This window comes from Paenarthrobacter sp. R1 (genome assembly GCF_030264015.1).
Classification (GTDB): Bacteria; Actinomycetota; Actinomycetes; order Actinomycetales; family Micrococcaceae; genus Arthrobacter; species Arthrobacter ureafaciens.
The window spans coordinates 3,477,069-3,707,754 of record NZ_CP127115.1 but is presented as its reverse complement, the minus strand read 5'-3'; the positions used below and the strand labels follow the sequence as shown (position 1 = coordinate 3,707,754).

206 protein-coding genes, 1 tRNA gene, 4 pseudogenes and 1 riboswitch (2 of these 212 only partly in view) are annotated in these 230,686 nt (G+C 63.4%); of the genes and pseudogenes, 94 read left to right on the top strand and 117 right to left on the bottom strand.

Features of this window, described 5'->3' with window-relative positions; translation table 11 throughout:
- Window positions 1–309: the 3' portion of a GNAT family N-acetyltransferase gene (locus QN084_RS17875; RefSeq protein ID WP_069694730.1), read on the top strand. The gene continues 336 nt to the left of window position 1, outside the view; only the last 309 of its 645 coding nucleotides appear in the window; its start codon lies off the left edge, out of view; the stop codon is at window positions 307–309.
- 109 nt (window positions 310–418) lie between these two features.
- Here the strand turns inward: QN084_RS17875 and phoH2 are convergent, their stop codons facing one another.
- Together phoH2 and QN084_RS17865 are read right to left on the bottom strand one after the other, a co-directional pair.
- Entirely contained in the window at window positions 419–2,008 is a 1,590-nt protein-coding gene (phoH2, locus tag QN084_RS17870) for an RNA 5'-3' helicase PhoH2 (RefSeq protein ID WP_373325312.1), read from the bottom strand.
- A 74-nt stretch (window positions 2,009–2,082) separates the two neighbouring features.
- Window positions 2,083–2,844 carry an isoprenyl transferase gene (locus QN084_RS17865; RefSeq protein ID WP_021471501.1) on the bottom strand — a complete coding sequence of 254 codons (762 nt, stop codon included), beginning with the start codon at window positions 2,842–2,844 and terminating at the stop codon, window positions 2,083–2,085.
- 143 nt (window positions 2,845–2,987) lie between these two features.
- On the opposite strand from QN084_RS17865, the gene trhA reads away from it, so the two are divergent.
- The gene (trhA, locus tag QN084_RS17860) at window positions 2,988–3,677 is read left to right on the top strand and encodes a PAQR family membrane homeostasis protein TrhA (protein ID WP_242703125.1); all 690 of its coding nucleotides are present in this window, start codon (window positions 2,988–2,990) and stop codon (window positions 3,675–3,677) included.
- Here trhA and QN084_RS17855 read toward each other — a convergent pair.
- From QN084_RS17855 to mca, 3 genes are all read right to left on the bottom strand, one after another.
- Window positions 3,670–5,823: a thioredoxin domain-containing protein gene (locus QN084_RS17855; protein ID WP_069694729.1), complete on the bottom strand. Its 2,154-nt coding sequence runs from the start codon at window positions 5,821–5,823 to the stop codon at window positions 3,670–3,672. The two genes, trhA and QN084_RS17855, sit on opposite strands and share 8 nt — an antisense overlap.
- Window positions 5,801–6,073, bottom strand: coding sequence for a hypothetical protein (locus QN084_RS17850; protein WP_069694780.1), 273 nt, complete (start codon window positions 6,071–6,073; stop codon window positions 5,801–5,803). Before QN084_RS17850 ends, QN084_RS17855 begins: the two co-directional genes overlap by 23 nt.
- A gap of 101 nt (window positions 6,074–6,174) precedes the next feature.
- Window positions 6,175–7,077, bottom strand: a complete 903-nt coding sequence (gene mca, locus QN084_RS17845; RefSeq protein WP_062095700.1) for a mycothiol conjugate amidase Mca — start codon at window positions 7,075–7,077, stop codon at window positions 6,175–6,177.
- A 74-nt stretch (window positions 7,078–7,151) separates the two neighbouring features.
- On the opposite strand from mca, the gene QN084_RS17840 reads away from it, so the two are divergent.
- Together QN084_RS17840 and greA are read left to right on the top strand one after the other, a co-directional pair.
- Window positions 7,152–7,610 carry a DUF4307 domain-containing protein gene (locus tag QN084_RS17840; protein WP_021471506.1) on the top strand — a complete coding sequence of 153 codons (459 nt, stop codon included), beginning with the start codon at window positions 7,152–7,154 and terminating at the stop codon, window positions 7,608–7,610.
- A 152-nt stretch (window positions 7,611–7,762) separates the two neighbouring features.
- Window positions 7,763–8,257, top strand: coding sequence for a transcription elongation factor GreA (greA, locus tag QN084_RS17835; protein WP_021471507.1), 495 nt, complete (start codon window positions 7,763–7,765; stop codon window positions 8,255–8,257).
- Between the two features lie 142 nt (window positions 8,258–8,399).
- On the opposite strand, the gene QN084_RS17830 is transcribed toward greA, so the two are convergent.
- The 4 genes from QN084_RS17830 to QN084_RS17815 form a co-directional block, all read right to left on the bottom strand.
- The gene (locus tag QN084_RS17830; protein WP_069694728.1) at window positions 8,400–9,035 is read right to left on the bottom strand and encodes a rhomboid family intramembrane serine protease; all 636 of its coding nucleotides are present in this window, start codon (window positions 9,033–9,035) and stop codon (window positions 8,400–8,402) included.
- A 9-nt stretch (window positions 9,036–9,044) separates the two neighbouring features.
- Window positions 9,045–10,283 (bottom strand): threonine ammonia-lyase, encoded by a 1,239-nt coding sequence (gene ilvA, locus QN084_RS17825; protein WP_069694727.1) that lies wholly within the window; start codon window positions 10,281–10,283, stop codon window positions 9,045–9,047.
- Window positions 10,284–10,286: 3 nt separating this feature from the next.
- A complete protein-coding gene (locus tag QN084_RS17820) occupies window positions 10,287–11,567 on the bottom strand; it encodes an AI-2E family transporter (protein WP_062095693.1) in 1,281 nt (426 codons plus the stop codon).
- A gap of 64 nt (window positions 11,568–11,631) precedes the next feature.
- Window positions 11,632–12,582, bottom strand: coding sequence for an aldose 1-epimerase family protein (locus tag QN084_RS17815; protein WP_062095690.1), 951 nt, complete (start codon window positions 12,580–12,582; stop codon window positions 11,632–11,634).
- 94 nt (window positions 12,583–12,676) lie between these two features.
- Here QN084_RS17815 and galT point away from each other — a divergent pair, with 94 nt between their 5' ends.
- The 3 genes from galT to QN084_RS17800 are packed head-to-tail and all read left to right on the top strand — an operon-like array spanning window position 12,677 to window position 16,263.
- Window positions 12,677–13,825, top strand: a complete 1,149-nt coding sequence (gene galT, locus QN084_RS17810; protein ID WP_374978460.1) for a galactose-1-phosphate uridylyltransferase — start codon at window positions 12,677–12,679, stop codon at window positions 13,823–13,825.
- Window positions 13,822–14,982 carry a galactokinase gene (gene galK, locus QN084_RS17805; protein ID WP_069694725.1) on the top strand — a complete coding sequence of 387 codons (1,161 nt, stop codon included), beginning with the start codon at window positions 13,822–13,824 and terminating at the stop codon, window positions 14,980–14,982. Before galT ends, galK begins: the two co-directional genes overlap by 4 nt.
- Before the next feature lie 42 nt (window positions 14,983–15,024).
- The gene (locus QN084_RS17800) at window positions 15,025–16,263 is read left to right on the top strand and encodes an acetyl-CoA C-acetyltransferase (protein ID WP_069694724.1); all 1,239 of its coding nucleotides are present in this window, start codon (window positions 15,025–15,027) and stop codon (window positions 16,261–16,263) included.
- A gap of 117 nt (window positions 16,264–16,380) precedes the next feature.
- Here QN084_RS17800 and QN084_RS17795 read toward each other — a convergent pair whose 3' ends face one another.
- Window positions 16,381–17,304, bottom strand: a complete 924-nt coding sequence (locus QN084_RS17795; RefSeq protein ID WP_021471515.1) for a Bax inhibitor-1/YccA family protein — start codon at window positions 17,302–17,304, stop codon at window positions 16,381–16,383.
- 390 nt (window positions 17,305–17,694) lie between these two features.
- On the opposite strand from QN084_RS17795, the gene QN084_RS17790 reads away from it, so the two are divergent.
- From QN084_RS17790 to QN084_RS17770, 5 genes are all read left to right on the top strand, one after another.
- Window positions 17,695–18,972, top strand: coding sequence for a branched-chain amino acid ABC transporter permease (locus QN084_RS17790; RefSeq protein ID WP_021471516.1), 1,278 nt, complete (start codon window positions 17,695–17,697; stop codon window positions 18,970–18,972).
- 9 nt (window positions 18,973–18,981) lie between these two features.
- Window positions 18,982–19,950 carry a branched-chain amino acid ABC transporter permease gene (locus QN084_RS17785; RefSeq protein ID WP_069694723.1) on the top strand — a complete coding sequence of 323 codons (969 nt, stop codon included), beginning with the start codon at window positions 18,982–18,984 and terminating at the stop codon, window positions 19,948–19,950.
- Between the two features lie 65 nt (window positions 19,951–20,015).
- Window positions 20,016–20,969: an ABC transporter ATP-binding protein gene (locus QN084_RS17780; protein WP_374978463.1), complete on the top strand. Its 954-nt coding sequence runs from the start codon at window positions 20,016–20,018 to the stop codon at window positions 20,967–20,969.
- A complete protein-coding gene (locus QN084_RS17775) occupies window positions 20,966–21,736 on the top strand; it encodes an ABC transporter ATP-binding protein (RefSeq protein ID WP_021471519.1) in 771 nt (256 codons plus the stop codon). Before QN084_RS17780 ends, QN084_RS17775 begins: the two co-directional genes overlap by 4 nt.
- Before the next feature lie 154 nt (window positions 21,737–21,890).
- Window positions 21,891–22,571, top strand: a complete 681-nt coding sequence (locus QN084_RS17770) for a phosphotransferase (RefSeq protein ID WP_069694721.1) — start codon at window positions 21,891–21,893, stop codon at window positions 22,569–22,571.
- A gap of 300 nt (window positions 22,572–22,871) precedes the next feature.
- Here QN084_RS17770 and QN084_RS17765 read toward each other — a convergent pair whose 3' ends face one another.
- The 24 genes from QN084_RS17765 to QN084_RS17650 all read right to left on the bottom strand — a co-directional run bounded on the left by QN084_RS17765 (window position 22,872) and on the right by QN084_RS17650 (window position 47,729).
- Entirely contained in the window at window positions 22,872–24,233 is a 1,362-nt protein-coding gene (locus QN084_RS17765) for an ABC transporter substrate-binding protein (RefSeq protein ID WP_069694720.1), read from the bottom strand.
- Window positions 24,234–24,453: 220 nt separating this feature from the next.
- Window positions 24,454–24,527 (bottom strand) — tRNA-Leu (locus QN084_RS17760).
- A 37-nt stretch (window positions 24,528–24,564) separates the two neighbouring features.
- Window positions 24,565–25,485 (bottom strand): N-acetyltransferase, encoded by a 921-nt coding sequence (locus QN084_RS17755; protein ID WP_069694719.1) that lies wholly within the window; start codon window positions 25,483–25,485, stop codon window positions 24,565–24,567.
- 100 nt (window positions 25,486–25,585) lie between these two features.
- Window positions 25,586–27,037, bottom strand: coding sequence for an NAD(P)/FAD-dependent oxidoreductase (locus tag QN084_RS17750; protein WP_031216240.1), 1,452 nt, complete (start codon window positions 27,035–27,037; stop codon window positions 25,586–25,588).
- Between the two features lie 34 nt (window positions 27,038–27,071).
- Window positions 27,072–28,454, bottom strand: coding sequence for a S8 family serine peptidase (locus tag QN084_RS17745; RefSeq protein ID WP_069694718.1), 1,383 nt, complete (start codon window positions 28,452–28,454; stop codon window positions 27,072–27,074).
- Window positions 28,451–29,404, bottom strand: coding sequence for a Ppx/GppA phosphatase family protein (locus tag QN084_RS17740; protein ID WP_069694717.1), 954 nt, complete (start codon window positions 29,402–29,404; stop codon window positions 28,451–28,453). The genes QN084_RS17745 and QN084_RS17740 overlap by 4 nt, the downstream gene beginning before the upstream one ends.
- Window positions 29,401–30,093 carry a DUF501 domain-containing protein gene (locus QN084_RS17735; RefSeq protein WP_170828527.1) on the bottom strand — a complete coding sequence of 231 codons (693 nt, stop codon included), beginning with the start codon at window positions 30,091–30,093 and terminating at the stop codon, window positions 29,401–29,403. Before QN084_RS17735 ends, QN084_RS17740 begins: the two co-directional genes overlap by 4 nt.
- A 69-nt stretch (window positions 30,094–30,162) precedes the next feature.
- Entirely contained in the window at window positions 30,163–30,912 is a 750-nt protein-coding gene (locus tag QN084_RS17730; RefSeq protein WP_062095679.1) for an FtsB family cell division protein, read from the bottom strand.
- A gap of 168 nt (window positions 30,913–31,080) precedes the next feature.
- Window positions 31,081–32,361: a phosphopyruvate hydratase gene (eno, locus tag QN084_RS17725; protein WP_021471528.1), complete on the bottom strand. Its 1,281-nt coding sequence runs from the start codon at window positions 32,359–32,361 to the stop codon at window positions 31,081–31,083.
- A gap of 120 nt (window positions 32,362–32,481) precedes the next feature.
- Window positions 32,482–33,171 carry a MazG nucleotide pyrophosphohydrolase domain-containing protein gene (locus QN084_RS17720; RefSeq protein WP_021471529.1) on the bottom strand — a complete coding sequence of 230 codons (690 nt, stop codon included), beginning with the start codon at window positions 33,169–33,171 and terminating at the stop codon, window positions 32,482–32,484.
- A complete protein-coding gene (locus QN084_RS17715; RefSeq protein ID WP_069694715.1) occupies window positions 33,149–34,291 on the bottom strand; it encodes an adenosine deaminase in 1,143 nt (380 codons plus the stop codon). The genes QN084_RS17720 and QN084_RS17715 overlap by 23 nt, the downstream gene beginning before the upstream one ends.
- A gap of 28 nt (window positions 34,292–34,319) precedes the next feature.
- On the bottom strand, window positions 34,320–35,006 hold the full coding sequence (locus tag QN084_RS17710) for a DedA family protein (protein WP_031216242.1): 687 nt from the start codon (window positions 35,004–35,006) through the stop codon (window positions 34,320–34,322).
- Between the two features lie 193 nt (window positions 35,007–35,199).
- Entirely contained in the window at window positions 35,200–35,868 is a 669-nt protein-coding gene (locus QN084_RS17705; protein WP_062095675.1) for a DedA family protein, read from the bottom strand.
- 11 nt (window positions 35,869–35,879) lie between these two features.
- Window positions 35,880–37,190, bottom strand: coding sequence for a thymidine phosphorylase (locus QN084_RS17700; protein ID WP_021471533.1), 1,311 nt, complete (start codon window positions 37,188–37,190; stop codon window positions 35,880–35,882).
- Window positions 37,187–37,585: a cytidine deaminase gene (locus QN084_RS17695; protein WP_069694714.1), complete on the bottom strand. Its 399-nt coding sequence runs from the start codon at window positions 37,583–37,585 to the stop codon at window positions 37,187–37,189. Before QN084_RS17695 ends, QN084_RS17700 begins: the two co-directional genes overlap by 4 nt.
- Window positions 37,586–37,589: 4 nt before the next feature.
- Window positions 37,590–38,879, bottom strand: a complete 1,290-nt coding sequence (locus QN084_RS17690) for an ABC transporter permease (protein WP_021471535.1) — start codon at window positions 38,877–38,879, stop codon at window positions 37,590–37,592.
- Window positions 38,876–40,243, bottom strand: coding sequence for an ABC transporter permease (locus QN084_RS17685; RefSeq protein ID WP_069694713.1), 1,368 nt, complete (start codon window positions 40,241–40,243; stop codon window positions 38,876–38,878). Before QN084_RS17685 ends, QN084_RS17690 begins: the two co-directional genes overlap by 4 nt.
- On the bottom strand, window positions 40,230–41,753 hold the full coding sequence (locus tag QN084_RS17680; RefSeq protein WP_069694712.1) for an ABC transporter ATP-binding protein: 1,524 nt from the start codon (window positions 41,751–41,753) through the stop codon (window positions 40,230–40,232). The genes QN084_RS17685 and QN084_RS17680 overlap by 14 nt, the downstream gene beginning before the upstream one ends.
- 126 nt (window positions 41,754–41,879) lie before the next feature.
- On the bottom strand, window positions 41,880–42,986 hold the full coding sequence (locus QN084_RS17675) for a BMP family lipoprotein (protein ID WP_021471538.1): 1,107 nt from the start codon (window positions 42,984–42,986) through the stop codon (window positions 41,880–41,882).
- 226 nt (window positions 42,987–43,212) lie between these two features.
- A complete protein-coding gene (locus tag QN084_RS17670) occupies window positions 43,213–44,235 on the bottom strand; it encodes an NADP-dependent oxidoreductase (protein ID WP_021471539.1) in 1,023 nt (340 codons plus the stop codon).
- The gene (locus QN084_RS17665; protein WP_021471540.1) at window positions 44,232–44,663 is read right to left on the bottom strand and encodes an organic hydroperoxide resistance protein; all 432 of its coding nucleotides are present in this window, start codon (window positions 44,661–44,663) and stop codon (window positions 44,232–44,234) included. Before QN084_RS17665 ends, QN084_RS17670 begins: the two co-directional genes overlap by 4 nt.
- A gap of 48 nt (window positions 44,664–44,711) precedes the next feature.
- Entirely contained in the window at window positions 44,712–45,146 is a 435-nt protein-coding gene (locus tag QN084_RS17660; RefSeq protein ID WP_031216243.1) for a MarR family winged helix-turn-helix transcriptional regulator, read from the bottom strand.
- A gap of 122 nt (window positions 45,147–45,268) precedes the next feature.
- On the bottom strand, window positions 45,269–46,474 hold the full coding sequence (locus tag QN084_RS17655) for an amidohydrolase (protein WP_031216244.1): 1,206 nt from the start codon (window positions 46,472–46,474) through the stop codon (window positions 45,269–45,271).
- A 121-nt stretch (window positions 46,475–46,595) separates the two neighbouring features.
- On the bottom strand, window positions 46,596–47,729 hold the full coding sequence (locus tag QN084_RS17650) for a mannose-1-phosphate guanylyltransferase (RefSeq protein ID WP_062095670.1): 1,134 nt from the start codon (window positions 47,727–47,729) through the stop codon (window positions 46,596–46,598).
- A 297-nt stretch (window positions 47,730–48,026) separates the two neighbouring features.
- Between QN084_RS17650 and sdhC the strand changes: the two genes are divergently transcribed.
- The 6 genes from sdhC to QN084_RS17620 all read left to right on the top strand — a co-directional run bounded on the left by sdhC (window position 48,027) and on the right by QN084_RS17620 (window position 53,842).
- Entirely contained in the window at window positions 48,027–48,362 is a 336-nt protein-coding gene (gene sdhC / locus QN084_RS17645; RefSeq protein ID WP_026267095.1) for a succinate dehydrogenase, cytochrome b556 subunit, read from the top strand.
- A gap of 3 nt (window positions 48,363–48,365) precedes the next feature.
- On the top strand, window positions 48,366–48,827 hold the full coding sequence (locus QN084_RS17640) for a succinate dehydrogenase hydrophobic membrane anchor subunit (protein WP_021471545.1): 462 nt from the start codon (window positions 48,366–48,368) through the stop codon (window positions 48,825–48,827).
- A gap of 90 nt (window positions 48,828–48,917) precedes the next feature.
- Window positions 48,918–50,717 (top strand): succinate dehydrogenase flavoprotein subunit, encoded by a 1,800-nt coding sequence (sdhA, locus tag QN084_RS17635; RefSeq protein WP_021471546.1) that lies wholly within the window; start codon window positions 48,918–48,920, stop codon window positions 50,715–50,717.
- Window positions 50,717–51,499, top strand: coding sequence for a succinate dehydrogenase iron-sulfur subunit (locus QN084_RS17630; protein WP_021471547.1), 783 nt, complete (start codon window positions 50,717–50,719; stop codon window positions 51,497–51,499). Before sdhA ends, QN084_RS17630 begins: the two co-directional genes overlap by 1 nt.
- Before the next feature lie 120 nt (window positions 51,500–51,619).
- A complete protein-coding gene (locus QN084_RS17625; RefSeq protein ID WP_069694711.1) occupies window positions 51,620–52,405 on the top strand; it encodes an alpha/beta hydrolase family protein in 786 nt (261 codons plus the stop codon).
- 150 nt (window positions 52,406–52,555) lie between these two features.
- Window positions 52,556–53,842, top strand: coding sequence for a DDE-type integrase/transposase/recombinase (locus QN084_RS17620; protein ID WP_062095146.1), 1,287 nt, complete (start codon window positions 52,556–52,558; stop codon window positions 53,840–53,842).
- Between the two features lie 99 nt (window positions 53,843–53,941).
- Here the strand turns inward: QN084_RS17620 and QN084_RS17615 are convergent, their stop codons facing one another.
- Entirely contained in the window at window positions 53,942–55,246 is a 1,305-nt protein-coding gene (locus QN084_RS17615) for an ABC transporter substrate-binding protein (RefSeq protein ID WP_031217095.1), read from the bottom strand.
- A 113-nt stretch (window positions 55,247–55,359) separates the two neighbouring features.
- On the opposite strand from QN084_RS17615, the pseudogene QN084_RS24195 reads away from it, so the two are divergent.
- Together QN084_RS24195 and QN084_RS17610 are read left to right on the top strand one after the other, a co-directional pair.
- Window positions 55,360–56,124, top strand: a pseudogene (locus QN084_RS24195) (glycoside hydrolase family 43 protein); the annotation flags it as partial.
- Between the two features lie 150 nt (window positions 56,125–56,274).
- Window positions 56,275–58,431 carry a hypothetical protein gene (locus tag QN084_RS17610; protein WP_170828579.1) on the top strand — a complete coding sequence of 719 codons (2,157 nt, stop codon included), beginning with the start codon at window positions 56,275–56,277 and terminating at the stop codon, window positions 58,429–58,431.
- A gap of 4 nt (window positions 58,432–58,435) precedes the next feature.
- On the opposite strand, the gene QN084_RS17605 is transcribed toward QN084_RS17610, so the two are convergent.
- The 11 genes from QN084_RS17605 to glyA form a co-directional block, all read right to left on the bottom strand.
- Window positions 58,436–58,588 carry a hypothetical protein gene (locus QN084_RS17605; protein ID WP_021474142.1) on the bottom strand — a complete coding sequence of 51 codons (153 nt, stop codon included), beginning with the start codon at window positions 58,586–58,588 and terminating at the stop codon, window positions 58,436–58,438.
- Between the two features lie 19 nt (window positions 58,589–58,607).
- Window positions 58,608–59,693 carry a YihY/virulence factor BrkB family protein gene (locus tag QN084_RS17600; protein ID WP_031217093.1) on the bottom strand — a complete coding sequence of 362 codons (1,086 nt, stop codon included), beginning with the start codon at window positions 59,691–59,693 and terminating at the stop codon, window positions 58,608–58,610.
- A complete protein-coding gene (locus QN084_RS17595) occupies window positions 59,620–60,297 on the bottom strand; it encodes a 2'-5' RNA ligase family protein (protein ID WP_021474139.1) in 678 nt (225 codons plus the stop codon). The genes QN084_RS17600 and QN084_RS17595 overlap by 74 nt, the downstream gene beginning before the upstream one ends.
- Window positions 60,298–60,301: 4 nt before the next feature.
- Window positions 60,302–61,411: a tryptophan--tRNA ligase gene (gene trpS / locus QN084_RS17590; protein WP_021474138.1), complete on the bottom strand. Its 1,110-nt coding sequence runs from the start codon at window positions 61,409–61,411 to the stop codon at window positions 60,302–60,304.
- A 22-nt stretch (window positions 61,412–61,433) separates the two neighbouring features.
- The gene (locus QN084_RS17585) at window positions 61,434–62,267 is read right to left on the bottom strand and encodes an exodeoxyribonuclease III (RefSeq protein ID WP_062095664.1); all 834 of its coding nucleotides are present in this window, start codon (window positions 62,265–62,267) and stop codon (window positions 61,434–61,436) included.
- A gap of 10 nt (window positions 62,268–62,277) precedes the next feature.
- Window positions 62,278–62,844 carry a hypothetical protein gene (locus QN084_RS17580; protein ID WP_069694822.1) on the bottom strand — a complete coding sequence of 189 codons (567 nt, stop codon included), beginning with the start codon at window positions 62,842–62,844 and terminating at the stop codon, window positions 62,278–62,280.
- Between the two features lie 66 nt (window positions 62,845–62,910).
- A complete protein-coding gene (locus QN084_RS17575; RefSeq protein WP_021474135.1) occupies window positions 62,911–63,744 on the bottom strand; it encodes an ABC transporter permease in 834 nt (277 codons plus the stop codon).
- Window positions 63,741–64,595, bottom strand: a complete 855-nt coding sequence (locus QN084_RS17570) for an ABC transporter permease (RefSeq protein WP_069694823.1) — start codon at window positions 64,593–64,595, stop codon at window positions 63,741–63,743. The genes QN084_RS17575 and QN084_RS17570 overlap by 4 nt, the downstream gene beginning before the upstream one ends.
- Window positions 64,596–64,605: 10 nt before the next feature.
- A complete protein-coding gene (locus QN084_RS17565; protein ID WP_021474133.1) occupies window positions 64,606–65,535 on the bottom strand; it encodes an ABC transporter ATP-binding protein in 930 nt (309 codons plus the stop codon).
- 176 nt (window positions 65,536–65,711) lie between these two features.
- Window positions 65,712–66,602, bottom strand: coding sequence for a bifunctional methylenetetrahydrofolate dehydrogenase/methenyltetrahydrofolate cyclohydrolase (locus QN084_RS17560; protein ID WP_031217089.1), 891 nt, complete (start codon window positions 66,600–66,602; stop codon window positions 65,712–65,714).
- Entirely contained in the window at window positions 66,596–67,894 is a 1,299-nt protein-coding gene (gene glyA, locus QN084_RS17555) for a serine hydroxymethyltransferase (RefSeq protein WP_206599664.1), read from the bottom strand. Before glyA ends, QN084_RS17560 begins: the two co-directional genes overlap by 7 nt.
- 118 nt (window positions 67,895–68,012) lie before the next feature.
- Window positions 68,013–68,098: riboswitch (ZMP/ZTP riboswitch) on the bottom strand.
- Between the two features lie 35 nt (window positions 68,099–68,133).
- Between glyA and purU the strand changes: the two genes are divergently transcribed.
- From purU to QN084_RS17540, 3 genes are all read left to right on the top strand, one after another.
- Window positions 68,134–68,982, top strand: coding sequence for a formyltetrahydrofolate deformylase (purU, locus tag QN084_RS17550; protein ID WP_021474130.1), 849 nt, complete (start codon window positions 68,134–68,136; stop codon window positions 68,980–68,982).
- 90 nt (window positions 68,983–69,072) lie between these two features.
- Complete coding sequence (locus QN084_RS17545; RefSeq protein WP_069694825.1) at window positions 69,073–69,732, top strand: class I SAM-dependent methyltransferase; 660 nt, start codon at window positions 69,073–69,075, stop codon at window positions 69,730–69,732.
- A gap of 83 nt (window positions 69,733–69,815) precedes the next feature.
- Window positions 69,816–70,337: a gamma carbonic anhydrase family protein gene (locus QN084_RS17540; RefSeq protein ID WP_069694826.1), complete on the top strand. Its 522-nt coding sequence runs from the start codon at window positions 69,816–69,818 to the stop codon at window positions 70,335–70,337.
- A gap of 7 nt (window positions 70,338–70,344) precedes the next feature.
- On the opposite strand, the gene QN084_RS17535 is transcribed toward QN084_RS17540, so the two are convergent.
- On the bottom strand, window positions 70,345–72,054 hold the full coding sequence (locus QN084_RS17535; protein ID WP_170828577.1) for a flavin monoamine oxidase family protein: 1,710 nt from the start codon (window positions 72,052–72,054) through the stop codon (window positions 70,345–70,347).
- Window positions 72,051–73,481 (bottom strand): amino acid permease, encoded by a 1,431-nt coding sequence (locus tag QN084_RS17530; protein ID WP_259363012.1) that lies wholly within the window; start codon window positions 73,479–73,481, stop codon window positions 72,051–72,053. The genes QN084_RS17535 and QN084_RS17530 overlap by 4 nt, the downstream gene beginning before the upstream one ends.
- 195 nt (window positions 73,482–73,676) lie before the next feature.
- Between QN084_RS17530 and alr the strand changes: the two genes are divergently transcribed.
- The 3 genes from alr to QN084_RS17515 all read left to right on the top strand — a co-directional run bounded on the left by alr (window position 73,677) and on the right by QN084_RS17515 (window position 76,919).
- Window positions 73,677–74,909, top strand: coding sequence for an alanine racemase (gene alr, locus QN084_RS17525; protein ID WP_205679725.1), 1,233 nt, complete (start codon window positions 73,677–73,679; stop codon window positions 74,907–74,909).
- Window positions 74,899–76,494 carry a PucR family transcriptional regulator gene (locus QN084_RS17520; RefSeq protein WP_069694827.1) on the top strand — a complete coding sequence of 532 codons (1,596 nt, stop codon included), beginning with the start codon at window positions 74,899–74,901 and terminating at the stop codon, window positions 76,492–76,494. Before alr ends, QN084_RS17520 begins: the two co-directional genes overlap by 11 nt.
- Window positions 76,495–76,643: 149 nt before the next feature.
- Window positions 76,644–76,919 carry a hypothetical protein gene (locus tag QN084_RS17515; RefSeq protein ID WP_021474123.1) on the top strand — a complete coding sequence of 92 codons (276 nt, stop codon included), beginning with the start codon at window positions 76,644–76,646 and terminating at the stop codon, window positions 76,917–76,919.
- On the opposite strand, the gene QN084_RS17510 is transcribed toward QN084_RS17515, so the two are convergent.
- Window positions 76,885–77,745, bottom strand: coding sequence for a nitrilase-related carbon-nitrogen hydrolase (locus tag QN084_RS17510; protein ID WP_069694828.1), 861 nt, complete (start codon window positions 77,743–77,745; stop codon window positions 76,885–76,887). The genes QN084_RS17515 and QN084_RS17510 overlap by 35 nt on opposite strands.
- Before the next feature lie 230 nt (window positions 77,746–77,975).
- On the opposite strand from QN084_RS17510, the gene QN084_RS17505 reads away from it, so the two are divergent.
- The 4 genes from QN084_RS17505 (at window position 77,976) to QN084_RS17490 (ending at window position 83,342) form a co-directional block, all read left to right on the top strand.
- Window positions 77,976–79,163 carry an ROK family transcriptional regulator gene (locus QN084_RS17505; RefSeq protein ID WP_062095646.1) on the top strand — a complete coding sequence of 396 codons (1,188 nt, stop codon included), beginning with the start codon at window positions 77,976–77,978 and terminating at the stop codon, window positions 79,161–79,163.
- A gap of 132 nt (window positions 79,164–79,295) precedes the next feature.
- On the top strand, window positions 79,296–80,855 hold the full coding sequence (gene mmsA, locus QN084_RS17500; protein ID WP_021474120.1) for a multiple monosaccharide ABC transporter ATP-binding protein: 1,560 nt from the start codon (window positions 79,296–79,298) through the stop codon (window positions 80,853–80,855).
- Between the two features lie 48 nt (window positions 80,856–80,903).
- Window positions 80,904–82,175, top strand: coding sequence for a multiple monosaccharide ABC transporter permease (gene mmsB, locus QN084_RS17495; RefSeq protein WP_021474119.1), 1,272 nt, complete (start codon window positions 80,904–80,906; stop codon window positions 82,173–82,175).
- 69 nt (window positions 82,176–82,244) lie between these two features.
- Window positions 82,245–83,342: a substrate-binding domain-containing protein gene (locus QN084_RS17490; RefSeq protein WP_043427207.1), complete on the top strand. Its 1,098-nt coding sequence runs from the start codon at window positions 82,245–82,247 to the stop codon at window positions 83,340–83,342.
- 96 nt (window positions 83,343–83,438) lie between these two features.
- Here QN084_RS17490 and QN084_RS24110 read toward each other — a convergent pair whose 3' ends face one another.
- The 4 genes from QN084_RS24110 to QN084_RS17475 are packed head-to-tail and all read right to left on the bottom strand — an operon-like array spanning window position 83,439 to window position 85,925.
- The gene (locus QN084_RS24110) at window positions 83,439–83,765 is read right to left on the bottom strand and encodes an ABC transporter permease (protein ID WP_310649526.1); all 327 of its coding nucleotides are present in this window, start codon (window positions 83,763–83,765) and stop codon (window positions 83,439–83,441) included.
- Window positions 83,678–84,382: an ABC transporter permease gene (locus QN084_RS17485; protein WP_318255049.1), complete on the bottom strand. Its 705-nt coding sequence runs from the start codon at window positions 84,380–84,382 to the stop codon at window positions 83,678–83,680. Before QN084_RS17485 ends, QN084_RS24110 begins: the two co-directional genes overlap by 88 nt.
- Before the next feature lie 8 nt (window positions 84,383–84,390).
- Entirely contained in the window at window positions 84,391–85,119 is a 729-nt protein-coding gene (locus QN084_RS17480; RefSeq protein WP_062095639.1) for an ABC transporter ATP-binding protein, read from the bottom strand.
- Window positions 85,120–85,121: 2 nt separating this feature from the next.
- A complete protein-coding gene (locus QN084_RS17475; protein ID WP_069694829.1) occupies window positions 85,122–85,925 on the bottom strand; it encodes a permuted SH3 domain-containing protein in 804 nt (267 codons plus the stop codon).
- A 108-nt stretch (window positions 85,926–86,033) separates the two neighbouring features.
- Here QN084_RS17475 and QN084_RS17470 point away from each other — a divergent pair, with 108 nt between their 5' ends.
- On the top strand, window positions 86,034–87,104 hold the full coding sequence (locus QN084_RS17470; RefSeq protein ID WP_069694830.1) for a Gfo/Idh/MocA family protein: 1,071 nt from the start codon (window positions 86,034–86,036) through the stop codon (window positions 87,102–87,104).
- 157 nt (window positions 87,105–87,261) lie between these two features.
- Here the strand turns inward: QN084_RS17470 and QN084_RS17465 are convergent, their stop codons facing one another.
- On the bottom strand, window positions 87,262–87,696 hold the full coding sequence (locus QN084_RS17465) for a DoxX family protein (protein WP_069694831.1): 435 nt from the start codon (window positions 87,694–87,696) through the stop codon (window positions 87,262–87,264).
- A gap of 223 nt (window positions 87,697–87,919) precedes the next feature.
- Here QN084_RS17465 and QN084_RS17460 point away from each other — a divergent pair, with 223 nt between their 5' ends.
- On the top strand, window positions 87,920–89,029 hold the full coding sequence (locus QN084_RS17460) for an FAD-dependent oxidoreductase (RefSeq protein ID WP_069694832.1): 1,110 nt from the start codon (window positions 87,920–87,922) through the stop codon (window positions 89,027–89,029).
- Between the two features lie 71 nt (window positions 89,030–89,100).
- On the opposite strand, the gene QN084_RS17455 is transcribed toward QN084_RS17460, so the two are convergent.
- Window positions 89,101–91,320 carry an NADP-dependent isocitrate dehydrogenase gene (locus QN084_RS17455; RefSeq protein ID WP_069694833.1) on the bottom strand — a complete coding sequence of 740 codons (2,220 nt, stop codon included), beginning with the start codon at window positions 91,318–91,320 and terminating at the stop codon, window positions 89,101–89,103.
- A 345-nt stretch (window positions 91,321–91,665) separates the two neighbouring features.
- Here QN084_RS17455 and QN084_RS17450 point away from each other — a divergent pair, with 345 nt between their 5' ends.
- The gene (locus QN084_RS17450; protein WP_062095628.1) at window positions 91,666–92,664 is read left to right on the top strand and encodes a trypsin-like serine peptidase; all 999 of its coding nucleotides are present in this window, start codon (window positions 91,666–91,668) and stop codon (window positions 92,662–92,664) included.
- Window positions 92,665–92,801: 137 nt separating this feature from the next.
- Here QN084_RS17450 and purH read toward each other — a convergent pair whose 3' ends face one another.
- Window positions 92,802–94,472, bottom strand: a complete 1,671-nt coding sequence (gene purH / locus QN084_RS17445; protein ID WP_062095626.1) for a bifunctional phosphoribosylaminoimidazolecarboxamide formyltransferase/IMP cyclohydrolase — start codon at window positions 94,470–94,472, stop codon at window positions 92,802–92,804.
- 142 nt (window positions 94,473–94,614) lie between these two features.
- On the opposite strand from purH, the gene QN084_RS17440 reads away from it, so the two are divergent.
- The 3 genes from QN084_RS17440 to QN084_RS17430 are packed head-to-tail and all read left to right on the top strand — an operon-like array spanning window position 94,615 to window position 97,877.
- Window positions 94,615–95,562, top strand: coding sequence for an N-acetylglucosamine kinase (locus tag QN084_RS17440; RefSeq protein WP_069694834.1), 948 nt, complete (start codon window positions 94,615–94,617; stop codon window positions 95,560–95,562).
- Window positions 95,537–96,487: an N-acetylmuramic acid 6-phosphate etherase gene (murQ, locus tag QN084_RS17435; RefSeq protein ID WP_069694835.1), complete on the top strand. Its 951-nt coding sequence runs from the start codon at window positions 95,537–95,539 to the stop codon at window positions 96,485–96,487. The genes QN084_RS17440 and murQ overlap by 26 nt, the downstream gene beginning before the upstream one ends.
- 37 nt (window positions 96,488–96,524) lie before the next feature.
- Window positions 96,525–97,877 (top strand): MFS transporter, encoded by a 1,353-nt coding sequence (locus QN084_RS17430; protein WP_069694836.1) that lies wholly within the window; start codon window positions 96,525–96,527, stop codon window positions 97,875–97,877.
- 81 nt (window positions 97,878–97,958) lie between these two features.
- On the opposite strand, the gene QN084_RS17425 is transcribed toward QN084_RS17430, so the two are convergent.
- Both QN084_RS17425 and purN read right to left on the bottom strand, forming a co-directional pair.
- Window positions 97,959–98,660 (bottom strand): putative endonuclease domain-containing protein, encoded by a 702-nt coding sequence (locus QN084_RS17425; RefSeq protein WP_069694837.1) that lies wholly within the window; start codon window positions 98,658–98,660, stop codon window positions 97,959–97,961.
- 120 nt (window positions 98,661–98,780) lie between these two features.
- Complete coding sequence (gene purN / locus QN084_RS17420) at window positions 98,781–99,356, bottom strand: phosphoribosylglycinamide formyltransferase (RefSeq protein ID WP_062095620.1); 576 nt, start codon at window positions 99,354–99,356, stop codon at window positions 98,781–98,783.
- Window positions 99,357–99,367: 11 nt separating this feature from the next.
- On the opposite strand from purN, the gene QN084_RS17415 reads away from it, so the two are divergent.
- Window positions 99,368–99,817, top strand: coding sequence for a hypothetical protein (locus tag QN084_RS17415; protein ID WP_031217079.1), 450 nt, complete (start codon window positions 99,368–99,370; stop codon window positions 99,815–99,817).
- 30 nt (window positions 99,818–99,847) lie between these two features.
- Here the strand turns inward: QN084_RS17415 and QN084_RS17410 are convergent, their stop codons facing one another.
- The 4 genes from QN084_RS17410 to QN084_RS17395 form a co-directional block, all read right to left on the bottom strand.
- Window positions 99,848–101,179, bottom strand: a complete 1,332-nt coding sequence (locus QN084_RS17410) for a cell division protein PerM (protein ID WP_069694838.1) — start codon at window positions 101,177–101,179, stop codon at window positions 99,848–99,850.
- 495 nt (window positions 101,180–101,674) lie between these two features.
- Window positions 101,675–102,052, bottom strand: a complete 378-nt coding sequence (locus QN084_RS17405) for a hypothetical protein (protein ID WP_062095616.1) — start codon at window positions 102,050–102,052, stop codon at window positions 101,675–101,677.
- Entirely contained in the window at window positions 102,049–102,489 is a 441-nt protein-coding gene (locus tag QN084_RS17400) for a J domain-containing protein (protein ID WP_256869584.1), read from the bottom strand. Before QN084_RS17400 ends, QN084_RS17405 begins: the two co-directional genes overlap by 4 nt.
- Before the next feature lie 232 nt (window positions 102,490–102,721).
- A complete protein-coding gene (locus QN084_RS17395) occupies window positions 102,722–103,147 on the bottom strand; it encodes an Hsp20/alpha crystallin family protein (protein WP_062095613.1) in 426 nt (141 codons plus the stop codon).
- 144 nt (window positions 103,148–103,291) lie between these two features.
- Here QN084_RS17395 and QN084_RS17390 point away from each other — a divergent pair, with 144 nt between their 5' ends.
- Together QN084_RS17390 and QN084_RS17385 are read left to right on the top strand one after the other, a co-directional pair.
- Window positions 103,292–103,735: a MerR family transcriptional regulator gene (locus QN084_RS17390; RefSeq protein ID WP_241650940.1), complete on the top strand. Its 444-nt coding sequence runs from the start codon at window positions 103,292–103,294 to the stop codon at window positions 103,733–103,735.
- 123 nt (window positions 103,736–103,858) lie between these two features.
- The gene (locus QN084_RS17385; protein WP_241650939.1) at window positions 103,859–104,752 is read left to right on the top strand and encodes a hypothetical protein; all 894 of its coding nucleotides are present in this window, start codon (window positions 103,859–103,861) and stop codon (window positions 104,750–104,752) included.
- Between the two features lie 158 nt (window positions 104,753–104,910).
- Here the strand turns inward: QN084_RS17385 and QN084_RS17380 are convergent, their stop codons facing one another.
- Window positions 104,911–106,731, bottom strand: a complete 1,821-nt coding sequence (locus QN084_RS17380) for an FG-GAP-like repeat-containing protein (RefSeq protein ID WP_069694840.1) — start codon at window positions 106,729–106,731, stop codon at window positions 104,911–104,913.
- A gap of 765 nt (window positions 106,732–107,496) precedes the next feature.
- Between QN084_RS17380 and QN084_RS17375 the strand changes: the two genes are divergently transcribed.
- A complete protein-coding gene (locus QN084_RS17375; protein ID WP_259362889.1) occupies window positions 107,497–107,895 on the top strand; it encodes a hypothetical protein in 399 nt (132 codons plus the stop codon).
- A gap of 21 nt (window positions 107,896–107,916) precedes the next feature.
- Here QN084_RS17375 and QN084_RS17370 read toward each other — a convergent pair whose 3' ends face one another.
- The 4 genes from QN084_RS17370 to cspE all read right to left on the bottom strand — a co-directional run bounded on the left by QN084_RS17370 (window position 107,917) and on the right by cspE (window position 113,983).
- Window positions 107,917–109,176: a plasmid pRiA4b ORF-3 family protein gene (locus QN084_RS17370; RefSeq protein WP_069694841.1), complete on the bottom strand. Its 1,260-nt coding sequence runs from the start codon at window positions 109,174–109,176 to the stop codon at window positions 107,917–107,919.
- A gap of 369 nt (window positions 109,177–109,545) precedes the next feature.
- Window positions 109,546–110,796 (bottom strand): APC family permease, encoded by a 1,251-nt coding sequence (locus QN084_RS17365; RefSeq protein WP_069694842.1) that lies wholly within the window; start codon window positions 110,794–110,796, stop codon window positions 109,546–109,548.
- A gap of 19 nt (window positions 110,797–110,815) precedes the next feature.
- Window positions 110,816–113,380 (bottom strand): LuxR C-terminal-related transcriptional regulator, encoded by a 2,565-nt coding sequence (locus QN084_RS17360; RefSeq protein ID WP_259362888.1) that lies wholly within the window; start codon window positions 113,378–113,380, stop codon window positions 110,816–110,818.
- A 399-nt stretch (window positions 113,381–113,779) separates the two neighbouring features.
- Window positions 113,780–113,983 (bottom strand): transcription antiterminator/RNA stability regulator CspE, encoded by a 204-nt coding sequence (gene cspE, locus QN084_RS17355; protein ID WP_021472668.1) that lies wholly within the window; start codon window positions 113,981–113,983, stop codon window positions 113,780–113,782.
- A gap of 288 nt (window positions 113,984–114,271) precedes the next feature.
- On the opposite strand from cspE, the gene QN084_RS17350 reads away from it, so the two are divergent.
- From QN084_RS17350 to QN084_RS24095, 8 genes and pseudogenes are all read left to right on the top strand, one after another.
- Window positions 114,272–115,726 carry a DUF3375 domain-containing protein gene (locus QN084_RS17350; protein ID WP_083261982.1) on the top strand — a complete coding sequence of 485 codons (1,455 nt, stop codon included), beginning with the start codon at window positions 114,272–114,274 and terminating at the stop codon, window positions 115,724–115,726.
- Complete coding sequence (locus tag QN084_RS17345) at window positions 115,723–116,313, top strand: DUF4194 domain-containing protein (protein WP_069694843.1); 591 nt, start codon at window positions 115,723–115,725, stop codon at window positions 116,311–116,313. The genes QN084_RS17350 and QN084_RS17345 overlap by 4 nt, the downstream gene beginning before the upstream one ends.
- A gap of 2 nt (window positions 116,314–116,315) precedes the next feature.
- The gene (locus QN084_RS17340; RefSeq protein ID WP_083261983.1) at window positions 116,316–119,741 is read left to right on the top strand and encodes an ATP-binding protein; all 3,426 of its coding nucleotides are present in this window, start codon (window positions 116,316–116,318) and stop codon (window positions 119,739–119,741) included.
- Window positions 119,713–120,987 carry a Wadjet anti-phage system protein JetD domain-containing protein gene (locus QN084_RS17335; RefSeq protein ID WP_083261984.1) on the top strand — a complete coding sequence of 425 codons (1,275 nt, stop codon included), beginning with the start codon at window positions 119,713–119,715 and terminating at the stop codon, window positions 120,985–120,987. Before QN084_RS17340 ends, QN084_RS17335 begins: the two co-directional genes overlap by 29 nt.
- A gap of 59 nt (window positions 120,988–121,046) precedes the next feature.
- Window positions 121,047–121,373: a TfoX/Sxy family protein gene (locus QN084_RS17330; RefSeq protein ID WP_069694845.1), complete on the top strand. Its 327-nt coding sequence runs from the start codon at window positions 121,047–121,049 to the stop codon at window positions 121,371–121,373.
- Window positions 121,273–121,515: pseudogene (locus QN084_RS24105) on the top strand (hypothetical protein); the annotation flags it as partial. The gene QN084_RS17330 and the pseudogene QN084_RS24105, both read left to right, overlap by 101 nt.
- Before the next feature lie 50 nt (window positions 121,516–121,565).
- On the top strand, window positions 121,566–121,934 hold the full coding sequence (locus tag QN084_RS24100) for an SDR family NAD(P)-dependent oxidoreductase (RefSeq protein WP_259362887.1): 369 nt from the start codon (window positions 121,566–121,568) through the stop codon (window positions 121,932–121,934).
- The gene (locus QN084_RS24095) at window positions 121,852–122,298 is read left to right on the top strand and encodes a Rossmann-fold NAD(P)-binding domain-containing protein (RefSeq protein WP_259362886.1); all 447 of its coding nucleotides are present in this window, start codon (window positions 121,852–121,854) and stop codon (window positions 122,296–122,298) included. Before QN084_RS24100 ends, QN084_RS24095 begins: the two co-directional genes overlap by 83 nt.
- Before the next feature lie 64 nt (window positions 122,299–122,362).
- Here QN084_RS24095 and QN084_RS17320 read toward each other — a convergent pair whose 3' ends face one another.
- From QN084_RS17320 to QN084_RS17310, 4 genes and pseudogenes are all read right to left on the bottom strand, one after another.
- Window positions 122,363–123,040 carry an ABC transporter ATP-binding protein gene (locus QN084_RS17320; protein WP_285750483.1) on the bottom strand — a complete coding sequence of 226 codons (678 nt, stop codon included), beginning with the start codon at window positions 123,038–123,040 and terminating at the stop codon, window positions 122,363–122,365.
- A gap of 4 nt (window positions 123,041–123,044) precedes the next feature.
- On the bottom strand, window positions 123,045–125,006 hold the full coding sequence (locus QN084_RS17315; RefSeq protein ID WP_069694847.1) for a bacteriocin-associated integral membrane family protein: 1,962 nt from the start codon (window positions 125,004–125,006) through the stop codon (window positions 123,045–123,047).
- Window positions 125,007–125,069: 63 nt separating this feature from the next.
- Window positions 125,070–125,369, bottom strand: a complete 300-nt coding sequence (locus QN084_RS24090; RefSeq protein WP_079941104.1) for a lactococcin 972 family bacteriocin — start codon at window positions 125,367–125,369, stop codon at window positions 125,070–125,072.
- 1,073 nt (window positions 125,370–126,442) lie between these two features.
- Window positions 126,443–127,108, bottom strand: a pseudogene (locus QN084_RS17310) (transposase); the annotation flags it as partial.
- 153 nt (window positions 127,109–127,261) lie between these two features.
- Here QN084_RS17310 and QN084_RS17305 point away from each other — a divergent pair.
- Complete coding sequence (locus QN084_RS17305) at window positions 127,262–128,503, top strand: flavin-containing monooxygenase (protein WP_069694876.1); 1,242 nt, start codon at window positions 127,262–127,264, stop codon at window positions 128,501–128,503.
- Window positions 128,504–128,520: 17 nt separating this feature from the next.
- On the opposite strand, the gene QN084_RS17300 is transcribed toward QN084_RS17305, so the two are convergent.
- Window positions 128,521–128,877: a trypco2 family protein gene (locus tag QN084_RS17300; protein ID WP_069694848.1), complete on the bottom strand. Its 357-nt coding sequence runs from the start codon at window positions 128,875–128,877 to the stop codon at window positions 128,521–128,523.
- 198 nt (window positions 128,878–129,075) lie between these two features.
- Here QN084_RS17300 and QN084_RS17295 point away from each other — a divergent pair, with 198 nt between their 5' ends.
- Window positions 129,076–129,696 carry a D-Ala-D-Ala carboxypeptidase family metallohydrolase gene (locus QN084_RS17295; protein WP_207605002.1) on the top strand — a complete coding sequence of 207 codons (621 nt, stop codon included), beginning with the start codon at window positions 129,076–129,078 and terminating at the stop codon, window positions 129,694–129,696.
- Window positions 129,697–129,723: 27 nt separating this feature from the next.
- Complete coding sequence (locus QN084_RS17290; RefSeq protein ID WP_083261986.1) at window positions 129,724–134,019, top strand: trypsin-like peptidase domain-containing protein; 4,296 nt, start codon at window positions 129,724–129,726, stop codon at window positions 134,017–134,019.
- Here QN084_RS17290 and QN084_RS17285 read toward each other — a convergent pair.
- Window positions 133,929–134,948 carry a GrpB family protein gene (locus QN084_RS17285; protein WP_083261987.1) on the bottom strand — a complete coding sequence of 340 codons (1,020 nt, stop codon included), beginning with the start codon at window positions 134,946–134,948 and terminating at the stop codon, window positions 133,929–133,931. The two genes, QN084_RS17290 and QN084_RS17285, sit on opposite strands and share 91 nt — an antisense overlap.
- 126 nt (window positions 134,949–135,074) lie before the next feature.
- Complete coding sequence (locus QN084_RS17280) at window positions 135,075–135,689, bottom strand: dihydrofolate reductase family protein (RefSeq protein ID WP_069694851.1); 615 nt, start codon at window positions 135,687–135,689, stop codon at window positions 135,075–135,077.
- 393 nt (window positions 135,690–136,082) lie between these two features.
- On the opposite strand from QN084_RS17280, the gene QN084_RS17275 reads away from it, so the two are divergent.
- On the top strand, window positions 136,083–136,289 hold the full coding sequence (locus QN084_RS17275; protein ID WP_069694852.1) for a hypothetical protein: 207 nt from the start codon (window positions 136,083–136,085) through the stop codon (window positions 136,287–136,289).
- A 90-nt stretch (window positions 136,290–136,379) separates the two neighbouring features.
- Here QN084_RS17275 and QN084_RS17270 read toward each other — a convergent pair whose 3' ends face one another.
- Window positions 136,380–139,535 carry a DEAD/DEAH box helicase gene (locus tag QN084_RS17270; RefSeq protein WP_069694853.1) on the bottom strand — a complete coding sequence of 1,052 codons (3,156 nt, stop codon included), beginning with the start codon at window positions 139,533–139,535 and terminating at the stop codon, window positions 136,380–136,382.
- A 372-nt stretch (window positions 139,536–139,907) separates the two neighbouring features.
- Here QN084_RS17270 and QN084_RS17265 point away from each other — a divergent pair, with 372 nt between their 5' ends.
- Window positions 139,908–140,180 carry a hypothetical protein gene (locus QN084_RS17265; RefSeq protein WP_083261988.1) on the top strand — a complete coding sequence of 91 codons (273 nt, stop codon included), beginning with the start codon at window positions 139,908–139,910 and terminating at the stop codon, window positions 140,178–140,180.
- Between the two features lie 90 nt (window positions 140,181–140,270).
- Here the strand turns inward: QN084_RS17265 and QN084_RS24085 are convergent, their stop codons facing one another.
- Both QN084_RS24085 and QN084_RS17260 read right to left on the bottom strand, forming a co-directional pair.
- Entirely contained in the window at window positions 140,271–140,450 is a 180-nt protein-coding gene (locus QN084_RS24085; protein WP_182264053.1) for a PLDc N-terminal domain-containing protein, read from the bottom strand.
- Window positions 140,451–140,754: 304 nt separating this feature from the next.
- On the bottom strand, window positions 140,755–142,008 hold the full coding sequence (locus tag QN084_RS17260; protein ID WP_069694856.1) for an NYN domain-containing protein: 1,254 nt from the start codon (window positions 142,006–142,008) through the stop codon (window positions 140,755–140,757).
- Window positions 142,009–142,193: 185 nt separating this feature from the next.
- On the opposite strand from QN084_RS17260, the gene QN084_RS17255 reads away from it, so the two are divergent.
- From QN084_RS17255 to QN084_RS17240, 4 genes are all read left to right on the top strand, one after another.
- Window positions 142,194–143,381 (top strand): TerC family protein, encoded by a 1,188-nt coding sequence (locus QN084_RS17255; protein WP_069694857.1) that lies wholly within the window; start codon window positions 142,194–142,196, stop codon window positions 143,379–143,381.
- Window positions 143,382–143,626: 245 nt separating this feature from the next.
- A complete protein-coding gene (gene helR / locus QN084_RS17250) occupies window positions 143,627–145,780 on the top strand; it encodes an RNA polymerase recycling motor ATPase HelR (protein WP_069694858.1) in 2,154 nt (717 codons plus the stop codon).
- Window positions 145,781–145,871: 91 nt separating this feature from the next.
- The gene (locus QN084_RS17245) at window positions 145,872–146,117 is read left to right on the top strand and encodes a hypothetical protein (protein ID WP_062095549.1); all 246 of its coding nucleotides are present in this window, start codon (window positions 145,872–145,874) and stop codon (window positions 146,115–146,117) included.
- Between the two features lie 99 nt (window positions 146,118–146,216).
- A complete protein-coding gene (locus QN084_RS17240; protein WP_259362882.1) occupies window positions 146,217–147,722 on the top strand; it encodes a SpaH/EbpB family LPXTG-anchored major pilin in 1,506 nt (501 codons plus the stop codon).
- A 25-nt stretch (window positions 147,723–147,747) separates the two neighbouring features.
- Here QN084_RS17240 and QN084_RS17235 read toward each other — a convergent pair whose 3' ends face one another.
- Complete coding sequence (locus QN084_RS17235; RefSeq protein ID WP_069694860.1) at window positions 147,748–149,145, bottom strand: MFS transporter; 1,398 nt, start codon at window positions 149,143–149,145, stop codon at window positions 147,748–147,750.
- A gap of 136 nt (window positions 149,146–149,281) precedes the next feature.
- Here QN084_RS17235 and QN084_RS17230 point away from each other — a divergent pair, with 136 nt between their 5' ends.
- The gene (locus QN084_RS17230; protein WP_069694861.1) at window positions 149,282–149,890 is read left to right on the top strand and encodes a DUF4190 domain-containing protein; all 609 of its coding nucleotides are present in this window, start codon (window positions 149,282–149,284) and stop codon (window positions 149,888–149,890) included.
- A 61-nt stretch (window positions 149,891–149,951) separates the two neighbouring features.
- Here QN084_RS17230 and QN084_RS17225 read toward each other — a convergent pair whose 3' ends face one another.
- Entirely contained in the window at window positions 149,952–150,689 is a 738-nt protein-coding gene (locus tag QN084_RS17225) for an ANTAR domain-containing response regulator (protein WP_069694862.1), read from the bottom strand.
- A gap of 267 nt (window positions 150,690–150,956) precedes the next feature.
- Between QN084_RS17225 and QN084_RS17220 the strand changes: the two genes are divergently transcribed.
- The gene (locus tag QN084_RS17220; protein ID WP_069694863.1) at window positions 150,957–151,391 is read left to right on the top strand and encodes a hypothetical protein; all 435 of its coding nucleotides are present in this window, start codon (window positions 150,957–150,959) and stop codon (window positions 151,389–151,391) included.
- Between the two features lie 118 nt (window positions 151,392–151,509).
- On the opposite strand, the gene QN084_RS17215 is transcribed toward QN084_RS17220, so the two are convergent.
- On the bottom strand, window positions 151,510–152,199 hold the full coding sequence (locus QN084_RS17215) for a hypothetical protein (protein ID WP_062095537.1): 690 nt from the start codon (window positions 152,197–152,199) through the stop codon (window positions 151,510–151,512).
- Between the two features lie 168 nt (window positions 152,200–152,367).
- On the opposite strand from QN084_RS17215, the gene QN084_RS17210 reads away from it, so the two are divergent.
- The 5 genes from QN084_RS17210 to QN084_RS17190 all read left to right on the top strand — a co-directional run bounded on the left by QN084_RS17210 (window position 152,368) and on the right by QN084_RS17190 (window position 156,201).
- Entirely contained in the window at window positions 152,368–153,132 is a 765-nt protein-coding gene (locus QN084_RS17210) for an SDR family oxidoreductase (RefSeq protein ID WP_069694864.1), read from the top strand.
- A 36-nt stretch (window positions 153,133–153,168) separates the two neighbouring features.
- The gene (locus QN084_RS17205; protein ID WP_069694865.1) at window positions 153,169–153,600 is read left to right on the top strand and encodes a VOC family protein; all 432 of its coding nucleotides are present in this window, start codon (window positions 153,169–153,171) and stop codon (window positions 153,598–153,600) included.
- 136 nt (window positions 153,601–153,736) lie between these two features.
- Entirely contained in the window at window positions 153,737–155,074 is a 1,338-nt protein-coding gene (locus QN084_RS17200; RefSeq protein WP_062095528.1) for an amidohydrolase family protein, read from the top strand.
- A gap of 166 nt (window positions 155,075–155,240) precedes the next feature.
- Window positions 155,241–155,993, top strand: a complete 753-nt coding sequence (locus tag QN084_RS17195) for an ArsR/SmtB family transcription factor (RefSeq protein WP_062095525.1) — start codon at window positions 155,241–155,243, stop codon at window positions 155,991–155,993.
- A 31-nt stretch (window positions 155,994–156,024) separates the two neighbouring features.
- The gene (locus tag QN084_RS17190) at window positions 156,025–156,201 is read left to right on the top strand and encodes a hypothetical protein (protein WP_168529604.1); all 177 of its coding nucleotides are present in this window, start codon (window positions 156,025–156,027) and stop codon (window positions 156,199–156,201) included.
- Window positions 156,202–156,206: 5 nt separating this feature from the next.
- Here QN084_RS17190 and QN084_RS17185 read toward each other — a convergent pair whose 3' ends face one another.
- From QN084_RS17185 to QN084_RS17175, 3 genes are all read right to left on the bottom strand, one after another.
- A complete protein-coding gene (locus QN084_RS17185) occupies window positions 156,207–156,491 on the bottom strand; it encodes an acylphosphatase (protein ID WP_069694866.1) in 285 nt (94 codons plus the stop codon).
- A 100-nt stretch (window positions 156,492–156,591) separates the two neighbouring features.
- On the bottom strand, window positions 156,592–157,413 hold the full coding sequence (locus QN084_RS17180; RefSeq protein ID WP_021472717.1) for a pullulanase X25 domain-containing protein: 822 nt from the start codon (window positions 157,411–157,413) through the stop codon (window positions 156,592–156,594).
- A gap of 151 nt (window positions 157,414–157,564) precedes the next feature.
- Entirely contained in the window at window positions 157,565–158,596 is a 1,032-nt protein-coding gene (locus QN084_RS17175) for an adenosine deaminase (RefSeq protein WP_069694867.1), read from the bottom strand.
- Window positions 158,597–158,679: 83 nt separating this feature from the next.
- On the opposite strand from QN084_RS17175, the gene QN084_RS17170 reads away from it, so the two are divergent.
- Window positions 158,680–159,585, top strand: coding sequence for an MSMEG_6728 family protein (locus tag QN084_RS17170; protein ID WP_069694868.1), 906 nt, complete (start codon window positions 158,680–158,682; stop codon window positions 159,583–159,585).
- Between the two features lie 150 nt (window positions 159,586–159,735).
- Here QN084_RS17170 and QN084_RS17165 read toward each other — a convergent pair whose 3' ends face one another.
- Window positions 159,736–161,067 carry a purine-cytosine permease family protein gene (locus tag QN084_RS17165; protein ID WP_256869560.1) on the bottom strand — a complete coding sequence of 444 codons (1,332 nt, stop codon included), beginning with the start codon at window positions 161,065–161,067 and terminating at the stop codon, window positions 159,736–159,738.
- Between the two features lie 190 nt (window positions 161,068–161,257).
- Window positions 161,258–162,700, bottom strand: a complete 1,443-nt coding sequence (locus QN084_RS17160; RefSeq protein WP_069694869.1) for a PucR family transcriptional regulator — start codon at window positions 162,698–162,700, stop codon at window positions 161,258–161,260.
- A 122-nt stretch (window positions 162,701–162,822) separates the two neighbouring features.
- Here QN084_RS17160 and pxpA point away from each other — a divergent pair, with 122 nt between their 5' ends.
- Genes pxpA through QN084_RS17135 form a run of 5 tightly spaced genes read left to right on the top strand, consistent with a single transcriptional unit; the run spans window position 162,823 to window position 167,109 of the window.
- Window positions 162,823–163,587: a 5-oxoprolinase subunit PxpA gene (gene pxpA, locus QN084_RS17155; protein ID WP_285750470.1), complete on the top strand. Its 765-nt coding sequence runs from the start codon at window positions 162,823–162,825 to the stop codon at window positions 163,585–163,587.
- Window positions 163,588–163,635: 48 nt separating this feature from the next.
- Window positions 163,636–163,875 carry an acetyl-CoA carboxylase gene (locus QN084_RS17150; protein ID WP_021472723.1) on the top strand — a complete coding sequence of 80 codons (240 nt, stop codon included), beginning with the start codon at window positions 163,636–163,638 and terminating at the stop codon, window positions 163,873–163,875.
- Between the two features lie 9 nt (window positions 163,876–163,884).
- Window positions 163,885–165,237, top strand: coding sequence for an acetyl-CoA carboxylase biotin carboxylase subunit (locus QN084_RS17145; protein ID WP_062095511.1), 1,353 nt, complete (start codon window positions 163,885–163,887; stop codon window positions 165,235–165,237).
- Window positions 165,234–166,139, top strand: coding sequence for a 5-oxoprolinase subunit B family protein (locus QN084_RS17140; protein ID WP_062095509.1), 906 nt, complete (start codon window positions 165,234–165,236; stop codon window positions 166,137–166,139). Before QN084_RS17145 ends, QN084_RS17140 begins: the two co-directional genes overlap by 4 nt.
- The gene (locus tag QN084_RS17135) at window positions 166,129–167,109 is read left to right on the top strand and encodes a 5-oxoprolinase subunit C family protein (protein WP_021472726.1); all 981 of its coding nucleotides are present in this window, start codon (window positions 166,129–166,131) and stop codon (window positions 167,107–167,109) included. The genes QN084_RS17140 and QN084_RS17135 overlap by 11 nt, the downstream gene beginning before the upstream one ends.
- A gap of 103 nt (window positions 167,110–167,212) precedes the next feature.
- On the opposite strand, the pseudogene QN084_RS17130 reads toward QN084_RS17135, so the two are convergent.
- A pseudogene (locus tag QN084_RS17130) lies at window positions 167,213–169,631 on the bottom strand (Tex family protein).
- A 76-nt stretch (window positions 169,632–169,707) separates the two neighbouring features.
- On the opposite strand from QN084_RS17130, the gene QN084_RS17125 reads away from it, so the two are divergent.
- On the top strand, window positions 169,708–170,004 hold the full coding sequence (locus QN084_RS17125; RefSeq protein ID WP_021472728.1) for a hypothetical protein: 297 nt from the start codon (window positions 169,708–169,710) through the stop codon (window positions 170,002–170,004).
- A 77-nt stretch (window positions 170,005–170,081) separates the two neighbouring features.
- Here QN084_RS17125 and QN084_RS17120 read toward each other — a convergent pair whose 3' ends face one another.
- Window positions 170,082–170,513, bottom strand: a complete 432-nt coding sequence (locus QN084_RS17120; protein ID WP_021472729.1) for a CBS domain-containing protein — start codon at window positions 170,511–170,513, stop codon at window positions 170,082–170,084.
- Window positions 170,514–171,150: 637 nt separating this feature from the next.
- Here QN084_RS17120 and QN084_RS17115 point away from each other — a divergent pair.
- Window positions 171,151–172,045, top strand: a protein-coding gene (locus tag QN084_RS17115; RefSeq protein ID WP_206599970.1) for an IS5 family transposase whose coding sequence is annotated in 2 segments (ribosomal slippage) — window positions 171,151–171,495 and window positions 171,497–172,045 — 894 coding nt in all. Because the reading frame shifts where the segments join, the coding sequence is not laid out codon by codon here.
- A gap of 41 nt (window positions 172,046–172,086) precedes the next feature.
- Window positions 172,087–174,078, top strand: a complete 1,992-nt coding sequence (locus QN084_RS17110; RefSeq protein ID WP_069695640.1) for a hypothetical protein — start codon at window positions 172,087–172,089, stop codon at window positions 174,076–174,078.
- A 119-nt stretch (window positions 174,079–174,197) separates the two neighbouring features.
- Here QN084_RS17110 and QN084_RS17105 read toward each other — a convergent pair whose 3' ends face one another.
- Window positions 174,198–174,650: a nucleoside deaminase gene (locus QN084_RS17105; RefSeq protein WP_062095501.1), complete on the bottom strand. Its 453-nt coding sequence runs from the start codon at window positions 174,648–174,650 to the stop codon at window positions 174,198–174,200.
- 97 nt (window positions 174,651–174,747) lie between these two features.
- Here QN084_RS17105 and QN084_RS17100 point away from each other — a divergent pair, with 97 nt between their 5' ends.
- The gene (locus QN084_RS17100) at window positions 174,748–178,326 is read left to right on the top strand and encodes a TM0106 family RecB-like putative nuclease (protein WP_069695639.1); all 3,579 of its coding nucleotides are present in this window, start codon (window positions 174,748–174,750) and stop codon (window positions 178,324–178,326) included.
- 74 nt (window positions 178,327–178,400) lie between these two features.
- Here QN084_RS17100 and QN084_RS17095 read toward each other — a convergent pair whose 3' ends face one another.
- The 13 genes from QN084_RS17095 to QN084_RS17035 form a co-directional block, all read right to left on the bottom strand.
- Complete coding sequence (locus QN084_RS17095; RefSeq protein WP_052474152.1) at window positions 178,401–179,120, bottom strand: triose-phosphate isomerase family protein; 720 nt, start codon at window positions 179,118–179,120, stop codon at window positions 178,401–178,403.
- A 50-nt stretch (window positions 179,121–179,170) separates the two neighbouring features.
- Window positions 179,171–180,520: an MFS transporter gene (locus tag QN084_RS17090; RefSeq protein WP_062095497.1), complete on the bottom strand. Its 1,350-nt coding sequence runs from the start codon at window positions 180,518–180,520 to the stop codon at window positions 179,171–179,173.
- A gap of 151 nt (window positions 180,521–180,671) precedes the next feature.
- Window positions 180,672–181,436: an SDR family NAD(P)-dependent oxidoreductase gene (locus QN084_RS17085; RefSeq protein WP_021472736.1), complete on the bottom strand. Its 765-nt coding sequence runs from the start codon at window positions 181,434–181,436 to the stop codon at window positions 180,672–180,674.
- 20 nt (window positions 181,437–181,456) lie between these two features.
- On the bottom strand, window positions 181,457–182,449 hold the full coding sequence (locus QN084_RS17080; protein WP_021472737.1) for a 3-hydroxyacyl-CoA dehydrogenase family protein: 993 nt from the start codon (window positions 182,447–182,449) through the stop codon (window positions 181,457–181,459).
- Window positions 182,450–182,451: 2 nt separating this feature from the next.
- On the bottom strand, window positions 182,452–182,934 hold the full coding sequence (locus tag QN084_RS17075; protein ID WP_021472738.1) for a ribose-5-phosphate isomerase: 483 nt from the start codon (window positions 182,932–182,934) through the stop codon (window positions 182,452–182,454).
- Entirely contained in the window at window positions 182,931–184,682 is a 1,752-nt protein-coding gene (gene dhaL / locus QN084_RS17070) for a dihydroxyacetone kinase subunit DhaL (protein ID WP_069695638.1), read from the bottom strand. The genes QN084_RS17075 and dhaL overlap by 4 nt, the downstream gene beginning before the upstream one ends.
- A 2-nt stretch (window positions 184,683–184,684) precedes the next feature.
- The gene (locus tag QN084_RS17065) at window positions 184,685–185,689 is read right to left on the bottom strand and encodes a sugar phosphate isomerase/epimerase family protein (RefSeq protein ID WP_031216647.1); all 1,005 of its coding nucleotides are present in this window, start codon (window positions 185,687–185,689) and stop codon (window positions 184,685–184,687) included.
- 275 nt (window positions 185,690–185,964) lie between these two features.
- The gene (locus QN084_RS17060) at window positions 185,965–186,663 is read right to left on the bottom strand and encodes a GntR family transcriptional regulator (protein ID WP_021472741.1); all 699 of its coding nucleotides are present in this window, start codon (window positions 186,661–186,663) and stop codon (window positions 185,965–185,967) included.
- A gap of 198 nt (window positions 186,664–186,861) precedes the next feature.
- Window positions 186,862–187,932, bottom strand: coding sequence for an alkene reductase (locus tag QN084_RS17055; RefSeq protein WP_069695637.1), 1,071 nt, complete (start codon window positions 187,930–187,932; stop codon window positions 186,862–186,864).
- 453 nt (window positions 187,933–188,385) lie between these two features.
- Window positions 188,386–189,003: an SIS domain-containing protein gene (locus QN084_RS17050; RefSeq protein ID WP_225740050.1), complete on the bottom strand. Its 618-nt coding sequence runs from the start codon at window positions 189,001–189,003 to the stop codon at window positions 188,386–188,388.
- 30 nt (window positions 189,004–189,033) lie between these two features.
- Complete coding sequence (locus QN084_RS17045) at window positions 189,034–189,564, bottom strand: hypothetical protein (protein WP_069695636.1); 531 nt, start codon at window positions 189,562–189,564, stop codon at window positions 189,034–189,036.
- A gap of 45 nt (window positions 189,565–189,609) precedes the next feature.
- The gene (locus QN084_RS17040) at window positions 189,610–189,858 is read right to left on the bottom strand and encodes a hypothetical protein (protein WP_021472745.1); all 249 of its coding nucleotides are present in this window, start codon (window positions 189,856–189,858) and stop codon (window positions 189,610–189,612) included.
- Window positions 189,859–189,996: 138 nt separating this feature from the next.
- Window positions 189,997–190,200, bottom strand: a complete 204-nt coding sequence (locus QN084_RS17035; protein WP_062095488.1) for a hypothetical protein — start codon at window positions 190,198–190,200, stop codon at window positions 189,997–189,999.
- Window positions 190,201–190,333: 133 nt separating this feature from the next.
- On the opposite strand from QN084_RS17035, the gene QN084_RS17030 reads away from it, so the two are divergent.
- The 14 genes from QN084_RS17030 to fdxA all read left to right on the top strand — a co-directional run bounded on the left by QN084_RS17030 (window position 190,334) and on the right by fdxA (window position 203,205).
- Entirely contained in the window at window positions 190,334–191,509 is a 1,176-nt protein-coding gene (locus tag QN084_RS17030) for a zinc-dependent alcohol dehydrogenase (RefSeq protein ID WP_031216649.1), read from the top strand.
- Between the two features lie 83 nt (window positions 191,510–191,592).
- On the top strand, window positions 191,593–192,618 hold the full coding sequence (gene bioB / locus QN084_RS17025) for a biotin synthase BioB (RefSeq protein WP_069695635.1): 1,026 nt from the start codon (window positions 191,593–191,595) through the stop codon (window positions 192,616–192,618).
- 125 nt (window positions 192,619–192,743) lie between these two features.
- A complete protein-coding gene (gene bsaP / locus QN084_RS24190) occupies window positions 192,744–192,848 on the top strand; it encodes a biotin synthase auxiliary protein BsaP (protein ID WP_455769329.1) in 105 nt (34 codons plus the stop codon).
- Between the two features lie 80 nt (window positions 192,849–192,928).
- A complete protein-coding gene (locus QN084_RS17020; RefSeq protein ID WP_069695633.1) occupies window positions 192,929–193,432 on the top strand; it encodes a very short patch repair endonuclease in 504 nt (167 codons plus the stop codon).
- A gap of 107 nt (window positions 193,433–193,539) precedes the next feature.
- Window positions 193,540–193,920, top strand: a complete 381-nt coding sequence (locus QN084_RS17015; protein ID WP_069695632.1) for an Hpt domain-containing protein — start codon at window positions 193,540–193,542, stop codon at window positions 193,918–193,920.
- 89 nt (window positions 193,921–194,009) lie between these two features.
- Complete coding sequence (locus tag QN084_RS17010) at window positions 194,010–194,609, top strand: helix-turn-helix domain-containing protein (RefSeq protein WP_021472751.1); 600 nt, start codon at window positions 194,010–194,012, stop codon at window positions 194,607–194,609.
- Window positions 194,610–194,773: 164 nt separating this feature from the next.
- Window positions 194,774–196,102: an MFS transporter gene (locus QN084_RS17005; protein WP_069695631.1), complete on the top strand. Its 1,329-nt coding sequence runs from the start codon at window positions 194,774–194,776 to the stop codon at window positions 196,100–196,102.
- Window positions 196,103–196,113: 11 nt separating this feature from the next.
- Entirely contained in the window at window positions 196,114–197,478 is a 1,365-nt protein-coding gene (locus QN084_RS17000; protein ID WP_021472753.1) for an FAD-dependent oxidoreductase, read from the top strand.
- On the top strand, window positions 197,475–198,740 hold the full coding sequence (locus QN084_RS16995; protein ID WP_021472754.1) for a CaiB/BaiF CoA transferase family protein: 1,266 nt from the start codon (window positions 197,475–197,477) through the stop codon (window positions 198,738–198,740). The genes QN084_RS17000 and QN084_RS16995 overlap by 4 nt, the downstream gene beginning before the upstream one ends.
- Window positions 198,737–199,543 carry an enoyl-CoA hydratase-related protein gene (locus QN084_RS16990; RefSeq protein ID WP_021472755.1) on the top strand — a complete coding sequence of 269 codons (807 nt, stop codon included), beginning with the start codon at window positions 198,737–198,739 and terminating at the stop codon, window positions 199,541–199,543. The genes QN084_RS16995 and QN084_RS16990 overlap by 4 nt, the downstream gene beginning before the upstream one ends.
- A gap of 77 nt (window positions 199,544–199,620) precedes the next feature.
- Window positions 199,621–200,562, top strand: coding sequence for a dihydrodipicolinate synthase family protein (locus QN084_RS16985; RefSeq protein WP_069695630.1), 942 nt, complete (start codon window positions 199,621–199,623; stop codon window positions 200,560–200,562).
- Window positions 200,562–201,389 (top strand): SDR family oxidoreductase, encoded by an 828-nt coding sequence (locus tag QN084_RS16980; protein WP_021472757.1) that lies wholly within the window; start codon window positions 200,562–200,564, stop codon window positions 201,387–201,389. The genes QN084_RS16985 and QN084_RS16980 overlap by 1 nt, the downstream gene beginning before the upstream one ends.
- 22 nt (window positions 201,390–201,411) lie before the next feature.
- Complete coding sequence (locus QN084_RS16975) at window positions 201,412–202,887, top strand: aldehyde dehydrogenase family protein (protein WP_069695629.1); 1,476 nt, start codon at window positions 201,412–201,414, stop codon at window positions 202,885–202,887.
- 6 nt (window positions 202,888–202,893) lie between these two features.
- Window positions 202,894–203,205 (top strand): ferredoxin, encoded by a 312-nt coding sequence (gene fdxA, locus QN084_RS16970; protein ID WP_062095472.1) that lies wholly within the window; start codon window positions 202,894–202,896, stop codon window positions 203,203–203,205.
- Between the two features lie 72 nt (window positions 203,206–203,277).
- Here fdxA and QN084_RS16965 read toward each other — a convergent pair whose 3' ends face one another.
- The gene (locus QN084_RS16965) at window positions 203,278–204,021 is read right to left on the bottom strand and encodes a response regulator transcription factor (protein WP_062095470.1); all 744 of its coding nucleotides are present in this window, start codon (window positions 204,019–204,021) and stop codon (window positions 203,278–203,280) included.
- 101 nt (window positions 204,022–204,122) lie between these two features.
- Between QN084_RS16965 and QN084_RS16960 the strand changes: the two genes are divergently transcribed.
- Window positions 204,123–205,793, top strand: a complete 1,671-nt coding sequence (locus tag QN084_RS16960) for a sensor histidine kinase (protein ID WP_069695628.1) — start codon at window positions 204,123–204,125, stop codon at window positions 205,791–205,793.
- A 27-nt stretch (window positions 205,794–205,820) separates the two neighbouring features.
- Here the strand turns inward: QN084_RS16960 and QN084_RS16955 are convergent, their stop codons facing one another.
- The 13 genes from QN084_RS16955 to QN084_RS16895 form a co-directional block, all read right to left on the bottom strand.
- On the bottom strand, window positions 205,821–206,060 hold the full coding sequence (locus tag QN084_RS16955; protein ID WP_370583513.1) for a PLDc N-terminal domain-containing protein: 240 nt from the start codon (window positions 206,058–206,060) through the stop codon (window positions 205,821–205,823).
- A gap of 32 nt (window positions 206,061–206,092) precedes the next feature.
- Complete coding sequence (locus tag QN084_RS16950) at window positions 206,093–207,301, bottom strand: 5-methylcytosine restriction system specificity protein McrC (RefSeq protein WP_062095466.1); 1,209 nt, start codon at window positions 207,299–207,301, stop codon at window positions 206,093–206,095.
- A 73-nt stretch (window positions 207,302–207,374) separates the two neighbouring features.
- Window positions 207,375–209,600: an McrB family protein gene (locus QN084_RS16945; RefSeq protein WP_069695627.1), complete on the bottom strand. Its 2,226-nt coding sequence runs from the start codon at window positions 209,598–209,600 to the stop codon at window positions 207,375–207,377.
- 64 nt (window positions 209,601–209,664) lie between these two features.
- A complete protein-coding gene (locus tag QN084_RS16940) occupies window positions 209,665–211,593 on the bottom strand; it encodes a DUF5107 domain-containing protein (protein ID WP_259362875.1) in 1,929 nt (642 codons plus the stop codon).
- A gap of 1 nt (window position 211,594) precedes the next feature.
- Window positions 211,595–212,353: a copper homeostasis protein CutC gene (locus QN084_RS16935; protein ID WP_069695626.1), complete on the bottom strand. Its 759-nt coding sequence runs from the start codon at window positions 212,351–212,353 to the stop codon at window positions 211,595–211,597.
- Window positions 212,354–212,438: 85 nt separating this feature from the next.
- On the bottom strand, window positions 212,439–212,855 hold the full coding sequence (locus QN084_RS16930) for an acyl-CoA thioesterase (RefSeq protein WP_031216655.1): 417 nt from the start codon (window positions 212,853–212,855) through the stop codon (window positions 212,439–212,441).
- 38 nt (window positions 212,856–212,893) lie between these two features.
- Complete coding sequence (locus QN084_RS16925) at window positions 212,894–214,978, bottom strand: ABC transporter ATP-binding protein (RefSeq protein WP_021472768.1); 2,085 nt, start codon at window positions 214,976–214,978, stop codon at window positions 212,894–212,896.
- Window positions 214,975–216,708, bottom strand: a complete 1,734-nt coding sequence (locus tag QN084_RS16920; RefSeq protein WP_069695625.1) for an ABC transporter ATP-binding protein — start codon at window positions 216,706–216,708, stop codon at window positions 214,975–214,977. The genes QN084_RS16925 and QN084_RS16920 overlap by 4 nt, the downstream gene beginning before the upstream one ends.
- A 252-nt stretch (window positions 216,709–216,960) precedes the next feature.
- Window positions 216,961–219,039 (bottom strand): MDR family MFS transporter, encoded by a 2,079-nt coding sequence (locus QN084_RS16915; RefSeq protein ID WP_069695624.1) that lies wholly within the window; start codon window positions 219,037–219,039, stop codon window positions 216,961–216,963.
- 9 nt (window positions 219,040–219,048) lie between these two features.
- The gene (locus QN084_RS16910; protein ID WP_021472771.1) at window positions 219,049–219,531 is read right to left on the bottom strand and encodes a MarR family winged helix-turn-helix transcriptional regulator; all 483 of its coding nucleotides are present in this window, start codon (window positions 219,529–219,531) and stop codon (window positions 219,049–219,051) included.
- Between the two features lie 154 nt (window positions 219,532–219,685).
- On the bottom strand, window positions 219,686–221,389 hold the full coding sequence (locus QN084_RS16905) for a thiamine pyrophosphate-binding protein (RefSeq protein ID WP_021472772.1): 1,704 nt from the start codon (window positions 221,387–221,389) through the stop codon (window positions 219,686–219,688).
- Complete coding sequence (gene speB / locus QN084_RS16900; protein ID WP_062095456.1) at window positions 221,386–222,441, bottom strand: agmatinase; 1,056 nt, start codon at window positions 222,439–222,441, stop codon at window positions 221,386–221,388. The genes QN084_RS16905 and speB overlap by 4 nt, the downstream gene beginning before the upstream one ends.
- 171 nt (window positions 222,442–222,612) lie before the next feature.
- Window positions 222,613–223,188 carry a helix-turn-helix domain-containing protein gene (locus tag QN084_RS16895; protein ID WP_021472774.1) on the bottom strand — a complete coding sequence of 192 codons (576 nt, stop codon included), beginning with the start codon at window positions 223,186–223,188 and terminating at the stop codon, window positions 222,613–222,615.
- Window positions 223,189–223,459: 271 nt separating this feature from the next.
- Between QN084_RS16895 and QN084_RS16890 the strand changes: the two genes are divergently transcribed.
- The gene (locus QN084_RS16890) at window positions 223,460–224,977 is read left to right on the top strand and encodes a sodium:solute symporter family protein (RefSeq protein ID WP_021472775.1); all 1,518 of its coding nucleotides are present in this window, start codon (window positions 223,460–223,462) and stop codon (window positions 224,975–224,977) included.
- A gap of 134 nt (window positions 224,978–225,111) precedes the next feature.
- Here the strand turns inward: QN084_RS16890 and QN084_RS16885 are convergent, their stop codons facing one another.
- Window positions 225,112–225,303, bottom strand: a complete 192-nt coding sequence (locus QN084_RS16885; RefSeq protein ID WP_021472776.1) for a hypothetical protein — start codon at window positions 225,301–225,303, stop codon at window positions 225,112–225,114.
- A gap of 266 nt (window positions 225,304–225,569) precedes the next feature.
- Here QN084_RS16885 and QN084_RS16880 point away from each other — a divergent pair, with 266 nt between their 5' ends.
- From QN084_RS16880 to QN084_RS16870, 3 genes are all read left to right on the top strand, one after another.
- Window positions 225,570–226,715 carry a VIT1/CCC1 transporter family protein gene (locus QN084_RS16880; protein ID WP_062095452.1) on the top strand — a complete coding sequence of 382 codons (1,146 nt, stop codon included), beginning with the start codon at window positions 225,570–225,572 and terminating at the stop codon, window positions 226,713–226,715.
- Window positions 226,716–226,854: 139 nt separating this feature from the next.
- Window positions 226,855–227,694: a matrixin family metalloprotease gene (locus QN084_RS16875; RefSeq protein WP_406626600.1), complete on the top strand. Its 840-nt coding sequence runs from the start codon at window positions 226,855–226,857 to the stop codon at window positions 227,692–227,694.
- A gap of 162 nt (window positions 227,695–227,856) precedes the next feature.
- The gene (locus QN084_RS16870; RefSeq protein WP_083261929.1) at window positions 227,857–228,852 is read left to right on the top strand and encodes a matrixin family metalloprotease; all 996 of its coding nucleotides are present in this window, start codon (window positions 227,857–227,859) and stop codon (window positions 228,850–228,852) included.
- On the opposite strand, the gene QN084_RS16865 is transcribed toward QN084_RS16870, so the two are convergent.
- The gene (locus tag QN084_RS16865; protein WP_021473614.1) at window positions 228,849–229,988 is read right to left on the bottom strand and encodes an LOG family protein; all 1,140 of its coding nucleotides are present in this window, start codon (window positions 229,986–229,988) and stop codon (window positions 228,849–228,851) included. The genes QN084_RS16870 and QN084_RS16865 overlap by 4 nt on opposite strands.
- A gap of 289 nt (window positions 229,989–230,277) precedes the next feature.
- On the opposite strand from QN084_RS16865, the gene QN084_RS16860 reads away from it, so the two are divergent.
- Window positions 230,278–230,686: the start of a chitobiase/beta-hexosaminidase C-terminal domain-containing protein gene (locus tag QN084_RS16860; RefSeq protein WP_264450058.1), read on the top strand. It continues 2,426 nt past the right edge of the window; the window shows 409 of its 2,835 coding nt (coding positions 1–409); its start codon is at window positions 230,278–230,280; the stop codon falls past the right edge of the window.

The window sequence follows — 230,686 nt, the reverse complement described above, 5'->3', positions numbered from 1 at the left end:
GGGTCCTGGCTCAAGCAAGCGGCTCAGGGCCGCGGCATCGGCAAGGAGATGCGCGCCGCCGTCGTGAGCTTCGCGTTCGATTACCTGGGCGCCGACGTCGCCGAATCCGAAGCTGCCGCCTGGAACAAACAGTCCCTGGGCGTCTCCACCAGTCTCGGCTACGAACCCAACGGTCTCTTCCGGGACTCCTGGGGCACCGAGGTAGAGGAAGTCCAAAGGGTCCGCCTCACCCCACCCACCTTCAAACGCCCCGACTGGCCCCTCAAAGTCCAAGGCCACGAAGGGCTGAAAACCTACCTGGGTCTCTGACGGCGAGGCGAAGGCCAGGCATCCGGCAGCGTGCGTCAAAAGCGAGGTACGAGCTAGCACGCAGAGGATGTCTGGCCTTCGCCATCATGGGGTCACAGCGTCGATGGGGTTAGATTTCTGCCCCTTCGAGCAAGTCCGTTACGAGCGCCGCGATCGGTGAACGCTCGGAGCGGGTGAGGGTGATGTGGCCGAACAGCGGATGGCCCTTGAACGTTTCGACGACGGCGGCCACACCGTCGTGCCTGCCGACGCGGAGGTTGTCGCGCTGGGCAACGTCGTGCGTGAGGACAATCTTGGAGTTCTGCCCTATGCGGCTCATGACCGTCAGGAGCACGTTCTTCTCCAAGGACTGGGCCTCATCAACGATCACGAAGGCGTCGTGCAGCGAGCGGCCACGGATGTGCGTGAGGGGAAGTACCTCGAGCATCCCGCGGTCCATGACTTCTTCGACGACCTCTTCGCTGACCAAGGCGCCGAGGGTGTCGAACACGGCCTGGGCCCACGGGTTCATCTTTTCCGACTCGGAGCCCGGGAGGTAGCCCAGCTCCTGGCCGCCCACCGCGTAGAGCGGGCGGAAGACGACGACTTTGCGGTGCTCACGGCGTTCCAGGACTGCTTCCAGGCCGGCACACAGTGCCAAAGCCGACTTGCCCGTGCCGGCGCGTCCGCCGATCGACACGATGCCGACGGAGGGGTCCATGAGGAGGTCGATGGCCAGCCGCTGTTCGGCGGAGCGGCCGTGCAATCCGAAGACGTCGCGATCGCCCTTGACGAGCCGCACCTGCTTGTCGTGGCCAACCCTGCCGAGGGCCGAGCCACGGTTGGAGAGGAGCACCAGCCCGGTGTTGACGGGCAATTCCGCGGCCGCCGGGATGAAGACGGGTTCGTGGCCGTAGAGGGTGCTGATCTCCTGCTCGTTGGCCTCGATCTCGGCCATGCCGGTCCAGCCTGAGTCCTTGACCAGTTCGTTGCGGTACTCGTCAGCCTGGAGGCCCATGGCTGATGCCTTGACCCGCATCGGCAGGTCTTTGGAAACGACTGTGACGTTGCGTCCTTCATTGGCCAGGTTCTTGGCCACGGCCAGGATCCGGCTGTCGTTGTCGCCGCCGCGGAAACCCGCGGGGAGCACGTCCGGGGAGATGTGGTTCAGTTCGACGCGCAGCATCCCGCCCTCCGAGCCTATGGGGATGGCGTGGTCCAGGCCGCCGTGCTCGATCCGGAGGTCATCGAGGAGCCTCAATGCCTTGCGGGCAAAGTACCCCAGCTCGGGATCGTGGCGTTTGCCTTCCAACTCGCTGATGACCACGATCGGAACGATCACCTCGTGCTCGGCGAAGCGCAGCAGGGCGTGCGGATCGGAGAGAAGCACGGAAGTGTCGATGACGTAGCTGTGGCCCGTGGGTGACGCGGCGCTTATTGTCCCTTTGGTGGCGCGCTTGGCGCGGGAGGTAGCTGCACTTTCCCCGTCGGAAACCATTGCGGGCAGTTGCTCTGAAATAGCCACATCGACTCCAGCCCCGGGCGTTTGCCCGGCCTTATGGTGAAAGCGGCTCGGCCGGAAGGCCGGGCATGGCCTCCCCTGTAACTGGTGCGATGTTCCGCTCCATCTACTGGCCTCCCCGATCAGCGGGCGGTTTTGCCTGCTGATGGGAATAACGTAATCCCGCCCACAATCATTTCCGTGGTCCTCCCCCGGCAAGTCGCGGGTCGGGAGGATGAATTTTTCGTAAACCGGATGTCCCGGCTACCGAGGACCAGGCCTGCAGTGTGGTGCTAGGAACCGAAACGCCGCTGGCGGCCTGCGTAATCGCGGAGGGCGCGCAGGAAGTCGACCTTGCGGAAGGCGGGCCACAGGGCTTCACAGAAGTAGAACTCGCTGTAGGCGCTCTGCCACATCAGGAAGCCGGAGAGCCTCTGTTCGCCCGAGGTCCGGATGACCAGGTCCGGGTCCGGCTGGCCACGGGTGTAAAGGAAGCGGGAGATGTCGTCCACCGACAGCTCGTCCGCCACGTCGGCCATGTTCCGGCCCTTGGCGACGGCGTCGTGCAAAAGTTCGCGGACGGCGTCGACGATTTCGCGGCGGCCCCCGTAGCCCACAGCGACATTGACGTGGATCTTCTCGTGGACAGGCGTCCTGGCTGTCAGCTTGTTGAGGCGTTCAGCGAGGTAATCGGGCAGGAGCTCCGGTGCGCCCATGGCATGGACGGAGATGTCGGCGTTTTCATCCAGCCGGTCCATGGTGTTGGCGATGATGCCCATCAGGAGGTCGAGTTCCTCCCCCGAGCGGTTCATGTTGTCCGTGGACAGCATGTAGAGGGTGACTACCTTGACTCCGAGTTCCTGGCACCAGCCAAGGAACTCGTGGATTTTGTCCGCGCCCGCTTGGTGGCCCTGGCTTGTTGGGGCGTTGAACTGCCTGGCCCACCTGCGGTTGCCGTCGACCATGACGCCTATGTGACGCGGAATTCTTTCATGGTCCAGGGATTTGAGGAGGCGGCGCTCATAGAAGCCATAGAGGAAACCGGGCAGTTCCACCGGACTCTCACCTGACTTCCTTGCTGTTTTCGATCAACCGCCTGTTTCGATCAACCGCCTGTTTTCGATCAACCGCGCACAGTCAAGGCTACCTGCCCGGACAGCCCGGCCAGTGCAGGCAGCACTCCGGAGTGAAGCCATGGATGTGTTACCGGCCAGTAACTTACCGAAGCGTAAGTTATGCTGGAAAGATGGTCGAACTGCTCAATGACAAGCCGCTGTGGCGCGGTTGGATCCACGCCGTAGCCACGCCTTTTGCCTTGGCCGCGGGAATCGTTTTGGTGGTACTGGCCCCTACCGTGGACCGCAAAATCACCTCCGGGATCTACGCCCTGACGGGGGTCCTCCTGTTTGGCGTGAGCGCGGTCTACCACCGCGGCAACTGGGCCCCGACTGCCAGGATGGTCCTCAAAAGGCTGGACCACACCAACATCATGCTGGTGATTGCCGGCAGCTACACGCCGCTCGCCTGGTCCCTGCTGGAACGCTCCCAAGCCGTAACGCTCCTATGGATTATTTGGTCCGCCGCCATCGCAGGCGTCCTCTTCCGGGTCATCTGGACCCATGCCCCGAGGTGGCTTTACGTCCCTGTCTACATTGCACTCGGCTGCGGGGCCTTGTTCTACCTTCCGCAGTTCTTCACGGCCAACGCCGCAGCAGCGATTCTGATTTGCGTGGGCGGGGCCTTCTACATCGCCGGAGCAGTGTTCTACGGCCTCAAGAAGCCCAATTTCAGCGCCACCCACTTCGGTTTCCACGAGCTGTTCCACGCCTTCACGGTGTTTGGCTTCGCCTCCCACTTCATCGCGATCATGATTGCCGTGCTCAGCTAGTCATCGCCGCCAGCCGGACTTCCACCTCAGCCGCCGTTTGCAGGGGGCGCTCACACACCATGTCCCGGCAGAGATACACCCGGGGAGAGCCGTCTGCAGCCCCTGAACGGTGCTGCAACAAAGGCACCTCGACGCCGGCAGCCGGGGACCCGCCGTCGTCATCGGACTGCAGCGCCACCACCATGCCCGGGCTTGGCGAGCCCAGCAGCGAGGCGTGCAGTTCTGCCCGTGCCGGCGAAGCGGGACCAACGACGGCGGCTTCCACCGGCCCGGCAAGTGCGGCTTGCGCCGTGGCCAGGAGCCACCCTGCCACGCGGGGTGCACGAACGGCCAGCGGTGGGAGCAACCCGAGGATGTTGCCTGCCATCAGCCGGTGGGCATGGGAGCCGGAGTACGCCGCGTAGCTCAGCAGCGCCCCTGCAAAGGCCGAAGCTCCGCTTGGGGCGGCGTTGTCGAACGGATCCAAGGACGTTTGCTGCCCTTGGGCGTTGAATACCTGGGCGGACTCCCCTGCCGAATCAGCCAGCTTCCCGTCCTCCACAAAGTGGTCTGCCGCTGCCAGCACCAGGCTTTCGGCGAGCGCGTACCACCGCGTCCTGCCCGTGACTGCGTAGAGGGCGAAGAGTCCCTCGGCGCAGAAGGCGTAGTCCTCCAGCAAGCCTCCGATTCCCCGGGCCACGGATTCATGCGAGACCCTGGTGAGGAGCCGGTCCGGAGCGTTCCAGTGCACGCGCTCCAGATACGTGGCGATGTTTTCTGCCGCGTCCACGTAGTCCGTCCTGCCCATCACAGCACCGGCTTCCGCCAGGGCCGCTACCGCCAAGCCATTCCAGCCTGCCACCACCTTGTTGTCGCGGGCGGGCTGATTCCGCTGATTCCGCGCTGCCAGGAGTGCCGGCCGGACGCGTTCCCACAAGGCCTGCTCCACTTCGCCGAACGCGCGTCCGGGATGCAGCGGCGAACCCAAACCGGACACCGTGCCCTCAGGGGACACGTTCATCAGGGCACCTACTGCGGCTGCATCCCCGGGGCCCAGGACCCCACTCAAGGTCTCCGGCGTCCACAGGTACGCCGCGCCCTCGTGGTGCACGCCGTCAACCACCGTGTCGGCGTCCAACGACGACGCCAGCGCGCCACCTTCCAGTGCCAGGGAGTCGAGCATCCAGTCGGCGCAGCCGGTGGCAACCTCAGCGGCCTCCGCAGCGCCGATAACCGGGTTCCCGCCCAGTCGCACCCAGTGGGTGTACACGCGCAGGAGCTGGGCGTTGTCGTACAGCATCTTTTCAAAGTGCGGCACGGACCAGTCCGCCGCCACCGAGTACCGGGCAAAACCGCCGTCGAGCTGGTCCCGCAGGGCGGACCGCGCCATGGCGGCCAAGGCCCGGCCGGCCATGTCGCGGGCGGCTTCGGCGGTATCCGAGGGCACCGCGGCATGGCGGATCAGGAATTCAAGGACGGCCGACGGCGGGAATTTGGGGGCGGTGCCGAACCCGCCGGCGTCGGGGTCTTCCGACCTCGCCAACGCGCCGACAGCCTCGGACAGCAGCCCGGCGTCGAGCGTTTCGGGCGGGCCGTCCAGCCTCACGGCAGCACTCAGCTGGGCGCTGCCCATACTGGCGGCGAGCCCCCTGGCGTTCTGCTCGACGGCATCGCGACGCTCCACCCAGGCTTCATGGACGGCCTCCAGGACGTTCCTGAAGGAGGGCCTGCCCGGCAGCGGCACGGGCGGGAAGTATGTGCCGGCATGGAAGGCCAAACCATCCGGGGTGAGGAAGACCGACATCGGCCAGCCGCCCTCCCCGCTGATTGCCTGGGTGGCGGCCATGTACACCGAATCGACGTCGGGACGCTCTTCGCGGTCCACCTTGACCGGGACGAAGTGCGCGTTCAGGTAGTCGGCAGTGTCCTGGTCTTCGAACGACTCGTGGGCCATGACATGGCACCAGTGGCAGGCCGCATATCCGATGGAAAGGAAGACGGGAACATCCCGGGAGGCGGCCAAGGCGAAGGCTTCGTCACCAAAGGGACGCCAAAACACCGGATTGCCGGCATGCTGGCGCAGATAGGCAGAGGGTTCGGAGCCCAGCGCGTTGGATGCGCCGGGCCATGGTGCTTCCGGGCGGTCAGCGTGACCCGGGAGCGCCATTGCCGTTCTCGTCGCTCGAAAGTCCTGCCTCCGCGGCCAAGCGGGCCTCTTCCACCTGTGCCCGGTAACGCACGCGGCGGATCCGGCGGACCATGTCCACGATCAGGAAGGTGGTGAGGATGACGATGAATGCCGTGAGGACGAAACCCCACGTTCCCGGCGTCACCTGGTCCTCGGACAGGCCCGGGCGCAGCGTGCCGGTGGGATCGGGCGACGGGCTGACGGTCAGGGCGAGGAGCAAGTGGTGCACGTTCAAACCTTCTATGGGAGTTGATGCATACCGGTCCGGGCGGAACTGGAAGCCTGGGGGCGTCCGGGCAACTTCTACAAACGATAGAAAGCCGGCTCTCCCTATCTTATCCCCGCGAAGAGATCCTTTTCCGGCAGTTCCGATTCCACCTTTGACTGGATGAGCGTGTAGTCCTCCCACGGCCACACCGTGCGTTGGAAGTCCGAAGACACCGCGAAGAAGAAACCCACGGGGTCGATCTGGGTCTTGTGGGCCTTCAGTGCCTCATCCCGCTTCCCGAAGAAGTCCCCGCAGTCGATCTGGGTGGTGGTCTGATGGGCCGCGGCCGGCGGAGTGTGGCCTTCGGCGTCGGCTTCCAACCACGCTGCGAGCCTTTCCGCGTACGGCGACTGCAGGCCGGCCTCTTCCAAAGCGAAGTGCAGGGCGCGGAAACGCTCGGGGCTGAAAGCGCGATCGTAGTACAGCTTGCTTGGCTGCCACGGTTCGCCGATGCCCGGATACCTGGCGGGGTCGCCTGCTGCTTCGAAGGCCTCAACTGCGACCTTGTGGGCCATGATGTGGTCCGGGTGGGGGTACCCGCCGTTCTCGTCGTAGCTGATGATCACGTGCGGCTTGAAGTCCCGGACCAACCGGACCAATGGCGCAGTGGCCCGCTCCAGCGGCTGCAACGCGAAGCATCCCGGCGGAAGCGCGGGAAGCGGATCGCCCTCCGGCAGCCCGGAGTCGACAAAACCGAGCCACCGTTGGCGGATGCCCAGGACGGCGGCCGCGTTGGCCATTTCCAGCCGGCGCGCCCCTGCCATATCCCGCTTGGGATGCGGAGCGTCCTCCATGGCGGGGTTCTGGATATCACCGCGTGAGCCGTCCGTGCACGTGGCTACCATGACCTCGACGCCGTTGGCGGCATACATTGCCATGGTCGCCGCACCTTTGCTGGACTCATCGTCCGGGTGTGCGTGGACGGCGAGCAACCGAAGCTGCTCCGAAGTGCTGGACGCGGTCACGGGACGGCTCCTCTTCCATGGTGTTGCGATGCAGGCTGTGCCGGCGGTGCCGGGATCGGCACTAAACTGGATGGGTGACTTCTGAGGATCCATCGGCCACCGAATTTCCGGCAAGCAACAGCCTAGCCAATCGCTACGGCGGTCAAAAGCGCGGCCTGAGCCGGAAGGCCAAGCGAAACATCGTCATTGGCGCCCTGGTTGTGGGCATCGGCTTCGCCGCCTACGTTGCCACCGGATCCGCCACTGCCCCTGTGACGTTCAAGGACATCGGCTACAGCACTGTGGACGGGACGCAGGCCGAGGTGGACTACCAGGTCAGCAAGTCCCCTTCAGCAACCGCCAAGTGTGCCATTAAGGCCATGGATTCCAAGTTTGCCGTGGTGGGTTGGAAGGTCGTGGAAATTGGTCCCAACAATCCGGAGCAGGACGCGGACGGCGGGCGGACCACTGCCCAGCGGACGGTCCTGGCCACGGAGTCCCCGGCAGTTTCCGGCGTAGTGGATAACTGCTGGATCGTGGATAGCGGTAAATAACAAAAATGTGACCCGCGACGCAACCAGTTTGGGTTCATCCAAAGGATTTACTACAATGGATGAAACCTTCAACCCCGTTAAGTTGGTTACTGAGTTTCACGAGTGGCCACCTCGGCGGGGTCTTTGCTTTGTCAGATCAAAAGGAGAAATCCGTGTCTACCACCAACAGCGCCACAGCAGCTTGGCTTACCCAGGAAGCTTTCGACCGCTTGAAGGCTGAGCTGGACCACCTTTCCGGCGCTGGCCGGGCGGAAATCGTCCAGAAGATCGAAGCCGCACGCCAGGAAGGCGACCTTAAGGAAAACGGCGGCTACCACGCAGCCAAGGAAGAGCAGGGCAAGATCGAAGCCCGCATCCGCCAGCTCACGGTGCTCCTGCGCGACGCCCAGGTCGGCGAGGCTCCCGCAGACGACGGAATCGTCGAGCCCGGCATGCTGGTTGTCGCCAAGATCGCCGGTGACGAAGAGCGGTTCCTGCTCGGTTCCCGCGAAATCGCCGGCGACTCCGATATTGACGTCTTCAGCGAGAAGTCCCCGCTGGGCGCCGCCATCATCGGCCACAAGGAAGGCGACAAGCTCAGCTACACCGCCCCCAACGGCAAGGAAATCACGGTGGAGATCGTTTCCGCCAAGCCGTACTCGGCCTAAAGTACCAAACGCTTAAAGCACGACGCCGGCCCTTCCCCTTTGCGTGGGAGGGCCGGCGTTTTGCGTCCCCGACTCCCCCAACCAGGTCGCATTAGTGCGCGTTTTCAGCCTTCAAAACGCGCACAGCTGCGACTCAGTTGGGTCAGACGGGGAAGCGGGAGCTGCTTGGAGTGTCCCGGGGCTTGGGGCGAAGGAGGATGGCAGCAACGACGCCGCCGATCGCGCCGCCAAGGTGGGCCTGCCAGGAGATGAAACCCATGACAGTGGGCAACACTCCGAAGAGGATGCCGCCGTACGCCATGAACAGCACAACGGACAGCAGGATCTGCCACCAGTTGCGGTTGAAGAACCCGCGGACCAACAAGAACGCGAACAGGCCGAACACCAGGCCGGAGGCGCCCACTGTGACGCTTCCCCCGCCAATCAGCCACACGGTCAGGCCCGAACCCAGCCAGCTGAACGCCAAGGCAGTGATAAAAACACGCAGGCCGGCCAGGAACACCAGGAACCCGAAGATCAGCAAGGGCAGGGTGTTGGACAACAGATGGTTCAGGTTGGCGTGCAGCAAAGGAAACGTCAGGATGTCCAGGACGCCGTCAAAGGTGCGGGACCGCAGGCCGAAAGTGCGGTTCAGTCCATGCAGCATCAGGGTGTTCACGAACTCGATGGCGTAGAGCAGTGCCACGAAGCCGCCCATGAACAGCAGGCCGCCCCTGGCCCTGGCCGCCAGCGACTCCCGGGTCTCTGCACTGGAGCCGTCAGGTCTTCCAAGCACCATGGCGCCCCCTTAATGCACCACGATCGGCTGGAAGCCCTCGGCCCGTAGCGCGCCAAGGACCTGTTCGCCGTGTTCGTGTCCCTTGGTTTCCAGGTTGATGGTGATGGACACATCGCCCATGCTGATCGAGCCGCCCAGGCGGGTGTGGTCCAGCCCGGTGACGTTGGCGTCGTTTTCGGCGATGATCCGGGCGATGGTGGCCAGCGAGCCCGGACGGTCGTCAAGCATCATCCGGACAGTCATGAACCTTCCGGCCGCGGACAAGCCGCGCTGGATGACTTTCAGCATCAGCATGGGATCGATGTTGCCGCCGGAAAGTACGACGGCGGTGTTCCCCGGGTTCTCGATCTTGCCGTCCAGCAGTGCGGCTACGCCCACGGCACCGGCCGGTTCCACAACCATCTTGGCGCGTTCTAGCAGGAAGATCAGTGCCCGGGCCAGGGAGTCCTCGCTGACCGTCACTACATCGTCCACCAGCTCGCGGATGATGCTGAACGGCAACTGTCCCGGCCGTCCCACGGCAATGCCGTCCGCCATGGTGGAAACCTTCTTCAGCGGCACCAAGGCATCGGCGGCCAGGGACGGCGGATAGGCGGCAGCGTTCTCCGCCTGCACGCCGATGACGCGGATTTCCCGGCCGAGCTCCTTGGCCTTCGCCTTGATGGCCACGGCCACGCCGGCCAGCAGTCCGCCACCGCCGACGCCCATGAGGACAGTGTCAACGTTGGGGATCTGCTCCAGGATCTCCAGGCCGATGGTGCCCTGTCCCGCTACGACGTCCACGTTGTCGAAGGGATGGACGAAGACCGCTCCGGTCTCGATGGCGTAGCGTTCGGCTTCGGCGAGTGCCTCGTCCACGTTGTGGCCGTGCAGCACCACCTCTGCGCCGTGGCTTCGCGTGGCGGCCAGCTTGGGCAGTGCCACGCCCAACGGCATGTAGATCCGGGCTTTGATTCCAAGGCTTTTCGCAGCAACCGCTACGCCTTGGGCATGGTTACCGGCCGAGGCTGCAACCACACCGCGCTTTTTCTCTTCCTCGGACAAACGTGCCATCCGGACATAGGCGCCGCGGACCTTGAACGATCCTGCGCGCTGGAGGTTTTCACACTTGAAGAAGACGTTCCCGCCCACGAGGCTTCCCAAGGCACGGGACGACTCCACGGGAGTCTTGGTAATAATGCCCTCGAGCAGCTCCTGCGCCTTAAGGACATCGTCCAGGGTGACGGGCAGGGTTTCGAGGGTATTCACTGACTATTCTCCTTTTGTGGTGTCGGCTCCGGGTCGCTCCTCGGGGATGCTTCCTGAAGCCCTGGCCTTGCTTTCGGTACCGGTGGCGCCGCGTGATTGACCTACGGGCAACTCCGCGTCCTTGAGGTTGGAGTCACCATCCGGTCCCGGCGAACCTTCAGCCGTTGGAGCCCCCACGGCACCCGGTCCCCCATCATGTTCCCACGATCGGCCGGCAATGTACCGAACGGCCGTGTTTACTACGGCGAGGATGGGGACTGCGAAGAGCGCTCCGGGAATGCCTGCGAGGTAGGAACCAGCAGCCACAGTGAGGATGACGGCCACCGGATGCAGTGCCACGGCCTTGCCCATGACCAGGGGCTGGAGGATGTGGCTTTCCAGCTGCTGGACCAGCAGGACGATCGCCAACATGATCAGCGCGTTGACCGGACCGTTGGCCACCAGGGCAAGCAGCACGGCGATGGCACCGGTAACCAGGGCACCGACCACGGGGATGAATGAACCGATGAAAACCAGCACGGCCAAGGGCAGAGCCAGTGGTACCTGGATGATGGCGGCACCGACGCCGATGCCCACGGCGTCGACGAAGGCGACGAACATCTGGATGCGTACGTAGTTGACCATGGAGGTCCAACCGCGCCGCCCGGCTCCGTCAGTGGCAGCACGGGCCTTCTTCGGCAGGAGCCGGACCAGAAAAGCCCAGATCCGCTGGCCCTCGAGGAGGAAGAAGATCAGGATGAACAGCGCCAGGACCAGGCCTGCGGCGAAATGCCCGGCGGTGCTGCCGAAGGACAGGGCACCACTGAGGATGCTGCTGCTGTTGTTCTGCAGGGCGTTGGCAGCATCGGCAATGTACTGGTCGATCTGGTCCGCGGTCAGGTGCAGCGGTCCGTCAGCAAGCCATGTCTGGATCTGTTGAATGCCGGCGAGCGCTTCCTGCCACAATTCCCCGAACCCGGAAACAAGCTGACGGCCCACCAAAGCCAGCGAACCGGAGATCAGCCCAATGAAGCCGAGGACCGTGATGGCGACAGCCAGGCCGTTGGGTACCTTCCGCTTGCGGAGCCACACCACCACCGGGTACAGCAGACCCGCCAGGAGGGAGGCCACCATGACGGGAATGATGAGGAAGCTGACCTTTCCGAGCAACCACACCAGGATGCCGATCATGACCAGGATCAGGCCTACCCGCCATGACCAGGCTGCTGCTATGCGCACGCCGTACGGGATATCTTCGGCAATTTGGCGGTCACTACGGGTTTTGGCGTCCGGTGTTGGCGTCATGAACCCATAATTCCGTAGCCCGGGCCGTATGGGAAACTGAGCGGCCCGGACGCGGACAGTCCTGCTAAAGCGCCGCCGTGATTCCCCAGGACATGGTGAACGAACCGCCCGGCGGCAACCAGCGCAGCCCGTCTCCGCTGTTGAAGGCGTTGGCAGGACCGGTCATGGGCTCCATGGCCACCGATTTGGGACGTCCGGGGTACTTGTCGGTCACGAAGACGTGGACGTATCCGGCGCTCTGGTCATGGACCAGGCTGACGCTGCGTCCGTCCGGTGCCGACAACGTGTGCCGCGCGATGCCGCCGTCGAACTCCAGATCCGTGTAGGAGGCATCGATGTCCAGCCCGCCAACGGTTCTGCCTGCCGATAGGTCGAACTCCCCGTCCACCGCAGCTGCGCTGCGGGGTATTAGCCGCTCATCGGCTACCAGGCGCGTACCGGCCTTGACGGTGAGGGTGAGGTCCTCGCTCGCAACCTCGCCGATCCGGAGATAGGGGTGGGCGCCGAGGACGAAGGGGGCGTCCGCCGTCGAGTCGTTCACCAGGGTTTGCCGGACGCGAAGGTCCATGTCCGCGTCCAGTTCGTAACGGACGCGGTGCCGTACCAGGAACGGGTACCCGTGCTGTGGGAAGACGGCGGCTTCGAGCGTGACGGAGAATTCAGATTCGTCCACCAGGGCGTACCCGGTGTTCCTGAGCAGTCCGTGGCTGGCGTTGTTGCGGGCAACTTCGGTGATGTCCAGCTGCTGCTTCTCGCCGTCGAGGTACCACGCACCGTCCTCGATGCGGTTTGCCCACGGTGCGAGCGTGATTCCCGTGCCGCCCGGCGGGATGTCCGCGTCGCCGTACGTTTCGGTCAGGTGCACGCCCGCCCGCGCATAGAGCCGCAGTCCGGCAGCCAACTCGGTAACGACGGCGACGGCGTCACCTCGCCGGAGTTCGAACTGGCGGCCGGTGGCGTATCGGCGCGGTGCGGTTTCGGGAGTGGATGCTGGGGGCGCGGAAGAATCGGGCATGGCAATACCGTACTCGTCCGGCCTGCAGCATCGGCCGATGTTAAGTTTTGTTAGTAATTATGCGTTTTTGGGCGATTGTGGAATCATGGTCCACATGAGCCGTCGCGTTACCAGCACCCGCCTCTCGGACAACCGCGAGTTGATCTACTTCGATGACCCGGAAACCCCCTCGCGCCCGCCAGGGGCTTTGGTGGACCACCGCGACCTTCCGCCCCGCGGGGAACCCGGCGAAGTCCGGTTCGACGCGTTGTCCGGAGAATGGGTGGCCATCGCGGCCCACCGCCAAAGCCGCACCCATCTGCCGCCGGCCGACCAATGTCCCATTTGCCCCACCACGGCGGCGAATCCGTCGGAGATCCCGGCACCTGATTACGACGTCGTGGTGTTCGAGAACCGCTTCCCGTCCCTGGGACCGGTTGCGGGCGACATCCCTCCGGCGCCTTCCACCGGGGGCCATGGACTCAAGGGACCGGCATTGGGCCGCTGCGAGGTGGTCGCCTTCACCCCGCAGCACACAGGATCCTTCGCGGAGCTGGGGGAAACCCGCGCCCGGACCGTCATCGAAGCCTGGGCTCAACGGACTGAAGCCCTCAGCGCCCTGCCCGGCATCAAACAGGTGTTCCCGTTCGAGAACCGTGGTGCGGACATCGGGGTGACACTCCACCACCCCCACGGCCAGATTTACGCCTACCCGTACGTGACGCCGCGGGCAGCGAACCTGGGTGCGGTCGCCCGCCGCTACTATGACGATGTCGGCGCGAAAGAAACGCTGGCGGCATCCCTTCTGCGGGCGGAAAGGGAGGACGGCAGCCGCATGGTCCTCGAAGGCAAGCACTTCAGTGCCTACGTTCCCTTCGCGGCGCGGTGGCCCCTGGAAGTGCACCTTGTCCCCCACCGCCATGTGGCCGATCTGGCGGGCCTCAGGGGCGAGGAAAAGGAAGAGTTGGCGCACGTCTACCTTGACCTTCTCAAGCGCCTGGATGCCCTCTACCCAACGCCCATGCCCTACATCTCAGCGTGGCACCAGGCCCCGCTGGACCCGGTGCTCCGGCCGTCCGGGCAGCTGCACCTCCAACTGACCTCACCGCGGCGGGCGGCGGATAAGCTGAAGTACCTTGCCGGATCGGAGGCCGCCATGGGCGCATTCATCAACGACACCACCCCGGAGGCAGTGGCTGACCGCCTGCGCAGCGTTGCCGTGGCACCAGCCTCCGCCAAGACCATGGAGGACTCCCCCGCATGACCACCAGCACCGATGTCTTCACCCTGACCGCGGCGTTCCATGAAGCATTCGGAACAGTCCCGGACGGCGTCTGGCAAGCACCGGGGAGGGTCAACCTCATCGGGGAACACACCGACTACAACGAGGGCTTCGTTCTGCCGTTCGCCATCGACAAGACAGCCAAGGTGGCTGTGCGGGTCCGCGACGATTCAACGGTCCGCTTGCTGTCCACCTTCGGCGGGCACGGTTTGGTCGAAGCCAGCCTCGACGGCCTTGAACCCGGTTCCGGGGAAGGGTGGTCGCGCTACCCCTTGGGCGTCGCCTGGGCACTGAAGGAGCGCGGCGTCAGCGTCCCCGGCTTCGAGCTCCTGCTGGACTCCGACGTTCCCCTCGGCGCCGGCCTGTCCTCCTCGCACGCGATCGAGTGCGCCGTCATCACCGCCCTCAACGAGCTCACCGGAGCCAACCTTCCGGCCGAGGAACTGGTACTCGCTACGCAGCGGGCCGAAAACATCTTTGTGGGCGCCCCCACAGGCATCATGGACCAGTCCGCTTCGCTCCGCGGCGCCAAGGGACAGGCCGTGTTCCTTGACTGCAGGGACCAGCACGTGGAACTCGTTCCGTTCGACGCCGAGGCTTCCGGACTGGTCCTCCTGGTGATCGACACGAAGGTCTCGCACTCCCACGCCGACGGCGGATACGCCTCCCGGAGGGCTTCCTGTGAACTCGGCGCCCAGGTGCTGGGAGTCACGGCGCTACGGGATGTTGGCGTGGAAGACCTGGAAGCGGCCTCCGGGCTGCTGGATGAGGTAACCATGCGGCGGGTCCGGCATGTGGTGACCGAAAACGACCGGGTGCTGCAAACGGTGGAATTGCTTGGCGCCCAAGGACCGGCCAGCATCGGGCCGCTGCTGGATGCCAGCCATGCGTCCATGCGGGACGACTTCGAAATCTCTTGCCCGGAACTCGATCTTGCGGTGGACACCGCCCGTGCCAACGGGGCCATCGGGGCCCGCATGACCGGCGGCGGCTTCGGCGGCTCGGCCATCGCCCTGACACCGGTGGGCGAGGAACACAAGGTGCGCGACGCCGTCGTGCGTTCCTTCGCCGAAGCCGGCTACACCGCACCGGACATCTTCACTGTGACGCCGGCCGAAGGGGCTTTTCGTCTCGCCTAAGCGCCTGCAGCCCGGCCCGCACCGCGGGCGTAAGCTGGGGCAATGACTGAGGCTGTGATTGTTTCCACCGTCAGGAGCCCCATCGGGCGGGCCTTCAAGGGCTCCCTGAAGGACGAGCGCCCGGACGATCTTGCCACCGCCATGGTGGAAGCCGCCCTGGCCAAACTGCCCGGATTCGATCCCGGCGCCGAGGATGGCCATGGCTTGGACGATCTCCTGCTGGGCTGCGCAGAACCGAGCGGTGAGGCCGGCTCCAACATGGCCCGCGTCGTCGGCGTCCTCGCCGGGCTTGACCATGTTCCGGGCGCCACCATCAACCGCTTCTGCGCGTCCAGCCTGCAGACCCTGCGGATGGCCTTCCATGCCATCAAGGCCGGCGAAGCGCACGCGATCGTGTCCGCTGGCGTAGAAGCTGTATCCCGTTACCGGGACTGGGCCGGGGCCGGGGAAACGGACGCAGCCAACCACAACCCGGCCTTTGAATCTGCCGCCCAGCGGACCGCCGCCCGCGCGGCGTCGAACATTCCGTGGACCGACCCCCGCCTCGGCGGACGGCTGCCCGACGTGTACATTTCCATGGGCCAAACGGCCGAGAACGTGGCGACGTCGTACGGCATCAGCAGGGCCGAACAGGACGAATGGGGCGTGCTGAGCCAGAACCGGGCAGAGGCTGCCATCGCTTCGGGCTTCTATGCCCGCGAAATCACTCCGTACACCCGCAAGGACGGATCAGTGGTGGATCGCGACGATTCGCCCCGGCCCGGCGTGACGCTGGAGGCGGTCTCGGCCCTGCAACCGGTCTTCCGGACCGAAGGCACAGTGACCGCGGGCAATGCGTGCCCGCTGAATGACGGAGCCGCGGCCATGGTGGTCATGAGCGATGCCAGGGCCCGCGAGTTGGAACTTGAACCCCTGGCGCGGGTGGTCTCCACGGGCGTCAGCGCACTCTCCCCCGAACTCATGGGCATGGGCCCCGTTGAATCCACGCGCCGCGCGCTGGCCACAGCCGGGCTCACTATGGCGGACATCGACCTGGTGGAACTCAATGAAGCCTTCGCAGTGCAGGTGATCGCGAGCGCGAGGGAGCTCGGCATCGATCCGGAAAAGCTCAACGTCCACGGCGGAGCCATTGCCTTGGGCCACCCCTTCGGCATGACCGGGGCCCGGATGGCTACCACCCTGATCAACGGCCTGCAGGAACGCGACAAAACCCTGGGCCTGGCCACACTGTGCGTGGGCGGCGGACAAGGAATGGCCGTGGTGCTGGAACGCCTGCGCTAGCCGCGAGGAGCTGGCTCCCGCCCCCCCCAAGCGCCGTCAGGCCGGCTCTCAGCCGCGTGCTGGTACAACAATGCCCCCGAAGACTCTTCGGGGGCATTGCGTTGCTTGGGTCCGGGGCTAGTCGTCGCCGCGCAGGATTGCCAGGAGGCGGATGATTTCGACGTACAGCCACACCAGGGTGACCGTCAGGCCGAAGGCAGCCGTCCAGGAGTAGCGTTCCGGAGCGCCTGCACGAACGCCCTCCTCGATGCTGGTGAAGTCCATGATCAAGGAGAAGGCTGCAAGGCCGATCGCAAGGATGCCGATGAAGACGCCCAGCGGAATGCCGAAGATTTCAACGCTGGTGCGCAGGCCGAACGGCTCCTGCACGGCGCCGGTCCACATCATCACCAGGTTGATCAGGGCGAATACTGCGTAGCCGATGGTGGCGATCATGAAGAAGCGGACCATCTTGGGGGTCGCACGGACCTTGCCGCTCTTGAAGAGGGCGAGGGTCACGCCGAAGACGGCCAAGGTGCCGATGACTGCCTGCAGGCCAACGCCCGGGTACATGGCGTCAAGGAAGCGGGTTAGGCCACCCAGGAAGAGACCTTCGAGGCCGGCATACGCGAGGATCAGCGCGGGCGAAGGCTGCTTCTTGAAGGTGTTGACCAAGGCCAGGACGAAACCGCCCAGGGCGCCGACGATCATGAGCATGGTGGCCATGGCCGGTGCCACGAAGAGCGTGACTCCGGCACCAAGCACCAGGACAACAAGGCACATGACGGTCTTCATGATGACGTCGTCGTACGTCATCCGTCCGGTGTCGGCCGGGCCTGCCGCAGGCTGGTTGTACATCTGCTGCAGTTGCTCGTTGGTCATGTTCTGCTGCTGCGCAGACCAAGCGGCGTGGCCGTCCATGACCTGGCTCGGAGCACGTCCGGGGGCCTGGTTGAACTGCTGACCGTAGGGGTTGCCATACGGATTCTGCGGTACAGGCGGGGCCTGCTTCGCTCCACGGAAATTCTTTCCGTTGAAGATCGGGTTTCCGCCAAGGGCCATTGCGGGTGTCCTCCTGAGAAAGGGCTAAGTGATAATTTACGGTACCAATTACCACGACCGGACGGCAGGGATAGTTCCCTGCCGTCCCCAGCCGCAACCGAAACGTGATCCGCACCCTTGTTGCCCGTGGCGGCACAGTTGTTATCCGATCGCGATCTTCGCGCGCCTGACGTGGACCTTTTTCAACCCCACCGGGCGGTAACATAGGCCACACGCGGGTGACTTGGATCACATTCGAGGCAACTAAGTATGACCGTTTTCCGAGCCCCCTAACCGTTCGCACCGGCCGCAATGGCGCAGCCGGGACCACCCCCACTGTGGAGGTTTTCCATTTTGAGAAGCACACTGCGCGACCCGTCTACCAGACGGTCCAGAGGACTGCAGAGATCCGTGGGGGCGTTCTTTGCCGCCCTCATTGCCGTTCTGCTGATCGCCGCCCCCGCGGCGCAGGCAACTACCCCTTCGCCTTCGCCGTCAGCCACCAATTTCCAAAACAGCATCAGCGGCTTCCTCCGCGATGACAGCCGGAATCCCCTGTCGGGCGTCAAAATCAAGGCAACCGGCAACGGATTCGAAGGCGAGGCCACCTCAAGCGAGAACGGATCCTGGCGCATCGGTGTTCCGGTCCAGGGCACCTACAAGGTCGAACTGGACGAATCCACCCTTCCGGACGGCATCAAGCTCGCGGACGGCCAAGAGAATCCCCGCGATGTCACCTTCAGCCAGACGTCCAACCTGTCCGTGATCTTCGCCTTCGGCGAAGGCATCGTGGTCCAGCAACAGGACTTCGGACAAAACCTGCTCAACCGCCTTGTGGCGGGCTTGAGCTTCGGCCTCCTGCTTGCCTTGGCGTCCGTGGGGCTTTCCCTCATCTTCGGCACCACGGGCCTGACCAACTTCGCCCACGGCGAGATGGTAACCCTGGGCGCCGTGCTCGTGTTCCTTTTCAATGGACTCGGATTCCCCTTCTGGCTCGCCATCCTCCTGGCGCTGCTGGGCGGCGGCCTCTTCGGTTACGCCCAGGACGCGGGCCTCTGGCGTCCGCTGCGGCGCCGCGGTACGGGCCTCGTTCCCATGATGATCGTGAGCATCGGCCTGGCGTTGGCCGTCCGCTACGTCATCCAGTTCTTCTTTGGCGGCGCCACGCAGCAGCTGCCGGGGGCACAGAGCGCGGAGATCCAGATCGGCCCCGTCTCCATTTCCCCCAACAACCTGTGGTCCCTCATCATCAGCGCCGTCGTCATTGCCGTGATCGGCATCGTTCTTTTGAAGACGAGGCTCGGCAAGGCAACCCGTGCTGTCGCTGACAATCCGGCACTGGCCGCAGCCTCGGGCATCGACGTCGACTCCGTCATCCGCATCGTATGGGTAACGGGCGGCATCCTCGCCTCCCTCGGCGGCATCCTTTGGGCCTACTACCGCCCCGGCGTCACGTTCGACATGGGCTCCCAGATCCTGCTGCTCATCTTCGCCGGCGTTACCCTCGGTGGCCTTGGAACCGTCTTCGGTGCCCTGATCGGTTCCATCGTGGTGGGAATCTTCGTGGAGCTGACAACAGTGTTCGGCCTTCCCGCCGACCTCAAGTACGTTGGCGCCCTGTTCATCATGATCGTTGTCCTTTTGTTCCGACCGCAGGGCATCCTCGGCCGGCGTGAGCGTGTGGGTTAGGAGCGGGCCATGGATTTCGGATTCATTTTTTCCAGCGCCCTTGGCGAAATTTACAGTCCGACGACGGCGGCCTACGCACTTGCCGCTTTGGGCCTTGCGGTCCACTTCGGCTACTCGGGCCTGCTGAACTTCGGCCAGGCAGGCTTCATGGCCGTAGGTGCCTACGGCTTCGCGATCTCAACCCTGACGTTCAAGGCTCCGTTCTTCGTAGCACTGCTGATCGCCATTCTCTGCTCGGTCATCTTCGCCTTCATCCTCGGCATACCCACACTGCGCCTCCGGGCCGACTACCTGGCTATCGTGACCATCGCATCGGCGGAAATCGTCCGCTACGTGGTGACCACCAACCAGCTGACCAGCGTGACAGGTTCAGCCAATGGCCTGGCAGCCTTCGAAGGCGACTTCTACTCAATGAACCCCTTCCCGGAGGGGTCCTACCTGGGCATGAACAACAGGGACTTCTTCATCCGCGTCGTCGGATGGACCCTGGTGATCATCTGCTGCCTCCTCGTCGGGCTCCTGATGCGCAGCCCTTGGGGCCGCGTGCTTAAGGGCATCCGCGAGGACGAGAATGCGGTGCGCTCGCTCGGCAAGAACGTCTACGCCTACAAGATGCAAGCGCTCGTCATCGGCGGTGTCCTTGGCGCCCTGGCCGGCATGATTTTCACGCTCCCCCGCGGCGCCGTCCAGCCGTCCAACTATGGAACCGAACTGACGTTCTTCCTGTGGACCTGCCTCCTGCTCGGCGGCATGGCTACGGTGCTCGGGCCGGTGATCGGCGCCATGATCTTCTGGGTTGTCCTGTCCCTGACCCAGAGCATCCTGTACGGCCTCATCGAGTCGGGTGCCATCACGTGGCTGACCACTGTCCAAGCAGGCCAGTTGCGGTACATCCTTGTAGGTGTAGCCCTGATGCTCCTGATGATCTTCCGCCCGCAAGGCGTCTTCGGCAATAAGAAGGAGCTTGCATTCGCATGAGTGAAAGCAACAACCAGACCAGCCCCGGAATCGGCGGCTCCGGAACAACGGAGAACGTCGACTACATGACCGATACCCGCCAGATCGCCGTCGGCGAGAACACTCCCGGGTGCAAGAAACGCGATCCTATTGTGGTGGCGGAGAATGTCACGCGATCCTTCGGCGGCATTAACGCCGTCGACGTCGAGTACCTCGAGATTCCCCGGCACAAGATCACTGCTTTGATCGGCCCCAACGGCGCGGGCAAAACCACGCTGTTCAACCTGTTGACCGGCTTCGACACCCCCAACTCCGGTCAGTGGCAGTTCGAGGGCAACAGCCTGGCGGGCGTCTCCTCCTACAAGGTGGCGCGCATGGGCATGGTCCGGACCTTCCAGCTCACCAAAGTGATGGGCAAGCTGACGGTCATGGAAAACATGCGCCTGGGCGCTGCCAACCAGCCCGGAGAACGGTTGTCCAAGGCCCTCTTCAAGGGTATGTGGGGCGGCCGTGAGAAGGAGATCACCGCGCAGGCCAACGTCCTGCTGGAGAAGTTCAAGCTGGACGCCAAGAAGGACGACTACGCCGCTTCCCTGTCCGGTGGCCAGAGGAAGCTCCTGGAAATGGCACGCTCCCTCATGGTCCGTCCCAAGCTGGTCATGCTGGACGAGCCCATGGCCGGCGTCAATCCTGCCCTGACCCAGTCGCTGCTGGACCACATCAAGAACCTCAAGGCCGAGGGCATGACCGTGCTCTTCGTGGAGCACGACATGAACATGGTGCGCCACATCGCCGACTGGGTGGTGGTCATGGCCGAAGGCAAGGTGGTGGCTGAGGGCCCTCCAGGGGAAGTCATGAAGAACCCCGCCGTGATCGACGCCTACCTCGGCGCCCACCACGACGTCGACCTGGGCGACGCCCAAGGTATCAAGGAACTCGAAGCCGAACTCGTTGCCGATGACGAGTCGGTAGTGGGAACCGAGGACGCCGGCATCCTGTCCACCGACGTCACCGAAACCAAACAGGAGGAGGGCAAGTGAGCGCCACCAGTGCCATGCCTGCCGCCGCAGGCAGTCCCACGGAAGAAGCCGTCGTCAAGGTTACCGACCTCGTGGCTGGCTACCTTCCGGGCGTCAATATCCTCAACGGATGCAGCATTGAAGCCCGGAAGGGCGAATTGATCGGAATCATCGGTCCCAACGGTGCCGGCAAGTCCACTCTTCTGAAGGCGATGTTCGGGCTGGTCAAGGTCCACTCAGGCACTGTCGTGGTGCGTGGCAAGGACCTTACGGGCCTCAAAGCCAACAAACTGGTGACGCAGGGTGTGGGCTTCGTACCGCAGACCAACAACGTCTTCTCCACCCTCACCATCGAGGAGAACCTCCAGATGGGCCTGTTCCAGAGGCCCAAGGTATTCAACGAGCGCTTCGACTTTGTCACCAGCCTCTTCCCCGAACTCGGCAAGCGGCGTGCGCAGCGTGCAGGCTCGCTGTCCGGCGGTGAACGGCAGATGGTGGCCATGGGCCGTGCCCTCATGATGGACCCGGCCGTGCTGCTCCTGGACGAGCCCTCGGCCGGCCTCTCCCCCGTCAAGCAGGACGAGACATTCCTGCGCGTCCACGAGATCAACCGTGCCGGCGTCTCGGTGATCATGGTGGAACAGAACGCACGCCGCTGCCTGCAGATCTGCGACCGCGGATACGTCCTGGACCAGGGCAGGGACGCCTACACGGGCACCGGACGCGAACTGATGAAGGACCCGAAGGTCATCCAGCTCTACCTAGGCACCTTGGCCGACGAGGTCTAGCAAAGGCATCGCTCCACAGCCAAAGGAGGGGTTCCGGAATGACTCCCGGAACTCCTCCTTTCTGCGTTTGCGGGCTCTTGGCCCCCGAGAACCAATTGGCGGGTTCACAGTTCCCCACAACACCTCATCAACCGCGGGATGGCATGCTGGACCGATGACTGACGCAATTTCCAGCCGACAGTTGGAACTCTTGACGTCCTGGCTTGGTCACTTCACTGTGATCCAGGACCACTCCTGGCCGCTCCAGGACACTACCGTCCTGCAGTTGGAAACCGAGGATGGCCGGCACGTTACGGTGAAGGCCAGCCTGACCAGCCACCACATCCGCCGTGAAATCAAGGCGTACGCCCGTGGGCTGCCCGGCCTTCGCGGCAGGATTCCTGACCTTTTGCACTCCGCACCGGATGCCGGCCTGTTGGTCACCGGATTCCTGCCCGGCACGCTGGTAGCCGGGACCGCTGCAGAACATGAATCGGATACCTATTACCAAGCCGGCAGGCTCCTTGCCCTGCTGCATCGGCCGGCGGGAACATCCGCGAGTTACTTGCGCTCGATGGCGGTCAGGACTTCTGCGATCATCGAGCGCCTGGACGGCCTTGTGACCGCACCCGTGGTGCGCCGCGTGGCTGAGGAGCTTGCCGCCGTCGAGGTTTACCCTGTTGAGTTGGTGACCACCCACGGTGATTTCCAACCCAGGAACTGGCTGTACGACGACGGCCCCGGAAGAGGCCGGCGTGTGGCGCCTCGAGAACCTGAACCAAGCCGTCGGAACCGTGGTCTGGGCACATCAGGTGGGAGACCAGGCCTTCGAACAGCAAGGTGTCCTCATGCTTGAAAGGGTGTTGGAAGGCTTCGAACCGTTCGCTTCCTGAACCGGCCGCGTACCGCCACGACCCACTTTGCAGACGTCAGCGCCCAACACGCCGAGGATTGGAGTGCCAGCCGGGGGCTTTCCCCTCAAAGTGGGTCGTGCCGGCACGCCTGCCCTGCGAGGGCTTGGGATTGCCGGCGCCTGGGATTGCCGGCGCCGTGGGATTGCCGGCGCCCGGGATGCCGGGGCCTCAGCGCCCAACACGCACAACGGGTCCCCCTCCGGCTGGAAGGGGACCCGTGTGGTTACTGAGGAGCGTGCGGCTTAGAGCTTGCCGAACTCTTCACGAACCGGCTTGTAGGTGTTGTCATTCTGGTATTCGTAGATACCGATGTACGCCTCGGTGGGGTCACCGGCGTCGGAGAAGGTCACAGGACCGGACTGGCCGTCGTAGTCGATGTCCTTGCCTTCGCGAAGGAGCGTCACGCAAGCAGCGTAGCTGTTGCACTTTTCGCCGCCCTCGGAGACTTCCTTCAGCTTGGCTGCGATGTCCGGACCCTTGGTGCTCTTGGCAGCCTCGGCGGCCAGGGAGATCAGGTTCACGGCGTCGTAGGACTCACCTGCGTAGCTGTAATCCTTCAGGGCGGGATCGATGGCCAGGAGCTTCTGCTTGAAGGCGTCCTTGGCGAAGGTACCCGGGATGGTGCCCTGGGCGCCCTTCAAGGTGCCTGCCTGGAAGTCCTTGCTGTAGTCGGAAGTGTTTCCATCAACCATGAACAGCTGCGTCGGCTTGATGCCCTTGCCGGTGATCAGCGGAACGATGCTCTTGGCCTGGTCGAAGGTAATCAGGGCAATGGCATCCGGCTTGGCAGCGAGGACCTTGTCCACCTGGCTGCTGAACTGCGAGTCGCCTTCGTTGAACAGTTCCTCAGCCACAACCTTGCCGCCGGCAGCCTCGAAGGCTTCCTTGACGTTCTTCTGCAGGCCGGTTCCGTAAGCGTCGTTAAGCACGATCATGCCAACGGTCTGGGCTCCACAGGTGGCCATGTAGTTGCCGAGGACCTTGCCCTGCAGGACGTCGGAAGGCGCAGTACGCCAGTACAGCCCCTTGTCATCCCACGTAGTGAAGTCCGGCGAGGTGTTGGCCGGCGAGAACTGGATGACACCGGCACCCGTGATCTGGTTGATGACGGTCTTGGAGACACCCGAGGAGGCTGCACCGATGATGGCGCTGACTCCCTGGCCCAGGAGGGCGGTGGTGGACTGCGTAGCGATATCGGTCTTGGTATCACCGGAGTCACGGTGGATCACCTCGACGGGAGCACCGAGCACGCCGCCTGCATCATTGACTTCCTTGATGCCGAGGTTTACACCGGCAATTTCGGGCGGGCCAAGGAACGCCAGCGACCCCGTTGTCGGCAGGAGCGATCCAATCTTGAGCGGAGTGGAGGTAGTGGTGGTCGAGGGAGGTACGGGGCCAGAGTTGGTAGCGGCCTGGCTGTTGCCTGCACCCGCCCCTCCACTGGGTGCCGGGCAGGAAATGCCTGCTGCGGCGGCCGAGCTGGAGCCGGTATTGGACTGGCTCGGCGTTGAAGACCCGCCACAGGCTGTGGCGAGCAGAGCGACCCCAATGCCAAGCGCTGTCAGCTTGGCGGCCCGGGGCGCCGCTTGGGAAAGATCAAACATTCGTTGTCTCCTCGATCGAAAGGTGCGAACCGCCTTTGATGCGATAACTCAGGTATTCCTGATTAAGACTCAAACTAGTGCAATTGATCGGGGAAAATAAGTGATTGAGGTCACATCCCTATAACACTCGTTGCCTGTGGGGAATCTACGAGCCAGCTGGGAAAACTCTTCAAAAAGAAAGCGGGAAAGGGAAGCGGATTTCCGCTTCCCTTTCCCGTTGTGCCCCAGGTGGGACTCGAACCCACAACACGCGGATTTTAAGTCCGCTGCCTCTGCCAATTGGGCTACTGGGGCGCCCGGACCATGTTATCCCAGCTGAAGATGTCCTGCGCTAAAGGCGCTCAAACGGCGCCGCGTAGCGGAAGGTTCCCCGCACGCCGTCGGGCCATGCCGGAAGCCGCAACAACTGGAAGTGGTCGCCCCACGCGGCGTCCGGCGGAGCGACGCCAACGGTTGCCGCCGGGACGTAGCCGAAGCGCGGGTAGTAGCTGGTACTTCCCAGCAAAGCGATTCCGCGCTCCCCTGCCGCTGTGGCCCGCAGCGTGGTCTCGCGCATCAGCGCAGAACCGATCCCCCGCCGCTGGAGCGTGGGCTCCACCGCTATCGGCCCGAGGCCAAGGAGTTCCAGGTCCCCCACCCATGCCCGGGTACTGATGACGTGCCCCACGATCTCACCGGCGATTTCCGCCACGATGCTCAGGTTCGGAATGTATTCGTCGCACTCGAAGAGCTCCCGCAGCAGGCCCACCTCCACTGGCGTACCTTGGACGGGTTCCCCCGTGACCGGCGAAACGGAGAACGCCTTCGCGGCGAGTTCCAGGATGGCCGCACGATCCTCCGGGCGTTCGTCCCTCAGCACTATTCCGCGTCCCAGCAGGCGGAGCACATCAAGGGCGCGTCCGGCCTCGGCAGCCGGCACCAGCAGGTGGTCGTGATGGAAGCCGGCCAGGACGTTGCAGCTGATGCCGGCATGGGTGAGGGCCGAACTGACCGCAGCAGTCAGTCCAACAGCTTCCAGGGCCGAATGGATCTGCAAGGTGATCCATGCAGCCACGAAGTCATAGTGCAGGCCAAGCCGGTCCGCTTCGTCGCGCCGCAGAACCACGGTCAGGCCCTCCGCTTCCCGGACCGCAGCCTCGATGTCGCCTTCCAGCGGCTTTCCGTGCGGCCACAGTGCGTAGACGTAGTCGCCCTCGCGGACAACGGGTTGCATGGATTCGAGAAGTGTTTCCAAGTCAGTTTCGCCGGGCATGCGTACAGTCTAGGCGCGCCCGCCACGGTGTGACGGCGAGGCGTTAAACGTCGACGGCGGCCACTCCCCCTCAGGGGAGCAGCCGCCGTCGTGCTTCTTGCTACTTGGCGTCAGCCGTTACCGGGGTCTTGACCTCGGCGGGCTTGGCTTCAGCAGGTGCGGGAGCGGCAGCAGCCGGCTTCGGGGCCGGGGTTGCCGCGGCCACGAACGCACCGCGCGGGTTGTCCAGGTCCATCAGCTGCGTGGTGTCGCGGCCGGCGAAGAAGGCCAGGATCCAGCCGAAGACCACGCGGAACTTGCGCTCAACAGTGGGCATGGCCATGCCGTGGTAGCCACGGTGTGCCAACCAGGCGAGTCCGCCCTTGAGGCCGATGCGGCCCAGCAGGTTGATGTTCGCAACACCCTTCCACTCGCCGAAGCCGGCTACAGCACCAAGGTTCTTGTGCTTGTAATCGTGCAACGGCTTGTCCCAGCGGGAAGCCCAGAGGTTCTTGGCGAGCTTCTTGGCCTGGCGAAGTGCGTGCTGTGCGTTCGGTACGCAGGTACCGTCCGGGAGGCCCTTGCCGGTCAGGTCCGGAACAGCGGCGATGTCGCCGGCAGCCCAGGCGTTCTCGATGATGCCTTCGTCGCCTGCAATGCGCAGGTCCGGGAGGACGCGGACGCGGCCACGGGGTTCGAGCGGGAAGTCGGTGGAGCGGATCATCGGGTTGGCCTGCACGCCTGCAGCCCAGACCAGGGTGTCTGCTTCGATTTCACCGGCGGAGGTCTTGTCCGGGAGGTTGATGAGCTTGAGGTTGCCTTCGGCGCTGTCCAGCGAGGTGTTCAGCAGGACCTCGATGCCGCGGCTGCGGAGGTGTTCCACAACCCACTCGGCCTGGGAAGCGGTGACCTCGGGCATGATGCGGCCCATGGCTTCGACCAGGATGAAGCGGACTTCCTCCTGGCGGATGCGCGGGTTGTTGCGCACAGCTGCGCGGGCGAGGTCTTCCATTTCGGTGAGGCACTCGATGCCGGCGAAGCCGCCGCCAACAACCACGAACGTCAGGGCCTTGGCACGTGCGGCCGGGTCCGTCATGGTGGATGCGGCTTCGATGCGCTCAAGGAGCTTGTTGCGCAGTGCAACTGCTTCCTCGATGGTCTTCAGGCCGATGCCCTTGTCCGCGAGGCCCTTGATGGGGAAGGTACGGGTGATGGCACCAGCGGCCATGACGACGTCGAAGTACGGGATCTCAAACGGAGCGCCGCCGTCCGAGGGCGCAACCACAGCGGTGCGGTTGGCGTGGTCGATGCTGGTGACGCGGCCCTGGATGAGCTCAGTCTGCTTCAGGTGCTGACGGTGGGAGACAACGGCGTGGCGTGCCTCGATGTTGCCGCCGGCTACCTCGGGGAGGAACGGCTGGTAGGTCATGTAGGGCAGTGGATCCACGACGGTGACGATGCCACCTGCATTCGCGATCTTCTTCTGCAGTTTGAGTGCTACGTACAGGCCGACGTAGCCGCCGCCGACGACGAGAACCCGGGGACGGTCAATGAGCTCTGGGGTGGTTGCCATGACACCAGAGTACATTACTTTGTGAAAATCTTCACTAACTACGTTTGGTAGGTGGATCCACCGCTTCCATGACGCCAGTATCGGCCTCCTCCGGCGTCGCCGGCGGGTTTTTATAAGCCCGGCGCAACTGGATTGCGGCACCGGCAATGATGGCGATGAACAAGGCGCCGAAACCAAGCACGACGGCGGCCGGCAGAGCATCGTCGACCGTCGCCGGAGCCTGCGCCACGGGAACGGTGGGGTCCGCCAAGGTGGGAGGCGCGCTGGTGGGACTCTCGACCGGAGCCTGGGTCGGAGCGCTGAGGTCGCCGCGTCGATGGACCCTGATCCAATCGCCGATGGAGCCCAACGGGTTGGTGCTGGTTGTGGGGACGGTTCCCTTCAAAGCAGCCTCGGCATCAAGGATCCCGTAGCCGTACAACGGGTCCTTGCCCGGGGCGCCTGCATCCTTGGCGGTGCTCACGATCCGGTTGATGACCTGCGCTGCACTCATCTCCGGCCACTTGGACCGGATCAGGGCGGCGACCCCGGAAACGATGGGCGCTGCACCCGAGGTTCCGGCCCACTCGGCGTAGCCGCCGCCGGGGATGCCGCCCACGAGGTCTTCAGCGGGGGCTGCTACACCGATGCTGATGCCCTGGGAGGAGGAATCCACGCTGGCTTTGCCGTCGCCGTCCAGGCCTGCGACCGTGAGGACCCCGGGGATGGTGGCGGGTGCGCCCACCTGGACGTTGCCGCCAACCCGGTTCCCGGCGGCAGCAACGATGACGACGTCCTTTTGTTCGGCGTAAAGGAAGGCCGCGTCCCAACTCTGAGGCCAGTCCGGAGACGTGCTGCCCAAGGAAATGTTGATGACCTTCGCACCGTTGTCCACGGCCCAGCGAACGGCATCCGGGATTTGTTCCTGGTCCGTTTTTCCGCCGGGGTTCGGCGAGCCAAGCCACGTTGAGACGGACAGAAGTTCGGCTTCCGGCGCTACGCCCACTATCCCGTCAGGCCCTCCCGCAGGTGGCGTAGTGGGGGCCGCTGACGGCGAGGCGGACGGGGAAGCCGTAGTCGTTGTGTGTCCGCGGCCGGCCAGCATGGTGGCCACCAATGTGCCGTGCTCCGGTTTGGCGCCGATGCTCTTCTGGCCGTTCGGCGCTCCCGCTTTCGAGGCATCAGCGCCGCCGGTGACAACTCCCTTGAGGTCCGGGTGGTTGCCGTCAACACCGCTGTCGATGATGGCTACCTTGACGCCGGCCCCTTTCGAGACCTGCCAGGCGTTGGTGATTCCCGATTCCTTGAGCCAGTGCTCTTTGTCCCGCCACGAGTCGGCCATCGCCGCCGGTGCGGTCGCCAGCGAGCCCACCAGCGCTCCCCCGGCCAGGAAGGCCGCGAGCGAGGCGGAAAGGCTGCGCCGGAACCGCATACTCATGCAGAACCCCGGATGCTTAGCGCAATGCCGTCCAGAATGTCGTGCTCGCTGGCCAACGCGCCAGTGATGCGTCCGTTGCCCGATTCGACCAGTCGGGCGACGATGCGCCGCCACACCAGTGCGCCGGCTCCAATAACGTCCACCCGGCCTGGGTGCATGTAGGGCAGGGCGGCACGATCGGCACGGCCCATGTTCAGCAAGTTGGTCGCAGCATCGCTGATGGTGCCGGAATCGAGGTAGGCGCCATGGATGCGGTTCGGCTGGTACTCGCTCAGGCCCAGGGCGTGGGCCGTGATGGTGGTAATGGAACCGGCAACGCCCACGACGGCGGTGGCACGGTGGAAGGGAACGGTTTCCGCTGCGAGGTTGATGGCTGCGTCGACGTCGGCTTCCGCTGCTGCGATCTCTTCCGCGGTGGGAGGATCGCCCTTGAGGTGCCGTTCCGTCAGGCGGACGCAGCCGATGTCCACCGAACGGGCAGCGATGACGCCGCTGGAGTCACCCAGGACGAACTCCGTGCTGCCGCCGCCAAGGTCTACTACCAGGACGGCGTCGTCGTCTTTGACAGGCAGCACGCTGCTGGCACCGGCGAAGGACAGGGAAGCTTCCTCCTCGCCGGAGATGACCTCGGGTTCCACACCAAGCAACCCGCGGATGCCATCGACGAAGACGTCCCGGTTCCGGGCGTCCCGCGTTGCCGACGTGGCGACGAAACGGACCTTGCCGGCGTCGTGCTTGTTAATGAGTTCCGCGTAATCCTTGGCGGCAGCGAAGGTCCGTTCAAGGGCCTCGGGAGCGAGCTCCCCGGTGGCGTCAACGCCTTGTCCCAGGCGGACCACGCGCATTTCGCGGACAACGTCAGTCAACGGCCCGGATCCCCCGTTGGGGGAATCGGCGATCAGCAGGCGGATCGAGTTGGTTCCACAGTCGATGGCGGCCACACGGCTCATGGACGCTCTTCCGTCGTTTCGGCAGTGGTGTCCTCAGGGGTCTTTGACTTGCGCACCGGGGCCGGCCGGCCAACGATGCCAGGCAAGCCCTGCGGGCCATGGCGGCTGAGATCCCTCGACGGGGCCTCACCCTCGGTGTCCCATGCGCCGTCGCAATAGCAGCGGTCCTTGGTCCACCACTCCGAGATGGCTTCCAGCGCTTCATCACCCAACGGGTTCACGCCGGGACCGGCCGCCAGGGAGTGGCCCACCAGGACATGCAGGCATTTCACGCGGGTGGGCATGCCGCCTGCCGAGACTCCGGCAATCTCCGGAACCGCACCCGTGCCGGAACGTTCGGCGATCTGGTCCCGGGCCTGGAGGTAGGATTCGTGGGCGCCGCGGTAAGACTCGGCGAGATCCGGCTCGGCGGACAGGCGGTCATTCATCCGGTTCATGAGCCCGGCTGCTTCCAGACGGGACACCGCCGACGTAATGACCGGGTGGGTCAGGTAGAACGTCGTGGGGAACGGGGTTCCGTTACTCAGCCGGGGTGCCGTGGCCGCAACCAGCGGATTGCCGCACACGCAACGGGCGGGGATCTCCACGACGTCACGGACGGGACGGCCGAGCTGGCGGCTCAGGACATCCAGGTCGTGTTCTGATGGCTGGCGGGATTCCTGCGGCAAGGCTGCCGTGTTTGCTTCCACTTGTGCTGCCAACCTTCCTGCCCTTTGTGGTCGCCTCCCCGGAGGGCACGACGGCGGCGGGCACCGCGTCTAGTCTGTTGCCGATCGTCTGATGGACTCCCAAAGCGCATCCACCCAGGGCAAGTTGGCCGGGTTTTCGGATGTGCCGGAGCCGGTGCGGCCCCCAGGCGTTCCGGCGGCATCTTCCCCGCCAAACACCCAGTATCCCGTTTCACCCGGCATAACCATGTTAATGCGGTCGCGGGCCTGCTGTTTCACGTAGTTGGGGTCCTGCCACCGCGATAGCTGCTTGTTCAGGTCCTCCTGCTCGGCTTCCTGCGCCGCGATTTCCGCTTCCAGGGCCGAGATTTCGGAGCGTTTCTCGAGGAACACCTTGACCGTGGGGGCCAGCATGACCGTGATGGCAATCATGACCACTGCAAAGGCCAACAGGCGTCCCGAGAAGGCCTTGGCCGGTACCGGATCGATGCTTTCATGATCACCGGGGACCTGTTTGGCGCCTCCTGACTTACTGTCCGGAGCGGAGGCCCCGCGGAGGGAAGGAGCGGATTTCGACGGCGTGCCGGTACGCGCGGACGGCTTCCTCACGGCAGTCGCGGCGCCGGCACCGTTTGGCCCGCCCGTTGCTTTTCCCTTGATGGCGCTACCGGTCGTTCCTGCCGGCGTGGTCGAGGGGCTGCTGCCGAATGAGGCCTCGATGATCTCCCCGGCCGTTTCATCGGCGGGGCCGCCGGCCTGGTGGCGTTCGGAGGCGGGCGGGGAGCCTGACTGCCTGCCGAGGGCGTCGGCCCTGGGTACCTTTGGACGACGGGTGGCCATGACACTCCTGTAATGCCCGGTGCTTGCCTGGCGGGTTGCTGCGCTTGCCCTCGCGCCTGACATTCTTGCGTTGGTTCCTTGGCCCGCGGTCCAGCAGGCAAGCGTTAAACAGAACCGGCGGCTATGGTCTTTCCACCATAGCCACCGGTCAGCTGTTTTCGCGGAAGGCTAGCCCTTGAAACGCGGGAAGGCGCTGCGTCCGGCGTAGCGTGCGGCGTCGTCCAGTTCTTCTTCGATGCGCAGCAGCTGGTTGTACTTGGCTACGCGCTCGGAACGGGCCGGGGCACCGGTCTTGATCTGGCCGGCGTTGGTGGCAACGGCGATGTCGGCAATGGTGGTGTCCTCGGTCTCGCCTGAGCGGTGCGAGGTGATGGTGGTGTAGCCGGCGCGCTGTGCCAGGGACACGGCGTCGAGCGTCTCGGTCAGGGAACCGATCTGGTTGACCTTGACCAGCAGCGAGTTGGCCGTGGCGGCGTCGATGCCCTGCTGCAGGCGGACCGGGTTGGTCACGAAGAGGTCGTCGCCAACCAGCTGGACCTTGTCGCCGATCGTGTCGGTGAGGGTCTTCCAGCCTTCCCAGTCGTTCTCGTCCAGCGGGTCTTCGATGGAGACCAGCGGGTAGTCGGCAACCAGCTCGGCGTAGTAGGCGCTCATCTCGGTGGAGTTCAGGGCCTTGCCTTCGAACTGGTAGGCGCCGTCCTTGTAGAACTCGGAGGAAGCGACGTCCAGGGCCAGCGCGATGTCCGTGCCCGGGGTGTAGCCGGCGTTCTTGATGGCTTCCTGGATCAGGTCCAGTGCAGCGCGGTTGGACGGCAGGTTCGGAGCGAAGCCGCCCTCGTCGCCGAGGCCCGTCGAGAGGCCCTTTTCCTTCAGGACGGACTTGAGGTTGTGGTAGACCTCGACGCCCCAGCGGAGACCCTCGGAGAAGGTCTCGGCGCCGATCGGAGCGATCATGAATTCCTGGATGTCAACGTCGGAGTCTGCGTGCGAGCCGCCATTGAGGATGTTCATCAGCGGGACCGGAAGAACGTGGGCGTTCGGGCCGCCCAGGTACTTGTACAGCGGCAGGTCAGCCGAAGCTGCGGCGGCGTTGGCGACAGCGAGGGACACGCCGAGGATGGCGTTGGCGCCGAGCTTGCCCTTGTTGGACGTGCCATCGAGGTCGATCATCGCCTGGTCGATGCTGCGCTGGTCAGTGGCGTCGAAGCCGATCAGGGCCGGGGAGATCTCGTCGATCACAGCGTCGACGGCCTTCTGGACACCCTTGCCGAGGTAACGGCCCTTGTCGCCGTCGCGGAGCTCAACGGCCTCGTGCTCGCCGGTGGAGGCACCGGAGGGAACTGCTGCGCGGCCGATCTGGCCGTCGGAGAGCAGGACCTCTACTTCTACGGTCGGGTTTCCGCGGGAATCAAGGATCTCGCGGGCGTGGATGGCATCGATAAGCGCCATGGATGTGCTCCTTATGGTGAAGCGATTTACAGGAATCTAGAGGGGAATTCTCGACGTCCTCGTCGCTACTAGCGTAGTCGAGAGTGGCTTAGGTTACGGAACGGTTTCCTCGGGAGCACGTCACGAATGCCGTTCGTGACCATCGTGGAAGGCGCGCACGGCCTTCCGGAGTGCACGTTCGGCGTCGAGTCCCTGCCGGTGGGCGCCGGCGACGACGGCGAGCAGCAGCTCGCCCAGCCCCTTTTCGGAGTCCGGCACCGCAACAGGCCCGACGGCGGCCCGCGCACCTTGCTGATCGATGGCCAGGCCGGCGCGCGCGGCCCTGTCCAGCGATTTCTGCGCCGCCGCCAAGGCAGGCAGGTGCGGCGGGATTCCCTCAAACGGATCAGCGCGCTCCGGTTTCTCGGCGCGTTTGGCCGCATCCCACCGGACGATGATTTCCTCGACGCTGGCCGGGAAACTCTCCTGCAGGGAGCCGTCGGCCTTGAAGACGTGCTGGTTCCGCCGGATCATCTTGGCGTTGATGCCCTCTGCAACGGCTTCGAAGTCGAAACTGCCGCGCTCCTCGGCGAGCCGGGCGTGCAGCACCACTTGAAGCAGTACGTCGCCCAGCTCACCGCGGAGTTCCTCATCAACGGAACCGGCTTCGATCGAATCCACTACCTCGTAGGCTTCCTCGATCAGGTATTCCACCAGCGATTCATGCGTGAGCGCACCCATCCAGGGGCAGTGCTCACGCAGGGCACCGATTGTTTCGATAAGCCGGTCGATGCTGTTGGCGGGCTCCTTAGCCGAGGTTGGCGTAGGCATCGTTGATGTACTCCACCAAAGCCTCGCGCTCATCCAGCGGCAGGAAAGCCGCCTCGGCAGCATTGAGCGTCAGTTCCAGGAGATCATCGAGGTCGTAATCGAAGGTTTCCACCAGGAGTTCGAACTCGTCCGTCAGGGTCACCCCGCTCATGAGCCGGTTGTCCGTGTTGATGGTGACGTTGAAACCGAGCTGGAAGAGCATGTCCAACGGGTGGCTTTCGATGCCTTCGCCGAAGTTGGCGATCGCACCCGTCTGCAGGTTGGACGAAGGGCAGATCTCCAAGGGAATTCCCCGGTCCCGGACCCAGCCGGCCACGTTGCCCAAGGTGACCAGGCCGACGGTGCCCTCACCGTCGTCGTCGGCGTTGTCTTCGAACTCAACCGTGATGTCCTCCGCGATGCGGACGCCATGGCCCAGACGCAGCGCGCGGCCGTCCACCAGGGCTGACTGGATGCTCTCCAGGCCGGCGGCCTCACCCGCGTGGACTGTCGCCGGGAAGTTGTTGGCCGCCAGGTACGTGAAAGCGTCCTTGAACCGGGAGGGCAGGAAGCCGTCTTCTGCTCCGGCGATGTCGAATCCGACGGCGCCCCGGGTCCGGTGGCGGACGGCGAGTTCGGCGATCTCCTGGCCACGGTCAGCGTGGCGCATGGCGGTGATCAGCTGTCCCACCTGGATCTGCCGGCCGCTTTCGTCGGCTGCGTCCACGCCCGCTTCGAGTCCGGCCTGGACGGCTTCCGCGGCCTCGTCAAGCGTCAGGCCTTTCCGGAGGTGCTGCTCGGGAGCCCAACGGACTTCGCCGTAGACCACGCCATCCTCGGCGAGGTCTTCCACGAACTCCTTGGCAACCCGGAAGAGACCTTCCTTGGTCTGCATCACGGCAATGGTGTGGTCGAACGTTTCGAGGTAGCGCACCAAGGAACCGGAATCCGCCGATTCGCGGAACCATTCACCCAGTGCCACCGGATCCGTCGAAGGAAGGGTGTGGCCCACGGCTTCGGCCAGTTCGATGATGGTGGCAGGGCGCAGGCCGCCGTCCAGATGGTCGTGCAGGGAAATCTTGGGAAGACTCTTCAGATCAAAGTCGAGGGCAGGGGCAGCGTCAACAATTGGCTCAGTCACAGACCAACTCTAGGGGGATGACAGGTCCTTAGCCAGCAGGCTTGGAGAGGTCAGCGCCCACAACCGGCTTGCGGTCCACAGCGGGCGCGGCAGATTCAGAGGCTTCCCGGGCGGCTGCGCGCGCAGCGTCCTTACGCTCCAGGTACTTGTGCCACCAGCGCAGGGCGTGGTCTACGACGATGCCAAGAAGCACGGCGAACGCCACGGCGATGCCAACGCCCAGCAAAGGATTGTTGTGCACCCACTGGCCAGCGAGGAGTCCGATGCCGATCGAGTAGCCCACCCACGTGATACATGCGAAGGCATCAAGGATGAAGAAGGTGCGGTGGCGGAAGCCGGTCTGGCCGGCCACGTAGTTCACGGCCACGCGACCCCACGGGATGTAGCGGGCGGTGAAGATGAGCACGGCTCCGCGCTTGTCCAGTTCGTATTGCGCCCACGCGAACATTTTCTGAACCTTGGGCCGGCGCATCCACTTCCACCGGGTGAGCCCGATCTTCCTGCCGAGCATGTACGCCATGTTGTCCCCCGCCATGGCACCGATGAGGGCCGTGAAACCCAGGATCCAGAGGTTCGGCTGGCCGCTGTGGAGGGACAGTGCCGACAGGCCTACGATCGCTGTTTCGCTGGGGAGGATGGTGGCGAATCCGTCGATGAAGAAGAACACCAGCAGTACCGGGTAAATCCAGGGCTGCCCGGCTGCATGCTCGAGCATTTCGTTCAAAAACTCCACGCGGCGGTAGCTCCTAGATGAATGTGACTTGACACTGTGACGTAGATCGCTCTTAGTGTCCCATGGCCGGGACGTCGTTCGCTACGCCCCAGCCTCGGGATCACACGTTTAACGCTAGCTGCGCGGCGGAGGTTCCGGCGTCACCCGACGGGGTGATCTTGGGCTACCTGCAGGCTCATACCGTAGGTGGAGCCCCGGTGCCTTCTTCCGTTGGTTTCTGGTCCTCAAGAAGGTTCTTCCCGTCCAAGGGAGCGGCCCCGCGCACTTTGCTGATGATGCGGTCAATGATGATGCCCAGGATGACGGCCACCACGATCGCGATCACAGCTCCGAGCAGATGGTTGTCTTCGAACCAAACACCGAAGAAATACCCGAGGACCACCGAATAGCTGGCCCACAAGACGGCCGACAAAGAAGTGAGGGCAACAAACCGGCCGTGATGGAAGTGCGTGGCACCGGCCGTGAGGTTCACTGCCACCCTGCCGATCGGAATGAACCGGGCCACCATGATCAGCGAGGCCGACCGCCGTCGAAGTTCTTTCCCGGCCCAGCGGAAGGCGCCCTGCATGCGCTGGGTGCGCATCCAGCGCCACCGCCGGATCCCGATGCGGGCGCCGATGATGTAGGCGATGTTGTCCCCGGAGAATGCCCCGATGGCCGCCACCACCCCCAGCAGCCAGACGTTCGGTGAGCCGCTGCTGCCGGAGACAGCACTCAAGCCAACCACCACCGATTCGCTGGGAATCGGCGGGAAGAAACCATCGATCAGGCAACAGGCCAGCACCAGGAACAACACCCACGGCTGTTCGGCCGCGGCGAGGATGAAATCATTGATGGCCTGCACGGTAATTAAGCCTAGGCGATCCTGTCGATGATGAGCCGGTGAGCGGGACGGGATCCCTCCGGCGCGATCACCACCGCGTTAGCCAGGGCTTCCTTGGCACGATCGAACTTCTCCGGAGTGTCCGTCAGCAGTGTCATGAGGGGCTCCCCTGCACGGACCAGGGCGCCCGGCTTCGCGTGGAGGCGGACGCCCGCCGCTGCCTGGACGGTGTCTTCCTTCCTGGCCCTGCCCGCGCCCAGGCGCCAGGCAGCCACGCCCACCGAGAGGGCATCCAGCTCCACCAGGACGCCGTCCGCCGGGGCGTACACCACTTCCGATTCCTTGGCCACGGGCAAGGCAGCGCGCGGATCTCCGCCCTGGGCCTCGATCATCCGGTTCCACACATCCATGGCCCGGCCGTCCTTCAGGGCCGCGGCAGGATCGGCGTCGTGGATGCCGGCACCGGCCAACATTTCTTCAGCGAGCCGTACCGTCAGGTCGACGACGTCTTCCGGGCCGCCGCCTGCCAGGACCTCCACGGACTCCTCCACCTCAATGGCGTTGCCCGCGGTCAGCCCCAGCGGCGTGGACATATCGGTCATCAGCGCAACAGTGTGCACCCCGGCGTCCTTGCCCAACGCCACCATGGTTTCCGCGAGTTCCCGGGCCCGGGCCTCGTCCTTCATGAACGCACCCGAACCCACCTTCACGTCCAGCACCAGCGACCCCGTGCCCTCGGCGATCTTCTTGCTCATGATCGACGACGCAATCAGCGGGATGGCTTCGACGGTGCCCGTAACGTCGCGGAGGGCGTACAGCTTCTTGTCAGCCGGGGCCAACCCGGAGCCTGCCGCGCAGATCACTGCTCCGACATCCTGGAGTTGGGCCATGATTTCCGCGTTGCTGAGGTTCGCGCGCCACCCGGGAATGGCTTCCAGTTTGTCCAGCGTGCCTCCGGTGTGACCCAATCCGCGGCCGGACAGCTGCGGCACTGCCACTCCGAAAACGGCCACCAACGGAGCCAGGGGAAGAGTGATCTTGTCCCCTACCCCACCGGTGGAGTGCTTGTCGCTGGTAGGTTTCCTGCCGCCGTCGGGCGTTGTCAGCGACGAAAAGTCCATCCGCTCCCCGGAGGCGATCATCGCGGCCGTCCAGCGGGAGATCTCGGCCCTGTCCATGCCGTTGAGCAGGATGGCCATGTTCAGTGCCGCCATCTGCTCTTCGGCAATGACCCCGCGGGTGTAGGCGTCAATGGTCCAGTCGATCTGCTCCGGCGTCAGGGTGCCTTTGTCCCGCTTGATGGTGATGATCTGGACGGCGTCGAAGGCTTCGGTGCTGGTCACGGGGTTTCCTCCAGATGTTCCGGACCGAAGGCGTCAGGCAGCACCTGGTCCATGGTTTTGATGCCCTGGCTGGTCATGAGTTGCATGCCGGGCGCCCGGAATTCGTAGAGCAGCTGCCGGCAGCGTCCGCACGGCATCAAGATGCTGCCGTCGCCGTCCACGCAGTAAAACGCCACCAGCCGTCCGCCGCCGCCCATGTGCAACTGGCCAACCAACGTGCACTCGGCGCAGAGGGTGAGGCCGTAGCTGGCGTTCTCCACATTGCAGCCGCTGATGATCCGGCCGTCGTCAGTGAGGGCTGCGGCCCCCACCGGGAATTTGGAGTACGGCGCGTAAGCCCGGTCCATGGCGTCTTTCGCCGCGGCTTCCAGCGCCTGCCAATCGATGTGGCTCATCACGTCAACCCTTCACGTACGGTATGCCGCTGGCCGCGGGCGGCCTTGACCTTCCCACCAAACCGGCGACGGCGAAGATGGTCACCAGGTACGGCAGCATGGCCATGAACTGGCTGGGCACCGGAGTACCAATAATGCCCAGAATCGACTGCAGGTTGTAGGCGAAACCGAACAGCAAGGATGCCAGGAAAGCGCCGATCGGGTTCCAGCGGCCGAAAATGAGCGCAGCCAGGGCAATGAAGCCGCGGCCTCCGGAGATGTCCTTGGTGAAGGAGTCGATGGTCACCAACGTAAACACCGCTCCGCCGATGCCTGCGATGGCCCCGCCCAGGGTGACGTTCCAGAAGCGGGTGGCGTTTACATTGATGCCCAGGGTGTCGGCGGCCTGCGGGTGCTCACCAACGGCCCGGACCCGGAGACCCCACCGCGTCTTGAACAACCCGAACCACACAACAGCCACTGCGATGTACATCAGGTAGCCGGCCACGGACTGCTCAAAAAGAACCGGCCCGATGATGGGGATATCGGAGAGCAGCGGGATCGGCAGGATGTCCAGGCGGCCCGGGGTGTTGAACTGCTCTTTGTTCGGTGCCATGACCGTGCCGAACAGGAAGCCGGTGAGGCCTGACACCAGCACGTTCAGGACCACGCCCACAATGATCTGGTTCACGAGGTACTTGATGCTGAAGACCGCCAGCACCATGGAGACGGCGGCGCCCGCGGCAGCAGCGGCGAGCAGCCCGATATAGGGGCTGCCGGTCACGGTGGCCACGAGGGCAGCGGTGAAAGCCCCGCCCAGCAGCTGGCCCTCAATGGCGATGTTGACCACGCCTACCCGCTCACAGAGCACACCGGACAGGGACCCGAAGACGAGGGGAACCGCCAGCGTCACCGAGCCTGCCACCAGGCCGGCCAACGAGATGGACGGTTGCCGGGCGCCGGCCACAATCCACACGAGCACGGCAAAGACGAAGACCACGGCGAAAGCAATGGGCAACCACTTCGGTGAACGTTCTCCGCGCGTCCAGAGGTAGATCGAGTAGGCGGCCATGGCCAGGAGCAAAACGGCCAGCACAATGCCGCCGGCCTGGCCGGGAATCATCAGCGCAGGGATCTGGACCGCGTCGCCGGGATCGCTGACCTTCATCTCGGCCGTTTGCCCGGAGCCCAGCAATCCGAAGAAGACCAGTGCAACAAGGGCCAGGACGCTGAGGGAAACAGGGACTTTCAACGAGGGGCGGAAGCCCGGAAGGGACGGAGCTCCGGCCCGGGGGGCGGTTGCTGTTGCGCTCATTTGGCACCTCCGGTGGCGTTGGCGAGGGCGGCCTTCCGGGCTACCTTTTTCTTCTTCTTGGTGCTGTCCAACCGGAAGATGGACTTGATGAGCGGCGGGGCTGCGATGAACAGGACGATCAGCGACTGCACCACCAAAACAATGTCGATGGGTGTTCCCGTCTGGATCTGCATCTGCACGGCTCCCGCGCGGAATGCGCCGAACAGGAGGCCGGCAAAGAACGTGCCCCACGGTGTACTGCGCCCCAGCAGGGCCACGGTGATGGAGTCGAAGCCAATCTGTGCCGCGACCCCGCCGGTCAGGACCTTCTCGGTACCGGCTACCTGCGCCACGCCGCCGAAGGCTGCGAGGGCTCCGGCGAACGCCATGACGAGGATAGTGGCCCGCGGAACCTTGACCCCGGCCGTGCGGGCAGCAGCGGGATTTGCGCCGACAGCACGGAATTCGAAGCCAATGGTGGAACGGTTGAGCATCCACCAGACACCTGCCGTCAGCGCAACGGCCACCAGGAAGCCCAGGTGCAGCCGCGAGCCGGGTATGAGCACGGGGTAGGTAGCCGATTCATCCAGCCGGGGCGAAATGGGGCTGTTGTCCCCCGGACGCCGGAACGCCGCGGTGTTCAGGAGGAAGTCGAGCAGGAACAGGGCCACGTAGTTCAACATGATGGTCACAATGACCTCGTGGGCGCCCGTCCTGGCCTTGAGGAGGCCCACAACGCCTCCCCAGACCGCTCCACCCAGGACCCCCATAATGATGACCACCACCAGGTGCAAGCCGAAGGGAAGGTCCCAGGCGAAGCCGACATAGGCGGCCAGGGTGGCGCTGATGATGATCTGGCCCTGGGCACCGATATTGAACAAACCTGCCCGGAAAGCCAGGGCCACGCCCAGGCCGGCGCAGATCAGCGGGGTGGCTACGGTCATGGTCTCCAGCAAGGGCATGAGGCCCTGCCGGGGGTTGAAAACCGCTCCTTGGAAGAGGGCAACGTAGCTCTTGGTCATGGCGCCCCAGAGCGCCGAAAGGAAGTCGGCGGGGCGGGCAAAGAAGTACCCTGCGGTCCTGGCGACTCTGTCGTCGGTGCTGGCGATCAACAGGCCGCCGAGGATTAAGGCAACAAGGACGGCCAGGACGGAAACGAATCCATTCCCCATGACGATCCGGCGGAACAGGCTGCCTTGCTGGCGTCCGACGTCTCCGCTCTGGGAGGACACCGGAACAATGGACGGTTCCAGGGTGCCGCCCGCAGTGTCCAGCGCGACGTCGGCGGCCTGGACATCGGTGGTGGATTCCTGCCGTGCCGCTTCCGCGGCCGGTTCATTCTTCTTCTGATCGCCAGGGTTGCCGGTCGGTTCACTGGGTGTCATCGGAGCCCCCTTCCGGGCTGACGCCGGCCATCATCAGGCCGAGGGTGTCGCGGGATGTACCCGAGGGAACGATGCCCACGAGCTTGCCTTTGTAAATCACCGCAATGCGGTCTGCGAGCTCCATGACTTCGTCGAGTTCCGTGGAGACGATCATCACCGGCGTTCCCACATCCCTCTCCGCGACGATTCGCTTATGCAGGAATTCGATGGAACCGACGTCCACGCCGCGGGTGGGTTGGCTTGCAATGAAGAGCCGCAGGGGGCGGGACAACTCACGGGCCATGACAACCTTTTGTTGGTTGCCGCCCGACAACGTCCCTGCCGCAGCGCCGGCGGACGGGGTGCGGATATCGAACTCCTCGATCTTGACCTTGGCGTTCTCGGCCACTTTGCCCGGGTTCATGCTGACGCCGCGGGCAAAGGGAGCTTGGTCGTAAAGGTCCAGCACCAGGTTCTCGGCCACGGAGAACGGACCCACCAGGCCATCTACGGTGCGGTCCTCCGGAACGAAGCCGACGCCGGAACGCAGGACGTCTTTCACCGGCAGTCCCAGCAACTGCTTTCCGTCGAGGGTGACCGATCCGGTCACGTGTTCCTGGACACCAAGGATCGCTTCGGTCAGCTCGGTCTGGCCATTGCCCTGGACACCTGCGATCGCAAGGATCTCGCCTTGGGCGATGTCGAAGCTGATTCCGTCCACGATGTTGGTGCCGTTTGGCGCCCGCACCGTCAGGTTCTCCACCTTGAAAGTGGTCTCCTTCGGTTGGGCCACGGCTTTATGCAGACTCAGGCTGACAGGCCGGCCAACCATCATGGACGCAAGCTCTGCCGCAGAAGCAGTCGGCGGGGCATCGCCGACTACTTTTCCACGGCGGACCACGGTGATGACGTCCGAGACAGCCTTGACCTCACGCAGCTTGTGCGAGATGAACACGATCGATGTTCCGCCGGCCTTAAGCTGCCTCATGATGTCCAGGAGCTCATCGGTTTCCTGCGGCGTGAGCACGGCGGTGGGCTCATCCAGGATCAGCACCTTCGCCTCCCGGACCAGCGCCTTGATGATTTCCACGCGCTGCTGGACCCCAACCGGGAGGTCTTCCACCAAAGCATCGGGATCGACGTCGAAGCCGTACTTTTCGGAGATATCGCGGATCTTCCGGCGGGTTTCGTCCATGCTGAGGACGCCGCCTACGGACGTTGGCTCCGCGCCGAGCGCAACGTTCTCCGCGACGGTGAACACCGGGACGAGCATGAAGTGCTGGTGCACCATGCCGATCCCTGCAGCCATGGCGTCCCCCGGTCCCCGGAAAGCTACCGGTTGGTCGTCAACGAGGATTTGTCCGGCCGTAGGCTCATAGAGTCCATACAACACGTTCATGAGGGTTGATTTTCCGGCACCATTCTCGCCGAGGAGGCAATGGATCTGTCCGGATTCGACCACAAGGTCGATGTCTTGGTTGGCGTAGAAGCTCCCGAATGCCTTCGAGATCCCCTTCAATTCGAGTTTCACAACTCCCACCGTTCTGTGAGTCCGAGGGACGGCTGTATTGCTCACTACCTGTAGGCAGCAGCGTAGTCAGGGCAAAAACGTGCCGCCAGTACCGGGGCCCGGTACTGGCGGCTTGTTCGAGAGTTGTTACTTCTTCGGGCTGGCCGCCGATTCAACAACCAGCTTGCCCGAAATGATGTCTGCCTTGAGGGCGTCGAGTTCGGACTTGGTTTCGGCCGAAACTACGGAGTCAAGGTCGTGGAACGGTGCGAGGGCGACGCCGTCGTTCTCCAGCGTGCCAACGTAGGCTTCGTTGCTGAACTTGCCGTCCTTGTCATCCTTCACCACGGACTCCACGGCTTCACCCATCTGCTTGACCACGGAGGTCAGCATGAGGTCCTTGTACTCCGGAGCGGTGAGGTAGCCGTCGGAGTCGACCCAAATGAGCTTGACGTCCTTGCCGGCAGCCTTTGCTTCCTTCAGGGCAGCGCCTGCACCCTTGCCAACCGGACCTGCAACGGGCATCACGATGTCCGCGCCCTGGTCCAGGAGGTTGATGGTGATCTGCTTGCCGGTGTCCTGCTTCTCGAAGTCACCCGTGAAGGAGCCGTCCTGGGTAGCCTTGTCCCAGCCCACCACCTGTACGGACTTGCCCTTGGCCTTGTTGTAGGCCTGGACGCCGTCATAGAAACCGTCCATGAAGATGGTGACCGTGGGGAGCTTGATGCCGCCGAAGGTGCCCACCTTGCCGGTCTTGGTCGTGGCAGCGGCCGCGTAGCCGGCCAGGTATGCAGCCTGCGCGGTGTCGTAGACAACGGGCTTGACGTTGGCGATCGGCGTTTCGTAAGCGAAGTCGATGATCGCGAAGTGCTTGTCCGTGTTCTTCTCCGCAGCAGCCTTGGTGGCGTCGCCCAGGAGGAAGCCGACAGTGACGGTCAGGTTGCAGCCGGCCGAGATCATGCCGTTGAGGTTGGTCTCGAAGTCGCTGTTGGCCTTGGACTCGGCCGACTTCGTGGTGATCCCCAGATCCTTCTCTGCCTTCTTGAGGCCCTCGAAGGAAGACTGGTTGAAGGACTGGTCATCGAAGCCACCGGAGTCGGAGACAATGCAGCCCGTGTAGTCGCTGGCGGCGTTGGTGCTGGAACCGGCATCGGGTGCCTGTCCACAGCCACTGAGCAGGAGCGCTGCCGCGCCCATGGTGGCGACTCCGGCCATCGAACCGCGCTTCAGGGTGGCACGCAGTGGTTTCTTCAATGTTCCTCCAGGAAGAAAGTGTTTGGCGCTACGACTGGTGGTCAATGAGTGTCCGTTTCCAAAACCCCGGGGCAGAAATTCTGTTCTCACTGATGCTTCGCAGCACTGCGCCGAAGCGCACTGATGCAACCAGACTAGTGGCGAAAAACACATGGAGGTAGCACAAAAGCAGCCTGCGGCACAGATCGTTGACTTTTTGTTACCAAGCAGTAGGGCGCCCCGCAAGTCACAGGCGGACGAGCATCTTCCCGGTGTTCGCACCCTCGAGCAAATCGATGAATGCCCCGGCCGCATTTTCCAGGCCGTCCACGATTGTCTCGTCGTAGCGGACAGTGCCGTCCGCCAGCCATGCCGCCATCTTTTCCCGGAACTCCGCCGCGTGTGCGCGCTGTCCCCCAACAAGGAAACCCCGGAGCGTCAGCTGCTTGCCGATGGCAACGGCCAGGTTCCGCGGTGCGGCAGGCGGCTCGGTTGAGTTGTACTGGGCAATGGCCCCGCACATGGCAACCCGGCCACCGACGTTCAACATTTCCAGGGCCGCTTCCAGATGGTCGCCGCCCACGTTGTCGAAGTACACATCGATACCGCGCTCCCCCGCCGCGTCGCGCAACTGATCCACCACGGGAGCGTCGTTGTAGTTGAAAGCCGCGTCGAAGCCCAATTCCAGCAGCCGCGCCACCTTCTCCGGCGATCCCGCGCTGCCGATCACCTTGCCGGCGCCCATCGCCTTGGCGATCTGCCCCACCATGGAGCCAACGGCCCCGGCAGCACCGGAGACAAAAACGACGTCGCCTTCCTTGAATTCGGCCACCTTGAGCAACCCCGCATAGGCGGTGAGGCCCGTCATGCCCAAAGCACCAAGGAACGCCGAGTCAGGCGCCAGGCCGGCAGGCACCGTGCTGGCGGCCGAGCCGTCCACCACCGCATGCTCGCGCCAACCCAGTTGATGCACGACGACGTCACCCACCTTGTGCGCGCCCGACCTGGACGCGATCACCTCACCGACCGCACCGCCGTCGAGCGCTGCATCAAGGCGGAAGGGGGCCGAGTAGGATTTCCGGTCATTCATCCTGCCGCGCATGTACGGATCCACCGACATGAACCGGTTCTCCACCAAAATCTGCCCGTCCTTGAGTTCGGGCAGGTCTGAATGGACCATCCGGAAGTTCTCCGGAGCGGGCCGGCCCTCCGGACGGGAGGCAAGGTGGATTTCCCGGGTCTGCACAGGAGCGCTTGTGGAAGTGCTCATGCGGCGAACTCCACGAGCTTGAGGTCGACCGCCATGTTGCCGCGCGTGGCATTCGAGTACGGGCAGACCTGGTGGGCCTTGGCCATGAGTTCTTCCGCCGTGGCCCGGTCCAGCGCAGGAAGTGCGATCTCGAGTTCAGCGGCGAGCCCGAACCCGTCTCCCTCGGCGAGGGGGCCGATGTGGATCCTGGCCGCCACCGCCGAATCAGTGAGGTCGGCGCGTTCCTTGCGTCCTACCAAGCGCAGGGCCGAGTGGAAGCAAGCGGCGTAGCCTGCAGCGAATAGTTGTTCAGGGTTGGTTCCCTGTCCGTTTCCGCCCAGTTCGACGGGGCTGGCGAGGGTGACATCAAGCTTGCCGTCCTTGGTGCGGGCATTGCCGTCGCGGCCTTCTCCCGAGGCCAGCGCCTCGGCTGTGTAGAGGGTCTTCATGGGTGTCTGCCTTTCTGGTTGTGGCAAATCTTTTCTTGCGAGGAAAATTCAGAGCGATTTCTGCAATGCGGCGGTGAGCTTGCCCAGGGTGGCGTGCAGCTGCCCGATTTCTGCAGGCGTGAGCCCCGCCGCGTCCGCCAGCCTTCGTGGCACATCCCCGGCCCGTTCGCTGAGCTTGGTGCCGGCGTCGGTCAGCACCACGTCCACCCGGCGCTCGTCCTCGGACGATCTGCGCCGTTCGACGAGCCCCAGGGCTTCGAGCCGCTTCAGCAGCGGCGACAGCGTGCCCGAATCCAGCCCGAGCTCGGCGCCAAGTTCGCGCACGCTGCGGGGATCGTTTTCCCACAGCACCAGCATCACGAGGTATTGCGGATAGGTCAGCCCCATTTCATCCAACACAGGGCGGTAGACCGCCGTCGCAGCCTTGGACGCCGAGTACAGCGCAAAGCAAACCTGATGACGGAGCCGGGGTGCATCACTCATGCTGAAAACGATAGTCCACAATTAAGTTGTGCACAACTCAATCTCCCCCACTTCACCCAACTGGGTCGCGTTAGTGCGCGTTTTCAGCGTTCAAAACGCGCACTACTGCTACCCAGTTGGGTCTATTGCTGCTGGTCGCGGATGGTCCGCAAGGCGGCCGCGCTCAGGACGCGGATCGCGTAGCCCAATGCCCGTTCGTCGACGATGAAATCGCCACGGTGAAGGTCATACACTTCGCCGCCCGGAGTATGCGTGCCGAGGCGCATCATGGCGCCCGGCAGGTCCGCCAGGAACCAGGCGAAATCCTCGCCACCCATGGATTGCGGGGTCAGGACCACGGCGCTCTCGCCAAGCTCTGCACGTGCAGCGGCCTCGATCAGCGCCGTCTCGTGTTCGGAGTTCACTACGGGCGGGACGCCGCGGGTGTGCTCCAAATGGACGTCAACTCCGTAAGGGGCGGCAACCTGCTTGACCACTTCGTCCAGCAGCTCGCCGGCGTCGTGCCAGGCATCGCGGTCCAGGCACCGCATGGTCCCGGCCATGTAGCCGGTACCCGGAATGGCGTTCGGGGCGGAGCCTGCCGAGATTTGGCCCCACACCACGGACACGCCGCTGCGGACGTCGACGCGGCGCGACAGGACCGCGGGGACGTTGACCGCAATTTGGGCCAGGGCGAAGACCAGGTCTTCGGTCAGGTGCGGGCGCGAAGTGTGGCCGCCGCGACCCGTCAGCTCGATCTTGATGGTGTCCGACGCCGAGGTAATGGCACCGATGCGGGTACCGATCTGCCCCACGTTGATGCGCGGATCACAGTGCAGCGCGAGGATCCTCGGCACGCCCTCCAGGACGCCTTGCTCAATACAGGACAACGCCCCGCCCGGCATGGTTTCCTCGGCAGGCTGGAAGATGATGCGCACCGATCCGCCCAGCGGGGTGTTCTTGTGCATGCGCTGCAGGACCAACGCGATGCCCAGCATGGTGGTGGTGTGGACATCGTGCCCGCAGGCATGCGTCACGCCATGGTTCTTGGAGGCGAACGGAAGCCCCGTCTCCTCGATGATCGGCAGGGCGTCGATGTCGCCGCGCAGGGCCGTTGCGATGGGCCCCTCACCCACGTCCACGGTCAACCCCGTGCCCTCGAGCCGGCGGGGTTTCAGGCCTGCGGCCTCCAGCCGCTCGACGAGCTTGTCCGTGGTGCGGAATTCCTTGAAGGACAGTTCCGGATGCGCATGGAGGTCACGCCTGAATTCGATGAGTCCGGGCAGGAGCTCATCCACCCAAGGACTCACGACGGGTGTGGGCTCGGTTTCAGTCGTGTAATTGCGCACGAAACAACTCTAGCCATCCACGGCCCTCGAAGACCGAAAGCCACCTCTTGGTTACGCTGCGTTCAGCCGCAGGCAACCAAGGGTGGCTTCCGCTACGGGGTTCAAACCCCAGGAATCGGACCTAGAGGACGTCGGTATCTCCGCTGGCCTTCAGCGCATCCACTGCACCCTTGACCCGCTGGGCGTGCTCCTTGGTGGTCACCAACAGCGCGTCCGGCGTGTCCACGATGACCACGTCCTTGATGCCGATGAGGGCGATCACCCGCTTGGTGTCGGTAACCACCACACCGCTTGCGTTCTCCGCGAAAACGCGTGCGCCTTCACCCAGGACGGTCACTTCGTCGACGTCGCCCGCGTTGTTGAGGCGGCCAATCGCGGCGAAGTCGCCGACGTCGTCCCACCGGAAGGTACCGGGCACGACGGCGACATCCCCGGCTGCCGCTGCCGGCTCAGCAACGGCGTAGTCGATGGCGATCTTGGGCAGGGTTGGCCACACACGGGACGTGACTTCCGCCCGGCGCGGTGTATCCCAAGCCTCCGCGATCTCCTGGACGCCTGCGAAGAGTTCGGGCTGGTTGGCTTCGAGGTGCTTGAGCATGAGGGCTACTGGTGCAACGAACATGCCCGCGTTCCAGACGTAGTCCCCTGCTTCCACGTATTTGCGGGCGACGTCTTCGCTGGGCTTCTCCACGAACTCGGCTACGGCCAATGCGTTCGGAGCGCCGTCCACCTTCAGGGCTTTTCCGGAGCGGATATACCCGAAGCCGGTGGAAGGGTGGGTCGGCTTGATGCCGATGGTCACGATCTTGCCCGTTGCGGCCGTGAAGATCGCTTCGCGCACGGTGTCCTGGAAGAGGTCGTCCGGGCTGATCACCTGGTCTGCGGCAAACGAGCCCATGATGGTCTCCGGATCGCGGCGGTGCAGGATGGCGGCGGCAAGGCCGATCGCGGCACCGGAATCCTTGGGCTCGCTTTCCAGCACGAGCTCGTCATCCCCTACCTCGGGGAGTTGGCGGCACACGGCTGTACGGTGGGCTTCGCCGGTCACCACGAGGACCCGCTCACCGGCCAACGGCTCCAGGCGGTCGTACGTGGACCTCAGCAACGTGCTGCCGGATCCGGTCAGGTCATGGAGGAATTTGGGCGCGGCGGCCCGCGAAAGCGGCCACAGCCGGGTCCCCACACCGCCGGCTGGAATTACCGCATGAAAGCGGTCCAATGGCGATTCCGGAATTGTCGCGTCTTCTGTACTCACCTCAACACTTTATCCGACACGGTGCCTTGCACCCGGGCACGACGCAGATGTGGCTTTCGTCTCATGTTGTCCAAAAATCGGCGGAAATACAGGCAGGAAACGCCGGACGGCCAAGCAATGCAGCCGGTCCTGAATTGAATAAGCTGTGAGCGAAGCCTAGATTTAGGCGTGAGCTACGAGTGCTCTCGCAGCAGGCGTTCCCCCCGCGTGGATCCCATGCCAGCGCCGCTGTGTTGCAGGAAGGTTTATTCAGTGCCGACAAAACCAGCTGGCACCTTGTACCGCGGCCGTGAAGGCATGTGGTCCTGGGTTGGACACCGTATTACCGGTGTAGTGATCTTTTTCTTCTTGTTGGTCCACGTGCTGGACACCTCATTGGTGCGTGTGTCCCCGGAGGCCTACACCGCCGTCATTGGCGCTTACAAGAACCCCCTCATGGCCCTGGGTGAAACGGGCCTGGTCGCTGCGATCATCTTCCACGCCTTCAACGGCCTGCGCGTGATCGCCATCGACTTCTGGAAGAAGGGCGCAAAGTACCAGCGCCAAATGCTGTGGGTCGTACTTGCACTGTGGCTGGTTACGTTCGCAGGTTTCGCTATCCGCCACCTTTCCCTCGCGCTGGGAGGCCACTAAGCCATGACTACTATCCAGGCCCCGCGTTCGGGCAAGATCGCCCCCAAGTACAACCGCTCCGGCTCCAGCCGCGGCAACTTCGAGATGATCGCATGGCTCTTCATGCGCCTGTCCGGCGTCGTGCTGGTGGTCCTCATCTTCGGTCACCTCTTCGTGAACCTGCTGGTGGGCGAAGGCATCCATGCCATCGACTTCGGCTTCGTGGCCGGCAAGTGGGCCGATCCGTTCTGGCAGTTCTGGGATCTCGCCATGCTCTGGCTCGCGATGCTCCACGGCACCAACGGCGTCCGCACCATCATCAACGACTACGCGGAAAAGGACTCCACGCGCTTCTGGCTCAAGGGTGTCCTGTATGCCGCCACGTTCGTCATCGTCATCCTCGGCACCCTGGTGATCTTCACCTTCGACCCGTGCCCCGTAGTCGACGGTGTCCAGCTGCCGGGTGGATTCTGCCCGGCACCGTAGCGGTTCCGGCGGGCCGGTTCCAACCGGCCACCCGACCAGCGGAACAGACTCCGCCGACCATCTGAATTTTTGAAAGAGAGAGCATCTGGTATGCAGGTCCATAAGTACGACGTCGTTATTGTCGGTGCAGGTGGCGCCGGCATGCGCGCCGCGATCGAATCCGGTCAGCGTGCACGCACCGCGGTACTGACCAAGCTCTACCCCACCCGCTCGCACACAGGTGCAGCCCAGGGTGGCATGTGTGCAGCACTGGCCAACGTCGAGGAAGACAACTGGGAGTGGCACACCTTCGACACCATCAAGGGTGGCGACTACCTGGTTGACCAGGACGCAGCCGAGGTCATGGCCAAGGAAGCCATCGACGCCGTGCTGGACCTGGAAAAGATGGGCCTGCCCTTCAACCGCACGCCCGAAGGCCGGATCGACCAGCGCCGCTTCGGTGGCCACACCCGCGACCACGGCAAGGCTCCTGTCCGCCGCGCCTGCTACGCAGCAGACCGTACGGGCCACATGATCCTGCAGACGCTGTACCAAAACTGCGTCAAGCACAACGTTGAGTTCTACAACGAGTACTACGTCCTTGACCTGCTGCTGGTTGAGGAAGATGCCGTTCGCGAAGACGGCACGCCCTACAAGCAGAAGCGCGTTGCCGGCGTCGTCTCCTACGATCTCGCTTCCGGTGAGCTGCACGTCTTCCAGGCCAAGTCCGTGGTGTTCGCCTCCGGCGGCGCGGGCAAGGTCTTCAAGACCACGTCCAACGCACACACCCTGACCGGTGACGGCATGGGCATCGCATTCCGCCGCGGTATCCCCCTGGAAGACATGGAGTTCTTCCAGTTCCACCCGACCGGCCTCGCCGGCTTGGGCATCCTCCTCACCGAAGGTGCCCGCGGTGAGGGTGCCATCCTGCGTAACTCCGAGGGTGAGCGCTTCATGGAGCGTTACGCCCCCACCATCAAGGACCTTGCGCCCCGCGACATCGTGGCCCGCGCCATGGCCAACGAAGTCCGTGAAGGCCGCGGCTGCGGCCCGAACAAGGACTACGTCCTCCTTGACCTGACGCACCTTGAGCCCGCGCACATCGAAGCGAAGCTGCCGGACATTACCGAGTTCGCCCGCACCTACCTTGGTGTTGAACCGTTCACGGATCCCGTGCCGGTGTTCCCCACGGCCCACTACGCCATGGGCGGCATCCCCACGAACATCACCACCGAGGTCCTGCAGGACAACGACACCACTGTTCCCGGCCTGTACGCCGCCGGTGAAGTGGCCTGCGTTTCGGTCCACGGCTCCAACCGCCTTGGCACCAACTCGCTCCTGGACATCAACGTGTTCGGCAAGCGTGCAGGCATTGCGGCCGCGGAGTACTCCAAGACCGCGGACTTTGTTGAACTCCCGGAGAACCCGGAAGCAATGACCCGCGGAATCCTGGACAGCCTGCTCAGCGGTACCGGCACCGAGCGTGTGGCCCAGATCCGCAAGGAACTGCAGGACACCATGGATGCCAACATGCAGGTGTTCCGTACCAAGGAATCCCTGGAGCAGGTCCTCCGCGACATCGCTTCCTTCGAGGAGCGGTACAAGAACGTCACCGTTCAGGACAAGGGCAAGCGCTTCAACCTGGACCTCCTGGAAGCCGTTGAACTTGGCTTCCTGCTCGACATGGCCAAGGTCATGACTGTCGGTGCCCTGCACCGTGAGGAATCCCGTGGCGGCCACTACCGCGAGGACTTCCCGGACCGCGACGACGAAAAGTTCATGAAGCACTCCATGGCTTACCTGGACAACACCGTCACCGCCGACTCGTCTGCCGAGTCCGTTGCGGGCATCCGTCTTGAGACCAAGCCCGTTGTCTTCACCCGTTACGAGCCAATGGAGCGTAAGTACTAATGACCACCGAAATGGCGGAACCCGCTTCCAAAATCGAGCTGCCCGCAAGCGTTGCCGGCGAGGGTGAGATCCCCACGTTCCACATCACCTTGAAGGTGCGCCGCTTCGACCCCGAGATTTCGGACGAAGCCCGCTGGGACGAGTACAAGCTGACCATGTACGGCACGGACCGCGTCCTGGATGCCCTGCACAAGGTCAAGTGGGACATCGACGGAAGCCTTTCCTTCCGCCGCTCCTGCGCCCACGGTGTTTGCGGATCCGATGCCATGCGCATCAACGGCCGTAACCGCCTGGCCTGCAAGACCCTGCTGAAGGACCTGGACACGTCCAAGCCCATCATCGTGGAGCCGATCAAGGGCCTTCCCGTGGAGAAGGACCTGATCGTGGACATGGAACCCTTCTTCCAGTCCTACCGCGAAGTCATGCCGTTCCTCATCAACAAGGGCCACGAACCCACCAAGGAACGCCTGCAGACCGTTGAAGACCGTGAGCGCTTCGACGACACCACCAAGTGCATCCTCTGCGCCGCCTGCACCTCGTCCTGCCCGGTCTTCTGGACCGACGGCCAGTACTTTGGTCCGGCAGCAATCGTCAACGCACACCGCTTCATCTTCGATTCCCGTGATGACGCCGGCGACATGCGCTTGGAGATCCTCAACGACAAGGAAGGCGTGTGGCGCTGCCGCACCACCTTCAACTGCTCCGAGGCATGCCCCCGCGGCATCCAGGTGACCAAGGCCATCGCCGAGGTCAAGCAGGCCATCCTGTCCCGCAAGATCTGATCCACGGTTCCCCAAGGAACACAGCGAAGAACGGCGCCGCCCACCTCCAGGTGAGCGGCGCCGTCGTCGTTAATCATCAACCGGCCACAGCGTGCCGGATCCAATCACCAAGGAGGCCGCATGTCGCGCCCAGAGAAAATCACCTTTACGGGCAGCACCGGGGACGCTTTGGCGGGCATCATCGATGTTCCGGAAGGTCCCGTCCGCGGGTGGGGCATCTACTCCCACGGGCTGACGCTGGGCAAGGACAGCCCCGCCGCCTCCCGGATCTGCAAGGGCCTCGCGGAGCAGGGAATCGGGATGCTGCGTTTCGACAACCTCGGGCTGGGCGGCTCCGCCGGAGAGTGGTCGGCCGGTTCCTTCAGCGTGAAGGTGGCGGACACCATCCTGGCCGCTAAGTTCATGCGCGAGCAAGGCCGGGGAATCTCCCTGCTGGTGGGGCATTCCTTTGGCGGTGCGGCCGTTCTTGCCGTCGCCCGCGACGTTCCCGAGGCAAATGCGGTGGTGACGGTCGGCGCACCTTACGAACCCAGGCACGTTGAGCACATGTTCGACGCCGAGATCGAGGCCATCCGCCGCGACGGCAGCGCAGTGGTGGACCTCGGAGGTCGTCCGATGGAGATCCGCAGGCACTTCGTGGAGGATGTGGAACGGGCCGACCTGCGCGATTGCATCCGCACCTTGCACAGGCCCCTCATGGTGATGCACTCCCCTACGGACAACACCGTGGGGATCGACAACGCCAGCGAGATTTTCCGCACGGCCCGGCATCCGCGGAGCTTCGTTTCCCTTGAAGGCAGTGAGCACCTGCTCACCGGCAAGGGCCAGGCTGCCCGGGTGGCACGGATCATCGGCGCGTGGGCGGATCCCTACGTGGAGCTGCGCGAAGAGGACCCAGCGTCCTAGGCCCCCCAACTGGGTCGCAGCAGAGCGCGTTCCGGACGTCCAGAACGCGTGTGGAGTCTCATGACTTAATAGACAGTTCTGTCTCATGACTTCGTAGACACTCTGTCTCAGGACATCGTGGACACTTAGCTTGCGGGTTTGCTGCTATGCATGAGCAAACCCCAACCGGACATCAAGATCCGGCATGCTGTGGCAACGTGGTCCGAGGATTCGCCCAGAGGCGCGGTTACTGCGTTCTGCAGGAAGCACAATGTCTCCCGGGCCTGGTTCTACCGGGTCCGGGCGGCGGCTGCCGAGGTGGGGCCGGTGAAGGCATTGGAGAAAAAGCCCACGATTCCAAGAACCATGCCGGCCCTGACCCCACAGGCGATGATCGAGTTGCTGCTCGGTACCCGGGCGGAACTGCAGGAGAGCGGGCAGGACCACGGTCCGCTTTCTGTCATCGCGAAGCTCTCACGACAAGGCTTCACACCGCCCTCGCGTGCCACCGTGGCCAGGATCTTTTCCCGGGCCGGTGTCGTGATGCCCGAACCGCGGAAGAAGCCTCGAAGCGCCTACAAAAGGTTCGTCTATCCGCAACCCAACGCGTGCTGGCAAATCGACTCGACCGAATGGCAGCTCGCCAGCGGCAAGAAGGTAGCCATCTTCCAACTCATCGATGATCATTCGCGTTTGGCGCTGGCTTCCCTGGTCGCACCCGGCGAAACCAGCGCCGCCGCAATCGCCGTCGTTACCCAGGCCATCGAACGCCACGGAGCACCGCAGAAGTTCCTTTCCGACAACGGCTCGGCACTGAATCCCACCCGCCGCGGCCGCACCGGGGCCCTCGTGGAGTTCCTCAAAGCCAAAGGCATCGAACCGATAACGGGCAAACCCTACAAACCCACCACCCAAGGCAAGAACGAACGCTTCCACCAAACCCTGCACCGATACCTGCACAGGCAACTCCCGGCCCCTTCAATGGCTGCCCTGCAACTGCAGGTCGACGCTTTCGATCTCTACTACAACAACGAACGCGAACATCAAGGCCTACCCGCGGGAACGACGCCCTATGAGGCCTGGAACGCCACCCCGAAAACGCCCCCGCCAACCGTTCCTGAGCAAGTCACGCCCGCAACGGACAGGCAAAGCGCGCACCGAACAGTGAACCGGAACGGGTCCGTGACGATCCTAGGAACCCACTTCAAAATGGGCAAAGAACACACCGGCACCACCGTGCACATCATCTACGACGACACCACCATCATGTTCTTCGGAGCACAAGGCACCGAGATCATCACTCACCCCAGACCTCCGCACGGAACCACCTACGTCGGCAACGGAAAACCCTCAGGAGTCGTCGCAGACCCACAAGGCACCCGCAAGAAACGAACAAAGTACCCGCCCCGCAGAGGCCGACAAACAAAGTCCCAAGACGAAGTGTCCACACAGTCGTGAGACAACAACCGTCCACGAAGTCATGAGACATGAAGTGTCTACAAGGTCATGAGACATGACAGACGTCCAGAACGCGCTCTGCTGCGACTTAGTTGGGTGCTACTTGCCGATGGCCGCCTTGCTTTCGGCCAGCCACTGTTCTGCGCCCTTCTCCGGGCTCAGCCGCTTGAACAGGACCTCGGTATTGATGCGGGCCGTGATCTCCGAAACGGCGGTGGAACCTGTAGGGCCGATGTAGGTGGGTGCGAATTCCATCTTGCCGATCTGGTCGATGTAGGCCGCCTCGACCTTGCCCTGCGGCGTGAGCTGCTCCTGGATCGCGCTGCGAATGGCCGAGTTGCCGGGTACGCCCCGGTCGCTCTGGATGATCTTGCCCGCGGCCTCGTTGTTGACCAGGAAGTTCACCAGCTTGGCTGCGGCGTCGGTGTGCTTGCTGCGGGCGGAGATGGTGTAGAACTGCGAGGACTGGAGCCAGATGCCCGGCGTGGGGGTTTCGCCCGGGAGTTTGAGCAGCTTCAGTTCGGCACCGGAGGCCTTGCTGAGGGCAGAGAGCGAATTGCTCCAAGTCAGCATCATGCCGGCCTTGCCCATGCCCATAAGGGTCTGCTCGGTGCTGACGTTCAGTTTTTCCACTGTCTCGGAGGCGCTGGGGGCAGCGCCCGATTCGCTGAGCTTCAGTGAGTAGTCGAAGTAGGCCTGCACTGTGTCCTTTTCCAGGCCCAGCTGACCGTCCTGCGTATACAGGGACTGACCGCGCTGGCGTGCGAAGGCGTCCAGGGAGTCATGGGTCAGAACGGTCGCAGTGCCGTACGTTCCCTTGGGACTCTTTTCAGTAACTTCCTTGGCGATTTTGGCGAAGTCGTCCCAGCTCCAGGTGTTGTCGTCCGGCATTTCGACGCCGGCGGCCTGGAAGACAGCAGGGTTGACCACGATCGCCAGGGCGTTGGCGCCCGTGGACACACCGTATTGGGTACCCTTCACCTGACCGTTTTCCACGGCGCCCTGGTCCAGCTTGGAGAGATCAAGCGACCCGCTGACTTTCGACAGGTCCAGGAGGGCGCCGCGGTTGGCGTACTCGGCGGGGTAGGCTCCACCCATGGTAATGACGTCCGGAGCGTCATTGGCTGCGACTTGGGTGGCCAGCTTGTCGAAGTAGCCGTTGATGTCGCCATACTCGGGTTTTACTTTGATGTTCGGGTTGGCGGCCTCGAACTCCGCGATTGCCTTGTTGGTCAGCTCGGCCCTTGATGCGTTGCCCCACCAGGAGAACCTGATCTCCACCGGACCATCCTCGGGCTGGTTGTTGCTGCCGCCGCCGGCACAGCCCGTGGCCAGGCCCGCAAGGCCCATGGCCACGACAAAGGCCATTGTTTTTCGGACACTCAGTACAGGTTTACGCACCATTGGGTAAGCTTCCTTTACGCTCAGAAAACGGTTCCTGAAACGTATCAACTACGATAGAGTGCGTCAATAGTTCCCGCTGTTAACTATTTCGCCGACGCCCCGGAGGCTCTCCCTTGACCAAGCTGGCAGACATCCAAATCCGTGACCCGTTCCTCCTCACACTGCCCGACGACGCCGGGTATTTGCTCTTCGGCAGCACGGACAAGAACATCTGGTCCGGTCCTGCCACAGGGTTCGACTGCTACCGCAGCAGCGACCTTGAGGATTGGGAGGGGCCCATCCCCGCGTTCCGGCCCTCCCCCGGATTCTGGAGCAAGGAGCAATACTGGGCCCCTGAAGTGCATGGCTACCAAGGCCGCTACTTCATGTTCGCCACGTTCACCGCACCTGGACACTGCCGCGGGACCCAGATCCTTTCCGCCGAGTCACCGGAAGGTCCCTACACTCCCTGGAGCGACGGACCCGTGACTCCCCGGGACTGGGAATGCCTGGACGGAACCCCGCATATCGACGCGGGAGGAACGCCCTGGTTGGTCTTCTGCCATGAATGGAAGCAGGTCAATGACGGCACCATTGTTGCCCATCAGTTGAGCCACGATCTGCGGACAACCGTGGGTGAACCGACTGTCCTGTTCGCCGCCTCCGAGGCCCCTTGGTCCCGCGCGCTGGATGTGCCCGCAGTAGCTGACCGGGAAGCCCCCGTCTACGTGACCGACGGTCCTTTCCTCCACCGGATGGCCAATGGCAAGCTGATCATGTTGTGGTCCGGTTTCGGGGATCACGGTTACGCCATGGGAATCGCACGCAGTGCATCAGGCACCGTCCTGGGTCCGTGGGTACAGGAGCCCGAACCTATCTGGGGCAGGGACGGCGGCCACGGCATGATTGCCCGGAAACTCGATGGCGGGCTCATCCTGACGCTCCACCAGCCCAACCAGAGTCCCCACGAGCGGGCCGCATTCTTCGCCCTCCGGGAGACCGAGGACTCGGTGGTCCTGGACGTTCCCTGCCCGGGCGCAGGGAATCTCATCGACCGTGAGGACCTGGTACGCCGCCACAACGTCACGCAGCAGGAGCTCGATCCACGCAGCCCCGTTTCCGTTGGCAATGGCGAGTTCGCGTTCACCATGGACTTGACGGGCCTCCAGACGTTGCCCGGCTGCTACCCCGTGGGAGCCCGCGGCGAGCTTCCAGCAGGCACCCTGCTGGGCACGCAAGCCCAGTGGGGATGGCATTCCGTCCCACCTGCATCACCCCACGATTTGGCCGGATCCACCGTGCTCTATGACTCCCCGCGGGGCCCGGTGCCCTACGTCGACATGGTGGGAGACATCGTCAATGACCGGGAAACCGGGACGTCCGCCGCGGAGACATGGCTCCGGGCAAACCCGCACCGGCTGGACCTGGGACGCATCGGATTCCGGATGGTCCGTGACGGGCTGGATCGCGGCATCACCCCCGAGGACATCACGCAGGCCACGCAAACGCTGGACCTGTGGTCCGGAACTGTGACCAGCACCTTCACGCTGGCAGGCCAGCAGGTCAAAGTCACGACGGCGTGCCACCCCTCCCGCGACGAGCTCGGCTTCCGCGTCGAGTCACCCGCGTTGGGCTCAGGCCTGGTGGTGGGCATCGACTTTCCTTACGGGTCTGAATCATGGCATGACGCCGCGGACTGGTCCAAGCCCGGGGCACACAGCACGGTGTTGGACGGACAGTGGGTAGCGCACAGGGAACTGGACGATTCGCGCTACGACGTCGCCATCGCCGGAGAAGAACTGGTGGTGGAGCAGACCGGGCTGCACTCGCTTCGTATCGCGCCGCAAAGCCAGAGCACGGTCCTCGATTTTTCCCTCACTTTCACCCCGGGTGAAGGCGGTGACTGCACCCCGCGGGGCAACAACCATCACAGCGGCGCAGCACCCGCTGAAGGCTTCGACGCCGACCCGGCCTCCGGCGTCGTACCTTCTTCCGACGGCGCCGGAAGTCGGGTAGCGGCGGCTGCGGCCGCCCATTGGCCCCGCTTCTGGACGTCCGGCGGGGCAATCGAACTGAACGCCACGAACGATCCGAGCGCGAAGGAGCTGGAACGGCGGATTGTCCTTTCCCAGTACGTGACCGCCATCAACTGTGCGGGCTCGTTGCCGCCGCAGGAAACCGGGCTGGTCTGCAACTCCTGGCGGGGCCGCTTCCATCTGGAGATGCATTGGTGGCATGCTGCGCACTTTGCGCTCTGGAACCGCACGGAACTGCTGCTGCCGTCGTTGAGATGGTATTCGTCCATCCTGGAGGCCTCGCGGCAGACAGCCAAACAACAAGGCTTTGAGGGTGTCCGCTGGCCGAAGCAGGTGGGACCGGACGGGCGCGAGAGCCCCAGCACGATCGGCACCTTCCTGATCTGGCAGCAACCACATCCCATCTACCTGGCCGAACTCGCCTACCGCGCCACTCCGGATCGCGAGGTTCTGGAGGAATTCGCCGGGATTGTGTTCGAGTCCGCGGCATTCATGGCCAGTTTCGCCCACCCCACGGGGCGAGGCTTCGAGCTGGGTCCGCCGCTGGTTCCGGCGCAGGAAAGCTATGGGTTCATGCGCGGTGAGGTCAGCAACCCCACGTTCGAGCTCGCCTACTGGCAATGGGCGCTGCGCGTCGCTTCCCAGTGGCGGGAACGGCTGGGCCTTGACCCGGTCCCACTATGGGATGAAGTGGCTGACAATATGGTCACGCCGCACGTGACCGACGGCGTCTATGCAGCCATTGACGTGGACCCCTTCACCATCCGGACCGACCATCCCTCGATGCTGTGCGCCCTGGGCGTACTGCCCCGCACCGGGCTCATCGATCCGGTCATCATGAAAGCCACCCTCGCCGACGTCCTGGCGGATTGGGACTGGGCCAGCACCTGGGGTTGGGACTACCCGGTGATGGCGATGACGGCAGCGCGGCTCGAAGACCCCGAGGCCGCCGTCGACGCACTCCTCATGACCGCCGGCAAAAACACTGTCCTGGCCAACGGACACAACCGCCAGACCGATTCCTTGCGCTTGTACCTTCCCGGCAACGGCGGCCTGTTGGCGGCAGTGGCGCTCATGGCTGCGGGGTGGGACGACGGTCCGGCACGGCATGCGCCAGGTTTCCCTGCGGGCTGGACCGTAAAGTGGGAGGGACTGGTACAGGCACCTTAGGCTCTTACTCCCGCTTGGGCCCGAGCGAGGCGCCCACCAAAGCGCCCAAGCCCACCCCGACCAGGATGCCCACGAACGGGGAATTGAACACGAGCTGGCCAATCACCAGCCCGGCCGCAGCTCCGATCAGGCAAGCAATCCACAACTGGTTGTTCATGGCGGGGCTCCAGGCTCGGTCAGGTCTGGGGAGTTGCGCGCCGGGCACCGAGGAACCGCTTGCGTGGCTCCTCCCCCGCCTGGGCGTCGGCTTCGCGGACGGCTGACCAGGACGCGGAGATGAGATACACCTGGCTGACCAGGTTGAACCAGATCAACAAGCCGATGATGATGGCGAACGATGCAAGGACGGGGTTGTTTCCGGCACGCGCAAGGAGTTCGGTGCTGAAGAGCTGGAGCACCGTAGTACCGGCGCCTGCCAGGAGCACCCCTTCCACGAACGCGCGGCGCCCCAGCTCAAGGCCGCCTGCGACCCGGAACAGGACTGCCGCCGTCGTGCAGTTCAACAGCAGCGGAACAACGATCTTGACCACTGCGGCAATGGGACCGGCCACCGCCTCATCCAGGCGCAACAGTTCGAAGAACCAGTCCGCCGCAGTGCCGAAGACGAGCGACGCTCCGGCGCTGACCACCAGGATGACTCCGAGAAGCAACAGCGTTCCGGCATCGACGAGCTTCTGCAGGAGGGCATTGCGCTGCAACGGGCCTTCCTCCATGACCCCGCGCAGCCCTTCCCGGACGCTGGCGATCCAGCCGAGCGAGGTGAAGATAGTGACCACCGCGGCGATCAGGGCAGTCCAGCCGAGGCCGGAGGGATTCAGGAGGGTCTGCGGATCCACCAGGCCCTCCCCGCCGTTCACTTGAAGGAGGCCGGGAGCAGCGGAGGCGACGCTGCGGATGACTGCGTCCTCAAGCACGGGATTGCCGCCCAGTACGATGCCGGCAACCGCGAAGCCGGTGGTCAGGAGGCCCGTGACGGAGAAGAACATGTTGAAACCGATGCCTGCACTGAGCAACGGCCCATGCTGCCGCGTGTAGTGCTGAAAGGAACGCATGCCGCGGTTGGTGTTCAGGCGGGCCAGGACGAGGGCGAAGAATGCGCCGGCCTTCCGGGGCAGGCCGTCCCCGGCCCGTTTGCTTTTGCCCCAGTCCTGACGCTTGTGGAGAAGTTCGAGCCTTAGCTTGGCGAGCTCAGTTGGAAGCGGCGGACTGTCCGCTTGAGGACGAGGGTTCCGCCTGCTGTGCTTCGTCAGTGTCGCCGCCAAAGTCGAGCTCTTCCCGTAGCTGCCATATTCCGTTGGTGTCGTGCTCGTAAAGTCCCATGCTAACCACAGGGAAGGTGGCCCGGTAATCACTGAGGACCGTTTCGGCCTCATCAAGATTTTCCTGGGCTACATCGTGAGCCACCGTGACATGCGGGTGGTAGGGGAAGGGGAGGCGCCGTTCAAGGGGGCCGCTCTGGAGCTTCTCGTGCAACTGCACGCACTCCTCAAAACCCTGTTCCACGTTGACGAACACTACCGGCGACACCGGACGGAACGAGCCGGTTCCGGAGATTGTGATGGTGAAGGGCGCTTGGGTGCGGGCGACTTCACGGACATGGTCCCTCGTGGCTTCCCAGTCGGAAGTAGGGGTGGTGGTGATGAGGGTGATGTGGGCGGGAATCACCTCGGCCATGGGATCGCCGAAGGAAGCCCGCCATTCCTGGAGCTCCTTGGCGATCTCCGGCGGGAAGCCAAGGATGACGCCAACACACATGGCGCCACCGGCACCGCAATCGGTGCCGGTGACTTCCGGCTGGCGGGCATCGTCCGGACCGGCGCCCTGCTGGGGGTCGGTCGTGACGTTGAGCTGGCCGGCGGCGCACATGGACTTAGCGGACTCCCTGCTCGCTGAGGTTTGCGGTGCCGCGGTACGGGAGGAATCCGACCTTGGAGTAGACATCTGCCAGGGTGACCGAGGCGATCTCGCGTGCCTTGTCCGCCCCGTGGGCCAGCAGGCGGTCAAGCTCGGCAGGATCGGCCAGGAGCTCGTTGGCGCGTTCGCGAATGGGAGCCAGGTGGCCGGAAACCAGTTCCGCGAGGTCCACCTTCAGGTGCCCGTACATCTTGCCCTGGTAGTCCGCCACGATCTTCTCCACCGGGGTACCGCTGATGGCTGAGTAGATGGTCAGGAGGTTGGAAACGCCCGGCTTGTTCTCCCGGTCATAGCGGATCTCGGTCTCGGCGTCCGTCACCGCGGACTTGATCCGCTTGGCCACGGTCTTGGGGTCATCCAGGAGGTTGATGAGCCCGGCAGGCGACTCGGCCGACTTGGACATCTTGGCGGTGGGGTTCTGGAGATCGTAGATCTTGGCCGATTCTTTCTGGATGAAGGCCTCGGGCACCTGGAAAGTCAGGCCGAACCGGCTGTTGAAGCGGTTGGCCAGGTCACGGCTGAGCTCTACGTGCTGCCGCTGGTCTTCGCCCACCGGAACGCCGTGCGGTTGGTACAAGAGGATGTCGGCGGCCTGGAGGATGGGGTAGGTGAACAGGCCGACGCTCGCGTGGTCAGAGCCCTGCTTCTGTGCCTTGTCCTTGAACTGCGTCATCCGGCCGGCCTCGCCCATACCGGTGATGCAGTTCAGCACCCAGGCGAGCTGGGCGTGTTCGGGAACCTGCGACTGGACAAAGAGGGTGCATTTCTCCACGTCCACTCCCCCGGCGATGTACTGGGCAGCGGTGACGCGGGTGCGGTGCGCAAGCTCTGCGGGGTCCTGCGGGACCGTGATGGCGTGGAGGTCCGGAATGAAGAAGACGGCGTCGTACTCATCCTGCATCCGGACCCAGTTGACCAGCGCGCCCAAGTAGTTGCCGAGGTGCAGCGAATCGGCCGAAGGCTGCATGCCGGAAAGGACGCGGTGCTTGGCGCCTGTGGCAGGCTGGGCGGGGTTTGCGGGGCTGCCGGCCGGGAGGACGGCAGCGTCTGTTTCAGCAGTAGTCATGGGGTAGGAACTTTCGTCAAGCTTAGAGCCGGTAGTCAACAACCAGGGGTGCGTGGTCAGAGAAGCGGGTGTCCCACGAGGGTGCCCGGTCCACTACTGCCGAGAAAGCGGCTGCAGCGAGGGCCGGGGTAGCCAGGTGGTAGTCGATGCGCCAGCCTGTGTCAGTGTCAAAGGCTTTTCCGCGCTGGGACCACCACGTGTAGGGGCCGGCGACATCTCCTGCCAGGCCCCTGTGAACATCCCTCCATCCGATCTCTTCACCGAAGAAGCGGTCAAAGTAGGCCCGTTCCTCCGGGAGGAAGCCGGCACGCTTGACGTTGCCCTTCCAGTTCTTGATGTCCAGCTCGGTGTGGCCGACGTTGAGGTCACCGACAACCAGCGCGTGATCGCTGTGCTTTGCCAGCTCGGGCAGGCGGGTGGTCATTGCGTCCAGGAAGCGGTACTTGTCATCCTGCTTGGGCGTTCCGGCCTCACCGGAATGCACGTAGGCGCTGACGGCCGTGAGCGTGGTGGCTTGACCGGCGGCATTTGTCAGGAGGAAGTCCGCTTCGACCCATCGCCCGGATTGGTCGAAGTACTCATCGCCGTTGCCGACGCGCGTGGCTGTGGGCTCCTGGCGGGAAGCGATGGCGACGCCCGCCCGGCCCTTGGCCTCGGCTTCCGCGTGCAGGATGTGCCAGCCTTCACCGATCAACGAATTGACGATCTGGTCAGGAGCACGGACTTCCTGCAAGCAAAGGATGTCCACGTCGCGCGGCTCCAGCCACTCCGCCATGCCCTTTTTGTAGGCAGCCCTGAGGCCATTGACGTTGACCGATGCGATGCGAAGGAAATCCTTCTTCAATGCCGTACTCACCCGCTCTACTCTAGTCGATGATGGTTCCGGCCACCGGTTCGTCCGAGTCTCCGGAGGACTTGATCATGTCCCGTGCATTGGTGGACGTAATGGCGATGGTTTCGAGTGCGCGGTTGATGGTGTCCTGGTTCGCGGCAGCACCCTTGGCGCGCTCCTCTTCCACTACCCGGACCTGCACCTGGACAATCTTGAACGAGTGGTCCAGCTTCAAGTCGCGGACATCATCGGCCTGCGAGCGTTCAGCCACCACCCGGGTGCCGCCGTTGTCTGCAACGGACGACGACGGCGCGCGGCCGGTTGCCGCGGCGAACGCATTCTGGGCCTCAGTCAGCTTGGCCCCGGCGCGCTTCGCGGCGCGCTGGATGCTGAAGACCACGAATGTTGCGAGCGCCAGCCATCCAAAGGAGACCACGGCAACGACCCAGCCCACGACGTCATTCTGGTTGGCCGCGAAAAGCACAGCCACCAGGAAGGCGATGATGACGACGGTCATTCCCAGGCCGCCTATGCGGAAGCCCTTGAAGGGTCCCCGGGCGGATGCGGACGTGGTTGGGTGGGGGTCACCGAGAGATTGCATGGTGCAATTGTCTCAAATGCCCGGAGGTGCCTGCGCCGCCTTCCACGCACGGCGAACATCGACGGGTTATTTGAGGAACAGTTGGCGCAGCCGTCCCGTGGTGAGCATGATGCCGAGGACGATCATCACCAGGTAGTACGCCACGTGGATGGCCGTGGCCGGGCTGAAGGATCCCGCGCTGATCTGGCGCAGCAGCTCAACCCCGTGCCATAAGGGCATGGCCTGGATAAACCACTGGATGGGCTGCGGGTAGACGCTCAACGGGTAGAACGTGGCGCTGAAGAGGAACATGGGCAGGAGGAAGAAGTTGATCCAGTCCATCTGCTGGAAGGTCTTCATGAAGCTGGTGATCCCCATGCCGAAGCTCGCGAAGCCGAACGCAATCAGTACCGATGCCGGGATCACCAGGATTGCCCACCACGTAGTCAGCAGTCCCATGACGCCCATGACCGCGGTGAAGCCCGTGGCGTAGAGGAGTCCGCGCAGCAAAGCCAGGAAAATCTCGCCCATGGCAACATCCAGCGGACCGAGGGAGGTGTAGAGCATGCCCTGGTACAGCTTGGCGAAGTTCATCTTGAAGAACACGTTCCACGTGGAATCGTAGATCGCTCCGTTCATGGCCGAGACCGCCAGGAGCGCCGGGGCAATGTAGGCCGCATAGCTGATTTCCGTACCGCCGGGGCCCTCGACCGTGCCGACGATCGACCCCATCCCCACTCCCATGGCCAGCAGGAACAGGACGGGTTCGAAGAATCCGGAGAGCAGGACCAGCCAGGTGCTGGACTTCGCGGCCATGAGTCCCCTGGCCACAACGGCCTTGGCGTTGCGCGAATACAGGGGCCCGAACTTGCGTTCGCGGGCGAGGTCCGTAGCGCTGTGCCCGCCGGTGAGGATGCTCATGAGCCCATCCTTTTGACGAAGCGGCGCCGGGTCAGGATGAAGCCCGCCGTCGCCGTGGCCAGGAGGTACAGAACGTGCACGAGTGTCAGCAAGGGATTTTCCTCCATGCCATAGGTGAAGACGCGCCCCAGTTCCGTCCCGTGCCATACCGGGGAAATCCAGCCGATCCACCGTACTGCCAAGGGCAAGGTATCCAGCGGGAAGAACGTTCCGGAGAAGAGGAACAGCGGCATGACGATGAACCTCTGCACCAGGGCGAACTGCCCCTTGTCCTGCGTGATGCTGGCGGCATAGGCCATCAGCGGGAGTCCGAACGACAACGCGGCAAGTGTGGCTACCAGTGCCGACACCCACCCCCACGCTCCCGGGGATGCGCCAAACATCGCAACCACGGCAAAGTACACCACCGATTGCAGCAGGAACCTGAGGCTGCTGGCCATGATGTGGCCCGTGGCGATCTGCTCCGGGACCAGCGGCGAGGCATGTGGGCCGAAAAAGACCCGCCGCCACTTGAAGCCATCCATGATCGGGTAGGAGAACTCCCCGGACGCCGTCATCACAGCGGCTGACACCAGCAGCGCCGGCGCCACGAACTGCAGGTAGCTGACGCCGCCGAACACGGAATCGCTGTTGGCATCCACCAAGCTGGCCAAGCCAACACCCATCGCGAAGAGATAGGCCACGGGTTGCCCCACGCTGTACAAGACAACTGACCAGCCATAGTTCCGCATGACGCGGAGCACCTGTTCGGCGTAGAAGAACGAACCCCACTTCCGCGCCCTGGCCGCCGAGACGGCAGGCGGGTGAGCCCGCAGCGGAGGAACCGGCGTCGTTGGTTTGCTTCCCGCCATCCCGTCCCCGCTAGTCAACGAGGCTCCGGCCCGTCAGCCGAAGGAACACGTCCTCCAGGGACGAGCGGCGTACCAGCGATGTCAACGGGCGCAGCCCCCGTGCCGACACCTGTTCCAGCGCGGCCTCGCCGTCGTGGGTGTAGATGAGCACGCGGTCCGGCAGCGTTTCCAGCCGGTCGCCGATGCCTTCAAGCTCGACGCCGATTGTCCCGTTGCGCTCGGACCCGAACCTGAGCTCGAGTACTTCGCGGGAGGAATGTTCGCGGATGAGGGTTGCCGGGGACCCTTCGGCCATGATCCGCCCCTTGTCCACAACGATCAGCCGATCGCACAACTGTTCGGCCTCGTCCATGTAATGGGTGGTGAGGATCAGGGTGACGCCGCTTTCCTTGAGCCGGAACAGCCGGTCCCACAGGATGTGGCGCGCTTGCGGGTCGAGTCCTGTGGTGGGCTCATCCAGCAGCAGGATGCGCGGTTCGTTGATGAGCGAACGCGCGATGGTGAGCCTGCGCTTCATCCCGCCGGACAGCGCATCCACCTTGGAGTTGGCTTTGTCCGTCAGCTGGGCGAACTCCAGGAGCTCATCGGCTTTGGGCCTGAGGTAGCTGAGCGGGAGTCCGAAGTACCGCCCGTAAACGATCAGGTTCTCGCGGACCTTCAGCTCTTCGTCAAGGTTGTCCTGTTGCGGAACCACGCCCAGGTGCGCCCGGACCTCCGGGCCGTGTGTCTCCGGGTCCAGGCCCATGATGTCCAGCGCGCCGGAAGTCCGCTGCGAGACCCCGCCGATCATCTTCATGGTGGTGGACTTGCCTGCACCGTTGGGGCCCAGCAGGCCGAAGGACTCCCCCGCGGGCACATCAAAGGAGATGTTGTCCACGGCAATCAGCTCACCGTAGGTCTTGGTGAGGTTGCGGGCGCTGATGACTGTTGGCGGATTCATGTCTGGACGGGCCTGCGACGGCGCAGGACGCGTGGCTTCATTGTGCACCCTCAGCAGACTAGTAGCGCCGGGGAATATGTGAAAGAGATGTTCCGCAAATCGTGGGATCAAATTCTCTTTAACGAACAAGGCGCCCACTCCACAGGGAGCAGGCGCCTTGCTGCGCTTGGTTTCGGCTACGCCAGTCCGGCTTGGCGTTCGGCGCTCTCCACCACGTTGGCCAGCAACATGGCACGGGTCATCGGACCCACGCCGCCGGGGTTCGGGGACAGCCATGCGGCGACGTCCGCCGCAGCCGGGTCCACGTCTCCGGTGACAACAGCCTTGCCGTTGCCGTCCTCCACGCGGCTGACGCCGACATCGAGCACCACGGCGCCCGGCTTGAGGTCCTCAGCCTTGATCATGTGCGGCACGCCGGCAGCAGCAATCACGACGTCGGCCTGCTTCAGCTCCGCAGGCAGATCTACCGTCCCGGTGTGGGCCAGGATCACCGTGGCGTTGACATCCTTGCGGGTCAGCAGGAGGCCTACGGGACGGCCAATGGTGACACCACGGCCGACCACCAGGACACGCTTGCCGTTGAGCTCGATGCCGTGCCGGCGCATCAACTCCACGCAGCCCTTGGGCGTGCAGGGCAGCGGGGACTTCATCTCGCCGCTCACGTTGGCCACCAGGCGGCCAAGGTTCATGGGGTGCAGGCCGTCGGCGTCCTTGTCCGGATCCATGGCCTCCAGGATGACGTCCTGGTCGATGTGCTTGGGCAGCGGGAGCTGGACGATGTACCCGGTGCACTCCGGGTTCTCGTTGAGCTCCCGGACAACTTTGAGCAGCTCGTCCTGGGTGATGTCCTCGGGAAGGTCCCGGCGGATGGACTGGATGCCCACCTCGGCGCAGTCCTTGTGCTTACCGCCGACGTACCAGGTGCTGCCCGGATCCGAGCCCACCAGGATGGTGCCCAGGCCCGGAACGATGCCCTTGGACGCGAGGACGGCAACCCGTTCGGTCAGTTCTGCCTTGATGGCCGCGGCGGTTGCCTTGCCGTCAAGGATCTGTGCTGCGTTCACCACTGCTCGTGCTGCGGGTAGAGCGGGAAGTCGGCGGCGAGCTTGTCCACGCGTGCCTGCAGGGCTTCTGCATCAACGCTGCCCGTGGCGCCCTTTACGAGCGCGGTGGCGATGATGTCGGCAACCTCGGTGAACTCCGCGGCGCCGAATCCGCGGGTAGCCAGTGCGGGCGTACCGATGCGAAGGCCGGAGGTGACCATCGGCGGGCGGGGATCGAACGGAACGGCATTGCGGTTCACGGTGATGCCCACGGAGTGCAGGAGGTCTTCGGCCTGCTGGCCGTCCAACTGGGAGTTCCGCAGGTCAACGAGGACCAGGTGCACATCGGTGCCGCCGGTGAGGACGGAAACGCCTGCCTCGGCAACGTCGGACTGGTTGAGGCGGTCGGCGATGATCTTGGCACCCTCGAGCACGCGCTCCTGGCGTTCCTTGAATTCCTCGCTGCCGGCGATCTTGAAGGCAACAGCCTTGGCCGCGATGACGTGCATCAGCGGCCCGCCCTGCTGGCCGGGGAAGACGTTGGAGTTGATCTTCTTGCCGTACTGTTCCTTCGCCAATATCACGCCGGAACGCGGGCCTGCGAGGGTCTTGTGCACGGTGGAGGTGACGACGTCGGAGTGCGGCACCGGGCTCGGGTGCAGTCCTGCTGCAACCAGGCCGGCGAAGTGCGCCATGTCCGTCCAGAGGAGGGCGCCTACCTCGTCCGCGATGGAGCGGAAGGCAGCGAAATCAAGGTGGCGGGGGTACGCGGACCAGCCGGCAATGATGACCTGCGGCTTCTCGGCGATGGCCTGCTCGCGCAGCTTGTCCATGTCCACGCGGAAGGTATCTTCTTCCACCTGGTAGGCAGCAACCTGGTAGAGCTTGCCGGAGAAGTTGAGCTTCATGCCGTGGGTCAGGTGGCCGCCGTGTGCCAGGGAAAGGCCGAGGATCTTGTCGCCGGGGGTGATCATGGCGGACAGTGCGGCGGCGTTGGCCTGGGCACCTGAATGGGGCTGGACGTTGGCGTACTCCGCACCGAAGAGGGCCTTGACGCGATCGATGGCGAGCTGCTCGGCAACGTCAACGTACTCGCAACCGCCGTAGTAGCGCTTGCCCGGGTAACCCTCGGCGTACTTGTTGGTCAGGACGGAGCCCTGGGCTTCCATGACTGCGCGCGGCGCGAAGTTCTCGGAGGCGATCATTTCCAGGGTGCCGCGCTGGCGGCCGAGTTCCTGGTCGAGGACTGCTGCGATCTCGGGATCGAGTTCGGCGAGCGGCTGGTTACTGACAGACACTGAAGTGGTGGTAGTCACGGAGATCTCCTGGCTAGGGAATGGGAGGTGCTACAGGTCAGGCTACCGGCAGCAGCATTCCCGCGTCCCCTCAATGACAAGAGGCATCGGTCACGCTGCATGCATCCGGTAAAACATGACCCTCGGCCCAGGCGTACGATCCGTGGTCTTCGTGATTGCCGCTCCCTGGTGGTTGTCCACCTCACGCCAGTTGCGACCCGTTAACAATACAACAGGGCCCCGCGGGTAGGCTTGTCCGCGTGACTGACTCCGCTTTCGTTGTAACCCTGTCCTGCCCCGACCGTCCCGGCATCGTCCACGCTGTTGCCGGCGCCCTCCTTGAGGCCGGTTGCAACATCGCCGACTCCCAGCAGTACGGAAGCCCCAGCACCGGCAACTTCTTCATGCGCGTGGAGGTTACGACGTCGAGCCCCCAGGCGGAACTGGCGGAAGCCCTGCGGCCGGTTGCCGAGTCCTTCGGGATGACGTGGCAGATCAATCCGGTAGGCCGCAAGGTCCGGACCATCATCATGTGCTCCAAGGACGCCCACTGCCTCAACGACCTCCTCTTCCAGCAGCGTGCCGGGACCTTGCCCATCGAGGTGCCCGCCATCGTGTCCAACCACCGGGACCTGGAGTCGCTGGCCGAGTTCTACGGCATCCCGTTCCACCACATCCCTGTCACGGCCGACACCAAGCCACAGGCCGAGGCCGAGCTCCTGAAGCTGATCAAGGAACACGATGTTGAACTGACGGTCCTGGCGCGCTACATGCAGGTCCTCTCCAACGATCTGTGCAGGGAGTTGAACGGCAAGGCCATCAACATCCACCACTCCTTCCTTCCGTCGTTCAAGGGCGCCAAGCCCTACCACCAGGCCCATGCCCGCGGGGTGAAGCTCATCGGCGCTACAGCCCACTACGTCACCGCAGACCTGGACGAGGGTCCCATCATCGAGCAGGAAGTGATCCGTGTTGACCACGCCCGCACTGCTGCCCAATTCGTCCAGATGGGGCGGGACGTGGAGGGCCGTACCCTGGTTCAGGCAGTCCAGTGGCACGCCGAACACCGGGTACTCCTGGACGGCACCCGGACCGTGGTGTTCAACTAACTCCTTTCCCAACTGACTGGCAGCAGGGGTTGTTCTGAGCGCTCAGAACAACCCCTACTGCCAGTCACTTTGGCGATCTACGCTGGGGCTATGCAGGGCATGCCCGATCCCGACGCCGACCTGGCCACCTACTACGACCGCCACGCCGCGCTCCGCAATACCCGTTCCCTGACGCCGCACCGTGTTGAAGCCCGGGAGTGGTTTGTTCGGCTGCTGAAACGTGAACACCGGCACTCCTTGATGGAGCTGGGCTGCGGCACGGGCGTAGAAGGACTGGCTTTTGTCCAGGCCGGGCTGCACTACACCGGGGTCGACCTATCCCCGGAGAGTATCCATGTGGCGCGAGCCCACGGACTCGACTGTTCCGTGGCGAACGGCCGCAGCCTGCCCTTTCCCGACGCTGCCTTCGATGCGGCATGGAGCATGAGCACGCTTCTGCACGTGCCGAACAGCAGCATCCACGACGTCGTCCGCGAACTCGTGCGGGTCACAGCGGCAGGTGCCCCGATCGGCGTCGGGCTCTGGTCCGGGGAGGACGAAGAGGTGCTCAACCCCGAAGACCTCGACGAGCCCCGCCGCTTCTTCAGCCGCCGCAGCGACCAGACCTTGCAGCGGATCTTCGGTGAGCACGGCAGCGTAGAGCATTTCCAGACGTGGCCCGAGGGAACCGGGGAGGAATCCGGGCCCGGCGCAGGCAACTGGGCCCAGCACTACCAGTTCCTGGTTCTGCGCACCCCCTCCCCCAAGTAGGTCGCATTTGTGCGCGTTCTGAGCCCTCATAACGTGCTCTGCTGCTACCCAGTTGGGGAAGGGCGTGACTTAAGCTGGGAGGCATGGCTCCCTCTTACACCTTTGCCGGGGACACCCCGGACATCCATGAAACTGCCTTTGTGGCCCCCACAGCGTCGATCATCGGCAAGGCAACGCTGGCCGAAGATTCCAGCGCCTTCTACGGCGTCTCCGTTCGCGCGGACACTGCCGCGATCAGCGTCGGCGCAGGCTCCAACCTCCAGGACAATGTGGTCCTGCACGCGGACCCGGGCTTTCCCTGCACGGTCGGCGAGCGCGTGTCAGTCGGCCACAGCGCAGTGGTCCATGGCTGCACCGTGGAGGACGACTGCCTCATCGGCATGAGTGCCACCATCCTCAACGGAGCTGTGATCGGTACGGGTTCGCTGGTGGCCGCCGGCGCCGTGGTCCTTGAAGGCACGGTCATTCCCCCGCGGTCGCTGGTTGCCGGGGTGCCTGCAAAGGTCCGTCGCGAACTGACCGACGATGAGTTCGACGGCGTGAAGCACAACGCCGCCCACTACCGGGAGCTCGCTGCGGCGCACCGCCAGTTGCACGGCGCCTAGGCCCCAACTAGTCCAGGCTGATTGGCCCGAGCTCGTCCAGTAGCTCACCCGGCCCCGGGTTGGCAGCTGCGGAGGAACCGCCCAAGTGGTTGACCACGCCCCATACGGCGTTCAGGCCCGTGGTCACGGCGCCTTCGGCCCATCCGGCGGTGAAGGACACGTCATCCCCGGCAAGGAAGATCCCGCGCTGGCTCTCCGGAAGCTTGTCCTGCTTGAAGTGCGTGAACAGCCGCTGCTGGTAGCGGTAGTGGCCGGGGAGGTTGGCCTTGAACGCTCCCATGAAGTTGGGGTCGGCTTCCCAGGACACGGTGATGGGCTGGCCCACGATGTGGCTGGCGATGTCCACGCCAGGGTAGATCTGCTCCAACGAGTGCAGCATGAGCTTGACGCGCTCTTCGGCGGTGAGGGCGAGCCATTTCAGGGCGTCGTCGTTCCATGTGTAGGACAGGAGGATGACCGCGGGCTTGTCCGGGCCGTCGTCGAGCAGGTACGTTGCCCGGTTGAGGCGGTCGGTGAGGGTCATGGAGAGGACTTCGCGGCCGGTTTCGGGATCGATGTCCTTCCAGAACGGCCGGTCCACCATCACGAACGTCTTGGACGACTGCATGTAGTGCGAGCGTTCAATGGCAGTCCACAGCTCGGACGGGAACAGGGCTTCTTCGGTGTGGATACGCGTGGAAAGCAGCCACGACTGGCACGTTGTCACCACTGCCGGATACGTCGCCTCGCGGCCCCAGCTTTCCCGGACCACCAGGTCGCCGTTGGCTGCGCGCCGGATGTTGTCCACCGCGCCGCGCGGCGAACCTGAGTGCAGGGACGCCAGCGAGGTGCCCTGCGGCCAATGCTTGATGTCCGACGGCGCGTGGTTCCAGAGTGCCTCGGGGAGCCTTTGCGCTCCGCCCCGGATCAGCCGGTGCTGGTCGTCGGCGTCCGTGTACACGACGCGGAGGATTTCGAGGATGGAGTTGGGGAAATCCGTGTCCCAGCCTCCCGTGCCGAAGCCCACCTGGCCGAACGCTTCACGGTGCGCGAAGCCGGCGTCTTTGAAGGACTTGCTCGCGGCGATAAACCCGTAGAAGGTCTGCTCGTCGAGTTCGGGCAGGAGTTCGTTCCAGAGTTCCTTGATGCGCGTGGTGTCCCGGGCCTTGATGGCTTCCTGCATTTCCGTGAAGGCGGCACCATCCTTGATGGCGTCTCTCCAGGCGTCGGCTACCTCATGGAAGAAAGCGGGCAGGTCATCAGGTGTGGCGGCGTAGTGCTTCTTGCCTGCCAGTTCGATCACAGTGCTGGACGTGACCGGGGCCAACGGGTTGGGGAACTCCTGCGTTTCCAGGCCGAGCAAGTCTATGTAGTGGTAGAAGGCCTTGCCGGAGACGGGGAAACGCATGCCGCCAAGGTCGGCCGTGACGCCGGGTGCCGACGGGAAGCTGGCCGTCCGGAGGCGGCCGCCGATCTGGTCGGCCTCGTAGATCACGGGCCGGAGTCCCAGCTTCATCAGTTCATAGGCGGTGACAATGCCGGACAGTCCGGCGCCGATGACGGCTACCTCGGTGCCGTAACGCTCTTCGGGAACCGAGCCAAGGCCGGCCGGGTGGGCAAGGTAGTGGTCGTAGCTGAACGGGAAGTCCGGGTTCAGCATGGTGATGGGCGCTTCGGGTGCGCGGTCGGCTGCTCCGGCGGCGCCGTCGGCTGTGGGAAATTCGGTGGCGATGGTCATGCGTTCTCTGCTTTCACAGTTTCCGGGCTCACGGCCCTGGTGGTCAGTTCACGGTAGTCCTGCTCGCTGAGCGCGGCTACCTTGGAATTCCGGCGTCCATAGCCGAAGTAGATCGCGATGCCTACCAGCATCCAGGCACCGAAAACGAGCCACGTATCGGCGCCGAGGTTGGCCATGAGGTAGGCGCACATGAGTGTTCCCAGCACGGGAGTAACCGGGTACAGCGGGACCCGGAAGCTGCGCTTGAGGTCCGGACGGTTGCGGCGCAGGTAGATCACCGCAACGTTGACCAAGGCGAACGCGAAGAGGGTTCCGATGCTGGTGGCGTCTGCCAGTGCACCCAGCGGAACCAGGCCGGCGGCGAGCGCGACGGCGACGCCCACGATCAGCGTTCCCGTCACCGGAGTGCCGGTGCGGCGGGAGACGCGGCCGAAGACCTTTGGCACCATGCCGTCGCGGGACATGGACAGGAGGATGCGGGTCTGGCCGTAGAGGACGGTGAGCACAATGCTGGCGATCGCGAGGACCGCGCCGACGGAGAAGACGAGGGCAATCCAGGGCTGACCCGTGATTTCGTGCAGGATCTGCACCAACGCAGCTTCTGTACCGTCGAACCATCCCCAGGGCCTGGCTCCGATGGCTGCAACGGCCACCAGGACGTAGATGCTGGTGACGATCACCATGGAGAGCATGATGGCGCGGGGCATGTCCCGCTTGGGGTTCCGGGCTTCTTCGCCGGCAGTGGATGCTGCATCGAAGCCGATGTAGGAGAAGAAGACGCTCGAGGCAGCTGCGGAGACTCCGGCTGCGCCCATGGGAAGGAGGGGTTCGAAGTTGCCGGCATTGAAAGCAGTGAAGGCAACGGCGCAGAAGAACAGCAGGATGCCCACCTTGACGGCGACGATCGCGGTGTTGATCCAGGCGCTCTCCCGGGCTCCCCGGACCAGCAGGGCCATGGCCAGGAGCACGATGACCATCGCGGGAATGTTCACGACGCCGCCGTCCCCCGGCGGCTGGCTCATCGCGTCAGGCAGGACCTGCCCAAAAGCGGCGAGTGTCTCGTTGACGTACTGTCCTGCACCGACGGCGACCGCCGCCACGGACACGGCATATTCCAGCACGAGGCACCAGCCACAGATCCAGGCCATGCCTTCGCCCATGGTGGCGTAGGAGTAGGAGTAGCTGGAACCGGCGACGGGCACCAGCCCGGCCATCTCCGCGTAGGAGACCGCCGAGAGCAATGCCGCGAGGCCTGCAATGACGAACGAGATCCAGATGGCCGGACCGGCCAGCGGGACGGATTCGCCGAGGATGACCAAAATGCCGGTGCCGAGCGTGGCGCCTACGCTGATCATGGTCAGCTGCAGGACGCCGAAGCTGCGGACCAGGGGCGTGCCGCTTTCGCTGCTTCCGGCTTCCCCGGCCATCTGCGCGATGGGCTTCCGGCGCAGCAATTGGGCGCCGAGGCCAAGCCGGGTGAGGCTTGCCGGGGTTGGGTCTTGGGTGTTCACAGGCACAGTCACCGTTGACGTCCCTTCTGAGTAGTTGTCGGTTTCCCCTCATCAAGACTGGCATGTGAGCCAACTCTCAGGCTGGTGCAAAATGACCTATAGTGATCCACCATGAGACGTAATGCACATCAATTATCGCCCCTCGCGGCGACTCTTTCCGGCCAGGTCAGCGTGGACCTGTCTGCTATTTCAGACAACGTCAAAGCTTTGAAGAAACGGGCCAAGGCGCCCTTCTTCATGGCCGTCGTCAAAGGCAATGCGTACGGTCACGGCCTGGTGGAAGTGGCCCGCACGGCAATCGAAGCGGGGGCTCACTGGCTTGGCACCGCGCAGCTGTCGGAAGCCATCGAATTGCGGAAAGCCGGTATCACCGAACCTATCCTTTCCTGGTTGTATCTGGCATCACAGACGAGCGACACCATCCGCGAAGCCCTCGAAAACTCCATCGATGTCTCACTCGGAAGCGTCCACCAACTGGAGGTGCTGGCAGGCATCGCGAAGGACTTGGGCCGTCCCGCCGTCGTACATCTGGAACTGGACAGCGGCCTCAGTCGCGGCGGCGCGCGCAAGGAGGACTGGGCCGCACTGGTGGCGCGGGCGCGCCAGGCCGAACTCGAAGGGACCCTGCGCGTGCGCGGCGTGTGGACGCACCTGGCCTGGGCAGACGTCCCCGCCCACCCCGGCAACGCAGCAGCCGTGGCCGGGTTCGAGGACGCCGTCAGCGCGGCGCGGGAAGCCGGGCTGACGCCGGAACTGAGGCATGTTTCCAGCTCGGCCAACATCCTGGAACGGCCCGAATTCCACTTCGACATGGTGCGCGCCGGCCTCGCCATCTATGGCCTGGCGCCGGCGGACCACCTGGATCCGGCTGACTTCGGACTCCGCCCGGCCCTCAGCGTCACAGCTCCCTTGGTGATGGTCAAGAAGGTCCCGGCGGGAACCGGGGTCAGCTACGAACACCAAGCCATCACCTACGAACCCCGCTACCTTGGCCTCATCCCCTTGGGGTACGCGGACGGCATTCCGAAGGGCATCAGCGGACGTTCCGTCGTAAACATCGCAGGGCGGAGGGTGCCGGTGATCGGCAAAGTCTGCATGGACCAGTTCATGGTTGACCTGGGACCGGATGCCACGGGAATCGACGTCGGGAACACTGCAGTCCTGTTCGGCGACCCCGCGGAGGGAGCCGCGAGCGCGGATGACTGGGGTGCCGCGATCGGCAGCCATGGAGATGAAATCATCAACCGGATCGCGCCGCGGCTGCCGCGTGCCTACCGGAGCAGCGCATACCAGTGCCCGGACTACCAGGAGCCGGCCGCCGCCGGGCAGGGCAATGTTGCCTGAACCCGCCGCCGCCCGCCTGAGTTTCGTCACGCTTGAGCAGTTCCTCGAGCAGCTGCCGCCGGAGTTGAAGATGCTTCACGACGGCGGCAGCGGCGCCTCGCTGCTGCGCTGGGTGGAACCGAGCGAGCTCGAGGATCCGACGCCGTACCTGCCCGAGGGCGAGTTCCTGCTTACCTCCGGGTTGCCGTTCCTGGGCGAGGGCGGCTCGGCGGACAAAGTGGACGCGTATGTCCGAAGGTTGGTCGATGCGAAGGTGGCCGCGCTCGGGTTCGGTATCAGGCCCTATTTCGACGCCGTTCCCGACGTCCTGCTTGACGCTTGCCGAACGCACAACCTCACCTTGTTCGAAGTGCCCGAGTCCCTGCCGTTCGCCGCGATCGGGCTGGAATTTTCGCAGTTGTTGGAGTCGGACAATGCACGGGTTTTCCGGCAGCTCGCGGAAACAAACCGCCAACTGATGCGGGCGGTCCTCTCCCCCAGGCCCGAGCACGAACTCCTCGCCGCCCTGGTTCAGCGGGTGCCGGTGTGGGCGGTGCTGTTCGGCGCGGATGGGCGCGTCCGAGCCCGCGGCCACAGCACCGGCGGCATCACCGGCGTCGACCATTCCCTACTGGCACCCATGCTGGAACGGCTGCTGTCCGGCAGCGGCCCGCGGGTGGAGATGGACGGGTTCGAACAGCCGGGGTCGGCCCTGGTGGTGGGGCATCCGCTGCGCAGCACCAAGGACGCAAACCTCGGGGCGCTCATCTTGGGTTCGGACGTTGCGCTGACGCCGGCCCAGAACAACGTGGTGCAGTCGGCCGTGGGGTTGTTGGAGTTGCTGGTGCGGCAGCGGACCAGCGGTTCACTGGCACCAAGCCAACTGGCCACGGCCATGCTGCTTCACCCGGAAACGCTTGTCTCGGGCGGGACCAAACAACTCAACGGGCTCAAGGACCTCTTGGCACAAAGCCTGTCCTCTACCCGGTCAGGCCAGATGCGGGTCATCCAGGGCGTCAAGGTTGACGGTTCCGTGGATGACGGACCAGTGCGTGAACTGCTGCAATGGCGTCGCCTGTTCGACACCAAGCTCGTGGAGATCACGGACTACGGATTCGCCGCTATCACCCGCCTGCGTGTTGATGATTCCCTGCTGGCAGATGTCGAGAAACTCGGCTGGCGACTGGTGATCGGCGAACCCACCGAGCTGGGCGGTTTATCGGCGGCCTACCAGCGCGTGGGCTCGTTAAGGCCGCGCGTGCTGTCCACCGGCGTGAGCGCCCGCGTCGATGAGGTGAACTGGTCCGTGACGGGACTGCTGGGCCGGGAGGCAGGGACCATGCTCGCCGAGCGCCTGCTGGGGCCCCTGCTTTCCTTGGAGCCCGAGCGCCGCGATCCGCTGCTGTCCGTCCTGCGTGGGTGGCTCACCGAAAACGGAAGCTGGGACGCGTCCGCCAAACTGCTCGGACTGCACCGCAACAGCGTCCGGCGGCAGATCGGCGTGATCGCTGAACTGCTGGACATGGACCTCAACGCTGCGCAGGTGCGGGCGGAGCTGTGGATCGCCCTGCAGTATGTGGAGGAGCAGGCACCGGGCACCACCTAGATTTCCTCGCGGAAGTCTGTGCAAGAGCTTTTCAGCACCTAATTTGGGCGGATTCGGCACCTAATTTTGCGCAGACCAGTCATGAGCCCGCATAGGTCACATAGCATGCCAAGCAAGCCGACACAGGTCATTCCAGCGAGGAGAAAACCGTGCCCATATTGCGTCGTCCAACCTTTGCCGTCCGAATCGCCGTCATAGTGGCCCTGGCTGCGGCCGTGATCGGGACCATCGTAACCAGCGTCGTATCGGCGCAAGGGGTTTCGGGTACGGTTCACCTCGACGGATCCGAAGTCTCCCAGGGCGGCTTTCGCTTCGAACTCGGTGCTTCTTATCCCGCCCTTCTTGCCATCATCCTGACGGCAGCGCTCATGGCTGCTGTGGGTTCCGCGCTCAAGGCGCGCCGGCGAAGCCTCGACGCGGACTAGCTTCCCATGTCGCGTAGAGGTCCGGGCGGCGGTCCTTCAAGTAAGGGACCTCGGCACGGGCCGCTTTGACAGCTTCCGTTCCAACCTCGGCGAAAAGCAACGCAGCCCCCTCCCCCGCCGCGGCGAGCAATGAACCATCGGGACCGGCTACGACGCTTCCGCCAAGGAAGTTGTAGATGTCCTCGTGCCCGGAGTGGTTGGCGTAGGCCACATGCAGTTGGCTCTCCAGCGCCCGCGCGCGGATGAGGACCTGGGGCACGTTGTCGAAGCCGGCGGATAACGCCGTGGGTACCAGCAACAGTTCCGCACCGCGGCCCGCTGCCGCGCGCACGGCTTCCGGGAACTCGACGTCGTAGCAGATCAGCATCGATGTGCGGATGCCGTTGAAATCCACGACGGCGGGAGGTTCCTGGGAGCCGACGAACGCCTTGTGCTCTTCCTCGCCGAAGAGGTGGACCTTGTTGTACGTCAGGATTTCTTTCCCGGAGGCGTCCAACAAAGTAGCCGAGATATGCCAGCGCCTCTCCGCGGATGCTGGCTCGGCGCCGTCGTCGTGCGCTTCTTTGGCCGATGCCGGGAGGCTATACACCAGGCCGATGCCATGAGTCCTAGCGATCCGGGCAAGCCGCTCGCGGATCCCGGGCAACGTGGCCGGATCCATCCCGGCGTGGATCCGGAGCGGTGCATAGCCCACCGGGAAGAGCTCGGGCGTCAGCAATAACGCAGCCCCTGCCTTCGATGCCCGCTGTGCGGCGTCGTCAATAGTCCGAAGGTTTGCGTCCACGTCCAGGACGGAGGCGTTGGCCTGCAGGACTGAGAGCAGCATCGTTACCACCTTGGTTCTCCGGGGCCCGGCGCTGGTAGGTCCGGGGGTACTTGGTTCCAGCCTAGGCGCGCCGGGCCATCGCAGGCTGGGACATTTGGACCCGGATGCTTGGCAGGCAGGGCACATCGCCCGGCCCTACTGGCGTCCCTGCGTTGGAGTATGTCGCTCAAGATTTACTCGTTGTGTTCACTTCTTGACTACAAGGCTCTTTGTGGGGCACTCTTCTTGTCATGCCCGCTACGCAGCGCTCAACGAAGAGCCATCCGAGAAAACCCGGCTCACAGTCCGCACTTCGCCACCTCAACCAGCAGCGGATCATCGAGTGCCTACTGAGCGGGCCATCCACCCAGGCCGAGCTTTCCCGGCAGACCGGCCTGTCAACGGCCACCGTTTCCAACATCGTGAAAATCATGCAGGATGCGGGCCTCGTCTCCACGGAGCCGACCACCAGTTCAGGCCGCCGCGCCACGAACGTGAGGCTCAACAGCAACGGGGCTGTCGCCGTCGGAATCGACTTCGGCAGGCGCCACTTGCGGGTAGTGCTGGCCTCCCTCGGCTACCACGTGATCGCCGAGGAGTACATCGAGCTGCCGCTCGGCCACAAAGCAGAAGAAGGCATCGCCGCAGCTGTCCGGCTCCTGGGGAGGCTCCTTGAGGAAAACAGCATCGACCCCAGCGCGGTAGTCGGGGCCGGAGCCGGCATCCCTGGGCCCATCGACCGCCGCAGCGGCACCGTAGCGCAAGGGGCAATCCTCCCCGAATGGGTGGGCATCGACATCCTCCACAGACTCGAAGAAGCGCTCCAATGCCCCGTCTTCGTTGACAACGACGCCAATCTGGGCGCCCTGTCCGAGGTCACCTGGGGACCGCACAGCGGTGTGTCCAACCTGATGTTCCTCAAGATCGGTTCGGGCATCGGTGCCGGCTTGATCCTGAACGGCGCGCCCTATTACGGCAACGTCGGAATCACCGGAGAAATCGGCCACGCCACCATCCACGAACACGGCCTTGTCTGCCGCTGCGGGAACCGTGGATGCCTCGAAACCATAGCGTCCACCACCACCATGATCGAGCTGCTGAGCCGGGGGCAGGACGCCCTCCTGACACCCCAGGACATAGTGCGCAACTGCCTCGCAGGGGACTCCGCCACCCAGCGCGTGGTGGACGATGCCGGGCTTGCCGTGGGACGCGCCTTGGGCAACGTTTCCAACCTGATCAACCCTGAAGTCATCGTGGTGGGCGGCCCCCTCGCCGGCCTCGGGGACCTGTTGCTGGACCCCATCCGAAGGGGCCTTGTACGCCACGCGGTGCCCGTCGTCGGGGAGACGACGCATCTCGCCATGTCCTCGCTCGGCGCGCGCGCAGAGGCCTTGGGCGCAGCCGCATTGGTGTTCCAACACGCCGGCATTACCGGCTAGTAACCAAATCGTTAGCACCATCTTGTGTTCAAGTCTTGACGACAAGATGGTGTTTACAGTTTACTTTTTCATCAGACAGCTCCGCCGCCGCGGGGCCGACAACGAAGTCAGACATTGGAGGCGCAAGGGCTGATGACAACCCTCGACACGCAAGGTGATCCCATCCTTTTGGAGATGCGCTCGATCACGAAGGAATTCCCCGGCGTGAAGGCCTTGTCGAACGTGAGCCTGCGGGTGAAAGCCGGTGAGATCCACGCAATCTGTGGAGAAAACGGTGCAGGCAAGTCGACCCTCATGAAGGTCCTGTCAGGTGTTTACCCCTACGGCAGCTACACCGGGGACATTGTTTACCAAGCCGAAGTCCAGCAGTTCAAGGACATCCGGGCAAGCGAAGCCGCCGGCATCGTGATCATCCACCAAGAGCTGGCACTGATCCCGGAACTCTCCATCATGGAGAACATCTTCCTCGGCAACGAGCCCACCAAGTGGGGCGTCATCGACTGGGCCGAGGCCCGGCGTCGTTCCGTAGAGCTCCTGGCCCGCGTAGGCCTGCGCGAAGACCCGGATACCCCCATCAAGGAAATCGGCGTCGGCAAGCAGCAGCTGGTGGAAATCGCCAAGGCACTGAACAAGTCCGTGAAGCTCCTGATCCTCGATGAGCCCACGGCCGCGCTGAACGAATCCGATTCGCAGCACCTGCTGGACCTGATCCTCGGCCTCAAGGGCCGCGGCATCACGTCCATCATCATTTCCCACAAGCTCAACGAGATCGAGCAGATCGCCGACGAGATCACGATCATCCGCGACGGCAAGTCCATCGAGACCCTCAACGTCAAGCGCGACGGCGTGGATGAAGACCGGATCATCAAGGGCATGGTGGGACGCACCCTGGAATCCCGCTTCCCGGACCACGAACCGAAGATCGGCGAGGTCTTCTTCGAGGTCAAGAACTGGACGGTTGGCCACCCGGTCATCCAGGACAGGCTCATCTGCAAGGGTTCCAACTTCTTTGTACGCCGCGGCGAGATCGTCGGCTTCGCCGGTCTGATGGGCGCAGGACGCACCGAGCTTGCACGCTCGCTCTTCGGCCACTCCTACGGAAAGTTCATCTCCGGCGAGGTCTACAAGGACGGCAAACGCGTCAACCTCCGCACAGTCAAGGCAGCGATCGACGCCGGCCTCGGCTACGTGACCGAAGACCGCAAGTCCCTGGGCCTGAACCTGCTGGATGACATCAAGACCACCACCGTCGCTGCGGCACTGGACAAGATCAGCAAGTACTCAGTGGTGGACACCCGCAAGGAATTCCAGGTCGCAGAGGAATACCGGAAGTCCCTTCGGACCAAGACTCCCTCCGTGGAAGAGGGCGTGGCAAAGCTCTCCGGCGGAAACCAGCAGAAAGTAGTGCTGGCCAAATGGATGTTCACCGATCCCGATCTGCTGATCCTTGACGAACCGACCCGAGGCATCGACGTCGGCGCCAAGTACGAGATCTACGGCATCATCCAGCGCCTGGCAGATCAGGGCAAGGGAGTAATCGTCATTTCCTCGGAGCTCCCCGAGCTCCTGGGCCTCTCCGACCGGATCTACACCATCTTTGAAGGCGCCATCACAGGTGTCCTTAATAAGGACGAAGCCAGCCAGGAAAGCCTGATGAAGCTCATGACGTCCAACCGCAAGACCGCAGCCTGACCTCCCAGTCGCCCCGAAACGCCCCTTCCTGACTCAAGGACCAAAACAATGAACGCGCTCAAGAAGCTATTTGGTGGCAATACCCGCCAGTTCGGCATGATTTTCGCCCTGGTGGCACTCATCATCTTCTTCCAGATCTTTACCGAGGGCCGCACTCTGACCCCCGGCAACGTGATCAACCTGTTCAACGGCAACTCCTACATCCTGATCCTGGCCATCGGCATGGTGCTGGTCATCATTGCCGGCCACATCGACCTTTCGGTAGGTTCGGTGGCCGCGTTCGTCGGTGTTTCCGTGGCCCTCGCCATCCGTGACTGGGGAATCCCTTGGTACATGGGCGTGCTTTTCGGACTCGCGCTGGGAGCCCTGATCGGTGCCTGGCAAGGGTTCTGGACAGCCTACGTAGGCATCCCGGCCTTCATCGTGACGCTGGCAGGCATGCTCCTGTTCCGTGGCTTCAACCAGTTCGTCGGCAAGTCCAACACCATCCCGGTGCCCAACGACTTCCAGTACCTCGGCTCCGGCTACCTCCCGGAAATCGGTCCTGACACAGGATTCAACAACCTGACCCTCCTGATCGGCCTCGTTGCCGCCGCGTTCGTCGTCGTCATGTCCCTGCGGGCCCGGGCTGCCAGCAAAGCCCTGGGCGCCGACGTTCCCGAACTGTGGGTTGAGGTCACCAAGCTGGTCCTGATCTGCGGTGCCATCCTCTACGCCACGTACCTGTTCGCAACCGGCCGTCCTGGAACCTCCTTCCCCATCCCCGGCCTGATCCTCGCCGTCCTGGTCCTCATCTACGGCTTCATTGCGGACAAGACCGTCATCGGCCGCCACGTCTACGCCGTGGGTGGCAACCGCCACGCAGCTGAACTGTCCGGCGTCCAGTCCAAGAAGGTCAACTTCCTGGTCATGCTCAACATGTCCGTCCTGGCCGGGCTTGCAGGCATGATCTTCGTCGGCCGCTCCACCGCTTCGGGTCCGTTCGACGGCGTCGGCTGGGAACTCGATGCAATCGCGGCCGTCTTCATCGGTGGCGCAGCCGTCACCGGTGGTGTGGGTACCGTGATCGGCTCGATCGTCGGTGGCCTCGTCATGGCTGTCCTGAACAACGGCCTGCAGTTGCTGGGTGTCGGCGCCGACCTCACCCAGATCATCAAGGGCCTGGTGCTCCTGGCAGCAGTCGCCTTCGACGTCTACAACAAGTCCCAGGGCAAGCGCTCCATCACGGGCATGTTGATGAAGAACTTCCAGCGCAACAACAACGACATCAAGCCGGACGAGACCACCTCCACCAAGGAAGTCATCTCCAAGGAAGCCTGAGCTTCATACACGAACTTCATTACCCGGAAGACTCGCTCCACCCCACCAAAACAGAAAGTGAACCAAGATATGCGAATGTTTGGTAAAGCAGGAAAGGCAGCAGCAGTCGCTGCCATCGCGGCACTGGCGCTGACAGCCTGCGGCCGCTCCGACAGCGGCTCAAGCAGCAGCACAGCTGGCGGGGAAGCGTTCCCCAAGGACTCGCTGATCGGCGTCGCACTTCCGCAGAAGACCAGTGAGAACTGGGTCCTCGCGGAGAAGCTGTTCAACGATGGCCTCAACGAAGCCGGCTTCAAGCCGGACGTTCAGTTCGCCAACGGCGGCGTTTCCGAGCAGCAGAACCAGATCAGCGCCATGGTCACCAAGGGTGCCAAGGTGATCGTTGTGGGGGCCATCGACGGCGCCCAGCTGGGTACCCAGCTCAAGCAGGCCAAGGATGCCGGCGCAACCGTCATCGCCTACGACCGTCTGCTCCTCAATACCGAGAACGTGGACTATTACGTGGCCTACGACAACTTCAAGGTTGGCGAGCTGCAGGGACAGGCACTGCTGGACGGACTGAAGGCCAAGAAGCCCTCCGGCCCGTACAACATCGAACTGTTTGCCGGTTCTCCTGACGATGCCAACGCCAAGGTCTTCTTCGACGGCGCCATGAGCGTCCTGAAGCCGAAGATCGACGACGGCACCCTCAAGGTACTCTCGGGCCAAACCGCTTTCGAGCAGGCTGTTACCCAGGGTTGGAAGGCTGAAAACGCCCAGCGTCGCGCCGACACCCTGCTGACCGGCAGCTACGGCTCCGCTTCGCTCGACGGTGTTCTCTCCCCGAACGACACCCTGGCCCGCGCAGTCCTGACCTCCGTCAAGGCTGCCGGCAAGCCGCTCCCCGTTGTGACCGGCCAGGACTCCGAGGTTGAGTCCGTCAAGTCGATCATGGCCGGCGAGCAGTACTCCACCATCAACAAGGACACCCGCAAGCTGGTTGAGCACGCCATCACTATGGTGAAGGACCTGCAGGCCGGCAAGGAACTGGAGATCAACGACAAGGATTCGTACAAGAACGGCGTCAAGACCGTTCCGGCGTACCTCCTGCCTCCGCAGATCGTTACTGCTGAGAACGTCAAGACGGCTTACGTCGACGATCCGGTACTCGGCCCGATCACCAAGTAGTCGCGTTACCCCTTAGCAAGGAGCCCCGGCCCGCCAGAACAGGCGGACCGGGGCTTTTGCGTTCCGCGGTTTTGGGGTTCGCCGCCGTTGAAGAGGTCAGAACCGGATCGCATCAATGACTTTGACCCGCACTGCCACGAGTGCAGGAATCGCTCCGGCGAGCGCTCCGACGAGGACGGCTGCACCGAACCCGAGCAGGGCGGCGTCGATCGGGAACGGCGGATACTCTGTCAGGCTCGGCGCCACCTTCGACTGGATCCAAGGATTCTTCACCACGGCAACTGCCACCATGACCCCCAGCAGTCCGGCGCAGGCGGTGGCCACCACGGACTCCATCATGACCCCGAAGAAGATCCGGCCGGAGGTAGCACCGAAACTCCGGCGGATGCCGATCTCCCGGACCCTGTAGCGCACGGTGACCATGGAGATGTTGAGCATACCCACGGCACCGAGGAGGAGAACCAGTCCAGCGACGCCGACGGCCACACGTCGGGAACGACGCCGATGATCACCACGGTTGCCGGGTGATCACCCGGGACGGTAACCGTGGGGTTGTTGGACAGGTTGGGCCTGCCAGCCCTGTTATAGAAGGCTTCGGAGACCACGACGGCGGGCGCCAACCGCCGGTGGTCATCGGAGGCAAACCACGTTCCTTGCATCAAGGGAACACGGTGGATCACGCCATATCCGACGTCCACGATGGTTGTGTCCACCTTCGTGACGCCACGCGGAAGCTGGAACTCGGCCTGCGTGCGCCCCACATGGGTGGATGTGGTGATCCCATAGCGTTGCTGGACGCCCTGATAGGCCTTTTCCAGGGTGGCCGGGTCCGGAGAGGAAGGCCCGTACACACCGAGGGATAACGTAGCCACCCGGCCGCCGTTCCGTTCGGATTGCTCTTTGTAGCCTTCCCTGGCCAGGTTTCCGACCCCCACCACGGACGTCAAGGCAGCAACGGACAATGCCACGCCCAGCAGGGCCAGAAGTATGCGCACCTTGTTGATGCGCAGTTCCTGCCATGCCTCTACCAACGATGACACGAAGCCGATCATACTGGCGCTCCTGCTTCTTCAAGGCTCATAGGACCCAGGACACCGGAATCGAGCCGATAGCAGGCGCGGGCGAGCGCAGCCACGTTAACGTCGTGTGTGATCGTCACAAGGGCGGCGGCAGTTTCAGTGGCCACTGTATCCAGAAGGGCCATAACGGATTGTCCGGTTTCGACGTCGAGAGCGCCGGTTGGTTCGTCCGCGAGAATGAGACGTGGCCCGCGGACCAGGGCACGTGCGATGGCCACGCGCTGTTGTTCACCACCGGAGAGCATGTTCGGCATAGTGTGGGCGCGGTCGGCCAAACCAACCCGGTCCAGCATGTTCATGGCGAGCTCCCTGCGACGCCAGAATTCCCTGCCCTTGGCGTAGAGCAGCGGCGTGATGACGTTGTCCAAGGCGCTGCGTCCAGGCAAGAGGTTGAACTGCTGAAACACAAACCCCACCGTTGAGCCGCGTAACCGGGCCCGGGCGTTACTGCCGAGCCGCTCCGCGGGCTGCCCAAGGAACTCCAGCTCGCCGGATGTTGGAACGTCCAGGAGACCGAGGAGATTGAGCAAGGTTGATTTGCCGCAGCCGGACCTTCCAACGATTGCTGTGTGGTCGCCGCTGAGCACCTCCAGGTCAATGCCTCGAAGGATGTGGAGATGCTGGGCATCGGGCAGCGTCACAGAGCGTGTCACCGCGCGGAGGCTGACCAGGGTTTCGCTAGGGCTTAGTGACGTCATGCCTAGCCCGCCGGAATGTAAGTGCCTTGGGCAGGTCCCATCATCGGGTCTTGCGCAGCCGGAGCACCCGGAACGAACTCAAGGACCTGCTCGCCCTCCGACAAGCCGGACACCACCTCAACAGCGGAGCCATCGTTCAAGCCGAGCTGCACCTGGCGCTGCTCCGGTGCTCCTCCGCTTGAACCCGCGATCCAGACAACACCGTCCTTTACGCTGCCCTTCACCGAGGTCAACGGCACGGTGACAACATCCGTGGCTACTCCCGCGCTGACCGTCAAGGTGGCACCGAGGCCGGCGAACACCTGCTGGTCCGACGGCACGGCGCAACTTAACGTGCCCGTGGGGGTGCTGCCGCCGTCCTGCTGTCCCCCGCCGCCCCCTGGGCCAGCCATGGCAAATCCGACGCCCATGCCGGGACCCCCGCCCGAGCCGGACATGCCCACTGAGCCGCTTCCGCCGTCGTCGGATGCGTTGTTCTTGAGTGTCACCTCGCCGCACTGGAAGGGCGCCGGGCCTCCTACCAGTTCGATCTCCGCGGGACCGGGCTTGCCAAGCAGCCGATACTGCTGCGCGGCGGTGACGGATCCGGCAACAGTGTACGTGCCGGGGTCGATCTTTCCGACAGTCTCGCCGACACTGACTTGCTGGTCGATCAGCGTACTGAGTGACTGCAGCGTCCCGGTGCCGGGGGCTACGACGTTGAAATAGTCATAGACCGGCTTCGGCGGTGTTCCATCCTTGGACACTTGCGGGTTGGTCACGGCCCGTTCGGCCTTGACCTGGAACAGGGGGTCGCCTTTGGACACTGTGGCCCCCTGTTCAATGCTTACCGTGTCGGGAGATTTGAAGCCTTTGGACCCCCAGACCCGCGAATTGCCCCGGGACTGCTGGACAGCAGTGAGAGACTGTGAGGCATGACTCTCCCTATCGCCAAACCATGGCTGTCCACCCAGATCAACCAGGACCCCCGAGCTGCCACCGGGCGGCGCCTGCGGTGGGGCGTAGTGTCAACGGGGAACATCGCCGGCAGCGTCTCGCAGGACCTGTCGCTCCTTGAGGATGCCGAGCTCTACGCGGTCAGTTCCCGCACGCAGGAAGCGGCGGACGCCTTTGCCCAAACCGTCGGTTTCAGTAAAGGGTACGGAGACGACGGCGGGGTGCCCGGCTACCAGCGCATGTTCGACGATCCCGCCGTCGACGTCGTTTACGTCGCCACTCCCCATGCCCAACACTTCCACATAGCATCCGCCGCGTTGCGCGCCGGCAAGCATGTGCTGTGCGAGAAGGCCCTGACCATCAACGCCCGGGAAGCCACAGAGCTGGTCAGGCTGGCCAGGGAACAGAAGGTCTTCTTCATGGAGGCCGTATGGAGCCGCTTCCTTCCGAGCATGCAACGCGCTTTCGCTATTGCCGCCTCCGGAGAGATAGGTCAGGTCCAGTGGGTTTCGGCCGACCTCGGATTCCCTGCCCCGTACGACCCCACGGCCCGGCTTTGGGCCCTCAACGACGGCGGCGGCGCACTTTTGGATATCACCGTGTACCCGTTGCTGTGGGCCCTCGGCACACTGGGCTTTCCGCAGTCCGTGACCGCCATCGCATCCTTGAACGAAGACGGAGTGGACAGCCAGAATGCACTTACCCTCGGCTACGACACCGGCGCCCAGGCCCAACTGACCTCGTCCCTGACGGCACATGGACCCCGCAACGCCACTGTCGCCGGCGGACTCGGTTATGTGCAGACGATTGGATCCGTGAACAACCCGCGTGAGCTGGTGGTTCGGGTGGGTTGGGACGAGCCACGCCATGAACGGTTCGACGTCGTTGGCATCGGTTACACCTACGAACTCCGGGAGGTGACCCGCTGCATCCAGCAGGGGATGACCGAAAGCCCGACCATGCCACTTGAGGATTCCATCAACGTCATGCGGCTTTTCGACGGCGTTCGGTCCCAGTTGGGCATCCGGTACCCGAACGACGCCCGGTAGGCCGTCGGCGGGATGTGCCAGAGGAACCTCCCATATGCCTCGGGATGTGATAGAGGAACCGCCTGAAGGGGGCGGGATGTGATAGAGGAACGGGGGGTTTGTGCCGGGGCGCTGAAGGCGCGCTCCGCCGTCGTCGTCGTGCTTTAACCCAGGTGAGTTAACGGCGGGCGGGTTGCTTCGCCAGCTTCCGGTCCAGGGACAGTGCGCCGGGGCCGAGAAAAATCAGGGACACTGCGATCGCGAAGTAGATGATCAGCAGCTCCGCGGTAACGCCCGACGCGTCGGTCAGCAGGGGCTTGCCCGCTTCCGTGACGAACCAGATGGAACCGATGAGGATTGCCGCGAGGAAGCCGGCCACCCGGGTCAGCGCACCGAGCACCAGCAGCAGCCCGAGGCCCAATTCGCCGGCGATCACCAGCCAGGCAATGATGTCCGGCTTCTGCACGCCCATTGCGGCGACGGAGGCGGCAAACGCGGCGTGTCCCGCCATGAACTTCTGCACGCCGTGGACCAGCAGCATCGCACCGAACGCGACGCGCAGGATGGTGATGCCGCGGGAAGAGGACTTGGGAGACGGGTGAAGGAATTTCACGCATCCCAATCTTCCATGCCCAAGCGCGGCTCACCAAACCGGCCCAGCGCCACCCCGCAACCCGCGCAACCCACCCCGCAACCCAGCCAACCCACCCAACTAAGTCGCAGCAGTGCGCGTTTAGAGACGTCAAAACGCGCACAATTGCGATCTAGTTGGGTGAGTGGGGGCAGAATGAGAGGTGGCCCCCGGATGCAGGAGCCGCGCGAGGAATGGAGCGGGTATGCAGGTTGATGTGGTGGTAGTCGGCGGCGGAGCCATGGGATCGGCTGCCGCATGGCAATTATCCCGGGCCGGCAAATCCGTGATCCTCTTGGAGCAGTTCGAAGCCGGGCACCACATCGGTGCTTCCCACGGGGCCACCCGCAACTTCAACACCGCTTACGCGGAGGCCGATTACCTGGACCTCCTGGCGGAGTCCAAGATCCTTTGGGATGAGCTTGCGGCCGAACACGGCGCTCCGCTCCTGGACCTGGTGGGGCTGGCCAACCACGGCAACACCCCTAAGCTGCAGCAAATCCACGCGGCTCACCAGGAACGCGGAATCGAAAGCTACTTCATCTCCCCCACCGAGGCCGCCGACCGCTGGAAGGGCATGAACTTCGCCACGGACGTGCTCTTCGTCCCGGGTTCAGGCCGGGTCCGCTCAGCTGACGCGCTCAAAGCACTGCGGACATCCGCCGAATCCAAGGGCGCAGTCTTCAAATACTCGACGCCGGTCCGCGACATCCGCGTGGACGGTCCCGATTCGGTGGTGGTAGTGACGGAGGAAGAGGATTACACGGCCCGACGGGTCGTGGTCACGGCAGGTGCCTGGACCGCCAAAGTGCTCGACGGACTGGCGGAACTGCCGGCTTTGGTGGTCACCCAGGAGCAGCCTGCGCACTTCACCCCGGTGGACAACACGTTGGTGTGGCCGAGCTTCAACCACAACCCGGACCCCGATCCAAACAACGAACTCTACGAATACTGGTACAGCCCCGTTTACGGCATGCTCACCCCTGGCGAGGGGGTCAAGGCGGGCTGGCACGGCGTGGGTCCCGTCATGGATCCCGACGAGCGCACGTTCCAGCCCATCCCCCAGCAGCTCGAGGCCTTGGTGCGCTACGCCGAAGAGTGGCTTCCCGGCGTCGACCCTTCAACGGCGGTTCCCATCAGCTGCACCTACACCACCACGCCCAACGAGGACTTCGTCCTGGACCGGTTCGGCCCGCTGGTGGTGGGCGCGGGCTTCTCAGGCCACGGTTTCAAGTTCACCCCGGCGATCGGCCGGGTGCTGAAGGACATCGTCGACGGCGGCACGGCCCCCGCACGGTTCGCAGCGGACCGTTAAACGCAAACTGACTCGCAGTCGGGGTTGTTCTGAGTTCTCAAAACAACCGCAACTGCGAGTCAGTTGGGAGCTTACTTCAGGGTCGCGAGGACCTTGTTGAAGGTTGCCGACGGGCGCATGACCTCAGCGGCCTTGGCAGCGTCCGGACGGTAGTAACCGCCAAGATCGACGGCGGGGCCCTGGACTGCGTTCAGCTCGCCGACGATTGCGTCCTCGTTGGAGGTCAGTTCCTCGGCGATCGGTGCGAAGGCTGCTGCCAGCTCCGCGTCGGAGGACTGCTTCGCCAGTTCCTGCGCCCAGTACATGGCGAGGTAGAAGTGACTTCCGCGGTTGTCCAGCTCGCCGACGCTGCGGCGCGGGGACTTGTTCTCCAGCAGGAACGTGCCGGTGGCTCGGTCGAGGGTGTCGGCCAGGACCTGGGCACGGGCGTTGCCGGTGGTGGTGGCAAGGTGCTCGAAGCTCACGGCCAGGGCGAGGAATTCACCCAGGCTGTCCCAGCGGAGGTGGTTTTCCTTGACCAGTTGCTGGACGTGCTTCGGGGCGGAGCCACCGGCACCGGTCTCGAACAGGCCGCCGCCGTTGATCAGCGGAACGATGGAGAGCATCTTGGCGCTGGTGCCGAGTTCGAGGATCGGGAACAGGTCCGTGAGGTAGTCGCGGAGCACGTTGCCGGTAACGGAGATGGTGTCCTGGCCCTTGCGGATGCGCTCCAAGGTGAAGGCGGTGGCCTCTTCCGGGGAGAGGATCTCGATCTGCAGGCCCTCGGTGTCGTGGTCCTTGAGGTACTCGTTGACCTTGGCGATCAGGTTGGCGTCGTGGGCGCGGCCCTTGTCCAGCCAGAAGACGGCCGGGGTCTCCGAAGCGCGGGCGCGGGTGACAGCCAGCTTGACCCAGTCACGGATCGGCACGTCCTTGGTCTGGCAAGCGCGCCAGATATCGCCCGGGGAAACCTGGTGTTCGATCAGTACGGTGCCTGCGCGGTTCACGAGCTGGACGGTTCCAGCTGCTTCGATCTCGAACGTCTTGTCGTGGCTACCGTATTCTTCAGCGGCCTGGGCCATGAGGCCGACGTTGGGGACGGTGCCCATGGTGGTGGGATCGAACGCACCGTTGGCGCGGCAGTCGTCAATAACAACCTGGTACACACCGGCGTAGGAGCTGTCCGGGAGGACTGCCAGTGTGTCGGCTTCCTTGCCGTCCGGGCCCCACATGTGGCCGGAGGAACGGATCATGGCGGGCATGGAAGCGTCCACGATGATGTCGGAAGGAACGTGCAGGCTGGTGATGCCCTTGTCCGAGTCGACCATTGCCAGGGCGGGACCTTCTTCGAGGCCCTTGGTGATGGCCGTCTTGACGCCTTCGCGGACATCCTCGGGCAGTTCGTCGAGACCATTGAGGATGGCGGCGAGGCCGTTGTTCGGGTTGATGCCTGCGGCAGCCAGCTGCTTGCCGTAGGTGTCGAACAGCTCGGAGAAGTAGGCCTTCACGACGTGGCCGAAAATGATGGGGTCGGAGACCTTCATCATGGTGGCCTTCAGGTGTGCGGAGAAGAGGATGCCCTCTTCCTTGGCACGGGCAACCTGGGCCTTGAGGAATTCGTCCAGGGCTTCGGCGCGGAGGACGGTACCGTCCACAACCTCGCCGGCCAGAACGGGGAAGTCCTTCTTGAGGACCTTGACGGAGCCGTCTTCACGGACCAGCTGGATGGAGAGGGCATCATCGGCTTCGATGACAACGGACTTCTCGTTGGAGCGGAAGTCGTTCTGGCCCATGGTGGCAACGTTGGTCTTGGAGTCCGCGGTCCAGGCGCCCATGGAGTGCGGGTTCTGGCGGGCGTAGTTCTTCACCGACAGCGGCGCGCGGCGGTCCGAGTTGCCCTCACGCAGGACCGGGTTCACGGCGGAGCCCTTGATCTTGTCGTACCGGGAACGGATGTCCGTCTCAGTGTCGGAAGAGGGGTTGTCCGGGTAGTCCGGGAGGGCGTAACCCTGGGCCTGGAGCTCGGCGATGGCGGCCTTGAGCTGCGGGACGGAAGCACTGATGTTGGGCAGCTTGATGATGTTGGCTTCCGGCTGCTTTGCCAGTTCGCCAAGTTCAGCCAGGGCATTGCCCGTGCGCTGCTCCTCAGTCAGGAAATCGCCGAATACGGCGATGATGCGGCCGGCCAGCGAGATATCGCGGGTCTCGACCTCCACACCTGCGGTCGAGGCATACACTTCCACAATCGGCAGGAATGAGTAGGTAGCCAGCATCGGCGCTTCGTCTGTGTGGGTATAGATAATCTTGGCCATTGGCGGGGTTCTCCCTGAAAGTCTGCAGATTTCAACATCTCTAACTTACCCGAGCGCACCTGTTTGAGGGCCGTTCGTGTCCGGGATCACGCCTTGCGTTACCGCTTTCACAAGCACCTTGCCCGTGCCTCCGGACCGTCGAAAAGCGCGACGGCAGGCCTAACAACGGTGGCGACTCCCCGCCGTCGTACCTCCCCGCCAGCCGTCCCGGTCCAAGTGACAGCAAAATATCACAAAATCTGAAACATCTCTTTACAAAGTTGTCACACGGCGGGTAGCTTCGATTCCGTCAGTCGGCGGTCGCCATCACTGGCCGCCTCACTCGCTCGATTAGGTAGGAACAACGTGACAAAAACCAAGACCCTGGCCACAAGCCTTCTGAGTCTGTCCGCCGCCGCGATCCTCGCCCTGGTTGGAACAACCAGCGCAAACGCGGCCCCCGCGAAGGACACCGACTCGAACGGCGCTGCGGTCAGCCGCCACGTAGCCTCAGACAACGGCGCTGCAGACTACTGGACCCCGGAGCGGATGAAGTCCGCCAAGAGCGGCGATGTCCTCGCCAGCAAAGCCCTGCAGCGCAGCGGGCTCTTGAACCTCGGCAAGGCTCCGGTGGCCGAAGCTCCGGGCGCCGTCACCAGCATCGAAGGCCAGCAGGCCGCCGCCGACAAGAACATCAACCTCAAGGTCAACCAGTCCGAGACGCCGGTCAAGCACATCGGCAAGATCTTCTTCACCCTCGGCGGCTCCAACTACGTCTGCTCCGGCAACTCCGTCACGGCAGCGAACAAGAGCACCGTGTCCACCGCCGGCCACTGCGTCAACGAGGGGCCCGGAGCGTACGCCACCAACCTGGTCTTCGTTCCCGCCTACCTGAACGGCTCCGCACCGTACGGCAAGTGGACGGCGAAAGCCCTGTACTCCCCCACCCAGTGGGCGTCCAACGGCAACATGCAGTACGATACCGCCTTCGCAGTGGTGAACACGCTCAACGGCAAGAGGCTCGCCGACGTCGTGGGCTCCTCCGGTGTCCAGTTCAACGCCGCCCGCGGCCTGAGCTACAAGTCCTTCGGCTACCCGGCAGCTGCACCCTTCAATGGCGAATCCCTTAAGAGCTGCTCCGGCACCGCCACCAACGATCCTTACAACCCGCAGTTCCTCACCCAGGGCATCCCGTGCAACATGACCGGTGGATCCTCGGGCGGTCCGTGGTTCATCGGCAACAGCTCCAGCGGTTACCAGAACTCCGTGAACTCCTACGGCTACGGCAGCAACTCCAGCACCATGTACGGCCCGTACTGGGGCTCCGTGATCCAGTCCACCTACACGGCGGCTGCGGCTTCGTAACCGGTCCTTTGTAGCAGGCCCCTGTTAAGTACGACGGCGGCCGTCCCTTTTCGGGGGCGGCCGCCGTTGCGCTGTATGGGCCTACGCCGCCCGGGTTCCCTGGCCGAAGCGCAGCGAGGTCAGGGAGGCGGTGGGGATTAGTGGAAGAAGTGGCGTGCGCCGGTGAAGTACATCGTGATGCCGGCAGCGTTCGCGGCAGCGATGACTTCCTCGTCGCGGACCGATCCACCGGGCTGGACGACTGCGCGGACACCGGCGTCGATCAGGATCTGCAGTCCGTCAGCGAAGGGGAAGAAGGCATCCGAAGCTGCCACGGCACCGCGTGCCCGCTCAGGAGCGTTGGCACCGCTGGCGTTGGAGGCACCGCCGGCACCTTCGACGTCGGACTCCACCTGGACGCCCAGCGTGTTGGCGCGCTCAACAGCCAGCTTGCAGGAGTCGAGGCGGTTGACCTGGCCCATGCCGATGCCCACTGCTGCGCCGTTGTCCGCGAGCAGGATGGCGTTCGACTTGGCCGCCCGGCAGGCAGTCCAAGCGAAGGCGAGGTCGGCCAGGGTCTTGTCGTCAGCGGCTTCGCCGGCGGCGAGGGTCCAGTTGGCGGGGTTGTCGCCGTCGGCGTCCACCTTGTCCGTCATCTGAACCAGGACGCCGCCGGAAACCTGGCGCATCTCGGAGGGGTAGCGGCCGTAGCCCTCGGGCAGGGCGAGGAGGCGGATGTTCTTCTTCTTGGAGAGGATCTCCACGGCTTCCGGTTCGAAGTCCGGAGCGATGACAACCTCGGTGAAGATGTCCGCGACCGTGCGGGCCATGCCTGCAGTGACGGTGCGGTTCGCTGCGATGACGCCACCGAAAGCGGATACGGGATCGCAGGCGTGGGCCTTGGCGTGGGCGTCGGCGATCGGGTCGGCAGCATCAGCGGAGCCAACTGCAACACCGCACGGGTTGGCGTGCTTGATGATCGCTACGGCGGGCTCAGCGAAGTCGAAAGCAGCGCGCAGGGCGGCATCGGCGTCGACGAAGTTGTTGTAGCTCATGGCCTTGCCGTGGAGCTGGTCAGCCTGGGCGATGCCGGCCGGAGCGGCCTTGTCCACATAGAGGGCAGCCTGCTGATGCGGGTTTTCGCCGTAGCGGAGGACCTCGGAACGCTCCAAGGCCAGGCCGGCGTAGGCGGGCCAGTCAATGACGCCGTCGCCGTCTTCGTCCAGGAACTGGCTGGCAGTCCAGGAAGCAACAGCGTTGTCGTAGCTCGCAGTGTGGGCGAAGGCCTTCGCTGCCAGGCGGCGGCGGGTCTTGAGGTCGAATCCACCATGTGCGGCGGCTTCAACAACGGCACCGTAGAAGTTGGGGTCCGTGACGATGGCGACGGCGGCGTGGTTCTTTGCGGCCGAGCGCACCATGGCGGGGCCTCCGATGTCGATCTGCTCAACAACGTCGTCCTGTGCGGCGCCGGACTTCACGGTCTCGACGAACGGGTACAGGTTCACCACCACGAGGTCGAAGGTCTCGATTTCCATGGAGGTGAGGGTTTCCATGTGCGCCGGGACGCGGCGGTCGGCGAGGATGCCGCCGTGCACGCGCGGGTGCAGGGTCTTGACGCGGCCGTCCAGCATCTCCGGGGAGCCGGTGACTTCTTCGACTTCCTTCACCGGAATGCCGGCTGCGGCGATCTTCTTGGCCGTGGAGCCGGTGGACACGATCGCAACGCCGGCTGCGTGCAGGCCCTTTGCGAGCTCCTCCAGTCCCGTCTTGTCGTAAACCGAGATCAGTGCACGGCGGATGGGAACACGGTCAAGCTGCGTCAAGCTCACAAAAGTCTCCGTCTTAGGTCGCGTAGATAGCGCGGGTGGTGTCGCGTTGAGTGGGGATAGGGGCAGTTTATCGTGTTTCGATGGCGGCCTCATTTTGCGTCCCCGGCCCCACAAGGAGTGGCGTGCATCATAGGGTTGACCCATGGATGCCACGGACGTCGTTCTTGTTGCCGACATAGGGAAGAGCCGCTGCCGCGTTGAGCTTCGCTCGGGTGATGAATTGTTGGGCGCGGCAGACCAGCACGGATTCCCCGGAGTCCACGTCGAGAACGGTCCCACCTTGGCGTTCGACCTCGTCCTGGAGACCACCACCCTGCTCCCGCCCGGCCTGCCCGTCAGCACCCTCACCGGCGTCGGAGCTGCCGTGGCCGGCGTCGAGGCTTCGGAGGCGAAGTCCCGGGAGCTGGCCACCATGTTGTCGCGGCATTTCGGTGTTCCTGCGGCGGTTCTCTCCGATGCCACTGCCGCCCATCTGGGCGCGTTGCAGGGCGGACCGGGCACCACGCTGATCGTGGGAACGGGTGCGGTGGCATTCCGCTTCGATGAGGCGGGCGTCCTGCACCGGGCCGACGGTTGGGGCCCGTACCTCGGCGACTTCGGCAGCGGACGCTGGATCGGCCAGCAAGGGCTCCAGGCCGTTTTGTTGGCGTTCGACGGCGGCCCCGCCACTTCCCTCTCGGCGGCAGCGGGGGCACTCGTTGAGTCCCCGACCATGCTGCCCGCCTGGTTGGCCGACATGGATAACCCTTACCGGGCGATGGCCCGTTTCGCCCCCTTGGTGCTGCACGCAGCGGAGGCGGGTGACGCCGTCGCGCACGGCATTGTCAGCGAGGCGTGCCGGGGCCTGACCCGCACTGTGCTCCTGGCCGCCAGTGGCGATCCGAGCGGGACGCCGCGCGTGGCCATACTGGGCGGCGTGGCCAACTCGGGGTTCTTCGAGGGACTCTTGCAGAAGTCCCTGGCTTCGGCTGGGATTGAAGTGGTGGCCCCGCTCGGGGACGGCCTGGACGGCGCCGCCCTCGCAGCGCAGCGCCGCGGGATCCTCCAGGAAAGGTACATCCACCGTGACGGAACAAACTGGCCCGACTGACGCTGACAAACTTGCAGGCCTCCGCACCGAACTCGCCGGACTGCAAACCGAGGCTGCGACCGACAGCCTTAAAGACCTGGACATCCTGGGCACGGACGAACTCGTCGCTGCCATGCTCGCCCACAGCTCCGGGGTGCGCGCCGCCGTTTCCGGGGCGGGTCCCGCGATTGTACAAACCATCGACGCCGTTGCGGAGCGGCTCCAGCGCGGAGGCCGCCTTCTGTACGTGGGCGCCGGGACCGCGGGGCGCCTGGGCGTGCTGGACGCGAGCGAGTGCCCGCCGACGTTCGGCACCCCGTCAGGACTCGTCGTCGGGCTCATCGCGGGAGGCCCTGAGGCGATCCGGAAACCCGTGGAGTACGCCGAGGACAACGCCACCGCTGGCGCGCGGGACCTGCACCATATCAACGTGACGGAAGCGGACGCCGTCGTGGGTATTACCGCCTCCGGGAGGACGCCCTACGTGATCGGCGCGTTGGAGGAGGCGCGGAAAAGGGGTGCCTTCACGGCGTCGCTGGCCTGCAACAAAGGCTCGGCGGTGAGTCATCTGGCCGACGTGGCGATCGAGGTGCCCGTGGGGCCGGAGTTCATCGCGGGTTCCACCAGGCTCAATTCCGGGACGGCCCAGAAGCTGGTCCTGAACATGATCAGCACGTTGGTCATGGTGAAACTCGGCAAGACCTACGGGAACCTGATGGTCGACCTGCGCGCGACCAACGAGAAGCTGCAGGCCCGCTCGCAGCGGACCGTGCAGCACGCCACCGGTGTCTCCGCCTCGGAAGCTGCGGCGGCGTTGGACTCGGTTGGGGGTTCGGTGAAGGCCGCGATTCTGGTGTTGCTGACCGGGATGGATCCTGCCGACGCAAAGCCCGCGCTGGAGGAAGCCGGCGGTTTCCTGCGGAGGGCCATCGAAACCCGAAAGTAATGGTGCTGAGGGCCTAAAGTTGCATGCAGGAGGCCTCATGAATACGTACACGACCGTGCCCAGCGGCGAACAAGTGGTGCAGGAACTGCCTTGGCGGTGGAAGGTCCAGGGCAAGATCTTCCTCATTGGCGGCCTCGGCTTCATGTTCGACGCCTGGGATGTGACGCTCAACGGCATCCTCATTCCCTTGCTGTCCAAGCACTGGTCCTTGCAGCCAGCCGACGCCGCGTGGATCGGCACGTCGAACCTGATCGGGATGGCCGTGGGGGCGTTCGCGTGGGGCACCATTGCGGACACGATCGGCCGGAAGAAGGCCTTCACCGCCACGCTCCTGATCTTCAGCCTCTTCACGGTGCTGGGTGCCTTGGCGCCGGACATCGTGTGGTTCTGCATTTTCCGGTTCATGGCCGGTTTCGGCTTGGGCGGCTGCATCCCGGTGGACTATGCCTTGGTTGGGGAATTCACACCTCGAAAACAGCGGGGCAAAGTCCTCACGGCCATGGACGGTTGGTGGCCCGTGGGCGCGGCCCTGTGCGGATTCGTCTCCGCCGGCCTTGTGGCTTTGTACGGCGATTGGCGCCTGACGATGGTTGTCATGGTGATCCCTGCCCTGCTGGTGTTCTGGGTGCGGCGGTCAGTTCCCGAATCTCCCCTGTTCCTGATCCGGAAGGGTCGTCGCGTTGAAGCTGCTGCGGTGATCGACGGCCTCGTGGAAGCAACCGGCGCCACGCCGCGCGCCTACAGCCTGCCCGAACCAAAGGATGCGCCGCGCCTCTCCCCCGGCAGCGCGTGGCTCCAGCTCCGAAACATTTGGACATTCAACTGGAAGATCACCACTGCGGCCTGGGCGCTGTTCTTCTCCGTGCTGTTGGTCTACTACCTGTCCCTCACGTGGATGCCCCGAATCCTCATTGGCGCCGGGTTCGAGGAGTACAAGGCCTTCGTGACCACGGCGGGGATGGCCGCCGTCGGGCTTTTGGGTGTTGTTGTTGCAGCGCTCTTGGTGGAGCGCGTGGGCCGCAAGTGGATCCTGGCCATCACCGGGCCGCTGTCCGCAGTGACGCTGGTGATCGTGGCGTTCGTGGTGGATGTGCCTTCGGCCGCTGTGGCCTGGCTGCTGGTGTTCGGGTTCGTGGTCCAGGTGGCCATTCCCGTCCTGTACGCCTACGTGTCCGAGCTGTACCCCACCGAGCTCCGTGGCTCCGGCTTCGGCTGGGCGTCGACGTTCTCCCGGATCGGCGCCGGCTTCGGGCCCCTCGTGTTTGCCTCCTACTTCTGGCCGGAGTTCGGCTTGGCGACGTCTTTCGCCCTCGCTGGCGGGCTTGTCCTGCTGTCCGTGTTGTGGATGGCGTTCTTCGCCCCGGAGACGAAGCAGCGCGAGCTATCGTAACTGCGCTCTCCCCCTCCCTCCCTTCCCAACTAGGTCGCATTTGTGCGCGTTTAGAGCTCTCTAAACGCGCACTGCTGCGACCTAGATGGGTGACCAGCCGTGGTGCTCGAGCGCGCGCCTGACCTTTCGAACAGCGGTTCTCGCGTCAGTGGTCATGTGGCGCTTTGAGATGCGGACGAGGATCCACCCTGCCCTGGCGAAGTCTTCCTGCTTCTCGATGTCCCGCACGATTTGTTCCGGCTCGGAGTGGCCTTCCCCCTCGTAGTCGACTGCCACGCGCCACTCGCGGAAACTCAGGTCCGGTTGACGTTCGACGCCGGGACTCAGTTCCGTGCGCACGTTGGCTTCCGCTGTGGGCAGCCCAGCCCGCCCCAGCGCCAGCCTCAGTCGCGTTTCCGGCGCGGAGTCGGCACCGATGGTGATTTCGTCGTCGAAGAACTGGCCCCGATGCCCCACAACACCTCGACGGCGAGGGATCGCCATCGGCTCCGGTCGGGAGATGTGGATGACAGGCTCATTGCTGCCCGGCAGGAAGCCCGGGAACTCCCACAGCAGGAAGGCCGTGGCGTGTGAAGCTGCGGAGAATGCCGTGACCTGGGTGAGGGGCCGGGCCATGTCTGCCAACGAGTGGTCGGCTCCGGATCCGGGCACTCGAACCGCCCTGCTGGGTGAGGCCAGGCTGTGGTGACTGAGCCGCCGTCGTGATACTCCCGCCCGGGCGGCTTCTTGCCACGTGAACGGTGTTGATGACAGCGGATCGGGCAGGGCACTTGGTGTCTTCATGCCCCATGCTGACAAATATCAGAGTGCCGCCGCCCGGTTATCCACAGCCCGTGGCCCTTAGGCGAAATGTAGGTCGCAGCACAGCGCGTTCTGGGCGTTCAAAACGCGCACAAATGCGACCTAGTTGGGGGAAGGGGCGGCGGCCAGGTCTGCGAGGGTCTGGACCAGGAGGCGGCGTTCCACTACCTTGATGCGTTCGTGCAGGGTTTCCTCGGTGTCATCCGTCTGGATCACCACGGCTTCCTGGGCAATGATCGGGCCCGTATCCACCCCGGCGTCGGCCCAGTGCACAGTGCAGCCCGTGACCTTCACGCCGTAAGCCATGGCGTCGCGGACCCCGTGGGCGCCCGGGAAGGACGGCAGCAGCGCGGGGTGGGTGTTGACGTATTTGCCGTCGAAGGCGTCGATGAAGTCGGCACTCACAATGCGCATGAAGCCCGAGGACACCACGACGTCCGGTTTGTAGGAAAGGACCTTGTCGCGCAGGGCGGCGTCCCACTCCTCGCGGGTTTCGAAGGAATTGAAGTTCACCACGAACGTCTCGATCCCGGCCTCGTCGGAGCGTTCCACGCCGTAGGTGTCCGGACGGTCAGCGCCGACGGCAGCGATCTCCACGTCCAGTTCACCCGACTTCACGGCGTCGATGACAGCCTGGAGGTTGGAGCCAGTACCGGACACGAGGACAACAATGCGCATTGCACTAGCTTATGGGCGGCTCGCGTAGGCTGGAAAACATGAATCCCGACGTCGGTCCCCGGCCGAGCCCGCAGCCCGGCCCCGAGGCGCAAAAGTCCGCACTTGGCGTGACGCAGATCCTGTTCCGCGCGTTCCTGTTGTCGGCCCTGGGATCGTTCTTTGTGTTCTCGCTGAACGTCAATTACGTGTGGCTCAGTGCCATCCTGACCCTCGCCGGCATTGTCCTGGGGATCGTCGTCCTGGTCCGTGCCGTGAAGTACAAGCATTCCAAGTTGGTGTTGTTCGGGACCATTTCCGGGTTGGTTGTCTCGGCGATCATGTGCCTGCTGATCCTGACTACTGCCCTGTTCTTCAAGCACGTCACAACGTACCAGGACTGCACGCGGTCGGCGCTGACGGAGACCGCGAAGTCGCAGTGCTTGTCCGAGTTGGAAAAGTCGATGCCGGGCGCGTTGCGCTAGCTTCCATCCGCTGAGCGGACGCCGGGCGGCTTAGGCGTGTTCGTCGTCGAGCGCTGGCTCGTCCAGGTTCGCTTCGCGCAGCTTCTGGCTGCGTTCCAGCCACGGCCCCACTGCGTAGCCGATCACGACGCCGATGCCCACCTCGGCTGCCACCCAGACTGCCGTCCACAGCGGGTTGGGGCCGATTTCCGTGAGCCGGCCAATCCCGGCAGAGCCGCGGGCGATCCACGCCAGCGCACCGCTGAGCGCCCCCGCCACTACGCCGATGAACGCACCAAGGAACAGGGTTGAAGCGGCGGCCGTGAACCACCGGGCTTTGATCTTGATGGACAGCCACTCGTCAAAGTGGTTCTCGCCCTCACGGAGGAACCACCAGCCGGCCAGGATGCCGGCCACCACGGGGAGGGCGAGGGCCATGCCGCCGAGGTCGAGCTGGCCCGCCGGAAGCGCACCGAAGATGGGTACAGCAGGAAGGGGTCCGACGGCGGATCCCAAAGGTCCGACGGTTGAGCCCACGCCGAGCGAGAAGCCCGCGCCGGAGGACCATGCGAGGGTGAAGATCACCAGGTTCGGCAGGAACCCGAGCTGCGCAATGGTCAATACGGCGCCGCCCAAAGCACCGGCTTTCAGTCCTTCATAAACGGCGATGATGTCCGTCCAATGCCACACAATGTCTACGGCAAGGAGCAGGGCTGCCAGGGAGACAGCGGCCATGGTGGCGACGAATCCGGCCTTCAACGCCGAGCCGACGTACGACCCTGCCCAGCGTGAATGCTGGCTGGTCTTGGCCAGCCACGCGACGGCGTCGACGCCAATGAGGCGGCTCCACGAACCCGCCTCACGACGGGCCCCGAGCACCATGCCCAAGCCGAAGGAAATCAACGGGATGGTCATCGCCAACCACAGGTTGATGACCACGTCCGGGGTGCGGCACACGAAGCCCGTCGCGGTCCCGAAGGCGGCATAAACCATGGACGCGCCAAGGAACGCCTGCCAGAGCTGGTCGGTGTAGGAGGCGCGGGCAAGCCTGCGGCCGGCACGCCATGCCAGAAGAAAAGGAATGAGCGTCAACCCGAGCGGGATCAGGGACAGCATTCCCGAACCCGGCTGGGCCGCAGTCCCAAGGTTCACCTGCGCCAGATGCAGCGGAACCCCGTGGATCAGGAGCCAGGCTTGCCCGGCCAGGCGAGCCAAAGCATCGACGTTCCGGTTCTGGAATCCGTCCGTGGCCCACACTCCCACCAAGGGAAGCACCACAACGATGGCCGAGAGGATTGCTGCCTGCCCCGCTTCCAGACCACCCTGCAGCCAAAGGGGCATCGGGAGGCCACGGTTTCCGGTCTGATCAGCGCGCAGTTTCATCGTGATCTATCGTGCCACGGGGCTCCCCGCTCCCCCGGCAGGCACTCGGCGGAACCCCCATTTTCCGTGCAATTTGGGCATCAAGGCCGTAAAATTGGAAAAGGCGTCACAGACTTCAGAAGGCCCGGAAAAAGTCGAAGCCGGGAACTAGGAGCGGCCAATGAATAAGTGTCACAACTGATAACAGAACGTCGTACTAGCAGCTGGTGCAACCACCTACGGATACTCTCCAGGTTGCACCAGCCTTCTTTTTGGCTTCTTACCCTTGCCGCGAGGGGTTAGATCTCGGCACTTAGACGGGCGTTAAGCCCCGAGAACTCACCCCTCGGTGAGCAAAGTACGACGGCGGCGGCCCGGGTTCCGGCGCCACGGCACCCCACCTTCCGCGAGGGGTTAGATCTCGCCACTTAGACGGGCGCTAAGCCCCGAGAACTCACCCCTCGGTGAGCAAAGCACGACGGCGGCGAACTGGTTCCGGCGCCACGGCACCGAGCGTCACGGCTGGGGTCCGTAGATGAACTCCTTCGCGTGGTTCACTGCCTTCTTGAACGCATCGTTTCGCAGCGAGACCTGCTCCCGTGAAGCGCCGGCAACCGGCTCAACGAACGTGGTGGGCCCGGGGCGGAGGATCCAGATGTCCCCGGAGGGCGGCAAATAGAAGACTCCGAACGAACGGTGTTGGGGGTCGTCCGTCCAGATGGGGACCACGGCCACCGCGGCTCCCGTGTCCACGTTGATCCATTGCGCACGTGGCATGGGTTGCTCGTGGACCTCGGGATCCAGGAAGGGTGCCGTCCCTTTCCCCCAGCGTTGCTCGAAGCGCTCGTAGAACGCTGGGATCAGGTGGCTGTCGTACGAACGCCAAGCACTCATGTGCGTCTCCTTGGTGTTGAATGGCCGCGAAGGGGTGCCCATCGGGTGGGGCCGAAGATCAGGGGCTCGCTGCGATCGGGGCCACTTGCAGGCGGAGCATGCCTGACGCCCTCCCCCGCCGCGTCCGGTTCCTTTGCCGCCGTCCTGCGGTGAATCCGTACCTTGACCGGCGTTCCGGCGCCGATGCCGGGCGACCCGGAACGTGCGCGGTCGTACTCGTGCTTCCGTGTTGCGTCCGACAACACGACGTATGCCTGCATGATGGCGTGCAGGCGGTGGAGGTCGGACGCCTCGGAGGCACCGCCGTCGTGGTCCGCCTGCCGTGTGTCCGGGTGGTGCCGGCGCAGCAGTGAGCGGTAAGCATGGGTGATCTCGCGGGCCGTCGCGGTTGGCGCGACACCGAGGATCGCGTAGTAGTCAGGTTGGCTGTTCCCCAAGGCCGGTTCCATGAAGTTGCTGTGGACTGGGCGATGGCCCCCGGGCGAACTTCGCAGTTCGGACGGGGGCCATCTTTTCGGGAGGCAACGTCGGGGGCCGCGTTTCCTCTGCGCAACAAGCGCTATGGCGTGGCGCGAAGCCTGCGCCCATTCTTCCGATGCGGCCGGTCTGATGCTCCCGCATGAGCGCTCCGCCGGTGACACCCCGGGCATCCCGGCGGAGCAGGCTCGACTATGCGTTGATCTCTTGGCGCTGCTGTCCGTTGGCCGTGATCTCGATGCGCCGCGGCTTAGCCTTCTCGGCCACAGGGATACGGAGCGTCAGGACGCCGGCGTCGTAGCTGGCCTTGACGCCGTCGGTGTCCAGGGTGTCGCCGAGAATGAGCTGCCTGCTGAAGACGCCTTGGGGGCGTTCAGCCGCAAGCATCTCGGTATCCTCGCCGGCGAGTGACTTCCGCTCGGCCTTGACGGTCAGGACGTTGCGTTCGACGTCCAGCTCAATCGACTCGGGGCTTACACCTGGCAGGTCGAGAGCGACGATGAATTCTTCACCCTCTTGCCATGCATCCATTGGCATGCCGGCCGGGCGTGCTGTTGTGCCAAAAACCTGTTGTGCGAGCCTGTCGAATTCGCGGAACGGGTCAGTGCGCATCAGCATTGTGGTTCTCACTCCTTCAGATCTTGATGCGATTCTGTTGTGTTTCCAACCCTTCCAGATCTGTGGTGGTTGGTATAGATTTTTTATAGCACCAGCATGAGAGTGGTGCAAGTGGTTTTTGAAGAGATTTTTGGGAGAGGTTACGTGGCTGGTTTACAGGGGCCTTCGGGGGAGTACGACGGCGGTGGGCCGGCTACCGGGGGCACTTCGGGCGGGGATTCCGCACCGGACGGCAGCCCGGGTTCGCGGGACGACCAGGGTGTCTATGCCATCTCCGTAGCGGCCGAGTTGGTGGGCACAGGGCATCAGAACCTGCGGCTGTATGAGCGCAAGGGCCTTCTCACGCCGGAACGGACCGACGGCGGCACCCGGCGCTACAGCGAACGGAACCTGAAGACGCTGCGGCGGATCGGGGCGCTCCTTGATGAGGGACTGAACCTGGCCGGTGTGAAGCTGGTGCTGGAACTCGAGGAAGAGAACCGCGGATTGGTGGAAGACAACCGTGGGCTCTCGGAAGACAACCGCGAGCTGCGGGCTGACAACAAAGGGCTGCGTGCGGATCTAAAGAAGGCGCGCGGCGGGGACTAAATGCGCTGGAGTCCAGTCAGTACCACAAAAGAATAAACTCTCCGGGGTGTCATAAATGTGCCGGGATGTTGGGGCTTCGTGTCTAAAAACCCTGGAAACGTTGTGCTCTGTCATAGTTATGCCATGACAACTCCAGAGCTCCCGGGGGACGGCGCTCAGCATCCCTCGCCCCACCCTTATCAACCGCCCTATCAGCAGGCCGGTAACGCCCCTGCATATACAATGCCGGCGCCGCCTGTTGCACCAAAAAAGCAACTCAATGTTCTTGGACTGATCGCACTCATAACCGCAGTGCTGGGATTCATCTTTGCGTGTGTTCCTGGCGCTCTTATAATCGGCTGGGTCCTGCTTCCCATCGCCTTCATCCTGGCTATCGTCTCCCTTTTCCTCAAAGACAAAGCCAAATGGATGGGAATCGCGGCCCTCATCACCTCCGTTGTGGGCACCATCGTAGGGTTCATCGTCTTCACCGCAGTGGTCGCTACCTCCTTTGACAACGCCTTCGGCAGCGGAGATACCACTGTGGTGGCGCCTTCCAACGAGGCGGGAGCCACCACAGGCGCTCAAACCAACACAAACGCCGGTGCTGGAACCCGAGAGAATCCATACCCAATCGGCTCGGTCATCGAGTCTGACGAATGGCGCGTGGTAGTCAACTCGGTGACGCTCGCCGCTACCGACGCCGTGGTAGCTGCTAACTCGTTCAACGACCCGCCCGCTGCGGGGTCGGAGTATATTCTGGTTAATTACTCCGTCACTTATAAAGGGGACGACCCTAACGGCCAGACCCCCATGTTCGTCTCAGTTGATTACGTAACCGCAGATGGCACAACGGTGGACGGGACCAAGAAGATGGTCGTGGCACCCGATTCCATCAACAACTTGAGCACGCTGTACAAGGGTGGCACAGCCACTGGTAACGATGCCTTTGAAGTTCCGAGCGCGACAGCCGGAGACGGCGTTCTTGCAATTCGAGCAGGCATGTTAAGCGACAAGGTATTCGTAGCCGTTAAGTAGGCTCCCTCAGCAAGATATAGGAATGCCCCGGCGAGAAATTGGTTCTTCGTCACTAAACCCACATTGGGTAGTGGTCTCTAGTATCCAACTCTTGCCGGGGCATTCGTCGTCCTAATAGTCGTGTCTCAATTCCTCGAATCATTGAGACAATGTTCGTCTTACAGAATCGCCGTCATTCCGTTCCACCCCGTGCCCACCCGGGTCGCTGACGGCCATGCCGTTCCCCCGGCGCCGGAGTACAGCCACAACTCGCCAGAAGGGTTGCGTGCAAGGATGTCGGCCCGTCCGTCGCCGTCGAAATCACCGGGTCCAGTCAAAGAGTTCATGACGTTCCAGCCCTGGCCGATCGTCTGACGTGGAAGCCATCCGCCGATACCGTTCGGCGGGTAGAGCCACAGAGCGCCGGAGCTGTCGCGGGCAGCGAGGTCAGTGACGCCGTCGCCGTTGAAGTCCGCTACGCCGGTGAGTTCGGACATGCCGTTCCAGCCCGACCCAATCCACATCCGCGGAAGCCAGCCGCCACGCCCGTCTCCCCGGTACAGCCACAAAGTCCCGCTAGCGTCCCGCGCTGCTACGTCAGCGAAACCGCCACCGTAGAACGAACCGATGCCGACAATCTCGGTCATGGCATTCCACCCCTGACCTACGGCAACCCGCGGAAGCCACCCACCCGATCCGTTGCCCGGATACAACCAAAGCACCCCGGCACTGTCACCAGCCAGGACGTCGGGCAGAGCGTCACCGTCGAAGTCACCCGGCGACACCAGTGCCGTCATCACGTTCCAGCCCACGCCAACCTGAATACGGGGAAGCCAGCCACCGGATCCGTTGCCCGGATACAACCAAAGCGCTCCGGCAGCATCCCGGGCCAGGACGTCCGAGTGGGCGTCGCCATTGAAGTCGTTCTTCACAGGAGCGGCGACGTCAGGATCGATGATGGACACCGACGAACTGTTGTTGTTAGCCACATACACCTGACCCGTGGCTGCGTTCACGGCAGCGTCAATCGGCTCCTGGCCCGTAAAGACCGAACTCACCCGAAGCGTGTCGCCGTCCACCACCATCACTCCCCTGCCGGACAGGCTCGCGTACGCCTTGTTATTGGCCGGGTTAATCACGATGTCCCGAATGCGCGATGCCGTCCGGAGTTGGGCGACCTGCTTCTTCGTCGCGCCATCAATGACTTGGACAAAGCCATCGATGGAGGTGCTGTCACCGGCCACGTAGACCGTGTTCGTCACTGGGTTCACGGCGAGCTGACCGACCAAGTTGGCGGAAGGCATGGTATCCGTGACCGTGTCTGCGGTGCCGTCGATCACGCGGACCCCGGCACCATAGCGGCCCAGAGTTGTGAAGTAGATCTTGTTTGTCCCGGGGTTTACCGCGAGCGCAAGAATGCCGCCGGCTCCGATGTTGACGGAGGCAGTTACCGTTCCGCCAGCCCCCAGAACCTGGATTGTTCCGCCGGACAGGACATACACCTTGCCGGTGGCCGGGTTCACGACGATGTCCTGCGCTCCCCCTGCGAGCGACACTGACGACGTAGCCAAGGTGGAACCATCAATGATGGTCACCCCGCTTTTCACGCCAACGTAGATCTTGTTCGTCACCGGATTGACCGCGACAACACCCGGCGACGAGCCAACAGGCACGGATGCGACTGCTCGGGAAACGCCGTCCACCACCGCAACTGACCCGTCGGTCTCACTGACGTAGATCTTGTTCGTTGCCTCATTCACGGCAACGTCCATGGGTCGGTCTCCCTGGTACAGAATTCCCGCTGACGCCACACCGTCCAGCACGGAAACTCCATAGTCCGTGGCTACATAGGCCTTACCAGTCACGGAGTTCACGGCCACTGCTGATGGCTTAGTGCCGACGGGAACTACGTCAGTAACCGCGTCCGCGATGGCCGGCGAACCTACCAGCCCTAGCGAACCAACCAGCGCCAGCCCAAGCCCGACGGCGACAGTCCTCACCGCCGCTGGGCGCCGCCGTCGTCCGTGACTAAGCGCGCGTAATCCAGCCCCGACTGCACTCATTGAATAGACCCCCAGCATAAGGAACGCCCCAGCGCGTCCGTAGACCGTGAGTCTATCGCCGGCCTGTGACAAAAAGGAGAACCTGCTGTTTACCTACTCTTCCCTTTCAGGGCACCTGCTCGAAGACAGCCGGCCAACCGTCGGGACGAGCGTTGAAGCCGTGGGGACGAGGAGCACGTTGGCGGTGAATCGGGTCAAGCAGAATCCTTGCCGGTTCACGCCCTTCGTCAACCGCGCCTCTCACCCTTGCGACACAGCTTCGATGTACTAACACATATCGGAAATACGTAATTTTTGTCCCTATGGAAGTCATAGAGCACTGCCCCTGCCGCTGCCGTTTTGGGAGGTGTTAGGGTCGCTCCACGCGCCACCGCATCGGCGCAGCATAAAGGGGGCACTAAGTTGAAAAAACGCGATAACGACACAGCCAAAAACAAGCATTTCCGGGGCAAATCGCTGTTCGCCTCGAAAGCGATTGGGATGGTTGCCGCGGGATCACTGTTGATCCTGCTATCCGGCTGCGGCTCAGGAGCGACGGCCAGTACCAGCTCTGTGGGCACTGCGACGGCGTCCCCATCGGTGAGTCCAACGCCGACACCTCCCAAGATTGCCGGGACATCGTGCACGGCAGAAAAAGCTACCAAAGTTGGGACAGGTGACACGTACACTTGCGCCGTTGATCAGAGCGGCAAACTGACTTGGTTGGACTCAGCAACCGCCACCAAGCTGTCGGAACAACGCGCAGCCGAGGCCGCAGCAAAAGCAGATGCAGAGAAAGCCGCGGCGGAAAAGGCTGCCGCGGACAAGGCCGCCGCCGACAAAGCGGCAGCTGATCAAGCTGCCGCCGCCCAGGCCGCAGCTGCTAAAGCTGCTGCAGACCAGGCGGCAGCCAAGGCCGCAGTTTCAAAGGCTGCACCTCCGGCACCGGCACAGGGCAACTGCGACCCCAATTACACGGGTTGCGTTCCTATTGCCTCGGACGTCGACTGTGCCGGCGGCAAGGGCAACGGCCCGGCGTACGTCCGCGGGCCCGTGACCGTTATTGGATCCGACATCTACGCGCTCGACAGTGACGGTGACGGCATTGCCTGTGAGAAGTAGCGACGGCGCGTAACTTGGACGTCAGCGTTGGCTGGCGTCCAAGCGTCGCTGTACGTCCAACAAGAACTTGATCCCGGCGTCGGAAAGCTTCGGCTCTGGACCTCGCCGCATGCGGGAGCCCCAGAGAGCCAACAAGCCCAGGGGCCGCCGTACGTCCAAATAGAGATCGCGGGCCAGGTTCAACGGGATACCGCCGTTGCCCTCCGTCATGACAAAGCCGCGAAAAGTAAGCTCGGAGCGGACTACCTCGTCGATCATCATCCAGCCTGGTTCTGTTCCAGTGAGCTCCCAATGAACAAGGAGCCTCATAACCACCTCGTCCGCAGGTGTGTCCGGGGACGCAAGCCTGTCCGCAAGGAATTCCCAAAGCGCCGCGGGTTCCTCGACCACACGACGGCCCAGAGGCGTAAGCAGCAACTTACCCTTGTACTTCCGCAGCAGCTTCCAGCGTTGCAGCTGTTCCCGGAGGTCCATGACATGGGGAATGTTGACCTCGTTGCGGCCAGTTCCGAACCAGTCGTCGTCCCACTTGAGGTCTGTCATCATCCGCTTGATGATGCCTGGTTTAAGCCATCCCGCCGATGTGAGGTCCAGCCCGTCCGGATCGGATTCCCGCAACAGCCAGAGGAGGGGTTCAAGGACCTCGTTCATGTCTTCGGGCGAAGGCGGCTTGGCCCAAAGCCTGCGCGCGAGTCGATCCAACGCCGTATTCACGCCCTCCAGGTCGAAGGCGGATGGATCAAACCCGGTGGCCTTCTCCCCGGTCACCGTTTCGAACCAGAAAACGGCATCCCGATGTTCCGGATGGTTCGGCTCTCCTATTACGCGGGCTACGTTGGCGTATCCGTGCACACCGCCGGAGTCTTCCACCGGCCCGCGCATTGAACCGCCAGTGCAGAGAATGGTAACTGCAGTAAGCTCCACTGTGCCGATGACATCGATCTGGTGAGTCCAGCTGTCACCGAAATCGTACTCGTACTCGAATGCCGACTCACCAGGCGAAGCCGGGTTGAACAGCTCAATTAGCCCGACCTCTCCCGCGGATTCAGCACCTTCCGGGGAGTCATCGTCGAGCACCCCTATGGCTCGCCGCCTTCCGCTGGGCTCCGTTCCGTAAAAGACGTAAAGGTGTGCGTTGTTCCAGCCGAACGCCGCTTGGATCGCCTCGTGCAGATCTTCAAGGGTTGCGCTCTCCGGGAGTACCAGCTGCCGCCAGATAGCCGGTTCAGTGTCGCTGATTGTGATGCGCAGTTCGACGGCGGGTACCGGGGTGTCAGTCATACGGCCATTCTGCCAGCCGGGTCCAATCAGGCCGCCAAAACATAGCCGCACCACCACCTAGGAAACATCCTCAAGCACCTATTTTTGCCGACAGCCAAGGAGAAATGGCCCAAATAGCTATAGTTCCACCCCAAAAAGCCATAGTTCCACCACCTAGGAAAATCGAACCGACACCTAGGCCCAAAAACTGCCCTTACTCTCGGAGTGTGCTTCCGGAACGGGAGACCCGGTGTCCGGCGGGAACCCCCATCCGTTCCAGGCGTAGGGAGCACAAAGCACGGCTCCATCGTTCCTAACCCCACGGTGGAGCCGTGCCCCACCGAACGCGTGCCCCCACCTAACGCGTGCCCCACCTAACGCGTGCCCCACCTACCGAGTCCGCAGCCGCACCATCCGGTACACGATCCCAACAACGAACATCGCCACACCCAACCCCCCAGACAGGGGCGGCAGCGTAGCCACCAGGGCGACGCATGCAGCCGCACCCAAGACCTGCAGCACCTTCGGATACCGCCGGTCCTCGTCGGGTTGCGTGAACGCGGCGATGTTCGCCACCAGGTAGTACAGCAGCACCCCGAATGACGAGAACCCGATTGCCCCTCGAAGATCCGCCACAACGATGACCAGGCAAATCACCACGGCAACGGTGAGTTCGGCCCGGTGAGGAACCTTATACCGGGGATGAACGGCGGCGAGGGCGTGCGGAAGATCGTACTCGCGTGCCATGGCAAGACTCGTTCGCCCCAAGCCGGCAATGAGTGCCAGCAACGCTCCGAGCGAGGCAACGGCGGCACCCACACGCACCACCGGTGATGCCCACGCCAACGTCCCGCTCTCGACGGCGGCCGCCAACGGCGTTGGGTTACCGGCCACGCCGTCGGGCCCAGAAGCGGAAAGCACGGTCGCGGCGATCACCGCATAGACAACAACTGTGATGCCCAGTGCAATGGTGATGGCCCGGGGGATGGTCCGCCGCGGCTCCATGACTTCCTCGCCCATGGTCGCGATCCGCGCATACCCGGCAAAAGCAAAGAACAGCAAACCGGCCGACTGCAGTATCCCGTACCAACCGTGCGCCAGCAGCCCTTCCCCCAGCACGTTGTCGAGCGCCAGCCCGTTCCCGCCCCAGCACGCTGCAACAGCGATCGCCAAGGCACCCAGTACGGCAATGACGAGGATCCGCGTCAGGCCCGCTGTCCGCGTCACCCCGTGGTAGTTCACTGCCGTGAGAAGTACGACGGCGGCAATCGCCACCGGCCGCTCCCAACCGGGCGGCGCGGCATAGGCGGCGAAGGTCATTGCCATGGCGGCAGCGCTGGCGGTCTTGCCGATGACGAATCCCCAACCTGCCAGGAAGCCCGGCCACGGACCGAGTCGCTCGCGCCCGTACACGTAGGTGCCACCCGACGTCGGATACGCAGCGGCCAATTGAGCTGAGGACGTAGCGTTGCAGAACGCCACGAAGGCGGCAACCACCAAGCCCACCAACAGGCCCGAACCGGCGGCCGCGGCTGCCGGAGTGAACGCCGCGAACACCCCGGCGCCAATCATGGATCCGAGGCCAATCAAGGAAGCGTCGAAAGTACCGAGTCTGCGGGTCAGCGCGGGCGGGTTGTTCACCCAGCCAGCCTATCGAGGGTCACTTGGGCGGAAACGTATTGCCCACCAGGATGAACAAACTTGTCCTGGACGTTGCCCCCGTCTTCCGGAGGGCATTGGAGATGTGGTTCTCCACTGTGCGTGCGCTGATCCTCAGCCGCTCCCCGATCTCCACGTTGGACAGGTACCCGGCAAGCGCAGCCACCTCGATTTCCCGTTCGGTCAGCGAGCTGGCCTCGAAGGTGTTGAACGCCAGCTGTTCGTTGGCACTGGGGAACCTGGCGGCAAATGATGACGATGCCTTGGCCAACGCTTCGGCTGCGACGTTGTCGCCTTCCACCACGCGCCGTTTGAGGGCGCTCCTGAGGAGCATGCCGATTTGGTAGACGTCCGCGTCGGGCCCGTAGTGCTTCAGGAGAAGGCCAAGGAGCTGGTGGTCGCCTTCCACCACAGCAGCGGCAATCGCCATGAACGGGTCATGAACAGTGACACCGCTTCCCCGGAGGATCCTTTGCAGCAGATCCAACACCTGGCGTCCGGGGACCAGGCAAGTGAACAGCAGGGCGGCCATCATCGCTTCCAGCGCGTAGCCGCTCCTCAGCTGCCGCTTGATGAGTCTGCTGGCCTGCCGATCGAACACCGCGGGCTGCTGGTTCTCCTTGGCGATGAGGACGTAGACGCCCTTTCCCACCCCGGGCAACGGCCCGACATCGGGCACTCCCGCCCGCGCCTGCGCGGCGATGGACACGGTAGCCGTTGTGGTGGTGGTCGCTTGCCGCAGGCCGGCGAGCCGAAGCATGGCGTCGTAGAGAATGTCCACCACGAACCCCGGCCGTCCCATGGCAAAGACGCTGCTCATGAGGTACTCCGCTTCGTCAAAGTGTCCGCTGTAAAGCAACCCGTGGGCGGCGACGTAGCTGCTGGTCACCACTCCGAACTGGTCGAGGTTCTTCCGGGCCTCGCCACGCCAGTCAAGCGCGAAGACCAGCGATTCGTCGATCCTGCCCGCCGCGAAAAGTCCGAAGCCCTTGATGAATGGCCGCAGATGCGGGAAGAGTTCGTCATCCTCTGCTGCATCAACAATTCGGAGTGCTTCAAGCGGCCTACCCCTGTACAGCTCCACCAACGCCTGGGTGAGGACCTCGAGTGTTCCGGGCTTCTCCTCGGAACTTTCCGCATATGGCGAGCTTCCCGCGTCCGGCTGCGGCACACGGCCGTGGGAGGCGCTGAGGAACTGGATGGCCGCGTTGGCTTCTGCTTTCTGCTCCGGATGCGCTTCGGCAAACTGCTGCAAAACCTCGACGGCGGCACTCAACCCGCCCGCCTGGATCGCTAGGAGGGCCTTCGTGATGGTGAGGAAGAGCAGGTCCGAGGGGTCGGCGTCGTGCGTTGATGTTTCTTCGAGGACGCGCGCGGCGCGAACCGGGTCCACCGGGGCGCCCCAGTAAACACGGAGCAGGGCTGCTGCATTCGCGGCGGTCTTGTTGATTTCCCATCGTTCGAAGCGCGACCGTTCGCGGACGGCGCTGTGATCGTGGAAGTGCCTTGCCGTGACGGCGTCGTCGTTGCCACGTTCCGAGCGCAACGCCGAAAGCACCCGAGTGAGGCAGTCCGCGGTGGTGGCTTCGATTCCAGGTACCTGTGGTGTGGAGTCGAGCATGCCCGCGATCTTGGTTCTCAACATGTGCCGGTCTCGAAGAGTGCGCCTGCCCCGGAAGTAGTCCACGATCACCGGTGGGCTGATGGCCGCAATAGTGCCGTTATGGTGGTCGTCCATGATGGAGAGGAAGCCCTGGCGCTCAAGGCTGTCCAAAGCATCCGCGGACACGATCTTCTGCAGGACATCGATGCGGGCCGTTCCGAGGATAGCCATGCTGTGCAGGGCGTTGACGTCCTCGAGCGGGAGCTCTGCCAAAAGCGCTTCGACAGTTCCGCGAAGGTGGTCGTTCCACAGTGACGTCCCGGACATCTGCCACGACCCATCGCGCCGGACAAGCAGGTTGCTCAGGGATGCTGTTTCCGCGATCCGCACGACGAGCCTCGGGTTGCCGCCCGACTTGGTGAGGATTCTCGCGGTGGTGTCGATGTCCGCGGGACCTCCAAGCACGCGCGCTACGAGCGCGTGGACCTGCTCGTAATGCAGCGGATCCAGTTGAAGGATTGCTTCCCGACCTTGGTTGAGGACCGCCAGCTCTCCGCGAGTGAAGGCGTGCGTTTCCGGTGCCGTGGCGATCATCGGGGCGGCCGATTGTTGCCGGACTGCTTCCAGGACGGCTAATGACTCGTTGTCCAGTAAGTGAATGTCGTCCACAAGCAGCAGATGTTTGCCGGCTTTCGCGAGCTGGCTTGCCAAAACATCCGCGAGGTCCAGCACTCCGCTCCGGCCAGGGCGCATCTCCATCCCGAGACCTTTGACCGCGGCGTACGGAATGGCCCGGTGGGTCCTCAAGCCCGCGACTGCGTGAATGGTGAACCCTGTCTTCTCCAAGTTAAACACTGCACTTGAAGCCACCGTTGTTTTTCCACTGCCGGGGGCACCTACGATGCGCACCCCGATGCCGTGCCCCACGTAGTCGAGGATGCGCTGAACTTCTGTATCGAACACCCGATCCAACCTTCTGTTTCCCACCATCACCGGCACGCGGCTCACCCCGGAGACTAAGCCCGAAAATCGGGACTAGGGGTCCAAAAGAACCCTGCACAGGCCAATTGGGCCGCGAACACGGTCTGTTTGAGCCGAATTAGGTGGTGGTTGGAATCCTCTAGGTGGTGGAAGCGTGGCTTCAGTTGGCTGTTGTGAGTGTTCGGGCAGATCATCAGTACCCCTTGCGTATCGGCTTGTTGCTACCAACGCTATGGGGTTCCGGAAACGAATTACATGCATGTAATTCGCTATGTGGATATGTGTTCTAGTTGGTTAAGGCACAGTAGTACATATATACGTTGAGAACGACAAAAAGCAGGGCCGGTCATGAGACCGGCCCTGCTTTTTGTTATCCGAAGACTAGATAGCCTGGATGTTCACTGCCTGGGGACCCTTGGGGCCCTGCTCGACGTCGAAGGAAACCTTCTGGTTCTCTTCGAGGGAGCGGTAGCCCGAGGAGTTGATTGCAGAGTAGTGAGCGAAAACGTCCTGGCTGCCATCTTCCGGGGAGATGAAGCCGAAGCCCTTTTCAGCGTTAAACCACTTGACGGTACCTGTAGCCATAATTTCAGTCCTTACTGAAGGTGGAGATGCTTCCCGACTTTCGGGTCTCCGGGTGTGGGGTGTTCTCCACCGTTACTTCAGTAGACCGCGATCCAAAGGACCCCGGGGACTGCCTGAACTACGAAATGCCAAACACAACAACACCGTCAAGTGTACAGACTTCTGCGGGGATAGCTAGTGCTGGAGCAGATTAATCAATCCGATGGGGGTTGGAGCAAGAAGAAACTGTCAGTGATCTGGCTTAGCCTTTGAAGCAGGAACCCTGTCCAAGGCAAGAAGGACCAACTGTTGAAGGGCCAGATGGACTACTACGCGATCAACGCGCTGCGCGAAAAGCATGCAGGCTGGGCATTGCTTCGAGCCCAAAACGCGCCCCTCGCCCTGCACTTCTTCATGTCCGCCTTCACGGACCCCAATCAGCGGAACGTCGGGCGCCAACAGCTGATTGACGTTCTGGACGATGTCTTGTTCGGCGTACGGGAAACCTATGGGGAGGAGAAGTTTCCCCGCAACGCCTCGGAGTACCTGGATGACTGGGCCGCGTCTGAGCGCGCTTGGCTGCGAAAGTACTACGTCCAAGGCGAAGACGAACCGCATTACGACCTTACTCCGGCGGCTGAAGACGTGGTGCGCTGGGTTGAGAGCCTCAAAGGCCGCGAGTTTGTGGCCACCCAATCGAGGCTGACAAGCATCTTTGCCGTATTGAAGACCCTCGTACAGCAGTCAGAGACAGACCCGGACGTGCGATTGGCTGAACTTCAACAGCAACGGGACCAGATTGATGCCGAGATGCACCGGATTCGTGAGGGAGACCTCAAAGTCATGACTGCACCGGAGGCCTTGGACCACTTCCAACAGCTCACCACCCTGGCAAAGGACCTGCTCTCCGACTTCCGCGAAGTTGAGCAGAACTTCCGAAAACTGGACAGACAGGTCCGGGAGCAGATTGCTACGTGGGACGGCAGCCAAGGAGAACTCCTGGACTCGATCTTCGCCAACCAGCAAGACATCGGAAGCTCGCTCCAAGGCCGCACGTTCCAGGGTTTCTGGGACTACCTCATGTCTCCGCAGCTGAGGAGAGAACTCAACGACCTCCTCCACAGGGCTACCCGGATCGAGGCTTTGGCCCGGATGGATAACCTCCACACCATCACCAACCTCCACCAGGATTGGCTACCCGCAGTGGAGCAAACACAGGCCACGGTTAGACAGCTCTCGCAACAGATGCGACGCCTCCTGGACGACAAAGTCTTCCTCGAGAACAAACGCATCATGCAACTTATCCGAAGCATCGAGGCGAACGCGCTGGACCAACGGGACCAGCCGCCGTCGAACTTTGCCATGGAGATTGAAGCGTCCTCCGTGGACGTCGCCTTACCGTTCGAGCGGCCTCTTTACGAGCCGGGCAGCCGCGTGATGGTGATGGATGATGTTGTTACCGCAGATGATCAGGATCTGGATGCGAGCGCGCTGTTCAGTCAGTTTCATGTGGACCGTGAGCGCCTGAAGTCCAATATCGAAAGTGTCCTCGAGGAGGAGAACCAGGCGACGCTGGCGGACATCACGGCGGCCCATCCGTTGTCCCAAGGGCTCGCGGAGATTGTGGCGTACTACCAGCTCGCTGCGGAGTCGGACTGGGCCAGCATCAACCCCGAAACTACGCAGCGCCTCCATTGGACTTTGGAGGATGGCAGCGTCCGGGCAGCAGTCATCGATCAGATCATTTTTGTGAGGCCGGCATGAATACTGCAAGCGAAACGTCCAGTCCGGAAGAGTTGCCGGGAATCGTGACCAAGCTGTTCAAGGGTGTGGTCTACGCGGAGACTGACGAGAAGGTCTGGCAATCGTTGCTCGCCTTGACGTCCCACGTGCGCGATTATGTGGCAGTACTGGGGCTGAACCTGATTCTGGACGAATCCGAGGGCTACGCTTTTCTGAGGTCCCGGGAGGATCCCGAAGGCACGCTCCCCCGGCTTATTCCGCGCAGGCAGCTTACTTTCGATGTGAGTTTGCTGCTTGTTCTACTCAGGAAACGGTTGTTGGAGTTCGATACCAACAGCAGTGAACTCCGGTTGATCATGACGGAGGAGGAGCTAAAGGACATGGTCGCAGTGTTCCTGCCGGAGTCCAGTAACGAGGCCAGGATTCTGGACCGGCTAGGCACCAACATCAAGAAGGTGGTGGAGCTCGGCTTCTTGAGGAAGCTCCGCGGCGAAACGGGGACTTACGAGGTAGCGCGTATCTTGAAGGCGTACGTTGATGCTCAGTGGCTGGAAGAGTTCGACGCGCGGCTGGCCGACTACCGTGAATCACTCACCGGAAGCAAATAACCATGAGCACTGACGTTCAGGACAGCCTCTTTACTCTCGAGGAGCCCGACGAGGAACCCTCCGACGAACAAGCGAACGACGGCGGCCTTCCGCCCGGGTTCCGACTCCACCGTTTGGAGCTGCTCAACTGGGGCACCTTCCACGGCGGTGTGCGCACGTTCCGTCTGGACGGGGCCAACAGCCTTCTGACAGGCGACATTGGCTCCGGAAAGTCAACGGTAGTCGATGCAATCACCACGCTCCTGCTTCCTGCCAACCGGATTGAGTACAACAAGGCGGCAGGGGCTCAGAAGCGTGAACGGACCCTAATGTCTTATGTGCGGGGCTTCCATAAGAGCACGCGCAGTACGGGCGGCGAGTACTCGAAGCCGGTTGCCTTGCGAGCGCCCGGCACGCTCACTGTTGTCCTTGGGGTCTTCCATAACGCCGTCATGGACAAGACCATCACGCTGGGCATCACCCTCTGGACCATGCAGGAGGCTGGACAGCCCACACGCTTCTATTCCCTTGCCGAGGGCGAGCAATCCATCGCGGAAGACTTCTCCAACTTCGGGCAGGACCCCGCCAAGTTGAAGAAGAAGCTCCGCGCCGCGGGCGTCTCTGTCTACGACACTTTTGATCCCTATGCCGCGGCTTTTAAACGCCACTTTGGCATCAGCGGCAACCAGGCAATGGAGCTGTTCCACCGCACTGTTTCCATGAAGCAGGTGGAGAACATCACCCACTTCGTGCGCACCAACATGCTGGAAGACGATGACGTCCAGACACGTATCAACAAGCTGATCAGCCATTTTGACGATCTGAAGAAAGCGCACGAGGCTGTGGTCCGGGCTAGAGACCAGATCGAGCTTTTGAAACCGATCCGCGATGGCGCCGCCACCCACCGGAAGCTCAGTTCTGAAGAAAACCAGGCCCGCCGGCAACGCGACCAGCTGCATCCCTGGTTCACCGACCAGCAACTTACGTTAAGCCTCGAACATCAGGAGGAGCTGGAGCGGACTGGTCAGAAGCTTCGCGAAGACAGCGCCCAGCTGGCCTCGGACATGGCCCGGCTCCGGCACGAGCTCGCGATTGTCCAGGAGGACATCCGTACAAGCGGTGGTGGCAGGCTCGCCGCGATTGACGCGGAGGTCTCCCGACTTGAGGAGTCGGCCAAGAAGCAACGCAACCGTTTCGAGGATTACGCGGCTGCCGCCGTCGAGCTTGGACTCCATGCCCCCGAAGACCGCGTGCTCTTCGACGCGAACCGGGCCCGGCTGGGCGAGGTGGAGGGAAACCTCGCGTCCAAGGCGGCCAAGCTGCAGGAGCAGCGCACGGCGTTGCATTCAGAGCTCAACGCGCTCGCCGCCCGACGGGACGATCTGGATGCCGAGCTTGCCAGCCTTGGCTCCCGCCCCACCTTGCTGGAACGCCCGCAACTTGAGCTCCGGCGTCGTATCTGTGAGGGCACTGGCATTGCCGAGTCCGCGCTCCCCTACGCAGCGGAGCTGCTGCGTGTCCGCGAAGGCGAGGCCGAGTGGGAGGGTGCTGCCGAACGCACGCTGCGGAGCCTTGCGCTGTCCCTGCTGGTGTCAACGGAGCACTACGCGGCTGTTGCCTCGTGGGTGGATGCCAATGATCTCAAAGGGAGACTGGTGTACCGGAAGGTGGGTGACTCCTATTCATCGCGGCCGCCCGCACCTGGGACTTTGGGGGCGAAGATCGCGATCAAGCAGGGCACGCCCTTCCGGGATTTCCTGTTGGACGAGCTCAGCGCGCGGTTCGATTACATGTGCTGCGACACCATGGATGAGTTCCGTCGGTATCCCAAGGCCCTGACGATCAACGGTCAGATAAAGGGCGCCCGGGGGCGGCATGAGAAGGACGACCGCAAGGGCCTCATGGACCGGCGCACCTTCGTGCTCGGCTGGGACAACCACGACAAGATCGTCCGCATCAGGGCCGAGCGTGACCACATCGATGGCAAGCACCGCAGTGTCGGCACCCAGTTGGCGAAGGTAGACGCCGGGCTCGGTGACATGGGACGGATGCGGCAGTTGCTGGGCAACGTCGGGTCCGTGGCTGAGTTTTCCGACATCGCCTGGCAGCTGACCGCCCGCAGGGTTCAGGAGCTCAAGGATGAGAAGCTCGAGCTTCAGTCGGCTAGCAGTGTGTTGCAGCAACTGACTGTTAAGGAATCGGAGGTGTCCGTCCGCATCGAGCGATTGCAGGAGCGCTCGGATAGGGTTCAGCAGAGGCTCGGTGGCAATGAAAATGCTGCCCGGGAAATCGCTGCAGCTATTGAGGAATGCCGCCTGACGCTCACGGAACAACCGCTAACGGACGACGGCGATGTGCTGGCGGCGGTAGCGCGGCTCACCGCCGAGGCCTTGGGTGATAAAGCGCTGACCTACCGCAACACTGGCCCGGCCGAGAGCTCGGTCCGGTCCAGTCTGACCGCAAGGATCGATGCTCTGACGAAACGGATCGCGACAGCGAGTGCCACCACGATCCGGCTCATGGCTGATTTCCGTAACAAGTACCCCAACGAAACAACGGACATCGACGCGACGTTGGAGGCGGCCGAAGAGTTCAATCGGCTGCTTGGGCAGCTGGAGCGTGATGACCTGCCGAGATTCGAGGCACGGTTCAAGGACTCGCTGACGCAGAACACCATCCACGAGGTGGTTGCGTTCAACGCGTTCCTGGACAGCCGGCGGCAGGACATCGTGAACCGCATCAGCGAGATCAACCAGTCGCTTGCGGAGATCCAATACAACCCGGGCCGTCATATCCAACTGGAGCACCAAAGCTCTTTAGATCTTGATGTGAGGCAGTTCGGGATTGACTTGCGTGCCTGCTCCGAGGGCACCATCGGCGACGACGAGCAGTACTCGGAGCAGAAGTATCTGCAGGTTGAACGTCTGATCGAACGCTTCCGGGGTCGCGAGGGATTCACCAGTCTTGACGAACGCTGGACGGCCAAGGTTACTGACGTGCGGAACTGGTTTACCTTTTCAGCTTCCGAAAGGTGGACGGAGACCGGCGAGGAATTTGAGCACTTCACCGATTCGGGCGGCAAGTCCGGTGGCCAGAAGGAAAAGCTCGCGTACACCATCCTGGCGGCGGCGTTGGCGTTCCAGTTTGGGCTCGCGGCCGGGAAGGGAGCTGCGCGGGGAGGCGGTTCCGGGAAGGGCCGGAGTTTCCGGTTCGTGGTGATCGACGAGGCTTTCGGTCGTGGCTCCGACGAGTCCGCACGGTACGGCATGAAGCTGTTCCAACGCATGAAGCTCCAGCTGCTGATCGTGACCCCACTGCAGAAGATCAATGTCATCGAGCCGTTTGTGGCACACGTGGGCTTTGTTGCAAACACCAACGGCAACGATTCCCAACTTCGGAACATGACCATCACTGAGTACCGTGAGGAACGGGAGCGGCGTGCCGGGTAAGTCAGCTGCTTCCCGGTGGACCTCGTTGGCTGACTTGCGAGCGCTGTCTGCAACCGCGTGGGATCGGGGGCAGCTCCTGCGGGAAGCTATTGATCCAAGCGGGGTTTATCCACGCCGCCGGGTGTTGAAGCGCCCATCGGCTACCGAACTGCGCGATGACTACGCGGCCGCCCGCGACTGGGCAGCCAGGCTCTTCGCCGCAGAGGGTCCGTTCAGTTTGGAAACCGCCGACGTCGGCCGCACCACTATCGGTTCAAACCGCCTTCCCGCTGTGGCTGTGTTTGCTTCTGTGGAGGACGAGATTGAGTTCGCCGGCAAACAGCGGGAAACGAAGCAGTTTCTGTCCTTGGCCGCCGAGCTGGGCGGCTTGGACCCGGCGCTCCAGGCCTGGGCGGCGAAACGTCCGAAGCACTTGCTGGTTCTAGGTCAAGACGCTTTGCTCGCTGCCCGGGTGGCGCTCTGGCTTAGGGATCACCCCTCCCCCTCCGTTTATGTGAGGCAGTTGCGTCTGCCCGGCGTGCACACCAAATTCATCGAGGCCCACCGCAGGACAATTGACGAGATGGTGGAGGCGCTGAGGCCCGTCCTGGCAGAAACATTGCCTCTGGACGACGATTCAGATGCGGCAGACCCGGGCCTTGACGACTCTGTCCTTGGCACGCCGATAGCCCGCACTCCCGCAGCTCGTTTCGCGGAGCGCCACGGCTTCCTCCATCAGCCTGAGCAGGTGCGTTTCCGGCTATTGGACCCGTCCATACCGCTGCTCGGTGATGCGCGGGACATTACGGTGACAGCCTCGGCCTTTGAATCGCTCCGGCTCCCGGTCACCCATGTGATCATCACTGAGAACCTCGTAAACTTCCTTGCTTTGCAAGAGCGGCACGGGACACTCGCCATCTTCGGTAAGGGCTACGGTTTCTCATCATTGAGGGACGCTGCCTGGTTGCAGTCCTGTCAGGTTCTCTACTGGGGTGACTTGGACACTCACGGCTTCCGCATCTTGGACCAGCTCCGATCCGTGCACCCGCATGTGTCCAGCGTGCTCATGGATGAAGCGACTCTCCTGGCGCACCGGGACGCGTGGAGCATGGAGGCGTCGCCTTCGCGTGCTGCGTTGACACGCCTGACTCCTGACGAAGCCCTCGTGTATGAGGCGCTCCAGGCCGGGACCTATGGCGACGGGGTCCGCTTGGAACAGGAGCTGATTGCGTGGGAGTGGGCGCTGGCGCGGCTGGAGTCTGACTGACTTATCCTGGCCGTAATTGCCGCACCCCATTAGTTCCTCACGACGCAGGAGTTCAAATTATGCAGATGCCCGAGCCCTCAGAGGAAGACAAGGAACCGATGTTCGGCAACCTGGGTGCGTTCGTGAACGGCAACATGTTCGCAGGCCTATTCGGCCCCACAATCGGCGTGAAGCTTTCCGACGCTGACAGGGCCGCACTGGAAGCTGAAGAAGTAACCCAACCCTTCGGGCCGGAGGAACGGCCCATGGGCGGCTACGTCGGCTTGCCCGAAGCATGGAACAGCGATGCTGCACAGGCTGAGCCGTGGGTGGCACGTGCCTTCGCCCATGTGGCAGAGTTCCCGCCCAAGGCGCCTAAAGCCAAGGCGAACAAGCCAAAAAAGTAGGCTCCCCCACCAACGCACTCTCGCCAAACACGACCGGAAGTGCTGTGATCGAGCTATGTCCTCCATGACCGGACGAACAGCACTTATGACCGGTTCCACCAGCGGCCTTGGCAAGGCCATCGCGACTGCGCTGGCCCGAGAAGGAGGGACCGTCGTCGTGGTTGGCCGTACGGCTGCCCGGCAGAAGGCGCGATGCGCGACATTCGTGGCAAAGTTCCGAACGCCGCGCTGGAGCCGCTGGCCTGTGACCTCTCAAGCCAGGCCTCGATCCGGCAAGCAGTGGACGAGTTCCTGTCCCGGCACCAGAAGCTCAATGTGCTGGTCAACGCCGCCGGTGTTTTCCGGAAGGAGCGTGAGGTGACGCCGGACGGTTTGGAGGTCACGTTCGCCACCAACGTGATGGGGCTACTTCCTGCTGACCAATCAGCTCACGGACGCGCTCAAGCTCGGGAGCGCCGAGGATGCGTGGACGTCGCGGGTGGTCAATATTGCGTCGAAGTATTCGGGTGGCCCACAAGTCACCAAGATCGACTTCGAGGATCTGCAAAGCGCCAAGGGTAAATACAGTTTCACCCGCTCCACGCCGCCAACCATGCTCGGCCGGGTTCTGTTGACGCAGGAGTTCGCCGAGCGCCTTCGCGAGTCCAACGTAGTGGTGAATGCCGTGCACCCGGACCTTATCAAAAACACGGGCCTGCTGCAGGACGTGCGCGGCCCCTTCCGCTGGTTGACAAACACATTCAGCAAACCGGCTGAGGAAGCCGCAGATACGCCCGTGTGGCTGGCGACGTCGCCGGAGACTGCTGCGGTGACGGGCAAACTCTGGGCGAAGCGCAAGGAATTGCCAACTCCAGGCATGGGTTCCGACCTGGCCGCGCGGAAGCGGCTGTGGGTGGAGTGCACGCGGCTGGCGAAGATCCTCTAGTTCAACAGGGGCGAGTTATCGCTTGCTCTCCGCTGTATCGGAGGAAGATCTTGAGCCGCCTCAGTCATACCGAGAGATGAGAATCCCGCTGGCTCGGGGTTGGCTCTCCACCGAGCAGGATAAGATCGTCGCCAGCGGCCATGAGGTCCTCATCGTGTGTGGCTACGACGACGGTCGCGCCCCGACGGGCCTCCTCTATGAGGAAGTTGATAACTAGTTCACGGTTTCTTCGATCGAGCGACGCAGTCGGTTCATCTGCGAGCACGACATCGGCGCCGCGGAACATCGCCCGTGCCAGGCCGACGCGTTGTTTCTCGCCGCCACTGAGCCGAGCAGTCTGTTCCTTCCCACGACCCGACAGCAAAACGTGGCTGAGGACCTGGTCAGCACGTTTGCGGTCAGGCTGCCGTAGACCAAATAGTCCGCGTCGGCCGACCGTTACGTTGTACTCCACGCTTGATTCATCTATAAGTCCGTAGTCTTGGAACACGAATGCAACATGGTCTCGCCAAAAACGGCGACGGCGGGCGTCATTCCATTTTGTGGCGTCCTGTCCACCGACTACAACGGTGCCAGCATCCGTGCGACTCAACAGTCCAAGAACGTTCAGGAGAGTTGTCTTTCCACTGCCGCTCTTACCTGCCAGAACGAGCATTCGTCCTGGTTCGGCCTGTGCGGTAGCAGACTTCAGGACGGACTTGCCGTCAATGACAATCGAAACTCCATCGGCACGTAATTGCATATGACTATCCTCTCCGTGCGAGTGTAGTGCGGAATGTTATGGTCGCAGCCCATTGATGAATGAGCCATACAACGGTCAAATATGCGAACGGGGCGATGCCGGAGATCCAGATATTAGACGGAGAGGCCGCCCCAAACGACATAGCCATCGCCGAGCCGAATAAAAGAGCGGAACCTGCTTCCCATAACATTCTTGGCTGAAGAATGGACCTCCACGATAATCCCGCGGTGCGTTGAACGAACCACCGATGACGTCTCAGAAGTGCGAAGATCCAAGCCGTTACGCTGAGGCACATAACGAGCGCTAATACTGCAATGGCAATTGCTGCGGCACCGAGTTGAGCGTTTCGCTGTTTCGTCTGCGCATCGTACAGGCCCAGGTCTGCGATCCGGTCGATTGATAGGATGTCCGAGCTTATTCCCCGCTGCTCTACTAGCGCTTTTAACTGTTCCGGATCAGTGAACACAATATTTCCCCTGCTCATGGCTGAAGCCAGGAAGGCGTCGTCGAACTGGGTGAGATCATTTACTGAGATGATCAGAGGGAGCTGATTCGTGTCCAGCGTTCCCGCCCTGCCTCCTGACACAGCGATTGGGGCCTCACCGGTGCTGCCGTAGAAGCGAACATCCGGTGCTTTTCTCGACGTGGTCCACAGCTCCAGATTCGGTAGAAGTTGACCCCGGATCGAATCAGGCAGCTCTTGAACTGAATGGACAGCACTGACAAGTTCCCAGGTGGCTCCGCCCGCACGATTGACGGTATCAAGGAAGGGTTCCCCTGTAAGGACGACGCTGTCGAAGCCGAGATCTTCAAGATCTTTTCCAGCCGCTTCATCTACTAAGTTGACCGTGTCGGAGCTCAATGACATGGAGAACATTGCGGCGTCCCGCCTCACAAGATCCCTGATGAGACCGGCGAACGCCGCACTTTCGGCGTCCCCCAAGCGGTTCGCCACACGGACAGTTACGCTGTCCCCCATAGATTCCCATAGCGCGCCCTGAGCGGTAGCAGCGGAAGCATTTGTCACCACACCCGACGCTGTGGGCACGATTGCGGCCACGATGACTACGGCAGCTACTTTCAGGACTTCGCTGATCACCCACGAACCTCGCTCAGAAGGTCTTCTGGCCGCAATATCACGCACAGTGGGCAGGGAGAGCATCCCCATGATCAGGGCAACAGCGACGGCGAAGGCTGTGACCGCACCAGTAAACAGCATGAGTGTCGAGATGAAGAATCCCGCTCGACCAAACCCGGTGACTATTATGCCTAGGACGGAAATCGCGAAGGTTGCCACAACAGGCACGGCTAACGCTCCGAATAGCGAACGAAGGTCCGTTAAGACGACGGTTGATAGGCGCATACCGGCCAAGACCCGCAACTCTCGGCCGTGAGCACGCAGAACGTACCAGGACATGACGATCGCTCCCAGCAACAGTATTGCTGCTGACATCGGCACCCATGCTCCAACTGTCAGGAGTGCATACGTGAGCAAGCCAACTGTTGTTTTTTCCTTCAGGGCAGCGTCGGCTCCTAGCTCGCTCTTCGCCCAAGTTTGGAAGGATTTCGCTTGAGAATCGCTCCCCTTTATTGCGTATACGCCGTTCAGGGATGTGAAGCCAAGCTCGCTGGACTTGGCGACTGTTCCGCTCATCGTTGGGGAGAACCAATCAATCTCCGTATCTCGGATTCCTCCGGAGCCGAACACAAATGCAAGTCGTTTGTCCAAAAAGTCATCTGGGGCGCTTGCCACTCTAATTATGCCGACGCCAGCAGAGTCAGCGTATTGGTCCAGTGAGGCAATGACTTCACCACGCGGCATTGGACTGTTGTCGAAACGCATTGACGCCACATAGTCAGCGTCCGGCAAACCGTCCAGATCCGCCGCAGCCGAATAGACACCGGCAACCAAAGCAATCAGTGCTGCGATTGCCACAGCGGCAAAACGGACAAGTATTTTCAACATTTTTCATCCTATAACCTTTGCACTGCACCGCTTCGAAGCGGTGCAGCGCAAAGGTCTGTTCAATTAGCAAAGACGGTAGTAGGCGCGGTTGTCCTGGAAACTCGTGGTAGGTTGCGCGTTGTTCGCCCACGAGTTCGCAGCCATGTTTGGCGAGGACGAGTAGCCCCAGTCATTTTGCGTCGACGATGCGTGACAAACGTTTTGATTGAAATAGTCGGAGTACAGGTGCACTCCAGCTGTTACCCCATAGTTCCAGGTGCCACCTTCGGCTGGAGACACTGTCGCGGCTATCGCCGCTGCACCTCCGGCTGCCGACAACCCCACCGCGAGAGCCGCTGCTGCAATGGTACGTCGAATATTCATCTCTATTCCCCCTCGAAACTAATTTCTACTTTCATTGCCTTTAGCATGCCCATGACGGGTACTGCCTGTGCGACGAAATGATTAAAACTGCAAAAGATTATTGTCCTGTTTTAGCTAGTTCTTCACCTCCTCTGCTGGAGTCGCAAACTGCAGTGCAACTCTGGATAAGCAGTCCAAATGGCATCGCTAGTTGTAGTCTAAACGCGCAAAGGTCAATCTGGACCATGCTATTTGTCAAATTTGGGAATAACTTCAAGCTAAGTCCAGAGAGTCTTGATTGCCCTGGATCAGAGCCATCCGGTTATGCGGCGTTCCTAGACGGTGACCCGGGAGATACGAAATGAAGAGCTGCGGAATGTTCTTTCAATAAATTCATTGTTCCCCCAAAAACAAGAATCGAAGCGAATCGGGATGCCGCTTGTCGCTGGCGCACTTCTCATCGATTCGTGATAGCCGTATGAGAACAGGCAACTACGGCGATTGGACTTTGTCAATGAATTAGTCAAATCCCACTCTTTCATTTACCCCGAGCCGTGAAATATTGCGTCTTCTAAGAGGGTCAGCGTCACGTTCCCAAACCTGTCGACACTTCTTAAGGGGATCTCCGTTTCCTGGGAGCCGATTCGTCCCCCAGGGCATAAGGAGGCATCCCTCTATCTCGACATGAACCCCGGAATCACGTCACCGTTTGATGCCAATGCACCCCGAAAGAATGCCCAACAGCATTTGTTCGGGAGAATTGTGGAGCTGGACAGGCCGCTGTTCGATCCGGTGCTGCCAGGGTCGCGGCATAGGCAGCCGAAAGCCGCCCACCAGTCCGCTCCACTACGATGCCGTAGGTGCTGGAGATCGCCAGCGGCACCATGTAGACCAAGCCCAGCAAGACCAGAGACGGAACGCGGAGGACACGGCTCCAACCTTGGGAAGGAGGGACTGCCCCGGGATTCGTTGACTCTCGGGGTCGATAGTTTTCAGGCGGCTTGGAGGCCGCTTTCGATTGTCGCACGATGGCCAAGCGTAGTTCCTGTCGTGAGGTCCAGCGTTCTCGGTCCAGCACGTTTTTCTGCAGCAGGGAGCCATAGCCGGTCCGGTGCCGCGGCGGTAAAGTCCCGACCGACGAGGTCGTCATGGACTGGTGGGCCCGCCTTACGGTTCAAGCCCCGCTTCTTGGCGAAAACAGACCAAATCCGCTGGCTGCGGCACAGCCGCTGCACCCGGTTCTCCCCGGCACTGATGCCGTAGGCCGGCAGTTCATCGGCGGTGAACCGGTACCCGAAGGCCGGGTCGTCGCGTTGGATGTCAAGAGCCGCATTGATCAGTGCGCATCAGCCCTGTCCCGGTCGGAAACGGGGTTGGCCTTCCATTTGTAGAACGCCTGCTTGGAGAAGCCAAGCACCCGGCAGGTCACCGCCACGGACATCCCGTCGGCGGCACGGTCAAGGACCAGCGGGAAGCTCATTTGGGGGCAGTTCCCTGGCGAAGAACGCCGCGGCCCGGCGCAGGATCTCGTTCTCCTGTTCAAGAAGCCGGATCCGCGTCTTTGCCTCCCGTGACTGGGCGGTTTCCTTCTCGGTCATGCCGGGACTGACGCCGTCCTCGACGTCGGCTTTCTTCAGCCAGCTATGGAGAGTGGCTTCGGAGATCCCGATGTCCTCGGCGATTTACGCCAGCGGGGCTTCATGCTTCGGAGCAACGGCTACGACGTCGAGGCGGAACTCGACGGGGTAGGGCTCAGGCACAGGAACATCCTTCCTGGAAGGACAGAATCCTGCCAGGTTAGGAGTCAACCAAACCGGGGGCAGTCCCTACAGGTAGTCACTTGAAAGATGGCCGTATCGGTCGAATGCCGAAACCCATCCCCAATCGCCGCCTCCGGGCGTACAATCCACGCCATGGGATCCGCCCCAGATACCGTGATCATCGGCGCCGGCCAGGCCGGTCTCGCCACCAGCTACTGGCTCACGCAGGTCGGCGTCGAGCACCAAATCCTCGAACGGCGCGACTCCCTCGGCGGTGCCTACCAGGACCGATGGGACGGGTTTTTCATGAACACCCCCAACTTCACGCTGGACCTCCCCGGTATGCCCTACACCGGCGACGCCCCGGACGACTTCCTGCCGCGTACCGCCGTCGTCAATCTACTCAGGCGCTACGCCGATGTAATCAACGCCCCTGTCCTGACTGGCGTGGACGTCACCCGCCTTTCCGCCTCAAACGGCACCTTCAGCTTCGAAACTTCGCAAGGCAGGCTCGCGGCCAAGAAGGTGGTCCTCGCGACCGGCGCCTACCAGGTGCCCAGGCTGCCCGCCATGGCCGCCAAGCTCCCCAAGGAAGTCAGGCAACTCCACACGCACCACTACCGCAGTCCACAGCAGCTCCCCGATGGCGCCGTCTTGATTGTCGGCACCGGTCAGTCGGGCGGGCAGATCGCCGAGGAACTGCACGAGGCCGGCCGCGAAGTCCACCTTGCCGTGTCCACTTGCCCCGAAGCTCCCCGCCGATACCGCGGCCACGACATCCTTTACTGGCTCCTCGAAACCGGTAAACACGGCCCCGAATACGGCGTGAACGCCCTCACCCGCGAGGCACTCCCCTCCCCCGCCGCGCGCCTCGCCTGCAACCCGCTGCTCTCCGGCACCGACGGTGGCCACGACATCCACCTCCGTGAACTCGGCCGCCGCGGCATGCACCTGCACGGCCGTTTGGAAAACATCGACGACGGCGACCTCACCTTCACCGACGACCTCCCCGAACGCCTCGCAACAGTCGAGGCCGGGTTCAACAACCGGATGCGGAAAGCCATCGACGGATATATCGCAGCAGCCGGCATTGACGCACCCGAGCAGCCGACCGTGCCCTACGATGACTGGCTACCGTCCGAGCCGGCTACCGTGAACCTGGCCGACGCCGGCATCACGTCCGTGGTGTGGGCGACGGGGTACGGACTGGACTTCTCTTTTCTGAACATGCCGCTGCTTGATGAGTGGGGCTACCCGAAGCAGAAAGCAGGCGTCACCGAGCAGGCCGGGTTATTCGTCGTGGGACTCCCGTGGCTGACGAGGCACTACTCGTCGATCCTGGGCGGGGTGGGCATGGACGCGAAGCTGCTTGCCGACAACGTGGCGCACGCCTGAGGACGCTCACCACAGGATTACCCCGCGTCCCCGTCAGCTGAACTGTCGTCAAAGCTGCGCCCGTCCGACGCGGCGTCGTCCTCTACAAGCAGTTCCTCCGAGCCGTGAAGTGGGCTCAAAGACAACTTCAGAGTCTGCGTCGAGGCAGCTTCCCTGGACGCTTCTGCTCCCGCTTCCACAAGCCACCACTTGATGCCGGCTTTACCACCGACGGCCTTGGTTACCGCGGTTTCCAAGGTCAGCTCAATGCTGTCTACGCGGAACCTGACCTCGCTCCCGGTGCCGGCCACCATGGCCTCCCAAAGCTCCTGCCTTAACGATTGGATAGCCTCTGCCAACCCGATGCCGGGAGAAGCCTTTTCCATTTCAGTCATCTGCACCGCTCCTAAACCTGATGAAATGCCAATAATCAGGGACTTGGGTTTTCCCGTCAAGGTATGTCCAATGCGGAGCCAAAAAGAATAATGAATTTGAAATCCTGCAATACCAGCGGCGGCATCGGTGCACTAGAATCGCACCACGGTGGCTTGCCTGGGGGTTCAAGTACTCCGGATCGGACGACGAGGAGTGTCATGGAGAATCAACGAGGATCCGCCATGCAAGGCGACGAAAATGTTAACGGGAAATCCCTTAGCGCAAGCCCCGTAGTCTACCCGTCCGGGGCGTCCTTCGCGGCTGTAGCCGAAGAAGAAGCGGGAATCACCTACTCGGATCCGGTCGACGACGGGCGGGTTCCGCTCATCAGGCTCGAGGACAATCTCCGGACTCACTTATCGCCTAATTTCACGGTCGGGAGCTTCGTGGGCAAAGTAGGACGCGACTACCAGTATGCCCGGATCTCCGTAGATTTAGTGCGAACAATTCAGGCAATTCAGGAGCGTGCCCAAGCCCCTTTGTTGATCGTTTCGGGGTATCGGCCTCCAGCGGTGAATGAGCTCATTAAGGGCGCAGATCAGAGCCCGCATATTGCGGGACGGGCTGCAGACTTCAAGATCAGCGGGATTGAACCTCTGGAAGTGGCCGCACTGGCTCTTGATGAGATGGGCCCACACGTCGGTATTGGCCTTGGCGCCGGAACCATCCACATCGAGCTGCGTGACGACCTGAAGTCGTGGGTTTACACGGGTGCCAAGCTTAGCCACGAAGAATTTTCTGCCTGGGTGCATGAAAGGACAGAAAAAGCGTCACTGTAGGCCCGGAGCGGAAAGCGGGGTACCTCAATGGCTCTCCTTGAGACCGGACGTGTAGTCAACATTACGTACCAATTCCACGGTCAGCCACGGGTAGGGTCCGGGCTCATGGTTGGTGGTTCCGTAGTACTCACCGCTGACCACGTCGCCAAGGGCTCTGGTCATGAAGTTCTGGGGCTGGAGGGTACGTACCCCGCCAGTGTCTTGGTGCGTTCCGGATCGGCCACCGTGGACATAGCCTTGTTGTCCTTAGACGGCGCCCCTGACCTGCCTTTCCTGACGTTCGGACGGGTCGAACGGCAGAATCTGGAGGTCCTCCACGATTGCACGGCCGTGGGTTTCCCTCGTTTCAAAGCTGTCAGCGGAGGTCGCATCGCTGTTCATGCTTACGGGAGCATCCCCACGGCGGAGGGACTCCGTGCCGTCCCCGGCCAGGGCTTGGTTCCCGGATATTTGGCCTTGAAAGTGGAGAACACGCCCAGGGATTGGCCACCCATTGCACCAGGAGACCTGGAAACGTCCCAGTGGGCCGGAATGTCCGGTTCTGCGGTTTTGTCCGCCACGAATGACCTCATCGGAGTGGTCCGCCATCACAATCCCAGTGAGGGGCCAGGAAGTCTCGCTTTAACTCCCATCGAAGCAATTGATACTCTGCCCGAGGCCACCAGGGAGGTCTTCTGGCGCCATCTTGGCTTGAACGGACCCGAGGACCTTAAGCTCCTCCCCCGCAAGGAGGCCAAGCCTGATCTCAGCAGGGCCTTTACCCCGCTGTTCAGGAGCAGGCGAAGTGACGGATTCGTCGGGCGACGACAGGAGATTGCGGCTCTATCCGCTTTTGCAGACGGGCCGGGCGGCGTGTTGGCCGTCACCGGCCGTCCCGGATTTGGAAAGACTTCACTACTGGCTGAGTTTGCCCAGCAAATGGGCGCCCGCGCCGCTTTCCACTTCTTTACGAGCAGATATGACCCGTACTGGTTGGACGAGGTATTTTTCCTCAGGAACGTCCTGCAGCAGTTATCCCCTGACCCATTAGCTGATGATTACCCGCATTTGGACCGGTTGTCTCTTCAGTCCATGCTGCACCAGCGCCTGAGCGAAGCAACCCGTAGCAATGGAACTCCCGATGTGCTCATATTGGATGGCATCGACGAGATCCAAGGCTGGTCGATTGCCAATTACGTGGCAGGCGCATCTCCCAAGCACCTTCACGTCATAGTTTCCATCCGTGACACGGGGCAGGAATGGCGGAGCAAGTACCGCTTGCAAGGACCGGACGTCAAGGAATTGCGGCTCGACGGCTTCGGTGAGAAGTCCGTCGTCGAACTTTTCTCGGCCACCGGCCCGCACACTGCAGCGCTGATCCAAAGGCCGGGAGCTCTGGCCGCCGTCATGAGGGCGGCTGCTATCGGCCCTCTGGATGCAACCACCAACGGGGCAGCAACACATGCCGACCCCCTGTACATCGGCCTCCTGGCCAAGGAAGCTCTGGAAAAGGAGTTTGACGTGGCAGATCTCGAGCAGCAGCCCGAGGGGTTGGCGGCGTACTTGGACGTTTGGTGGCAGGAGCTCCTGGATGTGGCCGGAGAGCGTCCGGCGCTGTTGCTCTTCGCCACGTTGGCTGCTGCCCACGGGCCCCTTGCGCGAAGTGACCTTGAAGCGCTTGTTCCGGAGGCTTTCGCTGATCCCACAGGAATGCTCCGCGACCACTTTGACCGCAACATTCTCCCCAAAATCCGCCGGCTGATCATGGGAAACGATGCCGTTGGCTACACGTTGGCGCATCCGCGGTTCGGGCAGCATCTGTCCACAAAGTTCACAGCCGACGTCCTTCAGTCAGTTCAGGAGCGGCTGCTGGAATACAGCCGTAACTGGTCCCGCAACGCTAGCGGGTACGCGCTGACACACCTCCCCGTTCACACCGCCGAGGTGCGGCCGAATGAGCTTGCCGCTCTCTACCAAGACGCGCACTATCTGGCGAAAGCAATTGGCACTCTTGGTGTGGACCGGGTCATCGGCACGCTTCGCCGCGTGCAGTCCGAGGCGCAGCTGAGCCACGAGGATGGGAAGTCGCTGCATAGGAGCCGCATGGTCCTTGAGCACGAGGCCCACAATTTCCGCGCAGAAGCCGATGGCGCTGCAGGAACCTCCGAGGCGTACGCGGCCGGACAGCTCGCCTTGCAGGCCCTGGTGATGAACGACCGCGAACTCTATGAGTCCGCGCGAACGTACCTCGCCCTGATCGTTCCGAACGGAATTTACCCCGCGTGGACTACCAACACCAGCAGTGACGCCCTTCTGCGAACGTTGTCCGGCCACACCTCCGTGGTGGAGCGGGCTACGATAACCGGCGGGGGTTCGCGGGTATTCACGCTCAGCCTGGACGGATCGGCCAAGCTCTGGGACATCCACACAGGTTCCCTCATACAGACTCTGCAAGATTCAGACAGTCCCATTTCCGCCGGTGCCATAACGCCCGACGGCGACATTGCCGTGACGGCCAACGGCCAGGAAGAGTCGGCGAAGGTTTGGGACGTTGAAAGCGGAAATCTCCTGTTCGTTCTGGAGGGACATACCGAAGAAGTCACCGACGTCGCCATTGCACCGAACAAAACTTTCGCCGTCACCACCAGCAGGGACGGAGCCTATGTTTGGGACCTTGCCTCCGGGAAACGGGGCCATTTCCTGAATGGTCACGAAAATTGGCTGACCTCGGTGGCCATCAGTCCGGACGGGCAAAAGGCCTTGACCACCAGCTGGGACAGCACAGCGTGTTTGTGGAACCTGGGCGACGGAAAGCTACTCTTCCGCCTCGAAGGTCACAGGGCCGGAGTGTCAAGGGGCTTGTTTTCGAGTGATTCCAAGCGGGCACTGACCATCAGCAAAGATTCCACGGCGAGGTTGTGGGATCTTGAAAACCTGGAGGTTCTGCACGAACTTTCCGGCCACGAGTCAGAGTTGACCGCCGCCGTCTTCGTTCCCGAGCGGGACGAGGCAGCAACGGCAGGACAGGACGGCACCATCCGCGTGTGGAATCTTTCTACCGGCCAAGCCACAGCGGTACTGCAGGACCATGGCCAGTGGGTGACCGACGTCGTTCCTTTCGGCCGAAACGGAAGTATTGCTTCGGCCAGGCGGGACGGAACCATTGCCATTTGGGATATCGCTTCGGCGCAGATGATCAAATCGTGGAAGGGTCATCCCGGCCCGGTGAAGAGCATTGCTATTTCCGAGTTGGGTGACCTAGCCGTCACAGCGGGCGATGATGGCTCTGCACGGGTGTGGGACTTGGCCGCCGCCATCACCGCACCAGCGCCCCACGGGCATCAGGAAGCCGTAACCTCGCTGACGTACCACAGTGAGAAGGAGGAGCTGATGTCTGCGAGCCGGGACGCAACCGTGATGGTGTGGGAGTCCGGGTCAGGAGATCGGCGTCTGGTACTGGACGACGGCGGCGGGCCGATCACAGCGCTGGCACTAGCCCCGGGAGCCGGAGTGCTGGCTACCGGGAGCGAAGACCGTTCGGGAAGACTGTGGGACCTCACCGGCGGCGGGCTGCTGAACAGGCTCACGGGCCACAAAGCCGGGGTCACGGCTGTTGCGGCCAGCGAACCTTCCACCCGGGTCATCACCGGCGCGCAGGACGGCTCGATGCTCGTCTGGGACCTGGAAGAGGGCACGCGCGTGTTGGAATTGGTAGGCCACACCAAACGGATTGCCAGCATCCGGGTCACTAAGGATGGGGCCCAAGCGGTGTCAACCAGCTGGGATGGCACCGCACGGATCTGGAACCTTGAGACGGGCGCCTGCACGAACGTCCTGGAAGCGCATCCGGGACCAGTGACTGACGCCGCCCTCGCTAAAGAAGGCCGGCTGGTTACGATCGGACACGACGACAAGCCCCGCGTATGGAATCTGGCCGACGGATCCCTGCTGGGTTGCTTGGAAGGGCACACTGGGCCGCTGTCCACGCTCGCTTTATCCCCGGACGGCGCCTCAGCCCTCACTGGCGGCTGGGACGGCAGCATCTGCCTCTGGGATCTGGAGGCCAGAACCTCCCGGCTGGTCATCGCCCCGTCGGAATCGGGAAAGATCGTAGCCGTCGCGTTCCTCGCCGACGGCGAGCATTGTTTATCGGTGAATGTCAGTGGTCTTGTTGCGCTGAGGGCTCTTGCTACAGGAGAGCTTGTTCAGAAGCTTCAGCTTCCTTCCCAACCCACGGCGGCAATTATCTGCGGTCAGGAAGGCAATCTTGTGGCAGCGGGTGAGAACTCCGGTGCCGTGACTGTGTTCGGATTTACTTCGGCTTTGGAACACTCCATGAAATGAGGCTCTTCCCGCTTCTCCGGTCGCCAGCCGTTTGAATCCACCCATGCATATAGTTGCGGCTCGACGTAATCGCGGAACCACAACTTCTTTTCTGCCGCGTAGTTCAGGGCGTTGACATCATTCGCGTACTTGCTGGCAATCCGTTGTTTCTCTGCCGCGTAACGGCGGACATGACCTGCGTCCGCCCGCATCCAGTCGCGAAAGCTGAGCGTGAAGAACCACCCAGCCGACCCTACGACCCGCACATGGATGTTGACGTGCTGAGCCGGGTCGGAGTTTACGTGAAGGTGCTTGGCCCACTGCTCGGGTTCAGGTTGGTAGCTGGTTGGCGCGTCCCACCACGTGCCCGGTACAGCCCGGTATCCTGCAGCGTCCAGATGAGCGGACACCTGATCCAGGTCGCTGACGTTCGCGACGCCGACTTGCAGGTCAATGACGTTCTTTGCCGGGAGCCCCGGGATCGACGTGGAGCCGATGTGGTCCACCCGAACAATCAAAGGGCTGGTACGCAAGATCCTCTCGGCAGCCCGCGCCGCGGTGGCCGGCCAAGCCGGATCCGGCGGACACATCGCTGCCGGCCCTTTCCGATGCTTCGGCCTGGGAGCTGCCTTGTTGCGGCTAAAGGGAAGGAGACGGTTCTCCCACAGCTGGTCCACCGCGTTGCGCAGGAGAGCCGGGTCCGTCTCCGTGAGAACCACATCCGGGCTGTGCCGCGGGCAGCAATGTTCAGAGCCGTCTGCTACCGAAAGTACGAGGTCGAATTTGGAGGTCGGAAGAGATCTATCCGCGCAGCTCACCAGAATCCGGCTGTCCCGTTCCTGGCCCAGCTCCGGCGCTGAACGTGCATGGATGACCGCACCATGATCAGTTAGCCGCTCCACGACCAGGGGCGAGAACTCGTTCCCTGATACGACTCCGACGTTCAGCATGGGAACAGCATAGGTCCGGGGTGGTGGTGGGTGAGTAAGCAACCCGCCTACGGGACCGACGGAGGCCACGACATCCGCCTTCGATTGATTGTCGAGCGGTCTTGGGCACAGCGCGCGGACGGAGCCTTAACCGATTTCGGTCATATCCCCCACCCCAGGCGTCCCGTCAACCAAGGCATAGCGCTGCATCACCGCACCCTTCGGCGAGGCAACAACCGGTTCGATAAGTTGAAGGCTCGTCGGGCCCACCCCGCCGGCGAACACCTTCTTCCCACGGCCCAGAAGGATCGGGTACACCCACAGATTCAGCCGGTCGAACAGCCGCTCGGCGAACAGGGTCTGCACAAAATCAAGACTGCCGATCACGTGGATGTTCTCGTGCTTGTTGCGGAGCTCGCGCAGTGAAGCCACCACGTCAGGACCGATCTGAGACGAGCCGTCCCACTCAAGGTTCAGCGACTGACGCGAGGCCACGTACTTCGGAATGCGGTTGAATAACTGCGCGATTCCATTGTCCTGATGCGGCCAGTACGAAGCGAAGATGTCGTAGGTCCGGCGTCCGAGCAGTAGCGCGTCCATCCCCACCATCCCCGTTTCGACCTGCTCGCCAACCACATCGTCGAACAGAGGCGCCTGCCAGCCACCAAACTCGAAACCGCCCTCGGGATCTTCCTCAGGGCCGCCGGGCGCCTGCGCGACGCCGTCGAGCGTGGTGAACAGGTCAATATGGATCAGTCCCATGTCGGGTTCCTTCCCTGCTGCCCGTCGTCAGCCCAGCGACAGGATCATGTCGAGGCTTCCACACGAACCCTCACGAGGCAATGGTCACCGGAGAGGAACGACGCCGACAGTAGCTTCCGCTGTCACCCCATCCAACGTGGGTCTGAGTAACCGGGAGGAATCCTATGGTTCTTCCCGCCCGCCCACGATTCCGGTCGCGAAGTCCAGTTCGCCGTCTCCACCTGCGCCGAAGCATCCCGAATATACCGCGGCCACGACCTCCACCTCCGCGAACTCGGCCGCCGCGGCATGCACCTACGACCGTTCGGCCATCATCGACGACGGCGACATCACGTCCAGCGACGCCCCTTCCCCCAGCGCCTCGCAACAGTCAAATCCAGCTTCAAACAACCCATGCGGAAAGTCATTGACGCGACATCGCAGCCGCGGGCATCGACACAGAAGAGCAGCCTCCAACACCGGAAGACGGCTGCTGCCCTCAGCGCCAGCACGGCTAACCTGGCCCAAAAAAACATCAGGTCAATACTGTGCGCCACCGAATACAAACTCGACCTGTCCTTCATCGGCATCCCACTGCTGGGCATGCCGATGTGGCCATAAGACCGCCGTGGTGGGGAGCCTCACGGTAGGTAGTTCTCGCCGTCGAGAAAGAAAGCACCGACATCACGGGTTGAGATGCAACTCAGTCGGCTACCGGGCCACGGCTGCTGCCTTCGTGTAAACGTCGACAGGCATCGGCCGATGAAGTTTCCACGTGATACCAATAGGCTTTTCTCCAGAGTGCTGCAGGTAGTCCATCTGTCCCAGGCATGTGTAAGGAACTGTCAGGCCACTCTCGTCTTCCGCAGTATCACGGGTGAAGAGGACGATGTGTGACCCATGTGCTCGCCGGTCCAGGTAGCGCTTGCCCGTTGGACTTGTAGATGATGTTGCATTCTGCGACTCCCAGTGAAACAGCTCGGGACTAATGGCGTAGTCCTTGTACATCGTCGTCGCTGAGTGCTTCCGATCGTCCTTATTCAGGGTAACGAAGAAGGCATCCGTTGCTGTCGCAGGGCACCAGGCAACCCCCTCACGGTGCTGAACGTTCTTCCCCAGTTCCAGCGAGCCAAACTGCAGGGCCGCGAGAACTTCTTCACGTCGATAGGTTGCGTGTGTCAACAGCGGAATGTGCTGGAGCCCTGCACCGAGGCCCTTGGCAGCGTGCTTTGAGGCCGCGACTCCCAAGCTCACAATTTGCTTGATCTCACTGCACACAAATCCATAGGCACGGAGGTGGTCCAGGCCGTCGTCGTACGTCTTGAAACCGCCGCCGTCGTCCCAAAGCGTGTAGAAGAGCATTCTTGCGAACGACTGCTCTCGAGTGCCCAGCTCAGCGTAGCGGGGCGCGTCTGCAGAGACGAGCATGGAGTAGGCCTCCGCCCGCCCCGGATCGTCAACGTGGATAAGTGCGGCCATCCGCCCAAGGAGTTTCTTTTCCTCAGCACTTGATCGATCGTGATGGATGCCTTTGAGCACTGACTCAAGGGGAGAAAACCCGTCAATCAGTTGAGCTTGGCGCAGGTAGTCGGTCCAGGAGTCACGGGTCGAGCGATATATCGTCTTCACGTCGTTGCCAGACTCCCGCAGGTACGAGGCCAGTACGGTTTCGCCGTAAGACGCCACGTCGTTGATCAACTGGTTCCGATTAAAGCGAAGCTGGGCCTTGATGTTGTCCAGCACCACTTTCTGAGCCACACGATCCAACACAATTTGCGAGCCTGAAGGAAGGTACGGGAATTCTTCCTCGACAGCCTTTTCAAGTTGTTTTCGCCCATAGCCAGTGAGCGCTCTGTAGCGAAGATCGAAACGGAACTCGCGACGCTGTTGGCCGATGAAGTCCAGGACCGTGAGGACAGCCTTGTCGTCCGCGCGGCGCAAGCCTCGGCCCAACTGCTGTAGGAAAATCGTGGCGCTCTGGGTCGGCCTCAACATGAGGATGGTGTCGACCTCGGGGATGTCCAGTCCCTCGTTGAAAATGTCGACCGCGAAGATGCAATTTACTTCTCGATTACGCAGCCGGGCAAGGGCGTCTGCGCGTGCGGCCTCGTCGGTTCCGCCGTCGACGGCGACCGAGGTGATGCCGGCGTCGTTGAAAACCCGGGCCATATAGTGGGCGTGCTGGACCGAGACGCAAAAGCCAAGCGCCCGCATGTGTTCAGTGCCGACGACCTTGTCACGAAGTTCTCGGATGACCTTCGCTGCCCGAGCATCGTTACCTGTGTATAGGCGGTCAAGCTGAGCGGTATCGTAGTTGCCGCGTTTCCACTCCAAACGGCTGAGATCCACATCATCGGAAACGCCGAAGTAGTGGAACGGCACGAGAAGATCGGCATCCAGTGCGTCCCACAGCCGAAGCGCACTGGCTGTTCTTCCCTCGAAGAACTCTTTAGCGACGTTTCCGCCATCGCCGCGCTCCGGGGTAGCCGTGAGACCGAGCAACTGCTGAGGCTGCAGGTAATCAAGCAGTTGGCGATAGGTCGGCGCAAGGGCGTGGTGGAACTCATCGATGACTACGACGTCAAACTGCTCGACCTCGAAGTTGCTCACTCCCAAGGAAGCGAGCGACTGAACCGAGGCGAAAAGGTGCTTCCAGTCTTGTGGCTTGTGATCGCCCACATAGAGCTCACCAAAGGCTCCGTCCTGCAGAACATTGCGGTAAGTACGCAGGGACTGCTTCAGGATCTCTTGCCGATGAGCAACGAACAACAGAGACAATGGCCTTCCGGCCGCTTCACAGAGCCGCTTGTAATCCAGGGCGGCTATTACCGTCTTCCCAGTCCCTGTTGCTGCCACAAGGAGATTACGGTTAAACCCTTTTGACCTCTCTGCTTCCAGGTCTTCAAGCATTTCTTCTTGGTGAAGGAATGGCACGACCTCGAGTCCAGTGACAGTGTCCGGGGCCGCCGTTCGCCTCCCACCGTTGCGTTCCAGTGCGGCATCCAGCCTGTCGCCGTCTCGATCCGGATCGTAAGTCTGAAAGGCCTTTTGCTCCCAATAGCTGTCGAACGTGACCTCAAACTTCTTGAGCAACTCCGGCGTTGCAATCGAACTTAGTCGTACGTTCCACTCCAGGCCATCAAGCAACGCCGCCTGACTGAGGTTCGAGCTACCTACATAGGCAGTATCAAAGCCAGTGCGCCGCCTGAAGAGCCACGCCTTGGCATGAAGTCGGGTGGCTTGGGTTTCGTAGCTGATCTTCACTTCGGCGCCATAACGCCTGACCAGTTCATCGATCGCGCGGCGTTCTGTGGCTCCCATGTACGTGGTGGTAATGACCCTGAACTTCACACCACGCTCGTTCAACTGCTCAAGGGCAGGCTCAAGAAGCCTCAGACCTGTCCATCGCACAAAGGCGCAAAGCAAGTCGACGGTATTTGCCGATTCGATCTCCGTGCGAAGTTCAGCTGCAAGGTTGGGGTCGTCCTTGCCGTTGGTGAGAAGTGCCGAATCGCTGAGTCTAGTGGTGGGCCGTCTGAGCTGACGTCGCTTCAGTGCGTCCGGCCGGTGCAGCGAGAGCAGTTGTTGCGGGCCAGGCGTGATCTGGTCGTCGTGGTCGAGGTGTGACATGAGCCTGTTCGCGAGGGCTACGCGTTCTTCTGGCTTTGCAGCTGTGAGTGCCTTCTTTACGACTTCGGCGACGTGCCGAGAAAGCACCTCCGGTGCGTCGTCCTGGTCGACTGCGTCGACTTTCGGACTGAGGTCCGGCACGAGTGACAACCTGGTTTCGAGACTCTCAGTTTGCAGGAGTTCGTAAAGCCCCTCTGGGAGCGTTGTCTGCTCCGATCCCCCATCAAACGTATTCACTGCGCCAGGATATTTGCTTGGTGTGACATCCACCAATCTCTCCCACAACGGAGTTACGTCAGTTCTGGCACGCGGAGGACGCGTCGAAGAGAAAGTTACCGCCAGGGTCCGTGCGGGTGCCCCGCCACCAAAGTGTCACAAACCTATACGTATTTGATTGAGCCTTACACTTCTTTACGTTCGTGATTCGCGCGAACTAAATGGGGCGACAGAGTTTAGAGAACTTCGTCGTAAATGAAATGGGGAATCTTGAAGAAATCCGTATTTGTGGTGGCCGTGTCATGTTTGGCATTAGCAGGTTGCGCAGGGACACCAGCCGCGGCTCCTACCGTCACGGAAACCGCAACTGCGACCGTCACAGCCACTGCAACCGTGACAGCATCAGCCGCGCCTGCGCCGGTTGTCACACCTGCCGTCGTAGCAACCCCCGCAGCGACGACCGCGGTCATACCCGCGAATGTTGTGGGTATGAATGCCCAAGCGCTCGAAGAAGAGTTGGAAGCGCTCGGCTTTAAGAAGGTCATATTCAACTCCGACACCGGCAAGACGGTTCTGCTCCTCAGCAACTGGACTGTCACTGGCATTGACAACCCCGGAACTGAACAGGCCACAACCAAGTCAGTTGTCGTTCACGTAACCAAGTAAACGGCTCGATTGGGTCAGAGCGGTCACCGCGTTGGTCGCTCTGACCCACCACATAAGGCGCACGCTGCGACTATTACTGGTCGGGTTGCGCTAGGGCAGCTTCTTGCAGTGGAGGCTATCAGCGTGCGGACCCAGCCGCGGTCTCGCGTAGAGCCAAGCCACAACACCAAATAAGGGGACAGCCAACAACAGGAGCAGCCACAGCGTCGTCGTCTGGTCCAAGCGGTCGCCTTTCCTCACGTCGAAGATGCTCCAGAGGATAGATGCCATCACGAACACAGCCGAAATTGCGGCTAGAACAACTGGGGCCCATTGCCACGCGTTCATGAGCATTCACGCCTTGCCTTAGGGATCCCGGTGCCGGTCCGGGTAGTGGTTTACTTACGCAGTGGCACGATTGCACAGTTCATGACGCAGGCAGAGCTCCCGTTCAAGAAGACGAGCGTTCAAACGGAGACCTCGTCCCCCCGACGCTGTCATTTCGGAAATTTCGACATATTTACCCTCGAGGGCAACGGTGGTCCGGTCTGCTTCGCGCGGATCGGCCAACTGGTCAAGGCCAACTTGTCAGACCTCAGCCCTTCTCCGGGTGTCCGGCTAGCCCTCCCCCGGTCCAGGCGCGGAGCTTTGCCGCTTCGCCTTTGTCTAATTGGAGCCCGGCCACCCGGCACATACCTTCCACGTGCCCCACCCACGCCCGGGCAAGCTCGGCCGAGGACAAGCCAGCGGCGAGCGTGACCTTGGCGTAGAACAATCCCTGAATGACGTAGTTCACTGAAGAACGGGCCACAGGAACTTCCGAAGCCAAGCACTCGTCCCGGACCAATTTTGCGAGCTCATTCCGATTGGTGGTCTCAGCCAGTTTCTCGGCCAGAGTGAGCAGAATCTGCCTGTACTGCACCGTCGACAAAGCCGGGATATCCGTGACCCGTGCAATCTGATTTTGGAATGAAGCGTCTGGATCTTCCACCGTAGGGAGATCTCCCTGCGAGAACCGTTTTGCATCCCAAACCCACCCCGGTGAGGGAATAGGCGCAAACTGTATGCCGTCGTCGATGCGGGTTATCCAAGTACCGAATTTGCCTTGGCCACCCCAGTCGCTGCTTAGCGACGGATCCACAGACAATGCGCGCTGAGCAACTACCGCGGATTTGATCGGCCCCTCAGCGGCCTTGACCATCTCGCGTACCGCAGTTGCTGCACTTGAAGCTAACGAGGCCTTGGGCGCGGGCTTTGCAGTGTCCCGGGCCCGTGGGCGAGCTGGCTCCACCGCAGGAGCCGTGCTCGCCACCCCACTCAGTAGCGCAAGGAAGTCGTGCGACTGGATAACCGTGTCCGCCATCTGTCTGTATGCAGCAGCAACTGGTCCAGCGACTATCACGGTCGTTCGGCGATCAGCAGCCCGGAACCGCTGAACGAGCGACGTGAAATCTGCGTCATCCGAGGCGATAAAGAATTCCTCCACATGCGCAACGCCAGCCAGAACATCTACTGCATCCAGAACCAGATTGATGTCCGTACTGCTCTTTCCTTGTTGGGTGAGGGAAGGACAGTCGATGACCCTGAAACCTGCGCGGGTCCAATAGGTCCGGTACTTCGCGTAAACGGTCGGGTTGAGGTAGCAATTGCGAATGAGGAATCGCACGTGTTTCCCACCCGCTTCGTCCGCCTGTGTAATCGCGTCCAACCACTGGCCGGGATCAGTGGCAAACCGTTCCGCGGCAGAAGGATCAAGTGATTTGAGCCCGATATAGACGTTGTCGAAATCAACGAATATGGCTGCACGGACTCTGTTGGACGAGGTGGCCCCCACGAAAGGTACGGTCATCGCCCCATTATGGCCTTTACCATTCGACGAATCCGGCAAAGCCACCCACCAAACCCAACCACCCGCCGTCGTACGCCACTCCCCACACGCGACGCCGTAACACGGGACCCAACCCGGTAAGTTGGAGGAAGAAGTTACACGACCCTCGCTGAGTTCCACGCCCCGCCTCACGAAAGCAGGATCCAATGACTGTCTCTCCCCTGATCTGGGGCATCACCATCGTTGTCATTCTGGCGCTCTTGGCGTTCGACTACTTCTTCCATATCCGCAAGGCCCACGTCCCCACGCTGAAAGAGGCGGCGGTCTGGTCGTCCATTTACGTGGGCCTGGCTGTGCTGTTCGGCATCCTGGTCCTCGTGTTCGGCGGAGCGCAGATGGGGTCGGAGTACTTCGCCGGCTACATCACGGAGAAGGCCCTCTCCGTGGATAACCTCTTCGTCTTCCTGATCATCATGGCGAGCTTCCGGGTTCCGCGTGAGGACCAGCAGAAGGTGTTGCTGTTCGGCATCGTGTTCTCACTGATCGCCCGGACCGGCTTCATCTTCCTGGGCGCGGCTCTGATCAACTCGTTCGCGTGGGTGTTCTACCTGTTCGGCCTGATCCTCCTGCTGACCGCCGGCAACCTCCTCAAGCCCGACTCCCACGGCGACGATCAGGCGAACAACTTCATGATTCGGCTCGCCAAAAAGCTCTTCCACACCACGGATAAGTACGACGGCGACAAGCTCTTCACGGTGGTGAACGGCAAGCGTGCGCTAACCCCGATACTCCTGGTGATGGTGGCTATCGGCGGTACGGACATCCTCTTCGCGCTCGACTCCATTCCGGCGATCTTCGGCCTGACGCAGAACGTGTTCATCGTGTTCACGGCCACAGCCTTCTCGCTGATGGGTCTGCGGCAGCTGTACTTCCTGATTGATGGCCTCCTGGATCGCCTCATCTACCTTTCCTACGGACTGGCCGCGATCCTTGCGTTCATCGGCGTGAAGCTGATCCTCCACGCTCTCCACGAGAACAACCTCCCGTTCATCAACGACGGCGAGCACGTAAACGTCGTCGAGATCTCCACCGGCCTGTCGCTCAGCGTAATCTGTGGAACGCTCATCGTGACCGTGGTCCTGTCCCTGCTCAGCCCGGCCGGCAAAGCACAGACCGCCATCAACAATGCCCGCCGCCACGCCATCGACTACATGGACCTCGACTACACCGCCGACGCCGCCGAACGCGAACGCATCTACCGCGCCCTGACGGCGGAAGAGATGCAGATCGCGCAGATGCCGTTGAAGTACCGGAACAAGGCAAAGGACGTGGACAAGATCCGGGAGCAGGTTGCAGAAGCGCATCGCCAGCACGAGGAATTCCTGCGGCGGTAGCTGAGTCCGAGCTCCGATTCGATGCCTCGCTGCGTGTTAGACGCTTCCTACCGTCTAACACGCAGCTAGTCCTCTAAACGGGCAGCCGGGCGCGTCCCGAACACGGAGAACGGCCACCCCAAAAGCCCCACAAAAAAGAGGAGAACGCCTCTCCTCACTTTCAATCTATACGGCACAGGGGGCCTTGCCGCAAGGGCCGGGGCCTGCCGCACAATGGGGAGCTGAATCCGGACCAAGGAGCTCCCATGCCTCTCGCAACCAGTGCCTTCAACCTGCCTGAGCACCTATCCCCCAAAGCCACTCCCTCCCTTATCGCCGGCGATGAGCAGCACTTCGCAGCCATCGCCGCGAGCCTGGAACAGACCATCACGGACCTGTCCGTGCAACTGGAAGCCATCAAGAAATCCTCCAGTCGCTTCGGCCAGGAGGCAGTCGAGAAGGACATCGAAACGCGTCGCCTCACGGGCAGGCTCAAAGCACTGAAAGCGTACGGCCTGGACCTCTGCCTGGGTCGCGTCGTCACCGCAGAAGACAAGGAACCCCTCTACATCGGCCGCCTCGGCCTCACGGACAGCGACGGCCAACGGCTCCTCATTGACTGGCGCTCCCCCGCCGCCGAACCCTTCTTCGGCGCAACCCACGCGAACCCCATGGGCCTGGCCAGCCGCCGTCGGTACCGCTGGACGCGTGCCCGGATCACCGACTACTGGGACGAGTCCTTCACCAGCGACAGCGAAGAGAACCCGGCCTTGGAGGATCTCTCCGCCTTCATCGCCAGCCTGGGCAGCAGCCGCTCCTCGAAAATGCGCGACGTCCTCGGCACCATCCAAGCGGACCAGGACGCCATCATCAGGGCATCGTCCCGCGGTGCTTTGGTGGTCGACGGCGGCCCGGGTACCGGCAAGACAGTGGTCGCCTTGCACCGGGCAGCGTACCTGCTCTACTCCGATCCCAGGCTCGGGCACAGGCGTGGCGGCGTACTCTTCGTCGGTCCGCATCGGCCCTACCTCAACTACGTGGCCGACGTCCTTCCCAGCCTCGGCGAGGAGGGCGTGCAAACGTGCACCATCAGGGACCTGGTTCCCGAAGGAGCCGCCGCGGCACCCGAGCCGAGTGCCGCCGTCGTACGCCTGAAAACTACGGCAGACATGGTCCGGACCGTTGAAAAAGCCGTCCGGTTCTACGAAGAACCGCCCACGGACGGCCTTGAGGTTGAGACGCCGTGGGCGGACGTGTGGCTCAGTGCGGACGACTGGGCTGAGGCGTTCAACGCACCGTCGCCGGGCACACCGCATAACGAGGCGCGCGAGGACGTGTGGGAGGAGCTCGTCACTATTCTGCTGGACAAGTTCGATACCGACGAGATCCCCGAGGACCTCCTCAGAAGGGCATTCGCCCAAAACACCGAGCTGACGGACGCGTTCAACAGGGCTTGGCCGCTGCTGGACTATGCCGAACTGGTCGCCGACCTGTGGCGCGTTCCGGCGTACCTTCGGCTGAGCGCGCCGTGGCTCACTCCGAAAGAAGTGGCCACCTTGCAACGAAAGGAACCAAACGCCTGGACCGTAGCCGATCTTCCGCTCCTGGATGCCGCCCGTCAACGCCTTGGCGACCCGCGTGCGGCCCAGCGCCAGCGGCGTCGAAACGCGGAAGCAGCTGCCGAAAAGGAACTCATGGACCGCGTGGTGGAGGATCTCATCGCCGCCGACGACTCCGAGCTTCAGGTCATGTCCATGCTGCGCGGCGAGGACATGCAGGAGAAGCTGGCCGACGATGACCTGCCCATCTCCGACCCCGATGCACTGGCCGGACCCTTCGCGCACGTGGTGGTGGACGAAGCCCAGGAACTCACCGACGCTGAGTGGCAAATGCTCCTTCGGCGCTGCCCGTCGCGCAGTTTCACGGTGGTCGGCGACCGCACGCAGGCCCGCCACGGCTTCGCTGAATCCTGGGAGGAACGGCTGGAGCGGGTGGGATTGGGCACCATCAATCTGACCAGCCTCAGCACCAATTACCGCACGCCCGAGGAAGTCATGGCCGAGGCCGAGCCCGTCATCCGCGCCGCCCTCCCCGACGCCAACGTGCCCACGTCCATCCGGACCGGCGGCCTGCCGGTGGCGCACGGCTGCATCAGCGAGTTGGGAACCGTGCTCACCGACTGGCTTGAAGCGCACCCTGAGGGGGCGGCTTGCGTGATCGCCAAGTACGACGCCGGAACGGGTTCGCTACCAGCGTCGCCGCGCATCCGGGTGCTGGCGCCGGAACTGGTGAAGGGCCTTGAGTTCGATCTGGTGGTCCTGGTTGATCCGGACTCATTCGGTGAAGGGATCGAAGGAGCCGTGGACCGCTACGTTGCCATGACCAGGGCGACGCAGCAATTGATGATTCTTAAATTCTGACCGCTTTTCGCGTCACATCCCGTCCCGTTGTGCCACTGAGTCTGAAAAGTATTCGCGGTTGAAAGACCCGTGCGCACAAGAGGGATGACTCATGAACCAAACCAAGGACCCCGGGGACGCCGTGCAAGCAGATGCTGGCTGGATTGTAGCCACCGACTGGACCGGGGTGCGGGGACGCAACGTCGAGGTCTATGAACACGGCGAATTCATGGACCGCGGCAAGGTGGACACCGTCACCTCCGATGGCCGCATCCTCTGGTTGTCCTTTCAAGGCAACATCCCGCGACGAATCATAGAGAAGTCACCCGAAACCACCATCCGGGTCCTGCCGGATTAACTGGATCGCTCCTCAAATCCCGTCGTCGTTTCCCGCAACCCTATGGACACCGCCGGCACCAGCATTGAGCACCATCACACTGAGAGAAACGAGCATGCAGTGAAAACTTCATACCCCCGGCGGTTATGGCGAGCAGCCGCCGCGTCGTTGGCCGGTGCAGCATTGGCGCTGTGTTCCACAGTCGGCCCCGCCGCAGCTGCCCCGGTGGTCGACGGTGACCAAACGGGCTCAATTACGGTGCACAAGTTTGAAAAGCCCGTGAAAACGGGCGGCGGCGGCAACAACCACCGCGGCGATGGCAACGGCTTCACCACGTTCGCGGTTCCGGACACGTCGGGCTTTACTCCCTTGGCAGGGGTCGAGTTCACCATCCAGCAGGTCAACGCCCTGGACTTATCCACCAACGCGGGATGGGAGGCCGCCAACAACCTGAGCCACGTCTTCGATCCACTCAACGCTACTGGCTCAATTTCGGGAGCAGGCTACTCGCTGGGCACAGCCGTCTCACAGTTAACCGCCACGGACGGAACGGCCGTTTTCCCCAACCTCCCCCTTGGTTTGTACCTGGTTACCGAGACGAACGTCCCGGCGGGAGTCACACCGGCCGCGCCGTTCCTGGTAACCATCCCCACCACGGATCCGGACAACCAGAACAACTGGCTGTATGACGTTGATGTCTACCCCAAGAACTCAGTCTCCACTGCAGAAAAGGCCGTCACGGATGCCCCGGATGTGAAGCTTGGGGACCAAATCGACTTCACCATCCTCGGTGACATCCCCAACGAACCGGTGATCGACGGCTACAGGATTGTGGACCATCTGGATGCCAAGCTCACCTATGTCGGAACAGATGTGACCTTGGTCGACGGGACAGTGTTGGATGCGAGCGACTACGACGTCGTTTTCGATGCGGCCACGAATACTGTCTCAGTGATCTTCACAGAAGGCGGCCGTCAGGTGCTGGCGGTACGTCAGGCCACCCGGGTCCAGGTGGTAGTTTCCGTGGTGGTCAACACCGTGGGCGAGATCGAGAACGAAGCCCTGCTCTACCCCAACGCGTCCAGTGTCAGCGTTGCTCCCGGACAACCCGGCGGCCCGGTAGTCACACCTCCGGTAGTCACGAAGTGGGGCGCCATCACCGTGGAGAAGATCAACGAATACGGCGAAGCGCTGTCGGGTGCTTCGTTCTCTGTCTACACTTCCGAGGCAGACGCCAAGGCCGGCACAAACCCGGTGGTCATCGACGGTCAAACGACGTTCACCGTTGCCGCCGACGGAACCCTGACCATCTCCGGACTGCGCTATTCGGATTGGGCTGACGGGGGCGCCGTAGCGCCGGGAAGCCCTGGTTTCCGGACCTACTACTTGGTGGAGAACGCCGCGCCCGCAGGCTACGAGCTCTTGGCCGAACCCATCGAGTTCCTGGTCAATTCCTCCACCACCACGGTAGGGGTGGACCTGCAGGTCAAGAACGTTCCCAGCAACGGTGGATTCCAGCTGCCTTTGACCGGCGGCACCGGAACCGCCCTCATCTACACAGCCGGTGTTCTGATTCTGCTTGGCGCCGTGCTTGGGATCCTCCGATCCCGCCGGACCAGAAAATGACCGCGGGAGTCCTCAAACGGTGAACCTACAGATGGCTGGTCCCGGCCGCCGGCTTCTTCCACATCACGGAGAGCACAATGACCACCAGGCTCAGAGCGAGCATCACCCACACCATGAGCCCCCAGTTCGCCTGGTTGACGCCCGGCCCGTAGAAAACTCCAATCAACACGGTGGCTGTGATGGCGCCGAGGTACCGGCAGGTCTGGAAGATGCCGGCAGCAACACCGCGTTCCTCGGGGCGGGCAGAAACGTAAAGGGCTTGGTTCGAAGCAGTACTCACCGCACCGTACGGCACACCCATGACGGCGGTGACCACCAGCACCAGCGGCGGCCACAGGGACAGGGTCAGCAGCCCCAGAGCCGCCGAAGCAATGGTCAAGACGCAGACTCCTGTGATGAGTACGGCCCTCACGCCGAACCGTTCCATCAACCGAACGGTAAAGGGCGTCACTACAACCGACAACGATGCAAGGGGGAGCATCAGCAGGCCCACCAGTCCGGCGTCGTAATTTCCTGCTTCCTGCAGCAACTGCGGAACGCCGAAGAACGCAAAGTAGTAGACCCCGCTAAACACAATAAACACGAGGTAAATCAGCAGCAGCGGACGGTTCCCGCCCAGGAGCCGGAGGTCCAGGAACGGCGGGCTGAAGCGCAGCTCACGCCAGGCGAACAGCGCAGCGATGACGACGGCGGCTGCCAGCAGGTGCCAGCGGAACCCGGGCATGACGTTGAGCAGGGCCATCATGGCGAGCATCAAAGAGACGACGAAGGCGAGTATGCCCGGGATGTCCGAGTCGCGGATGAGCTTGCCGAGCGATCCCGTTTCCTGCCCGGTGTCGGCGGGCGCGGCGCGCTGGACAACCAGCAAGGCGGCCAGCGCCAGTGGGACGTTGATGACGAAGAGCGCCTGCCAGTCGAACAGGCTCACCAGCAACCCTCCCACCACGGGGCCTACGGCGGCGGCGGAAGTGTTGGCCATTTGGATACGCCCCAGCGGACGTGTGGTGGGTTCGTTGGCCAGACGGCTGAGTTCGGTGACCATGACCACCGCGCAGGGGTACGCGGTCGCGGTGCCCACGGCCATCAAGGCCCGGGCCACGCAGACGAGCGCGAAGCTTGGAAGGAACGGGGCGATCGCGCAGGTGACCGCGACGAGCGCCATCCCGAAGGTGAACAAACGGCGGGGGCCAAAACGGTCGGCCAGCCTGCCCATGAGCGGCTGGCCTGCTGCGGAGGCGAGGTAGAACGCCGTGATCACCCACGTGACCGTTGCGACGTCGAGCGAGAAGTCCTCCCGCAGCACCACCAGTGCCACCGCAATCATGGACGAGTTCAGCGGGTTGAGGGCTGTACCGATGCTGAGCGCCGCGACGGCCAAACCGGGGCGGGAGTTCTTGTTCGTCACGTACCCAGTCTGGTCCATGGTTGCCCCGGGTCACGAAACGCCGGAGGGTGGGACTTATCAGCCCCAATGCATGTCCAGCATCGAAACCCGATTTATTGACATTTAGCACCCTGGCCAGATGCAACCCGCATCGCAACAAAACAAGAGGATAAACATGAGTGAACGATATTCCCCGCCGGCTGCCCCCAACCAGGCCGTCCCCGGCTTCAACCAGCCTGCCAAGGGCAACGGCTTTGGAACTACCGCACTGGTTCTCGGGATAGTTTCCCTGGTTCTATCCATCATTCCGATTGTTGGCTTCCTCGCCTTCATTCTTGGGCCCTTGGCCATCATCTTTGGCGTCATTGGGATGACCAGGAAGTTCACCAAGAAAGGCACTTCCATTACCGGCCTGATTCTGGGCGGCGTCTCGATCGTCATCGCCATCATCGTTACGGCGATTCTTGCAGCCGCAGCGAACAGTGTGAGCGAGTCCCTGAACAAGGAACACAAGGTCGAGTACGTAGTGACTACCACCGGCCCGGCTCAGGTGAACTACTGGAATGGTTCAGGCTCATCCGCGGAAGACATCACGGCGGATTGGACGAAAGAACTCACAGCTAAAGGCTTTGAAGTAACCTCCCTTACCGTCTCCGGAGAATTCGCTACCGAGTCTTCAGTGACCTGCGAAATCCTCGTCGACGGAACCAGCGTCTCGAAGAACAGCGGCACGGGCACAGCGGCAACCGCAACCTGCTCGGGAACGAGCAGCCTCACTAAATAGTCGGGAACCAAAAGCGCGGCGGGTGCACAAAAACCCGCCGCGCTCTTGCTTTAAACAGCTATTACTCCTCGAAGTGCGTCGTGACCTTGCCCGAGGACACTGCCGCAATGATCGACTGGGCCAGATGGCGGAGCTTGATGTTCCGGTTGCTGGAGGCCGTCCGCAGAATGGTGAAGGCCTCCTCCTGGCTGCAGTGGTTCTGGGCCATGATGGCGCCCACGGCAAGATCGATCACGGTGCGCGACTGCATCGCCGCAGCGAGGTCGTTGCGGGCGTCGCTCAGCTGGGCGATCTTCAGGGCCAGCCGAAGTGACTTGGATGCGTGGGACGCGAAGACCTCGGCCCGTTCGACGTCGGCTTCGGTGAAGTCATTGGCGCGCTCCGAGTAAAGGTTGAGCGCTGCCCGTGTATCTCCCTCAACGAGGAGCGGAACACTCAGGATGCAGCGCACACCTTGGCTTGATGCAGCAGCCACATACTCCGGCCAGCGGTATTCACGCGCGAGATCCGGCACCAGGACTGAACCCATCTGATCCATGGCAGTGCGGCATGGACTATCGAAGTCGTTCTGGAGGTCATCCATCACCCGGGCGCGATCGTGGCTGGTGGCAACTGTGGCGGCGCGCTTTTTTCGCAGGACGGTGATGCCGCAAAAAACCGGCGAGTCGGGGTGGGAGAGACTCTCTGCCGAGAAAATTGCCAAGTCCGTTAGGAACGCCTCGAAACCTTCACTACCGAGGACAAGATCCAGAAAGTATCCATTCTGGAGAGCTTCCTGCTCGGGGTGGGGGTTGACCATGTGACGTATTTCCTACTGACTGAAAGCGTCCCTGGCCTACAGCAAAGGAGCGAAAAAAGCCGCCCTCTGCAAAACGGTCTGGGAACACCTTATCGTCCAACGATCAACGGTACAAAGTGCGCCACGGTCTGGTTGACCTGCGGCTTCGCACCCTCCCCGGACCGCATCGGACGACGCCTTCCACCTGTCGCATTGCATTAGAACTAAGTATGCTTACTATTACAGTTCGCATCGAGTGCAGGACCACCAGCGCAAAGGAGTTATTTCATGGGCATCGAAGAGAGCATCAATAAGGCCGCCGAGAATGCGATGGAAGACTTGGCCGGCACGTCGGATCCCGTTAAGGGCGACCAAGTGCCGGAGCCGAACCAGAAAGCAGACGACATCCAGGTGCACTCCTCGCTGAGCGAAGGATCCAACGCCATGGATTCCGACACCCCGGAAGAGCAGGCCCAGGCAACGTCGGGCCGCGCGGGCTCTTCCGACTCACGGGTGCCGGCCACCGGCGATGGCGGTGTTGAGCAGGACACCGGAATCACGGACAGCGACATCAATCAGGACCGCGAAGGAGACCGGGACATTCCTACGGCGGCAGGCGACGTCCCGGGACCGGCAGGCCTCCCCGACGGCGATCCGGACGCGCTCAGGGCAGATCCGTCCGAGGGCGGCGAGGACCCGTCGACAAATATGGGTCGAGGCTAGGGCCGGGCGTACCGCCACGACCCGCTTTCACAGGCGAACGGCCACTTTGCAACCGGCTGCAGTTGCGGAGTGGCCGTTCTTTGTCCAAAGAAGGTCGTGGAGGCCCGCCGGAGCGGCCCTACGCCATCTGAGCGTCCGCCTCCGGATCGCGCCTGGCGTCGATCATCCCGGCCACCTTTGCTTCGAGCGCAGCCAGGGTAACGTCGGGCAGTACGATCAGGCCATCAAGCTCTTTACGGGCACGCTTGTAGGCCGTCTGACGTTCGGCGGGCGTCGCGGCAACGTCCTCGGCGATCCTCAACAGCTTCCGCGCAGTGGCCAGTCGATCGCGTTCGGGGCCGGTGAAGTTGGCGTCCTTGATGCGCTTGGCTTCGTGTTCGGCAATTTCGAAGGCGATCTCGTAGCTGCGGACCGCCGACCGGTATTCGGCGAGCCTTGCCGCCGTCGTGATGTCCGCAGCCGCCGCTGGACGCAGGCCGTCGGCTTCTTTTTTGGCTCGCAGGAAAGCTACGGTCAGCGGCTCCCGCACATCACTCATCAGCGGATAGTCGATGAGCTTTCCAACGTCCAGTTCATAGTCGAGCCACTTGTGGTTCACGGCGTCGTGAGCGGCCATGAGCACTGCAACCTCGGCTTGGCTTGCCTGCTCCGCAACCACCTGCTGGTTCTTCAACCTGTACAGCTCCACCTTGCGACGGTGGCGGCGCTCGTTGGCCTTGGAGATCGACTTGGCCCATCCACCGGCCATGCCGCCAAAGACGAAAACCAGCCACCAATAATTGCCAAGGAAGTTGAAAAGGGGTTCCACAGAGCCATCCTCCCACCTGCTCTCAACACCCAACAACCCGCAGCCTCAGGGCGGCAAGCACGTTTCCAAGCAGGAGTCCTTCTTATGCTCAGCACGTCAGAGCGTTAGTTTGACTGATTGCTCGGTACGCTTCGTAGAACATCGTCACCCGCATGGAAGGACACCATCGTGCCCAACACGAACGGCCACAACGACGTGGCAACCTCTGCAACCGCCCCGCAGCTCAACGTAGTCGTGGCCGGTTCCACCAGCGCTGCAGGGCAAGCGGTGGTCAAGGCGCTCGTCGCGCTGGGAGCGCGGGTGGCCGCCGTCGATCTCGATGCAGCCCGCCTTGAAGCGCTTGCGGAAGACCTCGACGGCGTGACGCCCTACACCTGCAATCTCGCCAACCGCGAGGCAGTGGAAAAGCTTGCGGCCTCGGTCCGCAACGACCTTGGGCACGTGGACGGACTCATCCACCTGGTGGGCGGCTGGCGTGGCGGCGAAGGCATCACGGGCCAGAAAGATGAGGACTGGGACGTCCTCCACACCAGCATCATGACCACGCTGCGCAACACCTCGCGCGCTTTCTACGCCGACCTGGAAGCTTCCCCGCGAGGCAGGCTGGCAATCGTGTCGGCCACGAGCGCGGCCAAGCCCACGGCAGGCGGCGCCGCGTACTCGGCCATCAAGGCAGCCTCGGAAGCATGGGTCCTGGGAGTTGCAGACGGCTTCAACGCAGCCCAGTCCGGCCACAAAACCGAGCCCAAGGAACAGACCTCGGCGGCAACCGTCTTCGTGGTGAAGGCACTGTTGGATGACGCCATGAAGGAAGCGGCCCCGCACCGCAAGTTCCCCGGCTACACGCACGTAAACGAGCTGGCCGAACACATTGCGGCGCTCTTCGCCGCTCCCGCGGCGGACATCAACGGCACCCGCCAGCACCTCAGCTAGCCTCCGCAGCGGGACCTGCGGACTAGCATTGCCCGCATGGACCAGCGACTGCACTTCATCACGTTTGCCACGCCGGATCTGGATCGAGCCCGCGCCTTTTACAAGGACGGGCTCGGTTGGGATCCGCTCATGGACGTGCCCGGTGAGATCATTTTCTTCCAGGTCGCACCCGGCCAGGTACTGGGCCTCTTCGACGCCGGGAAATTCGACCAGGACCTCGCCTCAGGCACAACAACCACCGGTGTCAGCGGGGTGACCCTTTCACACAACGTCGGAAGCCAGGAAGAAGTGGTCGCCACCATCGAGGAGCTCGTCGCGGCCGGCGGCACCGTGCTGAAGCCCGCGCAGGCAGGGGCATTCGGCGGCATCTTCCACGGGCACGTCCAGGATCCGAACGGCATCGTGTGGGAAATCGGCTACAACCCCGGCTGGAGGATCGAGGAGGACGGTACGGTAGTCTTCGGCTGATTGGCATACCAAATCATCCTTGCGCTTCCGGGTTTCATCTAAAAGCTTGCATTTCCGCATCGACTTCCTGCAATCTGGAATACCAAAGTAGAACCAATGGCCATTGCCTTCCGGCATTTCCTCCAGGAGTACAACGATGTGCAACCACGACCACACCTCAGCACCCACGCCAAAAAGTGAGCTGCCCCGCCGCGGAGTCCTCGCCGGAGCTGCCGCGCTGGCAGGAATCTCGGTAGCCGGGCTCGCCGCCCAGATGGTCTCGGCTCCCCCGGCCCTGGCCGACAACCCCAATTCAGGCCCGAACTACCCGGGCAAGGCCCTCACCACCCAGGCCCTGATCATCGAAGGCGGAACGGTGGTCGACCCCAAGACCGGCGACGCCGTGGCTGACGGCGTCGTGGTTCTCGACGGCGGCAAAGTGGCTGCCGTCGGTAGCCGCGACGAAACGCGCAAGGCCGTTGCCGCCGTCGTACAGCGTGCCCGTGTCCTCAACGCAACGGGTCGGTGGGTCCTTCCCGGCCTTGTGGACGCGCACGTCCATGCCAACGCGCTGGCCGATGCCCGACTCCTGCTCCAAAGCGGCGCCACCAGCGTCCGCAGCGGTTCAAGCTCCTTCTACCAGGACATCGCTTTGGCTGCCGTACCGTCCTGGTCTCCGGGCATCTCGCCACGGATGACAGCCGCCGGCCTCTTCATTTCACCGGACCAGGGCGACTCGCTGTTGGCCGACCCGGACCTGGCCCCCTTGGCGATGCTCAAGAACGGCGTGACGGAGACCCAGGATCTGGCCTACCTGACCCGGGTCAACATTAAACGCGGCGCTGAAGTGATCAAGACCCGGGCCAACCCGCGGGCGGGCCTTCCCGAACAGGACCCCCGCGAACTGGTGTACGACGTGGAGCAGATCGGGGCAATCGTCAAAGCCGCCAAGGGCGCCGGAGTGCTATGCCACGCGTACAGTGCTGAAGGCATCGACGGCGCCGTCCGGGCCGGCGTGCGCAGCATCGAACACGGTGTGTTCGTCAGCGAAGCAACCATCCACGACATGGCCCGCCGCGGAACATACTTCACGCCCACCATGGATGCGATCACCAGCATGGCCACGTCCGCCAACCCGATCCTCGCCGCCCGGGGCAAGGAATACACGCCCATCCTCCAAGCTGCCGTCCGCGCCGCCAAGGACGCGGGCGTGACGATCATTGCCGGCACCGACTCGTTCGGTACCGACGTCACTCCGATCGGCACCGAGGTCCGGTTGCTGTCGGAGGCCGGCCTGACCCCGCTGGAAGCCTTGCAGGCCGCCACCACCAACGCCGCACGGCTGCTTGGCCGTGGCGACGCCGTCGGCCGCCTTGTACGGGGCTCGCTCGCCGACGTCGTCATTGTCGACGCCGATCCCCTGACCGACGGTTCGGCGCTCGAGAAGGTGAGCACCGTCGTCGCACAAGGCGCAGTGGTGCGTACCAACCTCTAGTCGACGGCCTCCCCTTCCCGAGTTCGCCGGAAACGTGCCAGGACGTACGTAGGGACCAGCGTCCACGCACGCTTCCGGCGACCTCGGCCCCGCGAAGGGGAAACTGAAGGGGAACCCGAAGAGAAACCGTTGACATGTGACTAAATGGTCACCTATCGTAGGGCTCATGGACCTAGTGTTCAAAGCCCTCGCTGATCCAACCCGTCGGGAATTGCTGGACGAGTTGTTCCGCGAGGACGGGCAGACCCTCTCTGCCTTGGGAGCCCGGTTCGAGATGACCCGTTTCGGCATCGCCAAGCACCTCAAGCTGCTGGAAGAGGCAGGCCTTGTGGTGACCCGCCGTCGGGGGCGTGAAAAACTGCACTTCCTGAATCCGGTACCCATCCGGCTCATCCACGATCGTTGGGTGAGCAAATATGCAGAACCATGGGCCGCTGCCCTCAGCGACCTCAAATCCAGATTGGAAAGTCCCATGGAAAAGATCTTCGAGATTTACATCAAGACCACCCCGGAGCGGCTCTGGGAGGCAATCACCACTAGCGAGATCCGCAGCAAGTACCAGTTCGGAAACACGTTCACCTCGGACTGGACCCCTGGCGGGAAGTTCCAGATGCACAACGTGAAAGCGGATGCCCCTCTCGGCGAGGGTGAGAACATCGAGGTGGATCCCCCGCGCCGGCTGGTTCAAACCATGACCGCACTGTGGGGCGAGGACGTGAAGGCTGAAGGCACGTCGCGCATCACGTGGGAGATCGAGCCGGTGGGCGACTCGTGCCATCTCACCGTGACGCACGATCAACTCCGCGAAGGCGCCAACGACCAGCTGTACGGCGGCTGGCCCATGATTCTCTCCGGCTTGAAGACCTGGCTGGAAACCGGTGAAACCCTGACTACCCCGGGCTCGTTGATGTACGCCTGACCAGCCCGTGAACAATCGCTAGGATTGCTAAATGACCCACGATAGCGAAGTTGAGGTTCCGGCAACCACAACACCGTTCCAGCAATTGCTGCAATCGGGAAGTGTGCGCCCCGCAGCGGCAGCCGCTGTGGATTTCGCCAACATTAATCGCGTGAAGTTGACGACGGACACAGCCACGATCCTGGCTGAAGAACGAGACAACTCGTAGGGGGCCTAACCGACGATCCCAAACCCTGCGAATTCGCCCGTGGCCGCGGACAACTCCGAGTCCACGCGCTCCACACGGCCGGGCGCGTGCGAAGAATCCAGCCAGTCCAAGAGCCGTTGCACGTCGTGGGGCGGGCCTTCGGCAACAACTTCCACTGTGCCGTCGGCGAGGTTGCGGACCGTGCCCGTGAGCAGCAGCTCGTCCGCCTTACGGGCCGTCCGGTAGCGGAAACCAACCCCCTGGACCACGCCGGAAACCCGCGCGGTGAGCCTCACTGCATCTGCTGCCATGGACCCACCTTAACGAATCCAGCCCTTGCCCGCTGCTCCCCCTGCAAGGGAAGGATCAGCGGACAAGGGCCGGATTCGTGAGTCTTACTGCGGTTGGAGGCTACGCCACCACGATGTCGTGCGTTGCGTGGCTGTACGTGATGGTGACCGGGCCGCCGTCGTGGTTCAACTCGTGGTTGGCACCGTCGCGGACTCCGAAGGCACCGTAGTTCTCGTTCCACGAACGGTTCAGTGCGATCTTGTAGGTGTAAAAACCGGCCGGGAGCTCGGCGGACAGGGACCAGACCTGCACCAGCGGGTTGAACTCCATCTGGGTTTCGTCGTACTGGGGGGCCCAATCCTCGGGGGCACCGAGGATCTTGTTGAAGTCCCCGGCAACCGCAACGGCTTCTGGCTGAGGCAAGGTCTCGACGGCGGATGCCGCTTCAGCCTTGGCCGGTGCCTTGCGCGTCGTCTTCTTGGCAGCCGTGGCCTTGGGCGCGGCTTCCTTCGCGGCAGCGGCCTTGGGGGCAGCTTTCTTGCCGGCAGCACGCTTGGTCTTCGGCTTCGCAGGCGGGGCAGTCGGGACGGCGACATCGTCCGGAATGGGGGTTCCGGCGTCGAGCGCTGCCGCGAAAGCCGCAGCGTCCGGGAAGGCGACGGTCGCGCGCAAGCCCTCTTCCGGGATGGTCCAGCCGGAACGTCCCTTGACCAGCCAGCCCGCCTTGACCAGCTTGGCCGAAGCGGATGTCAGGGTCTTGTGGCCGCGCGGAATCCCGCCGCTCAGCAGTTCAGCCTCGTGGGCGTTGAACGGAACGCGGGCGGTTGCTTCGGCCAGGACTTCACCGGCATTCAGCTTCTCCTCGGACCAGACATTCTCGGCGAGGATGTCCAGTACGGCCTTCAAACGAAGATTTGTGTTCTCGGCGGTGTTCGCGCCCATGCTTCTCCTTCAATGGGTGAATACTCACCCAGCAGTTTGCCAATGATTTGTTAATTCCCGCGACTGCGAAAGGTAAACACCGTGTGTCGTGACCGAGTGTGACATTCACGACGCCCCAAGTGATGGAGGAGTCTCGGCTACAGCGGCGAAATCACTGCGGAGGCAGCGACTCCTTGACCCACTGGGTGACTTCCTCCAGCAACTCCGCCTTGCGCTCATCGCTCGCGAACGAACTCCGGATGGAGTTCGCCGCCAGAGTCGCCTGTTCCGGAACGGAGAAGCCGTGGACTTTCACCAGTTGCTGGTAGTTGTCGTCCACGTAGCCGCCGAAGTACGCGGGATCATCGGAGTTAACACTAACGTTCAGACCGATGGCGAGCATTTCCGGCAAGGGATGGTCTTCGAGTTTGTCCACAGCCCGGAGCCGGACGTTTGACAAGGGGCACACGGTCAACGGCACCTGTTCGGCAACCAGCCGCTGCACCACCTCGGTGTCCTCCATGCACCGGATGCCGTGGTCGATCCGCTCGACGTGCAGGATGTCCAGGGCCTCGGTGATGTACGACGCAGGACCCTCCTCGCCTGCGTGCGCGATCCTCCGCAGGCCCGCCTCGCCGGCGCGCTGGTAGAGGCGCTGAAATTTCGACGGCGGATTGCCCACCTCTGCGGAGTCCAGCCCGATGCCGGCGATCGGTGCGTTCATGTCAAGGAGCTGCTCCAGCACGTCCAACGCGGAGTCCTCGGGCATGTCCCTCAGGAAGGCGGCAATGAGCAACGTAGAAACGCCGAAATCCTCATTGGACGTTGCCAGGGCTTTGGCCACGCCGTTCACGCAGGTCTCCAAAGCCACACCACGGGACACGTGTGCCTGAGGGTCCATCATGATCTCCGCATGGCGTACGCCACCGGCCGCGGCCCGCTTCAAGTAGTCACAGGTCATGTCCGTGAAATCCTGCTCGGTCTGCAGGACAGCCATGTTTGCGTAGTAGAGGTCCAGGAAGGACTGGAGGTCCCTGAACTCGTACTTCTCGCGCAGCTCGTCGATGTCCTGGTACGGAAGGTCGATCCCGTTGCGTTCAGCCAGGGAGAAGATCAGCTCGGGCTGGAGAGTCCCTTCGATGTGCAGGTGCAGTTCGGCAACCGGGGGCGCCGTCGTCGTCGTTTTCTCGCCAATAGTTTCCACTCGACAACTCTAGGCCGAATCGTCTTCGCGTGTCCCCGGACACTCAACTTGGATCTGCGGCGATGCACCCCCAAACTGAAAGGATGCAGACTTTCCTCCCCTTCGCCGATTTCCGTGAGAGCGCCGCCGCGCTGGACACCTCAAGGCTCGGCAAGCAGCGCGTCGAAGCCCTCCAAGTGCTCCGCGCATTGGTCATCCCTGAGTACGGCTGGCAGAACCACCCCGCTGTGCGCATGTGGATGGGCCATGTCCCCGCCCTCACCATGTATGGGCTGGCGATGGTGGACGAGTGGGTCAAGCGTGGGCACCCGGACAACACCCGTGACAACATCGCGGAGTTCGCGCCGCAGGCTGCGCACCCTGACTATGCCGCCAAGATCCCCATGCCGTGGTGGCTTGGCGAGGAAGAACTGCACCTCAGCCACCGGTCCAAGCTGGCGGGCAAGGACCCCAAGCACTACCGCGAACTCTTCCCGGGGATCGAGGAACGGCTGGATTACGTCTGGCCCGAGCCGCGGCACGAATTCCACCCCGAGGACCCCGAAGAGGACCGGCTCTGGATCGTCCGCGCACCCGTGGGTGAGCTCCGGCCGGAGCAACTGGAGACCGTGAGCCTGCCCCCGCACGGGAAGGCGCGCCCCGTCGCCAGCCCGGACGAGTACCAGTTCGTGTACGAGGAAGAGAAGTCCCGCCGCAACCTCGGCGCGCCGAAGAAGCGTCCCGTGCAGCGGGAGAAGAAGCCCACGCGAAAGCGCGCCGCCCAGGACCAGGCCTTCAGCACCCTGCCCGGCAAAACGGAGGTCGCAGTCCCGTTCGACGGTGGACAGACGTTCGCTGTCGGGCTCATCCAAGGCCGGCCCATCACGGTTGAGGGCCGTTTCGCCCGCAACTTCCAGGTCACCAGCGTGATCAAGCGCTCCGATTTCGACTACCCCGCACTGCTGCAGGACCCCCGCGTGTTCTTCCCGGTTCCCGCACCCGCGCAGTAACTTCGGTTTCTGCGGCGCCTTTACATAACGCACGACGGCGGCAGCATAACGCACGACGGCGGCAGCATAACGCACGACGGCGGCAGCCGGGTTCTGTTTCTACGGAACCCGGCTGCCGCCGTCGTTTGCTTGTCGCAGTTTGTTTGCTGCCTAGACGAGTTGCTCCTCATCCAGATGGACGTCTTCCGAGATATCCATGGCGGGCGGCTTCCTCAGGCGGTAGGCCACCACATAGCTGCCTGCCGCAAGGGCCACTGTGATGAGCGGCGCCAGCTGCGCCAACACGGGTGCCGCTGTTTGTTCGGTCAGGTAGATGCCGACTCCGGACGCAAGGATCCAGGCCACGGTTCCCGGGCTGAAGGCGGACAACCGTTCCCGGCGGATCTCCGGGACTTCGTTGATCTTGTGCCGGTTCAGGGCGATGTAGACCAAGGCGATAGCTACCCAGGCGGTGACGAAAACACCCTGCCATGCCAATGCTTTGAGCAGGTACGACAACACGTTGGTGAGCATCAACAGGTAGGCAATGGCGCCGGCAACGATTACCCACACCCACCGGGGAAGGGCCAGGCGGAACACGCGGGTGGCAAAGGCATCCAGGTTGGACGAGGCCAGATAGTAGTTGGCCGTGTTGATGCGGGTTTGCGAAATGAAGATGACGAGGACCCCGAAAATTCCCAGGGATGAGATGAAGGCGTCCACCACCCCGGTCTCGGTCCCTTCCAGCCCCCACGCGCTCATGATGTAGATGCCCACCAGGCCGTTGATGCCGAACGTGAAGGCGTAGAAGACCCAGCCAAAAGTGATTCGGCCGTGGAACTTCTCGTCCTGCTTGCGGGCCATGCGGGCGTAGTCGAACGTGTACATCATCATGATCCACACACCCATGTAGATCAGATAGGACGTCAGCCAGCCCGGAACGGGACCGTCGGCGACGCCCTCGGGGAAACCGACCGGAACACCGCGGATCGCCGTGGCCGCGACCACCACGGCCACCAGCCCGGCGAAGTACAGCGGCAGCAACCAGCCGTTGAGCCGGTCAAGCCAGTTCTGCACCCCACCTGCCACCAGGGGAAGGGCGTAGATCACCACGATGGCGTACCACATGGTGATCTCACCGCCGAAGAACTTCTGGAACGCCACAGCGATGATGGATCCCTCGAACACTGCGTAGTAGATGGCCGTAGCCGCGAAGATCAGGGAAGCCAGCGCTGAGCCGACGATTCCAAACAGCGTCCGGGAGAGGAGCTCCACTGTGAGCCCCGTCCTGGCCGCATACCTGGAAAGGACCAGGTTGATGATGCCGTAGGTGGCAATGGTGAGGACCATGCCGATGATGGTGTTGACGGTGCCGACCGCGTTTGCGGAGGCAACGGCCACATAGATCCAGAACATGGCCGAGAAAAGAGCCCACCAGGCCATGGTCAGGGACCAGCGCGGAGCACGGCGTGCTTCCGGCATGACGTAATTTGCGTAGGACAAAGCAACCCCTAGGGTTCGGTCGAACGGAGAGGGCCTGGATTCCTGCCGCCGTGAGCGATGTTCCAAGAGGTTCACGTATCGTGGCGGGCAATTATGGCCCGCATCTGAGGCTAGTGATGGCCACCACAGGCAGGCATCGGGATTTTCGCCCAATTTTGGGGTCTCCCGTTATGCAGCCTGCACATTTACCTCACGCATTGGCGGCGACGATACTCAGCGCGAGCAGGCACGTCGCCCTGACTTCTCCGTCGGACAGGTCCAGCCCCAGCAGGTCCTCGATCTTACGGAGCCGGTAGCTCAGGGTGTTCCGATGGATGAACAGTTCCTCGCAGATTTCGCGGGAACTCCCGCTGTGCCGCAAGTAGCAGGCGAGGGTTTCACGCAGGGCACTGCCGCCGTCGGCCGCCAAAGGCGCCAGCAGGCGTTCGGACATCGAGACCAGTCCCGCGCTCGGCAGCCCTTGGACGATCCCGGCAAGGTCTGCGAGCGGGGCGGTCCGGACACCGGGCCTGCCAACGTGCCGTCGGGCGAGGCTGAGGGCCAGCGGAAGTTCGTTCAGCGTCGAGTTTTCCGTGACCAATACGGAAAGCTCGGGTGCGTCCTTGAAGAAGTCCTTGACCATGTCGAACAGCGGTGGCGTGGCTCGCTTCTGCTGCACCAACAGGGTGGTGAGGCCTTTCTCCTCCATGAAACGAACAATGCCGAAATTGCTTTCGAGCCCTACCCTGGCCCGCCACGCGATGGCCCGCAATTTCAGGCGCGGAATGTCCTTGGATGCCCCGATGAGCACGGAACCCCAGGAATCGTCGGGATCAAACCCGGTTTCCGCAGCGAGCTTCTTCAGCTGCCCGGGCCGGACGCCGCCGTCGTACAGTGCTTCCATGAAGCGGGCCGCCTCCCTCGAGTGGAGAGGCGACCGCGAGCCCAGGGTGTAGCTCAGCTGCATCGCGATCACGGCCGCCACGGGACCAAGGATCGGCTGCAAAACCACAGTGCTCTTGATGCCCTCAATCATCAGCCGGAACCGTTGCGACTCTCCGCTGGGGATGCGCAGGGTTGTGCGCGCAGTACCTCCCGCTGCGTCCCCGGCCCCGATAAGTTCGAAGCCGACGTCGTCCACCACCGTCACCCGCGCGTCGACGAAAGCGGCAACGCGCTCCAGGACCGTTGCCAGCGAGCGGCCCTCGGCAGCGAGCCGGGTACATTCATCCGCCAACTCCCACCCGGACCGCAGTTCCTCATACCGTTCGGTGGCAATGACGTGCTCCACGTGCCGCATGACCAGCACGAACGGCACCTCGGGTGGCAGCTCCAGCAGTGGCAGTCCGTGAACTTCGCAGGCCTCCACCAACCCGGCAGGAAGCTCGCTGTGCGCTGCCCCCAGCCCAAAGACAAGCCCGGAAACCGGCACCTCCATCAACCGCTCCACGTAGGCGTCCCAGATCCGGTAGTCCTTCACGTTGAGGCCCATGCCGTTGGTCAGCACCAGGGCGTTGACGCTCAGGAACGGTGTGGGGTCCATGTGCTCGGTGGGTGCACACCAGACGATGGGCCTGGCAAGGCGGCCCGGACTCCCGGGAACACGAAGGGTGATCTTCAGGTCGGGGTCGTCCACCAAGTCCGAAACACGCATTTGGGCCTCCCTCAGTTGCAGGCGGAGCAACCGCCCGATAGTGCAGACATCATAATCCGTTGTGCGAGATTCAGCAGCCTGCACAATTACTATCCGAAGTTCACTTGGATAGCGTTGCCCCCATGCAAACGAATGTGACCTCAAGCACTTCTGCGCCCAGCCCTGCGAAGACCGTGCTCCTGAACTCGGACATGGGCGAAGGCGTGGGCCTCCACGAGTTTGGCAATGACGAACAGCTGATGAGCATCATCGATGTTGCCAACGTGGCCTGCGGCTACCACTCCGGCGATCCGGACGTCATGAACCGGACCGTGGAGCTTGCCGCGGAACACGGCGTGGCCGTGGGCGCCCACCCCGGGCTCCCTGACCCTGTGGGATTCGGCCGTCGCCGCATGGTGCTGCGTCAGGAGGAAGTCGAATCCATCATCCTCTACCAGACAGGCGCACTGACGGCCTTCCTGGCGAAGCACGGCCTGCCCCTGAACCACATCAAACCGCACGGCGCGCTCTACGGCATGCTGGCCGGCGACGAGGAACTCATGGCGGCGGCCGCCGGCACTGCCAAGCTGTTCGGCGTCCCGTTCTTCGGACTCGCCGGGACCGCCCACGAGTCCGTCTGCAAGGCCATGGGCGTGGACTTCGTCCCCGAGTTGTACGTAGACCTCAACTACGGACCCGCCGGTGAGCTTTTGATCCAGCGCCGCCCCGAGCCGACCGACCCGGACGCCGCTGCCCACCGCGTGCAACAAGCGCTCGACGGCGGTCCTGTCCTCGCCGTCGACGGCACCGAACTGGACATCACCTTCGGCAGCATCTGCGTCCACTCCGATGCTCCCAACTCCGCTGCCGTTGCCTCTGCCGTGCGCGCAGTGCTCAACGCCCGCTGAACCTTTCCCCCTTTTCCGACCCCACTTTTCTGAAAGCGAGAACACCCCATGGGAACCATCGTCTCCCCGCTCCCCGGCATCTTCTACCGAAAGCCCGGCCCAGGAAAACCGCCGTTCGCCAACGAGGGCGACACGATTGAGGTGGGACAGACACTGGGCATCGTGGAAATCATGAAGCAATTCACCGAAATCCAGTCCGACGTGGCCGGCATCCTCGAATCGTTCGAGGTGGCCGAAGGCGACATGGTCAACCCCGGCGACCCCATCGTCGTCGTACGCGAAGGATAGGCACCCATCATGAAGAAACTGCTGATCGCCAATCGCGGCGAAATCGCCGTACGCATCATCCGCACGGCTCGGGACATGGGCCTCGGCACGGTGGTTGTTGTCAGCGAGCCTGACTCAACCTCCCTCGCCGCACGGACCGCAGACGAATCCGTGGTGGTGGGCCCCGCCCCCGCCCCCGCCAGCTACCTCAACCAGGACGCGATCATTGCCGCAGCCTTGGACACCGGCTGCGACGCAATACACCCCGGCTACGGCTTCCTCTCGGAGAACACTTCCTTCGCCCGCAAAGTAGCGGACGCCGGGCTCATCTGGGTGGGCCCCGACGCCGACGCCATCGAAATGATGGGCAACAAGTCACTGGCCCGCGAGTCAGCACATAAAGCCGGGGTCCCCGTGCTCCGGGGTACCGACGGTCCGCTGGACCCGGACGCGGACGCCGTAGCCATTGCCTCCGGCATCGGTTACCCCTTGGTGGTCAAAGCATCCGCAGGCGGCGGTGGCCGTGGCATCAGGTTCGTCAGCGCTGAAGACGAACTGCTGGAAACCATCGAGATGGCCCGCGGCGAGGCAGCCTCCGTGTTCGGTGACCCCACGGTGTACCTGGAACGCTTCGTGGAGCACGCCCGCCACGTGGAAGTCCAAATCCTGGGCGACGGCACCAATTTCATCCACCTGGGCGACCGGGATTGCTCCATGCAACGCCGATCGCAGAAGGTCATCGAAGAGGCTCCCGCACCGGACCTCCCCGACTCCGTGCGCCGGACCATCCGCGAGTCCTCCGTGGAGCTTGCCCGGCAGTGCGGGTACCAAGGCGCAGGCACCGTGGAGTTCCTGTACGACCCCCTGAACCATGAGGCTGCGTTCATCGAGATGAACACCCGTATCCAGGTGGAACACCCCATCACGGAGCAGATCACCGGGGTGGACCTGGTCCGCGAGCAACTGCTGATCGCAGGAACCGGTTCCATGTCCCTGAGCCAGGAGGACATCACGTTCACCGGGCACGCCATCGAGTGCCGGATCAACGCCGAGGACCCGGGCAACAACTTCTTCCCGAGCCCCGGGCGCCTGGACTCCCTTGAATGGCCCACCGGCGAAGGAATCCGCGTGGACACGGGTGTGGACACCGGATCCGTGGTGAGTCCGTTCTACGACTCCATGCTGGCCAAGTTGATTGTCCACGCGGCCGATCGGGACTCCGCCATCGCCGCCACCCTCGCTGCTTTGGACCACGTCCACGTCGAAGGCGTCAAAACCACGGTACCTGTGCACAAGATGCTGCTGGCCCGCCCCGAATTCGCGACGGTCACCCACCACTCCAAGTTCATCGAGTCCGCTCCCGATCTGTTGGAGGCGAAATGACAAGCCCAAGCCCGGTCCTGAAGGAAGCACGGTACACATGGGGCGGCGACGAGTTCCTGTTCGTTGAGGTCGACGAATCCATGAGCCTGGCGGCCAACTTCAAGGTGATGTCCATCGCCAGGAAACTGTCGGACGCTGCGCTGCCCGGCGTCGTCGACATCTGCCCGGCCAATGCGTCACTGCTGGTGAGGTTCAATCCCGACGTCCTGCCGCCGTCGAGCCTTGAATCAACGGTCCGGAACATCGAACTGGAACTGTTGAACCACAACGAACAGGTGCTGGAGACCCGGATCATCGAGGTGCCCGTCTGGTACGACGATCCCTTCACAGCGGAAGTAGCGCAGCGCTTCCGGGAAGGATTCCATCAGGAGCCGGACGGTACCGATCTGGATTACGCCGCGAAGGTCAACGGTTTGCAGGACGCCGCAGAGTTCATCCGGCGCCACCACGAACAGCCGTGGCTCGTCTCCATGGTGGGTTTCGTGGCCGGGCTGCCGTTCCTGTTCCAACTGGTGGAGCGGGACAAGCAACTGCAGGTTCCCAAGTACCTCAGCCCGCGCACTGACACACCGAAACTCACTGTTGGGCACGGCGGTTGCTTCGCAGCCATCTACTCCGTGCGCGGCGCCGGCGGCTACCAGATGTTCGGGGTTGCAGCGGCTCCGATTTACGATCCTGCGCAGTCTCTGGCCGACTTCAAGGACTTCATGGTCTTCTTCAGGCCCGGCGACATCGTCAAGTTCAAGCCAGTCACCGAAGACGAGTACAACGCAATCCAGGCGCAGGTCGACGACGGAACGTACCGCTACCGCCAAGTCCCCGTCACCTTCGACGCGTCCAAGGCTTTGGCTGATCCGCAGGCTTACAACCATGAACTCATGGAGGCCCTCAATGGCATTTGATATCAAGAATCCTGGCCTCGCCACCACCGTCCAGGATCAAGGACGCGTGGGCTACTATAACGTGGGTATTCCGCAAAGCGGCTCCATGGACCAGTACTCGGCGGAACTTGGCAATGCCTTGGTAGGAAACAGTGCAGGAGACGCCGTCCTCGAATGCACCTATCTGGGACCTGTTCTGGTGACAGACACCGATGCCACCATCGCCGTTACCGGCGCTCCCGTTGAGGTCAAGATCAACGGACAAGCCCAGCCGCAGTGGACGCAACTCCAGCTCAAGGCCGGCGACGAACTCAGCTTCGGCGTCATCCAGGGTGGCACGCGCTACTACATCGCGGTCCGCGGCGGAATCGACGTCCCCGTAGTCCTCGGGAGCCGGTCCACCTATGTCCTTGGCGGCATTGGCGGGCTCAACGGCAGGAAGCTCGAAGCCGGGGACCTGGTGCCGGTGGGCGAGCCGACCGGTGACCTTCCAGCAGTCCAAGCCATGCCTGAGCACTTCCGGCCGTCCTACGACAAAGAGCAAACCGTGCGGATTGTCCTGGGCCTCTACGACCACCGGCTCACGGACACCGGAAAGGAGAACCTCCTGAACGGCGAATGGAAAGTCACCCCCGTGGCCGACCGGATGGGCCTCCGCTACTCCGGGCCGGGGGTCGAATGGAAAGAACGCGAGCAACCGTTCGGCGCCGGATCAGACCCCTCCAACATCGTCGATGCCGGCTACGCGGTGGGATCCATCCAGATTCCCGGCGGCACCCAGCCCATCATCCTGCACCGGGATGCTGTTTCCGGCGGCGGCTACGCGATGGTCGCCACCGTCATCAGCGCGGACATGGACCTTGTGGCCCGTGCAGCCCCCGGCACGGTCACCACGTTTGTTGCCGTCAGCCAGGACGAAGCAATCGTGGCACGCAAGGAGCGTTCGGAGCTGAAGAGCAAAGCCTGGGAGGCCTTGGCGGCAAAGGCGTAGTCCGGCACCCAACTGGGTCGCAGTTAAGCGCGTTTAGAGCGGTCAAAACGCGCAGTACTGCGACCCAGTTGGGTGGCTTTTTTGTGCCCGGTTACTTGCCCGGTTACTTGCCCAGGCCGGCGCGTCGGAGGGCTTCCGCCATGGCCGTGTCTGCGGACGCTACGCTGCCCTGCCGAGGGTTGGCGTTGCGGGGATTGCCCTGCCGCTGACCGCTTTCCTGCCGGCGATCCCGCTGCCCTTGTCCTTGCCCTCCGGCACCGCCGCGCTGGCCCCCGGCACCGCCGCGCTGGCCTCCGGCGCGACCGCGGCCGCCCGAAGCGCCCGGCTCATCATCCAGCCGAAGCGTGAGGGAGATCCGTTTCCGCTCGGGATCGGCTTCGAGCACCTTGACCCTGACAACCTGCCCGGACTTCACGATCTCGCGGGGATCGGACACGAACTTGTTGGACAGCGCAGAGACGTGAACCAGCCCGTCCTGGTGCACTCCAACATCCACGAACGCACCGAATGCCGCAACGTTGGTGACGGTGCCTTCAAGGATCATGCCGGGCTTGAGGTCCGAGATCTTCTCGATGCCCTCGGAGAAGGAAGCCGCCTCGAACGCGGGGCGCGGGTCACGGCCCGGCTTTTCCAGTTCGGACATGATGTCCTTCACGGTGGGCAAACCGAATGTGCCGTCAACAAAGGCTTGCGGGTCCAGTGCCGTAGCAGGACCTCCACCGGCCGCCGCGAGGATTTTGCGGGCAACCGAGTAGGCCTCGGGGTGCACGCTGGAGGCGTCCAGTGGTTCCACTCCCCCGGTGATCCGAAGGAAGCCGGCGCACTGTTCAAAGGCCTTGGCTCCCAGCCGGGGCACCTTCTTCAGATCGCTGCGCTTGGCGAACGGGCCGTTCTGGTTCCGGTAGGCCACAATGTTTTCGCTGAGCAGCGGTCCAACACCGGCCACCCGGCTCAGGAGGGCCGGTGAGGCCGTGTTCACGTCCACACCCACGGCATTCACACAGTCCTCCACCACGGCATCCAGGGAGCGGTCCAGCTTGGATGCAGTGACATCATGCTGGTACTGGCCCACGCCGATCGACTTGGGCTCGATCTTCACCAGCTCCGCCAACGGGTCTTGGAGGCGACGGGCGATGGACACGGCACCGCGGAGCGAGACGTCCATTCCCGGCAGCTCGGACGCTGCCAACGCCGAGGCCGAGTACACGGACGCGCCGGCCTCGGACACCACCAGCTTCTGGACGCCTTTCACACCGGCGGCATCGAGGGACTTGATGAGCTCCGTGGCGAGCTTGTCCGTCTCCCGGGAAGCCGTGCCGTTGCCGATGGCCACCAGCTCGATGTTGTGCTGCTTGGCGAGCCGTCCCAAGGTGGCCAGGGCCTCGTCCCATTTCTTGGCGGGGGCGTGGGGGTAGATAGTGTCCGTTGCCACTACCTTGCCGGTACCGTCAACAACGGCCACTTTCACGCCCGTTCGGAGTCCCGGGTCCAGGCCCAGCGTGGCCCGGTTGCCGGCAGGCGCCGCGAGCAGGACGTCGCGCAGGTTGGCTGCGAAGACGCGGACGGCCTCGTCCTCGGCGTCGGCGAACATACGCCCGCGAAGGTCCGTCGTGAGCCGGTCAAGGATGCGTCCGCGCCACGCCAGCTGCGCCGTTTGGGTGAGCCACAGGTCAGCGGGCCGGCCCTGGTTGGCGACCCCGAGGGACTTGGCCACAGCGTTCTCGTACCGCGTACGGGCGGCGGCAAGGGCGTCGTCGTCGGCGGGGTCCGCTTCGGCGAGATCCAACTCCAGGACGCCGTCCTTCTCACCGCGCAACAGCGCGAGCACACGGTGCGAGGGCATGCCCGATGGCACCTGCGTGAACTCGAAGTAGTCTTTGAACTTCTGGCCCTCGGCTTCCTTGCCCTTCTTCACGCGGGAAACCATGCGGCCTTGGGTCCACAACCGTTCGCGGAGGTCCTCGGCAAGGTCCGGATCCTGTGCCACCCGCTCCACAAGGATGGCCCGCGCCCCGGCGAGCGCAGCAGCGGCATCTTCGATGGAGTGCCCGGCGTTGAGGTACTTGGCGGCCTCGGCCTCGGGACTGAGTTGCGGGTTGGCCAGCAGGGAGTCGGCGAGCGGCTCGAGTCCGGCTTCGCGGGCGATCTGCGCCTTGGTGCGCCGCTTGGATTTGAAGGGGAGGTAGATGTCCTCCAGCCGCGCCTTGGTATCGGCCCCGACGACGGCGGCCTCGAGTTCGGGGGTCAACTTTCCTTGCGCTGCGATCGCCTCGAGCACTTGCCTTCCGGCGATCCTCCAGTTCGCGCAGGTAGCGGAGGCGTTCTTCGAGGTCGCGCAACTGGGTGTCATCCAGCGTCCCGGTGGCTTCCTTGCGGTAGCGGGCGATGAAGGGGACCGTTGATCCGGCGTCGAGCAGTTCCACCGCGGCCTTGATCTGCCAGGCCTGGACGCCCAATTCCTTGGCGATGAGCTGGTGGATGGCAGAGTCGGCTGACTGGTGTTGGAGAAGTTGAGTCACCATGACAGTTTGCCTCACCCGGCCGACACTTTCAGGTCCGGCCCTATCCCGAGGGCCGCGTTAGTGCTGTAGTTGGACCATGCAGGAACTGCTGATTATCCTCCAGGACGGCTTCGAATCCGATGACGTGACAGTTACCGTCAACGGCAAGGAAGCTGCGTCGGAGCGGGAGGTGTCCACCAAAATGTTGCTGGGCATGGCCGATGAAATGACGGTGGAACTTCCCGCGAAGGGCGCCACCGTGGGGGTGGAAGTCAGGAGTCGGAATCTCAGCGCAAGCAGGAAGCTGGCAGGTAAGCCCAAGAGCCTGATCGTCTCTATCGAGGAGGGCGAGCTGGTGCTGCGCGAAGGAACGGGCCGCGAGGCGTTCCTCTAGGAAGCGCTTCGCGGCGGCTGGATTGGTAACGCCGGGCCGCGCCTCCGGAAGGGCGGCACGCGCGGCCCGCGCGGCGGCTAGTGGGCCATGTGCTCCTTGGCGGAAATGTGCTCCACCAGTTCACCGACGCGCTGCTCGCTGTAGTTGCGGGCGATGTCCCCTTGGCTGATGATGCCCACCATGGCGCGGTTGCTGATGACAGGTAGCCGGCGCACCTGGTGTTCTTCCATCATGCGGATGGCTTCGTCAACGTTGGCATCAGCGTCGATCCAGTACGGCTTGCCTTGGGCGAGTTCGCTGGCAAGGACCTGACGGGGATCCTTTCCTTCGGCGATGCACTTGACCACAATGTCGCGGTCGGTGATAACGCCGGTCAGTTTGCCGTCGTTGCCGCAGATGGGAAGCGAACCGCAGTCCATGTCCCGCATCATGCGGGCGGCCACTTCAAGAGTCTGGTCCTCGACGACGCACTTGGCATCTGTGGTCATGAATTCACGTACGACACTCATGGGTCCTCCTTCATCGAATGGGTTCTCGACGCGGGAGCTACGGGGTCCTCGGGGTATTGCAGATGGGGTCCTCGGCACCGACGCCGATGATGCCAGACTACGCCGGGCGGCTACTACTGGCTAGGCGCGCAGGCGGTCCCCGCAACGAATTTTCCCACCAGGTCTATTCAAATAATCCATTCGCTGGAGTATCATCCGTTGTGGGTTATTCACGGCTTCCGGGCACGGCCATTCAACCTCCTCAGGACTCCCTACTCGCACTGCCTGCCCCCGAGCCGTCACGCCGTCACCGTCCGCCCCGGACCGGCCCACAGGCCGCGTTCGCCGCAAACGGCTTGGGCAAACATTGATTGCTTGCAGCGCGAGAAAGATCCTCCCATGGACACCCCCAACGTCCCCAGCACCCTCCTTGACCCTGTCCCCCACCACCCCTCAGCCATTCCGTTCCCTCCCGCACCCGGGCCGTCTCCCTCTTCGTTTCACTGGCCCTCGGAGGACTGGTGGCGCTGTTGGCGGACCGCCGCCATCAGCGGCAGGTATGAAGGCAACCAGGCCGTCACCGGGCCTGTTGGCAGCGCAGTTGAACTAGGCCGTGTTGATCAAGTGGTTTCGGTGGTCGATGGGCGAGTCTTGAGGGATGACGCGTCGCGAGGTCTCTGACGAGGTGTGGACCGTTCTGGAGCCGTTGATGCCGACGGTGACGGGGAGGTCGCGGCCGTGGACGGATCATCGTCTCGCGGTTGAGGGGATGGCGTGGAAGTACCGGACGGGTGCGCCGTGGCGTGATCTGCCGGAGCGGTTCGGGAAGTGGAACTCGGTCTATAAGCGGTTCACCCGGTGGGCGCACGACGGCACCTGGGACAGGCTGCTCGCCGAGGTGCAGCGGCAGTCCGACGCGGCGGGCCGGCTCGATTGGGTGGTGTCGATCGACTCCACGATCACCCGCGTGCATCAGCACGGTGCGACCCTCGCCCGGGACACAGGGGGCTCCACCGAATCACAAGAATCCGTGGTTCGAGCCGCCTGACCACGCGATTGGCCGGTCCCGTGGCGGGTTGACCTGCAAGATTCACCTGGTCGCCGATGGCAAGGGGCGGCCGCTGGGATGGGTGCTCACCGGCGGCAACATCAACGACACCACGATGCTGGCGACCACCCTCGAACACATCCGTGTCCCCCGCCCAGGCGTCGGAAGACCACGAACGCGACCAGATCGAGTCCTCGCCGACAAGGGCTACCCGTCGAAGACGAACCGTGCCTGGCTGCGTCAGCGAGGGATCGCCGCGACCATCCCGGAGCGTGACGACCAGATCGCTCACCGCCGCAAGAAGCCGGGACGCCCGATCGACTTCGGCGACGAGCAGAAGCTCCGCTACCGCGGCCGCAACGTCGTCGAACGCTCCTTCAACAAGCTCAAACAGTGGCGCGGCATCGCCATGCGATCAGACAAGACCGCCCGCAGCTACCGAGCCGCCATCAGCCTCGCCACCACCCTGATCTGGATCAAAAGCGACTTGATCAACACGGCCTAAGGCTCGACGTCGATCCCCGCCAAGGCGTCGAATCTCCCGTATTGAACAAAGTCAGCGGTGACTTCTTCAGTACCCGGACTGTGAAAGTCGGCGGGCTCACCCAGGTAGTGAAGACGTACGTCGAATCATGGATCGTCGATGCTCCGGTGGTGACCATCAACAAGTCCGATGCCCACATCACCGGCACTGTGCGCTTCTGGAAAGGCACCCACCCGGTGACCTCGGTGGAGGTTATAGTCTCCTGGTCGAACGGCGCCATCACCGGTGCGGTTGCCACGTTCACGGGCGGGGGCGTCGCGGGGGCACCGTACGCCTGCAAGTACCGTTCTGATTGCTTCAGGGACGTGAACCTTGAACTGGACTATTGCCAATCGGTGGATATCGAACCGAAAGTGCCCGTCTACAACAGCCACGGGCACAACAACAGGCCGGCCGATCTGGCCGAACGGACGCTGACGATCGAGTCCTCCTATAAAGACGCCGGAATTGCGGTCACCATCGACGCCGTCCATACCGTGATTGACGACAGCGCTCCCGGTTTCGCTTCGTGGAGCGTCGGTGAGCTGCATGATGCCATGGAGACCTCCTTCGGCAAGTACAACTCCGGCTGGCCCGCGTGGAACCTCTGGGGCGTCCAGGCAGGACTGTTCGACTCCGCAGGCGTGGGCGGCATCATGTTCGACGCCGCTGCCGGGTTTGGCGGCGCAGGCCGGGGACCCGATCGCCAGGGTTTCGCGGTTTTCCGCAACCACACCTGGTTCACCAACCTCGTCAGCAACCCCGCCACCCAGGACGAGGCGTGGGCCATGCGCCACTTCCTCTATACCTGGGTCCATGAGGCCGGACACGCCTTCAATTTCCTGCACGCGTGGGATAAAGCCCGCCCGGATTCCCTGTCCTGGATGAACTACGACTGGAAATACGATCAGCGCAACGGCGCAGATGCGTTCTGGGGCAACTTCCGGTTCCGTTTCGACGACGACGAACTGCTCCACATCCGCCACGGCGACCGCGCCGCCGTCATCATGGGCGGTGACCCTTGGGCCTCCGGTGGCCACCTGGAATCTCCACCGGGCGCCATGACCGTGTCCGGGCCGGGAAGCGACATCGAGCTGACTCTTTCGGCCAAGGACTACTTCGACTACATGGAACCTGTAGCCGTCGAGTTCCGGTTGCGGAACACGGGCGACGCCCCGGTGCTGGTGGACTCGCGGTTGGATCCCCGGTACGGGAACACCAGCGTCTACGTCCAGAAACCCGACGGGACCGTAGTGCTGCACGAATCGGTTGTCTGCTTCTATGGCCTACCGGAACTGGTGACCCTCGCGCCGGCACCGACCGATGGCGGAAGCGACGGCAGCGACCGTTACAGCGAGTTGGTACAGCTGGCCTATGGGACGGTCGGCTTTGTCTTCGACCAGCCGGGCCAGTATTTGGTCCGGGCCGTATACAGCACCGACGGCGTCGTCCAAGCCTCCAACACCTTGCCTTTGCGGGTCGGTTTCCCCGTCTCCAAGGAGGAAGACCGCTTTGCTCCGGAGTTCTTCACCCGCGAGGTTGGGCTCACCCTCGCGTTCGAGGGTTCCATGTCGCCTTACCTGAGCCGGGGCCTGGATGCCTTGACCGAGGCAGCCGAGCGCTTCAGCGGCGCGCCTTTGGGCGTAAAGGCGGCCACCGCCGTCGCGCAGTCCGTGGGCGATGACTTCTACCGCAGGCAAAAGGACAAGATGGTGAAGCATCACAGCGCGGACCCCCAGAGGGCACTCAGCCTGACCGAACCGGTCCTTGCCAGTTACCAGCAGGAGGGCGGCCGGAGCAGCAACCTGGCCTACCGGAAGCTGGTGGAGTTGCGCACTGACCTGCACGCGAAGTCCGATGACGCCGCAGCTGCAAAGTCGGAGGTGGAAACCCTCGCCAAGGACCTGGGAAGCCGCGGCGCACATGCCTCCGTAGTGGCTCAGGTCAAGGAACTCATCCCTTCAACCCCGGCGGCCCGTTCCCGCCGGTCGGCTCCGAGGAAGCCCGCCAAATAGCCTTCGGATGGCTTTTTGAGCCGCGGTTCCCAGCAGCCGGCGACGGCGGCACCCCGCCCTTGGTGCCGCCGTCGCTCCTTCTTTGCGCTTTTGTTGAACTCCTCTTGGCCGCCGGTGACCTATTCGGCGATGTCCTCGGCCCAGAGCTCGGCATGCTCTTCCTGGAACGTGCGCATCATGTCGACGCAGCGGGGATCATCCAACACCACCACCTCCACGCCGCGGGAACGGAGGAGGTCGAATTCGCCCGGAAAGGTTTCCGCCTCGCCCACCACCACGCGCGGAATCTTGAACTGGATGATGGTTCCGGTGCACATCGCGCACGGTGCCAGGGTGGTGTAGAGCGTGGTATCCCGGTAGCTCTTCTGACGGCCCGCGGCCCTGAGGGCCGACATCTCGCCGTGGGCGATCGGATCGCCGTTTTGCACCCGTTCGTTGTGGCCGCTGGCAATGACCTTCCCGTCACGGGCCAACGCTGCGCCGATGGGAATGCCGCCTTCGCTCAGGCTCTTCTGCGCGGCTTGGTAGGCAGCTTCGAAGGCTGCATCTGTGGCGTGGGTCGATTCAGTCATGGGGGCAGTCTAGAACGGCGGCACGCTAAATTGTCCGAGCCCGCTGGTAGCTTGGCTGCAAGGGTTTCAGCTTTGCTCGGCGTTAGGAGTAGGTACCGTGTTCTTCCTCGATCCGGAGGCAGCGGGCGCACCGCAGGACCTGGTCTTCTCCGCCAGCGACCTCGTCATTGCTGCAACCTGCGAGTACCAGCTGCTCCGCAAACTCGACGAGAAACTCGGGCGCTCCCCCGTTGCTTCCTTTACCCCGGACGCCATGCTGGAAAGGACCGCCAAGCTGGGGGATGTCCACGAGCACAGGGTTTTGGACGACTTCATTGCGGAGTTCGGACCTTGGGACGCGGAGAAGGGAAGAGGCGTTTACGACGTCGAACCCGCCACCGCGATGGACCGCGCCACCCTGACTGCCAAGCATGCGGAATCAATCACGGCGCTCCGCTCCGGTGCGGACGTCGTTTTTCAGGCGGCGTTCTTCGACGGTACGTTCCACGGCAGATCGGACTTCCTCGTCCGGAAACCCGGCGGCGAGTACGCGGTTTTTGACACCAAGCTGGCCCGTCATGCCAAAGTCACTGCGCTCCTTCAGCTGGCGGCGTACGGGGACCAGCTCCTTCAGGCCGGCATCACCCCCGATCCCGTGGTCACGCTGGTCCTGGGCAACCGCGAGCACAGTGACCACCCCTTGTCACAGATCCTGCCGGTCTTCAAAGAACGCCGCCGCCGATTCCTGAATCTGACCGCTACCCACATCGCGGAGTCCGGGCCTGTGGCGTGGGGCGACTCCCGCTTCACAGCATGCGGGCGGTGCGATTACTGTGCGGAGCAGGTCCAGCTTCACCGGGACCTGCTGATGGTGGCAGGCATGAGGATCAGCCGCCGGAAGAAACTGATCGAATCAGGCGTCACCACCATCGACCAACTGGCCGTCCTGCCTGTCGAAGACGACCACACCCTGCTGCGGCTGCGCGAGCAGGCCCGGCTCCAGACCGGCGTCGGATCCCCTGACGGAACGGTCAATTACACGGACAAAGCAGGCGAGGCCAGGTCCGTCAGCTACAACATCCTGCCGGACAACACGCTCGCCAGGCTCCCTGCACCTGATCCGGGCGACATCTTCTTCGACTTCGAGGGCGATCCCCTGTGGCAGGATCCAGTGTCCGGCAAGTGGGGGCTGGAGTACCTTTTCGGCGTCATCGAGAACCCCCAGGAGCCGGGAGCCACGCCGGTATTTAGACCCTTCTGGGCGCATTCACGGTCCGAAGAGGGACAGGCATTCGTTGACTTCCTGGATTACGTGGCCAAGCGCCGCGCCCAGTTCCCGGGCATGCACATCTACCACTACGCGGCCTACGAGAAAACGGCCCTCCGCAATCTCTCCCTTACTCACGTGCTGGGAGAATCCGCCGTCGACGATCTCCTGCGGCAAGGCGTGCTGGTGGACCTGTACGACACCGTCCGCCACAGCATCCGGGTGTCCGAGAACTCCTACAGCATCAAGAAACTGGAGCCCTTGTACATGGGCCGGCACCTCCGCTCCGGAGAGGTCACCGACGCCGGTGCATCGGTGGTGGCCTATGCGGATTACTGCACGGCAAGGGATACGGGCCAAGTCGACCAAGCCGCGGCCATCCTTGAAAGCATCCGTGACTACAACGAATACGACTGCCTCTCCACGCTGGAGCTACGGAACTGGTTGCTGGCACGTGGTGCGGAGCGGGGCATTGTTCCCGGTGCTTTTGATGCCGCGGCCGGGGAGGCGCCGGCAGGAGAGGCCCAGCCCGCGTCGGACCCGGAAAAGTATCAAGCGGCGCCGGAGGAACAGGCGCTGTTCGACTACCTGGACGGTTTGCCCGAGGACCAGCGTGCTTCGGCGGATGCAAAGGCCATTGGCATCGTGGCGGCAGGAGTCGGGTATCACCGCCGCGAGGACAAGCAGTACTGGTGGGGGCATTTTGATCGCCTCGAGAAGCCCACCTCGCAGTGGGACGACGCGCGCGATCTCTTTATCGTCAAGGACGGCGAGGTGCTGCAGGACTGGGCCAAGCCAAGTCCCCGCAGTAATCCGGCGCGGATCCTGAAATTGGTGGGCCGTTCAGGTGACGGGGCAGGACTGGAGGTTGGCAAGAAGTACTTCAGAATGTACGGGCCGCCATTGCCTGATGCGTTGGTCGGAAAGGAGTCGTCCGTTCTGGGCCGGAGTGGGTGGGACGGCACAGAGGTCGTGGAGACCGGCGAGGAAGAGGACTTCGAGTTCGTCATCGTCAAGGAAGGGCTGCGGAATGATTCTTCGGAGTTCCAGCAACTCCCCATGGCCCTCACTCCCAGCCAGCCCATCTTCACTACAGGACAAAGGGCTGCACTGGCCGCCCTCGCCACGCGGCTGCGGGACTCCCTGCCGGACTGGCCGGACCACCCTGCCCTGGACATGATCCGCAGGAACCCGCCCAGGCTCCGCACGTTGAGCGCGCTGCCGCCGGTATCCCCCGGCCCGCACGGATACATCGAAGCGATCACGGCTGCGGTAAAGGACCTGGACAACTCATACCTGGCCGTGCAGGGTCCTCCGGGCAGCGGGAAGACCCACGTTGGTGCACACGTCCTGGCACGGCTGGTGGACGAGGGCTGGAAAGTCGGAGTAGTGGCACAGTCCCATGCCGTGGTGGAAAACATGCTGTGCGCTGCCGTGGAGAAGGCCGGTGTGGACCCACTGCGGGTAGCCAAGGAGGTCAAACATGGCGAGCCTGTGCCGTGGGAGGGCTGCGGTAAGGCAGATGTCACCGACATCCTGGCCAAGCCCGGTGGCGCCCTGATTGGTGGCACGGCCTGGGCCATGGTGGGCAAAGAGGTCCCGCCGGGGTCCTTGGACTTGCTGGTCATTGACGAAGCCGGGCAGTTCTCGCTCGCCAACACCATGGCCGTCAGCCGGGCCACCAAGCGGCTTCTGCTTCTGGGAGATCCACAGCAACTTCCGCAGGTTACCCAAGGAACACATCCGGAACCCGTGAACGAGTCGGCACTCGGCTGGCTCTCGGACGGCCACAACACCTTGCCGGCCGAGCTTGGGTACTTTCTGGCCCTGTCCTGGCGCATGCATCCGGCGCTGTGCCAGGCCGTGTCCGAGCTCTCCTATGATGGCCGGCTTCGGGCTGCGGAGGCGGCATCGGCACGCACCTTGGAGGGCGCCGCTCCGGGGGTCGCGTGTGTCTACGTGGAGCACTCCGGCAATTCGACCTCGTCCCGGGAGGAAGCACAGGAAGTAGTCCACCAAGTCCAGGCCCACCTCGGCCTGGACTGGCGTGATCCTTCCGAGCAGGAAGGATCCCCCCGCCCGCTCCAGGAGACGGACATTTTGGTGGTTGCTGCCTATAACGCCCAGGTCCAGCTGATCAAGCACCACCTTCGCGAGGCTGGACTCGGCAAGGTCCGGGTAGGCACCGTGGACAAGTTCCAAGGCCAGGAAGCGCCGGTGGTGGTCGTCTCCATGGCCGCCTCCGCCGCGGGGGAAGTACCCCGGGGAATGGAGTTTCTCTTGTCACGCAACCGGATCAATGTGGCGGTGTCGCGCGGCAAGTGGCGTGCCGTCGTCGTGCGTTCGCCCGAACTGACCAACTACCTCCCGACGCATCCGGAGGGACTTGAGAACCTGGGCGGTTTCGTTGCCCTCTGCTCCCCCGAATAGCCCGCTCCCCCAACTAACTGGCAGTAGGGGTTGTTCTGAGCGTCCAGAACAACCCCTACTGCCAGTTAGTTGATTTAGTTGGTCAGGGCCAGGGCCTCGTCCAGCACGCTTCCAAAGTTCGCGGGATCGTGCGCGAATCGGCCCAGGAAGAGCCCGGAAACACCCGATAGCTGCGGGAGGAGTCCGGGCTTGGCCGAACCGCCATAGATGATGGGCAGCCCCGCCAAACCATGCTCTGCCAGCAGCGCCCGCACACCGGCCACTACCTCGGAAACGTAGTCCGCCGAAGCCGGCTCGGCCGCTCCGATGGCCCAGACGGGCTCATAGGCCACAACGATCCTGCCGGCCACAGCCCAGTCTCCGGAAACTGCTGCCGAAACCTGTTCGAAAACAGTCTTCGCTGCGGCGCCGGGCTCTGCCAGCTCCGTCTCGCCCACGCACAGCAGCGGCGTCACGCCATGATCGACGGCGGCCCGGACCTTCAGTGCGATGGTGGCATCGTCTTCGGCAAAGTGCTTGCGCCGCTCCGCGTGCCCGATCTCCACCATTCCCACGCCCAGTTCGGCCAACATCGACGGGGACACTTCGCCGGTCCAGGGACCGTCAGCCCAGCCGCAGTCCTGCGCGCCCAGAACCACGGGGGTGCCTTCGAGCTGCTGCGCAGCGGCGGGAAGAACCGGGAATGAAGGGATGACAAACGGGACAACCCGCCCGGCCGCGAGGGCCGGACGGGCGTCCACTTCCTTGTTCAGTCGCTCAAGCCACGCCAATGTTTGCGCGTAGCCCATGTACATCTTGGTGCTGACACCGATGTACAGAGCGCCGGAGGAGGCGTTGGAAAGGCTCACTTACCCAGCAATTCGTCGGCCTTGTTGTTGAAACGCTTGGTGCCGAACATCATGATGGCTGCCAGGAACGGCAGGACACCCAGCGCGTAGACACCCATGGTTCCGGTGTCCGAGGCCGTGACCTCGTTGACCGTGGTGCGCAGGATCGGTGCTACGAAGCCACCGAGGTTGCCCAGGGAGTTGATGAGGCCGATGCCTGCAGCTGCGGCGGTACCGGTGAGGAACGCGGTCGGGTAGGACCAGGAGATCGGGCCGATTGAGAGGAAGCTGCAGACTGCGAGGGTGATGAAGATGATGCCCAAAGCAGGCTGCTGGTTGGCCCCCGCCCACGCGGATCCGAAGATGCACAGGCCAGTGGAAACGAACAGTGCCGTACCCCAGCGCCGACGGCGGACCACGCTGTTGGCTGCCTTACCGATGAGGTAGCAAGCAAAGATGCCGAAGAACCACGGGATGGCGGACAGGAGACCAACTGCCAGTCCCACCTTCTGGCCCGTCAACTGGGCAACCTGCTGCGGCAAGTAGAACGTCACACCGTACACCGCGATCTGCAGGCAGAAGTAGATAACGGTGAAGTACCAGACGCGGCCGTTCTTCATGGAGGCGAGGACGCCGCGGGGACCGGACTCTTCCTTGACCGTGTCTTCCAGTGCCATGACATCGCTCAGGGCGGTCTTTTCTTCCTTGGTAAGGAACTTGGCCTCCTGCGGGCTGTTGATCAGGAAGAAGAAAGCTGCAATACCTGCAAGGACTGCGAGCATGCCTTCAACGAAGAACATGACCTGCCAGCCTTCTACACCGGGAACCTGGTCGCCGATGTTAATGAGCCAACCGGACAGCGGAGCGCCCATCATCTGGGAGAACGGCTGTGCCAGGTAGAAGATGGCGAACATCTTCACGCGGACCTTGTTGGGGAACCAGGCGGCGAGGAACATGATGACGCCCGGGAACAGGCCTGCTTCGGTAACACCCAGCAGGAACCGGAGGATGATGAACGAGGTCTCACCCTGCACGAACGCGAAGCAGGCCGAGACGATGCCCCACGTGATGGCGATGCGGGCAAGCCACACCTTGGCGCCGAACTTGGTCAGCAACAGGTTGGAAGGGATCTCGAACAGCGCGTAGCCGATGAAGAAGATGCCTGCGCCCAGTGCGTACGCGCCGGCGGTGATGCCCCTGTCCACTTCCAGCGCAGCTTCTGCGAAGCCCACGTTGGTGCGGTCAAGGAAGGCGACAATGTACAAGATGACCAACATGGGCATCAGTCGCTTCGAAGCCTTGGAAATAGCCGACTTAAGTACCGGCGAATCCAGCAACTCCTTAGTGGAAGTTGAGGCAACGGACATGGAAACTCCTCTTTGAGTAGTCAGTTGGGGGGTGATAACCGGAGCGGGTTATCAGCGTGTGAAAGCAATCAGGAATACGCCCACGGCGCAGGCAAGGATGCCCACGGCGAGGTAGATCTTGCGTTCTTTGGTCCAGGTCCTCATGCCGGGCCTAGTGCATGTACAGCCCGCCATCCACATTCAGCGTCTGTCCGGAGATGTATCCGGAGTCCTCGCTGATGAGGAAGGCGATGGCTGCTGCGATGTCGCGGGTGCTGCCCACGCGGTTCACTACAAGGTCCTGGGTCAGTTCGGCCTTGCGTTCCTCGCTCAGGGTTCCACCCATGATGTCGGTGTCGATCGGGCCGGGCGAGATCGCGTTCACCGTGATGTCGTACGGACCAAGCTCGCGCGCCGTGGCACGCGTCAGGCCGATCACTCCGGCCTTCGCCACCGAGTAGGGGGTCTTGGAGAACGTTCCGCCGCCGCGCTGTGCGGACACGGAGGAGATGTTGACGATGCGGCCGATCTTGTTCTTGACCATGGACTCGGCAACGCGGCGGGTGGCGTAGTGCACGCCGTTGAGGTTGATGCTCAGGACACGGTCCCATTCGGCCGGTTCCAGCTCGAGGTAGCCGATGGGCGAGCTGACGCCGGCCACGTTGGCCAGGGCAACGATCTGGGGCAGTTCAGCCTCGAGTTCGTCGATGGCTGCACGGACCTCGGCTTCGCTGGCCACGTTGGCGCCAACGCCGTGGGCCTTGACACCGAATTCGGCGGCAACTTCCTTGGCGGCTGCCTTGCAAGCGGCATCATCAAGGTCGATGATGCCGATGTTCCAGCCCTGTGCGGCCAGGTAGTTCACGGTTGCGCGGCCGATGCCGCGTTCGGAGACAGCGCCGGTGACGATGGCGGTGCGCTCAGCGGGGAAAGTCATGGGATTTCTCCTTGGTGGAATCAGTTGATGGGTGCCGGGCCAAGCTCTTCAATGAGCTTTTGCATGGCCACGTAAGCCTTGTTGCGGTACGCGATGAGTTCCGGGGTGCGCTCGGCGGGAACGTTGAGGAAACCTGCGCCGGTCTTGGTGCCGAGCTTGCCGGCTTCCACGAGGTCGGTGAGGATCTTCGGCGTTGCGAAGCGTTCCGGGAAGCTGGTCTGCAGCGACTTGTAGCAGAAGTTGTAGACATCCAACCCGGCCATGTCGGCGATGGCGAACGGGCCAAAGAACGGCAGGCGGAAGCCGAACGTCGTACGCACCAGGGTGTCGACGTCGTCGGCGGTTGCGATGCCCTGCTCAACCAGCTGGGCTGCTTCGTGGAACAGCGCGTACTGCAGGCGGTTCAGGACAAAGCCGGTGACATCCTTGACGACGGCGGTCTGCTTGCCGGCGGCGTGCACCATTTCCTGCGATGCGGAAACGGTCGCAGCCGAGGTGCCTGCGTGCGGGATGACCTCAACGCCCGGGATAAACGGGGACGGGTTGGAGAAGTGGACGCCCAGGAAACGCTCCGGGTTGGTGACAGCCTCAGCCAGCGCGGCGATGGAGATGGTGGAGGTGTTGGAACCGATCAGGGCGTCCGGCTTTGCAGCGGCGCTGATCCGGGCCAGGGTCTGGTGCTTGATCTCCAGGACTTCCGGCACTGCCTCTTCGATGAAGTCGGCATCGGCCACGGCTTCCTCGATGTCCTTGGCAGCCCACAGGTTCTGCTTGAGGATCTCAGTGGAGCCCTCGGGGAACAGGCCGTCCTTAATGAACTGGTCCGATTCCTCCAGGAGACGGTCGAAGTTCTTCTGTGCCACCTCGGCGGAAACGTCCGCCAAGGCAACACGGGCGCCGCCGAGCGCCAGGACCTGGGCGATGCCGCCGCCCATGTAGCCGGAACCTACGACGGCGATCTTCCGTGCTGCGGTGTTCGGGGCACCGGCGGTGGAGGTGCTTGTCTCGGTCATGATCAGACTGCCTTCGTGTAGTTGGGCTCGTAGGAGCAGATGGCATCCACCTTGGCGGCGGAAGAAGAGTTTTCATCGAAGCGGTGGCCGAGCCATTCCCCCACGAGCTTCTTGGCAAGTTCCAAGCCAATCACGCGCTGGCCGAGGGTGAGGACCTGTGCATTGTTGCTCAGGACGGAGCGCTCCACCGAGTAGCTGTCGTGCGCGGTGACTGCGCGGATGCCGGGAACCTTGTTCGCGGCGATGGCCACACCCAGTCCCGTGCCGCAGATCAGCAGCGCACGGTCGGCTTCGCCGTCGGCTACCTTGCGGGCTGCGTCGACGGCCACGTGCGGGTAGGCGGTGGAGTCGTTGGCTCCCACCCCGACGTCGGTGACGGACTCGACGCGCGGGTCTGCTTCGAGGAGGGCCACCAGGGCCTGCTTGTACTCGACGCCTGCTTCATCGTTGCCGACGACTATGCGCCAGCCTGCTGCTGTACTCATTCTGTGGCTCCGTTTCCGGCCGGTGCCGAAGCGGCGGTGGCCAGTTGTGAATCAATGAATTGCGAGATGCGGTTGACTATCAGCCCGAAGGAGACAGCACCGGGGTCCGGGTGCCCAAGGCTCTTCTCCGCGAGTGGACGTGCCCTGCCCTTGAGCGGACGGAGGTCTGCGGTTGCCGCGGCAGCGGACTCGGCAGCCGCAGCGGCTGCTGACAGTGCCTGGTTAGCCGACGCTCCGCCGTCGAGCTCTGCCAGGAAAGTGTCCCGGAACGGCAGGAGGGCATCGACCATGGTCTTGTCCCCCGGTTCTGCCTTGCCGAGCTCCGTGATGGCGTTGGCGAACGCGGTCACTGCCGCGCGTGCGTCCGCGTCAGTGTAGGAGTCGCGGTTGCCGAGGGCCTGGCCAGCCGCGATGACCGCAGAACCCCACAGCGCGCCGGAGGTGCCGCCGGCCTTTTCGCTCCAGGCCTCGCCGGCAGCCAGCAGAATCCTGGCCACGGATGATCCCGACGCGGCCTCGCCTGCTGCGGCCGCAGCGTCCACGCCACGGCGCATGCCGATACCGTGGTCGCCGTCGCCGGCAATCGCGTCAAGCTTGCCGAGTTCTTCTTCATGCTCGACGACGACGTCCCTCACCTGGGCGAGTAGGGCAACTGCCTGCTGCCCGAGTTCAGCGGCAGCCGGTGTGGCCTGCTCGGTCTCGGTGGCTTCGGCGTCGTCCGCAATTGCCTGGGTGCGGGCAGCGCGCGGTGCCATGCTTCCCTTGCGGAACGCCGGGGTGTCGGCGGGAGCGGACCAGTACTGCTCCAGTTCCTCATCCAGCCACAGGAGCGTGAGCGAGAGTCCGGACATGTCCAGGCTGGTGACCAGCTCGCCGCACTCAGGCTCAACGATGGTGAGCCCTTCTGCGCTCAGCAACTTCTCGATCTTGCCGAAGAGCAGGAAGAGTTCGTCGTACTTGACCGTACCCAGGCCGTTGACGATTGCCACCACGCGGTCGCCGGCGTCGTCGGGCTTGTCTGCCAGAAGCTTGGAGACCAGCAGTTCGGCGAGCTCGGACGCGGTGGGCATCGGGTGCTCGGAGATGCCGGGCTCGCCGTGGATACCCAGGCCGAGGGACATCTGGCCGGCCGGAACGTGGAACAGCGGTTCCTTGGCACCGGGCAGCGTGCAGCCGTCAAAAGCCACGCCGAGGGAACGGGTGCGGTAGTTGGTCTTGATGGCCAACCGCTCTACCTCATCCAGGTTCAGGCCCGCTTCCGCGGCGGCACCGGCGATCTTGAAGACGGTAAGGTCCCCGGCGATGCCTCGGCGCTTCTCCAGCTGGTCAATCGGGGCGCTGGCGATGTCATCGGTCACGGTGACGGTGCGGGTCTCAATGCCTTCTGCGTTGAGGCGAAGCTGTGCCTGCCCAAAGTGCAGCACGTCGCCTGCGTAGTTGCCGTAGCTCAGCAGGACGCCACCGCCGGCGTTTGCGGCCTTGGCTACGCGGTAAACCTGCCCGGCTGCCGGGGAAGCGAACATGTTGCCGCAGGCTGAGCCTGCTGCCAGGCCCGGACCCACCAAACCGGCGAATGCCGGGTAGTGTCCGGAACCGCCGCCAACCACCAGTGCTACCTGGCCGGCGGGAACTTCGGTGGAACGGACCACGCCGCCGTCAACGCGGGCAACGTAGTTGCGGTTCGCAGCAACGAAGCCGTCCAAGGCATCGTCGGCGAATTCTGCCGGGTTGTCGAAGATCTGCGTCATTCCTAGACTCCTGCGAACTGGGTAGATGCGGGCTGCTGGCGACCCTGGGCTACCTTGCTCTGGCCCAGTGCGTAGCCGTCGTTCTTGGGGAGGACGTGGCGGCGCAGGTAATCCTGGTTGCTGGCGGTGACGCTCAGGCCGTCTCCGCCGTAGTGCTCAACGCAGAGGATGCCCTGGAAGCCCACGGACAATGCGTACTTGAAGGCCTCGCGGTAGTTAATGAGGCCGCTTTCCATGGGAGCAGGCATGGTGATGTAGCTGTCGCGGGCAACATCCTCGTCGCGGATGTAGTTCTTCATGTGCCAGTAGTTGGAGTACGGCAGGGTCTTGTGGACAAGCTCGCGCCAGTCCTCGATGGGACGGTGCAGGCGGATCAGGTTGCCAAGGTCGGGGTTCAGGCCGACGTTGTCCAGGCCGATGTCCTGGACCAGCTGCACGGAGGAATCGCCGGTGCCGAGGTAGGTGTCCTCGTACATCTCCAGCGAGACCAGGATGCCTGCTTCAGCGGCGTGCTTGCCGATTTCACGGATGCGGGAGACTGCGTTGCCCCACGCTTCCTTGTCACCAACAGGATCCTTGTAGCCTTCCACGGTCCAGAACCACAACTGCTTCTGCTGTTCCGGGGTGATGGCCTGGTGGAGGCCGATGGAAACCACTTCGCAGCCAAGCTCTGCTGCGGCGTCAATGGTGCGGTGGCTGTAAGCCAGGTTGTCTTCCCAGTCGCGCTCGTCGATGACGCTGCGGCGGATCGCGGAGATCACCGGGATCCCGACGCCAACTTCGTCAGCGGTCTGCTTGAACTCGGCCAGGCGCTCCTTGCTCAGGTCGCCGGGACGGACCCAGCTGTCCGTGAGGTCTGCGTTGGCAAAACCGGCGTCCTTGACTTCCTGGAAGACCGAGGCCCAAACGGAAGCGTCGGCGTCGTTGACCTGCTGGCCCGAAGCATCCGTGCCCGGGAACTGCAGGAGGGCCGCGGTGATGGGCCAGTTTTCGGCGGTGTACGCCATGATGATCACTCCTTCGTGGAATCCTGTTTCCTATAGGATTTACGAATAAGTTAACGCTGTCAACCCTGAATGCGTAACTTCCTAGATCCTATATGTCATACAAATGTTTGTGAAGCCCGTCACGGGATCAGGAGAGCGGCGTCATAGGCGTCCGTGAGGTGCGGAAACACGCTGCGTGAGGGCGCCTGGCGGCGTGCGGCGTGCGGCCCCGCAGAATCAGGGACGCTGGAAAAATTCTTATGGCTTCCCTGACCCCGGGCAGGGACTGACGGACCTCAGTCTTCGGGCGCGTCAGCCATCGCACGGCCCCGCACGTTCTCTACGTGCTTGGTCATGGCTGTGGCAGCGGCTTCAGGATCGCCGCTGAGCAGCGCGTCAAGCACTGCCTGGTGTTCGGCGATCGCCTGTTCGGCGTCGGTAATGCCCACTCCCCCGAACAGCCGGAACCGCTGGATCTGCCCGCCCAAGGTGTTGTAGGCCGCAAGGAGGAACTGATTGCTGGCCTGGGCTGCAATCAACTGGTGGAAACGTTCGTCTGCTTCGAGGTAGCTGCGGTACTCCGCAAAGCTCCCACCGCGCGGAGCTGTCCGCAGGTCCTCGACGGCCTGCTTCAAGGCTGCGAGTCCGTCAGGGGTCATCCGCGAACAGGCCAGGCGGGCATTGACAGGTTCAATGGAAAGCCGGGCCTCCATCAATTCCGCGAAGTCCTCGCGGGTGAAAACGGGGGCCACCCGGTACCCCTTGAGCGCCACCCGACGGACCATCCCCGTGTGCTCCAAACGTGCCAACGCTTCGCGCACGGGGGTAGGTGAGACTTCCAGTTCCCGGGCCATGCCGTCAATGCTCACAGCCGCTCCGGGCTCGAGCCGGCCATCCATCAACCACTCGAGCAGGGCCTCGTAAACGTGGTCGGCAAGGACCTGCCGGCTCACGGGAAGGCCGGTACGGACGGAGCTCGGGGAAGCTGCAGGCATGAGCAAATCCTATAGGAATGCCTCCAAGGAAGGGAGGAGGACGCCCGGACGGACCCATTCCCCAGCTATTACCCTGCTATCCCCCAGCGTCACATTTCGTCCGCACGCCCCCAACTAGGTAGCAGCAGAGCGCGTTTAGACGGCTCTAAACGCGCTCTGCTGCGACCCAGTTGGGTGCCGGGTTAGTGGGGTGCCGGGTTAGTTGGCGTAGAACGGGTAGTCGGTGTAGCCCTCCGCGCCGTCGGCGTAGAACGTGGCGGCGTTCGGTTCATTCAAAGGCAGGCCTTCGCGCCAGCGGCGGGCAAGGTCCGGGTTCGCGATCGCGGGACGGCCCACCACCACACCGTCAGCAAGGCCATCGGCAACAAGCGCGACGGCTTCCTCGCGCGTGGTGATCTCGCTGAACCCGGTGTTCACCAGGAACGTGCCATTGAAGCGTTCACGCAGGTCCTGGACCAGGGCACCCTTGGGATCGTGGTGCAGGATGCTGAGGTATGCCAGGTTAAGCGGCGCAATGGTGTCAACCAAGACCTCGTAAGTGGCCCGGACGTCCGCGGCATCGGTCTCTGCGATTCCTTGCACGTTGTGCTCGGGCGAGATACGGATGCCCACGCGGTTGGCGCCGAGGGCCTCCACTACGGCGTTGACCGTTTCGATGACGAAGCGTGCCCGGTTTTCCGGCGAGCCACCGTAGCTGTCCGTGCGGACGTTGGAGTTCGGAGCGAGGAACTCGTGAAGGAGGTAACCATTGGCGGAGTGCAGCTCCACGCCGTCGAATCCTGCCTCAATAGCGTTCCTGGACGCTGTGACGATCTCCTGGAGCACGCCGGGAAGTTCGTCAGTGCGCAGCTCGCGGGGAACCGGGAAGGGCTGCTTGCCGTTGGGCGTACGGACATCGCCGTCGATCGCTACGGGGCTGGGGCCAACAATTTCATGCCCGCCAGTGATGTCGGCATGGGAGACGCGGCCGCCATGCATCACTTGGGCGAAGATCCTGCCGCCTTCAGCGTGGACCGCATCAGTCACCTTCTTCCAGCCGGCGATCTGCTCCTCGGTGACCAAGCCGGGCTGGCCGGTGTAGGACTGGCCGGCGGGCGTCGGGTAGGTGCCTTCGCTCACGATCAGGCCCAACGAAGCCCGCTGGCGGTAGTGCTCTGCAATGAGGTCATTCGGCACGCCGTCCAAGCCTGCACGCAGTCGGGTCAGCGGGGCCATGACAAGGCGGTTGGGAAGTTCAAGCTCACCGAGTGCCAGCGGGGAAAACAGCATGCGCAGTTCCTTTCAGAGTGAATCGGGTTCACCCTCGGCAACTGAGCGGCGTCTGCAACTATTCCGTCATGAGTCGCAAGTCACACCGGCGACTCCCCCTCTTTCCATCCCTCTCTCACATACCAACGGGTTTTGCGCATTGCTCTGTCACCTGATCGGGTTAGAAGCCGCTCCCCTATCCGCTTGACGCACCCGTGGTACCGGACGCGATGGGCGGCAAGGCGTGCGCCGCGACCGGAGCCCGGCCAGCCGATAAAGTTCGACGGCGGCACTCGGCGAGCGCCGCCGTCGAGCCTTCCGCTGCGGGACGTGAAAGAGCAAACCAAAAAGCCCGACGGGAAGTGATAGAGCAACCCGAAAAAACCGACGGGAAGTGATAGAGCAACCCGAAAAAACCGACGGGAAGTGATAGAGCAACCGGGGGGATGGGGCGGGAAGTGATAGAGGGACGTGCTACTGGTTGACCTCGCGCATGGCCTCGTCGAAGCACTCGCACAGGGCAAGCACGGCGACGAGGTGCGCTTCTTCGGCGTGCGGCGGATCCGTATTGATGTTAACAGCCTCGTTAACGGCCTGGGCCAGGTCCTTGGATTCCCTGCCGGTGAGGGCCCACACCTTGGCGCCGGCTTTCTTGGCAGCTGATGCGGCGTCCCGGAGATCGTCCGTGATGCCCTTGGCAGCCAACAGCACCACGACGTCGCCCCGGTTGACCAACTCCGGGATCTGGCCGCTGATGGTTTCCCCGGCTTCCTTGTGGGCCACGATCGCCCTGAAGGTGCCCGGGTTGCCGTCGGGATGGTGGGCGGCATCGTGGGCTGTAAGTTCGGAGGCGAAGCGCTGGGCCTCATGGGCTGAGCCGTCGCTGCCGGCAGCAAAGACCTTGGCGCCGCGAAGCCTGGCCCGGGCCAACTCTTCACCCCACTCGGCAAGGCGTGAAGACTCGCGCCGCAACGCTGCCACGGCCGGACCGATCTCGCCAAGATGGCTGAGGACTACGTCTACTGCGTGCCTGTTTGGCTTTGCGTCGCCCGACCGCACCGTTTGTCCTGTTCGCCTCACCACGATGCTCACTTCCCTGCCCTCCAGAGTCTTGTTCGAAAACTAGGCGTTCCTGTCGCCGTCCCGCACAGAACCGTCCCGCACCGAACCGTCCCGCACAGTGTTGCCCTGGCCTGCCCCGTCATTGGCGGCTTCGCGGTGCGAGCGGTCCCGGGTCAGGCGGTGGCCGTCGTGTTCGGCGTTCTGGACGCGGGCGTCGTGTTCGGGGACATCGGCGTCCCGGGAGGAGCCGTTGCCGCGGGTGTTGGCATCAGGGTCAAGTTTGTCTGCGTGGCGCAGGTGCTCTTCAACGCGGCCGCTCGCTTCCTTGGCTTTGGCTGAGTCGCGCTCGGCTTCGCGGCGGAGGCGGTTCGCCTCGGCTTCGGCCTGGACAGCAGCGGCCTCGGCCTGCGCGGACTCCACCTTGGCCTGATGTGCGCTGACCGCCTCTTGGTCTGCCTTCTCCCGCAGGTCGAGGGCGCGTTGGCGGTTGGCTTCGGCCCTCTTTTTGCGCCCCACCATCAGCGCGATGATGATCGCGGCTATGACGACGACGGCCACTACGATAATCAGTACTATTTGCCCGGTATCCATGTGGATTGCCTCCTTGGTGAACGGCTTGGGTGGTTTTCGAGTGTCTTAGGCCGGGAGTTCCATGCGGAATCCGCAGGTGCACTGCAGCACCCGGGTTTCCAGGTACACGTCCATGAGGGCCTCTTCGTCCTCTTCGGTGGACAGGGGCGTGTAGATGCTCCGGGCCGATGACCGGGCGAACTTCATGGGCTCGCCGCAGTGGATGTACTCGCCGTGCACCTTGAGCAGGCCGGACAGGTCGGCATGCTTGCGTGGAACGCCGTCGGGAACCAGCGGATTCTCTATGATTGACAACTGCCCACTCCTCGTCAGTTCAGTTCGATATGTTGTGCCTTACATCATATTAACCTATTTATCAGGTTGCTTACTAACGATTTGGACGCAATTGTCCGCCGACAGCGGCACGCAAGCTCCGCCGTCGTCATTCGGTGGTCAGCTGCCGGTAGCCTCCGGATGCTCGCGCGCCCGCTTCTCCTCCGGCGATTCACCGCTCTCATCCGGAACAAACGTGGGGTCGACTTCGGTGGTGAAGTCACCGCTTCCGGGCTCGCTGTGGGGAGGTTCGACGCCAGCCGGTTCAGTCGGTTGCTGGGGTTCGGCGGGTGCTCGCTTCTGTTCGTTCGGTTCTCCGCTCATGGCCTCAATCTATGACGGGGGCCAAGGGGTGTCGAGGCCCGCCGTCCCTTGTGCGGGTCATCCAACTCTGTTTGGCTGGGATGGTCTCCTGCAGCGTGGGACACCTCCAGCCAAAAGCAGGGAGAGCACCGGTATGAAAGCAGTGACGTGGCAAGGCAGGCGCTCATTGAGCGTCATCGAAGTCCCCGATCCAACTATTCAGGAACCAACGGACGTGATCGTCAGGATTACGTCCACGGCCATTTGCGGCTCCGACCTGCACCTCTACGAGGTCCTCGGCCCCTACATGCATAAGGGCGACGTGATCGGCCATGAGCCCATGGGCATCGTGGAAGAAGTGGGCCCGGAAGTCCACAGGCTCAAGAAGGGCGACCGTGTTGTGGTGCCCTTCAATATCTCCTGCGGCCGCTGCTATATGTGCAACCAAGGCCTGCAGTCCCAGTGCGAGACCACCCAGGTCAAGGAGAAGGGTTCCGGGGCTGCCCTCTTCGGCTATTCCGAACTCTACGGCTCCGTGCCCGGCGGCCAGGCGCAGTACCTGCGCGTGCCCTTCGGCGACTACGGTCCGGTTAAAGTCAGCTCCGACCTTCCCGACGAACGGTATTTGTTCCTCTCCGACATCCTGCCCACCGCATGGCAGGCAGTGGAATACGCCAACGTCCCCGACGGCGGCACGCTGGCGGTCCTGGGGCTGGGACCGGTGGGGCAGTTCGCTGCCAGGATCGGCAAGTACAAGGGCTTCCGGGTGATCGGCGTGGACCCTGTTCCGGAGCGGCGCGCAATGGCCGAAGCCCACGGCATCGAGACCATGGACTACAGCCCGGATGTTGCCGGGCAAATCAAGGAAGAGACCGTGGGCCGCGGACCGGACTCCGTGGTTGACGCGGTGGGCATGGAAGCGCATGGCTCCCCCGTCGCATCCTTCCTCCACAAGGCCGTGTCCTTGCTGCCGGACAAGCCGGCACAGGTGGCCATGGAGACCATGAGCGTGGACCGCCTTGCCGCGCTTCACACCGCGGTGGACCTGGTCAGGCGCGGTGGGACCATTTCACTGAGCGGCGTATACGGCGGCCAGGCCGATCCGATGCCCATGCTGACCATGTTCGACAAGCAGATCCAACTGCGCATGGGCCAGTGCAATGTGCGCAGCTGGACGGACCAGCTGCTGCCCCTGGTGGAAGACGACGCCGATCCCCTGGGAGTCATGCACCTGGTGACCCACACCGGTGGACTTGACGACGCTCCCGAGCTCTACGAGAAGTTCCAAAAGAAGCAGGACGGCTGCATCAAGGTGGTGCTCAAGCCGTAGGTCTTCGCGCTCCAAAATCCGGGGGACTGCTTTGTGCCGACCCTCCAAAATCGGCCATGCGTCCCCCGGATAGCGTCGAGTCCATGACCATCGACGCAACGCATGAAGCCACTGGTTACGCCATTCTGGACCTCGCAAAGGACCAAGTCCTGGAGCGGGGCGAAGGACTCACCGAGGATCAGCTTGTAGAGATCCTCCAACTCCCGGACGACGCCATTCCGGCCGCCCTGCAGCTGGCCCACGAGGTGCGCCTCAAGCATTGCGGCGAGGACGTGGAGGTGGAGGGAATCATCTCCATCAAGACCGGCGGGTGCCCGGAGGACTGCCATTTCTGCAGCCAGTCGGGCCTGTTCGACTCTCCCGTGCGCGGAGTGTGGTTGGACATCCCCGAACTGGTTAAGGCAGCCAAGGAGACTGCCGCCACGGGAGCCACCGAGTTCTGCATCGTCGCCGCGGTGCGCGGTCCTGACATCAAGCTGATGAACCAGATCAAGTTCGCGATCGACCGCATCAATGAGGAAGTCGACATCAACATCGCCTGTTCCTTGGGCATGCTGACCCAACGCCAGGTGGACCAATTGTCTGAATGGGGCGTCCACCGGTACAACCACAACCTGGAGACCGCGCGCAGCTACTTCCCGCAGGTGGTCACAACGCACAGCTACGAAGAGCGCTTGGACACGTGCCGAATGGTCAAGGAAGCAGGCATGGAACTGTGCTGCGGCGCCTTGATCGGGATGGGCGAAAGCCTTGAACAACGGGCAGAGCTGGCCGCGCAGCTTGCCGCCCTTGAACCGCACGAAGTCCCCCTGAACTTCCTCAACCCCAGGCCCGGAACCCCGCTGGAAAACCAAGGCATCATGGACGGCAAGGATGCGCTCCGGGCCATCGCGGCGTTCCGCCTGGCGATGCCGCGCACTGTCCTGCGTTACGCGGGAGGCCGCGAGTTGACCCTCGGCGACCTCGGTACCCGTGAAGGGCTCCTGGGCGGCATCAACGCGGTGATCGTGGGCAACTACCTGACCACCTTGGGTCGCCCCGCAACAGCCGACCTCAACCTCCTGGTGGAGCTCAACATGCCCATCAAGGAACTCCAGAAGTCGCTGTGAACAGCGCGGCCCTGCAAGTAACCACCTACTGCGGCCACTGCGGGGGTGAAGCCACCGGCGCCGCAAGCACCCACGGCGAGCGCCCGACGTCGGAGGCTCACGTGCCCTGCCTCCGGCAGTTGGTGATGGAACCGCCGCGCTATTGCACCGTGTGCCGACGCCGGATGAAGGTCCAGGTGACGCCGCTGGGGTGGACCGCGGAGTGCTCCCGCCACGGTGTGGTCCGGTGACGGCCTCGGCAGCAGCACGGGGACACCGGAACGGGGCCGACACCACGGCGGTGCGGTGAAGCCGGCGCTACTGTTGAGGGATGGGCGAGAGCCGGGATTTGCTGACACCGGAGCAGCGCAGCCGCAACATGTCCCGGATCCGGGGCAAGAACACCAAGCCGGAGCTGCTGGTCCGCAGCATCCTGCACGCCAAGGGGTACCGTTACCGGCTTCACGGGCGCGCGGGCACGACGACGCTCCCGGGCCGGCCGGACCTGGTGTTTGCCGGCCGCCGCAAAGTGATCTTCGTGAACGGCTGTTTTTGGCATTTCCACGACTGCAAGGCAGGGCGCCATGCGCCGGCAGCAAATGCGGAGTTCTGGGCGGCCAAACGCACAAGGACCCGCGAGCGCGACTCCCTGCAGCGCGAACAGCTGGAGGCCTCCGGGTGGGAATCCCTCACGGTGTGGGAGTGCGAACTCAAGGACCGCGGCGAGCTGGAAAGCCGGTTGACGGCCTTCCTTGAGGGCGGAAGCCAGCGCCTGGCAGCTCCCCTGGATTCGCCGGAACGGTCCCCCGCCGCGGGTGATCAAGACTGGCTCTGAGTCCGCTCAAGATTGGATCAAGCTTTCACTTTGGGGCACGTGCGCTGTTCGGCTGGTCCTACTGTTGAATCGTGAATCCATTGTTCGGCAGCGGCGGGAGGAGTCTGGTGTCAGAGTATGACGAATGCACAGACTCCCTGGTGGATCGCTCGGTCCTCACCGAACTCCGGGCCGACGTCGGCGGCGACCAAGCGATCGTCAACGCGTTCGTCCGCAACTACGTGGCGATGCTGCCGTGGCGGGTGGCCCGGCTTCATCATGCCTTGGACAACCTGGACCTGGACGAGGCAATGGACGCTGTGCTCAGCCTCAAGACGTCCAGCCACATGGTGGGAGCGATCTGCTTGCGGCGGCTGGCTGCTGAACTGGAAATCGGGATGAAGCTGCTCAGCGGCGGGGAGCAGCTGGCCGAGCTGACGCCCTTGGTGGATGAGATCGATGCCTTCGTCTTCGGCACCATCAGCCAGCTGGAATCATCATTTTCCTGAAATTTTTTACTTTGCTGAAGAAAACCATTGACTCGCTAAAAATCTTCACTATAGTTGTGTGAGTTAGCTCACCAACGAAGGATGCGGCAATGACCACCGAGACTCCTGCTCCCCCGGCCACCAGCGAACTCCTGGCCACCGTGGGAAACAAGGTGCGCACCATGCGTAAGGCGAAGGGCATGACCCTGGCCCAACTCTCGGACATTACCGGCCTTAGCCAAGCAATCGTCAGTCAGATCGAACGCGGCATGGCCAACCCGTCCTTCACCACGTTGGCACAGCTGGCCCATGGCCTGGACATCCCCGTAGGGAGGTTCTTCATTGGCCAGGACGAATCAAGGTCACCCGTCGTCCGCAAAGCGGACCGGCGGAACCTGCAAAACGTCACCCGGGAATCGGTCGGCGAGGCAGTCCACGAGCTGCTGACCCCCAACCGGGACGGAAGCATCGAGGCGCAGTGGATCAGTACGCCCCCAGGGCACGACACCAGCGCCACCCCTTTCACACACAGCGGTGAAGAGTTCTGCTACATCATCTCGGGCCGTAAGGACGTCTATTTGGACGGCGTCTGCTACAGCCTCGAAGAGGGCGACTCCATCACCTACTCCTCAGAAATCCCCCACTGGTACAAGAACAGCTACGAAGAGGTATGCGTAGCCATCTGGGTCAACGCACCACACGCGTGGTAACGCACCCGTCCTCGGGCGGGCCAGGCGTTTTCCCTTAACTGTCCGGACACGAACCCGTGGCCGCTGACACTCCTTGCCACTTTCGCATCAGGCGCTTCCTCCAACAGGCGTCCCTGCGTCATACCCTTTCACGCCCTCTCCGGCGTAAGCGTAAGGAAATTTCCATGCTCGACATCCAAACGGACAATGCCGTCCCCGCACCAAAGCCCATCACCGACTCCCGTTCCAAGAACGCCGGGTTCACACCCGAGGTCCGCAAAGGACTCCTTGGCCTTGGCCTGGGAAACGCCCTTGAATGGTACGACTGGATGGTCTTCGGACTCTTGTCAGCCTTCATTGGACCGAACTTCTTCCCCGGCACCGAACCCCTGTCCGCAACCCTGAACGCCTTGGCCGTGTTCGCCGTCGGATTCGCCTTCCGCCCGTTGGGCGGCATCCTGCTGGGAACCCTCGCAGACCGCATCGGCCGGCGCCGGGTGATGTTGCTGTCCATCATGCTGATGGCCGGCACCACCCTGGTCATCGCCGTCACCCCCAGCTACGCCACCATCGGCGCCTGGGCGGGCATCATCCTGGTGGTGTGCCGCATCCTGCAGGGCATCTCCACCGGCATTGAAGCTCCCCTCTCCACCTCCCACGCCGTGGAACTGGCGCCGGAAGGCCGTGAAGGCTACGTCGCCGGCATCATGTCCTTCTACGTCAACATCGGCATCCTCATGGCCTCCCTCGTGAGCTTCCTGTGCAGCCTCGTGCTCGGCGCCGCAGCCATGGGCGAATGGGGATGGCGCGTGCCGTTCATCATCGGAGCCCTCTTCGGCTTCGTGGTCCTCTACCTGCGGCGCTCCCTTCCGGAGACCCTCAAGGAAGAGGAAATGGCCACCAACACCCCGCGCGCCGTCTGGAAGGGCGTCAGCAAGCACTGGCTCTCCGTCCTGGCCATCATCTTCGTGGTCGGCGCAGCGCAGGCCTACAACTACGCCTGGAACGTCGGACTCCCCAGCGCCGCACGCAGCGGCTTCAAGGAAGACCCCACGGCCGTCTTCGCCCTCACCACCATCCTGGGCGTCATCCTCGTGGTGGGTTCCTGGGTGGTCGGCAAGCTGGCTGACGGCAAGGCAATGTCCAAGTGGTTCCTGGTCACCCGCGTCCTGGCCATCCCGGCCGTGTTCCTGATGCTGCTCTACGTACAGCCGGGCATCGGCGGCTTCGCAGCAGTCCTCCTGGGCGGCTCGATTGTCCTGGTCCTCAACATGACCCTCTACAACGTGGTCAGCTCCTCCCTGATACCCAAGAACATCCGCGGCACCGGCGTCGCCCTCGGCTACGGAATCGGCGTGGCGATCTTCGGCGGCACCGCCTCCTACCTCCTGGTCTGGTTCCAGTCGCTGAACCTCACCTGGATCTTCCCGGTCTACGTGGCCGTCCTGTCCATCCTCAGCATCGTTTTCTACATCGCCGCACGCCGCACCAACGGCATCCACGTCGGCAAGTAAGGACTGAAAAAATGAACTCCCTCGAACTCGCCACCACGACGGCGGACCTCAAGGCGCCCGTGATCTCCCGCTCCGATGTACTGGTGGTCGGCGGTGGCCCCGCAGGCGTGGCAGCCGCAGTCACCGCGGCCCGCTCCGGCGCCAAGGTCACCTTGCTGGAACGCTACTCCTCCCTGGGTGGCCTCGCGTCCGGCGGCATGGTGCTGGTCCTCGACGACATGATCAACGGCCAGGAAATCACGGTCACGGGCATCGTCTCCGAGTACGTCGAACGCCTCCAGAAGCTGGGCCTCGCAATCGTCCCGCCGGCAGATGACCGCAAGACCTCCGAGGAACTGTGGAACAAGTGGGGCCGCTACGGCACCTTCGACTTCCACTCCCACACCAACCCCAAGCCCATCTGCTACGCCGCAGCCTTCGATCCCGACGGCTGGAAGCGCGTCTCCAACGACCTCGTCCGCGAAGCAGGCGTCGATCTTCGCCTGCACTCCTGGTTCTCCCGGCCGATCGTGGACAACGGCGTCATCAAGGGCGTCATCTGCGAAACCAAGCTCGGCCCGCAGGCCTTCACGGCCGACGTCGTCATTGACACCACCGGCGACATTGACGTTGCCTCCCGTGCCGGCGCCAGCTACGCCAAGGACAACTACCTCACCACCCTCGTCTTCCGCCTCGGCAACGTGGACACCAACGCGGCCGAAGCCTTCGAACAGGCCAACCCGAAGGAAGCACGCGCCATCAACCGCAAGATCAAGCGCATCCTCGGCGGCGCTTGGGAACTGTGGTGGCTCAAGACCCCCGTGGAGGGCGTGGTGTGGTGCAACGCCCCGCACATGACCGGCTTCGACGGCGTGGACCCCGCGGACATGACCGCAGCCGAGTTCGCAGCCCGCGACAAGATCTCCGAAGCAGTGGACTACGTCCGCGCCCACCTGCCCGGCTTCGAGAAGTGCTACATGCTGGACGTCGCTTCCCAGATGGGCGTCCGCCAGACCCGCCTCCTGCAAGGCGAGTACGTCATGACCAAGGACGACGTCACCCAGCGCCGGCACTTCGCCGACACCGTGGCCCGCGGACGCGACTACTACTACCCCTACCGCTCGCTCCTGCCCAAGGAAGTGGACCAGCTCCTCGTGGCCGGCCGCCACTACTCCGCCACCCCCGAGGCGCAGAAGATGTCCCGCGAGATCCCGCCCTGCATGGCCATGGGCCAGGCAGTAGGCGTCGCGGCAGCCCTTGCCGTGGAAAACAACATCCTGGTCCGCGACGTCGCGGCAGCGGACATCCAGCTCGGCATGCGCCGGCACGGTGCGGACCCCGGCGACGTCCCGTCGTCGAACGCCACCGTCGACTCCGAAGCAGCGGTACTGGCATGAGCCTCATGACTGTGGACCAGACCGAAACCGACCAGGCAGAACGCACGACGGCGGAACACACCGCCGCGGGCCCGGCACCAACGCCCCTCCCGCTGGAGGGCGTCAAGATCGTGGACTTCACCCAGGTGTTCATGGGCCCGTCCTGCACCCAGCTGCTGGGCGACTACGGCGCAGACATCATCAAGGTTGAGCGTCCCGGAGCCGGAGACATCTCCCGCAACTCCTTCCCGGACCAGGACGGCCAGGACAACCCGATCTTCCTGTCCATCAACCGCAACAAGCGCAGCGTCTCCGTGGACACCCGCACCGAAGAAGGCCGCGAAGTGCTCCACCGCCTCATGGCCGACGCGGACGTCGTCGTCAGCAACTTCCGCTCCGGGGTCATGGAACGCATGGGCTTCGGCTACGAGGACCTGAAAACGCAGAACCCCGGCATCATCTGGGCCTCCGGCACCGGATTCGGACCTGTAGGACCCTACTCCCACAAGGGCGGCCAGGACGCCATCGCCCAGGCCTACTCCGGGGTCATGTGGCGCAGGGAATCCGAGGACACCAAACCCTCCATCTACCCCACCACGCTCTGCGACTACATCACCGGCATGCACCTCATGCAGGGAATCCTTCTGGCCCTCCGCACCCGGGAAACCACCGGCGTGGGCCAAAAGGTGGAAGTGACCATGTACGACTCCATGCTGCACCTGCAGATGCAGGAAGCGTGCATGCAGCTCAACCGCGGCTACGAGGTCAACTGGGGCGCCATGCCGCTCTCCGGAGTCTTCGAAACCACCGACGGCGCCGTGTGCATGGTGGGCGGCTTCACCCCCGATCCCCTGGCCCGGATCTCCGACGCCCTGGACCTCGACGAGGACCTCACCGAACGCCCCGGATTCGCAACACTGGAGCAGCAGTTCAAGAACAAGCCCGCCCTCCAGGCCATCTTCCGCGAACACTTCGCCACCAACACCACCGCCTACTGGACGGCGAAACTGGAAGAACAAGGGCTGCTGAACGCCCCCGTCCATACCCTGGAACAGGCGCTCGCAGACGCGCAGACCGAGGCGAACGGCATGATCGTCGAAGCCGAACACCCCTCGGTGGGCACGGTGAAAATGCTGAACGCACCCATCCGCCTCTCGGCAACCCCGCCGTCGATCCGCCGCACGGCCCCGCGCCTGGGCGAGCACAACGTCGAGGTCCTGCTGGAGAACGGCTTCGATGAGGAAACCATCGAACGCCTGCAAAAGCTGGGAGTGCTCCGATGAGCATCACGGTCGAAGAACGGGTTGACCAGGTAACACTGGACATCACCGACGGCGTGGCAACGGTGACCATCGACCGTCAGCACGTGCTGAACGCAGTGGACGGCGCCACCCACGCACGGCTCAACGGGATCTGGTCCCAGCTGGAAAGCGATCCGTCCGTACGGGCAGTCGTGGTCACCGGTGCCGGTCCGCGTGCTTTCTGCGTCGGCGCCGACATGTCCGCCGACGCCGTGGACAAGACCGGCCTGGAGTACTGGGCCGGCCTGGACCCCAACGGCTTCGGCGGGCTCAGCCTTCGCACCACCTTGGATGTGCCCGTCATCGCCCGCGTCAACGGCTACGCCCTGGGCGGCGGCATGGAAATCGTCCTCGGTGCAGACATCGTCGTCGCAGCTTCGGACGCGAAGTTCGGTTTGACTGAACCCCGCGTCGGGCGGCTGGCGCTCGACGGCGGCATCCACCAGCTGGTGCGCCGGGTGCCCTACACCCAAGCCATGGGAATGCTGCTGACCGGACGCAAGGCCGACGCAGCGGAGATGCAGTCCATGGGGCTGGTCAACGAAGTAGTGCCCGCTGACCAACTCGACACCGCCGTCCGGCGTTGGGTGGACCAGATCCTGGCATGCGCCCCCACCTCCGTGCGCGCCGTCAAGCAGATGGTGACGCAAACGGCGCACCTGAGCGCCCAGGAAGCCCGCGGCCTCAGGCTGCCGGCATTGATGGCGGCACTGGACAGCGAAGACTCCGCAGAAGGAGTCCGCGCCTTCCAGGAAAAGCGTCCGCCGGTGTGGCCGGGACGCTAAACGTCCCCGGCACCACCAGCCCCGCCATCCCACTCAAGCAGTTCGCATCAAGCAGTTCGCATTGAAAAGGAACCACCATGCCTCTCCCTTCTGCGCCCAAAAACCGTGAATCCCTGCCCGCCGGCGTCTGGGGCGTCGTAGCAACCCCCTTCCAAGGCAGCACCCTGGACGTCGATCTGGACAGCCTCGCCGAACTCGTGGAGCACTACGGGAACATCGGGGCAACCGGCCTCACAGTGCTTGGCGTGTTCGGCGAAGCAGCCGCCCTGACGCCGCAGGAACGCCGCGACGTCCTGGAAACGGTCGTCGAATCCACCACCCTCCCCCTGGTGGTGGGCGTGACAGCACTGGCCACCCGGCCCGCCATCGAAGAGATCACGGCAGCGCAGGAGGTTGCCGGGCCACGCCTGGCCGCGGTCATGGTGCAAGCCAACTCCGCCCGGGCAGATGCGGTGATCACCCACCTCGACGCCATCCACCGGGCAACCGGGGCCAACGTAGTCCTCCAGGACTACCCGTTGGCCAGCGGAGTCAGCATCCCCACCCCCGCGCTGGCCTCCGTGGTGAACGCCTGCGGGTACGTCATCGCCGTCAAAGCCGAGGCCCCGCCCACCAGCGTGGCCATCGCGGAACTGAGTGCCGCCGTCGGGGTTTCCATCTTCGGCGGGCTGGGCGGCCAAGGCCTCCTGGACGAACTCATGGCAGGAGCCTCCGGCGCCATGACCGGCTTCTCCTACCCCGAAGCCCTGATCGCCTGCGTTCGGGCGTGGCAGGACGGCGGGTACGAGGCCGCTCAAAGCGAACTGCAGCCCTACCTGCCGCTCATCAATTTCGAGCAGCAGGCCAAGGTGGCACTGGCCATCCGCAAGGAATGCCTCCGCGAGCGCGGACTCATCAAGGACTCCGGCGTCCGGGCACCCGCGGCCCCCTTCCCCGAAGCCTTGCGTGGCTCCATGGCCGTGCACTTGAAGGAAGCGGCGTCAGCACTGGATGCCCGTACAGCAGTAGGGAGTTTCTGATGGACCTCGGAATCGCAGGCAAGACAGCACTGGTGGCCGCCTCCACCGGCGGACTCGGCCTGGCCGTGGCCCGGGCGCTCGCCGCCGAAGGGGTCCGGGTGGCGGTGGTCGGACGACGCCGGGACCGTGCCAAGGAGATCGTGGCCGAACTCCAGGCAGCCTACGGAAGCGGCACCTTGGGCATCGGTTCTTTGGGAACAAGCGGCTTTGACGCGGTGGCCATCGAAGCGGACCTCGGCACCCCGGAGGGCATCGGGTCCGCGGTGGACCAGACCGTGGCCAACCTCGGGCCGATCGACATCCTGGTGCTCAACGGCCCCGGCCCGAAGCCCGGTGCTGCGGCAACACTGACCTCCGAGGACATGGCCGCGGCGTTCGACCTCCTGGTCAAGCCGCATCATGCCTTGGTGTCGAAAGTCCTGCCCGGCATGCGGGAACGCCGCTGGGGCCGCATCCTTGCGATCGGTTCCAGCGGAGTGACCGCACCCCTCCCCAACCTGGCAGTTTCCAACACCGGACGGGCAGCACTGGCCGGCTACCTCAAGACCCTCGCCGCCGAGGTAGCGCTGGACGAGGTCACGGTGAACCTCCTCCTTCCGGGCCGGATCGCCACCGACCGCGTCACCCAGCTGGACCAGGCCGCGGCCAAGCGACGCGGCACCACCTTGGAGGACATCCAGTTGGAATCCCGCAAGACCATCCCCGCCCGCAGGTATGGGGAACCCGCCGAGTTCGGTGCCGCTGCCGCCTTCCTGTGCAGCGCGCCGGCGTCGTACATCACCGGAGTCGCGCTCAGGTGCGACGGCGGCCTCATCCGCAGCCTCTGAACCCCACCACGTTAGGACCATCATGACTTCCACAACTCTGGATACTGCCCTCACCGCCGAGGCCACCCTCACCGCCCAGCACCTCATCAACGGCCAATGGCTCGGCGAAGGCGTCACCCGGCGCATGAACCCCGCCTGTCCGGATGAGCTCGCAGCGCTCTCACCCAGCGGGAGCGCCGAGGACGTCGACGCCGCCATCACCGCCGCCGCCGCTGCCCAGCCCGCGTGGGCTGCGCTCCCGGCCCCCTCCCGTGGCGCCATCCTCCTTGCCGCCGGGAACCTGCTGATCGAACGCCAAGGGGCCATCGCCGAAGACCTGGTCCGGGAAGAAGGCAAGACCCTGGCAGAAGCCAAGGGCGAAGTGAAGCGCGCCTCGGACGTCCTGCGCTTCTTCGGCTCCCTCGGCTGGGCTGCCACCGGCGAAGTCCTGCCCAGCGGACTCCCGGACACCACCATCACCACCCGCCGCGAAGCCCTGGGCGTTGTAGGCCTGATCACGCCCTGGAACTTCCCCATCGCCATTCCTGCGTGGAAGACCGCACCGGCCCTGATCAGCGGCAACACCGTGGTGATCAAACCGGCTGAGCTCACTCCCCTCTCCGCCACCCACCTCGCCCGGGCGTTGCAGGACGCAGGCCTCCCTGCCGGCGTGTTCAACGTCGTCCACGGCAAGGGCCGGGTTGTTGGTGACGCACTGGCCCGCGATCCCCGCATCGCCGGGCTGTCCTTCACCGGTTCCACCAACGTGGGCCTGGGATTGCAGGAAATCCTCAACGCCCGCCGTGCCCGGGTGCAACTGGAAATGGGCGGCAAGAACGGCGTCCTGGTCCTGGACGACGCCGACCCCCGCAAGGCCGCGCAAGTGGTGGCCGCCGGAGCATTCGGACTCACCGGGCAGGCATGCACGGCAACCTCGCGGGTATACGTTACCCCCGGGATCCGTGCAGCGTTCCTTGACGCGTTGGTGGCCGAAGCCGCCGCTTACAGCACCGGTGACGGCCTGGCGGATGGCACCCGGATGGGCGCCGTGGTGAGCAGGCAGCAATTCGAGCAGGACCAGGCAGCGGTGCGCACCGCCGTCGAACGCGGCGCAAGCCTCCTGCACGGCACTTACGACGGCGACCCCTCCGGCGCGCTGCTCTTCCCGGCGGCGGTGCTCACCGACCTGCCCCCGGACGACCCCGCAGTCACGGAAGAGATCTTCGGGCCGGTAGTGGCCGTGCTGGAAGTTCCCGACTACGAGGCAGGCCTTGCCGCCGTCAACGACTCCCGCTACGGACTCACCGCCGGCATCTGCACCGATTCCCTCGCCCTCGCCACGGACTTCGCCGCCCGTGCGCAGGCCGGCGTGGTCAAGGTCAACCGGCCCACTGCTGGCCTGGACCTCAACGTCCCGTTCGGCGGGGTCAAGGACTCCTCCACCAACACGTTCCGCGAACAAGGACGGTCCGCCCTGGACTTCTTCACGTGGGGCAAAACCGTCTACACGGGCGTGTAGCCGGTCATGAGTTACGTGATCGCGCAGCCCTGCGTGGATGTGAAAGACAAGGCATGCATCAACGAATGTCCTGTCGATTGCATCTACGAGGGCGCGCGCTCCCTCTACATCCATCCTTCCGAATGCGTGGACTGCGGAGCGTGCGATCCCGTGTGCCCCGTGGAAGCCATCTACTTCTCGGAGGACGTCCCGGATGAATGGGCAGACTACGTCCGGGCCAACGCGGAGTTCTTCGATGACGGCCCCGGGCGCTCCCTGCCGGACACGGACCACCCGGTGATCGCAGCGGAACCCGCCCGCGTCCCCGTCCCCAACTGAGTCGCAATTGTGCGCGTTTTGAGCGTTCAAAACGCGCACAGCTGCTACCCAGTTGGGTGAGCGGGGCGGGGCTTAGTTGTTGTGGACTGCCGGGGCCAAACGGTAGCCGACGCCGCGGACTGTTTCCAGCCAGCGCGGGCTTTGGATGCTGTCCCCCAGCTTCTTGCGCAGGTTGCCCATGTGGACCTCCACGGCGCGTTCGTCCGCGTCGCTGACGTAACTGCCGACGTCGTACGGTTCGTTGCGGAGGCGACGCGCAAGGTCAGCCTTGGTCCGCACAATCCGGCCGGTCTCCAACAGTGCCACCAGCAGGTCGAACTCGGTGCGGGTCAGCTTCAGCTCCATGCCGTTGAGGACGGCCGTGCGGGATCCGGCCGAAACGGCAAGCCCGTTGTGGGTCATCTCGGGATCGGCGGCTTCCGGGGCGTGCTTGGCGTCCGACGACGACCGCGGCCTCCGCATCATGGCCTCCACCCGGGCGCGCAGCTCGCGGGGCCGGAACGGCTTGGTGAGGTAATCGTCGCCACCGGCTTCAAGGCCCATCAACGTGTCGAGCTCTTCGGCGCGGGCGGTGAGCATGATGATGTAGGCGTCGGAAGTCTTACGGATCTGCCGGGCCACTTCAAAACCGTCGATGTCCGGCAGGCCGAGATCCAGCGTAATAACGTCGGGATTCAATTCCCGGGCGGAGTTGACGCCGGCCGAGCCCGTGGACGCCACATGGACGTCGAAACCCGCCTGGGAAAGGACCACCCGGACCAGTTCGCGGATGTCCTGGTCGTCTTCGATGACCAGTCCCACACGTGCTTCACTCATTGCCGCCCCTCAGCCCGCTTCGATAACCCTTCGAAGTATAACCATTATGGTTAGGCTGATCTCATGAACCGTCTTCCTTCTGCCCCACCGGTGGTTAACCCATGAGCACACCCACCATGTGGGCCGTCGATGACAAGAAGAAACTGTTCATCTTCAAGCGCTCCTTCCATGAGCACAGCCTCCGGATGAGGGTGGTGCTGAGCCAGCTGCCGCTCTCGGTCTGCGTGTGCCTTTCCGCCATCCTTGTGTGGCTGTTCTTCCCGGCCACCCTCGGCAACCCGTTCTTCCTGGTGTTCCTGTTGAGCCAGGCATTCCTCCTGGCCCTTTGCATCGCCGTCCCGTGGCACAAGCTGCCCTTTGCCAGCTTCCTGGTCATCCCGATCCTGGACATCGTCTCCATCGCCTTCGGCCGCGAAGGCGGGCAGGAAGCGCTCACAGGGCTCAGCGTGCTGGTGGTCCTGCCGGTCATTTGGCTGTGCGCCTCCGGCCTTTATCCCCGGCTGGCCATCGCCCTCGCGTTCATCGGGCCTCTGACCATTGTGTGGGCGCCGCTCTTCATCCGCGGCACCTTCACCCAGCAGGACCTCACCAAGCCATTGCTCTTCCCTATCCTGATCCTTGGCATCGGGGTCTCGGTCAGCATCCTCACCCTGAGCATGGTCCGTCAACAACGGGCACTTGAGGAAAAGGACGCGGCCCTCAAATCTGCCCTCGAAGTCAGTACCAAGCAGGAGCGGCTCCTTAACACGGTCATGGAAGCGCTGCCCTTGGGCGTGGTGGCCGTTGACGGCGACGGCCACGACATCCTGATGAACCGCAGGCAGCGGCAGACGCACGCGCTGGCCACTCCCCCGGACAACGACGATCCCAACGAATCCCAGCTCCTGGTGTTCGACACGGACCGCACCACCCCGCTGCCGTCGGACCGCCGGCCCGTCCGCAGGGCGGTGCTGGGCGAGCGTTTCACGGACCAGCTGGTCTGGCTGGGATCCGGCGCCGGGCAGCGCGCATTCACTGCCAGCGCAAGGCCCATGCTTGACCCGGCCGGCAACTTCGCAGGATCCGTAGTGGTCTTCAGCGACGTCACGGAATTGGTCAATGCCTTGGCAGCCAAGGACGAATTCGTGGCCAACGTATCCCACGAGTTCCGGACGCCGCTGACCTCCATCCTCGGCTACGTCGAGCTCATCCTCGATGACCCCAACGGACTGGATCCGAAGTACCGCAAGCAGCTGGACATCGTCCGCCGCAATGCAGAACGCCTGTTGTCACTTGTCTCCGACCTCCTGGCCGTCAGGTCCGGGCAGATCGCCATCCAGCCGCACCCGGTGGATGTTTCCGAACTGGTCCGCGGCAGCGTTGCTTCGGCCGAACCCAGGGCAGCCAAAGCGCACGTCCGCCTTTCCGTGGACGTGCCCGGGACGCTCCATGCCCGCGTGGACTCCTCCCGGATCTCCCAAGTCCTGGACAACCTCGTCTCCAATGCCATCAAGTACTCACCCGACGGCGGGGACGTGGTGGTATCCGCGTGGGAAGACGAGGACCACGTCTATTGCAAGGTCTCCGACACCGGCATGGGCATCCCGCAGGATGAACAAGCGGGAGTCTTCACCAAGTTCTTCCGGGCGGACGGGGTCCGCAACAGCACCATTCCCGGCGTGGGGTTGGGCCTGCCGATCAGCAAGGCGATCGTCGAGGCCCACGGCGGCAGCATCACGCTCCAGAGTGAACCCGGGCAGGGCACCACCTTCACGGTGAAAGTGCCCGCCTAGGCTCCCTCCGGCGTCGGACGTGTCTTCCTAGGCTGCCCCGGCATCCCGCCGGCGGCCGAACACAAAGTAGCTCACCGGACCAAAGAAGTTGATGAAGGACGCAGCCCGCCAGAGGGCCTTCTTGCCCCTGATTTGCGCGTCCGGGGTCTTCGCCAGGCTCCGTTGTGCTGCAATCAGCAGCGTCAGGTTAACCGCGCTGCCCGCCATCATCATGGCCTTCTGCTTAGTGCTCAGATCACGCCAGGACTTCTTCTTCTTAGCCATCATGCCTCCATCGCACTCGCGGTTTACCTCTCAGGCTAGCCGGAGGCTCCCCGCCCCGCCACAGCCTGGCGCACCACTTCTCCCCACGACTGTTCACCGAGGTCCTCGACGGCGGCAAGGATCTCCGCCGGGGGCAGCGACAGGTCCAACGGGTACTCGATGATGTCGATGTCCGTGTTGAGGATCCGCCGCAGCTTGACCTCACCCGTCCCGGCGTAAACAAGCCACGCCGTAGGTACCCGCAAGGCCGTGCAATAGGCCAGCAATTGGTAGTGGTCAGCGTTGAGCGAGGCCCCGGTATCCCCGGCCGCCGTGTATTTGAAGTCGTACACCACCACCGGCTGACCGCCGAGGAAATGCACGGCATCCGGCCGGACCGTCAGGCGGTCGGTATCCTGCACTGCCTCGTTCAGGAGTGCCCCGTACTGCAGCCGCATTTCACCGGGATGCCGGCCCATCGCATGACGCAGGGCGGCGCCCACGAACTCCTGGAAAACCTGCCCCATGTCCACCACGAACGACGCAGACTGCTGTTTGCCCTCGCCTGCCTCGGCCGAGGCGTTGCGCAGGATCACCTCCGCAAGCCGGAGTACGGCGTGGTACCTGAGGTTCATCCGGTTGGCCTGCCACGGCGGCAGCGGCGCGCCGGGCTTGAGCCGGGTGACGGCGTCGAGCTTTCCCTTGAGCTGCCGCAAGCGGCTCAGGACGTCGGCACGCACACCGGGGACCTTGCTCATCCGGTCGAGGGCGGCGCGCAGGATGCGGTTCTCCGCGATGTCCTCGGTGAATTCGTCATAGGACACTTCCAGCGGGACCAGCATGCCGGGCCGGCGCGAGATCTGGTCCGAGATGCGGATGCGGCCCTTGACGGTCCGGAGGGATTCGTCGATGGTCAGGTAGCCCTGGAGGACGCCCCGGTTCAAGGCCTTCTCCGCCAACTGCGCCAGGGACTGCGCCAACGCGCTCCACAGATCCGGATGTTCCGTTGCCTCCACGGTGTGGTCACGGAAGCCTTGGTCGCCGGCGAAGCTCAGCAGGAACAGCAAGCGGTTCAGGCCCAGGCGGCCCTTCGGACGGACTTCCAACTGAACGGCGGCTGTCCGGACCGAACCAACTTTTCCCACAGGTTCGATCCTGTACAGGCCCATCCCCATGGGCGAAGCCTTGGCCAGGCCACTGGCGTTGATGAACGCAGCCGACTCCGGGTCAAGTTTGTCCACCACCCCACGCGAGAGCTCGTCCATGAGGATGTGCCGCACCCCCGTTGGAGTTTTTGCTGCGCTGGCCGGCGCCCGCCCGGGACGGGGCGGGATGGCGTTAGCGGGAAGCAAGACGTCCCAGCAACTGGTCCAGGCCGAAGCGTTCTTCCAGCTGCGCCCGGTTCAGTTGCCCGTGGTAGTGCTCCTCCAGCAGCGGCATGAGCTCGTACTTCCAGATCCGCCGCAGGCCCGTGGGGGTTTGGGCTGCCGGCTTCATGAAGTAGGACGGGCCGATCATGAGGTCCCTGTCCCAGTCATCGATGGCGGCATTGAGGGCATCCAGCAAATCCGCGTTGAGGGTATCCAGGCCGCGGGCTTCCAGGAACCGCCGCAGCGAACCCTTCACCGGCTGCACATTCGGGTGCAGCTCAATGAACGCGAAGCGGCGCCGGATGGCGGCGTCCATCATGGCGATGGAACGGTCCGCCGTGTTCATGGTGCCAATGATGTACAGGTTGTCCGGCAGGCTGAAGGGCTCATTCGGGCTGTACTGCAGGTAGATGCGGTCATCCCGGTATTCGAGCAGGAAGTAGAGCTCGCCGAAGACCTTGGCCAGGTTGGCCCTGTTCATCTCGTCAATGATCAGGAAGTAAGGCTTGTGCGCGTTCTCCGGCTTCGCGGCTTCCTCCGCGAGGCGGCGCAGCGGACCGGCAACCAGTTTGAAGGAAACCTGGCCGTCGTCGGTCTTGTCCGGACGGTAACCCTCGAAGAAATCCTCGTAGGCATAGGAAGGATGGAACTGCACCAGCTTGACGCGTTCGTCCGTGCTGTCCCCCGCCAGCTCCGCGGCGAGGTGCTTGGCCAGGTACGTCTTGCCGGTGCCGGGGGGACCATAGAGCACCAACTGCCGGTTCTCCTCCAACAGTTCCGCGATTTCCTTGAGCGGTTCGAGGTCCATGTGGAGCGAGGCTGCGAACTCTTCGGTCAGGGGCCGGAAGCCCTGCTGAACAACCTCGACGACGGCGGTGGGCGGGGTCTCGTCCTCGCCATCCGTTTCTGCCTCCACCGGGAGGAGCTCCTGGAGCGCCTGGATCACCCTGGTGACGTCCACGATGATGCCGGGCGTGGACAGCTGGCGCTGTGCGTGGCGCGGCAGCTCCGTGATGGCGTAACTGTCGTCGAACCAGCGCACTTTGCGTTGGATCCGGCGGTTCTCGTGATCCGGTTCGCCCAGTACAACCCCCACGCGGACCCGCCCCGCCTGCTGGTAGAGCGTCAGGTCTCCGGGCTTCATGACGGTCAGGAAAGCGAAGACGGCGGTCTTGGTGTCCTCGCGCTCCACGTATCCAAGGTGCTTGCAGTCCTCGTCTACGGCGTGCTGGACCACCCCCGCGGTGACTCCGGCCTCCAGCGAGCGCAAGTGCTCAACGTCCAGGGTGGCTTTCTCCTCCGCCACCCAGGACGCCAACAGGTCCGCGTTGTCATGGTGTGTGCGCAGCAGCCAGGAACGGCGGCCCGGGTCTCCCACCTTCCGCCATTGGCTCACCAATTGCCGGGCATACCAGTCGATCCGCTGGCCTGCCTGCTCGTCCAGGTGGAGGCGGATGCGGTGGATGTCAGCGGTGATGTCCTCTTCGGTATCTCCCTTGGCGCCGCCCACGAGGGAAGCGAAGGCGTCCCGGATCTCGCGGCGTTCCACGTCCGCCACTACCGGCTCGAAGTAGCTGGGCCACACCAAGTATTCGATGCTGCGCCGCAGGGCGGGCTGGTCCTCGGGCGTACCTGCCGCGAGTTCGTGGAACTTGAGTGGATCGGCCAGCGCCCGGTTGATGGTCTCCGTGCTCTGGCTGTCAACGTGCTCCACGAAGCGGCACAGCCACGTCAGGTGGTCCCAGATCGTCCAGTTGAACTCCGCCGTGCGGTCCCGGATCACGCCGTGGTCCGTCATGCCTTGGTACAGCTCTTCAGGCAGCTCGACCGGCGGTTCCACCCAGGACGCCGCCTCGGCTACACGCGCGCGCTTCACACGCAGGGACTTGACCTCGTGGGCCAGCGGCAGCGACTGCAAATACAGCAGCTCGACGGCCAGAAGCTTCGCCTCGCGTGATGCGCCTTCCAGGTTCTGCCGCAGGTTGGTCATCATGGGCGCCTTGGAGTCCCCGACGCCCCGCTCCAGCCGTTCCAGCAACTCGCGGGCAGCCTCCGCTGTCCACGTCAGCGTCCGCCCGTCAATGGCTGAAGGCTTCCCTTGCAAAGCGGGCTGGAGTACGTACCAGGCAGCGTCCTCGATCTCTTTCGAGATTCCGGGGGCGCGGTCAACGGCAGGCAACACAGGGGAGGTCATTTAAGCCAACTTACCTTGTTTGGGTTAAGTCGGCATCTGGATATCCACAGCCTTCATTCAGCATTTAATGCATCCCGAATTGGTAAGCAGCAGGCACGGGTTCCCCGGCACACACCTCTTCCCACAGCGCCGCGATGGCGTCCTCTCCTTCGCGCAGATCCGGGATTTCCACGCCCGCACGGAGGATGGCCGCGGCCTCCGCTGCCCTGCCGCTCCGGGCCAGCGCAGTGGCCTTCAGGAACATCAAACGTCCGACGGCGGTGCCCTCCGTGGGAGCGGATCCGGTCAGTTCCAGCGCCATGGCCGGATCGCCATGGCGAACTGCCAAGGTGGCTGCTTCCGTCAGCAACCACGTGTTGGAGGGATTTCTCCGGACAGCCGTCCGCAGTTCAGCCAACCCCTCCTGTTCGCTGCCTGCTGCCAGGAGAACCAGCGCCAACCCCCGCCGGGCGAGCGCGATCGTCGCCGGCCTGGCGCCGTTCGATTCGAGGACGCGGCGATACTCCTCCGTGGCGCCTTCCAGATCCTGCCGGGCGTGCCGCATGGTGGCCAGGTGGTAGTGGGCCTCGGGGCTCTCCTGCCCGGCCAACAACCCTTCCCAGTCCGCCCCTGCCACAAAGGAGGGAGCGCCGTCGAACGCTTGTCCCTTCAGCAGCCCCAGCCAGGGCTCCTGTTCCTCGGTCAGGCTCTCCAACACGAACGGCGTCCCGCTTTCGGCAACCCAGCTCCGGCCGGCGCGCCGGCGCCGGGCCCGCTCAAGCGCGCCCCAGCCGCTGCCGATCCGGACCATGGTGGACGGCGGCACGTCAGCGTCGCGTATGGCTGCCGGCAACAGCGACTCCAGTTCCTCACGGGGCATCAGCGTTTCCAGACGCTCCCCGGCGTGCGCTACTGCCGCCTGCCAGTCCGTGCCGTGGGAGATCCCCGGATCCAGGCTGCCGTTCCCGTAAGCCTCAACCCAGCACCACTGGCTGCCCGCGGGCATGGCGAGGTGTTCGAACTGTGTCCGGGCCAGTCCGGCCTGGATTTCCGCGTAGGGACCGGCACCGGGGCTCAACCATTCCTGCCACCGCTTGCCGCCTGCGCCCTGGCCCCACACGAAGAGCTTCTTTCCGCGCAGCAGGTCCGTGGACAGCATGGCCAGCCCGTCGCCGTCGTCATCCGCTGCCACCACCCAACGGCGCTCCGAAGGGTCGATGTCGAAGAAGAAATCCGCGGCATGGGGACTGTTGACCAACCATGTGCCGTCATAGCCTTCGTGGTTGGTGGGTGTGACGCGGGTGATGTCCGTGGCGTAATCGGCGCTAAAGGCCTCCTCGGCAGGTGCGATCACCCGGGTCCGGTCCGTCTCCGGAATTGCAGCGTTGCTCCACCAGTACACGGGGACGTCATGATCGTTGGGATTCCGGATCCTGACGGCAGCCAAGAGCACCTCCGAATCGGCCGGAAGCCAGATGTCCACTTGGAACACCACCTCGCGGAGCCGTTCGTACTCCCACATGCGGAGGATGTGCTTGCCGTCGGACGTGTGCACGATCGCCGTATGCAAGGGATCGCAGCTGGTGGGCGAATGTCCCCGGGTGCCGATGTTCCATTCCAGGCCGCCTGCAAACCAGGCCTTCCGCAATGCGATGTTGGCGATCTGGGGTGCCGCATGGGTGTGCAGGAGCTGCTTGCCGGTGGCCTTGTCGAAAAGCTCCCAGATCCGCCCGCCCATGGACGGCAGGACAGTCGCCTTCAGCTTGCTGTTTTCAAGAACGACGGCGGTCAGCTCCCTGGGTGCGGCCGCGCGGCTGTAGCCGTCCTGCATCAGGTACGGATACACGTTGGGCACCACCCCGTAGCGGGTAGCTGCCTGCAACTCCTCCGGGACGCCCTCCCCCACGCTGTAGGGTTCCTCAAGCTCCGAACCGACCACCGGCAACGGGTTCAGAGGGCCCAGCTCGGCCATGGTCAGGGTAAGGGTGCTGACTGTGATGTTGGACGATGCCACGTCATGACCCCATCGTTGCCGCATTCACTGCCGCCCTCGCTGCACGGACGGTCTCCCGGTCGGTCACCGCGTAGGCCGTAGGATCGGCACCGTCCCGGCTGCCGAGGGCGACGGCGGAATCCGCGAGCGTGGTCACGGTCCGTTTCGCGGAGAGATGCACTGCTGAGAGGCCGGCGGCGTGCATGGCCGGGATGTCGGCGAGCTTGAGCCCTCCCCCGGCCACGATTTGCATGGCGCCGGAGGCCCGTTCAACCAGCCGCGCCAGTGTGTTCAGGCCTTCCCCTGCCGTTGATTCATGTCCGGAGGTGAGGACCCGGGTGAACCCCAGATCCAGGAGGAGGTCCAACGCAGCCAAGGGGTCACGGGACTGGTCGATGGCCCGGTGGAAGGTGAGCCGGGCTTCCGGGTTCGATTCCTTTGCCGATTCAAGGAGCCGTCGAACAACCGGAACGTCCACTTCCTGTTCCGCAGTCAGCGCGCCCACCACTACCCCGGCTGCGCCTTGGCGCAGCAGATGCTTGACCTCGTGGACCATGGTGTCCACATCCGAGGCAGAGTAATGGAAATCTCCGGGGCGGGGCCGCACCAGGGCGTGGACTTCCAGCCGTCCGTCAACGTGTTCAAGGCTCGCTTCCAAGAGTCCTTGGCTGGGCGTGATGCCTCCCAGTTCCAAGCTGCTGCAGAGTTCAACCGTGTCCGCGCCCTCGGCTGCGGACGTGCCTGCACCGGCGGCGCTGGTCACCGCGATCTCAAGTCTCATGAGGAAACTCTAGGTCGCCCGGACTGGGCGCACCACGCCTGCCGCTTAGGAATTCCACATCATCCAGGCAGCAGGGCGTGGGGATTTACGCGCGGTAGGCTTCGAGCTTTTCCTTCTGCTCAGGGGTCAGGCGCAGCACCCTCCCCGTTGACTCGGCCACGAAAGCCAGGTGCGTGCTGGCCTTGACGCACTCTTCCTTGGTAACAGGGTCCTTGATGACGTAGTGGAGATCGAAGCTGGCACCCTTGATGGCGCCAACCCAAATCTCGACGACGGCCGGCACATTGCGGTACTCCAGGGTGCGGACGTACCTGACCTTGTGTTCCACCACGAGCGTCATGATGCCTTCTCCGACGTCGTTGAACAACGCTGCGGGCGGCTCAACGCCAGGCAATCCGGCACCGGCCGGCGGCCCGAAAGCGGCAATGCGGGCTTCTTCGAGCATGCGCACGATCTGCACGTTGTTGATGTGGCCGTACGCATCCATGTCGCCCCAGCGCATGGGTACCAGTACCTCCATGCGCCGGGGCGTTCCGATACTCAGCTGTGCACCGCCGTCGAATCATCCACCGAGACTTCCTCGGCGTCTTCACCCGCGAACTGCGACATGTACAGGCGGTAGTACGCGCCCTGCCGTGCCAGCAGTTGGCCGTGGTTGCCTTGCTCCACGATTTGCCCGTTTTCCATCACCAGGATGGTGTCGGCATCACGGATGGTGGAGAGCCGGTGGGCGATCACAAAGCTGGTGCGGTCCGTGCGGAGGGCTGCCATCGCCTTCTGGAGCAGCAGTTCCGTGCGGGTGTCCACAGAGCTGGTGGCTTCGTCAAGGATGAGCAGTGACGGGTTGGAGACGAAGGCCCTGGCAATGGTGATGAGCTGTTTCTCACCGGCACTGACGTTGTTGCCTTCTTCATCAATGATGGTCTGGTAGCCGTCAGGAAGGGCCCGGACAAAGCGGTCCACGTAGGTCGCCTTGGCGGCCTCCATGATCTGCTCTTCCGTGGCGTCAAGGTTGCCGTACCGGATGTTGTCGTAGATAGTCCCACCGAAGAGCCAGGCGTCTTGAAGCACCATGCCCACCTTGGAACGCAGTTCCGCACGGCTGAGCTCCTTGATGTCGACGCCGTCCAAGGTGATCCGTCCGGCGTTGAGTTCGTAGAAGCGCATCACGAGGTTCACCAGCGTGGTCTTGCCTGCACCCGTGGGCCCGACAATCGCCACGGTGTGGCCGGGCTCGGCGCTGAATGACAGGTCCTCGATCAGCGGCTTGTCCTCCACGTAGCTGAAGTAGACGTGGTCGAACTCGACGTGGCCATCGGTCTTGGGCGGCAGGTTCCTTGTTCCGGTCTCCGGGACTTCGTCCTCGGCGTCGAGGAACTCGAACACACGCTCGGCGGATGCCACACCGGACTGCAGCATGTTGGCCATACCGGCGATCTGGCCCAGCGGCTGGGTGAACTCGCGGGAGTACTGGATGAAGGCTGTGGCATCGCCCAGGCTCATGGAACCCGACGCAACGCGCAGGCCGCCCACAACTGCGATGCCGACGTAGGACAAGTAGGACACGAAGTTCATGGCCGGGAAGATGATGCCGGAGACGAACTGCGCCCCGAACGAGGCCTTGTAGAGTTCCTCGTTCTTTTCGTCGAAGCGAATCAACATGTCTGCATCGCGACCGAAGACCTTCACGAGGTCGTGTCCGGAGAACGATTCCTCGATCTGGCCGTTCAGCGCGCCCGTGTTCTTCCACTGGGCGGCAAAGAGCTTCTGGCTGCGGGCACCTATGACACCTGCCAGGACACCGGACAGCGGCAGCGCGATGAGCGCGATCAGGGCCAGTTCCCAAGACACGATGAACATCATCACGATGATGCCCAGGACCGTCAGTACCGAACTGACCAACTGCGCGAAGGCCTGCTGCAGGCCCTGCTGCACGTTGTCGACGTCATTGGTGACGCGGGACAGGATGTCACCGCGCTGGCGGGTGTCGAAGTAGTTCAGCGGCAGCCGGTTCAGCTTGGCCTGGACCTCATCGCGGAGATTCTTGATGACCCGCATGACAATCCGGTTCAGCAACCACCCCTGGGCCCACAGGAAAATGTTGGCCACGAAGTACATCAGGAGCACGATCGAGATCAGGAACGTCAGCTTGGGGAAGTCGATGCCGTTGGTCAGCGTCATCTTGGAGACCATGTCCGCGAAGTTGTCCTGGCCCTGCTGGCGCATGATTTCCGCGAACTGTTCCGGGCTCACTCCGGGAGGGAGCTGCTTGCCGATGACGCCGCCAAAGATGACGTCCATGGCGCTGCCGAGGATCTTCGGTGCAATGACGTTCAGCACCACGGAAACAACAACAAGCCCAATAACGATCGAGACGCCGATGCGCTCGGGCTTCAGCAACCCCATGAGTCGCTTGGCGGAGGGCCAAAAGGCCTTCGCCTTCTTGGCCGGCACGTCACCGAACATGCCGCCGTCGGCCTCCGTGGGGACGTACTCCTCTTCGGCGAAGTCCTCGTCCTCCATGGCCTCGGTGGCGACGTCCGCCGCGGCCGACGCTTTGGCGGCTTTGGCAGCTTCTGCCTTCGCAGCCCAGCCGCGCTTCTTCTGCTGGTCCTGCCCGCTCATGCCATTTCCTCTACGCTCAGCTGCGATTCAACAATTTCCTGATAAGTGGGCGAGGTTTCCAAGAGTTCGTCGTGCGTTCCGCGGTCCACGATCCGGCCGTTGTCCAGCACGAGGATCTCATCGGCGTCCTGGATGGTGGACACCCGCTGGGCGACGATGATCACCGTGGCGTCCTGCGTCTTGGCTTTCAATGCCTTCCGCAGGCGGGCGTCGGTGGCAACGTCCAAAGCGGAGAACGAATCGTCGAACACGTAGACATTGGGTTTTGTGACCAAGGCCCTGGCGATGCAAAGGCGCTGGCGCTGCCCGCCGGAAACGTTGGTTCCGCCCTGGGAGATCCGGCGGTTCAAGCCGGCGGACTTCTCCTCCACAAATCCCTTGGCCTGCGCCGTTTCCAGCGCATCCCACAGTTCCTGGTCCGTGGCTTCCGTCTTGCCGAACCGCAGGTTGTGTTCGATGGTGCCGGAGAACAGGTACGGCTTCTGCGGAACAGCGGCCACGCGGCGGCTGATCTCCGAGGCATCCAGTTGGGTGACCGGGACGCCGTCGAGCAGTACTTCACCGGAAGCGACGTCATAGAGCCGCGGCAGCAGTGAAACCAGCGTGGTCTTGCCCGCGCCGGTTGAGCCGATAATGGCCAGCGTCTTGCCGGGTTCGGCCGTGAAGGAGACATTGCTCAGCACCGGGGCTTCGGCGCCCGGGTACTTGAACGTCACGTCCCGGTACTCCACGCGGCCCGCCTTGGCAGCTGGAACCACCGGGTTGACGGGGTTGTGGATGGAGGGTTCGACATCGAGCACCTCGCCAATGCGGTCTGCGCACACCGAGGCGCGCGGAATCATCATCGCCATGAAGGTACCCATCATGACGGCGATCAGGATCTGGAGCAGGTACTGGAGGAAGGCGGTGAGTGCCCCCACCTGCATCTCCCCGGAGTCAACGCGTTGGCCGCCGAACCACAGCACGGCAGCAGTGGAAAGGTGGAGGATCATGCCGATGGCAGGGAACATCAGGACGAAGAGGTTGCCGATCTTGACCGACACCGCGGTGAGGTCCTGGTTGGCATCACCGAACCGCTTTGCCTCATAAGGCTCACGGACGAAGGCACGTACAACGCGGATACCGATGATCTGTTCGCGGAGTACCCCGTTGATGGCGTCGATCTTGGCCTGCATCGAGCGGAACAACGGCATCAGCCGGACCACGAGGTACCCCACCACTGCTACCAGCAACGGTACGGAAACCCAGACCAGCCAGGAAAGGGACAAATCCTCGCGAAGAGCCATGATGATGCCACCCACGCACATGATGGGTGTGGAAACCATGAAGTTCAGGCCCATCAGCACCAGCATTTGGACCTGCTGGACGTCGTTGGTGCCGCGGGTGATCAGCGTCGGAGCACCGAAGCGGTTGACGTCCTGCGCTGAGAAACTGCTGACTTGGCGGTAGACGGAGCGGCGGAGGTCCCGGCCGATTGCCATGGCCGTCCGGGAGCCGAAGTAGACGGCTGCGATGGCGGTAAGTACCTGGCCCAGGGCAACGGCGAGCATGAGTGCACCGGTGCGCCAGATGAAATCGGTATCGCCGCGGGAGACTCCCTCGTCAATGATTTTGGCATTGAGGCTGGGGAGGTACAGCGTGGCAATAGTGGACGCCAACTGGAATATCAGGACGGCCACTATCTGCGGCAAATACGGCTTGGAGTAGCGCCGTATAAGGGTGACAAGCATGCCCACGGATCCTTAAGGAGAGTGCGTGAATGAGGTAAAAGAAGTTTTAGCAGCAGGCGCTGACAGTATTAGCGTCCTTACTCTACGTAATCCCCTGCCCCCGCGAAACAACCACGGGCAAAGATCATCCCAGCGGATTAGTCCATTCGTTTCCGGTTCTCCCGGAGGATCAGCAGACCTTGGGTGCGCAGAGCAAGGCGCCGGCTGGATGACCCGGCCGGCGCCTTGATTGGTGCGGACGCCGCGGAGGAACTAGCCTGCGTGCTTGCCGTGGTCCGGTCGGGACTCGACGCCTTGGAGGAGCATCAATGCCGTGCGTTCCTGCTGCCGGCGTTCGCGCTTGAGCTCGCGTCGCAGCGCTTTCAGCTCGTCGGCGGTGCGGGCCTGCTGTTCGGCCAGTGACTGCTGTTCCCGCAGGCGTGCCTGCAACTCCACGTTGGCCCGGCTCAATTGCAGTTGCTGCTCCGCCAGGACGTACTGGGTGCGGGAGAGCTGTTCCTGCAGTTCCTTCACGTCGGCCGGCTTGGCATCGGTATTGGAGGCCTGGGAGTTCGGGCGTTCCTGTGTGAGGATCCGGGCGAACTCGAGGTCCAGGTCTTCCGCTGAGCGTTCGCCCATGGGTTTGCCGCTTCGCCCGTGTCCCACGGCATTTCCGGCGCCGGAGGACCTCAGTCGGGTTCCGTCGTCGGGTTTGACCGCGTCGAAGGAGGCGCTGTCCAGGGACATGCCGGCGTCACCGGAGGCAGTGGCGATCAGTTCCTTCTCGGGTGCCGCGTCAACGGTGCGGCGCAGCGGACGTTCCTTGATGAGCAGTACTGCGATGAGCGCCACCACACTGATCACTGCCGAGATCAGGAAGATCTGGGCCGTGGCGTCGCCGTAGGCAGCGCGCATGATGTCCGCAATGGGAGCGGGCATGTCGGCGAGGTCCAAACTGGCTCCGGAGGAGTCACCTTGGACGGGAATGCCGGCCGCAGCGAGTCCCTCAGCGGCAAGGTCCTTCACATGGTTGGACATGATGGCGCCAAGCACGGAGACGCCGATCGCGCCGCCTACGGAGCGGAAGAACGCCACCGAGGCGCTGGCCGTACCGATGTCCGTGGCGCGGACGGTGTTCTGTACTGCCAACACCAGGTTCTGCATCAGCATGCCCAGTCCGAGGCCGAACACTGCCGTGTAGATGGCCACAAGCCACAGCTCGGTGGTGTGGTCCATGGTGCCGGCGAAGGCCAGGCCGCCGATCAACAGGACGCTGCCGGCAATGAGGAACCTCTTCCACTTGCCGAAGCGGCTGATGAGGATACCGCTGGCAACGGACCCGATCAGGTTTCCGGCGATCATCGGCAGCGTCAGGAGTCCCGCCTCGGTGGGCGTGGCTCCACGGGCTACCTGGAAGTACTGACCAAGGAAGGTGGAGGAACCGAACATCGCGATGCCTACGGACACCGAAGCCAGGATGGCCAGGGCCGTGGTGCGCTCGGAGATGATCTTGAGCGGAATGATGGGCTGCTGGACCTTGCCCTCGACGAACACCAGCAGGGCCAACAAGACCACGCCACCACCCACCATGAGGGCTGACTGCCAGGACACCCAGTCGTAGTACTCCGGATCACCCGCGAAGGAGACCCAGATGAGGAGCAGGCTGACGCCGGACGTCAGGAGGATGGAGCCGAGCCAGTCGATCTTCGCCGGGCGCTTGATGTGCTGGATCTTCAACGTGATCTGGAGCAGGATCAGCGCAACCACTGCCAGCGGCACGCAGACGAAGAACGTCCAGCGCCATCCCAGCGGGCTGTCAACGATGAAGCCGCCCAGTAACGGTCCACCCGCGGTACCTACGGCCATGACGGCGCCCATGTACCCGGAGTACTTGCCGCGGTCCCGCGGCGGAATCATGGAACCAATGATGGCCTGCGCCAACGCGGTGAGGCCACCCATGGCGACACCCTGGATGACGCGGGCGGTGAGCAGCAGCGGAATGGTTTCCGACAGGCCGGCCATGACGGAGCCCGCCACGAAGATGATGATGCTCAGCTGGACCAGGAGCTTCTTGTCGAAGAGGTCGGCGAGCTTGCCCCAAATGGGCGTCGTTGCAGCGTTGGCCAGCAGCGCCGCGGTGATGACCCAGGCGAAATCGGTCTGGGTGCCATGAAGCTCGGACATGATGGTGGGCAGTGCGTTTGCCACGATCGTGCTGCTGAGGATTGCCGTGAAGAAGGCAGCGAGCAGGCCCGTGAGCGCTTCCATGATCTGGCGGTGCGTCATGGGCGCAGCAGCGCCGCTGGCCGAAGCCTGCCCCGCGCCCGGGGCCTGGGTTGATGGTTTGGCCATTCGTGGCTCCTAAACTGAGAGTTTGGTGGTTGTGGAACCGGCCGCCGTTGCCCGGATGGAATCCTTAAGGGATGTGGAGAGCTTCTGCAGTACGTGCGTAGCTTCCAAGGCGTCTTCTTCACTCCAGTCCGCCAGGTAGTCACGCAACCTGCTGCTGCGCTGTTCTTCGAACTCGCGCAGCTTCACGAGGCCGCCTTCGGACAGGGCCAGCAGTTGCGCCCTGCCGTCGGCCGGGTCCGGACGCCGTACGACGTAGCCCAGCTCCTCCAGTTCAGCAATGTGCCGGCTGAGCACCGGCGCGCTGACGCCGAGGCGGGCCGCCAAGTGCGTAGCCCTGGCCTCCCCATCGCCGATGTAACGCATGACGCCTTGGGCAGCAACCCCGAGGTCGGGCACCCGGCCCAGTTGGGCGGCCACCACACAGCGCAGGGTCCTTTGCAGGTCGAAGATCTGATGGACAAGGTCGGTGGCCGTGGTTGAACCGACGGACATGAAATGCACCCCTTTTTGTTTGCCTAAAGCAACTATACCTCCGATTGATTACTTTGGGAAACTAAAAATGCGAGGGCTGCTCCACAGCAAGAGGACCCCGCACGGCAATGCCGTGCGGGGTCCTCTTGGTTCCTTTTAAGTTCCGTGGACGCGTTTAGTCGTCCAGGTGCGTGGGACCAAACATCTTGAGCAGCGTTTCAACCACGACGACGTTGGGCCCGTCCGCGGCGAAGGAGGCCTTGAGCGCGTCCCCCACTTCCTCCGGGGCTACCCTACGGGCCGGGACGCCGAACGACTCAGCCAGCTTGACGAAATCGGGGCGGGCAAGCTCCGTTGCGGTGGCTTTGCCGAAGGCGCCCACCATGTATTCGCGAAGGATGCCGTAGCCGCCATCGTCCACAATGAGCCACGTGACCGGGACGTTGTGCTGCTTGGCAGTCGCCAGCTCGGCGATGGAATACATCGACGAACCGTCACCGGACACTGCCAGCACCCTGCTGGGTTTGCCGACGGTTTCCAGACCTACAGCAGCGCCGATCGCGGCCGGGAAGCCGTAACCCAGTCCACCAGCGCCCTGGGCGGAGTGGAACTGGCCTTCGCGGGCATCCCAGCAACTCCAGCCCCAGTACGCCGCAATGGTCATGTCCCAGAAGGTCTGCATGATGTCAGGGACAGCCTCGCGGATGTCGGACATGAACTTCAGTTCCTTGGCCAGGTCCTGCGATTCCAAGCGGGCCTTGACCTTGGCCAGGGATTCCTTCACCAGTTCTTCCGGGCTGGTGCCGTGCCAGGAGCGAACCGCCGTATTGGCGGCGTCGGCCTCGGCAAGGGCCTGGTCCAAGGCAGCCAGTGCCTGCCCGGCATCGGCGCGGATACCCAGCCCGGGCCGGTTCGACTCCAGCACGCGGGGCTCGGCATCGATCTGGATGATCCGCCCACGCGGCTCGAACGTGAAGTAGTTCGAAGTCACTTCTCCCAGGGATGAACCGATCACGATCAACACATCCGCGTCCTCCAGGACGTCGGTCATGTACCGGTCCTCGATCCACGACTGCAAGGAAAGTTCATGGTTCCACGGGAAGGCGCCGTTTCCGCCCGGCGTGCAAATGACGGGTGCCCGGAGCTGTTCGGCAATGGACAGCAGCGCCTTTTCGCCACGGCCGCGACGCGTGCCGCCGCCTGCGATGATCGCCGGGCGTTCCGCCGTCGTAAGCCACTTCACTGCCTCACGGATCAGCTCAACCCGGGGCGGGTTGTCAAAAGCTTCAGCCAAGGCGTCCTCGACCGGCGGAACCACGATCGGGTCCAACAGCACGTTCTGCGGGATTTCGATCCAGACCGGGCCCTGCGGTGAGGAGATCGCCTCGGTCCAGGCGTCCTGGATAGCCGACGGGATCCCGGAGGCGTGCTGGATCAGGCGCTGGCTCTTGGTCACGTTGGCTGCCGAGGCCTTCTGGTCATCAAGCTGGTGCAGCATGCCCTTGCGGCGGGCGCCCAGTCCGTCCAGCGGAATCTGGCTGGCCACCACCACCATGGGAACACCCGTTGCGTACGCCTCCTGGAGACCTGCCAGCGACGTCAACGCCCCGGGACCGGTGGAGAGGAACAGCACGCCCACCTCGCCGGTGGCGCGGGAGTACCCGTCCGCGGCGAACGCCGAGTTGTTCTCCACACGCGAAGAGACGAAGTGCAGGTTGCCACGGCCCATCGCATCAAACAGGCCCAGCGCGTGCTGGCCCGGGATGCCGAAAACCGTCTTGGCGCCGAGCGCTTCGAGGGTCTCGACGACGAGATCCCCGCCGTTGCGCTGCCCGGTTTCACGGGTCGGGGCTGCTGTGCCCGGATCAAAATCGATCATCGCCGCGTCGCCTTGGCCAGCTCTTCGATGCGGGCGCCGAGGGCCTGCTGCGCGTAGCCGTTCGGCGCGCCGTGACGGTCGCCTTCCACCGCGTTGTCGGCCATCAGGGTAACCAGTTCGTAGGCAACGTGGCTGCCGGCAACACCGGTAATTTCCGCGTGGTCATAGGCCGGGGCGACTTCAACAACGTCCGCTCCCACGAGGTTCATGCCGCGGAAGCCGCGGATGATCTCCAGGAGTTCGCGGCTGGTGATGCCGCCGGCTTCGGGGGTGCCCGTGCCGGGCGCGTGGGCCGGATCCAGGACGTCAATGTCCACGGAGATGTACAGCGGACGGTTGCCGATGCGGTCGCGGATCTTGGCCACCGTCTCCAGGACGCCCTGGTAGTAAACGTCCGCGGAGGTGACGATTCCGAACCCAAAGCGGTGGTCGTCGTCGAGGTCTTTCTTGCCGTACAGCGGGCCGCGGGTTCCGACGTGGCTGATGGCTTCGGTATCCAGGATGCCTTCTTCTACCGCACGGCGGAACGGCGTCCCGTGGGTGTACTCGGCGCCGAAGTAGGTGTCCCAGGTATCGAGGTGTGCGTCGAAGTGCAGCATGGCGATGGGCTCCCCCGCACGTTCCGCGGCGGCGCGAAGCAGCGGGAGGGCGATGGTGTGGTCGCCACCGAGGGTGACGAGCTTGCTGCCGTTCGCCGTGAGGTCCAGCGCATTCTGCTGGATGGTCTCGATGGCCTCGTTGATGTTGAAGGGGTTCACTGCCATGTCCCCGGCGTCGGCCACCTGGATGTTCTCGAAGGGGCTGACGTCCCACGCCGGGTTGTACGGGCGCAGCAGGCGGCTGGCCTCACGCACGTGGTTGGCACCGAAGCGGGCGCCGGGGCGGTAGGAGACGCCGGAGTCGAAAGGAACGCCAACCACGGTCACGTCAGCTTTGGAGACCTGGTCCAGGCGGGGCAGGCGGGCGTAGGTGGCGGCGCCGGCGTAGCGCGGGATGCGGGAGGAATCGATGGGGCCAAGGTTCCCGTTGGCTTCGATGCGGAGCTCTTCCAAGATCGCGCAACTCCTTAGGTGGTGGGACGGAACTGGGTTTGTGACACCCATCATACACTCAAAGTTGCCTAATATGCATCACCTGTTTACACACCGGGCAATCGCCGAGATGACAAATAATGCCAATGTTCAACCCGAACATTGGCATTATTTGTCATCTCGCGAAGGGTCTTAGCGGCTCGCGGCCGGCACCAGGATCCAGAGCACCTCTACGGTCTCGTCCGTGGGATTGATCCAGGTGTGGGGCTCCCGGCCGGGGAAAGAAAGGGTGTCCCCTTCTTCGAGGTCATACTCCTCATTGGTGAGGATCAGCTTGATGCGCCCCTTGACCACATGAAGGACGTCCACGTCGCAGTCAACGGCATACAGTTCGTTTTCGCCACGACCCCGCGGCTTGATGGTCGCGCCCAGGATCTGGAGGCGGCGCTCGGACCGGGCCGTCAGCAACCGTTCAACGATGCCCTGCCCGCCCAGTGAAATCCGCGGAGCTTCGTCGCGCCGGGTCAGATGCGTCTCCGGGGCTGCGAACAAGTCCCCCACGGAGACGGAAAGGACCTGGCACAGCGTTACCAGCGACGCCACCGAGGGGGAAGTCAGGTCGCGCTCCACACGACTGAGGAAACCCTTGGTCAGCCCGGTGGCCTCTGCTACCTGTTCGATGGTTAGCCGCTGCGCCTGGCGCGCCGCTCGGATTCTTGAACCGATGGCAACGGGGACGTTGCTGGGTTCAACGGGGAGAGCCTTCATTCACGAACCTTTCAGGCCTGTTCAACCGGCCCTGTCATTGCAGCCAATAGTAGCCGCAGAGCAGCTTTCGGAAGCTATGCAAAGCCCGAAGCCACCTAAAGCTTCTTGACTGTTACTCCGATCACAACATATCCTCAGAGGCAACAAGTGTTGTCTGTGAGGCACACAACACGAACCCAAATCTCCCATCGTCAGCACGGAGACTTCGACCCCGCCCCAGGAGTATCGTCGAAAACCCCAACCTCCGTGCATCAGCTCCAAGGACTCACTCATGGACTCATCGTTCATCAACATCGCCATTGTGGTGGTGTATCTGCTTGCCATGCTGGCGTTCGGATGGTGGGGCAAGTCCCGCACCAAGAACAACAGTGACTTCCTGGTGGCCGGCCGCCGCCTTGGCCCCTTCCTTTACACAGGCACCATGGCCGCCGTCGTCCTCGGTGGCGCGTCCACCGTTGGCGGCGTCGGCCTGGGCTACAAGTTCGGCATCTCAGGCATGTGGCTGGTGGTAGCCATCGGCGCCGGCGTGCTGTTGCTCAGCCTCCTGTTTGCAGGCACCATCCAAAAGCTCAAGATCTACACCGTCTCGCAGATGCTGACCCTCCGCTACGGAAGCCGGGCGACGCAAACCTCGGGCATCGTCATGCTGGCCTACACCCTGATGCTCTGCGCCACTTCGACCGGCGCCTATGCCACCATCTTCGTGGTGCTGTTCGGTTGGGAGCGCTGGTTGGCCATCGCGATCGGCGGCGCGATCGTTCTGGTGTACTCCACGATCGGCGGCATGTGGTCCATCACCCTGGCTGACCAGGTGCAGTTCGTGATCAAGACCGTGGGCATTTTCTTCCTCATGCTCCCCTTCGCCATGAACGCCGCGGGTGGCCTGGACGGCATCCGTGAACGCGTTGACGCCAGCTTTTTCGACATCGGCGGCATCGGCCTCCAAACGATCATCACGTACTTCGTGGTCTACACGCTCGGCCTCCTGATCGGCCAGGACATATGGCAGCGCGTCTTCACGGCCAAGACCCCCAAGGTTGCCCGCTGGGGCGGCGCAACTGCCGGCGTGTACTGCATCGTTTACGGCCTGGCCGGCGCCTTGATCGGCATGGCCGCAAGCGTTGCCCTGTCCGGCATCGAGATCGAAGCCAAGGATGACGTGTACGCGGAAGTCGCCACCAACCTGCTGCCCATCGGCATCGGCGGCCTGGTCCTCGCGGCAGCCGTCGCGGCCATGATGTCCACCGCTTCCGGAGCGCTCATTGCAGCCGCTACGGTCGCCCGCGCAGACGTCCTGCCGTTCGTGGCCGGATGGTTCGGCAAGACCATCAACACCGACGATTCCGACAACCCTGAGCATGACGTCAAGGCGAACCGCTACTGGGTCCTGGGACTCGGCATCGTGGCCATCATCATCGCCATCTCCACCAAGGACGTCGTGGCAGCACTGACCATTGCCTACGACATCCTGGTGGGCGGCCTGCTGGTTGCCATCATCGGTGGCCTGGTATGGAAGCGCGGCACGGGAATCGCGGCCGCGGCCTCCATGGCCGTGGGCTCCGTGATCACCCTGGGCACCATGATCATCCTTGAGATCAACGCCAAGGCTCCCCTGGACGGCATCTACGCGAACGAGCCCATCTACTACGGCCTGATTGCCTCGGCGATCGTCTACGTAGCCGTCTCGCTGTTCAGCAAGCCCACCGATCCTGCGGTCATGAAGGCCTGGACCGACCGTGTAGCCGGCACCCGGGTGGCCGAGGAGGAGCTCAGCTCACCGGCCAAGTAAGGGCACCCAACGCAGCAACGCCCGACGGCGGCGCTCCCCTTTCGCGGGGAGCGCCGCTTTGTCGTTTTCCACGGCAATCCCGTGGACCGGCTATACGGGAGACGGGAGGATCAGACGGTTACCGAAGGCCTTGGCTAAAGTTCGTCGTCGCCTTCCCGGAATTCCTCTTCGGCGGGGTCGATCGGCACCACGCGTTCGTCGTCGTCCGCCACGTCTTCTTCCTCCACCCAGGCTTCGTCCACTTCCTGGTCCTCGCTGTAGTCGAAGGCCGGATCGGATTCGATGGTGGCCCGTTCAGGGTGGTTGAAGTGTGATCCAGTGTTCATGCTGCAACCTCCGTGTGGTGGGCTGCGGAACAGCCCGCTGACCGAATGCGGGAAGCTTCCCGCGCCTGTCTATCCATCTGAGCACCGAGGGAGGACAGGGTCAATACGCTCGCCGCCGGAGCCTGCGAAGGTGTCCTGTCCGGCAATGGAATTAAGGCGCACCGAACATTCCCGGTAAGGAATACCAGCCAAAAAATCGCGGAAATAAGCGGTACAGTGGGCGGTGCAATGGGGCCGCAACCACCCCACCCAGCCCAGGAGAAGCAGTGCAGAAGCACCAGGAATCCAACAATCCGTCGAGCCCCGCTCCGGACCCGCAGCCCCAAAAGACAACGCCATCGTCCGCGGACATCAAGCGCTGGCGCCAGTACCTTGCCGATGAGCGTGCAGAGGCTGCCGTATACCGTGAACTCGCCCAGCGGCGCGACGGTGAGGAACGCCAGATCCTCCTGGCCCTGGCCGAAGCCGAAGGCCGGCATGAGGCACACTGGCTCAAGCTCCTTGGTGAGCACGCCGGCATGCCCAAGGCAGCGTCCGGCCGCAGCCGCCTCCTTGGGTTCCTTGCCCGGCACTTCGGGTCGGTCTTCGTCCTGGCCTTAGCCCAGCGCGCCGAGGGCCGCTCTCCCTACGGAACCGATCCTTCGGCCACGCCGGCCATGGTGGCTGACGAGCAGATCCACGAGGAAGTGGTCCGCGGACTCGCCACACGCGGCAGGAACAGGTTGTCCGGAACCTTCCGTGCAGCAGTCTTCGGCGCCAACGATGGCCTGGTCAGCAACCTCTCCCTGGTGATGGGCATGGCCGCCACCGGTGTTTCCAGCGCGGTGGTGCTCATGAGCGGCGTAGCCGGACTGCTGGCCGGTGCTTTGTCCATGGGAGCCGGCGAGTATGTGTCCGTGCGTTCCCAGCGTGAGCTGCTCAACGCCACCCTGCCGACGCAGGCAACACTGACCGCGGCACCGTCGCTGGACGTGGAGCACAACGAACTGGTGCTGGTGTACCTGGCACGCGGCATGACCCGGGAAGCCGCCGAGCACCGGGCCGCCGAACGCATGGGGCTGTTCAGTTGCGACTGCGACCCCAGCCTTTCGCTGCAACCCGAAAAGGAACAGCCCGCCGACGACCATGAAACCGTGGGCTCTGCCTGGGGCGCGGCGATGTCCAGCTTCTGCTTCTTTGCCTCCGGCGCCATCGTGCCCATCATCCCGTTCATCTTCGGCATGACCGGTTGGGCTGCGCTGATCGTCGCAGGTGCCTTGGTGGGCGTCGCGCTGTTGGCGACCGGCGCCGTCGTGGGCTTGCTGTCCGGAACGTCCCCGCTGAGCCGCGGGCTGCGGCAGCTGGGAATCGGCATAGGCGCCGCTGCCGCCACCTACGGGCTTGGCCTGCTCTTCGGAGCAGTGATCGTCTAACGCGGCGCGAATGGACGGGCCCGCGCCCGTCCCGTAATCTTGGTGCGTCCTCCACGCCGCCCCGCGTGCCGGGCGCAATGATGGGAGAACTGTGGAGCCTGAGGCATACCGGGTGCCTAGGCGCCGCCGGAAAGGACGCGTGCTGCGTCCGGTCCTGGGCCTCCTCACGGCAGCCGTGGCTGCCTCCGTGGCGGTGGTCGTCAGTGGTTTCCTGCACAACGATCCCCGTATCACCGGCCTTGTCCCGGGGCTCGCCATGCCCAACGTGCAGCCCGGTGGCCAGGACCAGGAACCGTTCCCCCGGGCCTTGAACGCACCTCCGCCTGGACTGGAGGAAGCGGACAAGCCGCTGGTCTCGCCGTCGGCGCTCCACCTCGCCAACGATTCCTACAAGTTCCTGGCAACCAACGACGACGGCACGCCGGTTGGCTATTCACCGTGCCGTCCGCTGCACTACGTCGTGAATGACACCGCAGCGCCCGCAGGCACGGACGAGCTCCTGGAAACGGCCCTCGCCAACGTGTCTGCTGCGGCCGGCATCCAGTTCATCGACGACGGATCCACCGACGAACAGCCCGTGGACAAACGGGAGCCGTACCAGCCGGGAAAGTACGGCGAGCGCTGGGCGCCTTTGCTGATCTCGTGGACCACGCCGGAGGTTGCCCCTGCCTTGGCGGACAAGGTGATCGGCACCGGTGGCAGCACCATGTATTCGATCAACAACGGGACCAAGAGCTACGTCACGGGAAGCTTGGAGTTGGATACACCCCAGATCTCGGAACTCCTGGCCGAGGACGGCGGCTCAGACTACGTACTTGCCGTCATGCAGCACGAACTGGGACACGTGCTGGGACTGGACCATGTTGAAGACCCCATCCAGCTGATGTACCCGGAGATCGGAGCGCCCGACGGCTTGGCGGACGGTGACCTGACGGGCATGAGCATGCTGGCTTCGGCTCCCTGCCGGAAGGACATCTAGGCGTACCGTTCCGGCAGGTTGGTGACACGGGTTTGGCGGGGGGCAGGTGCCTCGTGCGTGGCGTCCCGCCATGGACTTCTCCCGCTGGCGGGTCCTAAGCTGGCCCAAACGGCCGACGGCGGCAGCCCACCGCGCAGCTTCGGCCGCCGGTCAGGGGGCTCAATGGAACCTGATGGGTCGGCGAAAGGGCCGGACCCCTATCCCCCGGCGCGCCGATCCCCGGACGAGCCTGCCGGGGTGCCGCCCGCCGCTCCCGTGCCGCCCGTCGTCGGGGTGCCGCCTTGGTCCACGCACCCGCGCGGCCCCCTCGACCAGCCCACACGGCCGATCAAGCACAGCAGCATCGTGGCGGTCTTCTTCCTCTTCGTTGTCCTTGGGCTCGTGTGTGCCGGGGCGTACTTCGGCGGTGAACTGCAGCAGTGGATGGGCGGCAGTACCACCGCCCAAAGCCAAGCGCCCAGGCCGGGTGTCCTGCCGTTCGGGCAACGCGAGGATCCACTTCCCGGGCGGGAGGAAGCGGACGCGCCGCTGGGCACCCCGCCGGTTGTCCGGCCCACCAGTTCTTCCTACAAATTCCTGGCCGTGAAGGACGACGGATCACCCGTGGCCTACTCCCCCTGCAGGCCGATCCATTACGTGGTCAACTCCACCAGGGCACCGGCCTCCTGGCAGCCCCTGGTCGAGGAAGCCATCCGGGAGGCGAGCCTGGCCACCGGCCTCCAGTTCATCTACGACGGTCCCACGTCCGAGCTGCCGTCAGCCAACAGGGAGGGCTACCAACCGGAAATGTACGGTGACCGGTGGGCTCCCGTGCTCATTGCGTGGAGCACCCCCGAAGAAGTGCCGCGCCTGGCCGGGCAAACCGTCGGCCTGGGCGGAAGCTCGTCCATCGGCCTGAGTAACGGGTACAAGGCGTATGTCACCGGTTCAGTGGCATTGGATGCTCCCCAGTTCACCGGAATCATGGATTCGCCGCGGGGCAGGGAGATCGGGGTGGCAGTGATCATGCACGAGTTGGGGCACCTGCTGGGCTTGGACCACGTGGATGATCCGCGCCAGCTGATGTACGACCAAGCCTCGTGGGTGCGCCAATACGCGGCCGGTGACCGGACAGGCCTCGCCGAACTCGGCAAGGGCCCCTGCAGCAAGAATTTCTAGGCCGGGCCCACCACGATCGCCACTGCTTCTTCCACCGTGTCCACGAGGAAGATCTGCCGGTCCATGGGACGTCCTGCGGCGAGGCTTTGCAGCATGGGCCACGCCGGGTATGTCCTCTCCCAGTGGTCGCGGCCCACCAGCACCATGGGGGTGATGGTTTCCGGGGCTCCGTAGTAGTTCTCGCACGCGTCCTGGAAGATTTCCTGCACGGTACCGGCCGCTCCCGGGAGGAAGATAATCCCGCCGTTGCACAGTTCCAGCAGGATGGCTTCACGAATGGCGTTGGCGAAGTACTTGGCAATGTGGGTGGCAAACAGGTTGGGCGGTTCGTGCCCGTAGAACCAGGTGGGGATGCCCAGCGTCGCCGTACCGTCCGGATAATCTTCGACGACGGCGGCTGCCTGGCGCGCCCACGCCGTCACCGAGGGACGGAACCCCGGGACGGCGGCGAGTTGCTGCACCGCGGCGCGGAAGTCGCCGTCGGGCATTGCGCTGAGGTAGGCACCCATGTTGGCCGCTTCCATGGCACCCGGACCGCCACCGGTGGCCACCGTGAGCCCCGCGTTCGCGAGCAAGCGGCCCAAGCGGGCGGCGTCGGAGAACTCCCGGCTGCCGCGCTGCGCCGCATGGCCACCCATGACGCCCACCAGCCTGGACCCGGCGAGCGCCCCGTTGGCCAGGGCCTCTTCCAGGGCGTCGCCGATCGCGTGGTCGTGCAGGGCCGCGGCGAGTGTTGAGTCAAGCCGGGAGCGCTGGCCGGGCAGGATGCTCCAGTGATAGACCCGCGCGTCCAAAGTGTGCTCATATTCCTCGGTAGAGATGCCGGGATACAGTTCGGCCGCCGTGTAAAGGCTGCCCCTGTAGGGGTTGAACGGAACACCCTGCAATTTGGGGAAGATGAGCGCCCCCTGGCTGCGCAGCTGATCCTCCACGCCGTCGTCGAACGTACAGCCCAGGAAGATCGCGCCCTGGGGGTTCAGCGCCAGCAGTTCACGGGAGCGCCCGCGCAGGTCCAGGGACTGGGCGTGCCAGCCGTGCATTGAATGCGCACCGGCGCTGACCAAGCGGTCGAAGTGGATGAGGCTTTCAACATCAAGCGTTCTCGGATTGGGATTCAGGGCACCTGACGGGGTCATGGACCCAGCGTAGTGGCGAAAAGTTCAACGGCAGGCCTACCCAGCGCCGGGCCCGAGGAGTACAGTAGCGGTCACTGCACCGGTTTCCGTCCCCAACGGCAGCCGGCAGGAACAGCACAAATTTATTCGAATGGCGTTCATTACGGGCGTCTGAAGTTCGCCGGCTGGGGGGCCCAACGTCTGCTCAAGGAGCATTGTTGTGGTCCGTTCACATCTTTCCAGTCGACCGAGTCATCCGAATCCCCTGAACAGCCACCCCCGCAGCTCCTTGGTGCGCCGCGTGCTGGGCATGGCGCTTAGCCCTGCCTTGGCCTTCGGCGGACTGGTCCTGGCCTCTGCCGCACCTGCCTCGGCCGCCGTGCCCCCATGCGCGGGGACCGGCGGGGCCATGCAGATCGTGGGCCATACCGATGACGACCTGATCTTCCTGAGTCCCGACTTCATGCGCGACATCCAGGCGAAACGATGCGTCCAAACCGTCTTCACCACCGCAGGGGAAGCGGGCGAAGGGGCCACGTACTGGCGCAGCCTGGAGGCGGGAATCAGGGCCAGCTACGCCAAGATGGCGGGTGTGGCGGACTCCTGGACGACCTCCGACGCCGGTGTCCCCAACCGGCCGCTGACCATGCAGACGCTCAACGGCGCGCCGAACATCTCGGTGGTGTTCATGCGCTTGCCGGACGGCTTCCCCAACGGTT

Bases quoted from the DNA above. Each gene is read 5' to 3' on its own strand.
- QN084_RS17010 (WP_021472751.1), top strand. From the start codon at position 194,010: ATGACCACCGAGACTCCTGCTCCCCCGGCCACCAGCGAACTCCTGGCC.
- fdxA (WP_062095472.1), top strand. From the start codon at position 202,894: ATGAGTTACGTGATCGCGCAGCCCTGCGTGGATGTGAAAGACAAGGCA.
- QN084_RS16865 (WP_021473614.1), bottom strand. From the start codon at position 229,988: ATGACCCCGTCAGGTGCCCTGAATCCCAATCCGAGAACGCTTGATGTT.
- eno (WP_021471528.1), bottom strand. From the start codon at position 32,361: ATGGCGCTTATCGATGCCATCCACGCCCGCGAGATCCTTGATTCCCGC.
- QN084_RS17280 (WP_069694851.1), bottom strand. From the start codon at position 135,689: ATGGGACTGATCCATATTGACCTGTTCACCACGCTCGACGGCGTCGCG.
- QN084_RS17490 (WP_043427207.1), top strand. From the start codon at position 82,245: ATGCGAATGTTTGGTAAAGCAGGAAAGGCAGCAGCAGTCGCTGCCATC.
- QN084_RS17340 (WP_083261983.1), top strand. From the start codon at position 116,316: ATGAGCACTGACGTTCAGGACAGCCTCTTTACTCTCGAGGAGCCCGAC.
- helR (WP_069694858.1), top strand. From the start codon at position 143,627: ATGCCTCTCGCAACCAGTGCCTTCAACCTGCCTGAGCACCTATCCCCC.
- QN084_RS17260 (WP_069694856.1), bottom strand. From the start codon at position 142,008: ATGACCGTACCTTTCGTGGGGGCCACCTCGTCCAACAGAGTCCGTGCA.
- QN084_RS17580 (WP_069694822.1), bottom strand. From the start codon at position 62,844: ATGCAATCTCTCGGTGACCCCCACCCAACCACGTCCGCATCCGCCCGG.
- QN084_RS17820 (WP_062095693.1), bottom strand. From the start codon at position 11,567: ATGACGCCAACACCGGACGCCAAAACCCGTAGTGACCGCCAAATTGCC.
- QN084_RS17190 (WP_168529604.1), top strand. From the start codon at position 156,025: ATGACCCACGATAGCGAAGTTGAGGTTCCGGCAACCACAACACCGTTC.
- QN084_RS17065 (WP_031216647.1), bottom strand. From the start codon at position 185,689: ATGGCGTACACCGCCGAAAACTGGCCCATCACCGCGGCCCTCCTGCAG.
- QN084_RS24085 (WP_182264053.1), bottom strand. From the start codon at position 140,450: ATGGCATCTATCCTCTGGAGCATCTTCGACGTGAGGAAAGGCGACCGC.
- QN084_RS17755 (WP_069694719.1), bottom strand. From the start codon at position 25,485: ATGCCCGGCGAAACTGACTTGGAAACACTTCTCGAATCCATGCAACCC.
- QN084_RS17315 (WP_069694847.1), bottom strand. From the start codon at position 125,006: ATGTTGAAAATACTTGTCCGTTTTGCCGCTGTGGCAATCGCAGCACTG.
- QN084_RS16895 (WP_021472774.1), bottom strand. From the start codon at position 223,188: ATGAAGGCTCTCCCCGTTGAACCCAGCAACGTCCCCGTTGCCATCGGT.
- QN084_RS17855 (WP_069694729.1), bottom strand. From the start codon at position 5,823: ATGGCGCTCCCGGGTCACGCTGACCGCCCGGAAGCACCATGGCCCGGC.
- QN084_RS17690 (WP_021471535.1), bottom strand. From the start codon at position 38,879: ATGAGCGCAACAGCAACCGCCCCCCGGGCCGGAGCTCCGTCCCTTCCG.
- mmsB (WP_021474119.1), top strand. From the start codon at position 80,904: ATGAACGCGCTCAAGAAGCTATTTGGTGGCAATACCCGCCAGTTCGGC.
- QN084_RS17765 (WP_069694720.1), bottom strand. From the start codon at position 24,233: ATGTTTGATCTTTCCCAAGCGGCGCCCCGGGCCGCCAAGCTGACAGCG.
- QN084_RS17200 (WP_062095528.1), top strand. From the start codon at position 153,737: ATGTGCAACCACGACCACACCTCAGCACCCACGCCAAAAAGTGAGCTG.
- QN084_RS16990 (WP_021472755.1), top strand. From the start codon at position 198,737: ATGAGCATCACGGTCGAAGAACGGGTTGACCAGGTAACACTGGACATC.
- QN084_RS17745 (WP_069694718.1), bottom strand. From the start codon at position 28,454: ATGAGTATGCGGTTCCGGCGCAGCCTTTCCGCCTCGCTCGCGGCCTTC.
- QN084_RS17095 (WP_052474152.1), bottom strand. From the start codon at position 179,120: ATGTACATGGGCTACGCGCAAACATTGGCGTGGCTTGAGCGACTGAAC.
- QN084_RS16935 (WP_069695626.1), bottom strand. From the start codon at position 212,353: ATGAGACTTGAGATCGCGGTGACCAGCGCCGCCGGTGCAGGCACGTCC.
- QN084_RS17030 (WP_031216649.1), top strand. From the start codon at position 190,334: ATGAAAGCAGTGACGTGGCAAGGCAGGCGCTCATTGAGCGTCATCGAA.
- galT (WP_374978460.1), top strand. From the start codon at position 12,677: ATGAGCCGTCGCGTTACCAGCACCCGCCTCTCGGACAACCGCGAGTTG.
- QN084_RS16910 (WP_021472771.1), bottom strand. From the start codon at position 219,531: ATGTCCGTCGGTTCAACCACGGCCACCGACCTTGTCCATCAGATCTTC.
- QN084_RS16885 (WP_021472776.1), bottom strand. From the start codon at position 225,303: ATGAACACTGGATCACACTTCAACCACCCTGAACGGGCCACCATCGAA.
- QN084_RS16905 (WP_021472772.1), bottom strand. From the start codon at position 221,389: ATGATCGATTTTGATCCGGGCACAGCAGCCCCGACCCGTGAAACCGGG.
- QN084_RS17205 (WP_069694865.1), top strand. From the start codon at position 153,169: ATGGACCAGCGACTGCACTTCATCACGTTTGCCACGCCGGATCTGGAT.
- QN084_RS17145 (WP_062095511.1), top strand. From the start codon at position 163,885: ATGAAGAAACTGCTGATCGCCAATCGCGGCGAAATCGCCGTACGCATC.
- QN084_RS17570 (WP_069694823.1), bottom strand. From the start codon at position 64,595: ATGGCGGGAAGCAAACCAACGACGCCGGTTCCTCCGCTGCGGGCTCAC.
- QN084_RS17455 (WP_069694833.1), bottom strand. From the start codon at position 91,320: ATGGCCAAGATTATCTATACCCACACAGACGAAGCGCCGATGCTGGCT.
- QN084_RS17830 (WP_069694728.1), bottom strand. From the start codon at position 9,035: ATGGTGCTTGGAAGACCTGACGGCTCCAGTGCAGAGACCCGGGAGTCG.
- QN084_RS17230 (WP_069694861.1), top strand. From the start codon at position 149,282: ATGAGTGAACGATATTCCCCGCCGGCTGCCCCCAACCAGGCCGTCCCC.
- QN084_RS17295 (WP_207605002.1), top strand. From the start codon at position 129,076: ATGGAGAATCAACGAGGATCCGCCATGCAAGGCGACGAAAATGTTAAC.
- QN084_RS17605 (WP_021474142.1), bottom strand. From the start codon at position 58,588: ATGAACAACCAGTTGTGGATTGCTTGCCTGATCGGAGCTGCGGCCGGG.
- QN084_RS17720 (WP_021471529.1), bottom strand. From the start codon at position 33,171: ATGCCTACGCCAACCTCGGCTAAGGAGCCCGCCAACAGCATCGACCGG.
- QN084_RS16965 (WP_062095470.1), bottom strand. From the start codon at position 204,021: ATGAGTGAAGCACGTGTGGGACTGGTCATCGAAGACGACCAGGACATC.
- QN084_RS17085 (WP_021472736.1), bottom strand. From the start codon at position 181,436: ATGACTTTCCCCGCTGAGCGCACCGCCATCGTCACCGGCGCTGTCTCC.
- QN084_RS17000 (WP_021472753.1), top strand. From the start codon at position 196,114: ATGAACTCCCTCGAACTCGCCACCACGACGGCGGACCTCAAGGCGCCC.
- alr (WP_205679725.1), top strand. From the start codon at position 73,677: ATGAGACGTAATGCACATCAATTATCGCCCCTCGCGGCGACTCTTTCC.
- QN084_RS17090 (WP_062095497.1), bottom strand. From the start codon at position 180,520: ATGTCCGTTGCCTCAACTTCCACTAAGGAGTTGCTGGATTCGCCGGTA.
- trpS (WP_021474138.1), bottom strand. From the start codon at position 61,411: ATGACTACTGCTGAAACAGACGCTGCCGTCCTCCCGGCCGGCAGCCCC.
- pxpA (WP_285750470.1), top strand. From the start codon at position 162,823: ATGCAAACGAATGTGACCTCAAGCACTTCTGCGCCCAGCCCTGCGAAG.
- QN084_RS17140 (WP_062095509.1), top strand. From the start codon at position 165,234: ATGACAAGCCCAAGCCCGGTCCTGAAGGAAGCACGGTACACATGGGGC.
- QN084_RS17665 (WP_021471540.1), bottom strand. From the start codon at position 44,663: ATGAAGACCCTCTACACAGCCGAGGCGCTGGCCTCGGGAGAAGGCCGC.
- QN084_RS17150 (WP_021472723.1), top strand. From the start codon at position 163,636: ATGGGAACCATCGTCTCCCCGCTCCCCGGCATCTTCTACCGAAAGCCC.
- QN084_RS17770 (WP_069694721.1), top strand. From the start codon at position 21,891: ATGACTGACGCAATTTCCAGCCGACAGTTGGAACTCTTGACGTCCTGG.
- QN084_RS17320 (WP_285750483.1), bottom strand. From the start codon at position 123,040: ATGCAATTACGTGCCGATGGAGTTTCGATTGTCATTGACGGCAAGTCC.
- QN084_RS17290 (WP_083261986.1), top strand. From the start codon at position 129,724: ATGGCTCTCCTTGAGACCGGACGTGTAGTCAACATTACGTACCAATTC.
- QN084_RS17740 (WP_069694717.1), bottom strand. From the start codon at position 29,404: ATGAGCCGTGTGGCCGCCATCGACTGTGGAACCAACTCGATCCGCCTG.
- QN084_RS24090 (WP_079941104.1), bottom strand. From the start codon at position 125,369: ATGAATATTCGACGTACCATTGCAGCAGCGGCTCTCGCGGTGGGGTTG.
- QN084_RS17180 (WP_021472717.1), bottom strand. From the start codon at position 157,413: ATGGGCGCGAACACCGCCGAGAACACAAATCTTCGTTTGAAGGCCGTA.
- QN084_RS17345 (WP_069694843.1), top strand. From the start codon at position 115,723: ATGAATACTGCAAGCGAAACGTCCAGTCCGGAAGAGTTGCCGGGAATC.
- QN084_RS17615 (WP_031217095.1), bottom strand. From the start codon at position 55,246: ATGGTGCGTAAACCTGTACTGAGTGTCCGAAAAACAATGGCCTTTGTC.
- bioB (WP_069695635.1), top strand. From the start codon at position 191,593: ATGACCATCGACGCAACGCATGAAGCCACTGGTTACGCCATTCTGGAC.
- QN084_RS17685 (WP_069694713.1), bottom strand. From the start codon at position 40,243: ATGACACCCAGTGAACCGACCGGCAACCCTGGCGATCAGAAGAAGAAT.
- QN084_RS17245 (WP_062095549.1), top strand. From the start codon at position 145,872: ATGAACCAAACCAAGGACCCCGGGGACGCCGTGCAAGCAGATGCTGGC.
- QN084_RS17565 (WP_021474133.1), bottom strand. From the start codon at position 65,535: ATGAATCCGCCAACAGTCATCAGCGCCCGCAACCTCACCAAGACCTAC.
- QN084_RS17080 (WP_021472737.1), bottom strand. From the start codon at position 182,449: ATGACCGAGACAAGCACCTCCACCGCCGGTGCCCCGAACACCGCAGCA.
- purN (WP_062095620.1), bottom strand. From the start codon at position 99,356: ATGCGCATTGTTGTCCTCGTGTCCGGTACTGGCTCCAACCTCCAGGCT.
- QN084_RS17305 (WP_069694876.1), top strand. From the start codon at position 127,262: ATGGGATCCGCCCCAGATACCGTGATCATCGGCGCCGGCCAGGCCGGT.
- QN084_RS17510 (WP_069694828.1), bottom strand. From the start codon at position 77,745: ATGCTGCTCTCAGTCCTGCAGGCCAACGCCTCCGTCCTGGACGTGGAC.
- QN084_RS17405 (WP_062095616.1), bottom strand. From the start codon at position 102,052: ATGAGTGCTTGGCGTTCGTACGACAGCCACCTGATCCCAGCGTTCTAC.
- QN084_RS17530 (WP_259363012.1), bottom strand. From the start codon at position 73,481: ATGGCCGGGGAAGCCGGAAGCAGCGAAAGCGGCACGCCCCTGGTCCGC.
- QN084_RS17395 (WP_062095613.1), bottom strand. From the start codon at position 103,147: ATGCTGATGCGCACTGACCCGTTCCGCGAATTCGACAGGCTCGCACAA.
- trhA (WP_242703125.1), top strand. From the start codon at position 2,988: ATGTGTTACCGGCCAGTAACTTACCGAAGCGTAAGTTATGCTGGAAAG.
- QN084_RS17695 (WP_069694714.1), bottom strand. From the start codon at position 37,585: ATGAGCCACATCGATTGGCAGGCGCTGGAAGCCGCGGCGAAAGACGCC.
- QN084_RS17795 (WP_021471515.1), bottom strand. From the start codon at position 17,304: ATGGCCCTTGGCGGAAACCCGATCTTCAACGGAAAGAATTTCCGTGGA.
- sdhA (WP_021471546.1), top strand. From the start codon at position 48,918: ATGCAGGTCCATAAGTACGACGTCGTTATTGTCGGTGCAGGTGGCGCC.
- QN084_RS17670 (WP_021471539.1), bottom strand. From the start codon at position 44,235: ATGAGCACTTCCACAAGCGCTCCTGTGCAGACCCGGGAAATCCACCTT.
- QN084_RS17020 (WP_069695633.1), top strand. From the start codon at position 192,929: ATGGGCGAGAGCCGGGATTTGCTGACACCGGAGCAGCGCAGCCGCAAC.
- QN084_RS16980 (WP_021472757.1), top strand. From the start codon at position 200,562: ATGGACCTCGGAATCGCAGGCAAGACAGCACTGGTGGCCGCCTCCACC.
- QN084_RS24100 (WP_259362887.1), top strand. From the start codon at position 121,566: ATGCGCGACATTCGTGGCAAAGTTCCGAACGCCGCGCTGGAGCCGCTG.
- QN084_RS17425 (WP_069694837.1), bottom strand. From the start codon at position 98,660: ATGAAGACACCAAGTGCCCTGCCCGATCCGCTGTCATCAACACCGTTC.
- QN084_RS17660 (WP_031216243.1), bottom strand. From the start codon at position 45,146: ATGAGTGATGCACCCCGGCTCCGTCATCAGGTTTGCTTTGCGCTGTAC.
- QN084_RS17330 (WP_069694845.1), top strand. From the start codon at position 121,047: ATGCAGATGCCCGAGCCCTCAGAGGAAGACAAGGAACCGATGTTCGGC.
- QN084_RS17730 (WP_062095679.1), bottom strand. From the start codon at position 30,912: ATGGCCACCCGTCGTCCAAAGGTACCCAGGGCCGACGCCCTCGGCAGG.
- QN084_RS17195 (WP_062095525.1), top strand. From the start codon at position 155,241: ATGGACCTAGTGTTCAAAGCCCTCGCTGATCCAACCCGTCGGGAATTG.
- QN084_RS17460 (WP_069694832.1), top strand. From the start codon at position 87,920: ATGCAGGTTGATGTGGTGGTAGTCGGCGGCGGAGCCATGGGATCGGCT.
- QN084_RS17385 (WP_241650939.1), top strand. From the start codon at position 103,859: ATGACAACTCCAGAGCTCCCGGGGGACGGCGCTCAGCATCCCTCGCCC.
- QN084_RS16960 (WP_069695628.1), top strand. From the start codon at position 204,123: ATGAGCACACCCACCATGTGGGCCGTCGATGACAAGAAGAAACTGTTC.
- QN084_RS17815 (WP_062095690.1), bottom strand. From the start codon at position 12,582: ATGCCCGATTCTTCCGCGCCCCCAGCATCCACTCCCGAAACCGCACCG.
- QN084_RS16925 (WP_021472768.1), bottom strand. From the start codon at position 214,978: ATGAGCGGGCAGGACCAGCAGAAGAAGCGCGGCTGGGCTGCGAAGGCA.
- QN084_RS16890 (WP_021472775.1), top strand. From the start codon at position 223,460: ATGGACTCATCGTTCATCAACATCGCCATTGTGGTGGTGTATCTGCTT.
- QN084_RS17505 (WP_062095646.1), top strand. From the start codon at position 77,976: ATGCCCGCTACGCAGCGCTCAACGAAGAGCCATCCGAGAAAACCCGGC.
- QN084_RS17125 (WP_021472728.1), top strand. From the start codon at position 169,708: ATGCAGGAACTGCTGATTATCCTCCAGGACGGCTTCGAATCCGATGAC.
- QN084_RS16930 (WP_031216655.1), bottom strand. From the start codon at position 212,855: ATGCGCTGGGGCGACATGGATGCGTACGGCCACATCAACAACGTGCAG.
- QN084_RS16985 (WP_069695630.1), top strand. From the start codon at position 199,621: ATGCCTCTCCCTTCTGCGCCCAAAAACCGTGAATCCCTGCCCGCCGGC.
- QN084_RS17595 (WP_021474139.1), bottom strand. From the start codon at position 60,297: ATGTGCGCCGCCGGCCAGCTCAACGTCACGACCGACCCCCAGCAGGGC.
- QN084_RS16915 (WP_069695624.1), bottom strand. From the start codon at position 219,039: ATGGCCAAACCATCAACCCAGGCCCCGGGCGCGGGGCAGGCTTCGGCC.
- QN084_RS17470 (WP_069694830.1), top strand. From the start codon at position 86,034: ATGACTCTCCCTATCGCCAAACCATGGCTGTCCACCCAGATCAACCAG.
- QN084_RS17105 (WP_062095501.1), bottom strand. From the start codon at position 174,650: ATGACTGAATCGACCCACGCCACAGATGCAGCCTTCGAAGCTGCCTAC.
- QN084_RS17785 (WP_069694723.1), top strand. From the start codon at position 18,982: ATGGATTTCGGATTCATTTTTTCCAGCGCCCTTGGCGAAATTTACAGT.
- QN084_RS17540 (WP_069694826.1), top strand. From the start codon at position 69,816: ATGGCTCCCTCTTACACCTTTGCCGGGGACACCCCGGACATCCATGAA.
- QN084_RS17185 (WP_069694866.1), bottom strand. From the start codon at position 156,491: ATGGCAGCAGATGCAGTGAGGCTCACCGCGCGGGTTTCCGGCGTGGTC.
- QN084_RS17575 (WP_021474135.1), bottom strand. From the start codon at position 63,744: ATGAGCATCCTCACCGGCGGGCACAGCGCTACGGACCTCGCCCGCGAA.
- QN084_RS16955 (WP_370583513.1), bottom strand. From the start codon at position 206,060: ATGATGGCTAAGAAGAAGAAGTCCTGGCGTGATCTGAGCACTAAGCAG.
- QN084_RS17220 (WP_069694863.1), top strand. From the start codon at position 150,957: ATGGGCATCGAAGAGAGCATCAATAAGGCCGCCGAGAATGCGATGGAA.
- QN084_RS17415 (WP_031217079.1), top strand. From the start codon at position 99,368: ATGGGCGGCTCGCGTAGGCTGGAAAACATGAATCCCGACGTCGGTCCC.
- QN084_RS17075 (WP_021472738.1), bottom strand. From the start codon at position 182,934: ATGAGTACAGCAGCAGGCTGGCGCATAGTCGTCGGCAACGATGAAGCA.
- dhaL (WP_069695638.1), bottom strand. From the start codon at position 184,682: ATGACGCAGATCTTCGACAACCCGGCAGAATTCGCCGACGATGCCTTG.
- QN084_RS17235 (WP_069694860.1), bottom strand. From the start codon at position 149,145: ATGGACCAGACTGGGTACGTGACGAACAAGAACTCCCGCCCCGGTTTG.
- QN084_RS17620 (WP_062095146.1), top strand. From the start codon at position 52,556: ATGAGCAAACCCCAACCGGACATCAAGATCCGGCATGCTGTGGCAACG.
- QN084_RS16870 (WP_083261929.1), top strand. From the start codon at position 227,857: ATGGAACCTGATGGGTCGGCGAAAGGGCCGGACCCCTATCCCCCGGCG.
- galK (WP_069694725.1), top strand. From the start codon at position 13,822: ATGACCACCAGCACCGATGTCTTCACCCTGACCGCGGCGTTCCATGAA.
- QN084_RS16950 (WP_062095466.1), bottom strand. From the start codon at position 207,301: ATGGACGAGCTCTCGCGTGGGGTGGTGGACAAACTTGACCCGGAGTCG.
- QN084_RS24110 (WP_310649526.1), bottom strand. From the start codon at position 83,765: ATGGTCACCGTGCGCTACAGGGTCCGGGAGATCGGCATCCGCCGGAGT.
- QN084_RS17480 (WP_062095639.1), bottom strand. From the start codon at position 85,119: ATGACGTCACTAAGCCCTAGCGAAACCCTGGTCAGCCTCCGCGCGGTG.
- QN084_RS17035 (WP_062095488.1), bottom strand. From the start codon at position 190,200: ATGAGCGGAGAACCGAACGAACAGAAGCGAGCACCCGCCGAACCCCAG.
- QN084_RS17625 (WP_069694711.1), top strand. From the start codon at position 51,620: ATGTCGCGCCCAGAGAAAATCACCTTTACGGGCAGCACCGGGGACGCT.
- QN084_RS17535 (WP_170828577.1), bottom strand. From the start codon at position 72,054: ATGACCATCGCCACCGAATTTCCCACAGCCGACGGCGCCGCCGGAGCA.
- QN084_RS17060 (WP_021472741.1), bottom strand. From the start codon at position 186,663: ATGCCTGCAGCTTCCCCGAGCTCCGTCCGTACCGGCCTTCCCGTGAGC.
- QN084_RS16945 (WP_069695627.1), bottom strand. From the start codon at position 209,600: ATGACCTCCCCTGTGTTGCCTGCCGTTGACCGCGCCCCCGGAATCTCG.
- QN084_RS17255 (WP_069694857.1), top strand. From the start codon at position 142,194: ATGACTGTCTCTCCCCTGATCTGGGGCATCACCATCGTTGTCATTCTG.
- QN084_RS16920 (WP_069695625.1), bottom strand. From the start codon at position 216,708: ATGCTTGTCACCCTTATACGGCGCTACTCCAAGCCGTATTTGCCGCAG.
- sdhC (WP_026267095.1), top strand. From the start codon at position 48,027: ATGTGGTCCTGGGTTGGACACCGTATTACCGGTGTAGTGATCTTTTTC.
- QN084_RS17630 (WP_021471547.1), top strand. From the start codon at position 50,717: ATGACCACCGAAATGGCGGAACCCGCTTCCAAAATCGAGCTGCCCGCA.
- QN084_RS17135 (WP_021472726.1), top strand. From the start codon at position 166,129: ATGGCATTTGATATCAAGAATCCTGGCCTCGCCACCACCGTCCAGGAT.
- QN084_RS17800 (WP_069694724.1), top strand. From the start codon at position 15,025: ATGACTGAGGCTGTGATTGTTTCCACCGTCAGGAGCCCCATCGGGCGG.
- QN084_RS16995 (WP_021472754.1), top strand. From the start codon at position 197,475: ATGAGCCTCATGACTGTGGACCAGACCGAAACCGACCAGGCAGAACGC.
- QN084_RS17430 (WP_069694836.1), top strand. From the start codon at position 96,525: ATGAATACGTACACGACCGTGCCCAGCGGCGAACAAGTGGTGCAGGAA.
- cspE (WP_021472668.1), bottom strand. From the start codon at position 113,983: ATGGCTACAGGTACCGTCAAGTGGTTTAACGCTGAAAAGGGCTTCGGC.
- QN084_RS17170 (WP_069694868.1), top strand. From the start codon at position 158,680: ATGCAGACTTTCCTCCCCTTCGCCGATTTCCGTGAGAGCGCCGCCGCG.
- QN084_RS17225 (WP_069694862.1), bottom strand. From the start codon at position 150,689: ATGGTCAACCCCCACCCCGAGCAGGAAGCTCTCCAGAATGGATACTTT.
- QN084_RS17710 (WP_031216242.1), bottom strand. From the start codon at position 35,006: ATGCTCGAGCATGCAGCCGGGCAGCCCTGGATTTACCCGGTACTGCTG.
- QN084_RS17440 (WP_069694834.1), top strand. From the start codon at position 94,615: ATGGATGCCACGGACGTCGTTCTTGTTGCCGACATAGGGAAGAGCCGC.
- QN084_RS17045 (WP_069695636.1), bottom strand. From the start codon at position 189,564: ATGGATACCGGGCAAATAGTACTGATTATCGTAGTGGCCGTCGTCGTC.
- QN084_RS17780 (WP_374978463.1), top strand. From the start codon at position 20,016: ATGACCGATACCCGCCAGATCGCCGTCGGCGAGAACACTCCCGGGTGC.
- QN084_RS17750 (WP_031216240.1), bottom strand. From the start codon at position 27,037: ATGGCAACCACCCCAGAGCTCATTGACCGTCCCCGGGTTCTCGTCGTC.
- QN084_RS17300 (WP_069694848.1), bottom strand. From the start codon at position 128,877: ATGACTGAAATGGAAAAGGCTTCTCCCGGCATCGGGTTGGCAGAGGCT.
- QN084_RS17520 (WP_069694827.1), top strand. From the start codon at position 74,899: ATGTTGCCTGAACCCGCCGCCGCCCGCCTGAGTTTCGTCACGCTTGAG.
- QN084_RS17640 (WP_021471545.1), top strand. From the start codon at position 48,366: ATGACTACTATCCAGGCCCCGCGTTCGGGCAAGATCGCCCCCAAGTAC.
- QN084_RS17285 (WP_083261987.1), bottom strand. From the start codon at position 134,948: ATGCTGAACGTCGGAGTCGTATCAGGGAACGAGTTCTCGCCCCTGGTC.
- QN084_RS17410 (WP_069694838.1), bottom strand. From the start codon at position 101,179: ATGAAACTGCGCGCTGATCAGACCGGAAACCGTGGCCTCCCGATGCCC.
- QN084_RS17005 (WP_069695631.1), top strand. From the start codon at position 194,774: ATGCTCGACATCCAAACGGACAATGCCGTCCCCGCACCAAAGCCCATC.
- QN084_RS17160 (WP_069694869.1), bottom strand. From the start codon at position 162,700: ATGCGTGTTTCGGACTTGGTGGACGACCCCGACCTGAAGATCACCCTT.
- QN084_RS17055 (WP_069695637.1), bottom strand. From the start codon at position 187,932: ATGCTGTTTTCCCCGCTGGCACTCGGTGAGCTTGAACTTCCCAACCGC.
- mmsA (WP_021474120.1), top strand. From the start codon at position 79,296: ATGACAACCCTCGACACGCAAGGTGATCCCATCCTTTTGGAGATGCGC.
- bsaP (WP_455769329.1), top strand. From the start codon at position 192,744: ATGGAACCGCCGCGCTATTGCACCGTGTGCCGACGCCGGATGAAGGTC.
- QN084_RS17370 (WP_069694841.1), bottom strand. From the start codon at position 109,176: ATGACTGACACCCCGGTACCCGCCGTCGAACTGCGCATCACAATCAGC.
- QN084_RS16975 (WP_069695629.1), top strand. From the start codon at position 201,412: ATGACTTCCACAACTCTGGATACTGCCCTCACCGCCGAGGCCACCCTC.
- QN084_RS17545 (WP_069694825.1), top strand. From the start codon at position 69,073: ATGCAGGGCATGCCCGATCCCGACGCCGACCTGGCCACCTACTACGAC.
- QN084_RS17120 (WP_021472729.1), bottom strand. From the start codon at position 170,513: ATGAGTGTCGTACGTGAATTCATGACCACAGATGCCAAGTGCGTCGTC.
- QN084_RS17275 (WP_069694852.1), top strand. From the start codon at position 136,083: ATGCGGAAAGTCATTGACGCGACATCGCAGCCGCGGGCATCGACACAG.